Origin of the sequence: Paragemmobacter ruber, from assembly GCF_009908315.1 — a bacterium.
Classification (GTDB): domain Bacteria; phylum Pseudomonadota; class Alphaproteobacteria; order Rhodobacterales; family Rhodobacteraceae; genus Paragemmobacter; species Paragemmobacter ruber.
The window spans coordinates 169,681-392,255 of the sequence record NZ_JAAATW010000003.1; the positions used below are offsets into that span (position 1 = coordinate 169,681).

Here is a 222,575-nt window from a genome sequence, read left to right on the forward strand (position 1 = left end):
CTCGGCTCGGGCGCCTCGGGCGGCGGGATGTGCGCGCCTGTGTTCCAGGAATTCATGAAAGAGGCCGTCGCCAAATATGGCGGGACCGAATTCCGCGTTCCGGAAGGCGGGCGCTGGGTCAAGATCGACCGCTTCACCGGCGCGCTTCTGCCCGATGATGCCAGCGGCGCGAATGTGCAGGTGGAATACTTCCGCGAAGGCGTGGATGGGATCGTCGGTCTCGACATGATGGTGGATGGCGGCTTTGCCATGGGGTCCAACCTGCCGCTCTTTGCCTATGGCGAAGGCGAAGGCGGGGGCGAGACGACGGTGACCACTGCCAGCGGCGAGACGGCCGTGATCCCCGAGAAGGCCGATTTCGGGACGCTGAGTTCGGGCGGTCTTTACTGACCACGGGGCGCAGGGCCGGGGCAGGGCGCGGGCCTTGCCCGCCGCCGCCCCAACGGCTATCACCCGCGCCAGACCATCACAGGACAGGTATTCCATGCGCTCTGAGACGCAGAACAATGTCGATGCGATTGCCAAGTCGCTGAAGCTCTTGGCACAGCGGATGGATTGGGACACCGCGCCGCATCGGCTTGAGGAATTCGATGCGATGATCGAGGCGCCCGATCTGTGGAACGATCCGGCCAAGGCGCAAAAGCTCATGCGGGAACGGCAGGCGCTGATCGAGGCGATCTCCACTTATCGCATGATCGACAGCGGCCTGCGCGACAATGTCGAACTGATCGAATTGGGCGAGGCCGAGGGCGATCAGGAAATCGTGGCCGAGGCCGAGGCCGCGCTTAAATCGCTGGTGCAGGTGGCCGCCGCAAAGGAGCTTGAGGCGCTTCTGGATGGCGAGGCTGACGGCAACGACACCTTCCTTGAAATCAACGCCGGTGCGGGCGGGACGGAATCCTGCGACTGGGCCTCGATGCTGGCGCGGATGTATGTCCGCTGGGCCGAGAAGAAGGGCTACAAGGTTGAACTTCAGGCCGAAACCGCGGGCGAAGAGGCGGGCATCCGCTCTGCCGCCTACAAGATTTCGGGGCAGAATGCCTATGGCTGGCTGAAGTCGGAATCGGGCGTGCATCGTCTTGTCCGCATCTCGCCCTATGACTCGGCGGCGCGGCGGCACACGTCCTTTTGTTCGGTCTGGGTCTACCCCGTGGTGGATGACAATATCGAAATCGTGGTCCCCGACAGCGAGATCCGGATTGATACCTACCGCTCCTCCGGGGCGGGCGGCCAGCACGTGAACACCACCGACTCCGCCGTTCGGATCACCCACCTGCCCACCGGCATCGTCGTCACCTCGTCTATGAAATCGCAGCATCAGAACCGCGAGATTGCGATGAACGCGCTGAAATCGCGGCTCTACCAGATGGAACTGGACCGCCGGAACGCCGAGATCAACGCCCAGCACGCCGCCAAGGGCGAAGCCGGATGGGGCAACCAGATACGGTCCTACGTCCTGCAGCCCTATCAGATGGTCAAGGATCTGCGCACGGGCGTGGAAACCTCGGATACGCAAGGGGTGCTTGACGGCGATCTGGATCAATTCATGGCGGCCACGCTGGCCATGGATGTGGCGGGCAAATCGCGGGCCGAGGCAACGGCGCAAGACTAAGCCGCGCCCGAGATACATCTTTGCGCCGTCCCCGCGCCCGGTTTACCCTGATCCGGGGTGAGGGGGGAGGAAGGCCATGTCAGATCAGGCGTCCCGAGATGGGACGGGTGCCCTAGGCGCGCCACAACCGGCGCGGCCCGAGGTCTTGTCGCTGGACCTGGGCGATCTGCGCCACGCCTTGGCGGTAGGATGGGCCGACTTCCGGGCCCATCCCCTGCTCGGCGCCTTCTTTGCCGCCGTCTATGTGCTGGGCGGGTGGCTTTTGACCTATGCCTTCACCGCGCAGGGACAGGTCTGGTGGACGCTGCCCGCGGCCGCAGGCTTTCCGATCCTTGGTCCTTTTGTCGCTTGCGGTCTTTACGAGATCAGCCGCAGGCGCGAGGCGGGCGAGGCCTTGGTCTTCCCCGCGATTCTGGGCGCGGTGGCCCGTCAGAAGGACCGCCAGATCCCGTCGATGGCGGCGGTGATCGTGGTCTTCTTCCTGTTCTGGAATTTCCTGTCCCACATGATCTTTGCCCTGTTTCTGGGGCGGGCGACGATGCAGAACGTCTCTTCCTCGCTCGACGTGTTCCTGACGGCGCAAGGGATCGGGATGCTCGCCTTCGGCACCGCTGTCGGCGCCGCCCTGGCGACCCTGCTTTACGCGCTGACGGTGGTCAGCCTGCCCATGCTGATGGATGACCGCGAGGTGGATTTCGTGACGGCCATGCTCACCTCCATGGCGCTGGTGCGCGAGAATCCTGCCGTCATGCTGGGCTGGGGGGCCTTTATCGCTGTGCTGCTGTTCGCGGGTATGCTGCCGGGCTTTCTGGGACTGTTCATCGTGCTGCCCGTGCTCGGCCATGCCAGTTGGCACCTCTATCGCCGTGCCGTCCACTGGGCCTAGACGCCTATGCAAAAAGGGCGCCCCGGGGGCGCCCTGTCACTGGGTCCATCCGCTTGGGGTCAAAGCGCGTCGGGCTTCGGCGTCGGCGCGGGGGCAGGGGCCGCCGCCGGGGCGGGTGCCGCCGTGCGGCCCTGTGCCAGCGGGTCTTCCTGCCGCTGGACGGAGCCTTCGAAATGCGCGCCGCTTTCGATGGCGATTGTCTTGTGGATGATGTCGCCTTCCACCCGCGCGGTGGAGGTGAGGCGCACCTTCAGGCCCCGCACCCGGCCGATCACCCGGCCATTGACGACGATATCATCCGCCACGATCTCGCCCCGGATGGTCGCGCTTTCGCCCACGGTCAGAAGATGCGCGCGGATGTCGCCTTCCACCGTGCCTTCAACCTGAATGTCGCCCGTGGTGCGCAGGTTGCCGACGACCGTCAGATCCGACGACAGAACCGAAGCCTGAGCTTTGCCCTTGGGGGTGGACGGGGTGAAATCCGTGCTGGGTTTGGTCACGCCTGCCTCCGGTGCTTTGGGCTTTTCCGCCTCGGCCTGCTTGGGGCCCGGCTCATTGATTCGGCTCTTAGAAAACATCTCTCGCTGCCTTTATGAAGGTCATCGGGTTGATTGCTTCGCCCCCGATACGGATCTCGTAGTGAAGATGCGTGCCGGTGGAGCGTCCTGAATTGCCCATATCACCGATCCGGTCGCCGCGCGATACCCGATCGCCCACGTTGACACGGATTTGCGACAAATGGGCGTAGCGGGTTTCGATCCCGAACTCGTGCCGGATCTTCACCAGACGGCCATAGCCGCTTTCCCACCCGGCATGGATCACGACACCATCCGCCGTCGCCAGAATGGGCGCGCCATAGGCCCCGGCCATATCCTGCCCCTCATGCCGACGCCAGCCGCGACCGAAAGGATCGCTGCGCCCGCCAAAGCCGCTGGTATACCGGACCGGCGTGTTGACCGGCGAGGCGAAGGGCGTCTTGAAAGCCGCGATGCGGTACATGTTCATGCGGTCCAGCCCTTGCAGGATCGCGTTGGCGCGGGTCGCCTCAGGCGTGGCCCGGCTGCCGGAGGTTGACAGCGAGATGGGCGCCAGCGGCCCGCCGGTCCCCGAATAGCCCTGGCGCACCGAATCCAGCAGGTCGTCCGGCGACAGCCCGGCATCGCGGAACATGTTGTCCAGCGGTTCCATCGACACGGTCACCGCTTCTTCAAGCTGGGCGAAGATGACGTCGTTCTGACGTTCCATCTCGCGCTTTTCGGCCATGATTTCTTCGGCGCGCTCGGCGGCTTTCTGGGCCGCGCCTTCCATCAGGTCGCGCTCCTGCGCGGCCGCGCCCAGCGCTTCGGTCAGGATTGCCAGCGTATCGACCGTGTCGCGCTGGCGCCCCTCTTCGCTGCGCACCGATCCGGTGCTTGCGGCCAGCGCTTGGGCCACTTCATCGGCCTTGGTGCGGGCCTCGTCGCGTTCGATGATGGTGCGGCGCAGGGTGGACTGGATCACTTCGATCCCGGTCTCCAATTCGCGGCGACGGTCCTCGGACGCCAGCAGCCGCGCCTGCATGTCGGCCACCTGTTCCAGCGCAAGGTTGAAGCGTTCCTGCGCCCGCGCGGCCTCGTCTGCGCGCAGGTCGCGGTCCTGCGACAGGGCGTTGAGCCGTTCCTCATACATCGCCTGCTGGCGCTGTGATTGTTCGCGCGACGATCCCGCCCCGATCGAATCCATCATCAGAACCGCCGTCGCCACGATCGTCCAGGCCACGAACATGGCGCAGCCGGTCATCGCGATCAGCTGCGTGGCAGGGCGGAGGCGGATGAAGCGGGTCTCTGTATCAGATTTCAGAAACAGTCTTTGTTCGGGAAGAAAACGCTCAAGGGTGGCGTTTATCCGATAGGTGACACGCGTCATCACTTGGCAGGGTTCCGTGCGTTGCTGAAAAGGACGGGCGACATGCCCCCATGCGGAGACGCCTTTTGATTAGCCAGCGCGTTCCCACCCCGCAACAGAATTGACCAAATGGCTGGAAACCCTGCCGGAAAACCGCCGCAAGTCGGCAGAAACCCGCCGATATCGGGCGGATTACTCTGCCCCTTGTTCTGCGTCGGCCTCGGGTCCGTCCACCAGCGGCCAATAGAAATCGGGCGGCAGGCCCGCCTCAGCCCGCTTTTCGGCATTGAAGGGCGGCTTCAGGCTGCCGTGGAAATAGCGGCGCACCAGATCGTGGAAGACATCCTTCGGATCGCGCCCCTCGCGCCCGCACAGCCAGTTGAACCACTTTGATCCATAGGCGACGTGACCCACCTCTTCGGCATAAATCGTTTCCAGCGCGGCAACGGCACCCGTGGCACCCGCCTTGCGGAACACCTCGATCATGCCCGGCGTCACATCCAGCCCCCGCGCCTCCAGCACCATGGGAACCACGGCCAGACGACCCAGCAGATCCTCGGCCGTGTCCTCGGCCGCGCGCCACATGCCGGCATGGGCGGGCAGGGCGCCGTAATGGCTGCCCATGGCTTCCAGGCAATCGCAGATCAGGTTGAAGTGTTTGGCCTCCTCATCCGCCGCCTTGACCCAGTCATCATAGAAACCGGGCGGCATCGGATGGTGGGTGAAGCGGGCGATGATGTCCCAGTGCAGGTCCACCGCGTTCAGTTCGATATGCCCCACCGCATGCAACAGCGCGATGCGCCCGGCCTCGCTGCCCGGGCGGCGGCGCGGCACGTCGCGCGGGGGAAGAAGATCGGGCTTGGCGGGCCGCGCAGGCCGCAGCGGCGGCTGCGCCTGCCCGATGGGCAAGGGCGCACCGGCGGCGCGTGCGGCGAACCACGCCGCCGCATGGCGCCGCCCCAGCGCCGTCTTTGCGCGCCCATCGGCGGTGGTGAGAACCTCCACCGCCATCTCGGCCAGCGTCTGCGCCGCCATCCCCGCGCCCTTACAGCGCCTTGGCTGCGGCGAGAACCTCTTCCGCATGGCCCTTGACGGACACCTTGTTCCACACCTGCGCCACCTTGCCGGTGCCGTCGATCAGGAAGGTCGTCCGCTCCACCCCCATATAGGTTTTGCCATACATGCTCTTCTCCACCCACACCCCGTAATCCTCGCAGGTGTGGCCCGCCTCATCGGAAGCCAGGATGATGCCCAGCCCGTGCTTCTTGCAGAACTTGTCATGCGCCTTCACGCTGTCCTTGCTGACACCGATCACCGTGGTGCCTGCGGCGGTGAAATCGGCCAGACGGGCGGTGAAATCCTGCGCCTCCAGCGTGCAACCGGGGGTGTCGTCCTTGGGGTAGAAATACAGCACCACCTTGCCCGGACGCAGCGCGGAAAGCGTGACGTCCTGCCCGCCATCGCGCGGCAGGGTGAAATCGGGGGCGGTTGCGCCTGCGGTGATCATTGGGCGGCTCCTTGCATTGTGACGATGGATGCTTTGCGTTCTAGTTGCCTTCGGGCGAAGATAAAGGCAATCCCGGCATTCAAGGAATGGAGGGGTCACGCAGGGTGTCCGATAACCACCTGCACGCCACCGGGGCCGAGACGGCGCCCGACACGGCCACCCTGCCAGACGGGGGGCAGGCGCCTGCGCGCATGGCCCGTCGCCGCCCGCTGCGCAACGGCCTGATCGGGCTGATCGTCGTCCTTATCCTTGGCTTCGGGCTGGGCTTCATGGTGCTGGGACTGACGGGCAGCTATCTGCGTCTGCCCGTCTGGGCCGTGGCCGAGGCGGAAGCGCGGGTCAACCGCGCCCTTGCCCCGGCCTTTCCAGAAAACGCCCTCGCCATCGGCAGCGTGGAGATCGGGGTTGATGAAGACTGGGTTCCGCGCCTGCGGCTGGAGGATACGCGCCTCTTGCACCAGGATGGAAGCCCGGTCCTGATCCTGCCCGAGATCCGGCTTGCCTTCTCGCTCGATGCGCTGAAGCAGGGCGAGATACGGCCAAGCAGCCTGCGCCTGTCCGGAACGCGGATTGATCTGACGCGCGAAAGCGACGGGTCTTTCGACATTGCCTTCGGCGGCGCAACCGACCGCCGCATCGACAGCCTGACCGCGGTCTTCGCGCTGATCGACGAGGCGTTCGATACCCCCGTCCTGTCGCGGCTGCAGGCGATCGAGGCCGATGCCCTGACGCTGACGCTGACGGATCGTCTTTCGGGCCGCGTCTGGGATCTGGGCGACGGCCGCTTGCGGCTGGAGAACGGCAACGAAGAGGTGCGCGGACAGATGGCCGTGTCGCTGATGGGGGCGGATGGCAACCCCGCGCAGGCGCAGCTGACCGCGATCACTCGCAAGGGCGAGGCCGCGGCGCGGCTGTCGGCCAAGGTGGACCGCATCCGCGCGGCCGATCTTGCCGCGCTGATCCCGCCGCTGGCGCCGCTGGGTGCCGTCGATGCCCCGATCTCGGGCGAGGTTTCGGCACGGCTTTCAGCGGAAGGGGTGACCGGGATGGAGGCGACGCTGGCCTTCGGCGCGGGCGCCCTGCGCCCGACCGAGGCGGCGGTGCCCATCGCCTTTGACCGCGCCGCGATGCAGGTGAGCTATGATCCGGCGCGCGGGCGCGTGAACATGACCGCCTTCGATGTGGAAAGCACGACGCTGCGCCTGCGTGCAACGGGGCACAGCTACCTGACCGATGCGGCAGGCAACATCCTGACAGGCCCGCTGGGCGCGCGCCCGGCGCATAGTTTCCTGACCCAAGTGCATATCTCGGAAATGCAGGTGGATCCCGAGGGGCTGTTCCAGAAACCCGTGCGCTTTTCCGAAGGGGCGATTGACCTGCGGCTGCGGCTCGATCCCTTCTCGATCGACATCGGGCAGGTGGCGCTGGTGGAAGACGGGCGCCGTCTTGCCGCCAAAGGCACGGTCAGCGCGGGGGCGGAGGGCTGGACGGCGGCCGTGGACCTGACGCTTGATTCCATCGGCCATACCGACCTGCTGGCGATCTGGCCGGTCAAGCTGGTGCAGCGGACGCGGGATTGGCTGGCGCAGAACGTGCTGGAAGGCACGCTGACCGACGTGAAGGCCGCGCTGCGCATCGCGCCGGGCAGGGAACCCGTGCTGTCGATGGGCTATGATTTTTCAGGTGCCGATGTGCGTTTCATCCGCACCCTGCCACCCATCCGCGATGCCGATGGTTATGCCACGATCGAAGGGATGACCTACACGATGGTGGTCAGCCGGGGATCGGTCACTCCCCCCCTCGGTGGCGTGATCGACATGTCGGGATCGGTCTTTTCCGTGCTCGACATCACCCGCCGCCCCGCACAGGCCGAGGTCGTGCTGCGCACCGACTCGACCCTCACTGCCGCACTCTCCCTGCTGGATGAACCGCCTTTCGGCTTTCTAACAAAGGCCGGGCGCCCCGTCGATCTGGGTGAGGGGCGCGCGGTGCTGGAGGCGACGCTGCGCTTCCCCCTCGTGCCGCGGATCACGGCGCAGGATGTGGGCTTTTCGGTCACGGGGCGGGTGTCGGATTTCCGCAGCGACCGGCTGGTGACGGGCAAGACCGTCTCTGCGCCCGACCTTTCGCTGTCGGCCGATCCGCGGGGCCTGCGCGTGGCCGGCCCCGGCACGATCGGACGTGTCCCCTTTGACGTGACGTTCCTGCAGCCCTTCGGCAAGGATGCCCCCCCGGCCAGCATCGAAGGCACCGTCGCCCTGTCGCGGGACACGATCACCGAGTTCGGCCTCGGCCTGCCCGAGGCCATCGCGCGCGGCGACGGTCAGGGGATGGTGACCATCACGCTGCCCAAGGGCGCGCCCGCCGAACTGCGCCTCGTGTCGGACCTGAACCGCATCGAACTGGCCATCCCGGGCACGGGCTGGCGCAAGCCCGCGGGGCGGCTCGGGCGGCTGGAACTGGCGGCCACGCTGTCGAAACCTGCCCGCATCGACAGCCTGACGATCGCGGCGCCGGGGCTTGACGCGCGGGGACAGGTATCGCTGCGCCCGGATGGCAGCCTCGATGTGGCGGATTTCACCGAGGTTGATCTTGACGACTGGCTGTCGGGCCGTGTGCGCATCTCGGGCCGTGGGGCCGGGCGGCCCGTGGCGGTGCTGGTGTCGGAGGCAAGCGTTGACCTGCGGCGCAGGCCCACGGATGCGGGCGGGGACGGGGCAGGGGGGAACGCGGTCGATATACCGCTGACCTTCGCGCTGAACCGCCTGCGCGTGACGGATTCCATCTCGCTGACCGATTTCCGGGGCGAGTTTTCGGTGCGGGGCGGTTTCAACGGCAATTTCAGCGCGCTGGTCAACGGGCAGGCGGCGGTGACGGGGACGGTGGTCCCCACCGACAACGGCGCCGCCGTGCGCGTGCTGTCGGACAATGCCGGGGGTGTGCTGGCCTCGGCCGGGGTGTTTGCCTCGGCACGGGGGGGGCAGCTTGATCTGCGGCTTCTGCCGCGCGGGGCGGCCGGCGTATACGATGGCAGCGCCGATATCCGCAACTTCCGCATCGTCGATGCGCCCGTTCTGGCGGAACTGCTGAACGCGGTCTCTGTGGTGGGGATATTGGAGCAACTGAATGGCGAAGGGCTGGCCTTCGGGCAGGGGCTTGCTGAATTCGTCCTGACGCCTGACGCCGTGCAGATCACCCGTGGCTCTGCCGTGGGCAATTCGCTGGGCGTGTCCTTGGCCGGGGTCTATGGCACGCGCGACGGACGGCTGGACTTGCAAGGGGTGGTATCGCCGATCTACATGCTCAACGGCATCGGGGCGATCCTCACGCGGCGTGGTGAAGGGCTGTTCGGCTTCAACTACAGCCTGCGCGGCACCAAGGACCGCGTGGCCGTGTCGGTCAATCCGCTGTCGATCCTGACCCCGGGCATGTTCCGTGACCTGTTCCGGGGCGAACCGCCACGACTGGAAGGCCCTGACGGATGAAGCTTTCGGATTTCGATTTCGACCTGCCCGAGGCGCTGATCGCCACGCGGCCCGCCCGCCCGCGCACCCATGCGCGCCTCCTGCTGGCCGAGGGCGACAGGATTGCCGATCATCACGTCTACGATCTGCCGCGCATCTTCCGCCCCGGCGACCGGCTGATCCTGAACAATACACGGGTAATCCCCGCCCGCCTGACCGGGCAGCGCAGCCGGGGCGATGCGACGGCGAAGATCGAGATCACGCTTCTGGAACCGGCGGCAGAGGGCTGGCGCGCGCTGGCAAAACCCCTGCGCAAGGTCAACGAGGGCGAGGTCATCCGCTTCTCGGACCGGCTCTCCGCCACCGTGGCCGAAAAGGGCGCGACGGACCTGCGCCTGACCTTCAACCTTGTGGGCGAAGATTTCGATGCCGCCCTGGCCAAAGCCGGGGCCATGCCCCTGCCGCCCTATATCGCGGCCAAGCGCGCGCCCGACGCACAGGATGCCACCGATTACCAGACGGTCTTCGCCCGCCACGCCGGGGCGGTCGCCGCGCCCACCGCATCGCTGCATTTCGACGAGGCGCTCTTGCGGGAACTGGCCGATATTGGCGTGGCCTTCACCGAGGTGACGCTGCATGTGGGGGCAGGCACCTTCCTGCCCGTGAAGGTCGATGATGTGACCACCCACCGGATGCACGCCGAATGGGGGCAGGTGACCCCGGGCGCGGCGGCCGAGATCAACGCCACGAAACAGGCGGGCGGGCGGATCATTCCGGTGGGAACCACCGCGCTGCGGCTGATCGAATCCGCCGCCGATGATGGCGGCACGATCCACCCCTGGACGGGGCCCACCGACATCTTCATCTATCCCGGTTACCGCTTCCGCATCACCGATGCGCTGATGACCAACTTCCATTTGCCCAAATCCACGCTGATGATGCTGGTCTCGGCGCTGATGGGGCCAGAGCGGATCCGGCGGATCTATGCCCATGCGGTGCAAGACGGGTATCGCTTCTTCAGCTACGGCGATTCCTCGCTTCTCATTCCCTGACGGGCGCGCTAAGCGCGGTGTCGTTTTTCAGACCCCGCACCCCGCTTTGGGTGCTAGTCTCTGTCCACCCCTGATTTGCCCGGTGCGCCCATGCTGAAAGTGATCTCCACCTCATGGCCGCTGCTTCTGGGCGTGATGCTCCTGATGGTCGGCAACGGGATTCAGGGCACGCTTCTGGGCATCCGGGGCGCGATCGAGGGGTTCTCGACCTTTGAAATCTCGCTCGTGATGTCGGCCTATTTCGTGGGCTTTCTGGCAGGATCGCAGATGGCGCCTGCCATGATCCGCAAGGTGGGCCATGTCCGCGTCTTCGCGGCGCTCGGCTCGCTCATCTCGGCGGTGCTGGTGGTCTATCCCGTCGCCGCCGACTGGATGGTGTGGACCGGGCTGCGCGTGCTGATCGGCTTTTGCTTTTCGGGCATCTACATCACCGCCGAAAGCTGGCTGAACAACGCCGCCACCAACGACACGCGCGGTCAGGCCCTGTCGGCCTACATGATCGTGCAGATGGTGGGCATCATCGCAAGCCAGGCCATCCTGAACGTGGGCGATCCGTCGGGATTTGTGCTGTTCGTGATCCCGTCGGTCCTTGTGTCGCTGGCCTTCATGCCGATCCTGCTTGCGCCCACACCCGCCCCCACATTCGAGACAACCAAAGGCCTGTCCTTCCGCGCGCTCTTCCGCATCTCGCCCTTGGGATGCGTGGGCATGCTGCTGACGGGGGGCGTCTTTTCGGCGATGTTCGGCATGGCCTCGGTCTGGGGATCGCTCGAGGGGTTGTCGGTCCGCGACATCTCGATCTTCGTGGGGGCGCTCTATGTGGGCGGGCTGGTGCTGCAATATCCCGTGGGCTGGCTGTCGGACCGGATGGATCGCCGCCTGCTGATCACGGGCCTGTCGGGCATTGCCACGGTGACGATGTTGATCGCGGGGGTCTTCGATCTGCCCTTCATCGGCTATCTGATCGCGGCGCTTCTGCTGGGCGGGATCACCAACCCGGTCTATGCCCTGCTCATCGCCTATACCAACGACTTCCTGTCCAAGGATGACATGGCCGCAGCCAGCGCTGGGATGATCTTTCTGAACGGCTTTGGCGCGATCTTCGGCCCGCTTGTCACCGGCTGGATCATGGGGCGGGTGGGGCCGGGCGGGTTCTTCCTGTTCATCGCCGCGCTCTACCTCGCGCTCACGGCCTATGCGCTGTGGCGGATGTCGCGCCGTGCCGCGCCCGGAAGCAGCGCGCCTTCGGCCTTCATCGTGCCGACCGCATCCTCGGTGGCCGCCGCAGCGGTGATTGACAAGGACCGCTGAGGGCGCATGGCGGCGGGGCGGTTGCGCGCCCGGCCGTTCCCTGCCACGCTGCCCGGGCAAGGCAAGTGGAAAGGCGCGGCGCATGTCCGATCCGGTGGAGATTCTGGATTTCTGGCTGGGCGAGATCGGCCCCGAGGGCTGGTATGCCGGGGGCGATGAGATCGATGCCATCTGCCGCGCGCGGTTCATCGACATCTGGCAAGCCGCCCGTGACGGGGGGCTTGACCACTGGATTGACGGGACGGTGGGCACGCTGGCCTTCATCATCCTGACCGATCAGTTGCCGCGCAATATGTTCCGTGGCACGGCAGACAGCTTTGCCACCGACCCCCGCGCGCTGGCCGCGGCGCGCCTAGCGCTGGCGCAGGGCTGGGACATGGGCGCCCCCGAGCCGGAACGGCAGTTCTTCTACATGCCCTTCGAACATTCCGAAAACCCGGACGATCAGGCGCTTGCCCTGCGCCTGATGGAGGAACGGCTCGCCTCTGATCCCGACAAGGCGCTGCATGCCCGCGCCCATCAGGCGGTGATCGCCCGCTTTGGCCGTTTCCCGGGGCGGAATGCGGCGCTGGGGCGGGTGTCTTCGGCCGCAGAACAGGACTGGCTCGATCAAGGCGGCTACGCCGCCGAGGTGCGCCGATTGCAGGCCACGGGCAGCCATGCGCCCGATGCATAGGCCCCCGGCGTTGCCTTCGTTGCTTGGCGTCCGAAAATAGTTTAAGGCCAAACCAATTTCTTTGAGGGAGGAAAACCGATGGCCGCTGCCTATGATGTGATCGTGATCGGAGCAGGTCCCGGCGGCTATGTCGCCGCCATCCGGGCGGCGCAATTGGGCAAGAAGGTGGTCATCGTCGAGCGTGAGAACCTTGGCGGCATCTGCCTGAACTGGGGCTGCATCCCGACGAAGGCGATGCTTCGTTCGGCCGAGGTGTTCCACCTCATGCACCGCGCCAAGGAATTCGGGCTGAGCGCCACGGGGATCGGCTATGACCTGCCCGCCGTCGTGGCGCGGTCGCGCGGGGTCGCCAAACAGCTGTCCTCGGGCATCGGCCATCTGATGAAGAAGAACAAGATCGCCGTCGTGATGGGCGAGGCGACGATCCCCGCAAAGGGCCGCGTCATCGTCAAGACGGACAAGGGCAGCGAGGAGTTGACCGCCCCCGCCATCATCCTTGCCACCGGCGCGCGGGCCCGCGAATTGCCGGGGCTGGAAGCCGATGGCGATCTGGTCTGGACCTATCGCCACGCGCTGCAACCCAAGCGGATGCCCAAGAAACTTCTGGTCATCGGATCGGGGGCGATCGGGATCGAATTCGCGTCCTTCTTCAACACCCTTGGCGCCGATACGACGGTGGTCGAGGTGATGGATCGCATCCTGCCGGTGGAAGATGCCGAGATCGCCACTTTCGCGAAGAAGCAGTTCGTGAAGCAGGGCATGAAGATCATGGAAAAGGCGGCGGTCAAGAAGCTGGATCGCAGGCCGGGGCAGGGTGTCACCGCCCATATCGAAATGGGCGGCAAGATCGAGACGCATGAGTTCGACACCGTGATCTCGGCCGTGGGCATCGTCGGCAATGTGGAAAACCTCGGGCTCGAGGCGCTGGGGGTGAAGATCGACCGCACCCATGTGGTGACCGATGAATATTGCCGGACCGGCGTCGAGGGGCTTTACGCCATCGGCGACATCGCCGGTGCGCCGTGGCTGGCGCACAAGGCCAGCCATGAAGGCGTGATGGTGGCGGAACTGATCGCGGGCGGCCATCCGCACCCGATCAAGCCCAATTCCATCGCCGGCTGCACCTATTGCCACCCGCAGGTGGCATCCGTCGGGCTGACCGAGGCAAAGGCGAAAGAGGCGGGCCATACCGTCAAGGTCGGGCGGTTCCCCTTCATCGGCAACGGCAAGGCCATCGCGCTGGGTGAGGCGGAGGGCATGATCAAGACGGTCTTCGACGCCAAGACGGGCGAGTTGCTCGGCGCCCATATGGTGGGCGCGGAAGTGACCGAACTGATCCAGGGCTATGTGATCGGCCGCACGCTGGAGACGACCGAGGAAGACCTGATGAACACCGTCTTCCCGCATCCGACCCTGTCCGAGATGATGCACGAAGCGGTGCTTGACGCCTACGGTCGCGCGCTTCACTTCTGACGTCCTCCCCGGATCGGGTGGGGAAGGGGGGCTGTCTGCCCCCCACAGGCCGCTGCGCGACCCTCCCCCCGAGGGTAGTTTCGCCAAGATGAAGGGGCCGGACATGCGGGCTGTGGTGACGGTGTTCGTGCTCTGGTTGGCGGGACTGGGATCGGCCGCGCAATTCGGCAAGCTGTCGGTGGCCTTCGATCTGATGGCCCTGCGCTATCCCGAACAGGGGGCGGCGGGGATTGGCCTGATCGTTTCGATCGTGGGGATCGTCGGTCTGATCTTCGGCACCACGGCGGGGCTTCTGGTGGCGCGGATCGGCCCGCGCCGCGCCATCGTGGCGGCCATGCTGCTGGGGGCGCTGGTTTCGGCCCTTCAGACCCTTGATCTGCCTTATGCGCTTTTGATCCTGACACGGGTGCTGGAGGGGGTGTCACACCTTGCCATCGTCGTTGTCGGCCCCACGATGATCGCGGGCATCGCGGCAGGCCGACATCAGGGCCTTGCAATGACGCTGTGGAGCAGCTTTTTCGGGGTGACCTACGCGCTTCTGGCCATGATCGCCCCGCCCCTGCTGGCAGCGGGCAGTGTGGTGCCGCTCTTTCTTGGCCATGCGGCATGGATGGCCGGTTTGGCGATTGTCCTTGCCGTCCTGTTGCCTGCCGATCCTGCCGCCCCGCCGCTGCCTTCCCTCATGGGTCTGATCCGGCAGCACGGCACCATCTATGCGTCGCCATCCATGGCCGCGCCTGCGTTGGGCTTTGTGTTCTACACCGCACTCTATGTGGCGCTGCTCACGCTCTTGCCGCCCTTGTTGCCGCCCGAGGATCGCGCCATCGCCGCCGCCGGGATGCCGCTTGTGTCCATCGCCATCTCGCTGACCTTGGGGGTGTGGGGCCTGCGCTTCCTGTCTGCCGTGCGGATGGTGCAGGCAGGCTATGCGGCGGGGCTGGTGGCGACGCTCGTGCTGTGGGCCGGTTGGGGGCAGGGCATGGTGACCCTTGGGGCGGCCTTCGCGCTGTCTGGCGCCATGGGCATCGTGCAGGGGGCAAGCTTCGCCTCCATCCCGCAACTCAATCTGACTGCGGAAAGCCGGGCCATGGCATCGGGCGCGGTGGCGCAATTGGGGAATGTGGGCACGACGCTGGGCACGCCCATGCTTGCGCTGCTGATCGCCGCGATGGGGCCGATGGGCGCGGTCGCCTTTGCCGCGCCACTCTGCCTTGCGGGGATTGCCGCCCATGCCGTGCAGTCCCGCCGCCGTCGCCAAGGGTAATCCTGCAGCAGCCGGGCGGGGGACCGCCCGCCCGATCGCGCAAAAGCCGGGCATAGCCGGCAACCTGCGCGTTTGTTCACCCATTGTTCACATTTTTGCATTGGAGACTCGCGCCGCATGGCCTATCTCTGTCGCAGTCGTCCGGGGGTGTGGCATGGCCGAACAGAAGTTCATCGAAGTGCGCGGCGCGCGTGAGCACAATCTGAAAGGGGTCGATCTCGACATCCCGCGCGATCAGCTTGTGGTGATCACCGGCCTGTCGGGTTCGGGGAAATCCTCGCTCGCCTTTGACACGATCTATGCCGAAGGGCAGCGCCGCTATGTGGAGTCGCTCTCGGCCTATGCGCGGCAATTCCTCGACATGATGGGCAAGCCCGATGTCGATCACATCTCGGGCCTGTCGCCCGCCATTTCGATCGAACAGAAAACCACCTCGAAGAACCCCCGCTCCACCGTCGGCACGGTGACCGAGATCTACGATTACCTTCGCCTTCTGTTCGCCCGCGTCGGCACCCCCTACAGCCCGGCCACCGGCCTGCCCATCACCGCGATGCAGGTGCAGGATATGGTGGATGCCGTCATGGCCATGGCCGAGGGCACCCGCGCCTATCTGCTGGCGCCGATCGTCCGGGACCGGAAGGGGGAGTACAAGAAGGAGTTCCTCGACCTCCGAAAGCAGGGCTTCCAGCGCGTCAAGGTGGACGGGCAGTTCTACGAGCTTGAGGAACCGCCCACGCTGGACAAGAAGTTTCGCCACGATATCGACGTGGTGGTGGACAGGATCATCGTGCGCGAGGGCCTTGAGACGCGGCTTGCCGACAGTTTCCGCACCGCGCTGGACCTTGCCGATGGCATCGCCATCATCGAGACCGCCCCCGCCGAGGGGGAGGGTGATCCCCAGCGCATCACCTATTCCGAAAAATTCGCCTGCCCCGTATCGGGCTTTACCATCCCGGAAATCGAGCCGCGCCTGTTTTCCTTCAACGCGCCTTTCGGGGCCTGCCCGGCCTGTGACGGGCTGGGGGTGGAGTTGTTCTTCGACGACCGTCTGGTGGTGCCCGATCAGGGCCTGACGCTGATGCAGGGGGCGCTGGCGCCTTGGGCCAAATCGAAAAGCCCCTACTTCACGCAGACGATCCAGGCCCTTGCGAAACATTACGAATTCGACGCGAAGAAGAAGTGGAAAGATCTGCCCGCCCATGTGCAGCAACTGTTCCTCTACGGATCGGGCGAGGAAGAGATCCGCTTCCGCTATGATGAAGGCGGCCGCATCTACGAGGTATCCCGTGTCTTCGAAGGCGTCATTCCCAACATGGAGCGCCGCTATCGCGAGACCGACAGCGCCTGGGTGCGCGAGGAGTTCGAGCGCTATCAGAACAACCGCGATTGCGGCACCTGCCACGGCTATCGCCTGAAGGCCGAGGCGCTGGCGGTCAAGATCGCCGGGCTGCATATCGGCGAGGTGGTTCGCATGTCGATCAAGGAGGCCTATGCCTGGATCGGCACGGTGCCGGATCACTTGACCAACCAGAAGAACGAAATCGCCCGCGCGATCCTGAAGGAAATCCGTGAACGGCTTGGTTTCCTTGTCAATGTCGGGCTGGACTACCTCACCCTGTCGCGCAATGCGGGCACGCTTTCGGGCGGGGAATCGCAGCGCATCCGCCTTGCCTCGCAGATCGGATCGGGCCTGACGGGCGTGCTTTATGTGTTGGACGAACCTTCCATCGGCCTGCATCAGCGCGACAATGACCGGCTTCTGACCACGCTGAAGAACCTGCGCGATCAGGGCAATACCGTGCTTGTGGTGGAACATGACGAGGATGCGATCCGCGAGGCGGATTATGTCTTCGACATCGGCCCCGGTGCGGGTGTGCACGGCGGCCGTGTGGTCAGCCACGGCACGCCCGAACAGGTGGCCGCCGATCCGGTCAGCCTGACAGGGCAATACCTTTCGGGGCAGCGCGAAATCTCGGTGCCGAAGACCCGGCGCAAGGGCAGCGGCAAGAAGCTGACCGTGGTGGGGGCGTCAGGCAACAACCTCAAGAATGTCACCGTCGATTTCCCCTTGGGCAAGTTCGTCTGCGTTACCGGCGTGTCGGGGGGCGGCAAGTCCACCCTTACGATCGAGACGCTGTTCAAGACCGCCGCCATGCGCCTGAACGGCGCGCGCGAGACGCCCGCCCCCTGCGAGACGATCAAGGGGTTCGAACATCTCGACAAGGTCATCGACATCGACCAGCGGCCCATCGGGCGGACGCCGCGTTCCAACCCCGCCACCTACACCGGCGCCTTCACCCCGATCCGCGACTGGTTCGCCGGCCTGCCCGAGGCGAAGGCGCGTGGCTATCAGCCGGGGCGGTTCTCCTTCAACGTGAAGGGGGGGCGCTGCGAGGCCTGTCAGGGTGACGGTGTCATCAAGATCGAGATGCACTTCCTGCCCGATGTCTATGTGACCTGCGAGACGTGCAAGGGTGCGCGCTACAATCGCGAAACGCTGGAAATAAAGTTCAAGAACAAAAGCATATCAGATGTTCTTGATATGACATGTGAAGACGCGCAGCAATTCTTCCAGGCGGTGCCTGCGATCCGCGAAAAGATGGATGCGCTCTGCCAGGTCGGTCTTGGCTACATCAAGGTCGGGCAGCAGGCCACCACCCTGTCGGGGGGCGAGGCGCAGCGGGTGAAGCTGTCCAAGGAACTGTCGCGCCGGGCCACGGGGCGCACGCTCTATATCCTCGACGAACCCACAACAGGCCTGCATTTCGAGGATGTGCGCAAACTTCTTGAAGTGCTGCATGAACTTGTCGATCAGGGCAACACGGTGGTGGTGATCGAGCACAACCTCGACGTCATCAAGACCGCCGACTGGATCATCGACATCGGGCCAGAAGGCGGCGATGGCGGCGGGCAGATCGTGGCGGAAGGCACGCCCGAAGATGTGGCGAAGGTCGAGCGCAGCCATACCGGCCGCTACCTCAAGGACATGCTTAAACCACGGCGGGTGGCGGCGGAATGAAGGCCGCCGCCCGGCGATCCGGTCAGTCACGCGTCATCGGGCAAGGACGCGTGCGTTGTCCTCGGCCATAGCTGCGGCTTGATGGCCCGTATGCACCATGCAAAAGGCCGCCCCGGATGGCGGGGCGGCCTGCTTTGGATGCCGGCAGCGCCGATCAATCCATCGGCTTGAAGTTCAGGCTCGCGCCCTCCTTGATCCCCGACGGCCAGCGCGAGGTGATGGTCTTCGTCCGCGTGTAGAAGCGGAAGGCATCCGGGCCGTGCTGGTTCAGATCGCCAAAGGCCGATTTCTTCCAGCCGCCGAAGGTGTGATAGGCCAGCGGCACCGGGATCGGCACGTTGATCCCGATCATCCCCACGTTGACGCGGGCGGCAAAGTCCCGCGCCGTGTCGCCATCGCGGGTGAAGATCGCGGTGCCGTTGCCATACTCGTGGTCCATCGCATAGGCCAAGGCTTCCTCATAGGTCTTGGCGCGGACAGTCGAAAGCACCGGCCCGAAGATCTCTTTCTTGTAGATGTCCATGTCGCGGGTCACATGGTCAAACAGATGCGGGCCGACGAAGAAGCCGTCCTCATACCCCTGCAGCTTGAAGTTCCGCCCATCGACGACCAGCTTCGCCCCCTGCGCCACGCCGCTTTCGACCAGCTTCAGGATATTCGCCTTCGCCGCCGCCGTGACGACAGGGCCGTAATCCACATCGTTGCCAGCGGTATAGGGGCCGACCTTCAACTTCTCGATCCGCGGGATCAGCTTCTCGATCAGCGCATCCGCCGTCGCATCGCCCACCGGCACCGCGACCGAAATCGCCATGCAGCGTTCGCCCGCCGCACCATAGCCCGCCCCTACCAGCGCATCCGCCGCCTGATCCATGTCGGCATCCGGCATGATGATCATGTGGTTCTTCGCGCCGCCAAAGCACTGCACGCGCTTGCCGTTGGAACAGCCGCGGCCATAGATGTATTCCGCGATGGGGGTGGATCCGACAAAACCGATCCCCGCGATGATGGGCGAGTCGAGGATCGCATCCACCGCTTCCTTGTCGCCGTTGATGACCTGCAGCACACCATCCGGCAACCCCGCCTCCTGCATCAGTTCCGCCAGCATCAGCGGAACCGAAGGGTCACGCTCAGACGGTTTCAGGATGAAGGCATTTCCGCAGGCCAGCGCTGGCCCCATCTTCCACATCGGGATCATCGCCGGAAAGTTGAAGGGCGTGATCCCCGCCGCCACGCCGATCGGCTGGCGCATCGAATACATGTCGATCCCCGGGCCCGCGCTGTCGGTGAATTCGCCCTTCAACAGATGCGGCGCGCCGATGCAGAACTCCATCACCTCCAGCCCGCGCTGGATATCGCCCTTGGCATCCGGAATGGTCTTGCCATGTTCGGATGACAGCGCCTCTGCCAGCTTGTCCATGTCGCGGTTCAGAAGGCGGACGAATTCCATCATCACCCGCGCGCGGCGCTGCGGGTTGGTCGCGCCCCATTTCACCTGCGCGCGGGCGGCATCGGCGGTGGCGGCGTCGAGTTCCGCCTTCGTCGCCAGCGCCACCTTGGCCTGAACCTCGCCCGTCGCCGGGTTGAAGACATCCGCGAAACGGCCCGACGTGCCTTTCACATGCTTGCCGTTGATCCAGTGACCGATCTCTTTCATGGGATCCTCCCTCATTTGCTGGCGGCGAGAATAGCCTTGCGGAAATGTCGCAAACAGCGGAAATAACTCAAACAGGCTTTGCAAAAATGCAGGATGTCAGCGCATGGACTGGGACGACCTCCGCATCTTCCTCGCCGTGGCCCGCAGCGAAAGCCTGTCGGGTGCGGGCAAGCGGCTGAAGATCGACGCCGCCACCGTCGGCCGCCGCATCGGGCGTCTGGAAGAGGCGATGGGTGCGCGCCTTTTTGCCAAATCCCCGCAAGGTTACGCCCTGACGGAAGAAGGCACCCGCCTGCTGCCCCATGCCGAACGCGCCGAAACCGCGCTGGACGGCGCGCGTGAGGCGCTCAGTGGCCCCGAAGGCCTGTCAGGCCAGATCCGCATCGGCGCGCCGGATGGCTGTGCCAATTACCTGCTGCCGCAGGTGCTGGCGGCCATCTGCGATGCCAATCCGGGGCTGGAGGTGCAGATCGTGGCACTGCCCCGCGTCTTCAACCTGTCCAAGCGCGAGGCCGATCTCGCCATCGCCGTCAGCCGCCCCACGGCGGGCCGCCTGACCGTGCAGAAGCTGACCGATTATCACCTTCACCTCGCGGCGCATCCGGCCTACCTTGCCCAGGCGCCCGCGTTGCACACGCTCGCCGATCTCAATCAGCACCGGCTGGTGGGCTACATTCCCGACATGATCCATGACAAGGAACTCGATTACCTGGCCGAACTGGGGGCAGGGACCGTCGCCCTTGCGTCAAACTCCGTATCGGTTCAACTGAACTGGCTGCGTGCCGGGGCAGGGGTCGGGGTCGTGCATGACTTCGCCCTTCCCGCTGCACCCGAACTGGTGCCGGTGATCCCGGACCGCATTGCCCTGACCCGCAGCTTCTGGCTGATCCGCCATGCCGATGATGGCCGCGTGGCCCGGCTGAATCGCTTTGCCGATCTGCTGGCGCAAGGCCTGCGCCGCGAGGTGGCCGAGCTTGAAGCCCGCGCCCACCACGCCCGCGCAATCCGTTGACAGAATTCGATCCCCGGCGCAGCATCCCAATGACAAGAACGGAGAGGGAGGAATCCATGCTTGTCAGCCAGATCCTTAAGTCCAAGTCGGATGATGGCGTGGTCACCGTCGTGCCCGGCACGACGGTCGCGCAGACGGCCGAAATCCTGTCCACCCGCCGGATCGGGGCCGTGATCGTGTCATCCGATGGCAAACGCGTGGCGGGCATCGTGTCGGAACGCGATATCGTGCGCGAGATCGGCCGCCGGGGCATGGCCTGCATGGCCGATGCGGTGGACAGCATCATGACGGCGAATATCGTCACGTGCCGACGGGACGAACAGGCCAATGACGTGCTGCAAAAGATGACGGATGGCCGCTTCCGCCACATGCCCGTGATGGAGGGCGCCGAGATGGTGGGCCTCATCTCCATCGGCGATGTGGTCAAGGCACGGCTGACCGAACTCGCCATGGAAAAGGACGCGCTCGAAGGGATGATCAAGGGTTTCTGACACCCGACGGTCGCGCGCTTTGGGTCTTGCACTCATCCGCGCAATAATGTTGCGTGCATCCACGCGACCAAGGGGGGAGTGGACCCATGCGCATCGGCCTTTACCCGGGCACCTTTGACCCCATCACGCTGGGCCATGTCGACATCATCCAGCGCGCCATGGCGCTGGTGGATCGTCTGGTGATCGGCGTGGCGATCAATCGCGACAAGGGGCCGCTCTTCTCGCTCGAGGAACGGGTGGCGATGGTGCAGGCCGAATGTGCCGCCATCCAGTCCAAGACGGGGGGCGAGATCGTCGTCCATCCCTTCGAAAACCTGCTGATCGACTGCGCCCGCGATGTGGGGGCCAGCGTGATCGTGCGCGGCCTGCGCGCCGTGGCGGATTTCGAGTATGAATTCCAGATGGTCGGCATGAATCGCGCGCTGGATGCCAGTATCGAGACGGTCTTCATGATGGCCGATGCCCGCCGTCAGGCCATCGCGTCCAAGCTTGTCAAGGAAATCGCCCGGCTCGGCGGTGATGTGTCGAAATTCGTGACCCCCCCGGTCGAGGCCGCGCTGAAACGCCGCTTCGCCTGAAAGGAAAAGGGGGGCGAAGCCCCCCCTTTTGCCCCTGCATCTGGCAGGCGCTTACTTGCCGTAAACAGCGGCCCAGGCGATGCGATCCGCATCTTCCGGGAAAATCCCAAGGTCCAGCGCCACATCGCGCGGCATCCGGGCGATCTCGTCGCGGGTCCGCTTATACAGCGCGCGATTTGCGGCCGCGGCCTTCAGCGTGTCGATCAGTTTCATCTGTTGTTCCTTTCACGAACCTGCCAAGGGCTTCTCGGTTATCCCTTCGACATGCCGTGAAGATGGGCGGAAATGTTACCGCTAACAACGGCCAGAACAGGGATCCCGCCATGCCCTGCGCGCATGGCTACGCACGCAGACGCAAGGCTTCCTTCAGGGTGGCCACCCAGGGTGGGGGCGGGTTTGCCGCCTGCCGTGATCCGGCGCTCAGCTCGACCGACATTCCCCGCCGCTCGGCGCTTTTCTCCACCGCCTCGGCCAGTTGCGGGGCCTGCCGCATCAGATCGCGGAAGGCGGTCTCGGACAATGTGACCAGCGTGGTGTGGGTGATCGCCCGAACCGTCGCCCGGCGTGGGCGCTTTTGCAGCACCGACAGATGGCCGAACATCTCGCCATGGCCCAGAAGGTGGCGCCCATCCGCCAACTCGGCCTCCACCGCGCCCGAGGCGACGAACCACACCCGATCCGGCAGATCCTCGCGCCGCACCAGCACATCGCCCGGCTTGGCATAGACCGTCTTCAGCCGCCGCGCCAGTTGCGCCTGGGTCGCCTCGTCAAGGCCAGAGAACAGGTGGAAGCTGCGCACGATGTCCAGACGCTGCATCCGCAGATCCAGCAGCGGGCGTTCGGCCAGCCGCGCGCGTTCATCATCGATCCCCTGTTGCAGCGCCATCTTCAACTCGGGCCCGATCAGCCCGTCCTGCACATATTGATCGTATTCCAGTTCCTCCTGCCGCAGCACCAGCCGCCGGATCAGCCGCCGCTCCACCTCTTCGGCATAGCCGGGAAACTGGATGCGCAGGCCCTCCAGCTCGCGCCCTGTCTCCTCGATCCGCCAGCGCAGAAGATCCTGCAACAGCGATGCCACCCGCCGCCCGTGGATGCGCAGGATCCGCCGCTCGACAAAGCGGCGCAGCCCCCGCAGCCCCTGCTGATGGCTGACCAGCAGTTCAAACCGATCCGCGATCAGGTTCTGTAACCCCGCCTTCAGGCGATAGCGCGTATAGGCCCGCTCGGCCAATTCCAGAAGCTGCCCCCGCGCCAGCGCCCGCCGCGCCTGCGCGCGATAGCCGCTGCGCCCCGCGACGCGCGTCGCCTCGATCAGGCGGTCGGCATCGGTCAGCATCCGTTCCGCCACCCGGGCCGAAATCAGACCATCGCGAAAGGCGGCCAGCACCAGATCGCGCTCATGCCCGGCCATGGCCACCATGCCCAGCGTGACCCGGTCCTTGTCCTGCAGATCGGTCGCCTCATCGGCGCGTTCCACCGCATCGTTCAACCGGTCGCCAAAGCGCACGGCCTCTTCCCGCACAATCGCGGGGGTCAGGTCCAGCTGCCGCACCGTATCGGCCACCGTTTCGCGCACATCCTGCAGCGCCACCGCCACCACCTGTTCGGACAGCGCGCGATCCAGCGGTGACAGGCGGTCAAGGCCCAGCCAAGTGATCAGCATCCGCAAGGTCGTGCCCTGCACCAGCAGTGTGAACAGCACGAACCCGGTTGCAACGATGCCGACCTGACGCTTCACTTCAAACGGGATGCCGGGATTTTCCGTCACCGCCAGCGCCAGGGCGAGTGTGACCGCACCCCGCAGCCCGCCCCAGAGAATGGCGATACGGTAGGGGCCTTCGACCCGCGGCGACAGCCGCGCCCATGTCAGCAGCGGCAACAGCCCCCACAGCATCACCGCCCGCGCGACAAAAGCCGCGATCACGACCACGCCCACCAGCACAAGGTCCGACCAGCGCGCCTGCGCCAGCGCTTCGGGCACCAGCAGCGCGGCCAGAACGAAGATCAACCCGCCCGCCCAATAGGCAAGCAGGTTCCACCCATCACGCAGCAGGATCAGCGACGGCGGCGCCATCCGCCCCGGCGCCAGAAAGTTCACCGTCATGCCGGCCGCCACCGCCGACACGACGCCCGATCCACCCAGCAGTTGATCGGTCACCAGAAAGGTTGCAAAGGGCAGGGCGAAGCTCACGGAAAACTGCGCCAACGGAAAGCTGTTCATTGCCCCCATCGCGGCCACCGCCACGCGGCCCAGGGCGGCGCCGACGATGGCGCCGGAAAAGATCATCCACGGCAATTGCAGCAGCACCGCCTGCGGTGGCGGCGCGCCATCCCCGCTTTCGATCGCCGCAAGAAAGACCGAAAACAGCGCGATGGCTGCGGCGTCGTTCAGCAGGCTCTCGCCTTCCACGATCCGGGCCAGCCGCTGCGGGGCCGGGGTTGCACGAAAGATGCTGACCACCGCCGATGGGTCGGTCGTCGATACGATGGCCCCGAGCAGCAGGCAGGCAAGCAGCGGCAGGCCCGAAAAAGGCTGCAACGCAAAGGCGATCACCACGGTTGCCACCAGCACCGCCACCACCGCCAGCGTCAGCACCGGCACCCAGTCATCCATCAAGCGGCGCAGGTTCAGCGAGAGCGACACCTGAAACAGCAGGATCGGCAGCAGCACATAGATGAACACGTCCGATGAAATCGGCAGGGTCAGGATGGCCAAGGCCACGGGGTTCAGCGCATCGGTCACATCCGTGCGCCAGAACCACGCGGCCCCCGCGCCGATGGCGATGCCAAGGGCGGCAAGGATCACCGCCGTCGGCAGCCGCAGGCGTGCGCCCAGCGGCTCGGCCAGCGCGATGGCCAGAAACAGGCCGGTCAGAATGGCGATAATGACGATCAAATCCATGCGTTAAGAATAGTCATTCCTCTGGTCTGAAAAAGGAAAGGCCGGTCACAGAACGTGACCGGCCTGAAACATGCCACGAAAAGGCGCAGGATCCGCGCGGATCAGATCAGCTTGCCCATTGCGACAGCCGTATCCGCCATGCGGTTCGAGAACCCCCATTCGTTGTCATACCACGACAGGATCGAAACAAAGGTCCCGTCCATCACCTTGGTCTGATCCATGTGGAAGACCGACGAATGGGGATCGTGATTGAAATCCGATGACACATTCTTGAACTCGGTATAGCCGAGAATGCCCTTCAGCGGCCCGTCTGCCGCCGCCTTGATGGCGGCGTTGACCTCTTCCACGCTGGTCGCGCGCTTGGCGATGAACTTCAGGTCCACGACAGACACGTTCGGCGTGGGCACGCGGATGGCAAAGCCATCCAGCTTGCCCTTGAGTTCGGGCAGCACCAGACCCACGGCCTTGGCCGCGCCGGTGCTGGTCGGGATCATCGACAGCGCCGCCGCACGGGCGCGATACAGATCCTTGTGCATCGTATCCAGCGTAGGCTGGTCGCCGGTATAGGAATGGATGGTGGTCATCATCCCCTTTTCGATGCCGATCACCTCATTCAGGACCTTCGCCACCGGCGACAGGCAGTTCGTGGTGCACGACGCATTCGATACCACGATGTCATCCTTGGTCAGCGTGTGATGGTTCACGCCGTAAACGATGGTCTTGTCGGCGCCGTCACCGGGGGCGCTGATCAGCACCCGCTTCGATCCGTTCTCCAGATGGGCAAGGCATTTTTCCTTGCTGGTGAAGATGCCTGTGCATTCCAGCACGATATCCACATGGCCCCAGGGCAGATCGGCGGGGTTCTTGATCGCCGTCACCTTCATCGGACCGCGGCCCACGTCGATCCAATCCTCGCCCGTGGTCACCTGCGCCGGAAAGCGGCCATGAACCGAATCGAACCGCAACAGATGCGCGTTCGTCTCGACCGGCCCCAGATCGTTGATCGCCACGACCTCGATATCCGTCCGGCCCGATTCGATGATGCCGCGCAGCACGTTGCGCCCGATCCGGCCAAACCCGTTGATGGCAACTTTGACGGTCATGGCAATTCCTCCGACTAGGGTAGGGCGGCGCACCCGCCGCCATCATGGGCAGGGCCGCGAATCCGGCGCCTGCGATAGCGCTAACATCCGCAGATCAGGTAACAAATCAACCCGACTCTGATCCGCTCAGCGCCAGAATGCCAAGAATTCTATGAAGACGAAGAGTTTTCTCATCAGAAAAAGCAACGCCGCGCCCCCATTGGCGACAACGTCCAGCACAACCAGCCCGATCAGGACGGTTCCAAGCGCCAGCGCGATGCGGTCGGTCACGACCCCTCCATCAGTGGAGGAGCCGCCCCATCACCCCGGCCACATCGGCCATCCGGCAGGAGAAGCCCCACTCGTTGTCATACCATGCCAGCACGCGCACCGTGCGGCCGCCGACCACCTTGGTCTGGTCCGGGGCGAAGATAGACGAATGTGGCGTGTGATTGAAGTCGATGGAAACCTTGGGTTCCGGATCATAAGCCAGCACCATGCCCATGTAGCCCGCCGCCGCCTCGCGCACGATCTCGTTCACGTCCTGCACCGTCACCGATTTGCCGGCCACGAAGGTCAGGTCCACCGCGCTCACGTTCGGGGTGGGCACGCGGATCGCCGTCCCGTCCAGCCGCCCCGCAAGTTCGGGCAGCACCTCGCCCAAGGCCTTCGCCGCGCCGGTGCTGGTGGGCACCATCGCCATGGCCGCCGCGCGGGCGCGGTAGAGATCGGCGTGGCGGCGGTCCAGCGTCGGCTGGTCGCCCGTGTAGGAATGGATCGTCGTCATGATGCCGCTCTCGATCCCGATCGCGTCATTCAGCACCTTGGCCAACGGCGCCAGACAGTTCGTCGTGCAGGATCCGTTCGACACCACCAGATGCGCGTCCGTCAGGCTGCGATGGTTCACGCCGTAAACCACCGTCTTGTCCGCCCGCTTGGCCGGCGCGCTGACCAGCACCCGCCGCGCGCCGCGCCCCAGATGCACCGCCGCCTTGTCACGGTCGTTGAACGCGCCGGTACATTCCAGCACCACATCGACGCCCTCCCAGTCCAGCGTCTGGGGATCATAGCTCGACATCACCCGGATCGGCCCGCGCCCCAGATCCAGCATCCCGTCGGTCACCTTCACGGTGCCGGGAAACCGCCCGTGAACCGAGTCGTATTTCAGAAGATGCGCATTCGTCTCCACCGGCCCGGTGGCGTTGATTGCCACCACCTGCACGTCATTGCGGTTGCTCTCGGCGATATGGGCCAGCGTGCAGCGCCCGATCCGGCCAAATCCGTTGATCCCGATGGTGATGGTCATGCCGGCTTCTCCCTTCCGATGACTCGCACGATGGGGCAGGGCATAACCCCCGCAAATACCCGCGGAAAGCAAAAAATTTCAGAAAAACAATGTGTTACCGCAAACATCGCAGGTTTGCGCTAACATCGCGCAGGCTTTGCCAAGCCTGCCGCTCTTCGCTACAACGAAACCGATTGGATAAGGATGATTTGCATGAGTGGCTTGCTCGCCCTGCTCGACGACGTGGCCGCCATCGCCAAGGTCGCCGCCGCTTCCGTTGATGACATCGCCGCCGCCGCCGCCAAGGCAGGGGTCAAGGCCGCAGGTGTGGTGATCGACGATGCCGCCGTGACGCCCAAATATGTCCACGGGTTCGAGGCGGATCGCGAACTTCCCATCATCTGGCGCATCGCGCTGGGTTCGGTGCGCAACAAGCTGGTGATCCTTCTGCCCGCGCTCCTTGCGCTCGATCACTTTCTTCCCGCCGCGATCACCCCGCTCTTGATGCTGGGCGGGGCCTATCTGTGCTTTGAGGGGGCCGAAAAGGTGCTGCACGCCTTCGCCCCCCATGCCGATCACGCGGTCGAGGCGGATTTCAACACCAAGGATCCCGCCCGTCTGGAAGAGGAAAAGGTCGCAGGCGCGATCAAGACCGATTTCATCCTGTCGGCCGAGATCATGACCATCGCGCTCGCCACCATCGAGAACCCGAACTTCTGGATGCAGGCCGCGACCCTGGCCGTTGTGGGCATCCTGATCACCGTCGCGGTCTATGGTGCCGTGGCGCTGATCGTGAAGATGGATGACGTGGGCCTGCACATGGCCGCCACAGGTCGCACCGGGGCAGGGCGCGCGCTCGGGCGCGGGCTGGTCAAGGGGATGCCAAAGCTGATGGCGGCGCTGTCCTTCATCGGCACTGCTGCGATGCTCTGGGTGGGCGGAAACATCGTGACCCACGGGCTCGAGGTGACGCATCTCTGGGCTTGGCCCTATGAGACGATCCACCACCTTGCCGATGGTGCCGCTGCCGCCATCGAGGTGGCGCAGGGTTTTGTCGCCTGGCTCGTCACGGCGTTCTTCGACGGGATTTTCGGCCTTATCCTCGGCCTCGCGCTGATCCCGGTGGCGACCCGCATCATCGGCCCTGCGATCGCCGCGGTGACAGGAAAGAAGAAAGCCGCGCCCTAGGCGCGGCCCAAATTTCTACGAAGAAATTTGCAAAAATCTTCGAAGATTTTTGATCAGAGCAGGGACTTCACCACCGCCACGGTATTTTCCGCCGTGATGCCGAACTCCTTGTAAAGCCGCTCCATCGGCGCCGAGGCGCCAAAGGATGCCATGCCCACAAAGCCGGCCTTCGTCTCCTTCCCGCGCTCGCCCAGCAGCCAGCGATCCCAGCCCTGACGCACGCCCGCCTCGATGGCCACGCGCACCGGGCCACCCGGCAGCACGCGCTTGCGGTACGCCTCGTCCTGCGCGGCAAACAGTTCCATCGACGGCATGGAAACGACCCGCGTGCCGATCCCTTCGGCCTCCAGCGCCGCCCGCGCCTTCAGCGCGATCTCCACCTCGGAACCCGTGGCAATCAGGATCACCTGCCGCTTGCCCGTCGCCTCTTCCAGAACATAGGCGCCCTTGGCGACAAGGTTCTGGTTCACATGCGCCTTGCGCACCGCAGGCAGGTTCTGACGGCTCAGTGCCAGCACGGTGGGCGTGGTCTTGGCGGTCAGCGCCACTTCCCATGCTTCCGCCGTCTCGACCAGATCGGCAGGGCGGATCACCACCGTGTTAGGCGTGGACCGGCTGATCGCCAGATGTTCCACCGGCTGGTGGGTCGGCCCATCCTCACCCAGACCGATGCTGTCATGCGTCATCACATAGACAACCGGCAGCCCCATCAGCGCCGACAGGCGCATCGACGGGCGGGCATAGTCGGTAAAGCACATGAACGTGCCGCCATAGGGCCGCACGCCGCCATGCAGCGCCATGCCGTTCATCGCCGCCGCCATCCCATGTTCGCGGATGCCGTAATAGACGTAACGCCCCTTGCGGTCTTCGGGTGTGAAGACGCCCAGATCGGCGGTCTTGGTGTTGTTCGATCCGGTCAGGTCCGCAGACCCCCCGATGGTTTCCGTCATCACGGGATTGACCGCCGCCAGCACCTTTTCCGATGCCGCCCGGGTCGCCAGTTTCGGCATCGCCTCCACGGCCGCCTTCTTCACCCCGCGGATGACCGAGGCCAGCTTCGCCGGGGCCTCGCCCGCGAAGATGCGCGCGAATTCGGCCTGTTTTGCCGCCGACAGCGCCTCAAGCCGCGCCTTCCACTCTGCATGGGCCTTGGCGCCGCGCGCGCCCTTGGCTTCCCAGGCCGTCTTGATGTCGGACGGGACAACGAAGGCCGGGTGATCCCAGCCATAGGCCGCCTTCGCCGCCGCCATCTGCGCCGCATCCGTCAGCGCGCCATGGCCTTTGGACGTGTCCTGCGCCGCATGGCCCAGCGCGATATGCGTCTTGCAGGCGATCATCGTGGGCCTGTCCGATGCCTTCGCCGCCACCAGCGCGCGGTCGATATCTTCCGGATCATGCCCATCGCAGGACAGCACATTCCAACTGGATGCCGCAAAGCGCGCCTTCTGATCCGTCACATCGGCAATCGACACCTTGCCGTCGATGGTGATGCCATTGTCATCCCACAGCACGATCAGACGGCTCAGCTGCTGCTTGCCCGCCAGAGCGATCGCCTCTTGGCTGACGCCTTCCATCAGGCATCCGTCGCCCGCAATCACATAGGTGTGGTGATCGACGATCTTCGCCCCCCAGCGCGCGCGCAGGTTTTCTTCGGCCATGGCAAAGCCCACGGCATTGGCGATGCCCTGGCCCAGCGGCCCGGTCGTCGTCTCCACCCCCGCGACATGGCCAAACTCGGGATGGCCCGCCGTGATCGCGCCCCATTGGCGGAAATTCTTGATCTGATCCAGCGTCATGTCGGCATAGCCGGTCAGGTAGAGCAGCGAATAGATCAGCATCGACCCATGCCCTGCCGACAGGATGAACCGGTCCCGGTTCGGCCAGCGCGGCGCGGCGGGATCAAAGTTCAGATGCTTTTCGAACAGCACGGTTGCCACATCGGCCATGCCCATGGGCATCCCCGAATGTCCCGAATTCGCCGCCGCGACGGCGTCCAGCGTCAGGGTGCGGATCGCGCAGGCGCGCATCCAGTGGTCCGGGTGGCGGGCGCGGAGCGTTTCGATGTCCAAGGCCATGGTCCTGTCTGAAGGTGGGATTTCCGCCCCGCTCTAAGTGCTGGGACGGGCAAGATCAAGCAATCCGCGCAAGCCCTTGGGTGCAAAGGCGTGAGTTGCGCCTTATTCTTGCGCTACACTGCATGGCAGGCCGGGGTGTCTTGATTCGTATTCGGTCACGACACCCAAAAGAAAAGAAACGAAAGCCAGGACAGAAAGGCATTTCAATGCAGGACATGGCCGAGCTGGAACGCCGCATCGCCGCCGCCTTGCAACGCATCGGCGCCGGTATCGAAGCACTCGCCGCCCAACCCGCGGCAGCCGAACCCCGCTCCGAGACTGGCGCCGAAACGGCACCCGAGACCGCCACAGAGACTGCGACCGCCGCCCAGATCCAGCACCTGCAGGTGGCGCTTGCGTCCGAACGTGAAACGGTCGCCGCGCTACGCCAGCAGATCGATGCGCTGGCCGCGCGCGAACCGGCGGACGCACCGCTGCCCCCTGCCGATCAGGCAGAGCTTCTCGCCCGGATCGAAAAGATGACGGCCCAGCTGGATGTGCAGGGGCTTGAAATCCACCGCATGCGTAAGACGGTCGTGCAACTGCGCGAAAACCTGCGCGGCCTGCGCCGGGCGCAGGCGGCCAACCTTGCCGATCCCGAACAGATCAACCGCGCCATGATGGCCGAGCTAGAGGCGATGCGCGTCGCTCGCCTGTCCGAAGTGGCCGAGATGGATGAAATCCTGTCCGAACTGACCCCGCTGATCAAGGAAGAGCGCCTCGATGCCTGAACTTACCATCACTGTCGGGGGCCGCAGCTTTCCCGTCGCCTGCCAGGCGGGCGAGGAGCATTTCCTCCGCGCCGCCGCCGCCATGCTCGATGCCGAAGCCCAGCCGCTGATCGCCCAGATGGGCCGCCTGCCGGAAGCCAAGATGCTGCTGATGGCGGGTCTGATGCTGGCCGACAAGACCGCCGCCGTGGAAGATGAGATACGCACCCTCAAGGCGCGGCTGGCCGAACTGGAAAGCCGCCCCGAAACCCGGGTCGAGGTGCCGGTGATCCCGCCACAGGTCACCGAAACGCTGGCCGAGATCGCGGCGCAGGCCGAGGCGCTGGCGGATCGGCTGGACGACGCGCAAAGGTCTGCCTGATGCGCAGGGCCGTTCTCGCGCTTGCCCTGATGGCCGGCCCGGCGCTGGCCGAAACGCAGGTCCAGAACCTGACCTACGCCTGCGATCGCGATGTCGCCGTGCCGGTGGTCTATGTCAACGCGCCGGACACCTCGCTGGTGGTGCTGCATGTCGAGGGGCGCCAGATCCTTCTCTACAACGAACCCGCCGCATCCGGCGCGCGCTATGCCTGGCCGTCTGATGGGTCAGGCTACGTCTGGTGGACCAAGGGGGAGGCGGCGACGCTTCTGTGGAAGGATGGCGAAGCGGGCACGGAAACCCCGCTTCTGACCTGCAGCCCCGGCTGACGGCATACCGCTTACACTGCGGTATGTTTTGCGGTATCCTCGCCAGCGCCGAAGGAGCCCGCCATGCCCGCCACCCGCCGCCCCACCTCCATGACCCTCGATGCCGCTCTTCTGGACGAGGCGCGCGCCTTGGGCATCAACATCTCCCGCGCCGCCGAGGAAGGCATCCTCGCACAGGTCCGCACTGAGCGCGCCCGCCGCTGGAAACAGGACAACGCCGCCGACATCGCGGCCTATAACAAGTGGATCGAAGAGAACGGCGTTCCCCTTGCGGGTTACAAGAAATTCTGATGTCCGATCAGTTCGACCTCTATCGCATGGCGCAGGGGGAATATGTCGTTGTCCTTCAGTCCGGCATCCTCGATGGCCTGAACACACGCGCCGTGTGCCTCGCCGTGCCTGAGGATGCAACCGCACCGGCGCTTCCGGCCCTGTCGCCGATACTTACCGCGGGCGACATCCGCTTGCGCCTTGCCCCGCATGTTCTGGCGACCTTGACGCTTGCCGAACTCGGTACTTTTGTCGCTACGCTCGCACATGAACGCGACCGGATCATCCGGGCCTTCGACCTGATGCTGACAGGGGCCTGATGAAACAAAAAGGCCCGCCAAGGGCGGGCCTTTCCTTACGCGCATCATGCCCTCTTAGGCATTCGCCTCGCGGATCTTGTTCGCGGCATCCTTGTCGAAGGCGATGCCGTTCGTTTCAAGAAGCGTGTCCAATTCGCCCGACAGCGTCATCTCGGTGACGATATCGCAGCCGCCCACGAATTCCCCCTTCACATACAGCTGCGGAATCGTCGGCCAGTCGCTGAAATCCTTGATGCCTTGCCGGATTTCCGGGTCTGCCAGCACGTTCACATCGGCGAATTCCACGCCCATGTAATTCAGCACCCCCGCCACGCGGGACGAAAACCCGCATTGCGGCATCATCTTGGTGCCCTTCATGAACAGCACCACGTCATTCTTTTCGATCGTCTCGCGGATCGTCGCTTCAGCGCTCATTCCTGTCATCCTCTCAATCCGGCGCCTTGGTCGTCAGCGCCAGCGCATGAAGCTCCCCATGCGCGCCATCCATCTTGCCCTTCAGCGCGGCATAGACCGCCCGCTGCTGCTGCACCCGGTTCAACCCCCGGAAACTCGCGTCGATCACTTCCGCCGCGAAATGCTGCCCGTCATCGCCCTGCACCGTGATCTTGGCGTCCGGAAAACTTTCGCGGATCAGGTTCTCGATATCGCGTGCGGTGATCGGCATGGGGCACTCCGGTATTCCTGTCCGAAGATGTATGCCTATGGGGCAGGGGCCGCAAGTCCCCGCTGGGCCTCCCACTCCGCCCGCAGCAGACCGTAAAGCATCACATCCACATTCCGCCCTAGAACCGGGCGGAACCAGTGATCCACCAGCCGCCCCTCCAGCCGGTATCCCGCCTGCGCGTAAACCTTCTGCGCGCGCCCGTTCTCGCCGCTCGCATCCAGCCAGATCTTGCGCGCGCCCAGACGCGCAAAACCGTAATCGGTCAGCGCCCGCACAAAGTGCAACCCCCGCCCGCCCCCGACCTCGGCCAATCCGAGCCGCCGCAACTCTACCCGCCCCGACGGATCGCCGATCTCGGCCCACAGCGCGAACCCCGCCGCGCGCCCGTCCTCTTCCCAGATGAGAAGGCGATGCGCGGGATCCGTGGCATAGAAATCCAGCCGCGCCTCATCTTCGTCCGTCAGGAAGGGGGCATAGTCCGGGCGCTGCGTCAGCGACCGGATGAAGGCATAATCCGCGGGCAGGGCAGGGCGCAGCGTCATGCGCGTGCCTGCCACGCATCGGCCCGCCATTCACGGGCCAGCATGGAAAAGGCCACGCAATCGACCCAGACCCCCGGCTCCCGCTGCCAGCATTCCCGCATCACGCCTTCCCGCACGAAACCCGCCTTGCCAAAGGCCGCGATGGCCGCCGCATTGTCAAAGGCCGCATCGCAGAACAGGCGATGCGCGCCAAGCCTGCCGAACACCTCGTCCAGCACCGCGCGGATCAGCCGTTGCCCAACGCCCCGGCGCGGCTGCACCACCCCAAGGTTCCACAGCCCGATCACCCCCGGATACTCCCAGTCGATCACGGCAAAACCTTCGATGCCGCCCTCGTCCCAGATCAGGACACCGCGCGCCTCGCCCCCGGCAATCTCGCGCAGCCACGCCTCCGGCTGCTGCAACAGGGCCATGGGATTGGCCGCGATCAGCGCGGCGACCGCAGGGATTTCCCCATCGGTCGCCCGCCGCAGCATCAGGCCACAGCCCGCGCAAAGGCCGAACGGTAGAGCGCCGACAACTCCGCCAGCGCAGCCGCCTCGCCGCCCAGCGATACGACATCCCCCCCGAACCGGCCGACAACCGCGACAGGAACCCCCGCCGCCTTGCCCGCCGCGATCAGCGCATCCGCCTTGTCGGTGGCCACGATGTAGCGCGCCTGATCCTCGCCGAACAGGAAGCCCGCCTCGCCGCTCTCCAGCGTCACACCCTGACAGGCCCCTTCGGCCATCTCGAACGCCGCCAGCGCAAGGCCGCCATCGCCAAGGTCGGTGCAGGCCCGGATCAGCGCGCGGTTGGCCCGCACGAATTCCCCATGCCGCTTCTCTGCTGCCAGATCGACGGCGGGCGCATCGCCCGCCTCGATCCCGAACATCTCGGCCAGCACCGCCGATTGCCCCAGATGCGCGCCTGGCGCTCCGATCAGCACCAGCGCGTCCCCGGCGACCGGCCGACCGTTGATCACCTCGTCGAGCGTGGAGAGGATCCCCACCGCCCCGATCGTCGGCGTGGGCAGGATCGCCCGCCCGTCGGTTTCATTGTAAAGCGACACGTTGCCCGAAACGATGGGCATGTCCAGCGCCGCCACCGCGGCTCCGATACCTTTGATCGCGCCGACGAACTGCCCCATGATCTCGGGCTTTTCGGGATTGCCAAAATTCAGGTTGTCGGTCGTGGCCAGGGGCCGCGCCCCCACCGCCGTCAGGTTGCGGTACGCCTCGGCCACCGCCTGCTTGCCGCCCTCCACTGGGTTCGCCTTCACATAGCGCGGCGTCACGTCCGACGTGAAGGCCAGCGCCTTGCCCGTGCCATGCACCCGCACCACGCCCGCAGGCAGGCCCGGCGTCACCACCGTATCGGCGCCCACCTGGCTGTCATACTGTTCCCAGACCCACGCCTTGTGGGCATAGGTCGGGCTGCCGATCAGCGCCCGCAGCCCCGCAAGGGGCGCAATCGCCGGAACAGCGCCCAAGGGCGCCGCCGCAGGCGTTTCCACCCAAGGCCGATCATATTCCGGCGCAGACGACGACAGCTTGGACAAAGGCAGATCCGCCTTCACCTCGTTGCCATGCACGATCAGGAAGCGGTCCTCGGGAATCGTCTCGCCCACGATGGCGAAATCCAGATCCCACTTTTCAAAGATCGCCCGCGCCTCGGCCTCCATCGAAGGCTTCAGCACCATCAGCATCCGCTCCTGACTTTCCGACAGCATCATCTCATAGGCCGTCATGCCGGTTTCGCGCTGGGGCACGTTGTCCAGTTGCAGCCGGATGCCAAGGCCGCCCTTGTCGCCCATCTCCACCGCCGAACAGGTCAGCCCCGCAGCCCCCATGTCCTGAATCGAAATCACCGCGCCCGATGCCATCAGCTCCAGACAGGCCTCCAGCAGGCGTTTTTCGGTGAAGGGGTCGCCCACCTGCACGGTGGGGCGCTTCTCTTCGATGGTGTCGTCAAACTCGGCGCTGGCCATCGTCGCGCCGCCCACGCCATCGCGCCCGGTTTTCGCGCCAAGATAGACCACCGGCATCCCCACGCCGCTGGCGGCGGAATAGAAGATCTTGTCCGTATCGGCCAGACCGGCGGCAAAGGCATTGACCAGACAGTTGCCGTTATAGGCGCGGTGGAACCGCACCTCGCCGCCCACCGTCGGCACGCCAAAGGCATTGCCATAGGCCCCGATCCCCTCGACCACGCCCTTCACCAGATGGGACGTCTTGGGATGCGACGGCTCTCCGAAAGACAGCGCGTTCATCGCCGCGATGGGCCGCGCGCCCATGGTAAAGACATCGCGCAGAATGCCCCCCACACCCGTCGCCGCACCCTGATGGGGTTCGATGTAAGATGGGTGGTTGTGGCTCTCCATCTTGAAGATCACCGCCTGCCCGTCGCCGATATCCACCACCCCCGCATTCTCGCCCGGCCCACAGATCACCTGCGGCCCCGTGGTCGGCAGCGTGCGCAGCCATTTCTTCGACGATTTGTAGGAACAATGCTCGTTCCACATCGCGCTGAAGATGCCCAGTTCGGTGAAGGTCGGCTCCCGCCCGATGATGCCAAGGATGCGTTCATATTCATCCGGCTTAAGCCCGTGGCTGGCGATCAGGTCCGGGGTGATGGCGGGATCAGACATGCGGGCCTCAAACATCGGGGATTTACGCGCCTGATAGGCGAATTACTGGCCAAGGGAAAGGGGCAGGGTGGCAGGCCCGTCCCCCGCGCGAAAATTCTTTGGGTTCGGAGAATTTTTCTCCGACGTCACAAAATGAAACAATTGCAGATGGTTAGATGCAAAACTGCCACGCGGCTGCAAGCGCGTTGCAACTTTTTTCAAGCTTTTCTTTGGGCCCATGTCGAAAACGGCAAACTGGCGGCGTCCTTGGGGTATCGAAACACGAAAACAGAAGGGAACCACCATGTTGTTTGAAGTCACGCCGCTCTACGCTCTGCCTCTTGCCTTCATCTATCTCGTCCTGTGGTTCCGCGTCAGCGCGGTCCGTGGCAAGGAGAAAATTTCCTATGGTGACGGCGGGAACACCGAACTTCTTCGCCGTGTGCGCCAGCACGGCAACTTTGTCGAATGGACGACCTTCGTGCTGATCCTGATGATCCTTGCCGAAGGCATGGGCGCGCCGGACATCTACCTGCACATCTCCGGTGCGCTGCTGCTGATCGGGCGGATCGTCCATCCGTTCGGCCTGGGCGCTATCAACAACGCAGGCCTGCCCGCCCGCTACATCGGCAACAGCACCAACCTGCTGGCCACGCTGAACGCCATGGTCTGCCTTGGCGTCAACATCCTCGGCTTGTGATCCCGACTTTACCCTGACCAGCTGCAACCCCAAGGACAATGGAGAAAAACAATGCAATACATGATCCTCATCTACAGCGACCCGACCAGTGAACCTGCGTATGGCACCAAGGAATTCGATGCGATGATGGGCGGCTATTTCATGCTGAACGAAAGAATGAAGGCTGATGGCGTGCTAAAAGCCGGCGAAGCGTTGCAAGGCATTGAAACGGCCACATCGGTGCGGCAGCGCGGTGGCAAGGTGGAAACCATGGACGGGCCCTTTGCCGAAACCAAAGAGCATCTGGGCGGCTACTACCTGATCGACGTGCCGGATCTGGATACGGCCCTGAAATATGCCGCGCTGGTTCCGGCCGTGGCCTATGGCACGGTCGAGGTGCGCCCGCTGATGAACTACAATCCGATGGACAACTGAATGACCACAGCCGCCCCCCAGGCCATCGCCGCCACCAAAGCCCTCGAGGCGGTGATGCGCGATGACCGGGGGCGGCTGATGGCGGCGCTGATCAGTCGCCTGCGTGACTGGGAACTGGCGGAAGAGGTCCTGCAAGAGGCGGCCCTTTCCGCCGTCAGCCATTGGGGCAGGGCGGGCCCGCCATCATCTCCGCAGGGTTGGCTGCTGAAAGTGGCGCTGCGCAAGGCGATCGACCGCATGCGTGGCGGTGCGCGCGAGGCGAAGAAGGCGGCGGCGATGGCCGTCTTGGCAAAGGCAGAGGCCGAGGAGATGGAAGCCGCGCATATCCCGGATGAACGGCTGTCCCTTATCGTTACTTGCTGCCACCCGGCTTTGGAGCAAAAGTCACAAGTGGCGCTCACCCTGCGCACCGTCTGCGGCCTTACAACCACGGATATCGCGCGCGTCTTCCTTGATTCAGAACCTGCCATGGGTCAGCGTCTGTCGCGCGCCAAGGCCAAGATCGCCAAGGCGCGCATCCCCTTTGCCGTGCCGGGACCCGAAGCCTGGGAGGATCGCCTCAACGCGGTCCTGACCACGGTCTATCTGATCTTCACCACCGGCTACACGGCGGGGCCGGACGAACCCCGCGATCTCTGCGCCGAGGCGATTTTCCTCGCGCGCCTGCTGGCCGACCTCCGCCCCGCCGAGGCCGAGATCGAAGGCGCCCTCGCGCTGCTCTTGCTCACCGACTCCCGCCGCGCGGCGCGCATCGGGCCGGACGGCGCGACCCTGCCGCCAGCCGCACAGGATCGCCGCCTGTGGGATGCGCCCGCACTGGCCGAGGGCAGGGCGCTACTGGATCAGGCGCTGGCCCGCCGCGCGCCGGGGCCGTTCCAGATCAAGGCCGCCATCGCCGCCTGCCAGATGGCCGATCCCGGCCCCGACTGGCCCCAAATCGCGGCACTCTACACGCGGCTTTATATCCACGAACCGACACCCGTCATCGCGCTCAATCACGCCGTGGCATTGGCCGAAGCAGGCTATGTGACCGAGGCTCTGGCGCGTCTGCACCCGCTCGATGCCGCGCTGCAGGCCTATCAGCCCTACCATGCCGCCCGCGCTGCCCTGCTTGCCCGCGCCGGGCGTCACGACGACTCACGCGTCGCCTATGATCGTGCGATCGCGATGGCGGGCTCTCTCAACGATGCCCTATTCCTGAGCAAAGGCCGCGATGCGTTGCCCCGCTGACAGGCAAATCTGCGCGCCCCGGCGAAAATGAAAAAAAAGGCCGAGCAGAAGCTCGGCCCAAGTCCAACAGGGAGGTATGAGACGCTAAGAGGTAAACTCGATCAGCGCCTCGCCCCTTCAATTAGGGTGGCGCGCCTGATCGTGCAAGGGCAGGATCGCCCTAAGTGCAGCATGTCCGCTATGCAGCGCCTGCATGGCTTTCGTCTGCGTGGCATGTGGCACGTCGCGGGCTGACCTCGGGCACCCGTCCCTGTCGCCCCTTTCCTCCGCATTGGCCGGCCCGGTCAGCCCTGTTCGCGCTTGCGGTATTTGAAGATTTCCTCGGTCACGAACTCGCGGAAGGCCGCCACGCGCTTGGAATGGCGCAACTCCTCGGGATAGGCCAGAAATACAGGCACTTCGCCGCTTTCCACATCCGGCAGCACGCGCACCAGATCGGGGAAATCCTCGGTAATATAATCGGGCAGCACACCGATCCCGATATTGTTCAACACACCCTGCAACACCCCAAAATAGTTGTTCACCGTCAGGGTTGACGGGATGTCATGGCTCATCAGCTGCGCCACCAGCATCGCGCCTGCGGCCACCTGTGCCGTGCCTGCGTGCTGGCAGATCAGCCGGTGGGAATGGAAATCCGCCATCGTTACGGGCGTGCCGTGCTTGGCCAGATAGTCCGGCGTCGCATAAAGCCGCATCCGGATCTGCATCAGCCGCTTGCGGATCAGGTCGGCCTGGCTGGGCTCCTTCATGCGGATCGCCACGTCAGCCTCGCGCATCGGCAGGTCCAGCACGCGCTCTTCCAGCATCAGGTCGATCTTCAATTCGGGGTATTTCTGATAAAGCGCCGTCAAACGGGGTGCCAGCCACAGCGTGCCGAAGCCCACCGTCGTCGTCACCCGCAACTCACCGAACACCTCGTCTTCGCTGTCGCGGATGCGCGCGGCGGTGGCGTCCAGCCGCTTGACCATCTGGGTGGTCGCATCGAACAGCAACTCGCCCTGTTCCGTCAGGATCAGGCCCCGCGCATGGCGGTGGAACAGCGTCACGTTCAGGCTTTCCTCCAGCGCGCGGATCTGGCGGCTGACGGCAGACTGGCTCAGATGCAGCACATCCCCGGCATGGGTCAGACTGCCCTTGTCGGCCACCGCGTGAAAAATGCGCAGTTTGTCCCAATCCATCTGCATCACTCACCCTTGTCATCCGCGCCATCCTAGCACGTCCGCCCCACATAAGAAGTATAGCTGGTATGTAAAGGACGCATGGCTCCGATTTTGCCACACCGCGCGCTTGGCCTTTCGCGCCGCGCCCAACGCGCCTATGCTGCCCGAAATCGGGCATAACCGGGGACAACCGGGCAAAAGCGGCGCATCAGGCACAAAGGGGCAGGTCATGGCAGTGGGCGTATTCGATTCGGGGCTTGGCGGGCTGACAGTCCTTGATGCCGTGACCCGCCGCCTTCCCGATGTCCCCTTCGTCTATCTGGGCGACAATGCCCACGCACCCTATGGGGTGCGCACCGCCGATGACATCTTCAACCTGACCTGCGCCGCCACCGAACGGCTCTGGGCCGAGGGCTGCGATCTGGTGATCCTCGCCTGCAACACCGCCTCTGCCGCCGCGCTGAAAAGGATGCAGGAAACCTGGGTCCCGCCGCACAAGCGCGTCCTCGGCGTCTTTGTCCCCCTGATCGAGGCGCTGACCGAACGCCAATGGGGCGACAACTCCCCCCCGCGCGAGGTGGCCGTGAAACATGTGGCCCTCTTCGCCACCCCCGCCACCGTCGCCTCCCGCGCGTTTCAGCGCGAACTGGCCTTCCGCGCCATCGGCGTGGATGTCGAGGCGCAGCCCTGCGGTGGCGTGGTCGATGCCATCGAACAGGGCGATGAAATCCTGGCCGAGGCGCTGGTGCGTTCCCATGTCGAGGCGCTCAAGCGCCGCATGCCCGCACCCGAAGCCGCCATCCTCGGCTGCACCCACTACCCCCTGATGGAAAAGGTGTTCCAAGAGGCCTTGGGTCCCGGCGTGAAGGTCTACAGCCAGGCCAATCTCGTGGCCGATGCGCTGGCGGATTACCTCACCCGGCGGCCCGAATTTCTGGGAACGGGACGCGAGTCGAAATTCCTCACGACCGGCGATCCAAAGGCCGTGTCCAGCAAGGCCACGCAATTCCTGCGCCGGAAGATCACGTTCGAGGCGGCCTAGGCCGGACAGCGCAGAACCACACCAAGCGCAACCCGCAGCGCGGGATTGATCCCGCCGGTCCCGTAGGGTGGGCGCTTGTCGCCCACGTTCCGCTGCCCCAACCCACCCCGAAAACCGTTGCGCCCTTCTGCGGATCACCGCGCGCCGCGTGCATACGCCCGTCTGCACTGCGCTGCTGCACGCCGATCTGCACGCCCTGGATGCCAAAAACCCCTTGCCACGGGCGCCTGCCTGCACCATCAACGCCGCATCTGGAAAGGGGGTCGCCATGACCGCGAAAGTCGCCATCCTTGGGGCATCGGGCTATACGGGCGCGGAACTCGTCCGCCTGATCGCCACGCATGAAGGCCTTGAAATCGCGGCCCTTTCCGCCGATCGCAAGGCCGGGATGGACATGGCCGACGTCTTCCCCTTCCTGCGTCACCTGACCTTGCCGAAACTCCAGAAGATCGACGAGATCGACTTTACCGGCATCGACCTGTGCTTCTGCGCGCTGCCCCATGCAACGACACAACAGGTTGTGTCGGCCCTCCCGCGCAACCTCCGCATCGTGGATCTATCTGCCGATTTCCGCCTGCGCGACCCCGCCGCCTATGAACGGTGGTACGGCCAGCCTCACGCCGCCCTCGACCTGCAGGCCGAGGCCGTCTATGGCCTCACCGAATTCTACCGGGACGAGATCGCAAAAGCCCGCCTCGTGGCCGGCACGGGGTGCAATGCGGCCACTGGCCAGTACGCACTGCGCCCCCTGATTTCAAAGGGTTGCATCGACCTTGACGATATCCTGATCGACCTCAAGGCAGGCGTCAGCGGGGCAGGGCGGTCCCTGAAGGAGAACCTGCTGCATGCCGAACTGTCGGGCGGCACACACAGCTATTCCGCGGGTGGAAAGCATCGGCACCTCGGCGAATTCGATCAGGAATTCAGTGCGATAGCGGGGCGCCCCGTGCTGGTGCAATTCACCCCGCACCTTTTGCCCATGAACCGCGGCATCCTCGCCACCGTCTATGTCAAGGGCGACCCGAAGGTGGTTCACGAAACCCTCGCAACCGCTTATGCAGCCGAGCCTTTCCTGAAAGTGCTACCTTTTGGCGCGCTCCCCTCGACACGCGACATTGCAGCATCCAACTACTGCCACATCGGGGTCACCGGCGACCGCATCCCCGGCCGCACCGTCGTGATCGCCGTGCTGGACAACCTGACCAAGGGCTCTTCCGGTCAGGCTATCCAGAACGCCAACCTCATGCTGGGCCTGCCCGAAACCCAAGGGCTGTTGCTCGCCCCCGTCTTCCCGTAGGAGGGATCATGGCCGGACTGAAAGGCCTGAAGAAACAACGCCGTATCCAGATCATCGCGCTTGCCACCGTGGCGTTGATCGGCGCCACCGCCTTGGTCGGCTATGCGATGCGGGACGGCATCAATTTCTTCCGCTCGCCCACGCAGGTGGTCGAGGATCCGCCAACGGCGGGCGAGGTGTTCCGCATCGGCGGTCTGGTCGAGGAAGGGTCGATCGTCCGCGGGCAGGGCGAAACCGTCACCTTCCGCGTCACCGACATGAACCAGTCCATCCCCGTGGCCTATACGGGCGTGCTGCCGGATCTCTTTGGCGAAGGCGAAGGCATGGTCGGCACCGGCAGCATGGTGGACGGCACCTTCCAGGCCACGGAAATCCTTGCCCGACACGACGAAACCTACATGCCGGCCGAGGTTGTGGATGCGCTGAAGGAACAGGGGGTCTATGTCGATCCCGATGCCTCGGGCAGCTGAGCGCGCGCTCTCTCGTCACGGCGTTAACATCTGACCTGCAGCCTGCGCCCGTGTTCACCAGACGCGGAGGCTGCATGAAGACCGTCGAAGACATTGCCATCGAAACCGCAGGCGCGGCCGCCGAGGCGCTGCTGGAGCGACAGTTCCGCGCGCCCGGGCTGCATTCGCTGCCCGAAAGCCTGCAGGCCTGCACCTTTGAACATTACCTCGCGGCTGGCCGTCACGCGATCATCTCGCTGCAGTCCGTGTTGAACCGGCTGGGCGATACATGCCCCCGCAGCGGTGTGATCTGCCCGGCCACCCTGCGGGCCGCCCGCAACGCCGTGGCGCGCTGGGGCGACAGGGTGCTGCAGGCCTGCGCCCGGGAACGCCGGGAACGGGCCTATGAACAGGCCTTCGCGAACCGGGCCATCCGTCGGCAGGTCGCCGATGCCGATGGCGCCAAAGGCCCCCGCATCACGGCGGCCGAGGCGTTCCTGCCCGCCGACATTCACCTGTCCGAAGCCGAACATCGCGCGAGGATTGCCGCATGGACCTGATCTCCCGCACGCTCAAGGGCGCCCCCGCCACACTCGACGCGCTGGCCGCGCTCTTTCCCGACGCCGACACCCACGCCGACACCGCGCCGCGCCCGCCCGGGCGCTATGATCGGCTGGTCGATGCGCTGAACCGGCTGCCGCGTCCGGCGCTGGCCTATGGCGCCTTGGCGCTGATGGCCTTTGCCATGTTCGATCCGGCCGGGTTTGTGCAGCGGATGCAGGCCCTGCAATCCGCGCCGACCGAGCTTTGGTGGCTGCTCGGCGCCGTGATCGCGGGCCATTTTGGCGCGCGCGAGGCGCATCACATGCGCCACCGCCCCGCCCGTCAAGCGGCCCCGCGAAACGAAAGTCCAGCCCCGCCCGCGCCTGCGGCCGCAGAGCCAGAGTGACGCCCGATCCTTGACCTGTCCCTTGCCCTCTGGCATTGCCGGGGCAAGCAGACAGGAATGTGATCAAATGAACCTCTTCTCGGACATCCGCGACCTCGTGATCGCGGCGCTGGACGATCTGGCAGCGCAGGGGACGCTTCCCGCAGGTCTCGATCTGGGTGCTGTGGCGGTGGAACCCCCGCGCGACGCCGCGCATGGCGACATGGCGACCAACGCCGCCATGGTTCTGGCCAAGCCCGCAGGCCTGCAACCCCGCGCCATCGCCGAAGCGCTGGCCAGCCGCCTGATGCAGGATCCGCGCATCGCCGGGGCCGATGTGGCCGGCCCGGGCTTTCTGAACCTGCGCCTTGATCCGGCGATCTGGCACAGCCTGTTGCGTGCGGCCCTGACGCAGGGCACGGACTATGGCCGCTCCAGGCTGGGGCAGGGGATGCGGGTGAACGTCGAGTTTGTCTCTGCCAACCCCACCGGCCCCATGCATGTGGGCCATACCCGCGGCGCGATCTTCGGCGATGCGCTGGCGCGGCTTCTGGCCTTTACCGGCTGGGAGGTGACGCGCGAATACTACATCAACGACGGCGGCGCGCAGGTCGATGTGCTGGCGCGCTCTGCCTATGAACGCTACCGCGAGGCCAATGGTCTGGAACCCGAGATCCGCGAAGGCCTTTATCCCGGCGATTACCTCATCCCCGTGGGTGAGGCGTTAAAGGCCAAATACGGCGCGAGCCTTTTGGATCAGCCGGAATCCGTCTGGCTGCGCGACGTGCGCGATTTCGCCACCGATCTGATGATGGCCGAAATCCGCGCCGATCTGAAACTTCTCGGCGTCGAGATGGATGTCTATTCGTCAGAAAAGGCGCTCTATGGCACGGGCGAGATCGAGGCCGCCATCGCCACCCTGCGCGGGATGGATCTGATCTACGAAGGCGTTCTGGAGCCGCCCAAGGGCAAGGAACCCGATGATTGGGAACCGCGCGTGCAGACGCTGTTCCGCTCCACCGCGCATGGCGATGACGTGGATCGCCCGGTGCAGAAATCCGATGGCAGCTGGACGTATTTCGCGCCCGACATCGCCTATCACTACAACAAGGTGCGGCGGGGCTTTGACGCCCTGATCGACATCTTCGGCGCCGATCACGGCGGCTATGTCAAGCGGATGAAGGCCGCCGTTTCGGCCCTGTCGAACGGGCGGGTGCCGCTGGATATCAAGCTGATCCAGCTGGTGAAGCTCTACAAGAACGGCGAACCCTTCAAGATGTCCAAGCGGGCAGGCACCTTCGTCACCCTGCGCGATGTGGTGGAACAGGCCGGGGCCGATGTGACGCGCTTTGTCATGCTGACGCGCAAGAATGACGCGGCGCTCGATTTCGATTTCGACAAGGTGCTGGAACAGTCCAAGGACAACCCGGTTTTCTACGTGCAATATGCCAATGCGCGCATCCATTCGGTGCTGCGAAAGGCGCGCGAGGCGGGGCTGGATGTGGCAGATGCCACCCTGTCGGCGGCCGATCTGTCGATCCTGACGCATGAGGCGGAACTGGCCATGGCGCGCAAGATCGCCGAATGGCCGCGTCTGGTCGAGATCGCGTCGCGCAACAACGAACCGCACCGCATCGCCTTCTACCTCTACGAGCTGGCCTCCGATTTCCACGGGCTTTGGAACCGCGGGAACGAGGATGTCTCGCTGCGCTTTATCCAAGACGGCGATCCGGCCACGTCTCAGGCGAAAATCGCCCTTGCGCGCAGCGTTTCCGTTGTCATTTGCGCGGGTCTTGGTATCTTGGGCGTCACTCCGGTCGAGGAAATGCGCTGATCAACAGCGCCCCGTCCGGTCGAGCAGGCAAACGAAGTGGATGCGGCACGTATCGCATCCCTCAAGAGGCATGGCATGGCGGACGTGGATTTCGATGAGTTCGAGTTGGATCGCGCATCCCATTGGGCGCCGCGCGGGGCAGGGCACGCGCGCCTGACGCAGATCACGCATCTGGCGGGTGCCGTCTGTTCTGTGGCGCTTGTCGTTGGTCTTGCCTTCTGGGGCTATCGTCTGGCTGTGCGTGACGTGAACGGCGTGCCGGTGATCAAGGCGATGGCAGGCCCCATGCGCATCGCGCCGGAAAATCCCGGCGGCGAAGTGGCCGATCATCAGGGCCTAGCCGTGAACACCGTGGCAGCCCTTGGCACAGCCGCGCCGCCGCCCGATCGGCTGGTCCTTGCCCCGCGCCCGGTCGATCTTGCGCCAGAAGACAGTGCCGGTCTGACGCCGCTCGACGCGGCAGCGTCCCCGCAGGCGGCGGATGGTGCATCGGATCTTGCGACGGCGCCCCTCACCACCGCGCCGCTGGCGGACGATGCGCTGGCGCAGCCGCAGGATGACGTCGCGGCGACCGATACACTCGGCCCCGATCCCGATGCCGTTGCGATGGCATTGGCCGAGGCGCTGGCCGAACCCATCACCGACCCGATCCCGGCAGAGACCGCCACAGCGGACAACGCGACCGGCAGCGCCACGCTCCGCCCGCGCCCGCGCCCGTCCAGCATCTCGGCCAATGTGGCGGCCAGCGCCGATCTTGGCGTGACCCTGACCGACGCCGCGCCCGTCTCGGCCACCGGCGTGGCCGAGGTGGACCCGGCCAGCATCCCCGCCGGCACCCGGCTGGTGCAACTGGGTGCCTTCGATACGCCTGAACAGGCGCGCGCCGAATGGACCAAGCTTTCCAACCAGTTCGCCGATGCGATGGCAGGCAAGGCGCTGGTGGTGCAGGCCGCCGAAAGCGGCGGGCGCAGCTTCTATCGCCTGCGGGCGCATGGCTTCGCCGATGAATCATCGGCCCGCGGCTTCTGCACCACGCTCTTGGAACAGAACGCCTCCTGCATCCCGGTCGAACAGCGATGACAGCGATCGGCACGGGCGCCACGATCTTTGGTTGCGCCGGTCCCACCCTCTTGCCAGAGGAACGGGCCTTCTTTCGTGATGCCGATCCGCTTGGCTTCATCCTGTTCGCCCGCAATGTCGAGACGCCCGATCAGGTGCGCCGCCTGACGTCTGATCTGCGCGAAGCGGTCGGTCGCGATGCGCCCGTTCTGGTGGATCAGGAAGGCGGGCGGGTGCAGCGTCTGCGGGCGCCGCATTGGCGGGAATGGCTGCCGCCGCTGGATCAGGTCGCCCGCTCCGGCGCCCGCGCGGCCGAAGGCATGGCCATCCGGTCGCGGATCATTGCGGATGAACTGCGCAAGGTCGGGATCGACGCGAACTGCGCACCCTGCGCGGATCTGGCGACAGAGGCGACACATCCCTTCCTGCGCAACCGCTGCTACGGCACCGATCCCGCGCAAGTGGGCGCGGTGGCCCGCGCCGTGGCGGATGCCCATCTGGCGGGCGGCGTGCTGCCGGTGGTCAAGCACATGCCCGGCCATGGCCGGTCTGCTGCTGACACGCATCACGATCTGCCGACCGTCACCGAAGAGGCCGCCGTGCTGGACGACACCGATTTCGCCCCCTTTCGCGCGCTGGCCGATCTTCCCATGGCGATGACCGCGCATGTCGTCTTTGCCGCCCATGATCCCGCGCGTCCCGCGACCCAATCCCCGATCATGATCCGCGTGATCCGAGAGCGGATCGGTTTCAAGGGCCTGCTTCTGACCGATGATCTGAACATGCAGGCCTTGTCGGGCAGCCTGGCGGAACGCGCCGCCCGCGCCATTGCGGCGGGCTGCGATATCGCCCTGCATTGCAAGGGTGATCTGGCCGAAATGCAATCCGTAGCCGCCGCAGCCGGGGCGATGGGCCCGGCCACCCGCGCCCGGGCCGAAGCCGCGCTGGCCGCCCGCCGTCCCCCTGATCCTGTTGACATCGCCCGGCTTGAGGCCGACCTTGCGATGATCTTGCAGGAAGCGGCGCATGGCTGATGAGGATTGGTCCGGCGAAGAGCGGCTCTCCACGGCAGAGCGTCTGTCGGCGGAAAGCCTGATTGTCGATGTCGACGGGTTCGAAGGGCCGCTCGATCTGCTGCTGATGCTGTCGCGCACCCAGAAGGTGGATCTCCGGCGCATTTCCATCCTGCAACTGGCCGATCAGTATCTGGGCTTTGTTGAACGCGCCCGCACCCTGCGGATCGAACTAGCCGCGGATTACCTTGTCATGGCGGCGTGGCTGGCCTTCCTGAAATCGCGCCTCCTCTTGCCGCCCGATCCCAGCGATGACGGCCCATCCGCCGAGGAACTGGCCGCCCATCTGGCCTTCCAGCTTGAACGCCTGCAGGCCATGCGCGAGGCAGCCGCCCGCCTGATGGCGCGCGATCAGCTGGGCCGCGATTTCTTTGCCCGCGGCCTGCCCGAGGATGTCACACGGCACCGCGTGGTCACCTATTCGGCCACCCTGATTGATCTGATGCGCGCCTATGCCCGCATCCGCACCAAGGATGAATTCCGCCCCTTCGTGATGGACCGCGATCACGTCTTCACCATGGAACAGGCACTGGATCGCCTGCGCGGCATGATCGGATTTGCGGGTGTCTGGGCGGATCTGACGTCGTTCCTGCCCGATGGCTGGGACATCAACCCGATGCGCCGCCGGTCCAGCACCGCCGCCCATTTCGCCGCCGTTCTGGAACTGGCCAAGCGCGGCCAGATCGAACTGCGGCAGGGTGAAACCTTCGCGCCCATCCAGCTGCGCCGGAAAGACCCATGAGCGATACATCCGAACCCATCGAGAGGAGCCTGTTCGAGGCCCCGCCCATGGCCGAACAGGAACGCATGGTCGAGGCGATCCTCTTTGCCTCGGCCGAGCCGGTGACAGTGGCCGAACTTGCCGCCCGGATGCCGCATGGCTGCGACCCGGCCGAGGCGCTGGTCTATCTGCGCAAACGCTATGAGGGGCGGGGTGTGACCCTCGTGCGCGTGGGGGATGCCCATGCCTTTCGCACGGCGCCCGATCTGGGCCATCTGATGCGCAAGGAAACCGTGGAACAGCGCAAGCTGTCGCGCGCCGCCATCGAAACGCTTGCCATCGTCGCCTATCATCAGCCCGTCACCCGGGCCGAGATCGAAGAGATCCGGGGTGTGGCCGTGTCTCGCGGCACCATCGACCAGTTGCTGGAACTGGAATGGATCCGCCTTGGCCGCCGCCGCATGACGCCGGGCCGACCGGTCACATTCGTGGTGACGGAACAGTTCCTCGATCACTTTGGTCTGGAATCCGCCCGCGATCTGCCGGGCCTCAAGGAATTGCGGGCGGCGGGACTTCTGGACAATCGCCCCTTGCCTGGCAGCCAACAATCCCCAGATGAGGATGAGGAAAGTCCCGCCGGGCAAAGTGAGTTGTTCGAGGATTGAGTATGGGAGCGCTGAGATGGATCTGAATCGTTTGCTGCAAGGTGTCGGCGGCCGCCTGCTGCGCCAGTTTCTGGGCAAGGCCATGAAGGAAGGCATCAACCGCATGGGCAAGACGCAGGGCACCCCAGGCCGCGCCGATCCCGATGCCCGCCGCCGCGCCCAGCAGACCAAGGACACGCAAAAGCGGATGAGCGATCTGATGAAGCTTGGCCGCCGTTTCTGGCGCTAGGCGTCAGCGGAATTGCTTGGCCAGTTTCAGGCCCTGACCTTGATAGTTTGACCGGATCGCCTGCCCATACAGCGTGTCAGGGCGCGACTGCATGCGTTCATAGACCAGCCGCCCGACCACCTGCCCGTGTTCCAGCACGAAGGGGGCTTCGTGGCAGCGCACCTCAAGCACGCCGCGCGAACCCGCGCCACCTGCGGCGGCATGGCCAAAGCCCGGATCGAAGAAACCGGCGTAATGCACCCGGAATTCGCCCACCATCGCCAGATAGGGGGCCATTTCGGCGGCGCAATCGGGCGGGATCGTCACCGCTTCGCGGCTGACCAGAATGTAGAAGGCGCCCGGATCGAGGATAATCCGCCCCTCGGTCGTGCGGATCTCTTCCCAGAACTCTGCCGCCGGATAATGCCCGATGAGATCAAGGTCCACCACGCCCGTATGCGGTTTGGCGCGGTAGCCCACCAGATCGCCGCGCGCTGGCCGCAGATCGACCGAAAAGCCCAAGCCTTCGGAAATCACGGCCTCGCCCGAAACCAGCGGCTCTGCTGCGTGCAGCTGTGTCAGTTCGCCATCCGTCAGCACGGCCTGACCCTGCCGAAAGCGGATCTGGTTCAACCGCATGCCGGGCCGCACCAGCACGGAAAAACTCTTGGGGCAGACCTCGGCATAAAGAGGGCCGACATAGCCTTCTGGGATGCGGTCAAACTCGGTGCCGCCATCGGTGATGGTGCGCGTGAGCAGATCCAGCCGCCCGGTCGAACTTTTGGCATTTGCCACGGCGGTAAGGCCGTCCGGCAGGGAAAGCCCCTCCATCAGCGGGATCACATAGACACAGCCCTTTTCCAGAACCGCCCCCGCCGTCAGATCCACGCGGTGCATCTCGAACTCGGCCAGACGATCGGCCACCTTGCGCCCATGCCCGGCAAGGAAGGAGGCCCGCACACGGTAAGCGACGGTTCCCAGCCGCAGGTCAAGGCTGGCCGGCTGGATCTGCGCCGCGATGATGGGTTGGCTGGCGCTGATCGCCCCATCCGCGATGAGCTGCCGCAGCGCCTGAGAGGGGAGGACACCCTTCGCCATCATGTCGCGCCCCTTTGGTAAGCCCTTGAAACAGAACCGCCCGCGCTGCCGTGTGGCAGGCGGGCGGTTTCGGTGATGGTCGGGCCGGTGAGATTCGAACTCACGACCTTCCGCCCCCCAGACGGACGCGCTAACCAGGCTGCGCCACGGCCCGACAGGCGGGATACATACCGATATTCCGGGCAGGGGCAAGACGGAAAGCGCATGCCGTTGTGTTCACTTCGCACGGCGCCGCGCGGCATCCGCCACCCGTCCGCGCAGGTCCATCAGGCGCGAGTGCAAGCGGGCAAGCTCTGCCTCAACCGGTTCAGCCTGCGCAGGCGTTACCCGGCGCAGGAGCGCCGCAACAGTCGCCACAAGCTCGTCGCTCTCTGCCACAGGTGCCACATCGGCACCCGCATCCTGCGATTCGACAGGGGCAGCCTCGGACGAGACGTTCGCGATGCGGTCCTCATCCACGGCGGGCGCGGGGATCGCCGTCTCTGGCGGCGTTGGGGACGCGTGCTCGGACACCGCTGCCACGTCATCACCGTGGGGCGCAGCCTCGTCGGGCATGGGCGGGTCAGCAGGCATCGCCTCCGACGATGCGTCGTCATGCGATTCACCCGAACCCGGTTCGCGCGCGGCTTCCGCCGCGATGACATTCGGGGCAAGCGCAGGATCGCCCGGCCAGGCCTCTGCACTGTCCATGGCGGCATCCGCGTCCTCTGGCCGGTCTGCTGGATCGCCGGGCCAGAGGTCCCCTTGAACCGGCGGTGCGCCCCGCGCCGGATCGTGCCGGTTCAGGGCGGTTTCCAGCGAAATGATTTGTGCGGTTTGCAAGGCCTCGTCCGATGGCATCTGATCGGACAGGACCCGTGCAGCGGGGCCATACTCGGCGCTCAGCACGGCCTCGATGTCGCTGTCCAGAAGAGCCGCCGGGGAATCGCCGGATCCAAGGCTGGCTACATGCCTAATCCCTTGTTCGCGCAGTATTTTCTGCACGCCCCGGATCGTCATGCCTTCGTCGTGAAGCAGCCGCTTGATCCCCGCGAGCAGGGCCACGTCACCAGGCCGGTAATATCGCCTGCCCCCGGCACGCTTTACCGGGCGGATCTGGGGAAAGCGACTTTCCCAGAAGCGCAGCACATGGGCAGGCGTTTCCAGAAAATCGGCAACTTCACTGATGGTGCGGAACGCCTCTGGCGACTTGTCCATCGGCGGGCGACCTCCTTACTTTTTCGATCCGGCGGCCACGCGATCCTTCATCAGATGCGACGGACGGAAGGTCAGAACACGGCGCGGGCTGATCGGCACTTCGTCACCGGTTTTCGGGTTCCGGCCGACGCGCGCTGATTTGTCCCGCACCGAGAAGGTACCGAAAGACGAAATCTTGACCGTCTCGCCGCTGGCCAGCGCATCGGACATGTGCTGCAGAACGCTTTCCACAAGTTGTGCGCTTTCATTACGCGACAACCCGACCTCGCGGAACACCGCTTCGGACAAATCCATACGGGTCAGCGTCTTTTCACTCATCATGTCCCCCCCGGGCTGTTCACGCCAGAGTGAGCGGTTTGGAATTCCGAGTCAATATCAACCACTTGTCGCGCGGTTTTCAGGCGCGCGCTGCGGCATTACCAGCGCAGGACCACCGAACCCCAGGCCAATCCGCCCCCGATCGCCTCGGTCACCACCAGATCGCCCGGCTTGATCTGGCCGCGCGCCTTGCCGACCGACAGCGCCAGAGGGATGGACGCGGCCGAAGTGTTGCCATGGTCCTGCACGGTGACAACCACCCGGTCCATGGGCACCTGCATCCGCTTTGCCGTGGCTTCGATGATGCGGATATTGGCCTGATGGGGCACGATCCAATCGACGTCGCCGCCGGTCAGCCCCACCTTTTCAAGCGCGGCATGTGCCGTTTCGGCCAGTTTTTCGACCGCGTGCCGGAACACTTCCTTGCCTTCCATCCGAAGGTGGCCGGTCGTTCCGGTAGATGTGCCCCCATCGACATAGAGAAGATCGCGGAACTGCCCGTCGGAATGCAGATCCGTGGACAGGATGCCACGGTCGGCGGTCGTTCCCGACCCCTCTGCCGCCCCAAGGACAAGCGCCCCGGCGCCATCGCCGAAAAGAACGCAAGTTGACCGATCCGACCAATCCATCAGCCGCGAAAAGGTTTCCGCGCCGATGACCAGCACGCGCTTTGCCTGACCGGACAGGATCAGCGCATTCGCATTGGCCATGGCATAGACAAAGCCCGCACAGACCGCCTGCACATCAAAGGCAAAGCCGCGCGTCATCCCAAGGCCGGCCTGCACCATGGTGGCCGCTGCGGGGAAGGTCAGATCGGCCGTGGACGTGGCCAGAATGATCGCATCCACCGTGTCCGCCTCGACCCCCGCATCGGCGAGGGCGGCGCGGGCGGCGCGGATCGCCAGATCCGACGTCGTCTGCCCTTCGGCCGCGAAATGCCGCCGCTCGATCCCGGATCGCGTGCGGATCCATTCATCCGACGTCTCGACCAGCGTTTCGAGTTCAGAGTTCGGGACAAGCCGTTCGGGCAGATAATGCCCGACGCCCAGGACGACGGCGCGTGTGGTCATTGGATCCTATCGCCTCCCGGCCCCTGTTCCGCGGCGGAAGGGGGCGTTTCTGCGGCGGCATCCTGCCCCGTGCGCAAGGCAGACGCAACCCGCGCGGCCAGACGGTCCTGAAACCCGGCGGCGGCAAGTTGCCGGGCCAGCCGCAGCGCCGCCGCCACGCCTGTCGCATCGGCAGAGCCATGCGATTTCACCACCGTTCCGTTCAGGCCCAGAAAGACCCCCCCATTCGCCCGGCGCGGATCCATCCGCTTTTGCAACCGCTTCAGCGTGCCGAGCGCGAACAGGGCCGCCAGACGCGAAAAGATCGAGGCGTTGAATTCTTCGCGCAGGAAGTCCGAGATCAGCTTGGCCGTACCTTCGCCGGTCTTCAGCGCCACGTTCCCGGTGAACCCATCCGTAACGATCACATCGACGCGGTCTGTCGGAATGTCGCTGCCTTCGACAAACCCGATAAATTCAAAGGCGCCGGCATCGGCCTGAGGACCAAGCAGTTCATGCGCCTCTTTCAACTCGGCGCGGCCCTTGTGTTCTTCGGTGCCGACATTCAGCAGACCCACGCGGGGGCGTGTCAGGCCAAGCCCGTTGCGGGCATAGGACGCGCCCATCATGGCGAATTGGACCAGATCCTCGGCTTCCGCCTTAACGTCTGCGCCCATGTCGAGCATGACGTTGAAACCACCCGGATTGCGCGATGGCCAGAGGCTGGCGATGGCGGGGCGGTTGATGCCCGGCAGGCGGCGTAGGCGGATCATCGCCACCGCCATCAGCGCGCCGGTATTGCCGCAGGACACCGCGACCGTCGCCTCGCCCTGTTTCACGCTTTCGATGCAGGACCACATGGAGGTGCCTTCGCCATGGCGCATGACGTGGCTCGGCTTGTCCTGCATGGAGACGACCCGCTCGGTCGGGCGCACGGTCACGCGCCCCTGAAGGGCGCTTTCCCGCGCGATCAGGCGTGAGAGTTCCGCCTCGTTCCCGTGAAGGATGAAATCGACATCCGGATAGGTGGATGCAGAAATGGCAAGGCCGGCAACCACGGCTGCCGGTCCCCTGTCTCCGCCCATCGCATCAACGGAAATGACGATGCGTCGCGCGCCGTCGGTTGCCGGAGTCTGAAGTCCGTTGGCCATCGGGCTTGCGTCGGAAGAGCGGCTTACGCCGCGTCCTCGTCCAGATCGACTTCCTTGGCGGTGGCCACGACTTCGCGCGAGTCGTAGTGGCCGCAGGCGCTGCACACGTGGTGCGGGCGCTTCAGCTCGCCGCAGTTGGAGCATTCCTGCGGGTTGCCCGCAACAAGGGCATCATGCGCGCGGCGCATGTTGCGGCGCGAACGGGTGACTCGGTTCTGAGGGACAGCCATGTCTCGACCTCGGGTAGTGGGGACATGCCCCTGATTTCGCTTTGCGATCAGCGGTTTGCCCGCTTTCCGTGCGAGCCGTCACCTGCCATCGAATGAGGCGCGGAAAATACCCGGATTTGGTTCGGGCGCAAGCCCCTTTCTTGCGCTTTTCGCGAAGGGCTATTCGCCCCCCTCCGAAGGCGTCAGCCGATCGCGCAGGGCAGCGAGCGATGCGAAGGGTTTCAGATCCTCGTCGCGCAGGGGGGCGGCGCCGGGCGGGGCAAAGGTCGCCTCGCCCAGCGCGACACCCGGCGCCCGGGGGTAGAGCGGCAGGGAAAGCTCCAGCGCCTCCAGGGCGACAGCGCCGGGATCAATCACCTCGGGGAGGAGTTCCTGACTGTCATCCTCGGGCATCTCGACCTCATCGCCTTCGGGGTCCTGCCAATCGGCGAGGTAGAGGCGCCGCACGGGTTCCGCGATGCTGGCTGGAACGGGCGCGAGCGTGACGGAACAGGGCTGTACGATGGAGGCGGTCAACTCGGCCTCAAGCTCAAAGTCGCTGCGGCCGCTGGGGCGCAGTTCGCCGCGAAAGCGCAGGGCGGGCAGATCAAGCAGGCCCAGCGCGGCCGCAATGGCGGCGCGCGTCGCGGCATCGGGGCGCAGATCGAACCGCGTCGGCTTGCGCGACGACAGGGTTGCGCTGCGCAACGGGTGGCGCAGGGGCGCGTCGGTGGCGGGTTCGGCCGGGGCTTGGGCGGGTTTTTCGGGCGTCGGGCGGGGCATCGGGTGGGGCTCCGGGCGGGGGATGGGGCGTGTCCTGCCGCACGTTCCTGCCAACTCCGGTGTGGTGGGGGCTGTTCCATTCTTGAACAGTGGCCCGTCCTTCTGTAAGCCGGAACGAAAGCGCCGTGTGCGACCGTTGAGAACTGCAATACGTGTTGTGCAGGCGCATGACAAGGCAAGCAGGCGTGACCAGCGGTTGACGCGGCAGTGGCAGGTAGGGAACGGAATGGGTTTCTTTGGCAAGATGGCGGCCTCTGCGGGTCTTGGCAGGGGAGTGCGGCTGGGCCTGATCGGCGCGGTCCTGTTTATTGCGGCCTGTTCGACGATCTATCGCAATCATGGCTATGTCCCGTCCGAGGATGAACTGGCCCTGATCGAGGTGGGCGTGGACACGCGCGAGAGCGTGAACGAAAAGATCGGCCGCCCCTCGGCTTCGGGCCTTTTGAACGATACCGGCTGGTTCTACGTGCAAAGCCGCTGGGCCTATCGCGGTGCGCTGGAACCGCGCGAGATTGACCGGCAGGTGGTGTCGATCACCTTCAGCGAAGGCGGGATCGTGCAGAATGTCGAACGCTTCGGGCTGGAGCGGGGCAAGGTCGTGCCGCTGTCGCGCCGTGTGACCGAATCCAACGTGCAGGGTCTGAGCGTGATCCAGCAGCTGCTGGGAAGCTTCGGGCGCGTCGCGCCGGGCCTGTTGACCGGGGATTGATCGCGGCCTTTGGGCCATGCCCGCAAGGCCAAAGGGGCGCGGCAGAGCCGCGCGCCTTTTTCTTTCCGCCTCAGTTTTCGGGTTCGAAGGTCAGCGCCACGCCGTTGATGCAGTAGCGCAGGCCCGTCGGCGCGGGACCGTCGGGAAAGACATGGCCCAGATGCGCCTCGCACCGGTTGCAATGCACCTCGGTCCGGCGCATCCACAGCGTGCGGTCTTCCTGTTCGCCCACCAATTCGGGGTCGATCGGCTGCCAGAACGAGGGCCAGCCGGTGCCGCTGTCGAATTTCGTGCGCGCATCGAACAGCGGTGCGTCACAGCAGACGCAGCGGAACGTCCCGGGCGCCTTGGGGAAGTCGTCATGCGTGAAGGCCCGCTCGGTGGCGTGCTTGCGCGTCACGCGATAGGCGAGATCCGACAGTTGCGCCCGCCATTCGGCATCCGATTTCACGACCTTTTCCATCCTGTGTCTTCCTTATCTGGAGCACGGCCCGGGGAAGATTTCCCGTGGGGCTTGCGTCGCCATTTGCCTCTGTCGCATATCTAGACCGCTGAGTTTGCGTCGCCAAGCGGCGAGGAGCGAGTAGGGTGCAACCGTTCTGCAAGGGCCAGTTCCGTGCGCGACTGGCCGGGTCCCCTGATGATATACGCGCGGCGCAGCGGCTGCGTTACCGGGCGTTTCGTGGCGGTCGTGACGGGGGGGATGCGCAGCTTGGCGCCTTGGACCATGACGCGCTGGATGCGCGCTGCGATCACCTGATCCTTGAGACGGTCGATGGCGCAGAGATCGTGGGAACCTGCCGTCTGGTCGTGATCCGGCACCCGCAGGAAATGGATCGCAGCTACAGCGCGCAGTTCTACGCCTTGCGCACCCCGGACAGGCTGACCGATCCGCGGCTGGAGATCGGGCGGTTCTGCCTTTCGCCCGCGCTGCGTGATCCGGATGCGCTGCGGCTGGCCTGGGCGGCGCTGACGCGGATCGTGGAAACCGAGGGCGTGGTGCAGATGTTTGGCTGTTCATCCTTTGCAGGGGTGGATCCGGGGGCGCATGCCGACGCGCTGGCCCTGCTGGCGGCGCACCATATTGGCCCGGTCGCGGATCGCCCCGGTCGCAAGGCGCCCGAGACGGTGCCTTTGGTTCCTGCCGCGCATGATCCTCGGCGCGCGCTGATGCAGATGCCGCCCTTGCTGCGCAGTTACCTTGCCATGGGGGGATGGGTCAGTGACCATGCGGTGATCGACCGTGACCTGAACACGCTGCATGTTTTTACTGCTGTCGATATCGCGGCCATTCCCCCGGCCCGGGCGCGGCTGTTGCGCGCGGATGCCAGCTGAGGCGTCTGCGCTGACGGGGAGGAGCTGACGGGGAGGTGCTGACGGGCGTTGACGGCGCGCGGTCGCCCGCATACCTGACCGGCATGGCACGCGCACCCCTTCTTCAGCTTTCGTCGATCTCGCTCACCTTCGGGGGGAACCCGGTTTTTGATGGCCTTGACCTTGTGGTGCAGCCCGGGGACCGGGTGGCGCTGGTCGGGCGCAACGGATCGGGCAAGTCCACGCTGATGAAGGTGATGGCGGGATTGGTCGATCCCGATCAGGGCAGCCGCACGGTTCCGCCCGGGGTGAGCGTGGGCTACATGGAACAGGATCCCGATCTTTCGGGGTTCGAAACGCTGGGCGACTTTGCCGCCAGCGCCTTGCCCGAGGCCGAGGCCTATCGTGTGGCGATGGTGGCCGAGGGGTTGAAGTTCCGCCCCGAAACGCCCGTCGCCACCGCATCCGGCGGCGAGCGGCGCCGGGCGGCGCTGGCCAAGCTTCTGGCCGAGGCGCCCGAACTGATGCTGCTCGATGAGCCGACGAACCATCTGGATATCCAGGCCATCGAATGGCTGGAGGGAGAGCTGTCCTCGACCCGCGCGGCCTTTGTCCTGATAAGCCATGACCGCGCCTTTCTGCGGGCGCTGACGCGCAACACGCTGTGGATCGACCGGGGCGAGGTGCGGCGCCGGGAGGCGGGCTTTGACGGCTTTGAGGAATGGCGCGAAACCGTCTGGGCCGAAGAGGACGAGGCGCGCCACAAGCTGGAACGCAAGATCAAGGCCGAGGCCAAATGGGCGGTGGAGGGCATCAGCGCCCGCCGCAAGCGCAATATGGGGCGGGTGCGCGCGCTGGCCGCGCTGCGGGCGGAGCGGGCGGCGATGATCCGCAGGCAAGGCACAGCGGCGATGGAGCTGGAGAGCGGCACCACGAGCGGCAAGCGCGTGATCGAGGCGAAGGGGCTGACCAAGGCCTTCGGGGACCGCCGCATCGTGACGGGCCTTGATCTGCGGGTGCTGCGCGGGGATCGGGTGGCCTTTGTCGGACCGAACGGGGTGGGCAAGACGACCATCCTGAAGATGCTGGTGGGTGAGCTTGCGCCGGATGCGGGGACGGTCACGCTGGGCACCAATCTGGAGATTGCGGTCTTCGATCAGACCCGCGCGCAACTCGACCCGGAGGCGAGCCTGTGGGAAAACCTGACCGGCGATCCGGGGATGCGGGTGTCGGGGGCGGCGGATCAGGTGATGGTGCGCGGCACGCCCCGGCATGTGGTGGGGTATCTGAAGGATTTCCTGTTCGACGAACGGCAGGCCCGCGCCCCGGTGAAGAGCCTGTCAGGTGGGGAAAAGGCGCGGCTGTTGCTGGCCCGGCTGATGGCGCGGCCGTCCAACCTGCTTATCCTTGACGAACCGACCAACGACCTGGACATTGAGACGCTGGATCTGCTGCAGGATCTGCTTGGCGATTACGACGGCACCGTGCTGCTGGTCAGCCATGACCGGGATTTCATCGACCGTGTCGCCACGGCGACCGTCGCGCTTGAAGGCGCGGGGCGGGCGACGGTCTATGCGGGGGGGTGGTCGGATTATGCCGCGCAGCGCCCGGCAGAGGCAGCAGCGCAAGCAACCAAGGCCGAGGTGAAGCGGCCTGCAGCGGAGCCGCCCGCGGCCCCGGTGAAGGCCGAGGCCAAGGCATCCGGCCTGAGCTTTCCGGAACGCAAGCGGCTGGAGGCGCTGCCGGGGATCATCGCCCGGCTGGAGGCGGAGATGGCCAAGCTCGGCGAGCTTCTGTCCGATCCTGACCTGTTCCAGCGCGAGCCGGTGAAGTTCCGCAAGGCGACCGAGGCGCTGGCCGAACGGCAGAGCGCGCTGGAGGCGGCAGAGATGGAATGGCTGGCGCTGGAAGAGCGCGCCTGAGGCTTGCGGACGCGGCAGGCAACGGGCGGAATCCTCACGGAAACTCACGGAATTTTGAGGGCTTAGGCCAAAACTGGCCAGTTCGCGCGATGGGCTGCGCCAATTCCTGCCAGTTGCGTTCACATGTGTTCACCAGACTGTCATGCGGCCTTGCTTGCCCCCCATCCGCGGCGCAGATGTGACGCACGAGACGGCCGCTGCGACGCGCGGACGGCCGCGATCAAGGCACAGGAGACAGATTATGAAATTGATGACAGCAAAGGTTGCTGCGGCCGCGCTGGCCGTGTTTGGCGCCGCCCCGGCGCTGGCGGGTGGCCCGACCGAGGCCTATGTGGAGCCGACCGTTGCCCCGGCCCCGGCGCCGGTGGCCGCGCCTTCGGCGGATTGGAGCGGGTTCTACGCCGGTGGTCAGCTGGGCTATGGCGATGTGGGCGGTGTGGTTGAGGGCAGCGGGTTCACCTCGGGCCTGATCGCCGGTTACCGCGCCGATTTCGGCCAGTTCGTGGCGGGTGTTGAGGCCAACTACGACTGGACCGACATTGATCTGGCGGGCGGTGCGGCCACGCTGGACAACGTGGCGCGCCTGAAGCTGATCGGCGGCTACGATCTGGGCCCGGCGCTGGTCTACGGCACGGTGGCGGCGGCGCGGGCGGAAAGCTCGCTCGGCAGCGATGACGGCTATGCCTATGGCGTCGGCATGGACTATGCCGTGACCGACCGCGTGACGGTGGGTGCGGAACTGCTGGAGCACAAGTTCGACAACTATCTGGGCGTGGGCGATGTGGATGCGACCACGTTCAACACCCGGGTCGGCTTCCGCTTCTGATCGCAGGATCAACGGGTTATCCGCCCGTTAAGCATGTGTTAACCATCAAGACGGGCGGTCCTGCGGGGCCGCCCGTTTTCATTTCGCGCGCCCCATCAGTTCGCCCACCACCTGCGGAATGGTCCTCACATCCGCTTCGGTGCAATCGAACTGCCCCACCTGCACGCGGATGACAAATCGGCCCGCGTGGCGGGTCTGGGTAAGGTAGATGCGGCCATCGTCGTTGATGCGGGTGAGCAGGGCTTCGGTTTCCGTGTCGCTGGCAAGGGCAAAGGTGAAGAGCGAAAGCGCGGGTTCGGTGGTGATCGTGATGCCGGGCAACCGCGCCAGCGCATCGCGCGCCTGACGCGCCCAAGCCACATGGTTGCGGACCCGGGCGCGCAGGCCCGACAGACCATAAGCGCGAAGGGTGAACCAAAGCTTAAGCGCGCGGAAGCGCCGCCCGAGCGGCACCGTCCATTCGTTGAAATTGGTGATCTCTTCCCGCCCGGCGGTTTCCAGATAGGTGGGGCGCAGGCCGAGCGTGCGGATCTGCGGCCCCGGATCGGCGAGGAACTGCACGGCGCAATCGAATTGCGCGCCCATCCATTTATGGGGGTTGAACACGATGCTGTCGGCCCCTTCGACCCCCGCCCAGAGGGGGCGGAATTCGGGGCAGATCATCGCGCTGCCCGCCCAGGCGGCATCGACATGGACGGGCAGGCCTGCGGCCTTGGCCACCGCGATGGAATCGGCGATGCGGTCGAAGGCGCCGACCGAGGTGCCGCCTGCGCAAAGGATCACGCCTGCGGGAAGAAACCCTGCCGCGCGGTCGGCCGCGATGGCGGCGGCCAGCGCGCCGGGCTGCAGGGAGAGGTGGCTATCCGTCGGAATCTTCACCAGATTTTCCTGACCGATCCCGGCGATGCGGGCGCCCTTGTCCACCGAGGAATGGGTTTCCGCGCTGGCATATAGGCGCAGGCGGGGCAGGGCGGAGAGGCCATTTTGCAGGCCCGCCCAGCCCAGCGCCTGTTCGCGCATGGTCAGGATGGCCGAGAGCGTGGCGGTGGTGGCGCTGTCATGGATCGTGCCGGTGAAGGTGGCGGGCAGGCCCAGCGCCTGCGCCAGCCAGCGGATCATGACCTGTTCCACTTCCGTCACCGCAGGCGAGGTTTGCCACAGCATGCCCTGCGCGGCGATGGCATTGGCGAGTTGTTCGGCCAGCATCGAGGCGGGGGAGGCATTGGCGGGGAAATAGGCGAAGAAGCGGGGATGCTGCCAATGGGTCAGGCCTGGGGGGATGATGCGGGCGAAATCGGCGAAGATCGCCTCGGGGCTTTCGGGGTGTTCCGGCGGTGCCTCGGGCAGTTGCGCGGCAATCGCGCCGGGAGCGAGGGGGGCGCGGACGGGGCGGTTGCGCAGGGTGGCATGATAATTATGCGCCCAGTCGGCGGCGATCTTTGACCAGTGGCGCAGGTCATCGTGATCCATGATTTTCCCCCTGTTCAGGGTGCTGACTTGATCAGGCGGGGGGACGGGCTGCAAGGGGCGGCGTTCTGTTCTTTAAATCAGGGGGTTGGCGGGTTTTGCCCGTGCAGAAGGGGTGCCACAGCGGGTGCAGCAGGCCAGTGCAGCAAGGTGTATGCACGCCGCGGACGGGCGGCAGGGCAAATCTTAAGGTTAACCATGCAGCGCGAATCGGGGGGCAGGATCGGACAAGTTGCGCTTGGCAGGCGTGCGGATTGGTTGTAGCGAGAGGCGCATGAGCATGAAGGGCATCATCGGCATCTGCTGCATTCCCCGCTGACCAATGGTCGCGCGGGCCTTCTTCTCGTTCCCCTGAACAGACGAAGTTGATAGACCCGCGCCGGGAGTGGCGGGTCTGCTGTTGGGCCGCATATCGGGATTTGGGACATGGTGACGATCCGGCTGCACAATGGAAAGACGCGGATGAAGGAGGTCTTCGTCCCGATCGACCCGATGAATGTGCGGGTCTATGTCTGCGGACCCACGGTCTATGACCGGGCGCATCTGGGCAATGCGCGCCCCGTGGTGGTGTTCGACACGCTGTTTCGGCTGCTGCGCCATGTCTATGGCGCGGGGCATGTGACCTATGTGCGAAACTTCACCGATGTGGATGACAAGATCAACGCCACGGCGCTGGCGCGGAAGGAGGCGGGGGCGGCGGGCACGCTGGAGGCCCTGATCGCCGAGCGGACGGAGGAGACGATCCGCTGGTATCATGAAGACATGGATGCCTTGGGCGCGCTGCGGCCCACGCATGAGCCGCGCGCCACGGCCTATGTGGGGCAGATGATCGCGATGATCGCGGAGCTGGTCGCGCGGGGCCATGCCTATGCGAGGGATGGGCATGTGCTGTTCCGGGTGCGGTCTTTTGCCGAATACGGGCGGCTGTCGGGCCGATCGGTCGATGACATGATCGCGGGCGCGCGGGTGGAGGTGGCGCCCTTCAAGGAAGACCCGATGGATTTCGTGCTGTGGAAGCCGTCGGATGACAGCCTGCCGGGGTGGCAGAGCCCCTGGGGCCGGGGGCGGCCGGGCTGGCATATCGAGTGTTCGGCCATGTCTCTGGCGCTGCTGGGGGCATCCTTCGACATCCATGGCGGGGGGATCGATCTGCAATTTCCCCATCACGAGAATGAGGTGGCGCAAAGCTGCTGCGCCCATCCGGAGGCGGAGTTTGCCCGGGTCTGGATGCATAACGAGATGCTGCAAGTGGAGGGGAAGAAGATGTCCAAATCCCTGGGCAATTTCTTCACCGTGCGCGATCTTCTGGGGCAGGGCGTGCCGGGCGAAGTGATCCGGCTGGTGTTTCTGGGGACGCATTACGGGCGGCCGATGGACTGGACGGCGGAGAAGGCCGGGCAGGCGGAGGCCACCTTGCGGAAATGGCGGGCGATGGTGGCAGGGGTTCAGCCGTCCGCGCCGTCGGGCGCGGTGGTCGCGGCGCTGGCCGATGATCTGAACACGGCTGGGGCGATTGCGGAACTGCATGCGCTGGCGGCGGCGGGGGATGCGGCGGGGTTGAAGGCATCGGCGGGGCTGATGGGGCTGTTGCAGGATGACATGGGCGGCTGGGCCGAGGCGGGGGTGGACCTTGCGCCCTATGCCGCGCGGCTGGCGGCGCTGCGGGCGGCGGCGATGGAGACGAAGGACTTTGCCCCGGTCGATGCGATGAAGGCGGCGCTGCTGGCGGCGGGGGTGGAGGTGCGGATGTCGAAGGCGGGGGTGGAGGTGTTGCCCGGGCCGGGATTCGATGCCGCGAAGCTGGAGGGGCTGTTGTGAGTCAAAATTCTTCGAAGAATTTTGCAAATTCCTTCGAAGGAATTTGGGGGGGCGCTGCCCCCGTCCGCCTGCGGCGGACCCCCCCGGGGTATTTGGGCCAAGATGAAGGGGAGGGGCGCGCGTGACCCGGGAGCGGCTTTACCTGTTCGACACGACCCTGCGCGACGGGCAGCAGACGCAGGGGGTGCAGTTTTCCACGGCGGAAAAGCGGGTGATCGCGGCGGCGCTGGATGCGCTTGGCGTGGATTACATCGAAGGCGGCTGGCCGGGGGCGAACCCCACCGACAGCGAGTTCTTTGCGGGCCGCGCGCCGACGCGGGCGGCGATGACGGCCTTTGGGATGACCAAGCGCGTGGGGCGGTCGGCGGAGAATGACGATGTGCTGGCTGCCGTTCTGGATGCGGGGACGGAAGCGGTCTGTCTGGTGGGCAAGACGCATGGGTTTCATGTGACCACCGCGCTGGGATGCACGCTGGAGGAGAATGTCGAGGCGATCCGGGTCAGCGTGGCGCATTGCGTGGCGCGGGGGCGCGAAGCGCTGTTTGATGCGGAGCATTTCTTTGACGGGTATCGGGCGGATCCTGCCTATGCGCTGGACTGTCTGCGCGCGGCGCTGGGGGCAGGGGCGCGTTGGGTGGTGCTGTGCGATACCAATGGCGGGACGCTGCCCGCCGAGGTGGGGCGCGTGGTGGGCGAGGTGATCGCGGCAGGCGTGCCGGGGGATCGCCTGGGCATCCATTGCCATGACGATACCGGTAATGCGGTGGCCAATTCGCTGGCCGCCGTGGACGCGGGGTGCCGGCAGATCCAGGGCACGCTGAACGGGTTGGGGGAGCGCTGCGGCAATGCGAACCTGACGACGATCATCCCGACGCTGCTGCTGAAAGAGCCCTATGCGGGGCGGTTCGAGGTGGGGGTGAACCGCGAGGCGCTGGCGGGGCTGGTGCGGGTGAGCCGCCAGCTGGACGACATCCTGAACCGGGTGCCCTTGCGCAGCGCGCCCTATGTGGGGGCGAGCGCCTTTGCCCATAAGGCGGGGCTGCATGCGAGCGCGATCCTGAAGGATCCGTCCACCTATGAGCATGTGGACCCGGCCGTGGTGGGCAATGAGCGCGTGATCCCCATGAGCAATCAGGCCGGGCAGTCGAACCTGCGGGCGCGGCTTGCGGCGGCTGGGATCGAGGTGGATCCGAAAGATGCGCGGTTGGGGCGGATTCTGGAGGTTGTGAAGGCGCGCGAGGATCAGGGCTATGCCTATGACGGGGCGCAGGCGAGTTTCGAGCTGGTGGCGCGGGCGGAACTGGGGCTGCTGCCGGAGTTCTTCGAGGTGAAGCGCTACCGTGTGACGGTGGAGCGGCGGAAGAACAAGTACAACGATATGGTCAGCCTGTCCGAGGCCGTGGTTGTGGTGAAGATCGGCGAGCGGAAGATGCTGTCGGTGTCGGAGTCGATGGATGAGACAGGCACCGACCGGGGGCCGGTGAACGCGCTGGCCAAGGCCCTGGGCAAGGACCTTGGCCCCTATCAGGCGGTGATCGACGACATGAAGCTGGTGGATTTCAAGGTGCGGATCACGCAGGGCGGCACCGAGGCGGTGACGCGGGTCATCATCGACAGCGAGGATGCGCGGGGGCGGCGCTGGTCCACCGTGGGGGTGAGCGCGAATATCGTGGATGCGAGTTTCGAGGCGCTTCTGGATGCGATCAACTGGAAGTTGATCCGCGATGTGGGCCAGCCCGTGGGTCTGGGTGCCTGATGGATTGGGACAGTTTCTTCACCGTCCATTCCGACCTGCCGCGCGAGGGGCCGGGGGAGGCGGGCGACGTGGCCTGGGCGCTGGCCCTGGCCGGGGTGCCGGAGGGGGCGGCGATCTGCGATGCGGGGGCCGGTTCCGGGGGCGATGTGGCGGCGCTGCTGGCGTTGCCGGGGGCGCGGGTTCTGGCCATCGACAGCCATCCCGGATTCGTGGCGCAGATGCGGGCGCGCTTTGCGGGCGAAGCGCGGGTGGTGGTGGAAGAGGCCGATATGGCGGCGCTGGCCCGCCATCCGGCGGGGCCTTTCGATCTGATCTGGTGTGCGGGGGCGCTGTATTTTCTGGGGCTTGAGGCGGGGTTGGCGCGGATGGCGGGGGCGTTGAAGCCCGGCGGGGTGCTGGCCTTTTCGGAGCCGTGCGTCTTTGTCGATGCGCCCTCCAAGGCGGCGGTGGGGTTCTGGGAGGGCTATCCCGCGCGGGATGCGGCCGGTATCGGGGCGGCCGTGGCCGCGGCGGGGTATGAAAGCCTTGGTGCGCGGGCCTTGGGCGATGCGGCATGGGAGGCCTATTACGGGCCGATGGAGGCGCGGATCGCGGCGCTGCGGCCGGGGGCAGATGCGGCCTTGACGGCGATGCTGGAGGTCTGTGCGGCAGAGGCGGCGCTGTGGCGGTGGGTGCGGGGCGAGACGGGGTATCTCTTGACGGTGGCGCGGTGGAAGGGCTGAGCGCGGCGGCGATCGGGGCTTGCGCGGCGCTGGTGGAGCGGGGCGATCCCGACAGTTTCGCCGCCGTGATGGCGGCGCCCGTCGCCGCGCGGGAGCGATTGTTCGTGCTTTATGCCTTCAATCTGGAAGTTGCGCGCGCGCCTTGGGTGACGCAGGAGCCGCTGATTGCGGAGATGCGGCTGCAATGGTGGCGGGACGTGGTGACCGAGGCCGAGGCGGGGCGCCCGGTGCGGGCGCATGAGGTGGCCGGGCCTCTGGCCGTGCTGATCCGCACGGCGGGGCTGCCGGGGGCGGTGCTGGATGCGCTGGTGGCGGCGCGGCGGTGGGATGTGTATCGCGATCCCTTTGCCGATGGCGCGGCGCTGGAGGCCTATCTCGAGGAGACCGGGGCCGGGCTGATGTGGTTGGCGGGGCGGGCGCTTGGCGCGGGTGCGGAGGCCGAGGCCGGCTTGCGCGCCGCAGGCTGGGCGGCGGGCCTTGCGGGCTTTTTGCGGGCGGTGCCGGAGCTTGAGGCGCGGGGGCGGGTGCCCTTGCCGGATGCTGCGCCGGAGGCGGTGGCGGCGCTGGCGCGGGCGGGGCTGGCGCGGCTTGAGGGCGCGCGGGCGGGGTTGCGCGGGCTTGCGCCGCCGCAGCGGGCGGCGACGCTGGCGGCGTGGCAGGCCGGGCCGATCCTGCGGCTGGCTGCTGCGGAACCGGCGCGGGTGGCGGCGGGAACGTTGCATCTGTCTGAGTTCGCGCGCCGCTGGGGGCTGCTGCGCGCGGGCTGGCGCGGCGGGCTGTAGTCGCCGGTTCCGTAGATCTTTTCCCAATCTGGGGTGAATTGCCCCTAAAAATCCTGATTTGCGTCCGTTTCAGAACAAGGATGGCGGCCATGGTATCGGTGTGGCGGGACAATTGCGCCCCGTCTGCATGCCGCCGCTCTGGCAGCAGGGACTGCAGGATGAGTATTCTTTCGCCAATTCTGCCAGCCGACGTGGATGTGATCGCATCGCCGCGCGGTTTCTTGCGTGGGACACGGGTGATGACGCCCGCAGGTTGGCGCGCGGTCGAGGCCTTGGAGGCGGGCGATCTGGTGAGTTGCTGTCGGGAGCGTCCGGTGCGGGTTGTGTCCGTTACGCGGCGGATGGTGGCGAAGCTGGGCGCCAAGGTTGTCTGTGTGACGGGAGAGGCGCGGGGATGGGGGCGGCAGGCGGCGCCCCTGCTGCTGCCCCCCGATCAGATGATCGTGGTCGCGGGGGATCGTCTGGCGGCCTATTTCGGGGTGGAAGAGGCGCTGGCGCCGCTGGGCGCGCTGGTGAACGGCGCGGACCTGCGGCTGATTGATGCGCCGCCTGCGGATATGTGGTTCGAGATCGGGGTGGAGACGGCCTGCGCCCTTGTCATCGAAGGGTTGCAGGTGGCCGTGGGCGATGCGGCGCGCGAGTCGCGCCCGGCCCTGAGCGAGTCGGAGGCACGGCTTTTGTCGCTGGCGGCCTGAGGCGGGGGTGGCAGGGGTGGCGGGCGTCAGGCGCGGCTGGCGCGCGGGCTGAGCCAGAGCCAGATCAGCGCCCCGCCTGCCAGCACGAGGAAGGGCAGCATGGCGAAATTGACCGCCTGCCAGCCCGCCTGCACGGATCCGCCCGAGCAGTTCATCAACCCGCCTGACGAGAACGAGGCGAGGGTGACCCCGCCGAAGACCACCAGATCGTTGAGGCCCTGAAGGCGGCCCTTCTCCTCGGGCGTGGGATGGGCGGTCAGCATGGTGGTGGCGCCGATGAAGCCGAAGTTCCAGCCGATGCCCAGTAAGACGAGGGCGGCGAAGAAATTGGCAAGCTCCACCCCCGCGATGGCGACCGCGCCCGCCCCGGCAAGGATGACAAGGCCGGTGGCGACGATGCGTTCGGCGCCGAAGCGGGCGATCAGGTGGCCGGTGAAAAAGCTGGGCGCATACATGGCCAGCACATGGGCGGTGACGACATCCGCGGCGTTCCCGCTGGTGAAGCCGCAGCCCACGACGGCGAGGGGGGAGGAGGTCATCACGAGGTTCATCAGCGCGTAGGAGACGGTGGCGCAGATCATCGCCACGGCGATGGCGGGGGTGCGGATGAGTTCGCCCCGGCTGCGGCCCCTGGGGCTGTCTGCCGTGGCGGGGCGGGGTTTGGGGATGTCGAGCAGGGTGAAGAGGAAGACACCCACGCCGTTCAGCGCGATGATGGCGAGATAGGTGCCGAGGAAGGGCACCACCATCGCCTCGGCCGTGAGTTTGACGAGTTGCGGGCCGACGATGGCCGAGAGAAGGCCCCCCGCCATGACGAGCGAGATGGCCTTGGGGCGGTAGGCGTCGGATGCGGTGTCGGCGGCGGCGAAGCGGTAGAAGCCTTGGGCCGACATGTAGATGCCGGTGAAGAAGGCGGCGAGGACGAAGAGGGTGAAGCTGGCCGTGGACAGCGCATAGGCGCCAAGCGCGCCGCCGATGCCCCCGCCCAGCGCGCCGATGGCGAAACCCACGCGGCGGCCATGGCGCTGCATGAGGGCGGAGATGGGGGTGGCGGTCAGCATGGAGCCGATGACGGCGGCGCTGATGGGAAGGGTGGCCCAGCAGGCATTGGGGGCGAGGGATTGGCCTGCGAGCCCTGCCACGGTGAAGATCATCGGCATCTGCGCGCCGAGGATGGCCTGTGCGGCGACGAGGACGAGGACGTTGCGTCGGGCGGTGCGGTCGGTTGGGGCGGCGCTGTCGGTCATGGCGGAGAGGGTTACGCTTTGCCGTGGCGGCGGCAAGTGCGAAATGAGGGGGGCGGGGGGACGGCTGTCCCCCCGGGACCCCCCTGCCGGTCTTGGAGGGCCGGGCGTGGTGTGGGGTGGCTGGTGGGGGCAGGGGTATTTGGGCCAAGGTGAAGGGGCGGTTGGGTGTGGCGGGGTTGTGTGACCCGGGCGCGAGGGTGGCACGTGTGAGGTGGGGGTGCGGGGGGACGGCGGTCCCCCCGCGCGGCGTACTGGTTCTGGATGGCGCGGCGTGGTGCGAGGTGGCTGGCGGGGGCGGGGGTTTTTGGGCCAAGGTGAAGGGGCGGTTCAGGGGGGCGAGATGGCGGTGGGGCGGATCATCCGGACTGAGGCCTGTGTGGCGGAAGGGGCGGCGTGGCTGGCGGGGCGGGAGCCGCGTTTTGCGGCGGCGCTGGCGCTGACCGGGCCCTTGCCGTTGCGGCGGCGGGAGGATGGGTTCCGCGCGCTGTTGTCGGCGATCGTGAGCCAGCAGGTTTCGGTCGCCTCGGCCAATGCGATCTGGGCGCGGCTGGAGGCGGCGGGGCTGTGTGATCCGGGTGCCATGGCCGCCGCGTCGGACGCGGCGCTGCGGGCGGCGGGCCTGTCGCGGCAGAAGGCGCGTTACGGGCAGGCACTGGCGCGGGCGGAGATCGACTTTGCTGCGCTGCGCGACCTGCCCGACGAAGAGGTGGTGGCGGTGCTGGTGGCGGTGCCGGGGATCGGGCGCTGGACGGCGGAGATCTATGCGATGTTCGCGCTTGGGCGGGCGGATGTCTTTGCGCCGGCCGATCTGGCGCTGCAGGAGGCGGCGCGGCTGCTGTTCGGGCTGGAGGCGCGGCCTTCGGAGCGGGCGCTGCGGGCCATGGCAGAGGCGTGGTCGCCGTGGCGGGCGGTTGCGGCGCGGCTTTTGTGGGCCTACTACCGGGTGGCGAAGGAACGGGAGGGCATCCGGTGAGCGGTTTGACATTCGGGCGGAAGGCGGCGGCGGGGGGCGGGGCGGCGCGGTCCCTTGTCGTGTTCGTGCATGGTTATGGGGCGGATGGGGCGGACCTTCTGGGGCTGGGCGACGCGCTGGCGCCGCATCTGCCCGATACGGTCTTTGTCGCGCCGGATGCGCCGCAGCGCTGTGTGGGCAATCCCTTTGGCTATCAGTGGTTTCCGATCCCGTGGCTGGACGGGTCTTCGGAAGAGGCGGCGCGGGAGGGGATGGCGGGATCTGTCCGTCTGCTGAACGATTTTCTCGATGCCCGACTGGCGGAAGAGGGGCTGGGGCCGGAGGCGATGGCGCTGGTGGGGTTTTCGCAAGGGGCGATGATGAGCCTGCATGTGGCCCCGCGCCGGGCGGCGGCTGTGGCGGGGGTGGTGGCCATCTCGGGTCGGCTGCTGGTGCCGGAACTGCTGGCGGCGGAGGCTGTGGTCAGGCCGCCGGTGCTGCTGGTGCATGGGGATCAGGATCCGGTGGTGCCTTTTGCCGATATGGGCAAGGCGGGAGAGGCGCTGGTGGCGGCGGGGTTCGAGACCTTTGGCCATGTCATGGAAGGCACAGGCCACGGGATCGCGCCGGATGGGTTGGGCGTGACCTTGCAATTCCTGAAGGAGCGGCTTCCGGGATAGCGCCGATACGCTGCCTTGCATTCCCCGTTGCAAAAAAATCCTCGGGGGGTGAGCCGCGGATGCGGCGAGGGGGGCAGACGGCCCCCCTTTCTGTTGCCAAAGCGGGATCAGGCGGTGGTGGCGTGAAGGAAGGCCGCGCAGCCGGTGAGGGCGGCGAAGTCGTCTTCCACCACGGTGACGGAGAAATCCTTCTGCAACAGGTCCACGCGGCGGGCTTCGCGGAAGGTTTCCGTCAGGCCGAAGCGGGGGAAATGCGGGGTCATGGCGCGGGACATTCCGCCGATCAGGAAGATGCCGCCATAGGGCAGGTGGATGAGGGCGAGATCGGCCAGCACCTGCGCGAGGATGCGGGTGTAGAGCGCGGCGGCGTGGATGGCGACCGGGTCTTCGGCGGCGAGGGCGGCCAGAACCTCGGCCGAGGTGAGGCCGCCGGGCTGGCCCGCCTGATGGGCGGCGAAGGCGTGCAGGTTGGCAAGCCCGCGCCCGGCGAGCACCTCTTCCACGCCACAATGGGCGACATCGCCCTGTGCGGCGAGGCGTGCCTCGATGAAGCGGAGGAGGTGGAGGTCTTCTTCGCTGCGGACGGGCATGTTGACATGGCCACATTCCGAAGGCGGCACGACGCGGGCGGCGCCCTGCCCGTGGACGGGGGCGGCGTTGACCCCGGTGCCGAGACCCACGACCAGCATGGGCGCCGCCGGTTGGGCAGGGCCGGGGATGATGGTTCGCAGGTTGGCGGGCGCGATATGGCCCAAGGCATGGCCCTGCGCTTGCAGATCGTTCAGAAGCGCCACGCGGGCAGCGCCGGTGGCGGCGCCGAGTTTGGCGCCATCCATCACCCAGTCGAGGTTGGTCATGCTTGCCACGCCGTCCTGCACCGGCCCTGCGGCGGCGACGCAGACGCCATCGGGGCGCGCGCCCGTGGTGGTGAGGTAGTCGCGCAGGATATGGGCGATGTCCTGACCGCGGGCCTTGTATTCGGCGTTGGAATAGCGCGCGACGCTGTCGGCGCGCACGGTGGTGCCATCGGCAAGGGCGACCCTTGTATTCGTGCCGCCGATATCGGCGAGGATGGCGAGGGTCATGTTGCGCTCCGTCGAGGTCGGGATCAGTCGTTCCGCGCCAGCGCGCGGGCGAGGGCGTGATAGGAGGTTTTCGGGGTGCGCTTCAAGGTGGTGAAGTCGACATGGACAAGGCCGAAGCGCTTTTCGTAACCGAACGCCCATTCGTAATTGTCCAGAAGCGACCAGTAGAAGAAGCCCCGCACATTGGCGCCGTCGGCGATGGCGCGTTTGGTGGCGGCGAGGTGGGCGAAGAGGAAGTCTTCGCGGATTGTGTCGGGGATGTCGGGGTGGTCGGCATTGGCCATGCCGTTTTCGGTGACATAGAGCGGCAGGTCGCCCACATAATCGCGCGCCATGCGGGTGAGGAAATGGTGCAGGCCGTCGGGGTAGATTTCCCAATCCATCTGCGTCTTGGGCAGGGGGCCGGTCACATCGCGCGTGGCGGGCCATGGCGCGCCGGGGACGTGCTGTTGGATGTGGCGGGTGTAGTAGTTGATCCCCAGCCAATCCAGTGGCTGGCCGATGAGGGCCATGTCATCCTGCCAGTTGGCGGGCATGTGGGGGGCGAGGCCTTCGAGCACGATGTCGGGATAGCTGCGGCGGGTGATGGCTTCGATGAACCAGCGGTTGAAGATGCCATCGGCGCGTGCGGCGGCCTGCACGTCCTGCGCCGTGTCCGAGGCGGGTTGGCAATAGTCGAAGTTCAGCACGATCCCGAGGTTGGGCTGGCCCATGCCGCGCAGGCGTTCCACGGCAAGGCCATGGGCGAGCAGGATGTGGTGCATGGCGCGGGCGGCGGCGCGGATGTCGCGCAGGCCGGGCGCGTGGTGGCCCAGGAAATGCGAAAGCCAGGCCACGCACCAGGGTTCGTTGATCGTGGCGATGGAGGCCACGCGATCGCCCAGGCGGCGGGTGATGGTTTCGGCGAAATCGGCGAAGCGGTGGCAGGTGTCGCGGTTCGTCCAGCCGCCCTTGTCGGCCAGCGCGGAGGGCAGTTCCCAGTGGTAGAGCGTCTGGAAGGGTTTGAGCCCGCGTTCCAGCATCCCGTCCACCAGACGGTCGTAGAAGGCGAGGCCCTCGGGGTTGACCGTCGCGCCATCGGGCATGACGCGCGCCCATGAGGTGGAGAAGCGGTAGGCATCCATATTGGCCGCGCGGAGGAGATCGAGATCGGCGGGCCAGTGATGGATATGGTCGCAGGCGGTGGCGCCATCGTCGGCGCGCAGGACGTTGCCGGGGGTCGCGGCGAAAGTGTCCCAATGGCAGGGGCCACAGCCGCCAAAGCGCGACCCTTCGATCTGATAGGCGGCGGTGGCGGCCCCGAACAGGAAGCCTTCGGGGAAGTCGAACCGGGACAGGGGCATGTCAGACCTTGGGGGCAGGAGAGCGGGGGGCCGGGCCGGTGGATTGGCCGATGATCAACTCGGCCTCGAGCAGGCGGTGTTCGGGGCCTGCGCCGGGCTGGGCGATGAGGGAGAGCAGCATCTCGGCCGCGATGCGGCCCGCGTCGCGCACGGAGGAGCGGGTGGCGGTGAAGATCGGCACGTCGCCGCCGTTCTTCATGTAGGACAGATCATCGTCATGGATGATGACCGAGATGTCGCGGCCAAGTTTCAGGCCGCGCTCTTCTATGGCGCGGCGCACGCCCATGCCGGAGATCATGGAGGCGACGAGGAAGGCCGTGGGGGGCGCGGGCGCATCGAGCATGGCAGAGGCGGCGCGGTAGCCCGAGATTTCCGTCATCTCGTCGGATGACATCAGCGCGGGGTCGATCGGCATGGCCCGCCCGGCCAGCGCATCGACATAGCCGGTGCGGCGGCGGATGGCGAAATCCATGAATTCGAGCCCGTTCACAAGGCCGATGCGGGCATGGCCGAGGTCGAGCAGAAATTCGGTCGCGCGCTGGAAGGCGCGGCGGTTGTTCACATCCACCCAAGAATAGGGCAGTTCGGCCCCCGTCGCCCGGCCGTGGACCACGAAGGGCAGGCCGATTTCGTGCAGGAGCGGGATGCGGGGGTCGTTCATGCGGGGGGCGTGCAGGATCACGCCATCGGCGCTGCCGCGGGATTTCAGGTCGCGATAGGCCTGTTCTTCGGCCTCGTCAGGGACGACGGAGAGGATCATGTCATAGCCGTTGCGGGAATAGGTTTCGCCCGCGCCGGCGATGAAATCGGCGAAGATGGGGTTCACGATTTCGTGCCGGGTGGCGAGGGGGATGACATGGCCCACCGCCAGCGCGCGCCCCGTGGCAAGGCGGATCGCGCGGGTGTTGGGGCGGTAGTTGTGACGCTTGGCCGCGGCCATGACGCGTTCGCGCGTGGCCTCGTTCACCTCGGGGTAGCCGTTGAGGGCGCGGCTGACGGTCGTGGGCGAGAGGCCCAGCTTCGTGGCCAGTTCCTTGAGGTTCATGGCAGCGCGCGCATCCAAAACGGTTTCAATCGGGGCGCAGGTTAGACAAGCGGTGTGTCAAGGTCAAAGATTAACGGCGCAGGCGGCGGGGCCGAATGCTTTATCCAGTGGCTGCCAGAGGCCGCCGATGCCTGTTCGGGCTGCGCTTTGGATTGACTTGAACAAGGGGATGGGCAAGTCTTTCGCATCCAAAGCGGTTTGAAATCGATTCTGACCGAGATTGGCTAAAGCCCCGCAAGAGGGCGGGGAATCGGGAGGTTAAGATGAAGGCGAGGTATCTCGCGGGCGCTGCGGCGCTTGCGCTTGTGTCCGGCGGCGCGTCGGCACAGGATTTGAAGTTTCCGATCGGCGAGGGCGCGTTCAACTGGGACAGCTACGCCGCCTTTGACGAGAAGTATAATCTGGATGGCCAGCGGATCACCGTGCTGGGGCCGTGGCTGAGCGTGGACCAGGCGCTGTTTGAGAGCGTGATCGCCTATTTCGAGGCCGCGACCGGGGCGGATGTGGAGTATATCGGCGCGGAGGGGTTTGAGCAGCAGGTGGTCATCGACGCCGAGGCCGGATCGCCGCCCGATGTGGCGGTTTTTCCGCAGCCAGGGCTGGTGCGCGGCATGGCGGCGAAGGGGCAGGTGCTGCCCATGTCGCCCGAGATCGTGCAATGGACCAAGGACAACTATGCCGCCGGGCAATCCTGGGTGGATCTGGTCACCTTCCCCGGCGCGGACGGGGCGGTGGGGACCTTTGGGTTCTTCTACAAGGTCGATGTGAAGTCGCTGGTCTGGTATGTGCCGGAGAATTTCGAGGATGCCGGGTATGAAGTGCCCTCCACGATGGAGGAGCTGAAGGCGCTGACCGATCAGATCGTGGCCGATGGTGGCGTGCCGTGGTGCATCGGGCTGGGGTCTGGCGGGGCGACGGGCTGGCCTGCGACCGACTGGGTCGAGGACATGATGCTGCGCACGACCACGCCCGAGAACTATGACAAGTGGGTGTCGAACGAGTTGAAGTTCAACGATCCGATCGTGGTGAACGCGATCGAGCAGTTCGGTGCCTTCGCCAAGACCGATGCCTATGTGTCGGGCGGGGCGGGTTCGGTGGCCTCGACCGATTTCCGGGACAGCCCGAAGGGTTTGTTCACCTCGCCGCCGCAATGCTACATGCACCGTCAGGCGTCGTTCATCCCGTCCTTCTTCCCCGAAGGCACGGTGATCGGGGAGGATGCGGATTTCTTCTACTTCCCCGCCTTCGCCGAGCAGGATCTGGGTCAGCCGGTGCTGGGTGCCGGCACGACCATGGGTCTGATGAAGGAATCGGAAGCGGGCCGCGCCTTCATCGAATTCCTGACCACGCCCATCGCGCATGAGGTCTGGATGAACCAGACCGGGTTCCTGACGCCGCATAAGGGGGTGAATACCGATCTTTATGGCGATCCGACGCTGAAGAAGATGGGCGACATCCTGCTGAATGCGACGACGTTCCGCTTTGACGGATCGGACCTTATGCCGGGCGGCGTGGGGGCGGGCGTGTTCTGGACGGGCATGGTCGATTTCGTGGGCGGTGCCTCGGCGCAGGAGGTGGCGGATTCGATCCAGTCCACCTGGGATTCCATACAGTAACGCAGGATCGGCCCGCCGCGGGGTGCGGCGGGCCTTTCCCCTTGTGCCTGTGCGCGCTGCGGCCCCCTGACGGCGGCGGCCTGTGCGCGGGCACGGATATCTGGGCGCCTTGGGAGGGGGTCTGAGAGATGGAACAGTTCTTCGGCGCGGCGACGACCATCGTCATCGGGGTGGGGGGGTGCCTGCTTTATTTCTTTGCGAGCAACCTTCTGCTGGACCGGCTGTTTCCGGCGTCAGGCCCCAATATCAGCCGCAACATCAACCGGGCCAATGCGATCAGGCCTTGGTTGTTTCTCTTGCCTGCGCTGATCCTGCTGGCGCTGTATCTGGTCTATCCGCTGTTCTGGTCGATCTACCTGTCGGTCATGGATGCGGGGGGCCAGCGCTTCGTGGGCGCCGACAACTATGTGTGGATGGTGAACGACCCGAAATTCATCGAGTCGATGCGCAACAACATCCTGTGGCTGATCGTGGTGCCGGCCTTTTCCACCTTTTTCGGGCTGGTGGCGGCGGCGGTGACGGACCGCATCCGCTGGGGCAATTTCGCCAAGGCCATGATCTTCATGCCGATGGCGATTTCCTTTGTCGGCGCGTCGGTGATCTGGAAGTTCGTCTATGATTTCCGCCCCGAGGGGCAGAACCAGATCGGCCTGTTGAACGCGATCGTGGAGGCCTTTGGCGGCGCGCCCGAGACGTGGCTGACGCATGAGATCGTGAACAGCTTCCTGCTGATGGTGGTGCTGATCTGGATCCAGACGGGCTTTGCCATGGTGATCCTGTCTGCCGCGTTGCGGGGCATCCCGGAAGAGACGGTGGAGGCGGCCATTCTGGACGGCGCATCGCCCCTGCAGTTGTTCTTCAAGATCAAGGTGCCGCAGATCTGGGGGACGATCCTTGTCGTCTGGACAACGATCACCATCACGGTGCTGAAGGTGTTCGACATCGTGCTGACCATGACCAATGGGCAGTGGGGGACGCAGGTCCTTGGCAATTACATGTATGACTGGCTGGTGCGCGGGCAGGACAGCGGCCGCGCCTCGGCCATTGCCATCGTGATCATGCTTCTGGTGTTGCCGATCATGATCTGGAACATCCGGAACGCCCGCAGGGAGATGCGCTGATGGACAATATCGTTGGCCAGAGGTCGAGCCTGACGTGGCTGGTGAACCTGTGCGCGGTGGCGCTGGTGCTGCTCTGGACGATCCCGACCTTCGGGCTTTTGGTGTCATCGTTCCGGGACCGGGATCAGATCCTGTCATCGGGGTGGTGGCAGTCGGTATTCCCGCAGGAGGCCACGATGCAATACCGCGCGGGCGCCCCGGATACGGCGGTGCAGGAGGGCGGGCTGTTCGTGATCGCGGGCAATGTGTTCGAGGGCGGTGGCGGGGTGGTGAGCGCCTTTGGCATCACCTCGCGCGAGCCGGGGGCCTTTGCGGCGGGCGAGGTGGCGCAGACGAATGACGGCTATGAGCTGACGGTGGCGGAGGATGGCAGCTATCGGCTGACCTCGGCCACGCCGTTCGAAGGGACGCGGGGCGAGCGCATCTTTGTGACCACGACCCAGCCGCCGACCTTCACGACCGAGAATTTCGCGCGCGTTCTGAATGCCGAAGGGCTGGGGCGCGGGTTTCTGAACACGTTGACGGTGTCGATCCCGGCGACGGTGATCCCGATCCTTGTGGCGGCTTTCGCGGCCTATGCGCTGGCATGGATGGATTTTCCCGGGCGGGCGCTGCTGATTGCGGCTGTGGTGGGGCTTTTGGTGGTGCCGTTGCAGCTGGCGCTGATCCCGCTGTTGCAATTGCATCTGAAGGCGGGGATCGGGAAGAGCTATCTGGGGATATGGCTGGCGCATACGGCCTTTGGCCTGCCCTTGGCGATATACCTCTTGCGCAACTACATGGCCGGGTTGCCGCGCGACATCATCGAGAGCGCGCGGGTGGATGGGGCGACGGATTTCCAGATTTTCCTGAAGATCATCCTGCCCCTGTCTTTCCCGGCCCTGGCGTCCTTTGCGATCTTTCAGTTCCTATGGACGTGGAACGACCTGCTGGTGGCGCTGGTCTTTCTGGGATCGACGCAGGATCAGTTGGTGATGACGGGGCAGTTGAAGGAGTTGATGGGATCGCGCGGCGGGGATTGGGAAATCCTTGCGGCTTCGGCCTTCATCAGCATCGCGGTGCCGTTGGCGGTGTTCTTCGCCATGCAGAAATATCTGGTCCGCGGCTTGTTGGCCGGATCGGTGAAGTGAGAAAGACAGGACGATGACAGATGTGATCGGCGGGGATGCCGACTGGTGGCGGGGCGCGGTGATCTATCAGATCTATCCCCGCAGCTTTCAGGACAGCAATGGCGACGGGGTGGGCGATCTGGGCGGCATCGTGGAGCGGCTGCCGCATATCGCGGGGCTGGGGGCGGATGCGATCTGGATCAGCCCGTTCTTCACCAGCCCGATGAAGGATTTCGGCTATGACGTGAGCGACTATTGCGACGTCGATCCGATGTTCGGGACGCTGGCCGATTTCGACCGGGTAGTGGCGCAGGCGCGCGAGTTGGGTCTGAAGGTGATGATCGACCTCGTGCTGTCGCATACCAGTGACCAGCATCCTTGGTTCAGGGAAAGCCGGAAGGACCGGGGCAATGCCAAGGCGGATTGGTATGTCTGGGCGGAGCCGAAGCCCGACGGGACGGCGCCCAACAACTGGCTGTCGGTCTTTGGCGGGTCGGCGTGGCAATGGGACGGGCGGCGGCAGCAATATTATCTGCACAACTTCCTGACCAGCCAGCCGGACCTGAACCTGCATCACGCGCCGGTGCAGGAGGCGCTTTTGGATGTGGCGCGGTTCTGGCTGGCGCGGGGGGTGAACGGGTTCCGGCTGGATACGATCAATTTCTATTTTGCTGACAAGTATTTGCGGGACAATCCCGCGCTGCCGCCCGAGTTGCGCAATGACAGTATCGCGCCCAGCGTGAACCCCTATAACCACCAGTTGCATCTGTTCTCGAAAAACCAGCCGGAAAACCTTGATTTCCTGCGGAAATTCCGCGCGGTGCTGGAGCCTTTTGGCGCGGCGGCGGTGGGCGAGGTGGGCGATGCCCAGCGGGGGCTGGAGATCATGGCCGAATATACCTCGGGCGGGGACAAGGTGCAGATGTGCTATCCGTTCGAGATGCTGCAACCGGCGCGGTTGACGGCGCGGTCGGCGGCGGCGGTGTTCGATCGGCTGGCGGCGGCGGCGCCGGATGCCTGGCCCTGCTGGGCCTATTCGAACCACGATACCGTGCGCCATGTGACGCGCTGGGGGCTTTCGGACGCTGCTGCCCGGGTTTACGCGACGATGCTGATGTGTCTGCGCGGGTCGGTCTGCCTGTATCAGGGCGAGGAACTGGCGCTGCCGGAAGCCGAGATCGCCTTTGAGGAGTTGCAGGATCCTTACGGGATCGAGTTCTGGCCGGAGTTCAAGGGGCGCGACGGGTGCCGGACGCCGATGCCTTGGGTCACGGATAACGGGCTTTGCGGATTCTCGAGCGCCGAGCGCGCGTGGCTGCCGGTGACGGCGCCGCATCGCCCGCTGGCCGTGGCGACGCAGGAGGCGGAGCCGGGATCCATGCTGCACCATTACCGCAGCCTGCTGGCCTTTCGGCGGGGGCATCTGACCTTTGCCCGGGGCCGGATGACGGGCTGGCGGGCCGAGGGGGATGTGTTCAGTTTCACCCGGTCGGGCGGGAGCGAGATTTTCTGCGCCTTCAATCTGGGCGAGGCCCCGGCGCGGGTGGCGCTGCCTGCGGGGCATTGGGAGCGGATCGGGGAAGCCGTGGGGAGCATCGCGCCCGTAGGCAATGGGGTGGAATTGCCCGGATGGGGCTGTGCCATCGTGAAGAAGGTTTGAGGGGGAGGGACGGGCATGGCGGATCTGAAGCTGGTCAATGTCGAGAAGGCCTATGGCGAGGTGCGTGTCCTGCGTGACATCAACCTTGATATCAAGACGGGCGAATTGATCGTGTTTGTCGGCCCCTCGGGCTGTGGGAAATCGACGCTTTTGCGGATGATCGCGGGGCTGGAGCGGATCACGGGGGGCGACTTTTCCATCGACGGGGTGCGGATGAACGACATACCGCCCGCCCAGCGCGGCATTGCGATGGTGTTCCAGTCTTACGCGCTGTACCCGCACATGACGGTGCGGGACAACATGGCCTTTGCCCTGAAGATCGCGAAGAAGAGCGCGGCCGAGATCAATGCGGCGGTGGAGAAGGCCGCGAAGATCCTGCAGCTGACCCCCTATCTGGACCGTCTGCCCAAGGCGCTTTCGGGTGGGCAGCGGCAGCGGGTGGCGATCGGGCGGTCGATCGTGCGCGATCCCAAGGTCTATCTCTTTGACGAGCCGCTTTCGAATCTGGACGCAGCGCTGCGGGTGGCGACGCGGATCGAGATCGCGCAGCTGAAGGAGCAGATGCCAAATTCCACGATGATCTATGTGACCCATGATCAGGTGGAGGCGATGACGCTGGCATCCCGCATCGTGGTGCTGGCAGGCGGCGGGATCAGCCAGGTGGGGGCGCCGCTGGAACTGTATGAGCGGCCGCGGAACGAGTTCGTGGCGCAGTTCATCGGCAGCCCGGCGATGAACCTTTTGCCCGGGCAGGTGATCGCGACCGGGGCGCAGACGGTGGTGCGGCTGGACAATGGCGGGATCGCGCGGTCATCGGTGCCGACGGAAGCCTCTGACATGGGGTTGCGGGTGAATGTGGGCGTGCGGCCCGAGGATTTTCTGGAAACCCCTGAAGAGGGTATGTTCACCGGCGAGGTGGAGATCACCGAGGCCTTGGGCGAGGTGACGCTGCTTTACTTCAAGCGGCAGGGGGACGCGGCGCAGGTGGTGGCAAAGCTGCCCGGCATCCATGCCGATCTGCGCCACAAGACGGTGACGCTGTCGGCGGCGGCGCACAAGGTGCATCTCTTTGCGAACGGGGAATCGCTGCTTTATCGGTGAGCGCGGGCATGGGAGATGTCCTGCCAGCCGCAGCCTTTGCGGATGGGGTGCGTTCTTGGGTATTTGGGCCAAGATGAAGGGGCAGGGCGCTTGGTCCTGCCCTTTTGGTTTGGCTCACCCTCGCTTTGCGCGGGCGTGGAAGATGAAGCCGAGGAAGTTCAAGAGAACTTGGGCGGCGAGGATGGCGGTGGTGCCGTCCCGGTCGTAATCGGGGGCAACCTCGACCAGGTCTATCCCCACGATGTCATGGCTCTGGGCAACCTTCTGGAGGATTTCGAGCACCTCGTAGTACAGGAAGCCGCCATGGCTGGGCGTGCCGGTGCCGGGCGCGATGGAGGGGCAGAAGCCATCAATGTCGATGGTGACATAGACCCGGGCGCCGGGGGGGATGCGGGCGGCAGTGGCCGCGGGCCCCAGTTTGCGGACCTGGCGGACCGACAGGATGTCGTCGCCCATGGCGCGGGCGGCGTCATAGCCTTCCTTGGTGGTGGAGGAGACATTGCGGATGCCGAGCGCGGTGATGCCGGTGACGTAGGGCCGTTCCGCCGCGCGGCGCATCGGGTTGCCGTGGCCGTGGCGGACGCCATGGCGGATATCCACGAAATCGAGATGGGCGTCGATCTGCAGGATGTGGATCGGACCCTGATCATCAAAGGCGCGGATGCAGGGGATGTTGATGCTGTGATCGCCCCCGATCGTCACGGGCAGGGCGCCGGCCTTGAGGATGGCGCGGACGCCGGTTTCGATATTGGCGTGGCTGGTTTCGGTATCGGTGTGGACGATGTCGGCATCGCCGATATCCACGATGCGCACATCGGGGCCGAGATAGGTGCAGTCATCTTCGTGGTCATAGGCCCCGGCATGGCCGAAGGAGAAGAGGGTGGAGGCTTCGCGCACCGCGCGTGGCCCGAAGCGGGCGCCCGCGCGGAACTGGGTGCCGAAATCGAAGGGCGCGCCGAGAATGGCGATATCGGCGTCGATGGCGGACCAGTCGGCCACATAGGGGCGTTTGCCGAAGGTGGAGATGCCGACGAAGGGCAGGTTCAGGCGGCCCGTGTCATAGGTGTTGCCAGTCATGGGGTCAGGTGTCCGTTTCGGTCTGGTCGGGGTCGGATTGGATCAGCAGGCCGGGGATCAGGTCGGCCAGCCGTGCGGCGGGCGGGTGCAGGGTGTTGCCTGCCATGCGGGCAAGGATGACGGGTTCGGTTCCGGCATCGGTGATGGACAGGGTGGCGAGGCGCGCGCCATCCTGGCTGCGGCGGCCATGGGGGCGGGTGTAGCTGATCCCGACGCCGAGGCCATTGGCCGCGAAGCTGCGCATCAGATCGAGCGTGGCGGTGCGGTGGGCGATCTGGAAGGGCAGGCCGCGCGCGGTGAAGAGCGCGCGCATATGGCCGAGCGAGAGGCCCTGATCGGCGAGGATGAGGGGGTATTCCGACAGGGCCTCGAGCGTAAGGCCGCGCTTGGCCATGCGCAGGAGGGGGTGGTCGGTGGCGATCACGGCATGGGGGGCGACCTGCATCAGCACGGTCTTTTCCGTCAGGCTGTCGAGGCCGAGATCCCAGGTGAGGGCGAGATCGACGCGGCCCTGACGCAGGCCTTCTGCGATGGATTCAAAGGACAGGACGGCGGGTTCAAGCCGGATGTCGGGGGCCGCAGTTGCGAGTTTGCGCAGAAGGGGCGCGAGGAGCGTGGGGGCGAGGTCTTCGAAACAGGCCAGCCGCACCGGCGCGGCGGGGGTTTCACCCGACATGAGGCGGGAGAGGGCGTCCAGCTGGGCCTGCGCCTCGGCCAGCCAGCCGCGCCCGAAGGCGGTGGGCGTGATGCGGCCACCGGGGCGGCGGAGGAACAGGGGCTGGCCCAGCGTCTGTTCGAGCTGGGCGAGGGCGACGGAGAGGGCGGGTTGCGAGACGTTCAGCGCCTCGGCCGCCGCAGTGACGCCGCCGCAGCGGGCGGTGGCGGTGGCGTATTCGATCTGGCGGAGGGTGGTGGGGATCATGGGCCTATGACTGGTATCGGAACATATTATTGGAAGCTATCGCCGGGGCGTGGCAGTTGTCGAGAGAGGATAGCAGCGGAGCGGTGCGATGGTGACGGATGAGATGGTCGCGGCCTATCAGCGGGATGGGGTCGTGCTGGTGAAGGGGCTGTTTGCCGATTGGGTGAAGGTGTTGCGGGCAGGCGTGGAGCGCAACATGGCCGAGCCCAGCGCGCAGGTGATGGCGACGCTGAAGCCGGGCGAGGCGGGGCGGTTCTTTGACGATTACTGCAACTGGACCCGTATCGGGGAATTCGAGCAGGTGATCCGCGCGTCCGGCGCGGCGGCGGCGGCGGCGCGGCTGATGGGATCGGAGCGGGTGCAGCTGTTCCACGACCATGTGCTGGTCAAGGAGCCCGGCACCACCAAGGCCACGCCATGGCATACGGACGGGCCTTACTATTTCGTCGAGGGGCGGCAGACGGTTTCCTTCTGGGTGCCGCTGGACCCGGTGCGCGAGGCGAGCCTGCGCTGTGTGGCGGGAAGCCATCTTTGGGAGAAGGACGTGCTGCCCACGCGCTGGATGAGCGAGACGGATTTCTACCCGGAGGCGGGCGATTACATGCCGGTTCCCGACCCGGAGGCGGAAGGGATGCGGGTGCTGGAATGGGAGATGGAGCCGGGCGATGCGGTGGCCTTCCATTATCGCACGCTGCATGGCGCGCGGGGCAATACGAGCACGACGCGGCGGCGGGCCTTCAGCCTGCGGCTGGTGGGGGATGATGCGCGCTATGTGGCGCGGCCGGGGCCGACCTCGCCGCCATTTCCGGGCCATGGGATGCAGCCGGGGGACAGGCTGCGCGCGGATTGGTTTCCCTATCTGCTGTGAGGGGCGGGGGATTTGCCTGCGCCTTTCGCGACCGCTAGGGTGCGGGCGGAAGATGGGGGGCTTTCCGGCATGACAGAGCGCGCGCGACCGCGACCGAAGATCTATCCGCCACCGGAATTTCCGCCGCGAAAGGCGCCGCCTTTCGCGCGGATGCCGCCTGCGGTGTTTCCCGCGATCCTTGGTCTGTTCGGCCTGGGCCTTGCGCTGCGGCGGGGGCTTGCGGCGGCGGGGCTGCCGGGGGGAGTGGCCGAGATTGTGCTGGGGGCGGTGGCGGGTCTGTGGGCCTTTGCCATCTTGGCCTATGGGGCCAAGATGGCGCGGCGGGGATCGGTCCTTCTGGACGATCTGCGGGTGTTGCCGGGGCGGATGGGTCTGGCGGCGGCGAGCATGGGCGGGATGGCCCTTGCGGCGGCGCTGGCGCCCTTTGCGGTGGGCGGCGCGCGGGTGGTGCTTGTGGCGGCGCTGCTGGCGCATCTGGCGCTGGCGGTTCTGACGATCCGGGTGCTGCTGGCCCTGCCGCCGGAGGGGCGCGGGGTCAATCCCGGCTGGCATCTGAGTTTTGTGGGGTTCATTCTGGGGGGCCTTGCCGCGCCGGGGGTGGGCTGGCCTGTGCTGGGGCTGGCGCTGTTCTGGGTCTGTGGCGCGGTGGCGGTGGTGATCTGGGGCGTAAGCGCGGTGCAACTGGCGCGGCGCATCCCGCCTGCGCCGCTGCGCCCGCTTTTGGCCGTGCATGTCGCGCCGGCGGCGCTGCTGGCCGTCACGGGGACGCAAGGCGGCGTGCCGGTTCTGCCGATGGTGGCGCTGGCGATCGCGACGGGGATCGTGGCGCTGCTGGTGGTGTCGGCCCGCTGGGTGCTTGAGGCGGGGTTCAGCGCGATGTGGGCGGCTTTCACTTTTCCCGTGGCGGCCTATGCCGCCGCCCTGTTCGTGACGGGGTTCGAGGTGGCGGGGATGGTGGTGCTGGTTCTGGTGCTGGCGGTGGTGCCGGTGATCGCGTGGCGGGTGGTGACGCTGTGGGGAAGCGGGCAGTTGGCGGCGCGCACCCATGCGGCGGAGGCGTGAGAGGGGGCGAAATCTGACGCAGATTTCGCGACGGAATTTGACGCAAATTCCGGGGCTTGAGCGGGGTCTTTCCGAGGTTCCACGGTGGGCGGCGTTCTCTGTGTCAGAAAACGGCGCGGAATTTTTGTCAAATTCCGCTGTGCGGGTCAGATGAGCGCGACCCAGGCCCGGGCGATGGCAAGGCCCGCGGCATCGGCCTGCGGGCCGACGGTGGGGGCGCGTTCGGGATGGTGGCGGTCCAGCCAGCCGGGGTGGTTGCGTTCCACCGCCTCGGGGAACTGGCGGTTCCAGTCGGCCACCACGCTGCGCGATGCCTCGAAATGGAACTGCATCGCATAGGTCGCGCGGTTCAGGCGGAAGCACTGGTTCATGGCGACGGCGGACGTGGCCAGATGGGTGGTGCCTTCGGGCAGGGTGAAGGTGTCGGAGTGCCACTGGAAGATTGGGAAGGTGGCGGGCAGGTGCGACAGCACGGGGTCGGCGCGCCCCGCTGCGGTGAGCGTGACATCGCACCAGCCGAATTCCGGCGCGGTGCCGAGGTGGTTTTCGGCGCCAAGGCCGCGGGCCAGAAGTTGCGAGCCCAAGCAGATGCCGAGGACGGCGTGCCCCGCGGCCCCGCTGTCGCGCATGAGTTGGGCCAGCGCGGGCAGGTAGGGGTGGCTGTGGTCATCGCGGGCGGATTGTTCGCCGCCAAAGACGACAAGCGCATCGAAGCTGCCCGGTTCGGGCAGGCGGCCATCGGCGAAGGGTTTGTAGAGGTCGATGGTTGCGGCCGCCTCGTGCAGGGCGATGCCCACCTGTCCGTGATGGGTGACGCGGGTGTTTTCGACGATGGCGACGCGCAAGGGGCCCTCCTGTTGCTGTGGCCCGACACTCTGCACGGGGGCGGAGAGGGTGCAAGGGGGCGGGAGCCGGGGCCTTGGCAGGGAATTGCCCGGGAATTGCCCTTGCATCCCTGCGGCGCGCGTGAAATGGGGAACCGCCAAACGGACATTCCCACGGAGACGGTGATGGAGATTCGCGAGGCGCTTACCTTTGATGATGTCCTTCTGGTTCCGGCCGCGTCGAGCGTGCTGCCGAGCGAGGCGGACACGACGACATTCGTCACCAAATCCATCCGCATGAACATCCCGCTTTTGTCGAGCGCGATGGACACGGTGACCGAGGCGCGGATGGCGATTGCCATGGCGCAGGCGGGCGGGATCGGGGTGATCCATCGCAATCTGGATATCGAGGCGCAGGCCACGGAAGTGCGGCGGGTGAAGCGGTTCGAAAGCGGGGTGGTCTACAAGCCCATCACGCTGACGCCTGACCAGACGCTTGCGGATGCCAAGGCGCTGATGGAGCGCTACAACATCACGGGCTTTCCGGTTGTGGATGATGCGGGCCGCGTGCTGGGGATCGTGACCAACCGTGACATGCGCTTTGCGCAGGATGACCGGACCCCGGTTTCGGTGATGATGACGGCAGACAATCTGGCCGTGCTGCGCGAACCGGTGGACCGGGATCAGGCGATCAGCCTGATGAAGGCGCGGCGGATCGAGAAACTGCTGGTCACGGATGGAACGGGCAAGCTGACGGGTCTCTTGACGCTGAAGGATACCGAGAAGGCGGTGCTGAACCCGCAGGCCTGCAAGGATGAGCTGGGGCGGCTGCGCGTGGCGGCGGCATCCACCGTGGGGGATGCGGGGTTCGAGCGGAGCCAGGCACTAATTGATGCCGGTGTCGACATGGTGGTGATCGACACGGCGCATGGCCACAGCGAGGGCGTGGCGATCGCAGTGGAGCGGATCAAGACGCTGTCCAACACCGTGCAGGTGGTGGCGGGCAATGTCGCCACGGCCGAGGCCACGCGCGCGCTGATCGGGGCGGGCGCGGATGCGGTGAAGGTGGGGATCGGGCCGGGGTCCATCTGCACGACGCGGATCGTGGCCGGGGTGGGTGTGCCGCAGCTGACGGCGATCATGGATGCGGCCCGCGCGGCGGGGGATATCCCGGTGATCGCCGATGGCGGGATCAAGTATTCGGGCGACTTCGCCAAGGCGATTGCGGCGGGCGCGTCCTGCGCGATGGTGGGCAGCGCGATCGCGGGGACGGACGAATCCCCCGGCGAGGTGATCCTGTGGCAGGGGCGCAGCTTCAAGGCCTATCGCGGGATGGGCAGTCTTGGCGCGATGGCGCGGGGATCGGCGGATCGCTATTTCCAGAAGGATGCGGCGAGCGACAAGCTGGTGCCCGAAGGGATCGAGGGGCAGGTGCCCTACAAGGGCAGCGCGGCGGCGGTCATCCATCAGATGGTGGGCGGCCTGCGGGCGGCGATGGGCTATACCGGCAATCGGACGGTGGCCGAGATGCGGACGCGGTGCCAGTTCGTGCGGATCACCGGGGCGGGGCTGAAGGAAAGCCATGTCCATGATGTGCAGATCACGCGGGAAAGCCCGAATTATCGCGTGGGCTGAGGGCGGGATTTGCCTGACGGCAGGATCTGCAAGAGGGCAAGATCTGCAAGAGGACGGGGGGCGGTGGGCGGAGTGCCTGCCGCCCCCTTTTCTTATTGATATGATAATTTATGTCCAGCGGTGGAATAAAGAAGCGCGGCCGCGCGTTGTGATGCAAAATCGGTCACGCCCTACGTCATTGGAAACGCCATGCCGCCTGTCACCCATCGCCTGCTTGCCGCGCTTTTGCTTTCAACGCTGATCGTGCCTGCCCCGTCGCTGCTGCCGCTTGAGGGGGCGTCCCTCGGTGGGGCGGCCTGGGCGCAGGACAGTGACGGCGGGGATGATGGCGGGGACGATGGTGGCGACGACAGCGACGACAGTGACGACGACAGCGACGACGACGATGATGATGACGATGACGACGATGACAGCGCCCGTGCCGGGGGTGGGGGCGGGACGGATTTCTCGCGCCGTGGGCAGCGTCCGCGGGCCGCGGCCCCGGCAGCGCCGCCGCCCCCGGTCCGCGTGCCGGATGAAGTGGTGGTGACCGATCTTTCGCCCGAGACACTGGCCCAGTTGCAGGGCGAGGGGTTCACGCTGATCGCCGAGCAGCAGCTAGAGAACCTCGGGGTGGCGGTGACGCGGCTGCGGGTGCCGCCCGCGCTGGGGCTGGAGGCGGCGCGCGAGCGCGTGCGCGCCCTGCCGGGGGGGGAGGACGCGGATTTCAACCATTTCTATCGCCCCGGCCAGGCGGAGGCCGAGGCTGTGACCGATGCGGCCGCCTGCGCGCCCGAGAACTGTCCGGCGCTGGAATTGATCTCGTGGCCTGCGGAGCGGTCCGAGACCTGCCGCGTGTCGCTGCCGGTGGGGATGATCGATACCGGGGTCAATGCCGAGCATGATATCCTGACGGGCGCCCGGCTGGATGTGCTGCGTATGGCGGATGAGGGGCAGGATCCTTCGGCGGCGGTTCATGGCACGGCGGTTGCCTCGCTGTTGATCGGGACGGAGGGAAGCCGCGTGCCGGGGCTGATCCGCGAGGCGGAGGTGATCGCGGTGGATGTGTTCTCGAAAGCGGGCAGCGACGAGCGCGCCGATGTGACCGCGCTGATGCGGGGCCTTGATGTGCTGAGCGCGCAAGGGGTGCGGGTGATGAACCTGTCGCTGGCCGGGCCGGAGAATGACGCGCTGACGGTGGTGCTGGATCGGATGACCGGGCCAGAGGGCGCGGTGATCGTGGCGGCGGCCGGCAATGCCGGGCCGGACGCCCCGCCCGCCTGGCCTGCGGCGCATCCCGGGGTGATTGCGGTGACGGCGGTGGATGCGCGCGGGCGCGTCTATCGCGGGGCGCAGCGGGGCGCGCATATTGACCTGGCGGCGCCGGGGGTTGGGCTTCTGGCCGCGACGTCGATCCGGGGGGCGCGGGGCAAGACGGGGACGTCTTATGCGGTGCCTTTCGTGACGGCGGCGGCGGCGGTGCTGTTGTCGCAGAACCCGACGCTGACGGCGGCGCAGGTGGCAGAAGAGCTCAAGTCACGGGCGCGCGACATCGGGGCAGAGGGGCCGGATGACGTGTTCGGGGCCGGGCTTCTGGATGTGGCGGACCTGTGCGCGATGGCAGCGCCGCTGTCGGATTGAGCCGCCCCCGGGGGGTGGAGGCAGGTGGTGGAGAGGCAGGGCGCGGATGGTGGAAGCCATCCGCGCCTTTGTTTTTGGCAGGGCGGCGCGGGCTGATCGGCGCGGTGCGGGGGGGGCGTTTGGTGCAAGGGGGGCGGGTTGCGGTGGGATGGCCGTGGGCGAGAGGGTGGCGCGGGCGGTGGGGTCATGCGTGCGCTTGGTCCTGGAGGGGGTGCTTTGGCGGATTGGTCAGGCGCATGGGGAGGGGGCTTTGGCGCTTGGGAGAAGGGGATTCGTCCGCGCGGCGGGGATGCTGCGGCGGGACTGTGGGGCTTGGGTTGGGTTTGGGTGGTGGTGCGGGCGAGCGGGGGAGCGGGCGCGTTTGCGTTTGGTGGGGGTGAGGTGGTTTGGCCTGCGCGGTGGTGATGGGGGGATGGCCGGGCTTTGCAAGGGGATGGGATGCGGTGGGGTGGGCGTGGGCGAGAGGGTGGCGCGGGCGATGGGGTCAGCCGTGCGCTTGGTGCTGTAGGGGGGGCTTTAGCTGATCGGCCCTGTGCGGTGGAGGGGGTTGGCGCTTGATGTGGGGGATTGGTCAGCGCGGGGGTGATAGGGCGGTGGGATGGCGGGGGAGATGGGGCTTTGGGGCGGATGGTGGGGGGCATCCGCCTGCATTGTCCTGCCGCAACGCCCCCGCTATTGCGCCCAGTTGCGGGCGATGAGGGCGGCCTCTTCTTCGGGGGAGAGGGCAAGACCTGCGCCGCGTTGATCGAGATAGGCGGAGAGACCTTCGGCGGCGGCGCCTTCGGCGGGGAGGAAGGCGTCGTCTTCCCCGGCCGGGAGGAGCGGTTCCTGCAGCACCACGGCGATGGACCAGCCGCGTGCCGGATCGAGGCAGGCGAGCGCGACCTCCATCCGGGCGGCGCGGCGATCGAGGGCCTCGACCTCGCGGCAGGGGCCGGTATCGGTGGGCAGGGTGGACAGGATCATCAGATCGCGCCCTTCGCCCTGCGGCAGGGGTGTGCCGGAGGGCAGGGTGGCCAGCGCCTCGGCCAGCGGCGAGCCGGAGGGGACGGGACCCGCGGCGAGGGATTGCGCGTCCATCGGGCGGAACAGTAGGACAGCGGCGGCGAGGCTGGCGGCAAGGGCGAGGGCGCCCGCCAGCAGGCCCGCGCGGGGGCGGAAAGCGATCACCTGTGCCGAGGCCGGGGCCGTGCCACGGATCGCCTGATCCAGCGGTGCGGGAAGCGGATCGCCCATCGGGGCGGCGAAGGCCTGCGCCAGCGCTGCATTGGCGGCGAAGAGGTCATCGACATAGGCCTGATCGTCGGGATTGCGGGCGAGGTGCATCACCACCGCCGCCGCCTCTTCGGGCGAGAGTTCGCCATCCACGAAGGCGGCGAGGCGGGTGCGGTCCATGGCGGGAGGGGGGGTCATTGGCGGGGTCCCTGGCTGAGGCCGAGTTTGGGCAGGAGCGCCTCGCGGGCGCGGGAGAGGCGGCTCATCACGGTGCCGACGGGGATATCCAGCGTTTCCGCCGTTTCGCGGTAGCTGAGGCCTTCGATAGCGACGAGGGCGAGGACGGTGCGCTGTGCTTCGGGCAGGGCGGCCATGGCGGCCCGGGTCTGGGCGAGCATCATGCGATCCTCGGGCAGGCTGGCGGCCTTGCCTTCGTCGCTGAGATCGGCGTCGTCGGGATCCATGGCGGTGCCGCGCCGCTGGTGGCTGCGGCGATCGTCGATCCAGAGCGTCTGGATGATCCGATACATCCAGCTGTCCATGCGCGTGCCGGCCTGAAACTGTGCCGCGTTGCGCAGCGCCTTTTCGCAGGCGGCCTGCACCAGATCATCGCCGTCCTGCCGGTTGCCGGTCAGGCTGTAGGCGAAGCGCCGCAGCTTTGGGACAAGGGCGACGAGGTCCTGTCGAAAGCGGTCTTGCATTGGAATTCCTTTGGACAAGGCACTTGATCCGGCAAGACAACGCCGCTGCCAAGGGTCTATTCCACTGCCGGGGCAGAAAATTCTTTCAGTGCGGGGAGGCGCGGCGGGGCGCGGGGAGGGGAATTTCCCAAGTGAATTTGTCGGCTTTACATTGCTGACAAAATCACTAAGGTTATGGGTGTCGCCCGTGGCTCAGGACGCGGGCGATGCTGTCCCTTGGTCCAGAGCGTTGCGACGATGATGCCCGAAAAATCCCAGACCACCACAGAGGTGCCGGAACATGACGTGCTTGCCCTGACCGGCGGCGGAAGTCTGGCGCGGCTGGTGCATCAGGGTGAGGTCTATCTGTTGCGCATCACGCGGCTGGGCAAGTTGATCCTGACGAAGTGAGGCCGCGATGATCGTCTGCCACTGTTCGGGCATATCGGACCACGACATCCGCGCGGCCATCACCTGGATGCGGCGGGCCGATCCGGACACGATCATCACGCCGGGCAAGATCTATCACGCGCTTGGGAAACGTGCCGATTGCGGCGGTTGTATGCCGCTCTTGCTTGACACCATGCGCCACTGTGCCAGCCTTGAGGTACCCACGACGCCGCCGATCCTGCGCGCGGTGTCCAGGCAGATGCAAACAGACCTCAGGCAAGGACGGCACCATGAAGGGCGATCCCAAGGTTATTGAATTTCTCAACGCGGCGCTGCGGTCGGAACTGACCGCCGTCAGCCAGTACTGGCTGCATTACAGATTGCAGGAAGATTGGGGCTATGGCCATCTGGCCGCCAAATCCCGGGCCGAGAGCATTGAGGAGATGCATCACGCCGACAAGCTGATCGCGCGGATCATCTTTCTGGAGGGGCATCCGAATCTGCAAAAGCTCGATCCGCTGCGGATCGGGCAGGACCTGCGCGAGACGCTGGAGGCCGACCTTGCCGCCGAGCATGAGGCGCGCACGCTGTATATCGAGGCGCGGCGGCATTGCGATCAGGTGGGCGATTTCGTGACGCGGGCGCTGTTTGACGAGCTGATCGCGGATGAGGAAGGGCATATCGACTTTCTCGAGACGCAGATGGGCCTTTACGACCGTCTGGGGGCCGAGAAATACGGCATGCTGAACGCCAAGCCCGCCGATCAGGCCGAGTAAGCGTTCGACAGTTGCTGGCGGGGTCGGGTTCTGGCGAATCCGGCCCCGCTTGCCTATTGTCGCCGCGCAACGGGCGGAGGCTGGCCATGGACGGGCGGCGCAGGGTGCTGGTGACCGGGGCGGGCGCGCCCGACGGGATAGGATTTGCTACGGCGCACTGGCTGGCGCGGGCGGGCTCACGGGTAGCGATTACGGCGACCACGGGGCGGGTCCATGCGCGGGCGGCGGAACTGATCGCCGAGGGGCTGGATGTGACGGCGCATGTGGCCGATCTGACCGAAGCCGAGCAGGTGGCGCGTCTGGCCGATGCGGTGGGGCCGGTGGATGTGCTGGTGAACAACGCAGGGATGGGGTCGGTCGGCGCCCCGGCGGAGCAGGTGGGGTTTCTGGACCTTGATCCCGATCAGTGGCGGCGGGCGATGGATGCCTCGCTGACGACGGCGGTGCTGGTGACGCGGGCCTTTCTGCCGGGCATGGTGGCGCAAGGCTTTGGCCGCGTGGTGATGATGGCCAGCGTGACCGGGCCTTATGTGGCCAAGCCGGGCGAGACGGCCTATGCGGCGGCCAAGGCGGGGATGGTGGGGCTGACCCATGCGCTGGCGCTGGAAGTGGCGGCGGCGGGGGTGACGGTGAATGCGGTGGCGCCTGGCTGGATCGCCACCGGCGCATCGACGCCCGAGGAGCGGCTGGCGGCGCGGGCCACCCCGCCGGGCCGGGCAGGCACGCCGGAGGAAGTGGCGGCGGTTGTGGCGTTTCTGGCGTCCGGGGGCGCGTCTTATGTGAACGGCGCGGTGATCGTGGTGGATGGCGGCAATATCCTGCAGGAGCGTAAGGCATGACGCCGGGGGCGCGGGCGGCGGCGGCCATTGCCGTGCTGGACCGGGTGCTGGAGGGGCAGCCGGCCGAGATGGCGCTGACGAATTGGGGCCGGGCGAACCGCTATGCCGGGTCGGGCGACCGGGCGGCGGTGCGCGACATCGTCTTTGATGTGCTGCGCTGCAAGCGATCCTGCGCCGCGCGCGGCGGGGCGCTGACGGGGCGGGGGCTGGTTCTGGGATGGGCGCGCGGCGGCCTTGGCCGGGAGGCGCTGTTTGACGGGCAGGGCCATGCCCCGGCGCCGCCCGGGGCCGGGGAGGCCGGGCGCGTGCCGGAGGGGGCGGAGGCGCTCGACTGCCCGGATTGGCTGGAAGCCCCGCTGCGGGCCAGCCTCGGGGCGGATTTCGAAGCCGTGATGGCCGCGATGCAGGAGCGCGCGCCGGTGTTCCTGCGAGTGAATCTGGCGCGGCTGTTGCGGGGTGCGGCGGTGGCGATGCTGGCCGCCGAGGGGATCGAGGCGGTGGCGCATCCGTTGGCGGCATCGGCGTTGGAGGTGCGGGCGGGGGCGCGGAAGGTGCAGGCCAGTGCCGCCTATCGCGAGGGGCTGGTGGAGTTGCAGGATGCCGCCTCGCAGGCGGTGGTGGAGATGCTGCCGCTGCGCGACGGCATGGCGGTGCTGGATCTGTGCGCCGGGGGCGGGGGCAAGACGTTGGCCATGGCCGCGCGGGCAGGGCTGCGGCTTTGGGCGCATGATGCCGAGCGGCGGCGGATGGCCGACCTGCCCGTGCGCGCGGCCCGCGCCGGGGTGGCGGTGACGCTGGTGGACCGGCCCGAGGCGGCGGGGCCGTTCGATCTGGTGCTGGCGGATGTGCCCTGTTCGGGCGCGGGCAGTTGGCGGCGCGACCCAGAGGGGAAATGGGCGCTGACGGCGGCGCGTCTGGCCGCGCTGCGCGAGGTGCAGGCCGGGATCATGGACCGGGCGGCGGCCCTTGTCCGCCCGGGCGGGGTGCTGGGCTATGCGACCTGTTCGCTTCTGGACGAGGAGAACGGCGCGCAGGTGGAGCGGTTTCTGGCACGGCGTGACGGCTGGACGCTGGAGACGGCGCGGCGCTTTACGCCGCTGGACGGCGGCGATGGGTTCTTTTGCGCCGTGTTGCGGCGGGGCTGAGGGCGCGGCCGCACCGCCGGGCAGGCGCATGGGGCGATTAGGGGTTTGTTAACACTTCCCGGTGCAAGATGCGGCGGATGTCGGATCTGCGCACCCTGATCGCCCGTGTGCCCCTTTTGCCGCCGCGCCTTTCGGTGGTTGTCCGGCTATGCCTTGGGGCGGTATTGGCCGCCCTGATCGGGGGGATCGCGCTGGCGATGCCAGCGCGCCTTGTGGGCTTTGCCGCGCTGGTGGCCCTGGCGGGGGGCGGCCTTGCCACCTATCTTCGGCGCCGGGCGTCAGGCACGACGGTCGGCGTGGCCCAGAGCCCGCAGCGGGTGCAGGGAGCGTTCGATCCAGCGCAGATCGAAGGTCTGGCCGTGCCGATCCTGCATTTCGATGGCGGGGGCGGGTTGCGGCGGGCCAATGGCGAGGCGCGAGCGATGCTGGATCTGGGCCTGCGGGACCTGCCGGAGGTGTCGCGGCTGTTTGTCGATCTCGGGCGGCCCGTGCGCGACTGGATCGCCGATGTGGCGGCAGGGCGGCTTCCCGGCGGATCGGAGATGGTGGGGCTTGCCGCCGATATCCGCCCCGAGGAGGGCGAGCGGTTCCTGCAGGTGACGCTGCGGCCTGACGGGCGGGGCGGGGCCTTGGCGATCCTGCAGGACACGACCGCGCTGAAGCGCATCGAGGCGCAGTTCGTGCAAGGGCAGAAGATGCAGGCCATCGGCCAGTTGGCCGGAGGAATCGCGCATGATTTCAACAATCTGCTGACGGCGATTTCGGGTCATTGCGACCTGTTGCTGTTGCGTCACCAGCCCGATGATCCCGACCATCCCGATCTGATCCAGATCCGCCAGAACGCCAACCGCGCGGCGGCGCTGGTGTCGCAGCTTCTGGCCTTTTCGCGCAAGCAGACCCTGAAGCCGGAGCGGATTGACCTGCAGGAGACGCTGGCCGACCTGACCCATCTGCTGAACCGGCTGGTGGGAGAGAAGGTGGGGCTCGACCTGATCCATGCGCGCGAGCCGACCGCGATCCGCGCGGACCGGCGGCATCTGGAGCAGGTGATCATGAATTTGGTGGTCAATGCGCGCGACGCGATGCCGGAGGGCGGCATCGTGCAGATCGAGACGCGGGTGGTCACGCTGGCGCAGGAGATGCACCGCGACCGCGCGGTCGTGCCGCGGGGGCGGTATGTCGTGATTTCGGTCCGCGATGGCGGGGTGGGGATCGCGCCCGAGGCGATGGACAAGATCTTTGAGCCGTTCTTCACCACCAAGCGCGTGGGTGAAGGGACGGGGCTGGGCCTTTCGACGGTCTACGGGATCGTCAAGCAATCGGGGGGATTCGTCTTTGTGCAATCCACGCTTGGCGTTGGGACGGAGTTTGACCTGTGGTTCCCCTTCTGCGCCGAGGCCGCGCCGGAACGGGCCGTGACGCGCGCGCGGCGCGCGGTGCACCGGCGGGATGCGGTGGTGCTTCTGGTGGAGGATGAGGCGCCGGTGCGCACCTTTGCCGCGCGCGCCCTGCGCCTGCGCGGCCATTGCGTGCTGGAGGCGGGCAGCGCCGAGGAGGCGCTGGCGCTGCTGGAGGATGCGGATCTGAGGGTGGATGTGTTCGTGACCGATGTGGTGATGCCGGGCATGGATGGCCCGGGCTGGGTGCGGCAGGCGCTGGGGCAGCGGCCGCAGGTGCGGACGGTGTTCATCTCGGGCTATGCGGAAGAGGCGCTGTCGGACGATCAGGCGCGGATCCCGAATTCGGTCTTTCTGCCCAAGCCGTTTTCGCTGACCGAACTGATCGACACGGTGCAGGCGCAACTGGCGGCATGAGCGGGCGGCCGGGGGTGCGCCGCAGGGGCGGCGATGGGGGCGGCGATGGGGGCGGCACTGGGTGCGCTTGTCAGGGCGGCGGGCAGGGCTTGCGCGCTGTCGGAACGACGGGGACACGGGGTCCGGGCCACCGGGCGGTTCCGGCCTGGCTGGGTGCGTGCAGCCGCCCGTTCCGCGCCGGGAGGCCATGACGCTCGCTAAGCGCCCGGTCGCGGTTGGTGCGTTCTGCAGGGGTGAGTCTTGGGACAGTGCGTTCGCGGGGCGTGTTGGCCTTGAGGCCGCGTTATCAGGGGGTGCGTTTGCGGGGCGCGTTGCCCATGTGGCGGTGGTCGCGGGGGAAAATCGCTCAGCGGACGCGTTCCCTGAGTGTTCATAACCGGAAAGCGCGGTGGCCGGGGGGGGGGTGCATTCTGGAGTGCGTTCTGGGGGGCCGTATGGGCGGGGGCGTTTTCGGGGGATGCTTTCCAGCAGGCGGCGTTCCCGCAAGGTGCGGTTGCGTGGCGCGCGCGATCGGGGGGCACGCGCTGAGAGGGGGCGATTCTGCCAGGTGCGATTCTGGCAGGTGCGACGGATCAGGCCGGCAGGGGTTGGAGCGTTTCGTACAGGGCGAAGTCGCGGGCGGCGGCCTTGCGCAGACGCGCCTCGGTCTGCGGTGTCAGGTCCAGCGGCGCGACGGGCGAGACGTTCAGGCGCGGCAGGATGATTTCGCAATCCAGACGGTCTTCGAGGAAATGGACGAAGGTTTCGATTTCCTCGTAGCGGAAGAGGTGATCGACACCCTTCTCTCCCTTTGGCTGCAGGAAGCGGGCCTGCGATCCCACGGCGGCAAAATCGGGCTGGGGATCATCGCACCAGGCGTTGACGAAGTGATCAAAGCTCATGCCCGCGGTGGATCGGGCGGCATCGGAGATATCGTCGCGCTGCCGGTAGCGGAACCACGATCCCAGCCAGTCGCGTGGTTCTCGCATCAGGGCCACGACCGTGAAGGGGTGGCCGGATGTGGCCTCCAGATAGGGGCCGATGAAGCGGTGGAAGCGCTGGACGGGCGTATGTTTCAGCACGGGCGGGCGCTGGATCGACATGGTGGCCATCGAATCAAGCGCCGCCTCGATCGCGGTGGAGCCGGTCTTTGGCGTGGCGAGGATGACGAGTCTTTGTTCCCAGAAAACCAGCATGAAACACCCCTGACATGGACGCAGGCCTTCTACACAAGGCCCGCGCCTTAGGCGAGGCCCCGCGATGCCGCGCCCTTTGGCGCCCTTTGCCGCGCTAACCAAGCCTTAACCTCTGTATGTCACGCTGATGATGTTCGAATTTGATTGAAATGTTCCCCATTTGTGCTCATAAAGATGAGAACACTTGGGGAACAAGCGCAGCAATTGCCGCCCGGTCGCGGCTGTGAAATAAGGAGACGGACATGGCGGTGGCGAACCTCCTCGATTTGAACGGGAAGCGCGAAATGGACAAGGCAAAGGCGCTGGAAAGCGCGCTGGCACAGATCGAACGCCAGTTCGGCAAGGGTTCGATCATGAAGCTGGGCAAGGAAAGCCCGGTGATGGATATCGAGGCGACCTCGACCGGATCGCTGGGGCTGGACATCGCCTTGGGGATTGGCGGGCTGCCCAAGGGGCGGATCATCGAGATCTTTGGACCCGAATCTTCGGGCAAGACGACGCTGACGCTGCATGTGGTGGCGGAAGAGCAGAAGAAGGGCGGCGTCTGCGCCTTTGTCGATGCCGAACATGCGCTGGACCCGCAATATGCAAAGAAGCTGGGCGTCGATCTGGACGAATTGCTGATCAGCCAGCCGGATACCGGCGAACAGGCGCTGGAGATCGTGGATACGCTGGTGCGGTCGGGCGCGGTGAGCCTGATCGTGGTCGACTCGGTCGCTGCGCTGGTGCCCAAGTCCGAGATTGAGGGCGACATGGGCGACATGCAGATGGGCAGCCAGGCCCGCCTGATGAGCCAGGCGATGCGGAAGCTGACCGCCAGCATCGGGCGCAGCAACTGCATGGTGATCTTTATCAACCAGATCCGCATGAAGATCGGCGTGATGTTCGGCAGCCCCGAGACGACGACGGGCGGCAATGCGCTGAAATTCTATGCCAGCGTGCGGATGGACATCCGCCGGATCGGTTCGATCAAGGACAAGGATGAGGTGGTGGGCAATTCCACCCGCGTGAAGGTGGTGAAGAACAAGGTGGCGCCGCCCTTCCGCGAGGTGGAGTTCGACATCATGTATGGCGAGGGTATCTCGAAACTGGGCGAGTTGATCGATATCGGCGTGAAGGCCGGGGTCGTGGAGAAATCGGGCGCCTGGTATTCCTATGGCGATGAGCGGATCGGCCAGGGGCGCGAGAATGCCAAGCAGTTCCTGCGCCAGAACCCCGGCCTTGCGGCCGAGATCGAGGACAAAATCCGCGCGGCAAACGGGCTGGATTTCACCTCGCCCGGCGGGGCGGATGAGGGCGACGTTCTGGATATGTGACCCGTGTCCGGGGCCCTGGCCCGGGCTACCGAAAGGGGCCGGAACCGCAGGGTTCCGGCCTTTTTTCGCACCCCGGGGCGCCGGCGTTGGATGGGGGCGGTGGACAGGGGCGGCGGGCAGGGCTAAGTGGGGTTCCCAAACGGGGTTTCCGCCTTTCTGAAAGGGCCTTTGCAGCATGGCGTCGCTGAACGATATCCGATCCACCTTCCTCGACTTTTTTCAGCGCAACGGACACCGCGTGGTGGAATCGTCCCCGCTGGTGCCGCGCAATGACCCGACACTGATGTTCGCCAATTCCGGGATGGTGCAGTTCAAGAACTGCTTCACCGGGGTGGAGACGCGGGATTACAAGCGGGCCACGACGGCGCAGAAATGCGTGCGCGCGGGGGGCAAGCACAATGACCTCGACAATGTGGGATATACCGCGCGGCATCATACGTTCTTCGAGATGCTGGGGAATTTCAGCTTTGGCGATTACTTCAAGGCCGAGGCGATCGCCTTTTCCTGGGAGCTGCTGACCCGCGATTTCGGGATCGACCCCAAGAAGCTGTGTGTCACGGTCTATCACACCGATGACGAGGCGGCGGGGATCTGGAAGAAGGTGGCGGGGCTGGAGGATCACCGGATCATCCGCATCGCGAGCGATGACAATTTCTGGCGCATGGGGCCGACGGGGCCCTGCGGCCCGTGCACCGAGATCTTTTACGACCACGGTGATCACATCTGGGGCGGCCCGCCCGGCAGCGCGGATGAGGATGGCGACCGGTTCATCGAGATCTGGAACAACGTGTTCATGCAGAACGAGCAGTTCGCAGATGGCACGCTGCGCCCGCTCGACATGCAGTCGATTGACACCGGCATGGGGCTGGAGCGGATCGGCGCGCTGTTGCAGGGCAAGCATGACAATTACGACACTGATCTGATGCGATCGCTGATCGAGGCATCCGCCCATGCGACGAGCCAAGATCCCGACGGCCCGGGCAAGGTGAGCCACCGGGTGATCGCGGATCACCTGCGGTCGGTGTCCTTTCTGATTGCCGATGGGGTGATGCCGTCGAATGAGGGGCGCGGCTATGTGCTGCGCCGGATCATGCGGCGGGCGATGCGGCACGCGCATATGCTGGGCGCGCAGGACCCGGTGATGTTCCGGCTGGTGCCGGCGCTGGTGCGGCAGATGGGCGGGGCCTATCCGGAACTGGCCCGCGCGCAGGCGCTGATCGAAGAGACGCTGCGGCTGGAAGAGACGCGGTTCAAGCAGACGCTGGATCGTGGGCTGCGGCTGCTGGACGATGAACTGGCGCGTCTTCCCGACGGGGCGGAACTGCCCGGGGGGGCGGCGTTCAAGTTGTATGATACCTATGGCTTCCCGCTGGACCTGACGCAGGATGCGCTGCGCGAGAAGGGCCGCGCGGTGGATGTGGCGGGGTTCGAGGCGGCGATGGCCGAGCAGCGCGCCAAGGCGCGGGCGGCCTGGTCCGGGACGGGCGAGGCGAAGGATGCGCGCATCTGGTTCGAACTGGCCGAAGCGGATGGCGTGACGGAGTTTCTGGGCTATGACACCGAAACGGCCGAGGGCGTGATCACCGCGCTGGTGCGCGACGGGGCGGGGATTGCCGCCGCCGCGCAGGGAAGCCAGGTGCAGATCGTGGTGAACCAGACGCCGTTCTATGGCGAATCCGGCGGGCAAGTGGGCGATGCGGGCTATATCCGCACGGCCACGGGTCTGGCCCATGTGACCGATACGAAGAAGGCGGCGGGGGTGTTCATCCACATCGCCGAGGTGGTCGAGGGCGAGGTGAAGACGGGCCAGCCTGCGAAGCTGGAGGTGGAGCACAAGCGCCGCGCGGCCATTCGGGCCAACCATTCGGCGACGCACCTTCTGCACGAGGCGCTGCGCCGGGCGCTTGGGGATCATGTCGCGCAGAAGGGCAGCCTGAACGCGCCGGATCGGTTGCGCTTTGACTTCAGCCATTCGGCGGCGCTGTCGGCGGCGGAACTGGCGCAGGTGGAAGCCGAGGTGAACAGCTTCGTGCGCCAGAACACGCCCGTCGAGACGCGGATCATGACACCTGACGATGCCCGCGCCATCGGGGCGCAGGCGCTGTTTGGCGAGAAGTATGGCGATGAGGTGCGCGTCGTTTCCATGGGCGTGCTGGAGGGATCGGCCAAGGGTGCGGACGGGCAGACCTATAGCCTTGAGCTGTGCGGTGGCACCCATGTGGCGCGTACGGGGGATATCGGGGCCTTTGTCCTGTTGGGCGATTCTGCATCCTCTGCCGGGGTGCGGCGGATCGAGGCGCTGACGGGGGCGGCCGCGCTGGAGCATCTGCGCGCGCAGGATGCGCGGCTGGCCGAGGTGGCGGCGGTGCTGAAGGCGCCGGTGGCCGAGATCGTCGAACGGGTGAAGGTGCTGTTCGACGAACGCCGCGCCCTGCAGAACGAGGTGGCGCAGTTGCGCCGCGATCTGGCGATGGGCGGCGGGGCGAAGGGTGGCCCTGAGGTGCGCGAGGTGGCGGGCGTGAAGTTCGTGGCGCAGGTCCTGTCGGGCGTGTCGGGCAAGGATCTGCCCGCGCTGATCGACGGGCTGAAGGCGCAGATCGGATCGGGGGCCGTGCTGCTGATCGCGGATACGGGGGCGAAGCCCGCCGTGGCGGCGGGTGTGACGGCCGATCTTACCGCGCGCGTGTCTGCCGTAGCGCTGGTGAAGGCGGCGGCCGAGGCGATGGGTGGCAAGGGCGGCGGCGGCCGGCCGGACATGGCGCAGGCGGGCGGCGCGGATATCGCGCTGGCGGATGGGGCGATCAAGGCGGCGGAAGCCGTGCTGGAGGGTTGAGCCATGCCGAGCGCGTTGTGGATCGCCCATGTCGAGGTGACCGACTCGGAGGCCTATGGCAAATATGCCAAGGCCGCCGGACCGGCCATCGCCGCCCATGGCGGGGTGTTTCTGGCGCGTGGTGGGCGCTATGTGCAGCTGGAAGGCAATGACCGCGCCCGCAATGTGGTGGCGCGGTTCCCGAGCCTTGAGAAGGCCGTGGAGTGCTACCACTCGGCCGAGTATCAGGCGGCGCTGGCCCATGCCAAGGGCGCGAGCCTGCGCGATCTGGTGGTGGTGGAAGAGGTTGAGTGACCTTTCGCCTATCCTTTGCCGTTAGGTGGATAAATCGGCCCCTGCGGGGGCCGTTTTCATGCTAATGTCGCAAAAAAGAATCCGAGGCCGAGCATGACGAGACGACCGAAGACCCGGGGGGGCATCTGATGTGCCGCTGGGCTGCCTATGTGGGGGCGCCGATCTTTCTGGAAGAGATCGTGAGCCGCCCGGGACATTCGCTCATCCACCAGAGCCATTGCGCCACGCAGTGCCATACGGCGATCAATGCCGATGGGTTCGGGCTGGCCTGGTATGGCGAGCGGCCGGAGCCGGGGCTTTACCGTGACGTGATGCCGGCCTGGTCGGACCCCAATCTGCGCAGCCTGACGGCACAGGTGAAATCGGGGCTGTTCATGGCGCATGTCCGTGCGTCAACCGGGACGGCGACCAGCCGGAACAATTGCCACCCCTTTGCGGTGGGGCGCTGGACGTTCATGCATAACGGCCAGATCGGCGGCTATGATGCCTTTCGCCGCGATGCCGACATGATGATCCGCGATGACCTGTACCCCCATCGCAAGGGCGCGACGGATAGTGAGGCGCTGTTCCTGATCGCGCTGGCCGAGGGGCTGGACGAGGATCCGCAGGGCGCGCTGGAGCGGGCGGCGGCGCGGGTGATCGCGCTGTCGCGCGCCAAGGGCAGCGCGCCCCATCTGCGGCTGACGGCGGCGCTGTCGGATGGCGCGCGGCTGTTTGCGGTGCGCTATGCGACCGATGACCATGCGCCCACGCTTTACCATCGCTGGTCGGACCGGCGGCAGGGCAGGGCGGTGGTGTCGGAACCGCTGGAGCAGGATGAGGGCGACTGGACCCCGGTGCCTGCAGGCAGTTTCTGCCGGTTCGACGGCGCGGCGGTGGAGATCGCGCCCTTTGATCCATTAGCGCTGCGGCAGGCGGCTTGATCCGGCGCCTGCCACGGATCGTTCAATATCGTTGACGACACAGGCGCTGTCGTTAATGCTATGCGCGTTATGCGGCCCCTTTTCCGGGGCTTTCCGAGTGTCACGGTTCCCGAGTGCAAAAGGATTTTCTTGCAAAGGGGGATTTGCGGCATGGCGGCGCCATTTCCGGACTGGAACGATCTGCGGGATATCCTGCTGATCACCGATGCGGGCAGCCTGTCGGGGGCGGCGCGGATCGCCCGGATCAGCCAATCCACCATGTCGCGGCGTCTGGCCGCGATCGAGGCGCATGGCCAGCCGGTGTTCCTGCGCGACGAGATGGGACGGATGAGCCCGAATGCCCGCGGCCAAGAACTGGTGGCGGCGGCGCGCGAGATGGCGGTGATCTATGAACGTGTCAAGGCGCGGCTGTCGGATGCCGGGCCGCCCCTGCGGGTGGCCAGTTGCGAGATGATGGCGCGGCTGTTTCTGTCGCCCGCGATTCCCGTCTGGTCGGCCAAGGCGGACAGCGTGGCGGAGTTGCAGGTGCATGAGGATGTCTATGCGCTGGATCCGGCGGGCTATGACGTGATGGTGGCGCCGATGGCGGCGGCGCCGGAGCGCAGCACGGGCCAGCTTTTGGGCGTGCTGCAGATGGGCCTGTTCGCGGCGCCGCATTATGTGGCGTCGAACCGCATCCGGGGGCGGCTTGAGACGCTGGAAGGGCAGGGCGTGATCCGGGCGTCAAAGGCGCTGGCCGAGGTGGAAAGCTATCGCTGGCTGGCGCGGCAGGGTGGCAATGTGGCCCTGCTGTCGCCGAATGTGCCGACGATGGCGGAGGCCTGCGCGAACGGCCTTGGCGTGGCGCTTTTGCCGCTGGATCTGGCGGCGGGCGATCCGCGGCTTTTGCCGCTGGATGGGCCGAAGGCGCCCCCGTGCGAGGTCTGGGCCGTGGCGGATGCGGATGCGGCGACCGATCCCCGGGTGGCCGGTTTCCTGAAATGGGCGCGCGGACATTTCCGCGCGACCCGGGGCGAGGAACGCGCGCCCGTTTAGGAGGCGCGCGCCTGCCGCTTGCGTTCATGCGGATCGAGGACGCGCTTGCGCAGGCGGATGATTTTCGGCGTCACTTCCACCAGTTCGTCATCGTCGATATAAGCGATGGCCTCTTCAAGGCTGAAGCGGATATGGGGGGTCAGGCGCACCGCCTCATCCGTGCCGGAGGCGCGGACGTTGGTGAGCTTTTTGCCCTTGAGCGGGTTCACCTCAAGATCATTGTCGCGGCTGTGTTCGCCGATGATCATGCCCTCATAGACGTTTTCCTGCGGGCCGATGAACATGCGGCCCCGCTCTTCGAGGTTCCACAGCGCATAGGCGACCGAGACGCCGTTTTCCATGCTGATCAGCACGCCCTGACGACGGCCCTGGATCGGGCCCTTGTGCGGCACCCAGCCGTGGAAGATGCGGTTCAGCACGCCCGTGCCGCGCGTGTCGGTCAGGAACTGGCCGTGATAGCCGATCAGGCCGCGCGAGGGGACATGGGCGATGATGCGGGTCTTGCCGACGCCTGCAGGCTTCATCTCGACCAGATCGCCCTTGCGTTCGCCGGTCAGCTTGTCGATCACCGCGCCGGAATATTCGTCATCGACATCGACGATGACCTCTTCCACCGGTTCCATGCGGACGCCGTTTTCTTCCTTGAAGATCACGCGGGGGCGGGAGATCGACAGTTCGAACCCTTCGCGGCGCATGTTTTCGATCAGCACGCCCATCTGAAGTTCGCCCCGGCCTGACACTTCGAACGCCTCGCCGCCGGGGGTGTCGGCCACCTTGATGGCGACGTTGACCTCGGATTCCTTCATCAAGCGGTCGCGGATGACGCGGGATTGCACCTTGTTGCCGTCGCGGCCGGCAAGCGGGCTGTCATTGATGCCGAAGGTGACGGTGATCGTCGGCGGGTCGATGGGTTGGGCGGGAAGCGCGGTGTCGATGTCGAGCGCACAGAGCGTATCGGCCACGGTCGCCTTGGACATGCCGGCCAGCGTGACGATGTCGCCGGCCACGGCTTCATCAATCGCGGTCTGGGTCAGGCCGCGGAAAGCCAGGACCTTGGTCACGCGGAACTGTTCCAGACGTTCGCCCGTGCGCGACAGCGCCTTGAGCGTCTCGCCCACCTTCAGGCGGCCGGATTCGACGCGGCCCGTCAGGATGCGGCCAATGAAGGGATCGGCCGAAAGCGTGGTGGCCAGCATCGAGAAGGGTTCGTTCTGGCGGGCGATCTGTTTCGGGGCGGGGACGTGGCGGACGATCAGATCGAAGAGCGCGGTCAGGTCCTTGCGCGGGCCGTCAAGGCTTTCATCCGCCCAGCCGGCGCGGCCGGAGGCGTAGAGATAGGGGAAATCCAGCTGTTCATCATTCGCGCCGAGATTGGCGAAGAGATCGAACACCTCGTTCAGGGCGCGGTCAGGTTCGGCATCGGGCTTGTCGACCTTGTTCAGCACCACGATGGGCCGCAGGCCGAGGGCGAGCGCCTTGGAGGTGACGAATTTCGTTTGGGGCATGGGGCCTTCGGCGGCGTCCACCAGCAGGACCACGCCATCGACCATGTTCAGGATACGCTCCACCTCGCCGCCGAAATCGGCATGGCCGGGGGTATCGACGATGTTGATGCGCGTCTCGCCATGTTCGACAGAGGTGCATTTCGCAAGGATGGTGATCCCGCGTTCGCGTTCGATGTCGTTGGAATCCATGGCGCGTTCGGAGACGGCCTCATTCGCGCGGAAGGCGCCGGACTGTTTGAGCAGTTCGTCCACAAGGGTGGTTTTGCCATGGTCGACATGCGCGATGATGGCGATGTTGCGAAGCTCCATCGGGGAGGTCTCTTTCAAATCTTTCTGCGGTTGCGAGGGGCCATACAGGGTTTGGCGCCTGTTGGCTAGGGCCGTCAGGTGGCGATGTAGCGGTCGCGCCTGTGGTTGATGGCGATGACGAGGTTGACGACCGCCGCGCCGAGGAAGGACCAGGCGACGGTGGGCCATGGCAGGAAGGTCAGCGCGATGGCGAAGAGGGCGGCGTCGAAGATCAGTTGGGTGTGGCCCGCGCGGAACCCCGTGCGGTCCTGCAGGTAGAGGGCGAGGATGCCGATGCCGCCGAGGCTGGCCCCGTGGCGGAAGATGGCAAGGAGCGCCGCGCCCGAGACGAAGCCGAAGAGGACCGCCCCGAAGGCCGGGTGGAGGGTGGAGAAATCCACCCATCCGGGCATCAGCGCCGAGAGGGCCGAGAGCAGCGCCACGGCGAGGAAGGTCTTGATCGTGAAGGCCAGCCCCATGCGGCGGTAGCCGAACCAGTAGAAGGGGATGTTGATGGCGAAGAAGAGCCATCCGAAGGGCAGGCCGGTCGCGTAGGAGATCAGGACGGCAAGGCCTGCCGTCTGGCCCGTGATCATGCCCAGATGGGTGAGGATGACGATGCCGAAGGCGGCCATGGTGGCCCCGAAGGCAAGGCCTTGGGCATCTTCGATCAGGCTGTGGCTTTTCGGATCGGTCATGCGCGCGCTGTAGCGGGAAGGGGCGGGCTGCGCCAGAGGGGCAGCGACGGGTTCAGGCGGCGATATAGCGGTCGCGGCGGTGATTGATGGCGAGGAAGAGCGAGAAGGTCGCTGCGCCGACAAAGGACCAGAGCAGGGTTTCGGGCGCAAGGATCAGGGCGGCGGCGGCGAAGATGACGACGTCAACGGCCAGTTGCACATAGCCTGCCTGTATGCCCCAGCGATCCTGGATCATCAGGGCGGGGATGGAGAAGCCGCCGAAGCTGCCGCCATGGCGCACCACGGCAAGCGCGGCGATGCCGAAGAGGATGCCGAAGAGGATGGCCGCGAAGGCGGGTTCGATGGCGCCCAGCGTCATCCAGCGCGGCAGGATGTCGGTGAGCACCGACAGGGCGGCGGTGGTGATCAGGGTCTTGAGCGCGAAGCGGCCCCCTATGCGCCACCAGCCGAGCAGCAGGAAGGGCAGGTTGATCGCGAAATAGACAAGCGAAAACGGCAGGTTCCAGCTATAGGCGATCAGCACGGCGAGGCCCGTCGTCTGGCCCGTGGCAAAGCCCATATGGGTGAGGATGTGGATGCCGAGGGCGGCCATGACGATGCCGAAGGCGATGCCTTGGACATCTTCCAGAAGGCTGTGCTGTTTCGGGTCGGTCATGGTGGCCTCATGCGGGATATAAAGGTCATAGCATATGACCTTTTAAGGGTCAATATGGCTGACCATTCTTTCGCTGTTGCCCGACTGCATCAGCGCGGGGCGTGATGGGGGCGGGGGATTTCCCCGGGGCGCGGTTTCGGGGTATGTGTCGCGTCCCGCAACGCGACAGATGGAGGGCGTGATGGTAGACATTGCTGGATCGTCACGACGTGGCGGGATGTTCGGGGTGGGCCGATCCGCGCTATACCGGCGCGTGTTTGCCCGGGCCTGACAAGACGCCATCCGCTTTCGGACGGCTGACCTAACCCTCTGACATTGCAGAACAAGACGTGACGCGGGCGGGCTTTCCCGTTTGATTTGCGCGCCTGCTCTGCCCAAACCCAACCCCTGACAGGAGCCGGTCGATCTGCCTTGCAGAGGCCGGAAAAAGACATGGACCAAATGACCGACATGCGGGGCGGCGCGCCCCATTCCATCCAACTGGCGATCCACGAGCATGGCGCGCTGCGCGTGCTGCTGGCGGCGGCGCGGGCGCTGATCGGGGCGGTGGTGGCCCCGGTTCTGCCGGATGCGACCGACCGGCTGAGCGATCACCTGCGGCGCGACATCGGGTTGCCGCCACGGGGATCCCCGCTGCCCGAAGCGCCGATGATGCCCGTGCGGTGGTGAAGGTGCGGTGGTGAAGGAGCGCTGGTGAAGGGGCGGGGCCGGATCTGGTGATCCGGCCCCGTGCCGGGCGTGCAGGAACGCGTGCAGAGGGGCGTGCATACGCGCGTGTGCACGACGCACGGTTGGGATGACTGCCTCTCCTTGCCTGTGGAAGGGGAAGAGAGGCGGTGAGGTCCCGCCGTCGGATCAGCCGGCGAGCGCCTTGTTGAGGTATTCGTCCACCTTCTCCAGATAGCCCATGGTGGTGAGCCATTTCTGATCTGGCCCCACGAGAAGGGCGAGGTCCTTGGTCATCCAGCCGTCTTCGACCGTCTGGACGGTGACCTTTTCCAGCGTGGTGGCAAAGCGCAGGAGCGCATCGTTGCCGTCAAGCTTGGCCCGGTGCTTCAGCCCGCCCGTCCAAGCGATGATCGAGGCGATGGAGTTGGTCGAGGTCTGGTGGCCCTTCTGATGTTCGCGGTAGTGGCGGGTGACGGTGCCGTGGGCGGCCTCGGCCTCGACCACCTTGCCATCGGGCGTCATCAGGACAGAGGTCATCAGGCCGAGCGAGCCAAAGCCCTGGGCCACGGTATCGGACTGCACATCGCCATCATAGTTCTTGCAGGCCCAGACATAGCCGCCCGACCATTTCATGGCCGAGGCCACCATGTCGTCGATCAGGCGGTGTTCGTAATGAATGCCGAGGGCCTTGAACCTGTCTTCGAATTCGTTGGCGTAGACCTCGGCGAAGATGTCCTTGAAGCGGCCGTCATAGGCCTTGAGGATCGTGTTCTTGGTGGAGAGGTAGACCGGCCAGCCCTTCATCAACCCGTAGTTGAAGGAGGAGCGGGCGAAGTCGTAGATCGAGGCGTCGAGGTTGTACATCGCCATGGTGACACCCTCGCCGGGGGCATCGAAGACATCGCGTTCGATCACGGTGCCATCTTCGCCCACGAATTTGATCGTGACCTTGCCCTTGCCGGGGAAGCGGAAATCGGTGGCGCGGTACTGGTCGCCAAAGGCGTGGCGGCCCACGACGATGGGTTTGGTCCAGCCCGGCACAAGGCGGGGGACGTTGCGGCAGATGATGGGTTCGCGGAAGATGACGCCGCCCAGAATGTTGCGGATGGTGCCGTTGGGCGATTTCCACATCTGTTTCAGGCCGAATTCTTCAACGCGGCCCTCATCGGGGGTGATGGTGGCGCATTTCACGCCGACGCCGTGTTTCAGGATGGCGTGCGCCGCATCGACGGTGATCTGGTCATTGGTGCGGTCGCGTTCCTCGATCCCCAGATCGTAATAGTGCAGGTCGATGTCGAGATAGGGCAGGATCAGCTTTTTCTTGATGAAATCCCAGATGATGCGGGTCATCTCGTCGCCGTCGAGTTCGACGACGGGGTTGGCTACCTTGATCTTTGTCATGCGCGGCGCCCTTTCGAGGGAGGTGGAGGAGGTGGCGCGTCCATAGTCGAAAATCGCGCGTTTGGGAAGCATTGTATGCAACGGCATACCGCAATTCGCGATTGTTGACCACGCTCGCCCTGTGGTTGATCCTCTTTGCGGACAGGTCCGGAGGGCGTGATGAAGAACATAGCGGTTTTTTGTGACGGGACGTGGAACCATCTGGATATGGCCGAGCCCACGAATGTGGCGATCCTGTCGAAGAACGTGTTGCCGGTGTCATCAAAGGGAGTGGAGCAGCGGGCGATCTATCTGCCGGGGGTGGGGACGCGGAAGAAGGAGGCGGGCGCGATCGAGCGGGCGGTGGACCGGGTGACGGGCGGCGCCTTCGGCTGGGGTCTCGATGGGCGGCTGGAGGCGGCCTATCGCGAGATTGCGGCGGTCTATGCGGCGGGGGACCGGCTGTATCTGTTCGGCTTTTCGCGCGGGGCCTATATGGCGCGGTCGCTGGCGGGGCTGCTCAGGAATTGCGGGCTGCCCGGTGCGGGGATGGAGGCGCGCATCCCCGAGGCGATGGCGCTGTATCGCAACCGCGCGCCCGGATCGCACCCGGATGCCCCGGCAAGCCTGCGGTTCCGGGCCGAATTCTCGCCCCGCTTTGCCACCAGCGAGACGGATCGGATGGTGCGCCCGGGGCCGGTGGAGATGCTGGCGGTGGACTATCTGGGGGTGTGGGATACGGTGGGGGCGCTGGGGGTGCCGGATCACTTTGCGGGCCTCGCCGCGATCACCAACGGGAAGTACAAATTCCACGATCTGCGCCTGTCCAGCATGGTGAAATCGGCGCGCCATGCGGTGGCGATCGACGAGCGGCGGCGCACCTTTCCGCCGACCCTGTGGGAGAACCTGACGGAGTTGAACATCCGCGAGGGCGACATGCCCTATCGGCAGGAATGGTTTCCCGGCACCCATGGCGGGGTGGGGGGCGGGGGGCCGATCAGGGGGTTATCCAATGCGGCGCTTCTGTGGATCGCAGGCGGGGCAGAGGAGGCGGGGATGGAGTTTTCGCCCGCGATGAAGGATGCGGCGCAGATGGCGGTGGCGGTGGATGCGCCGCTGGACAACCATCCCCCCCAGACGGGGCTGGTGGCACGGCTTCTGGCGCGCAAGGCGGTGGACCGGGCGCCGCCGCCGTCGATCCGGGCGGTATCATGGATGGCGCGGGAACGCTGGCGGCGGCATGGCTATCGCCCGGTGCCGTTGCGGCCCTTTGGCCCGAAGATGGAGCCGCCGGTGATGCCGGGGGAATGGGGGGATTAGGCGAAGAAGTGCCGCGCCTGCGCGCGGACCCAGTCCCACAGGCGCGGGGCGCCGCGGGAGATTTTTTCCCCCACGCGGGTGTCGAGCTGATCGAGGGTCACGTTGTAGGTGATCCAGGTGCCGCCGCCCGATTGCAGGTTGGCCATGACGGGTTGCACCCGGTCGAGGCTTTTGGCGAAGCGGGCATCGGGGGTTTGCGCGGCCTCGAACTCATCCCAGAGTGCGCGGAAGTCGCGGGCGAGATCGGGGGGGAGGAGGCCGAAGATGCGGTCGGCGGCGCGGCTTTCGGCCTCTTGCGTGGCGGTGGAGGCGTGGGCGGTGCCGCCCATGGAGTGGATCGGGACGTCGCCCACGTCGATCTCCACCAGATCATGCAGGAGGAGCATGCGGATCACGCGGTTGATGTCCACGCCCGGTTCGGCCTGATCGGCCAGCGTGAGGGCGTAGAGGGCGAGGTGCCAGCTGTGTTCGCCCGAGTTTTCCGCCCGCGAGCCATCGCAGAGCGTCGTGGCGCGCAGGACTGATTTCAGGCGGTCGGCTTCGTTGAGGAAGGCGAACTGGGCGGCGAGACGGTCGTCTGGCGACATCGCGGGCGGTCAGTGCCCGGCATCGGGGCCGCGCGGCGCGGCGGGGGCGGTGCCGCCTTCGCGTTTTGCCTTCAGCGTCTGTTCGAGGAACTTGCGCCCCTTGCGTTCGGCAAGGATCACGCGGACGGCGGTCATATAGGCCTCTTGCGTGGTGGGCGAGGAATCGAGCAGGACCTTGCCCACCTTTTCGTGCAGGCGGTCATCGCCGGTTTCATCCATCGCATCGACCACGTCGCGGGCGAGTTTTTCGGTCAGGTCCTGCAGGATGCCCATCAGCGCGATCCTTCCGTCAGGCGTTTCTTGACGTAGCCCGACACCGTTTCGATCATCGGCTTCATATGGGCTTCTTCATCCTTGAAGAAGTGATCGGCGCCTTCGATTTCGGTATGGGTGATGGTGATGCCCTTCTGTTCATGCAGCTTGGAGACCAGCTGGCGCGTGTCCTTGGGCGGGGCGACGCGGTCGGCAGTGCCGTTGATGATGAGGCCAGACGAGGGGCAGGGGGCGAGGAAGGAGAAATCGTAGAGGTTCGCCGGGGGCGCGACCGAGATGAAGCCCGTGATTTCGGGCCGCCGCATCAGAAGCTGCATCCCGATCCAGGCCCCGAAGGAAAAGCCTGCGACCCAGCAATGCTTGGCGTTCTGGTTCATGGATTGCAGATAATCGAGCGCGGAGGCGGCATCGCTCAGCTCGCCGATCCCCATGTCATATTCGCCCTGGCTGCGCCCCACGCCACGGAAGTTGAAGCGCAGCACGGTGAAGCCCAGATTGAAGAAGGCGTAATGCAGGTTGTAGACGACCTTGTTGTTCATCGTGCCGCCATATTGCGGGTGCGGGTGCAGCACGATGGCGATGGGGGCGTCACGTTCCTTTTGCGGGTGGTAGCGGCCTTCAAGACGGCCTTCGGGGCCGGCGAAAATCACTTCGGGCATTGGTCAGCGCCTGTCTTTATCGGGAGCGATTTGTTGACGACTTCGCTCGGACAATTTAGAACCGTTCCAAAGGCGTGCGGGACGCGTCCTCTGGCGGGTCGGTTTCAGGTAATGGGCCGCATCAGCGCCGTCAATGTTTTTGCAGAGGGTTGGTCATGAAACTGTCGACCAAGGGGCGCTATGCGATGGTGGCGCTGGCCGATCTGGCGCTGACGGAGGCCAAATCCGGGGGCGAGGAACTGGTGTCGTTGGCGGAAGTGGCCAAGCGGCAGGATATCAGCCTGCCCTATCTGGAGCAGTTGTTTGTCAAGCTGCGCCGGGCCGGGCTGGTGGAGGCGGTGCGGGGGCCGGGGGGCGGCTATCGGCTGGCGCGGTCCCCGGATGCGATCCGGGTGTCGGATGTGCTGGAGGCGGTGGAGGAGACGGTGGACGCGCTGCATACCGGGGCGGGGGTGTCGGGCGGCGTGTCGGGGACGCGGGCGCAGAGCCTGACCAACCGGCTGTGGGAGGGGCTGAGTGCCCATGTCTATGTGTTCCTGCACCAGACGCGGCTGTCGGATGTGATCCGCAACCAGATGACGCCCTGCCCGGCCGTGCCGGCGCTGTTTCGCGTGGTGGATGAGGATGTGTAAGGGTTCGATTTTCCTGCGAAAAATCAGGGCTCCCGGCGGTTTGGCGGGGTGCGGGCGGGAGGCCGTGATCGGGTATTTGGGCCAAGGTGAAGCATGAGGTCGCGGGTCTATCTGGACTGGAATGCCACGACGCCGCTGCGGGATGAGGCGCGGGCGGCCATGGTTGCGGCGATGGATGTGGTGGGGAACCCGTCTTCGGTTCATGCCGAGGGGCGGGCGGCGCGGGCGCTGATGGAGCGGGCGCGGGCGCAGGTGGCGGCGGCGGTGGGGTGCAAGCCTGCGGAGGTGGTGTTCACCAGCGGTGCGACGGAGGCGGCGGCGGTGCTGGGGCGGCTGCCCGTGGGCCGGGTGGAGGTGGAGCCCACGGCGCATGATTGCCTGTGGGCGCAGCGGCGCACGGGCGAGGGGGTGCGGGCGCTGGGATGGGGATATGCCAATAACGAGACGGGGGTGATCGCCGAGCCGCCCGCGCGCGACGATGGGGCGGCGCTGATGCTCGATATCGTGCAGGCGGTGGGGAAGGTGCCGTTCTCCTTCGCCTGGTCCGGGGCGGAGATGGCGGTGGTGTCGGCGCATAAGTTCGGCGGGCCGAAGGGTGTGGGCGCGCTGATCGTGCGGGACGGGTTCGACGTGGCGCCCGCGCTGATGGGCGGCGGGCAGGAGATGGGCCGCCGCGCCGGGACGGAGAATATCATCGGCATCGCGGGGATGGGGGCGGCGGCGGAAGCGGCGCAGCGCGATCTGGCGGCGGGCCGGTGGGAAGAGGTTGGTGAACTTAGAAATATTCTAGAAAGCGCATTGTCCTCGGGCGCAAACAATACTATTTCCGTCGGGAATGGTGGGCTGCGTTTGCCGAACACGCTGTGCCTGATCGCGCCCGGCTGGAAGGGTGAGACGCAGGTGATGGCGATGGATCTGGCGGGCTTTGCCGTATCGGCCGGATCGGCCTGTTCCAGTGGCAAGGTGCGGGCGAGCCGCGTGTTGCTGGCGATGGGGTTTGACGAGGTTCAGGCGGCGCAGGCGATCCGGGTGTCGCTGGGGCCGGGCGTGACGAAGGAAGAGGTGCTGCGCTTTGCCGATGTGTGGTGCGCGCAGTATCGCAAGGCCCTGAGCCGGGCCGCGTGAGTTGGAATGAAGCCGGGGCGAGGTGGCCCCTGCCGTGGAGATGGGAACGATGACCGAAGCCGCACTGAAGGACGCCGACATCCGCGAGGGCGTGGATCGCGAGACGATCGAGACCGTGCAGGCCATGGCCGGGAAGTACAAATACGGCTGGGAAACCGAGATCGAGACGGAATATGCGCCGAAGGGCCTGTCGGAGGATATCGTCCGGCTGATTTCGGAAAAGAATGGCGAGCCTGACTGGATGCTGGACTGGCGGCTGGCGGCCTATCGGCGCTGGGTGAAGATGGAAGAGCCGCGTTGGGCGATGCTCAACTATCCCGAGATCGACTATCAGGACCAGTATTACTACGCCAAGCCGAAGAGCATGGCGGTGAAGCCCAAGAGCCTTGATGAGGTGGACCCGAAGCTTCTGGCGACCTATGCGAAGCTGGGCATCCCGCTGAAGGAACAGGCGCTGCTGGCCGGCGTCGAGGCGCCTGAGGGCGAGCGGAAGGTCGCGGTGGATGCGGTGTTTGATTCCGTGTCCGTGGGGACGACCTTCAAGGCGGAACTGGCCAAGGCGGGGGTGATCTTCTGTTCGATCAGCGAGGCGGTGCGCGAGCATCCCGAATTGGTGAAGAAATACCTCGGTTCGGTCGTGCCGCAATCGGACAACTTCTTTGCCACGCTGAACAGCGCGGTGTTTTCGGACGGGTCGTTCGTCTATATCCCCGAGGGCGTGCGCTGCCCGATGGAGCTGAGCACCTATTTCCGCATCAATGCGGAGAATACCGGGCAGTTCGAGCGGACGCTGATCATTGCCGACAAGGGCAGCTATGTGAGCTATCTGGAAGGCTGCACGGCGCCCAAGCGCGACACCCACCAGCTGCATGCGGCGGTGGTGGAGATCGTCATCCTCGACGATGCCGAGGTGAAATATTCTACGGTGCAGAACTGGTATCCGGGCGACGAGAACGGCAAGGGCGGCATCTACAACTTTGTCACCAAGCGGGCGGATTGCCGGGGCGCGCGGTCCAAGGTGATGTGGACCCAAGTTGAGACGGGGTCGGCGATCACGTGGAAATACCCGTCCTGCATCCTGCGGGGCGATGACAGCCAGGGCGAGTTCTATTCCATCGCCATCGCGAACAACGCCCAGCAGGCCGATACCGGCACCAAGATGGTGCATCTGGGCAAGAACACCAAAAGCCGGATCGTATCGAAGGGGATCAGCGCGGGGCGCGCGCAGAACACCTATCGGGGGCTGGTGTCGATGCACCCGAAGGCCACGAATTCGCGCAATTACACGCAATGCGACAGCCTGCTGATCGGCGACAAATGCGGGGCGCATACGGTGCCCTATATCGAGGTGAAGAACAATTCATCCCGCGTGGAGCATGAGGCGACCACATCCAAGGTGGATGAGGATCAGCTGTTCTATTGCCGGTCGCGGGGCATGGATGAGGAAGAGGCGGTGGCGCTGGTGGTGAACGGGTTCTGCCGCGATGTGCTGCAGGCGCTGCCGATGGAATTTGCCATGGAGGCCCAGAGCCTTGTGGCGATTTCGCTGGAAGGGTCGGTGGGGTGATGGCGCCGCCGATTGGCCTGTTCTGGTTTGCCCAGACGCCGAATTTCGGGGATCGGATTTCGGCGGATGTGGTGGCGGCTGTCTCGGGCCGGCCGGTCGTGCATTCGATCGCGCGGCGGGCGGATCTGTTCGCCATCGGCAGCATCCTGAACCGGGCGGCGGCGGCGGTGGCCAAGCGGCCGAATTGGGTGGGCCCGGTGATCTGGGGCAGTGGGATGTTCGGGCCGCTGGACCCGCCGCTGGATCTGGCGCGGGTGGAGATTGCCGCCGTGCGGGGGCCGCTGACGCAGACGCTGCTGGAGACGACCTGCCCGACGTTGGGCGACCCCGGCCTGTTGATCAGCGATGTGGTGGCGGCGCCGGCGCGCGACCTGCACCGCATCGGGATTGTGCTGCATCATTCGGACAAGCCCGACGCGGCGGTGATCGAGGCGCTGCGGGCGGATGGGCGGTTCGATCTGATTGATGTGACGCAGGAGGATCATCTGGATGTGGTCCGCCGGATTGCCGCCTGTGGGCATGTGGTATCATCCAGCCTGCACGGGTTGATCGTGGCCGATGCCTATGGGGTGCCGAACAGCTGGATGGTGAACAACCGCATCCACAAGTCGGGCGCGTTCAAGTTTCATGACTATGCGCTGTCGGTACGGCGGCTGCTGAACGAGCCGCTGGTTCTGGCCGATGTGCCGGACATGGCGCGGCGGGGGGCGTTTTCGACCGAGACACCGGATTATCGGGCGTCGGTCATCGCACTGCGGGATGGCTTGCGGGCCGCTTTCCCGCATGAGGCGCTGGCCCGGCGCGCAGCGGCGCCGCGGGCGGCCCGTGGGCGGGAGCCTGCGCTTGAAACCAGCGAAACGGAATAGGTGCAGCATGATCGTGACGACGACAGGAACGGTGGAAGGCTATCAGATTGCGGAATACCTGGGGATCGTGACGGGCGAGGCCATCATGGGGGCCAATGTCGTGCGCGATCTGTTTGCCGGGATCACCGACATCATCGGGGGCCGGTCCGGCGCCTATGAGGCGAAGCTGGCGGATGCCCGCGAGACGGCGCTGCGCGAGATGGAGGAACTGGCCCGGTCGCGCGGGGCGAGCGCGATCGTGGGGGTTGATCTGGATTACGAAGTGATCGGCCAGATGCTGATGGTGTCGGCCAGCGGCACGGCGGTGCGGCTGGGATAAGGGCCTTCGGGTGGGGAAAATGCAGGAATTTGCCTTGAATTTTGCGCAGTCGCGCCAAGGTTGCGTGGCATCCGATCTTGCAGTGTTTGCTGTAAGTGGTGCCCGGCATGTCGCCCCATTCCAATTTCGACCCCAAGACAGAATTTGCTGCCCGACTGGCCCGGATCGAGGCGGGCGGGATCAATACCAACCGCACGCTTTTCGTGGGGATGGAGGAGATGCTGCATCTGCCGCCCGGCACCTTTGTGCGCAAGCGCAGGCGGCGGGGCAGGGCGGTGACGGTCTTCCTCGGCCTGATCGCGGGTTCGCTGGCGGTGGCCGGGGCGACCATGAGTTCGGCGGGATTCTACTGACGGGCGACGCGCCCGCCATCATCAATCGGCCGCTGTGGCGGCAGGACGGAAACCGGGGGCACCGCGCGGCGGCGGCCCCCCTTTGGCATTAAGGACCGGGGGCGAAAGATGCTTCAGATCAAGAACCTGCATGTGAAACTTGAGGAAGAGGACAAGCAGATCCTCAAGGGTGTGGACCTGACCGTGAAGGCGGGCGAGGTGCATGCGATCATGGGGCCGAACGGATCGGGGAAATCGACCCTGTCCTATGTCCTGTCGGGCCGCGACGGCTATGAGGTGACCGAGGGCAGCGCCACGCTGGACGGCGAGGAGCTGCTGGAGATGGAACCCGAAGAGCGGGCGGCGGCGGGGCTGTTTCTGGCGTTCCAATACCCGGTGGAGATTCCGGGCGTGGGGAACATGACCTTTCTGCGCACGGCGGTGAACGCGCAGCGCAAGGCGCGCGGGCAGGAAGAGATGAGCGCGGGCGATTTCCTGAAGGAGGTGCGCGCCAAGGCCAAGACGCTGAAGATCGACGCCGAGATGCTGAAGCGGCCCGTGAATGTGGGCTTTTCGGGCGGCGAGAAAAAGCGCAACGAGATCCTGCAGATGGCGATGCTGGAGCCGAAGATGTGCATCCTGGACGAAACCGACTCGGGCCTTGATGTGGATGCGATGAAGCTGGTGTCGGAAGGCGTGAACGCGCTGCGCGATGCGGGGCGGGCCTTTCTGGTGATCACACATTACCAGCGCCTGCTGGATCACATCAAACCCGATGTGGTGCATATCATGGCGAATGGCCGGATCATCAAGACCGGCGGGCCGGAACTGGCGCTGGAGGTGGAGAATAACGGCTATGCCGATCTGCTGGCGGAGGTGCAGTGATGGCGCTGCCGCAGGCGAAGCAGGACGCGCTGGCCGCGCGGATCGCGGGGCTGTCGTTCCGGCGTGAGGGATGGCTGGGCGCGGCGCGGGCGGAGGCCTTGGCGCGGCTGACGGCGATGGGGCTGCCTGCCAAGCGCGATGAGTATTGGCGCTATACCGATCCCTCCAGCCTGACGGCGGTGGAGCCGCCCAAGGCGGCGGTGTTCGACGCCAGCGACGAGACGGCGGTCTTTGACGGGATCGACCGGCTGCGCGTGGTGTTCGTGGATGGCGTGTTCGATGCGGCGGCGTCGGACGATCTGGCGCTGGCGGGGGTGGAGATCGAGCGCCTGTCGCAGGCGGGCGGGGCGGATATCCATTGGGCGCGCGATGTCTATGGCGTGCTTGAGGCGCGCGGGCAGGTGCCGGTGGAACGGCCGCTGGCGGCGCTGAATTCGGCCTTTGCGACGGATGGCCTGCTGATCCGGGTGACGGGCAAGGCGGCGCGGCCCATTGCGCTGCATTATGTCCATAATTCAGATAGTTCTGATGCGATCCTGCACCATCTTGTGAAGCTGGAGGCGGGGGCGGAACTGACGCTTTTGGAAAGCGGGCCGGGGGCTGCGCGGTTTTCCGGCGTGATGGAGGTGGAGGTGGCGCCGGGCGCCCGGTTCCATCATGTGCGCTCGCAGGGGCGCGATCATCAGCGCCGGGCGGTGACGCATATCTTTGCCCGGCTTGGGGCAGGGGCGCTGTTCAAGTCGTTCACGGTGACGGCGAATGGCGTGCTGACGCGGAACGAGGCGGTGCTGGAACTGGCGGGCGATGACGCGGTGGCCCATGTCGCGGGCGCGGCGCTGGGGGATGGCGATTTCCATCATGACGACACCGTCTTCGTGACCCATGCGGCGGAGCGTTGCGAAAGCCGTCAGGTGTTCAAGAAGGTGCTTAAGAACGGGGCCGTGGGCGTGTTCCAGGGCAAGATCCTGGTGAAGCCCGGCGCGCAGAAGACCGATGGCTATCAGATTTCCCAATCGCTGCTTCTGGATGAGGACAGCCAGTTTCTGGCCAAGCCGGAACTGGAAATCTACGCCGATGATGTGAAATGCAGCCACGGGTCCACCAGCGGGGCCATCGACGAGACCGCGTTGTTCTATCTGCGGTCGCGGGGGGTGCCGGAACGGGTGGCGCAATCGCTTTTGGTGCTGGCTTTCCTGGCCGAGGCTTTGGGCGAGATCGAGGATGAGGCGATTGCCGAGGATATCCGGCAGCGCCTTGAGGGCTGGCTGGCGCGGCACGAACACTGATGCCGGTGGTTCCCGATATCCTTGCCTCGTGGCGGCGGCCGCGCGCGGTGATCGCGCGCAAGCTGGCGCAAGGGCCGCGCGAGGATCGCGCGATTGCCACGCTGATGGGGGCGTGCGGCCTGATCTTCGTGTCGCAATGGCCCGCGCTGGCGCGCGAGGCGCATCTGTCGCGCATCGCGGCCGAGGCGGCGGGGACGCCGCTGGATCAGGTGCCGGGGCTTGAGGCGCTGATGGGGTCGCGGCTGTTCGCGCTGATCTTCATCGCGCCCCTTGTGTTCTATCTGCTGGCGGCGCTGAGCCATCTTGTGGCGCGGCTGCTGGGCGGCAAGGGCACGGGGTTCGGCGCGCGGCTTGCGCTGTTCTGGGCGCTCTTGTGCACGACGCCGATGATGCTGTTTCAGGGGTTGATCGCCGGGTTTCTGGGCGAGGGGACGGGTGCGACAGTGGTGGGGATTGGGGTTTTCGCGGCCTTCCTCTATCTGTGGATCAACATGCTGATCGAGGCGGAAAAGCCATGGAACTGACACTGGCGAATGTGATGGGGCTGGTGCGGCAGACCTTTGCGGATCCGCGCGGGGCGGCGCAGGTGGTGCTGCGCCTGCCGATGCCGTTGCAGGCGCGGTGGGCGGCGGTGGCGCTGATGGCGGTGCTGTCGGCGGTGCTGATGCATCTGATGTCGGGGCTGATGCCGCCGGCGGTGGGGCCGGATGGGCAGGTGCTGCCCGCGATATCGCCGTTCTTCTGGGCGGGGATGGTGGGGTTCGGCATGGTGATGACCGCGCTTCTGGCCTTTGTCGTGGGGCGCTGGCGCGGGGGCAGGGGGGAGCTGGCGGATTCGGTGATCCTTGTGGCGTGGTTGCAATTCATCCAGCTGCTGATCGTGGTGGTGCAACTGGTGGTGCTGGTCGCGCTGCCGGTGCTTGCGCCCATCGTGGAAGTGGGGGCCGTGCTGATCTTCCTGTGGCTCTTGGTGAATTTCGTGGCCGAGATGCACGGGTTTCGCTCGCTGGGGATGGTGTTTCTGGGGATCGTGCTGACCTTCGTGCTGGCGGTGTTCGGGATGACGATCCTGCTGATGCTGATCGGGGTGGCGCCATGACGATCTATGATGTGGATGCGGTGCGCGCGGAGTTTCCGATCCTGGCGCGGCAGGTGAACGGCAAGCCGCTGGTCTATCTGGACAATGGCGCCAGCGCGCAGAAGCCGCGCGCGGTGATCGAGGCGGTAAGCCAGGCCTATTCGATGGAATATGCCAATGTTCACCGGGGCTTGCATTACCTTTCCAACCTTGCGACCGAAAAGTATGAGGCCGTGCGCGGGATCGTCGGGCGGTTCCTGAATGCCGATCCGGAAGAGATCGTCTTCAATTCCGGCACGACGGAGGGGATCAATCTGGTGTCCTACGCCTGGGCCGCGCCGCGGCTGGGGCCAGGGGATGAGATCGTGCTGTCGATCATGGAGCATCACGCCAATATCGTGCCGTGGCATTTCCTGCGGGAACGGCAGGGGGTGGTGCTGAAATGGGTGGAGTGTGACGCCAAGGGCGATCTGGACCCGCAGGCGGTGATCGACGCGATCGGGCCGCGGACGAAGCTGGTGGCGGTCACGCATATGTCCAACGTGCTGGGCACGGTGGTGGATGTGGCGGCGATCTGTCGGGGCGCGCGCGAGAAGGGCGTGCCGGTGCTGGTGGATGGAAGCCAGGCAGCGGTGCATATGCCGGTGGATGTGCAGGCCATCGGCTGCGATTTCTATGCGGTGACGGGGCATAAGCTTTACGGTCCAAGCGGTTCGGGCGCGATCTTCATCCGGCGCGAACGGGTGGAGGAGATGCGGCCTTTCCTTGGCGGGGGCGACATGATCCGCGAGGTGGGCCGCGATTTCGTGACCTATAACGAGCCGCCGATGAAGTTCGAGGCGGGGACGCCGTCGATCGTGGCGCAGATCGGGCTGGGCGTGGCGCTGGAGTATATGATGGCCCTCGGGATGGAGAATATCGCGGCCCATGAACGGGCCTTGCGCGATTATGCCCGGGCGCGGCTGGCGGGGCTCAACTGGCTGAACGTGCAGGGGAATTCCGACACGAAGGGGGCCATCTTTTCGTTCACCATGGCGGGTGCGGCACATGCGCATGACATTTCGACCATCCTGGACAAGCGGGGGGTTGCGGTGCGGGCCGGGACGCATTGCGCGATGCCGCTGATGGAGCATATGGGCGTGGGTGCCACGTGCCGCGCGTCGTTCGGGCTGTACAACACCGAGGCCGAGGTGGATGCGCTGATTTCGGCGCTGGAACTGGCGAACGATCTTTTCAACGGTTAACCGCTTAGGCGGTTGCATAGGGCTGCGGTTTTCGGTAATCGGACGCTACAGCGCACCCATAGCTCAGCTGGATAGAGTGTTGCCCTCCGAAGGCAAAGGTCGCACGTTCGAATCGTGCTGGGTGCGCCAGTTTCCTTTCTCCGATGATCGACAGACCGCCGCTGGCGGGATTGGTTAAGCTTTATCCTTTTCTTCTTTGATTTATTCTGCGGCGGGCAGAGGCCTGTGCAAGGAGGTGGGGATGCCCAAGGTGGAGATTAGCGAGGCGTTGTTGCGCGAGATTGCGCAAGAGATTTGCCGCGTGGCAGAGACTTTGCCCGTGGGGAGCATGGAGCGGCACAGGATCGAGCGGCTGTTGTGCAATGACAGCGTCATGGTCGAAGCCTACATCAAGAGCAATCTAAGAAAAGCCAATGCCAAGGATGGGTGAGGGGCTGTGGCGGCGGGACTGGTTCGGCCTTTGGGCGGGTTACATTTGATCCGCATATCGTATAATCAATATTATGTCATATACTAGATGCGGAAGCCCTGTGCTGGCCTTGCGCCACAGATTGCGCTAGAAGCCGCGGCGATCCCAACCTGAACCGCCATCGGAGGTGCTGCCGTGACCTTTTCCCGTGCGATCAAGATAGCGCCTTCCATCCTGTCGGCGGATTTCGCGAACTTTGGCGCTGAGTGCCGCGCGATCGAGGATCAGGGTGCGGATTGGGTGCATGTGGATGTGATGGATGGGCATTTCGTGCCGAACCTGACCTTCGGGCCGGCGATGTGCGCGGCGATCCGGCCGCATATCCGGGGCGTGATGGATGTGCATCTGATGATCGCGCCGGTGGATGCCTATATCGAGGCCTATGCCGCGGCGGGTGCGGACATCATCACCGCGCATCTGGAGGCCGGACCGCACATTCACCGCACCTTGCAAGCCATTCGCCACACAGGGAAAAAAGCGGGCCTTGCGCTGAACCCCGGGACCGGGATTGACGCTGTGGCGCATGTGCTGGACATGGTGGACCTGATCTGCGTGATGACGGTGAATCCGGGTTTTGGTGGACAGAAATTCATTCATTCCCAAGTGGATAAGGTGCGTTCCTTGCGTGCCATGATCGGCGATAGGCCGATCCATATCGAGATTGACGGCGGCGTGACGGTGGAGACGGCGCCGCTGGTGGCGGCGGCGGGCGCGGATGTGCTCGTGGCCGGATCGGCGGTGTTCAAGGGCGGATCGGTGGGCGATCCGGCGCCTTATGGCGCGAATATCGCGGCGATCCGCAAGGCGGCGGAAGCGGCGATCTGACAGGTCAGCCAAGCGTTCAGCAGGCCAGTGCAGCAAAGCGTCTGCACGCAGCGGACGGCGGGTTAAGAGGGTGTTGACCCGTTCCCGGTTCAGGCCCCCTGCCCTAGACCACCGCTTTTTCTGCAAAGGGGCGGCCTGCGATCATGCGGTCGACGGAGAGATCGGACAGGTCGATGCTTTGCCATGCGCCGGTCAGGATATGTTCGGCCAGCCCGCGCCCCACGGCGGGGCTTTGCTGCAGGCCGTGGCCGGAAAAGCCGTTGATCAGGTAGAGGTTCGGCAGCGCCGGATGCGGGCCGAGGATCGCGTTCTGATCGAGCGTGTTATAGGCGTAATGTCCCACCCAGTGGCGGATCACCTTGACTGCGTCGAAACAGGGGGCGCGGTGCCAGAGGGCGGGCCAGATCACATCGTCCCACAGATGCAGGTCGGGTTCGAAATCATCAGCGTCGCAGGGGCCGTCATCGCTGGGAACGGTGGCCGTGATCCATTGCTGGTGTTCGGGGCGGATCCAGTAGTCATTGTCGATCAGCAAAGGCGCGCCGGGGTGGCGGGCGTTTGGCGCGTCGATCACGAAGACGGTGCGCTTGCGGGGTTCCACAGCCAGCGGCAGGCCCGCCATGGCCATCACCTGCGCGGCGCGGGGGCCTGCGGCATTGACGGCGGCGGCGCAGGCGACCGGACCCCCCTGCCCCAGCGTGACCCCGGTCACGCGGCCCCCTGTGACGCTGATCCCCGTGACCGTATCGGTGACAAAGCGCGCACCCAGGGCGCGTGCGGCGCTGCGGAAGCCCGCGAGCAGACCCATGTTGTCGAAGAAGCCTTCGTCGCGGGGGCCGAAGCTGGCGCCGGTCAGATCATCGGTGGAGAGCCATGGCCAGCGCGCGGCGGTTTCTGCGGGCGAAAGGATCTGGGTCGCGGCGCCGTGGGCGTGCTGCATCACCGCCACTTCGCGCAGAGTGGCGAGCGCGCTGTCGCTGCGGGCGAGGAAGAGATAGCCGTTCTCGCGCAGGCCGAGCGTGGGGATTCCCACATCGACACCGAGATTGTCCTGAAAGTTGCGGATGAAGTCGATCCCGAAGCGGGAGATGGCGACGTTGACGGGGGTTGTGAACTGCTGCCGGATGCCCGCTGCCGAGAGCGCGGTGGAGGCGCGGGCGAAGCTGGGATCGCGTTCGACGACCAGAACGTCGATGTCGGGCTGCATCCGCTTGAGCCAGAACGCCACCGAGGCGCCCATGACCGCCCCCCCAATGACCACGACATCGGCTTTCATCGCATGCTCCCTGCGCGGATGGGCTGTTTTCCTCGACAGCCTTGCCTGCCGTGGTTAGACAGGAAACATGTCTAGGACAAGCCGTGCCGCTGTGGGGAGTGGCGCGGTGAAGTGGGGATGGGGATTGTGAGCGAGGTTCTTCCGCTTTTGGCGCGGATTGCCGAAGCCACGGCTGTGCGCGCGGTCTGGGACGCGGCCACCGGATTTTTTGCCGGGCTTGGATTTGGCCGCGTGAATTATGGCTATACCCGGTTTTTGAGCGCGCGGTCGATCGGCAACCCGGAGGATGCGGTCTTTCTGACCACCGGGGATGAGGACTATGCGCGGCGCTATTTTTCGGGCGGGCTGTACGCGCGCACGCCCGCCTTTCGCTGGGCGCAGGAGAATACCGGCGCCTGCACCTGGGCCTGGGTGCAGGAGGCGCTGGAGCGGGGCGTGTTGAGCGAGGCCGAGGCGGCGGCGGTGCGGCAGAATGCGACCATGGGTGTGGTTGCGGGGATCACGGTGAGTTTTCCCGAAACGTCGAGCCGCGCAAAGGGGGCGCTGGGGCTGATAGCCGATGCGGGGATGGATCACGCGGCGGTGGATCGGATTTGGGCGACGCGGGGGCAGGAAATGCTGGCCGTGGCGAACATGATGCATCTGAAGATCGTCAACCTGCCCAATCCGACCCGGCGCCGCCCCCTGACCCAGCGGCAGCGCGAGGCGCTGGAATGGGTGGCGGATGGCAAGACAACGCAGGATGTGGCGGTCCTGATGAACGTCTCGCCCGCCATGGTGGAAAAACACCTGCGACTGGCGCGCGAGGCGCTGAACGTGGAGACGACGGCGCAGGCGGTGGCCAAAGCTGCGCTTTTGAACATGATTTTCCAGAAGGATGGCGGCGCGGAGGGCGCAGGTTCGGGGCGCATGGCCGCGAGGTAGGGAATACCTGACTTCCTTAACGCAAGGTAAACAGGCCATAGGATGCACACGTTCTGTTGATTTGGGCTTTGCCCGGAACGGCAGGCGGCAGGTGTGGCGCATTTTCGCCTTTTGCCGTCTGTGAGTGCCCTGCCCTATCCCCAGGGTGGGTCATTTGTCGTGAGGGCGGAAATTCCCGCCGCCCGGGCGATCGCGTGCCTGTTGTCCTGCTTCATCCCCAAGGCGGGACGCGTGTCATGTATCGGGCGGTGTGGTCGGACGGCTGCACCGCCTTTCGTCTTTGGTGCGCCCTGCCCCACCGAGTGCCCGCAAAACGATAAAAAAAAGGCCCGCCCCTTGCGGGACGGGCCGTGCCTCGGCGGTGCCGAGAGGGATTATCAGCCGTTCAGGGCCTTGGCCACTTCGGCGGCGAAGTCCTCTTTCTCTTTCTCGATGCCTTCGCCCACGGCCATGCGCACGAAGCCCACGATCTCGACCCCGGCATCCTTGGCGGCCTGCGCCACAGTGATATCGGGATTGATCACGAACTTCTGGTTCAGAAGCGTGGATTCTTCGAAGAACTTCTTCATCCGGCCCGGGATGATGTTGTTCTGGATCACGGCTTCGGGCTTGGGCTTGGCGGAGGCGGCGTTTTCTTCCAGCGCCTTGGAGGTTTGCACTGCCAATTCGCGGGCGACAACATCCGCGTCCATGTCAGCCTCGGACAGCGAGACGGGCGAGGTGGCCGCGATGTGCATCGCGATCTGCTTGCCGATGCCGTTGTCGGTGCCTTTCAGCGCGACGAGCACGCCGATGCGGCCAAGGCCATCGGCGGCAGCGGTGTGGATGTAGGAGGCGACGGTGTCACCCGACACCGCGGCCATGCGGCGCAGGGTCATGTTTTCGCCGATGGTGGCGATGGTTTCCTGCACCACCAGTTCGACCGGCTTGCCGCCCAGATCCGCCGACTTGAGCGCGTCGATATCCGACACGTTCAGCGCGACGGTGGTCACGCCGCGGACGAGGTTCTGGAAATCGGCGTTCTTGCCGACGAAATCGGTTTCCGAGTTGATCTCGACGGCCACGCCCTTGCCGCCCGAGACGGCCACGCCGACGAGCCCTTCGGCAGCGACGCGGTCGGCCTTCTTGGCGGCCTTGGCAAGGCCCTTGGTGCGCAGCCAGTCAACGGCGGCTTCCATGTCGCCGTTGGTTTCGGTCAGCGCCTTCTTGGCATCCATCATCCCTGCGCCGGTGGATTCGCGCAGTTCCTTCACCATGCTCGCGGTGATCGTCATGTCAGACTCCTGAAATTCGAGAGTGACCCGGCAGGTATCCCTGCCGGGTAAAAGACCTGTGACAGAGGATCAGGCCTCGACGTCGGCGATGGCTTCTTCTTCGGGCGCGGTTTCCAGCGCGCCGAGGTCGATGCCGGCGGCGCCGAGCTGGGCCGACATGCCATCCAGTGCCGCACGGGCGACCAGATCGCAGTAGAGCGCGATGGCGCGGGCCGCGTCATCGTTGCCGGGGATCACGTAATCCACGCCCTTGGGCGAGCAGTTGGTATCGACCACGGCCACGACCGGGATGCCCAGCTTCTGCGCTTCGAGGATGGCGAGGTCTTCCTTGCCCACGTCGATGATGAAGATCAGGTCCGGGGTGCCGCCCATTTCGCGGATCCCGCCGAGCGAGGCCTGAAGCTTGGCCTGTTCGCGTTCGATGTTCAGACGCTCTTTCTTCGTCAGGCCTTCGGCGCCATGCGCCATCAGCTCGTCGATCTGCTTCAGACGCTGGATCGACTGCGAGACGGTCTTCCAGTTGGTGAGCGTGCCGCCCAGCCAGCGATGGTTCATGTAGAACTGGGCGCATTTCTCGGCGGCTTCGGCGATGGGCTTCTGGGCCTGACGCTTAGTGCCGACAAAGAGGATGCGGCCGTTCTTGGCGACGGTGTCGCGCACGACCTTCAGCGCCTGTTCCAGCATGGGAACGGTCTGGGTCAGGTCGATGATATGGATGCCGTTGCGGTCACCGTAGATGTACTGGCCCATCTTGGGGTTCCAGCGTGCGGTTTGGTGGCCGTAGTGAACGCCAGCTTCAAGCAGCTGACGCATGGAGAACTCGGGAAGAGCCATGTCCTATTCCTTTCCGGTTTAGCCCTTGGCATCGCTGTCTTACCCCGGATGGGGCAACCGGCGGACGTGACGGGATTTCTCCCCGCCAAGCCCAAGCGAAGCCTGTGAAGTGCCGCTGCCTTTAGGGGGTTTTGGCGGGAAGTGCAAGCGGGGTTGGCGATCCTGCGGCATGATGGGGGCGGGGACCAAAAATCTTGGAAGATTTTTGCAAATTTCTTCGAAGAAATTTGGGGCGGGACGGGATGGGTTGAAAGCCCCTGCCCTTCGCCTCTAGATGGGGTCATGAGCGCGCGCCCTGACATCCTATGTATCGGTTCGGTCCTGTGGGACATCATCGGCCGTTCTGCCATCGTGATGCGGCAGGGGTCGGATGTGCCGGGGCGGATCACGCGGTTGCCGGGCGGGGTGGCGATGAACATTGCCATGACGCTGGCCCGGCTGGGCCTGCGCCCGGCGGTGCTGACGGCCATCGGGCGGGATGCGGCGGGGGAGGAGCTGGTCGCGGCCTGCGCGCGGTTGGGGGTGGAGACGGGCTTTGCCTATCGGTCGGACGATCTGCCCACAGATCAGTACATGGCCGTGGAGGGGGCGAATGGCCTGATCGCGGCGATTGCGGATGCCCATTCGCTGGAAGCGGCGGGGGAGAAGATCCTGCGCCCCTTGGCCGACGGGTCCCTTGGCACGGCTGCCGCGCCCTGGGGCGGGATGATTGCGCTGGATGGCAACCTGACCGTGCATCTCTTGGCCGAGATCGCGGCCTCGCCCCTGTTTGCGGCGGCGGATCTGCGTGTGGCGCCCGCGAGCCCCGGCAAGGCGGAACGTCTGATCCCGTTGATGGCGCATGGGCGGGCGGTGCTTTACGTCAACCTCGAAGAGGCGCGGCTGATCGGGCATGAGGGGTATGACAGTGCGGGGGCGGCGGCGGAAGGGTTGCTGGCGCGGGGCGCGGCGCGGGTTCTGGTCACCGATGGCGGGCGGGCCTGCGCGGAGGGCAGCCAAGGCGCGGGCGTGATCGTCGATCACCCGCCGCAGGTGTTGGTGACGCGGGTGACGGGGGCGGGCGATACCTTCATGGCGGCCCATATCGTAGCCGAGCGCCGGGGCGCGGACCGCGCGGCGGCGCTGGCCACGGCCATCCGGGCGGCGGCCACCTATGTGAGCGGGGAGATGCCGGAATGAGCCGGTTTTCGCGGATGACATGGCTGAACCCGCCGCCCGAGCAGACCGAACTGCCCGGCGGGCTGGAGGTGGTGACAGGGGAACGCACGGATTTCTGGCGCGAGACCTTTTACGGCTTTGTCCGCCACAACGGCCATTTCCTGTGGGAGACGGCGCAGGAGGATTTCACCGCCGAGGTCACCATCGCGGGCCATTACCGCGCGCTTTATGATCAGGCGGGGCTGATGATGATGCTGTCGGACCAGCATTGGATCAAATGCGGGGTCGAGGTGAATGATGGCCAGCCGGTGTTTTCCACCGTCATCACCAATCTTCATTCGGACTGGGCCACGATGCCCCTGCCCTTTGATGCAGGCCGCGTGCGGCTGCGCCTGACGCGCCATGCCGAGGCGGTGCGGGTGGATGTGGCCGATCCTGCGGGCGGCTGGATCCTGGCGCGGCTGGGCTATCTGCCGGCGCGGATGCCCGCCAAGATCGGGATCATGGCCTGTTCGCCGGAACGGGCGCGGTTCCGGGTGACGTTTTCGGATTATCGCTGCGGGCCTGCGATCCCGCGCGCCTTGCATGAGGGGCATTGATGGACCTGCTGACCTTTTCGCCCGAAGTGGCGGCCGCGCTGCGGGACGGCGCGCCGGTGGTGGCGCTCGAATCGACGATCATCACCCACGGGATGCCGTGGCCGCAGAATGTGGAGACCGCCCGCGCGGTGGAGGCAAAGGTGCGCGCCCATGGGGCGGTGCCTGCCACCATTGCGGTGATGGGCGGGCGCATCCATGTGGGGCTGACGGAGGCGGAACTGGACCGGCTGGGCCAGGCGCGCGACGTGGCCAAGCTGAGCCGGGCGGACCTTGCCGCCTGTCTGGCGACCGGGGGCGTGGGGGCCACGACCGTGGCCGCAACGATGATCTGCGCCCGGCTGGCCGGGATCGGCGTCTTTGCCACGGGCGGGATCGGTGGCGTGCATCGCGGGGCGGAGACGAGTTTTGACATCAGCGCCGATCTGCCGGAACTGGCCCAGACGGCGGTGACGGTGGTGGCGGCGGGGGCGAAGGCGATCCTCGATCTGCCGAAGACGCTGGAATATCTGGAAACGGCGGGGGTGCCGGTGATCGCCTATGGGCAGGATGCCTTTCCCGCCTTCTGGTCGCGCGACAGCGGGCTGAGGGCGCCCTTGCGGATGGACCGGGCGGACGAGATCGCGGCGGCGGCCCGGCTGCGGGCGACGCTCGGCCTGCCGGGGGGGCAGTTGGTGGCCAATCCGATCCCGGCCGAGGCCGAGATTGCGCGCGAGGTGATCACCCCGGTGATCGAGGCGGCGCTGGCCGAGGCGGCGGCCAAGGGCATCGCGGCCAAGGCGGTGACGCCCTTCCTGTTGCAGCGCATCTTCGAGATGACCGAGGGGCGGTCGCTTGCGGCCAACATTGCCCTTGTTCTGAACAATGCGCGGCTTGGGGCGGCGATTGCCGGGGCGATGGCGCGGGCGGCATGACGCAAATGGTTGTGCGCGCCTTGGCGCGTTCCTAGATTGGCGCGAACAGGGGAAGCGCGACAATGACCGAGACCACACCGCAGAAACGCAGCCTGTTCGGGGCGCTGCGGGGCAGTTTCCTGACGGGATTGGTCGTCGTGCTGCCCACGGGATTGACGCTGTGGCTGATCTGGTCGGTCGTGGGGTGGCTGGATGGCTGGATCCTGCCGCTGATCCCGGCCGCCTATCAGCCCGAGGCGATCGTGCGCAGCCTGTTCGGGCCCGAGGCGGAGTTTCCGCTGCGTGGCGTGGGCGTGGCGGTGTTTCTGGTCTTTACCGTGCTGGTGGGCTGGCTTGCGCGCGGGTTTTTGGGCCGGACGCTGATGCATCAGGCGGAACGGATGGTGGACCGGGTGCCGGTGGTGCGGTCGGTCTATGGCGGGTTGAAGCAGATCACCGAGACGGTCTTCGCGCAGAAGGAAAAGACCTTTGACCGCACCTGTCTGGTGGAGTTTCCCCGTGCGGGAAGCTGGGCTGTCGGCCTTGTAGCGACGACGCCCAAGGGCGAGATCGCGGCCAAGCTGCCCGGTGACATGATCGCGGTCTTCGTGGCGCTGACGCCGCTGACATCGGGCGTGCTGATCTATGTGCCGCGCGAGGATGTGATCTTTCTGGACATGAAACCCGACGAGGCGGCCAAGCTGGTGGTGTCGGGGGGGCTGGTCTATCCGGCGCAGAAGGAGCCGCTGATCGCCAAGTGATCAGCCGAAGAGCGCGGCCAGATCAAGGGTGCCGCGCTGGCCCAAATCGTGGCGGTGCCGGGCGAGGAAGGCGTCGCAGGCGGCCTGCCCTGCCCCGTGCAGCTGGGCGATCAGGCCCGGATTGGGCGTGAGTTTGGTGGAGGCGGAAAGCGCCGTCATCACGCTGTCATCGGCCACCAAGTGCAGCGCCACATCCTTCATGCGGCCCCGCTCCATCCGGCCTTCGGCGATCAGCCGCTTGACGAAATTCACCGCCCGCAATTCCCCCAGCAGGGCCGCGTGGAAGCTGATCTCGTTCACGCGGTTCTGGATGTCGAGCGGGGTCATCGGCACCTGATCGCGCTGCCATGGATTGATCGAGACGATCATCACGTCATCGGGAAGATCGGGTTCGTAGAGCGGGAAGAGCGCAGGGTTGCCGGAAAAGCCGCCATCCCAATAGGCATCCTCACCGATGGTGACGGCCTGAAACACCGTGGGCAGGCAGGTGGAGGCGAGGAGCGCCTCGGGCGTCAGGGCATCGCCTGCGAAGATGCGGATGCGGCCGGTGCGCACATTGGTGGCGCCCACGAAGAGGCGCGGGCCTTCGCTGTGGCAGACATGGCTGAAATCGAGCCGCCGGACGATGGGTTCCAGCGGGTTTTCCCAAAACGGACCCCAGCCATAGGGCGACCAGATCTGTGCAGCGAGCCCTTGGGGCGAGACGGGAAAAGCGGCCTGCACGGCATCGGTAACCGCGCGCGAGGCGGTGTAGAGGGGCTGCATCCAGTTGGTCATGCGGAAGTCGCCGACATTGGCGACCTGCGCCCAGAGCGCGGCAAGGCTGGCCTTGGCCCCCTCGCGCCCGCCCGCCCGCATCCCGGCCTTGAGCGCGGCGCCGTTCAGCGCCCCGGCCGAGGTGCCGGAAATGGCGGCGATCTCGATCCCCTCATCCTCCAGCAGGCGGTCGAGCACGCCCCAAGTGAAGGCGCCATGCGCGCCGCCGCCCTGAAGTGCGAGAGAGATGCGAAGGGTCATTCTGCCTGCTTTCCGGGGCTATGCGTTCTGGCGCGGCCTGCTCTGTGGGGTTCAATTTTCTTGGAAGAAAATTGCAAAATTCTTCCAAGAATATTGGATCACAGGGCCGTCCAGCCGCCATCGACGCTGATCGTGGTGCCGGTCACCTGATCGGCATGGGGCGAGCAGAGATAGACCACCGTCCCGCCGATCTGTTCGGTGGTCGCGAATTGCCGGGACGGCTGGCGTTGCAGCATCACCTCGCGGATCACGGTGTCGCGGTCCATGTTGTGGACCTTCATCTGATCGGGGATCTGCGCCTCGACCAGGGGGGTGAGGACATAGCCCGGGCAGACGGCGTTGCAGGTGATCCCCTGCCCCGCGGTTTCCAGCGCCACGGTCTTGGACAGGCCCACGACGCCATGTTTGGCCGCGACATAGGCGGCCTTGAAGGGGCTGGCCGTCAGACCATGGGCGGAGGCGATATTAACGATGCGCCCCCATCCCTTTGCCCGCATGCCGGGCAGCGCGGCGGCGGTGGTGTGGAAGGCGGAGGAGAGGTTGATCGCGAGGATCTGGTTCCATTTGTCGATGGGGAATTCCTCGACCGGGGCCACGAACTGGATCCCGGCATTGTTCACGAGGATATCGCACCCGCCTGCCTTTTCGACCAGCGCGCGGCAGTCTTCGGCCTTGGACATGTCGGCGGGAATGTAGCGCGCGGCGACGCCGTGATCGGCGGCGATCTGCGCGGCAAGGGCGTGATCTTCGGGCCGGTCGGTGAAGCTGTTGATCACCACATCGGCCCCGGCCCGGGCCAGTTCGGTGGCCACGCCCAAGCCGATGCCGGAGTTCGATCCGGTGATGATCGCGGATTTGCCTTTCAGGTCCATCGCGGCCCCCTTTGATGCTGCATGTGCAAAGTTAGGCATGCTGCGGGGGCGAATACCACCCCCTGCACGTGCGCCATCGCGGGGCTGTGATGATAAAAAAAAACGCCGGCGCGAGGCCGGCGTCTAGTTATTGAGGCAGGTTTCATACAGGCAAGAAACCTATCGAGCAGTGCCTTCTATATACGCGCCCTGTTGCCGGTATCCAAGCTAAAAGTTTGAATCGGAAGGCAAGCCACCTTAGGGTCGGGCGAAAGAAAAACGGTGCGAGAGGGGCAGTTGCGGTGAGAGGGTCAGGCTTTCTTGGGCGTTGGAAGGGGTGGATCGCAGGTCTGGCGCTGGGGCTGGCCCCGATGCTGGCGGGGGCGGATACCCATGGCATAGCTATGTATGGTAGGCCCGCGCTACCCCCGGATTTTGTGTCGCTGCCCTATGCAAACCCGGATGCCCCCAAGGGCGGACGAATCGTTTTCGGCGAGAGCGGGGGGTTTGATTCGCTCAATCCCTTCATCGTCAGCGGGATCGCCCCGGCCGGTCTGACGGCGCATACGGTGGAGACGCTGCTGGGCCGATCGCTGGACGAACCATTCACGCTTTATGGCCTTCTGGCCGAATCGGTGGTGACGGATGAGGCGCGCAGCTTCGTGGAGTTCACCCTGCGCGAGGCGGCCCGATTCTCGGACGGCAGCCCGGTGACGGTGGAGGATGTGATCTGGTCCTTCGAGGTGCTGGGGACCAAGGGACAGCCGCGCTATGCCACCGCCTGGAACAAGATCGCGACGGTGGAACAGACCGGGCCGCGCAGCGTGCGGTTCACCTTCAAGGCCGAGGATCGGGAATTGCCGCTGATCCTTGGCCTGCGGCCGATCCTGAAGAAGGCGCAATGGGAGGGGAAGGATTTCACCCGATCGACGCTGGAGGCGCCGATCGGATCGGGGCCTTATGTCGTGGCGGCGTTCGAGCCGGGCCGTTTCATCACCTATGCCAAGAATCCCGACTGGTGGGGGGCGGATCTGCCCTTCAACCGGGGGCAGCACAATCTGGACGAGATCCGCTATGACTATTTCGGCAATGGCGGGGCGGTGTTCGAAGCATTCAAGGCGGGCGCGATCACCAGCTGGCGCGAGACGAACCCGGTGAAATGGGAGCGGCAGTTCGATTTTCCCGCCGTGCAATCGGGCGAGGTGGTGAAATCGGTGATCCCGCACAGCCGCCCGTCGGGGATCGAGGGGTTCGTGTTCAACACCCGCCGCGCGATCTTTGCCGATTGGCGTGTGCGCGAGGCGCTGATCACGGCGTTCAACTTCGAATTCATCAATCGCACGCTGAACGGCAGCATCCCGCCGCGGATCGACAGTTACTTTTCCAACTCGCCGCTCGGGATGACGCCCGGCGCCCCGGCCGAGGGGCGGGTGGCGGAACTGCTTGAGCCGTTCCGCGACGCGCTTCTGCCCGGCGCGCTGGAGGGCTATGCCCTGCCGGTGGGGGACGGGAGCGAGGCCAACCGGCGCGCGATCCGCCGGGCGAATGCGCTGTTGGAAGAGGCGGGATGGTCGGTGCAGGAGGGCGTGCTAAAAAACGCCGAAGGCCAGCCTTTCACCTTTGAGATCCTGATCACCAACGGGGCGGATGACATCATCAACGCCGCGACGATCTATGTCGAGGGCCTGAAGCGGTTGGGGATCGAGGCGCGGGTCACGACGGTGGATTCGGCCCAGTACAAGGAGCGCACGACGCAGTACGATTTCGACATGACGCATTACATCCGGTCGCTGTCGCTGTCGCCCGGCAATGAGCAGACGCTTTACTGGGGATCGGCGGGCGTGACGGAACCCGGGACGCGCAACTGGATGGGCATGAATTCGCCCGCCGCCGAGGCGATGATCGCCACGATGGTTGCAGCCCGGGATCAGGACGATTTCATTGCCGCCGTGCAGGCGCTGGACCGCATCCTGACGACGGGCCGCTATGTCATTCCGATCTGGTATTCGGATGTGGCGCGGCTGGCGCATCGGCGGGAGTTGAAGTATCCCGACCGCCTGCCACTTTATGGCGACTGGCCGGGCTTTCAGCCCGAGGTCTGGTGGTATCAGGAATGAGGATGACGGAAATGAAGGCAGGTCTGGTTCTGGTGGTGATGCTGGTGGCGCTGTCGGGATGTGCGACGATCGCGGGGGTGGGCGAGGATATCTCGACCGGGGCGCGGACGGTGCAGAACACGTTCTGAGGCGGGCGCATTCTGACGCAGAATTCGCGCCGGAATTTGACGCAAATTCCGGGTCCGCCGCGCCGCTGGGGACAGAATTCTGTGTCAGAATTCGGCGCGTTTTCTGTGTCGGAGAACGCCTGCGGGTCAGGTCAGCGAGGTGACCCAGAGGATGGTGGCATCCTCTTCCGACAGGCTGATCACGTTATGACCCATCGAAGCATCGTAATAGGCGCTGTCGCCCCGGCGCAATTCCACGGGTTCATAGAATTCGGTATAGAGCCGGACCACGCCGGTGAGGACATAGAGAAACTCCTCTCCGTCATGGCGCACCCAGCCGTCGAATTCTTCCAGATCGCGGGCGCGGATGCGGGCCCGGTAGGGCAGCATCTGCTTGCGTGTCAGGTGACCGGCGAGAAGTTCGTGTTCGTAGGTGGCCGTGGCATGGCCCTGCCCTTCGCCCTGTTTGGTCACCGACATGCGGCCGGAGACCTGCGTCCGTGACGGGGGTGTGAAGAGCTGGGGGACCGAGATGGCCAGACCTTCGGCCAGTTTCTTGAGCGCCTCATAGGTGGGCGACATCTGGCCGTTCTCGATCTTGGACAGGGTGGAGCGGGCGAGCCCGGCCTGCGTGGCGGCCTGTTCCAGCGTCCAGCCGCGCGCCTTGCGCAGGTCGCGCACGCGCTGGCCCAGATCGAGGGGGGCGACATGGGGTTCGGACCCGTTCTCGCGGGCGATGCGGATGAGCGTCTTGGGGTCTGATCCAGCCATGGGAGGGGATTACGCGAGGTGCTGCGCGCTTGCAACGGCGCTGTGGGGGGCTAGAACGGCGGGATGCTGTCCGAGATAGACCTGTCGCCCTGGCCGCCCTGCCCTGCCCCGTTCAACATGGCGCGGCATGTGCTGGAGGCATCCGCCACCCGCGCGCCGGATCGGATGGCGCTGCAGATCATCAGCCCCAAGGGCGCGGAGCGGTGGAGCTATGCCCGGCTGATGGCGGCGGTGCGGGGTTGCGGGACGGGGCTTCTGGCGCTGGGTTTGCGGCCGGGTGACAGGGTTCTGATGCGCTTGGGCAATGTGGTGGAGTTCCCGGTCCTGTTTCTGGGGGCGATCGCGGCCGGGCTGGTGCCGGTGCCCACCTCTGCCGCCCTGACGGGGGCAGAGATCACGCGGATGGCGGGCGTAGTGCAGCCTGCGTTGATCGTGGGCGGAGACGGGGTGGCGCTGCCCGACCCCCTGCCCTGCCGGGCGGTGACGGCGGCCGATGTCGCAGGCTGGGCGCGGCTGGCACCCTGCGACTGGGACATGGGGGATCCCAGGCGGTTGGCCTATGTGGTATTCACCTCGGGCACATCGGGGCGGGCGCAGGCGGTGGCGCATGCGCATCGCGCGATCTGGGCGCGGGGGATGATGCATCAGGGCTGGGAGGGGATCGGGGATGGCGACCGCGTCCTGCATGCGGGGGCCTTCAACTGGACCTATACGCTGGGCACGGGCCTGATGGACCCGTGGACGGTAGGCGCGGTGGCGATGGTGCCTGCACCGGGGGTGGAGGCGGCGGCGCTGCCCTTGCTGATGAAGCGTTTTGACGTGACGGTTTTTGCCGCCGCGCCGGGGGTGTATCGGCAGATGCTGCGGGCGCCCATGCCCCCGCTGCCCAAGCTGCGCCATGGGTTGAGCGCGGGCGAGGCGATGGGGGATGCGCTGCGCGCGGCCTGGGAGGCGGCCACAGGGCGCCCGCTGCATGAGGCGCTGGGGATGACGGAGGTATCCACCTATATCTCGGGCAGTCCCGCGCGCCCTGCGCGGGCGGGGACGGCGGGATGGGTGCAGGCGGGGCGGCGCGTGGCGGTGCTGGGCGCGGAAGACGCGCCGGTGCCGCGCGGGGCGCAGGGCGTGCTGGCGGTGCATCGGTCCGACCCGGGGCTGATGCTGGGCTATCTGGGCGATGCGGAGGCGACCGCGGCGCGCATCCGGGGCGATTGGTTCGTGACGGGCGATCTGGCGGAAATGGACGGGGATGGCGCGATCCGGTTTGTCGGGCGGGCGGATGATCTGATGAACCCCGGGGGGGTCCGGGTTTCGCCGCTGGAGGTGGAGGCGGTGATGGCCACCTGCCCGGGCGTGACGGATTGTGCGGTCGCGGAGGTGGAGGTGAAGCCGGGCGTGCGGGTGATTGGCTGCTTCTATCTGGGCGCCGCCCCGCTGGACGAGGCTATTCTCGCTGCCCATGCCGGGGCCAATCTGGCGCGCTGGAAGCAGCCGCGGCTCTGGGTCAGGGTTGACGCCCTGCCGCGATCGGCCAACAACAAGCTGAACCGGCGCGCGCTTGCGGGCCTTGTCCCGCCCGCGAAAAAAGGAACAACACCGCATGATCCGGCTTGATATCTTTTCCGATCCTGTCTGCCCGTGGTGCCTGATCGGCAAGGCCTATCTGGACCGCGCGCTGGAAAGCCGACCGAACCATCCCTTTCAGGTGCAGTGGCATCCATTCCAGCTCAACCCCGGGATGCCGCAGGGCGGCGCGGATCATGTGGAATATCTGGCGGCGAAGTTCGGGGGGCGCGAGAAGGCGATACAGGCCATGCTTGAGGTGGCCGAACATGCCAAGCGGGCCGGGGCCGAGATCGACATGGAGAAGGTCACGCGCCTGCCCAATACGCTGGATGCGCATCGGCTGATCCATTGGGCGGGGATCGAGGGGCGGCAGGCGGCGATAGTGGCGCGGCTGTTCCGGGCGCATTGGCGCGACGGGGCGGATATCGGGGATCACGCGACGCTGGCGGGGCTAGCGGGCGAGGTGGGGATGGACGGCGCTGCGGTGGCGCGGCTGTTGGCGAGCGAAGCGGATGCCGATGACATACGGGCGCGGGATGCGGATGCCCGGCGTAAGGGCGTGACGGCGGTGCCGACCTTTCTGATCGCGCAGCACTATGTCGTGTCGGGCGCGCAGCCGGTGGAGGTCTGGCAGCAGGTGATCGACGAGCTGGTGGAGCAGGCGGCGCAGGGCTGATAGGCGCCGCGCAAAGGCCGAAAGGGTTACACAGAGGGCGGCCGAGGCGCGGCGGGGAGGGGCTGTCTCCTCGCTGCCTTGGCGTGTTGATCGGGGCGATGTCCGGGGGGCACACGGCAAGTTGAGCGGCGACGGGCGCACAGGGATCTGTGCGGTCGGGGCAGTGTCGGCGAAGCGGGCCGCGTGGTAGCCCGGCGGCATGACACAGATATCCGCCCCCGACGGCCGCCCCGCCGCGATCATGGGACAGCGCGAGTTCATCGCCCTGATCGCCATGCTGTTTGCCACCATCGCCTTTTCCATCGACGCGATGCTGCCCGCCCTGCCCGAGATCGCGGCGGAGTTGTCGCCCGATGCGCCCAATGCGGCGCAGCTGATCCTGACGTCCTTTGTCATGGGCATGGGGATCGGCACGCTGTTTGCGGGGCCCCTGTCCGATGCTTTCGGGCGGCGGCCGGTGATCCTTGCCGGGGCGGCGCTGTACTGTGCGGCGGCGCTGGTGGCCTATGTCTCGCCCACGCTGGAGGGTGTTCTGGTGGCGCGGCTGTTGCAGGGTCTGGGCGCGGCGGGGCCGCGCGTGGTGTCGCTGGCGCTGGTGCGCGACCTTTACAAGGGGCGCGAGATGGCGCGGGTGGTGAGCTTCGCGATGATGATCTTCACGCTGGTCCCCGCGATTGCGCCCTTCATCGGCGAGGAGATCATGTCGGTGACGGGGTGGCGGGGGATCTTTCTGGCGTTTCTGGTCTTTTCTGGTCTGTCGATGCTGTGGTTCTGGCTGCGCCAGCCCGAAACGCTGACGGCGGGGCAGCGGCGGCCGTTGCAGGCGGCCACGCTGCGGGCGGCCTTTGTCGAGGTGCTGTCGCACCGGGTGGTGGTGGTGTCGATCGCGGTGCAGACGCTGGTCTTTGCCTGCCTGTTCGGCACGCTGTCGGCGACGCAGCCGATCTTTGACCAGGTCTATGGCGAGGGCGACAGTTTCGCGATGTGGTTTGCGGTGATCGCGGTGGTGTCGGGATCGGCGAGCCTGATCAACGCGCGGCTGGTGGTGCGGCTGGGGATGCGGCGGATGATCACCGTGACGCTGGCGGCGCAGGTGGTGTTCACGCTGGTCGTGCTGGTGACGAAGGTTGCTGGGCTGTGGCCTGCGGCGCTGGCCTTCCCGGTTCATCTGATCTGGACCATCGGGGTGTTCTTCATGACGGGGCTGACGGTGGGCAATCTGAATGCGCTGGGGCTGGAACCCGTGGGCCATATCGCGGGGATGGCGGCCAGCGTGATGGGGGCGATCGCGACGGTGGCCTCCGTCCTGCTGGCGGTGCCGGTGGGGTTGGCGTTCAACGGGACGGCCTATCCCCTCATGGTGGGGGTGGCGGTGTTTGCGGCGGGGGGCTGGGGGTTGATGCGGATGATCCCGCGGTAGGATGGGCAGAACTGCCCATCCTACAGGGCGGGCAGAGGTCTTGGCCTTTGCGACCTTTGCAACAGGGTCAAGGGTATGGTTGTGGGTGAGGCCAATGTAGGATGGGCAGTCCTGCCCATCCTACGTGCCGCCCCTAGGCCTTGGCCTTCACCACCTTTTCGGCCAGATCGCGGGCGATGGCGAAGGCGCCCTTGATGCGGTCGGCTTCCGTCTTCCAGTCGCGCATCAGCACGATCTTATTGCCCTGCACACGCGCGGCCGGATCGGATTTGATGAAGTCGACCAGCCCTGCCGGGTTGGCGAACTTGTCATTATGGAACTGCACCGTGGCGCCTTTCGGCCCGGCATCCAGACGGCTGATGCCTGCACGTTTGCACATCGACTTGATCCGCATGACCAGCATCAGGGTGTTCACCTCGCGGGGCAAGGGACCGAAACGGTCGATCAGTTCGGCGGCGAAGCCTTCGAGTTCCACCTTGGTTGTGAGCGATGACAGCCGCCGATAGAGGCCCAAGCGGATATCAAGATCAGGAATATAGTCTTCGGGGATCAGGACAGGGACGCCGAGGTTGATCTGCGGCGCCCATTGATCATCCAGCGGCGCGAGGCCGGACAGTTCGCCCGATTTCAGCTTGGCGATCGTGTCTTCCAGCATCTGCTGGTAAAGTTCGTAACCCACTTCCTTGATATGGCCGGATTGTTCTTCGCCCAGAAGGTTGCCCGCGCCGCGCAGGTCGAGGTCATGCGAGGCGAGGTTGAAGCCTGCGCCCAGGGAATCGAGGCTGCCCAGCAGGCGGAGGCGTTTCATCGCCTGCGGGGTGAGCGGCATGCGGGGTTTCGTGGTGAGGAAGCAATAGGCGCGCGTCTTGGCGCGGCCCACGCGGCCCCGGATCTGGTAGAGCTGGGACAGGCCGAACATGTCGGCCCGGTGGACGATCATCGTGTTCGCAGTGGGGATGTCGAGGCCCGATTCCACGATGGTCGTGGAAAGCAGCACGTCATACTTGCCGTCGTAGAATTCGTTCATCTTTTCGTCGAGATCGCCCGCGGCAAGCTGGCCATGGGCGATGACATAGGTCACCTCGGGCACATGGGTGCGCAGGAAATCCTCGATCTCGGGCAGGTCAGAGATGCGGGGGACGACGATGAAGGACTGGCCGCCGCGATAGCGTTCGCGCAAAAGCGCCTCGCGCAATGTCACGGGATCGAATTCCGACACGTAGGTGCGGATGGCGAGGCGGTCCACAGGGGGGGTGGCGATGATCGACAGGTCGCGCACGCCGGTGAGCGAGAGTTGCAAGGTGCGCGGGATGGGGGTGGCGGTCAGCGTCAGGACGTGGATTTCCGACCGCATCTCCTTCAGCCGTTCCTTGTGGGCGACGCCGAAATGCTGTTCCTCGTCGATGATGAGAAGGCCGAGGGATTTGAAGCGGATGTCCTTGGCGAGCAGCGCATGGGTGCCCACGCAGATATCCACTGTGCCGTTCGCGAGGCCTTCGCGGGTGGTCTTGGCCTCTTTCGCGCTGACGAAGCGCGAGAGGGGTTTGACGGTGATCGGGAAGCCCCGGAAGCGTTCGGCGAAGCTGCGGTAGTGCTGGCGGGCCAGCAGCGTGGTGGGGCAGATCACGGCGACCTGCATCCCCGCCAGCGCGGCGACGAAGGCCGCGCGCATGGCGACCTCGGTCTTGCCGAAGCCCACATCGCCCACGATGAGGCGGTCCATCGGGCGGCCCGATTCCAGATCGGCCACCACATCGGCGATGGCGGAGAGCTGGTCATCGGTTTCCTGCCAGGGGAAGCGGGCGGCAAACGCCTCCCACAGGCTGTGCGGCGCCTCGAGGATGGGGGCGTGGCGCAGGGCGCGTTCCGCCGCGATCCGCATGAGGCGGTCGGCGATTTCGCGGATGCGTTCCTTGAGTTTCGCCTTCTTGGCCTGCCATGCGCCGCCGCCGAGGCGGTCGAGCAGGCCTTCTTCATGGCCGTAGCGGGAGAGAAGTTCGATATTCTCCACCGGCAGGTAGAGTTTCGCCCCTTCGGCATATTCCAGCGCCACGCAGGCATGGGGCGCGCCAAGGGCGGTGATCGTTTCGATCCCCAGATAGCGGCCTACGCCATGTTCGACATGGACGACCAGATCGCCGGGGGTGAGGGTGTCCACCTCGCGCAGGAAGTTTTCGGCCTTGCGCTTGCGCTTGGGCTTGCCCACGAGGCGGTCGCCCAGCACATCCTGTTCGGAGATGACGGCAAGGCCGGGGGCGGTGAACCCGGCCTCGAGCGCCCAGACCATCAGGAACAGGCCGCCCTTGCCTTCTGGCACCTCGCGCAGGTCACGGATGCGCTGCGCGCCGGTGACGCCCTGATCGGTGAGCAGACCTTCGAGACGTTCGCGCGCGCCATCGGACCATGAGGCGAGGATGACCTGACGGTCCTTGGTCAGGTCGCGGATATGGGTGGCGAGCGCGCCGAACAGGCTGATGCCTTCCTGCTGGCGTTCAGGGGCGAAGTTGCGCCCCATCCGCCCGCCTGCATCGAGGACGCCCGGGCCGGGGCTTTGCGGGTTGGGGGAAAGCTGAATCAGGCGGTGGGGGGCGGTGGCCGCCTCCCATGCCGGATCGTCGAGGTAAAGGAGGCCCGGCGCCACGGGTTTGTAGACGGAATCGAGGCGGCCCTTGGCTGTCATCGCCTCGCGCCGGGCGTCGTACTGATCCTCGATCCCGTCCCAGCGCGACAGGCGGGCGGGGGTGATCTGGTCATCGAGCACGACGGTGGCGGTGGGGATGTAGTCGAACAGCGTCTCAAGCCGATCATGGAAGAAGGGAAGCCAATGCTCCATCCCCTGATGCTTGCGCCCCGCGCTGACCGCCTCATACAGCGGGTCGTCCGATCCCCCTGCCCCGAACTCCAGCCGGTAGGATTGGCGGAAGCGGGTGATCGCGGCCTCATCGAGGATGATCTCGGACATGGGCGCGAATTCGACGGAGGTGAGTTTCTCGGTCGTGCGCTGGGTTTCGGGGTCGAAGCGGCGCGCGCCATCCAGAACATCGCCGAAGAAATCGAGCCGTATGGGCGTGCGGCTGCCGGGCGGCCAGATGTCCACGATGCCGCCGCGCAGGGCGTAATCGCCGGGTTCGGCCACGGTGGAGACGGGGGTGAAGCCCATGCGGGTGAGAAAGCCCTTGAGCCGCGCCTCATCCACCCGGTCGCCCACGCGGGCGGCAAAGGCGGCGTCGCCGATCACGGCGCGCGCGGGCAGGCGCTGCATCGCGGCGCCAAGCGTGGTGAGCAGGACGAAAGGCCCCTTCACGCCCGCCGCCAGCAGCGCGAGCGTGGCCATGCGCCGGGCCGATATGGCCGGATTGGGCGAGACGCGATCATAGGGCAGGCAATCCCAGGCCGGGAAATCCAGCACCAGCACCCCCGGCGCCATCACGGCGAGGGCCGCTGCCATCGCCTCGGCCCGCTTGTCATCGCGGGCGATGTGGATGACGGGGGCGCCCCGTTCCAGTTCGCGGGAAAGGAGGCGGGCGTCATACCCTTCGGGCGCGCCACCAAGGAGGATGCGGGGACCTGTCTGCATGGCGCCTGACTTAACCGCCCGGGCAGCGGCGTCAACGGCAAAGGCGTGCGGTTTTCCGCGCCGGACGGGGGGCTAGCGGAAGGTGCCCAGCGTCAGGTTCTGATACATGCCGAACATGCCGGTGAAGAACAGCGCGAACATGCCCACAGTCTGCACGGTGATGCGGTGGCGCCGCAGCGTGCGGAACAGATCGGGGCCGCGCAGATCGTGGCGTTCGATGACAAGGCAGGTGCGCAGCGTCAGGGCCATCACCCCCAGCATCGGCAGCACGAGGCAGAGCAGCGCCTGCGCGAATTCCATGCGGAAGAAGATCGCCAGGACGATCAGGCTGGTCACGAGGAAGCAGACCAGCCCCACAAGGATCAGCCCGCCCGTGCGCAGGATCAGCAGGAAACGGCGGGTATAGATATGGGCCAGCGCTTCGACATCCGCCTGCGCCTGTTCGCCTTCGCGTTCGGCGCGGCGGATCATGTCATGGGGCACGCCCACCACGAAATGGCTGACAGTGGACCAAAGCACCGCCAGTGCCAGCCAGAACCAGAGGTTCGAGAAGGATCTGAGGTCGATCACTTCGAAGATCGTCTTGTACCAGTCCAACCCGCGCGTCCCTGTCTGACAGCGCCCCACCGCTTCCGCCTTGAGGCCCGGCTCTTTCTCTGGCAGGCAAGGGGCGTGGGTGCAAGCCCCGATGGATAGACCCTGCGCCCCGGAGCCCCGCCGATGAGACCGATTTCCGCCCCGACCCCGGCCACCCGCTTTCGCCGCCTGCGCCGGACGGCGGCGCTGCGCGCCCTGTCGCAGGAGACGGCGCTGACGGTGGGCGATCTGATCTGGCCGCTTTTCGTGCGCGACGGTGCGGGGGTGCGCGAGCCTGTCGCCTCGATGCCCGGGGTGGAGCGGCTTTCGGTCGATCTGGTGGTTCAGGCGGCGGAACGGGCGGCGGGTCTGGGGATACCGGCGGTCTGCCTCTTTCCCTACACTGACCCCGCGCTCAAGACCGAAGCCTGCGAAGAGGCGTGGAACCCCGACAATCTGGCCAATCGCGCGATCCGGGCGATCAAGGCGGCGGTCCCGGAGATCGCGGTGATGACGGATGTGGCGCTGGACCCCTACAACGCGAACGGCCATGACGGGCTGGTGCGCGACGGGGTGATCCTGAACGATGAAACGATCGAGGCGCTGGTGAGGATGGCGCTGGCGCAGGCGGAGGCGGGGGCCGATATCCTTGGCCCGTCCGACATGATGGACGGGCGCATCGGCGCGCTGCGGGCCGCGCTGGAGGCGGCAGGCCACAAGGATGTGGCGATCCTGTCCTATGCGGCGAAATATGCCAGCGCCTTCTATGGGCCCTTCCGCGATGCGGTGGGGGCGTCAGGCGCGCTGAAGGGCGACAAGAAGACCTATCAGATGAACCCCGCCAATTCGGACGAGGCGCTGCGTCTGGTCGAACGCGACCTGCGCGAGGGGGCGGATATGGTGATGGTCAAGCCGGGGATGCCCTATCTCGACATCTGCCGCCGGGTGAAGGACGCCTTCGGCGCGCCGACCTATGCCTACCAGGTGTCGGGCGAATATGCGATGATCCGGGGCGCGGCAGAGCGCGGCTGGATCGACGGCGAAAAAGCGATGATGGAAAGCCTGATGGGGTTCAAGCGCGCAGGCTGCGACGGGATCCTCACCTATTTCGCGCCGGAAGCCGCAGCCAAACTGCGCGCGGGCTGGGTTTGGGGCTGATCGGGCGCACTCACCCTGCCCTTCCCCTTCTCTCCCATTCCCCTTTCATCCGCACCAATGGCGGGGTCTTGCCGCCCCTGCAGGTGAGACATGACAGGCTGGCGGAATGTCGCTACTATGGCGCCTGAGCGTGGGCAGAGACCCGCGACGAGGCAGCAAAGGGCGGTTTCATGGAACGGATTTCAAGACGGATGGTCCTTGGCGGGGCCGGGGCATCGGTGCTGCTGACGGCGGCCTGCGGCAATGGCGTGGGCAGCGACGGGGCGCAGCAGATCGACGCGCGGGTGGCGGCGACGCGCAACTTCCTGTTTTCGCGCTATCCCGGGACGCAGGATCTGGCGGGGCGGGCGGCGGGCGTGCTGTATATGCCGCTGATCACGGAGGCCGGGTTCTTCTTCGGCGGGGCTTATGGCCGCGGGGCGTTGCAGATCCGCGATGTGACGGTGGATTACTATTCCTCGACCAAGGCGAGCTACGGCCTGCAGATCGGCGCGCAGCAATATGCCCATGCGCTGTTCTTCATGACGCCGGAAGCGCTGGCCGAATTCCGCGCCTCGACCGGCTGGGCGGCGAGCGCGGATCTGAAATATGCCACGCCCGAACAGGGGGCGAGCATCGGCAAGGAGACCACCGAGATCGACCCGGTGATCGCGCTTGTGTTCGGTCAGCAGGGGCTGATCGCGGGGGCGACGCTGGCCGGGGTGAAATACACGCGGATCATTCCGTGATTGGGGGGTGCGGGGGGGCGGTTGCCCCCCCGCCCTATTTCAGGCGGCGGATCAGGCTGGAGGTATCGTTCCGCCCACCGCCCATCTGCTGCACATCCTTGTAGAACTGGTCCACCAGCGCGGTGACGGGGAGCGAGGCGCCGATCTCATCCGCTGTGCGCAGGCAGATGGCCAGGTCCTTGCGCATCCAGTCCACCGCGAAGCCGAAATCGAACTGGTCCTGCAGCATGGTCTTGTGGCGGTTGACCATCTGCCATGATCCGGCGGCGCCCTGGCTGATCACCTCGACCACCGCCTCGCCGTCAAGGCCCGCCTTCGCGCCGAAGGCCAGCGCTTCGGACAGGCCCTGCATCAGGCCCGCGATGCAGATCTGGTTCATCATCTTGGCCAGTTGCCCGGCCCCGCTGTCGCCCAGACGGCGGCAGATGCGGGCATAGGCGGCGATGATCGGCTCGGCCCGGTCGTAATCTTCGATGCTGCCGCCGCACATGACCGAAAGCGCACCGTTCTCTGCCCCGGCCTGCCCGCCCGAGACGGGCGCATCGACGAAGCCAAGCCCCAGCGCGGCGGCGGCGGCCTGCATCTCGCGCGTGACCTGTGCCGAGACGGTGGTGTGATCGACAAAGACCGCGCCCGGCGCCATGGTAGCGAAGGCACCGTCCGCGCCCGTGCAAACGGCGCGCAGGTCATCGTCATTGCCGACGCAGGCCATGACGAATTCCGCGCCTGCCACCGCCGCGGCGGGCGTGCGGCCCATGCGGCCGCCATGGGCGGCGACCCAGGCCTCGGCCTTCGCAGTGGTGCGGTTGTAGACCGTCACCTCATGCCCCCGCGTGGCCAGATGCCGCGCCATCGGCCCGCCCATCACGCCCAGACCCAGAAAGGCGACCTTCGCCATCGTTACCCCCGTCGGATTGCTCTTCGATATGGGTTGGACTAGGAAGCCATACGCAAACCGCCGTCAAGCACCGCCCGCCCTGCCCACCGCTGAACAGAACTGGCCCCCGATGTTCCCCCCGATCTTCCTTGTGTTCCGCTGGATGATGCGCCTGATCACGGGGCTTGTCGTCCTGTCGCTTTTGGCGGGGGTGATCCTGTACTATTTCCTGTCGCGCTCGCTGCCTGATTATGACGAGGATTTCACCATCGCGGGGATATCCGCGCCGGTGGAGATCGTGCGCAACAATGACAACGTGCCGCATCTCTTCGGGGAGACGGATGCGGATGTGTTCTTTGCGCTGGGGTTCGCCCATGCGCAGGACCGGCTTTGGCAGATGACGCTGTTGCGCCGGACGGCGCAGGGACGGCTGTCGGAGATGTTCGGCACCCGGACGCTGCGCATCGACGAATTGATGCGGCGCTATGACCTCTATGGTCTGGCGCAGCAGTCGGTGGCGGTGCAGGACGCGCCCACGCGGGCGGCGCTGGAGGCCTATGCGCGCGGCGTGAACGCCTGGATCACCGAGGTGAACCGCGAGGCGCGCGGGCGCGGGGCGCCGGAGTTTTTCCTGTTCTCGAACGAGATCGCCGCCTGGCAACCGGCCGACAGCATCGCCATCCTGAAGCTGATGGCGCTGCAACTGTCGGGGCAGTTGGAGAATGAGGTGCTTAGGGCGCGCATCTCGCTTGTGCTGCCGGAGGCGCGGGTGCGCGACATCCTGCCCGATGCGCCGGGAACGGGTGTGACGGCGCTGCCCGAATATTCCCGCCTCGTGCCGGGGGTGAACCCCGGTCTGGCGCCGATCCGGCAGGCGGCGGCGGATGTGCTGTCGCCTTTCCCGACGCGGGAGCTGGCGGGGGCGTCCAACGCATGGGCGGCGGTGCCGGCGCGGTCGGCGGCGGGGGGCACGCTGTTGGCCAATGACCCGCATCTGGGGTTCACCGCGCCCACCGTGTGGTATCTGGCGCGGCTGGAGTTGTCTTCGGGCGGGGTGATCGGGGGAACGATCCCGGGGATCCCTGCGGTGCTGGTCGGGCGGTCGGAAGCGCTGGGATGGGGCCTGACGTCGAGCTATCTGGATGATCAGGACCTGTTCATCGAAGAGGTGAACCCCGAAAACCCCGAACAATACCGCACGCCCGACGGGTGGAAGGACTTTGTCACCCGCCGGTCGATCATCACGGTGAAAGATGCCGCGCCGGTGACGATCACCCTGCGCTGGACGGATAATGGCCCGGTTCTGCCGGGATCGCATTACGACATCGGGTCGATCACGCCCCCGGGACATGTGGCCGCGCTGTCATGGACGGCGCTGACGGGGGCGGATACGTCGATGACGGCGGTGATCCGCATGATGGGGGCCAAGACCACCGCCGAGGCGATCGAGATGGGGCGTCTGGTGGTGGCGCCTGCGCAGAACGTGATGCTGGCCGATGCGGGGGGCGTGGCCATGCAGTTGATGGGGGCGATGCCCGCGCGCGATCCCGCGCATCAGAGCCGGGGGCGGATGCCCGTTCCGGGCTGGCTGCCCGAGAACCGCTGGCAGGGGATGCTGCCCTATGAGGACAATCCGCGCGTGGTGAACCCGGCCTCGGGCCTGATCGGCAACACGAACAACAAGACGGTGGACCGGCCCTTCCCGCTGCATGTGTCCTACACTTGGGGCGATACGCAGCGCATCCAGCGCTGGCTGACGCTGATGCAGGCGCGCGAGGTGCATACGCGCGAAAGCTTCATCGAGGCGCAGCTTGATACGGTGAGTTTCACGGCGCGGTCGCTGTTGCCGCTGATCGGGGCCGATCTGTGGTTCACGGGCGAGCCTGCGCCGGATGGCACGCCCGAGCGGCTGCGCCAGCGGGCGCTGGAGATACTCGCGGCGTGGAATGGTGAGATGAGCGAGCATCTGCCGGAGCCGCTGATCTATCAGGCCTGGGTGCGGGCCTTGCAGGACCGGCTGATCCGCGATGATCTGGGGCCGCTGGCCGATACTTTCACCCATGTCGAGCCGCTGCTGATCGAGCGGGTCTATCGCAATGTGGACGGGGCCAGCATCTGGTGTGACGTGGTGCAATCGGCGGTGGTGGAAAGCTGCACCGATCTGGCGCGGATCGCGCTGGATGAGGCGCTGCTGACCCTGACCGAGACCTATGGACCGAACCCCGAAAGCTGGCGCTGGGGCGATGCGCATCAGGCGACGCATGACCATACGGTGCTGGGGAACCTGCCGGTGCTGCGCTATTTCGTGAACATCCGCCAATCCACCAGCGGCGATGACCACACGCTGTTGCGCGGCAAGACCAAGGGTGAGGGGCCGGATCCGTTTCTGAACGTCCATGGCGCGGGGTTCCGGGGGGTATATGATTTCGCGGACCCGGATTCGTCGGTCTTCATCACCTCGACCGGGCAATCGGGCCATCCGCTGAGCCGGTTCTACGATGATCTGGGCGTGCTGTGGCGGCGGGGGGAATATGTGCCCATGTCGCTTGACCCGGAACTGGCGCGGGCGGCGGCGGTGGGGGTGACGGTGCTGACGCCTGCTGCGGAGTAGCGCCCGGCCCGAATGATTGGCCCGGCAACGCTTGACCTTTCGCGGTTGCGCAACATTATTGCGTGAACGCGGGGATCAAGGAAAAAAGATGTCTGATGCATTCGGCGCTTGGGTGGGCCGGGTCGAAGAGGCCCGTGACCGGATCAGCGCGAAACAGGCGCGGCAGATGGCGGCGACGCTGGGCGTGGCGGGGGATTTCCACGACGGCGCGCCCCTGCCGCCCCTGTGGCACTGGATGGGTTGGACGCCCGAGGCGGCGATGGCGGAGCTAGGCCCCGATGGGCACCCGGCGCGCGGAGGTTTTCTGCCGCCCGTGCCGCTGGAGCGGCGGATGTGGGCGGGGGGGCGGCTGCGGTTTCTGGCGCCGCTCCGGATCGGCGAGGAGTTGTTCCGCCGGTCGGAAATCCTGAAGGTGTCCGAGAAGACCGGGACGACAGGGCGGATGGTCTTTGTCACCGTGCGGCATGATGTGCATGGGGCGGCGGGCCTTGCGGTGGAGGAGGAGCAGGACATCGTGTTCATCGCGATGCCGGAGCGGTTCGCCCCGCCCCCGCCTGTGGCGGCACCTGTGGCGGAGTGGTCGGAGGCGGTGGCGATGGATGAGGTGCGGCTGTTTCGCTATTCCGCTCTGACCTTCAATGCGCATCGCATCCATTTCGATCTGCCCTATGCGACCGGGGTGGAGAAATATCCAGGGCTGGTGGTGCATGGGCCGATGCAGGCTATGCTGCTGATGGAGGCCGCGCGGGCGCGGCGCGGCGGCGCGGTGCCGGAAGGCTATCGCTTTCGGGGGGTGCGGCCCCTGTTTCATTTCGATGCGACCCGCTTGCAGGGCGTGGGCGACAGTCTGGCGACGGTGAACGGGGATGGGCTGGTCTGCATGCAGGCCGAGATCGCGTGGGGGGATTGAGCGATGGCGGGCGTGCTGGCCGGGATGCGGGTGGTGGAGGGATCGGCCTTTGTGGCGGTGCCTTTGGCGGGGATGACGCTGGCGCAGATGGGGGCGGATGTGATCCGGTTCGACCGCCCGCAGGGCGGCTTGGACGCGCGGCGCTGGCCCGTGACCAAGGACGGGGTAAGCCTGTTCTGGGCAGGGATGAACAAGGGCAAGCGGTCGCTGGCGGTGGATATGGCGCGGCCCGAGGGGCAGGAGATCGTGACCGCGCTGATCTGTGCGCCGGGGCCGGAGGCGGGGATGTTCCTGACCAACTTGCGCGCGCGGGGCTGGATGGATTACCCGGCGCTGAAGGCGCGGCGCGAGGATCTGATCATGGTAAGCCTGACCGGCACGCGGCGGGGGGAGCCTGCGGTGGATTACACGGTGAACCCGTCCTTGGGCTTTCCGATGGCGACAGGGGCGGAAGGGTCGGCCGAGCCTGTGGCGCATGTGTTGCCCGCGTGGGATTGCATCGCGGGCGGCATGGTGGTGAACGCGCTTCTGGCGGCGGAACGGCATCGGCTGCGCACCGGGCGGGGGCAATTGGCGGAACTGTCCTTGAAGGATGTGGCGGCGGCGATGCTGGGCCATCTGGGGATCGTGGGCGAGGTGCTGGCCAATGGGGTGGACCGGGCCAAGGCGGGCAATGCGCTGTATGGGGCGTATGGGCAGGATTTCCTGCTGGCCTGCGGGACGCGGGTGATGGTGGTGGGGCTGACAGACCGGCAATGGCGTGGGCTGGTGCAGGTGCTGGAGGCGAAAGAGGCGGTGGCGGCGCTGGAGCGGCGGCTGGGCCTTGATCTGCGGGCGGAGGGCAACCGCTGGGCCGCGCGGAAGGAGATCACGGGCCTTTTCGCGCCATGGTTCGCGACGCGGCCCTTGGCGGAGGTGGCGCCGCTTTTTGATGCGGCGGGGCTGACCTGGTCGGTCTTTCGCAGCTTTGGCGAGGCGGTACGCACGGACCCTGACCTGTCGCCGGACAATCCCATGATCGCGGCCATCCATCAGCCGGGGGTGGGTGTGCTGCCGGTGCCGGGGCTGCCCATCGGGTTTTCCGATCTGGAGCGGGTGGCCCCTGCCCCGGCGCCGGTGCTGGGCCAGCATACGGAGGAGATCTTGGCCGATCTGCTGGGCCTTGGGTCGGGGCAGATCGGGCGACTGATGGATGCGGGCGTGGTGGCGCAGGGGATCAGGCCCGCTGTGCGGGCGGCCTGATCCCCCTGCGCTGATCCCCCCTGCCCTGCTTCCCTGACCTGCCGGTCAGGCCAGCGCGGCGGTGACGGTGACGGGCATGGGCGTGGTGGGCCGCCCGATCAGCCGCGACAGGGTGCGGCTGTCATCGAAAAGCGCGCCCTGACCCGCCTGCACGTCGCTGTCGGCCAGCACATGGGCGAAGCCTTCCGGCAGGCCGAAGGATTGCAGGATCCCGGCATAGGTGCCTGCCGGCAGGTCGTTATAGGGGATCGTCTTGCCTGTCTGGCGCGACACCTCGGCCGCCAGTTCGGCATAGCTGTAGGCGCCATCGCCGGCGAGTTCATGGGTTGCGTTGTCGTGGCCCGTGCTGGCGGCGGTGACGGCGATCGCCTCGGCATAATCGGCGCGGGCGGCGCTGGAGAAGCGCCCTGCCCCGGCGGCACCGATCAGCGCGCCTGCGGCGATGGCCCCGGCAAGGCTGCCCGTGTGGTTTTCGGTATACCAGCCGTTGCGCAGGATGGTGAAGGTCAGGCCCGAGGCGCGGATGGCCTCTTCCGTGGCCTTGTGATCGGCGGCGAGCAGCATGGGCGAGGTGTCGGCGCGCAGGAGCGAGGTGTAGAGGATGCGCGAGACGCCTGCCGCCTGCGCGGCGGCAATGACGTTGCGGTGCTGGCCGACGCGATCGTTGAAATCCGACGACGAGATGAGGACGAGGGTTTCCACCCCGGCCAAGGCGGGGGCGAGGCTGGCGGGGGCCACGTAATCGAAAGCGCGGGTTTCGACGCCCAGATCGGCCGCGCGGGCGGGATCACGGGCAAGGGCCAGAGGGGCAAGGCCGCGCGCCCGGAGGGCGGCGATGGCGAGGCGGCCAAGCTGGCCGGTGGCGCCGGTGATGGCGATGGTCATGGGACACTCCGTTTCCTAGTGTGGTGCACAGGAGATGGCGGGTTTACTTACGAAAGGTAAGTACCTACATTTTGGTAAGTATACCACATTCCGAGACAGGAACCTGTGCGATGAAGGATTTTCCGCTGCCGCCACCGGGGGTGAGGCCGAATGTGCTGCATCCGAAATGCCCGTCGCGGGGCATCTTGCAGCATCTGACCAGCCGTTGGGGGGCGCTGATCCTTGTGGCGCTGGCGGGGCGGACGCTGCGGTTTTCGCAGCTGCGCCGCGCCTTGGGCGATGTGAGCGAGCGGATGCTGGCGCAGACGCTGCAGGGGCTGGAGTCCGACGGGATGGTGCGGCGGGTAGCCCATGATGTGGTGCCGCCGCATGTGGACTATTCGCTGACGGAGATCGGGGAAGAAGCGGCGGCGCATGTGCGGGCGCTGGCGGATTGGGTCGAGGGGCGCCTGCCGGAGATCATGGCCCATCGCGGCGCGGGACGATGATCGGAACCGATGGCAGGTTCGGCCCTAGTCAGCCCAGATCGCGGTAGCGCTTTTCCTGCCTGGCGGTCCAGCGGACAGTGACGGCGAAGCCTGTATCGGTGGGGGTTTCCGACAGGACGACGCCTTCGCCATGCAGCCAGGCGCGGCGGCGGCCATCGGTGAAGGGCACGGCGAGGGTGCGTTCGGTTTTCTCTTCATCAAAGGCGGCGGAGACGGCGGCGAGAAGGCGGTCGATGCCTTCGCCGGTCAGGGCCGAGACGGGGAAGACACGGTCGCGGGTTTCGGCCTGCTGGAGAAGCGCCTCGCGTTCGGCAGGCGCTGTGAGATCGAGCTTGTTCCAGACCTCAAACTGCGGCGTGACGGGGCCGACGCCCAGGGATTGCAGGATGTCGGCCACATCGGCGGCCTGTTCGCCGGTTTCGGGATGGGCGATGTCGCGGACATGGAGGATGAGATCGGCCTCCAGCACCTCTTCCAGCGTGGCGCGGAAGGCGGCGACAAGCTGGGTGGGCAGGTCGGAGATGAAGCCCACGGTATCCGACAGGATCACCTTGCGGCCCGACGGCAGGGTGACGCCGCGCATCGTGGGATCGAGCGTGGCGAAGAGCATGTCCTTCGCCAGAACCTCGGCCCCCGTGGCGCGGTTGAAAAGCGTGCTTTTGCCCGCGTTGGTGTAGCCCACGAGGGCCACGATGGGAAACGGCACCTTGCGGCGGGCGGCGCGGTGCAACTCGCGGGTTTTCACCACCTTGTCGAGTTGGCGTTTGAGCCGGATCACCTGTTCGTCGATGGCGCGGCGGTCGGCTTCGATCTGCGTCTCGCCGGGGCCGCCCACGAAGCCGAAACCGCCGCGCTGGCGTTCGAGGTGGGTCCAGGCGCGGACGAGGCGGGTGCGCTGGTAGCTGAGGGCGGCGAGTTCGACTTGCAGCACGCCTTCGCGGGTGCGGGCGCGGTCGGCGAAAATCTCGAGGATCAGGCCGGTGCGATCGAGGAGTTTTACCCCCCATTCCTTTTCGAGATTGCGCTGCTGGACTGGGGAGACGGGACCATCGACAAGGACGAGGGCCACGTCTTCGGCCTTGAAGCGGGCCTTGAGGTCATCCACCTTGCCCGAGCCGAAGAGCATGCCCGGATGGACACGGGGCAGACGGACCACCTCGCCGCCGATCACGTCCAGTTCAGGCAGGGCGTGAGCAAGGCTGATCGCTTCGGCCAGACCGTGTTCGGGCAGGCGACGGCTGCGGTCGCTGCGGATGTCTGGGTGCAGCACAAAGGCCCGCGTGCGGCGGGCAGCGGTGGACCGGTCACGGTCCCCCCGCCCGGCAAGAAGCGGGAGGTCGTCATCTTCATCTTCGGGGCGGTCGGAAATCAGTCTTCGCCTTCGTAGAGGTTGATGGGCGCACCGGGCATGATGGTGGAGATCGCATGCTTGTAGACAAGCTGCGACTGGCCATCCCGGCGCAGAAGAACGCAGAAATTGTCAAACCAGGTGATGACACCCTGAAGCTTCACCCCGTTGATCAGAAAGATCGTGACGGGAACCTTTGCCTTTCGGACGTGATTGAGAAATGCGTCCTGCAAATTCTGTTTGTCGCCGGCCATTTTTTGTCTTTGCCTTTGTTTTTTGGTCTTGTCGCGCGCATGCATGACACCCGTTCCCTCGATCCGGGTGTGCCGTTCAGCGGGGAAAGTATGTAACGCCTTGCGGACAGTTTCCAGTCCAAAAACAGCCGACTAGACAGCTGCCGCCACACAGCGGATCAGTTGCGCCAACTGTCGGGGGCGAGGAGGACGAGAATGGCCAGAAGCTCCAGCCGTCCGATGACCATGGCGAGGCCGAGTATGGCCTTGGCGGCGGCGGGAAGGAGGGCGATGGCGATGGGATCGGCGGCGGCCACGGTGGTGAGCGGGCCGGTGGTGGTGAGCGCGCCGAGGGTAAGGATGAGTGCAGGTTCGAAGGCGATTCCCACCAGGGCGAGGGCCGCCACGAAGACCGCGATGGACAGCGCAAAGAGCATGAAGAAGATCCAGGCCAGATAGGCCCCTTCGCGGCGCAGGCGGCGGGCGGATTGCCCGGAGCCGCCCACGGAATTGGGATGGATCAGGCGTTCCAGTTCGCGTTCGCCATGGCGGAAGAGCGCGTAGACGCGCAGGAGTTTCACCCCGCCCGCGGTGGTGGCGATGCCGCCGCCGAAGATGGCAAGGCCCGCCAGCACGAGCCCCGGTGTTTCGAGCCCCGACCAGTTCTTCGCGGTGATCCAGTCGGCGGAGGTGAAGCCGGTGGTAGTGAGGAAGGAGAGCGTGGTGAACACCGCCCCCCAGAGCGCGCGCAGGGCCTGCATGACGCCTGCTTCATCCCCCTCTGCGCCCGAGGGCGCGGCCAGCCAGTGGCGCAGGAACAGAAGGAGCGGGATGACCGCCAGCAGAAAGAGCGTCATGCGCAGTTCGGAATCGCGCCGCAGCAGGTTGCCGCCATCGGCCTGCGGTGCGCCGGGCCAGAGCCGCCGCGTGACGGCAAGAAAGAGGCCTGCGAAGATCGCAAGCTCGGCCAGGAATGTGGGGCCTTCGACGGGCAGGCCGCCCGTCGCGCTGATGCCCGAGGTGGATAGGGTGGACATCGCGTGAATGAGCGCGGGGAAGTTGGGCTGGCCCGCCATGAGGAGCGCGACCCAGAGCGCGACGGTGGCGCCCGCGTAGACCGGCAGGATCGCCACGGCCTGACGGGCGACGCGGCGGGCGGGATCGGCGGTTGCGGTGATCTGGGACAGGCCTTCGGCCCCGCGGCCCGGGACGCGGCCCGAGATCACCTCGATCCCGCCCAGCGTCATGGGGGCGAGGATGGCCACGGCGGCGACGAGGATGAAGAAGCCCCCCATCCAGCCCGCCTGAGCGCGCCACAGATGGATGGAGGGCGGCAGGCGGGCGGGTTCGTAGAGCGTGGCCCCGGTGGTGGTGAAGGAGGACACCATCTCGAGCCAGGCGTTGGCCCAGCTGGTATCGGGCAGCGCCTGCACCACGGGCAGCGCCATAAGCACGGGCAAGACGGCATAGGCAGAGACGAGCGCGGTCAGGTTGGCGCGGGCGGGGTTGCGGGCGCGGTGGTTGATGGTAGCGATCCCGATCATGCCGGTCAGGATCAGCACGATGATGCCGGAATAGAAGAAGGCGCGCGCGATGTCATGATCGCGCAGGATCGCGGCATGGGCGGCAGGCAGCCACATCGACAGCGCCGTGATCCCCATGAGAAGGACGAGGAGCGGCAGTTCCGACAGGCGGCGCAGCATCTTCAGAAGAAGTCGATGGAGACCTGCAGGAGGCGTTCCACCTCGCGCACGTCGCTGGCCATGGTGAAGAGGGCGATGACATCGCCCGCCTCGATCCGGGTGTCGCCGGTGGGTTTGAGGACCTTGTCGCCCTTCATCAGGCCGCCCACGAGCACGCCTTCGGGAAATTCGATGTCGCGCACCAGACGGCCCGCAAGGGGCGAGGTGGAGAGAACTTGCGCTTCGATCATCTCGGCCTCGGCATCGCCAAGGGAGTAGATCGCGCGCACCTTGCCGTGGCGGATATGGCGCAGGATCGACGAGACGGTGGTGGCGCGCGGGTTGATATAGGCGTCGATGTCGAGCGCGCCCATTAGCGGGGCGAGAGTCGGGTCGTTCACGAGCGCGATGGCCATGCGGCAGCCCGCCTGTTTGGCGCGGACGGAGACGAGGAGATTGGTCTTGTCATCATCGGTGACGGCGAGGACGGCGTCGGCGCGGTCGATGGAGGCTTCGAGCAGGATGTCCATGTCCATGCCGTCGCCGTTCAGCACGATGGTGCGTTCGAGGCTGTCTGCGGCGCGTTCGGCGATGGCGCGGTTCTTTTCGATGATCTTGCAGCGCACTCGGTCGGTGCGCCGTTCCAGCGCGCGGGCCACGCCAAGGCCCACATTGCCGCCGCCGATGATGACGATGCGTTCCTGTTTCTTGGTCTGCTTGCCGAAGATTTCGAGCGTGCGGTTGACGTCTTCGGAATGGGTGAAGACGTAGATCTGGTCATCCGCGAAAAGCTGGTCGCCCGGATCGGGGGCGAAGAGGCGGCCTTCGCGGCGCACGCCCACGACGATGGCGCGGAGGGTGGAGAACAGGTCGCTGAGCTGGCGCAGGGGGGTGTTGAGGACGGGGCAATCCTCATCCAGCTGGATGCCCAGCAGTTGCGCGCGGCCCAGCATGAAGCTTTCCGTATCGAAAGTGGAGGGCGCGGCAAGGCGTTGCAGCGCGGCCTCGGCCACCTCTCGCTCAGGCGAGATGACCACGTCTATGGGCAGGTGATCGCGCTGGTAGAGCGAGGCGTAGCTTTCTTCGAGATAGGATTGCGCGCGCAGGCGGGCGATCTTGCGCGGGACGGAAAAGAGGGCGTGCGCCACCTCGCAGGCGACGATGTTGACCTCGTCGGAATGGGTGGCGGCGATGATCATGTCGGCATCGCGGGCGCCGGCCTTTTCCAGCACATCCGGGTAGGAGGCAAAGCCCACCACGCCCTGCACATCCAGCGTGTCGGTCGCGCGGCGGACAAGATCGGCGTTCACATCGACAAGCGTGACGTCGTTCTTTTCGCCGGACAGTTGGCGGGCGATCTGCCAGCCCACCTGCCCTGCCCCGCAGATGATCACCTTCATGCCTGCCTCCGGTTCACCGCGCCCCTTGAGTGGCAGATGGCGGGCGGGTGGTCAATGGTGGGGGGAGAGGTGGGGGTGGGAGGGATCAGACCTCCTCGCCCTCGTCCTCGTCCATATCCTCATCGAGGCGGGCCATGCGGCCGCCGCCCTTGGAGGTGGTGACGACGCCCAGGGATTTGAGTTTGCGGTGGAGGGCGGAGCGTTCCATGCCCACGAAGCTGGCGGTGCGGCTGATGTTGCCGCCGAAGCGGTTGATCTGGGTGAGGAGGTATTCGCGTTCGAACACCTCGCGCGCTTCGCGCAGGGGCAGCGTGGCCATGGCGCCGCCAAGGACGAGGCGGCCGGTTTCGCCTTCGGGTGCCTCTTGCCCCGGAAGCTCGCGCGCGTCGATGGGGCCGGAGCCATCGCCCAGGATCAGCACACGTTCGATCACGTTGCGCAACTGGCGCACATTGCCGGGCCAGGGCATGGTTTGCAGCATCGCCTCGGCCTCGGTCGAGAGAGTGCGAAGGGGCAGGCCCTGGCTGCGGTGGAACATGTCGATGAAGTGGCGGGTCAGTTCGGGGATGTCTTCGCGGCGGTCTTCAAGGCTGGGGACCGGGATCGGGACCACGTTGAGGCGGTCGTAGAGTTCCTGCCGGAAGCGGCCCGAGGCAATTTCGGCGCGCAGGTCGCGGGTGGTGGAGGAGATGACGCGCAGATCGACGCGGACCTTGTCGGTGCCCCCTGCGCGGGTGAATTGCTGTTCCACCAGCACGCGGAGGATTTTCGACTGCGTGCCGAGCGGCATGTCGGCCACCTCGTCGAAATAGACGACGCCGCCATGGGCCTGTTCCAGAAGGCCCTTTTCCACGCCGCGTTCGGCGGTTTCGCGGCCGAACAGCACCTCTTCCATGCGTTCGGGTTCGATCGTGGCCGAAGAGACGGAGATGAAGGGGGCGGCGGCGCGGTTGGAATTGGCGTGGATGAAGCGGGCGGCCATTTCCTTGCCCGATCCGGCCGGGCCGGTGAGCATGACGCGGCCGTTGGATTTGGTGACCTTTTCCAGTTGCGATTTTAGCGCCTTGAAGGCGGGGCTGGAGCCCAGCATTTCCGACGAGGTCACATCCTTGCGGCGCAGTTCGGAATTTTCGCGGCGCAGGCGCGAGGTTTCCATGGCGCGCGAGACGACGACCATGAGCTGGTCGATGTTGAAGGGCTTTTCGATGAAGTCGTAAGCGCCCTGCTTGATGGCGGCGACGGCGATTTCGATGTTGCCGTGGCCCGAGATGATGACGACGGGGACATCGGGATTGTCGCGCTTGACCGTTTTGAGGATGTCGATCCCGTCCATGCGGCTGTCCTTCAGCCAGATGTCGAGGATCATCAGCGCGGGCGGTTCGGCATTGATTTCGGCCATGCAATCATCGGAATTGCCGGCGAGGCGGACGAGATAGCCTTCATCCCGGAGGATATCGCCGATCAGGTCGCGGATGTCTTTTTCGTCGTCTACAATAAGGATGCTGCTCATGACTTATCCCCCCTGGGCGGCGAGTGCTGCGGGTTTGCGGCTGCGGATGCGCGGGGCGCGCGGTAGCCGGATTTCGGCCATGGCGCCCCGGTGGCTGTTGCCTTCGAAAACGGGTGCATCGAGAAGGGCGAGCGTGCCGCCATGTTCCTCGATGATCTTCTTGACGATGGGCAGGCCGAGGCCGGTGCCCTTTTCGCGGGTGGTGACGTAAGGTTCGAACAGGCGCGCGCGGTCGGGCGGCAGGCCGGTGCCGTTGTCCATGATGCGGATGATGGCGGCGTCAGGTTCGGCGGTGAGGGTGACGCGGATTTCCGGCTTGTGGCCCGGGGGGGCGCCCTTTTCCTGCAGGGTTTCGATGGCTTCGCCCGCGTTCTTGATCAGGTTGGTCAGCGCCTGACTGATCATGGTGGCGTCAAGGTCCATCACGAGGGGGGCATTGGGCAGATCGCGCAGGAAGGTGACGCCGGGCTGGCCGCTTTCCTGCAGGACGAGGGCATCGCGCAGGATCACCGTCAGGTCATTCTCGCGGCGGTCGGGTTCGGGCATGCGGGCGAACTTGGAGAACTCGTCCACGATGCGGCGCAGGTCGTTGGTTTGGCGGACGATCACATCAGTGTATTGGTCAAGGTCTTCGGGCTCAGTGACCTGCGGACGGAACTTGCGCTTGATGCGTTCGGCCGACAGCGCGATGGGCGTGAGGGGGTTCTTGATTTCATGCGCGATGCGGCGGGCTACATCGCCCCAGGCTGCCATCCGCTGGGCGGAGACGAGATCGGTCACATCGTCGAAGGCCACGACGTAACCTTCAAGTCCGCCTGCATCGTTGCGGCGTTCCGAAAGGCGGACGAGCAGGCTTTCCAGCTTGCCCTTGCGGGTGAGGCGCACCTCATCCTGGGCGGCGGTGAGGCCGCTTTCAAGGAGACGGTCGAAGAGCGGCCCAAACTCCGGCACGGCGATGGCGAGCGGCACATCGGCGGACATCCCCGCCCCCATGTCGAGCAGGCGTTCGGCCGCGCGGTTGGAAAAGTCGATCCGGCCATCGGAATCGAGACCGATCACGCCCGCGGTGACGTTGGAGAGCACGGAATCAAACAGGCGGCGGCGGCGTTCGGTCTGGTTGTGGCTTTCGACCAGCGCGTCGCGCTGGCCTTTCAACTGGCGTGTCATGCGGTTGAAGGAGCGCCCGAGCGAGGCGATTTCGTCATCGCCCTCTTCCTCGCGCACCTGAACGTCGAGGTTGCCTTCGCCCACCCTTTCCGCGGCTTCGGCAAGGCGTCCCACGGGGCGCGACAGGCGTTCGGCGAACCACAGGCCCAGCCAGACGGCGGCGAGGATCAGGATGAGCGCGAAGCCCAGGTAGAGGAGGCCGAATTCGAACAGAAGCCGCCCGCGTTCGGATTCGAGCTGATGGTAGAGCGCCACGGTTTCCCGCGTGCCATCGAGCAGCGACAGGATGGAGCCATCCACCGTGCGCGAGATGTAGAGGTAGCGATCGGCAAAGGCATCGAGATGCACAAGCGCGCGGAATTCGTTGTTGGCCCAGTCCTGGATCAGGACGGTTTCGCCTGCGCGGGCGCGCTGGATTTCATCGGCGGTGGGCTGTTCGAAATCGAAGAGGTAGCTGCGTTCGCCCCGCGTCATCAACGCGCCTGCGCCGTCGATCAGATAGGCCTCTTTCAGGCCGCGCTGGATGGTGGCCTGCGCCTGTGTGAGGACGGGGCGCATCTGGTTGTCTTCGAGGAAGAACATCGACTGCTTGAACAGGTTCAACTCGCGCGCCAGCGTTTCGGCATCGGCGATGAGGTCTTGCCGGTGTTCCTGTTCATAGGCCTCGGCCGCCGAGAGGGAGGAGCCCACGACGGAGCGGACGCGTTCGGAGAACCAGCCCTCGAGCCCGAAATTCACCGTGACCACGGCAAATACGGCGACGAGGACGGTGGGGATCAGCGCCACGACGGCAAAGACGAAGGTCAGGCGCAGGTGCAGGCGGGAGCCTGCGGATTTGCTGCGCCGGTCGGCCACCATGCGCACGACGCGGGCCATCACGAGGGTGGCCACGACGAGGATGTAGATGAGATCGGCCAGCAGGATGAGGCGCAGCGCGGGCGAGTTGCCGCCCTGATTGAGCGGCCCGAGCGCAAGGAAGGTGGCCACGGCCAGCAGCGGGCCGAGGAAGACCAGACCGAAGGTCATCGCCGTCTGCACCTGCCGCTGACGGCGGAGGCGCGACAGCCGCGCCCAGGTGTTGTTGCCCACGCTGCGATGCAAGCCGACCGATCCCTGTTACGCGAGGGACCGATTCCCCCGCCGCCCATATGTTGTGCCCCTGCCCGTGTTGAGGCAGGGGGAACACGCTTGATGTTGCGGTTTTACATCAGCTTGCGGCGGCGAGTCACGCGGATATCGAGATCAGTGATCTTCTTGCGCAAAGTATTGCGGTTGATGCCGAGAAGGTCCGCACATTTCGCCTGATTTCCGGCGGTGGCGTCCAGCGCGATTTCGATCAGCGGCATCTCTACCTCGCGCAGGATGCGCTGATAGACGCCGGCGGGGGGCAGTTGGCCGCCGTGCAGATCGAAGTAGCGTTTCAGGTGGCGGGCGACGGAGGCGGAGAGTTTCTCGCCCTCGCCCCCGCCCTTGAGCGGTTCCATCGTGGGTTGGCTGCCCAGCACGGCCTCCACCTCGGCCTTGGTGATTTCGGCCTCAGACGAGGTGACGATCAGGCGGCGCAGGGTGTTTTCGAGTTGCCGCACATTGCCCGGCCAGGAATAGGCGCGCACGAGTTCGCGCGCGTCGTTGGACAGCCGCCGCAGCGCGCCCTGTTCGCGTTCGCCGCGCGTCAGGAAATGTTCGGCGAGAAGCGGGATGTCATCCACCCGTTCGCGCAGCGCAGGCACATGCAGGGTGACGCCCGAAAGGCGGTAGTAGAGATCCTGCCGCAACTGCCCGGCTTCCATCCGCGCGGCGAGATCGGTCTGCGAGGTGGCCATGATGCGGGGGGCGTTGTCGCCCGCGAGATCCAGCATCCGCACGATACGGGCCTGCGTGTCATCGTCGTAATCGGCGACCTCGTCAAAGACGAGGCTGCCGCCGCGGGCGCGGGACATGAGCGCGGAGGGGCCGTCCATCCCCGCCAGATCAGCCACCTGCGCGACCACGAAAGGCTGCGACCGGCGGTCGGAGAAATCGTGGATCGCTTTGGCGATCAGGCTTTTGCCGGTGCCTGATTCGCCGGTGATCAGGACGGCGAGATCGGTGTTCATCACGCGGGCCACAAGGCGGTAGAGCGCCTGCATGGCGGTGGTGCGGCCGACGAGGGGCAGGTCATCGCCCGCCTCGCGCGGGGCGACGACCCGGGCGGGGGCGCGGCGCTTCTGTTCCAGCGCGCGGGCCGAGCGCTTCATCAGATCGGGCAGGTCGAAGGGTTTGGGGAGGTAGTCGAAGGCCTCGGCCTCGGCGGCCTGAATGGCGGTCATGATGGTGTTCTGGGCCGAGATGACGATGACCGGCAGGCCGGGGCGCATCTTGGTGATGCGGGGCAGCGCATCCAGACCGTTGCCATCGGGCATGATGACATCGGAAATGACGAGATCGCCCTTCCCTTCCTCGACCCAGCGCATCAGCGTCATGAGGGAGGAGGTCGCGTGGACCTTGCACCCGGCACGGGTCAGCGCCTGTGTCAGAACGGTGCGGATCGTGCGGTCGTCATCGGCGACGAGGACGGTGCCATCCATCAGGCTTTCTCCTTCTTGTCCTTCGGCACCATGGGGAGGGAGACGCGGAAGACGGTGCGACCGGGCACCGAATCCACGCTGATCCATCCTTCATGGTCGGAAATGATCTTTGATACGAGGGCGAGCCCCAACCCGGTGCCGTTTTCGCGGCCCGAGACGAAGGGTTCGAAGATATCGGCGGCGATTTCGGGCGGGATGCCGGGGCCGTCATCGACGATTTCGATCTGAAGGGGCAGCGCGGCGGGGCGGCCATCCTTGCCGCGCAGGCGCAGGGACAGATCATAGAAGGTGCGCAGGCGGATCGTCGTGCCTTCACCCGCCCTCTGGCAGGCCTCGGCCGCGTTCTTGATGAGGTTGAGGAAAACCTGCATCAGCTGATCGGGATCGGCATAGGTGGGGGGGAGCGAGGGATCGTAATCCTCGGTGATCTGCATATGGGCGGCAAAGCCCACCATGGCGGATTTGCGTGCGCGGTCGAGCGCGTCATGGATGTTGACGGGGCGGCGTTCGGGTGGGCGGATATTGCCGAACTGTTCCACCTGTTCGAGAAGTTTCACGATGCGGCGGGTTTCCTCGACGATCAGGTCGGCCAGTTCGCGATCTTCGGGCGGGAGCGACATGCCGATGAGCTGCGCCGCGCCGGAGATGCCCGCGAGGGGGTTCTTGATTTCATGGGCCAGCATCTCGGCCATGCCGATGGCGGATTTGGCGGCGGATTTCACATGCATCGCACGACCGAGCCTGTCGGCGATGTCGCGGGGCGAGATGATGAGGAGGATCACCTCGGGGTTGTCGTGCATTGGCGCGACCTGGATGTTGCACTGCACGGGCGCGCGTTCGCCGGTGGTCACATCCACATCGTTGATAAACAGGGGCGACTGGTTCAAGCGGGCGCGGGCGAGCGCCTCGTCCATGGGGGCGTCGATGGCGAGGCGGTCGAAGGCGGGCTGGCCCATCAGGCTGCGCGAGGAGGCGTTGAGGAAGATCTCGCCCGCAGGGTTGACCTCGGCCACGCGGTTGTCGGGGCCGATCAGCAGCGCGGGCAGCGGCAGCGAGGCCCAGACGACGCCCGGCACCGGGTATGGCGTGCGGTAGGGCGTCATGCAGCGATGGCCCCCGCGTCAGAGAGGACGGATCGGATCAGGCGCAGCACGGTGGCGGGGTCTTCGGCGGTGAGGATCGCGTGGCGGGCCCCTGCCCCGGCCTGTGCGGTGTCGAGATACCAGCCCAGATGCTTGCGCGCGCAGCGCAGGCCCAGGGCCGGGCCGTAGAAGGACAGCATCGCCTCGTAATGTTCGGCGACCATATCGGCAAAGGCCGCGCCCTGCGGGACCGCCGGGGCGGGCGTGCCGTAAAGCGCGTGGGAAATCTGCGCGAGCCGCCAGGGCGCGCCTTGCGCGCCGCGCCCGACCATGACGCCATCGGCGCCCGATAGGCGCAGGGCCGTGGCCGCCGTGGCGGCATCGGTGATGTCGCCATTGGCGATCACGGGGATGGAGACGGCCTGTTTGACCCGGGCGATGGCGGCCCAGTCGGCGGCCCCCTTGTAGAACTGGCAGCGGGTGCGGCCATGGATGGTGATCATCTGCACCCCTGCCCCTTCGGCCCGGCGGGCAAGGTCGGGCGCGTTGAGCAGCGTGTCATCCCAGCCGAGGCGGGTTTTCAGCGTGACAGGCAGGGATACGGCCTTCACCACCGCCTCGATCAGGTCGAGCGCGAGGTCGAGATCGCGCAGGAGCGCCGAGCCGCAAAGCCCGGTCGTCACCCGTTTGGAGGGACAACCCATGTTGATGTCGATGATGCGGGCGCCGTTCGCCTCCATCAGGCGGGCGGCTTCGGCCATCCAGTAAGGATCGCGCCCGGCAAGCTGCACGGAGGTGGCCTGATCGCCGAGGCCAAGCTCGGCCCGCGCCCGCGCTTCGGGCTGGGCCTGGACGACCTCTTGGCTGGCAACCATTTCCGAGACGACAAGGCCCGCGCCGAAGCGCGCCACGAGGCGGCGATAGGGCAGATCGGTGATCCCCGCGAGCGGCGCGAGGAGCACGGGCGGATGGATCGTCTGTGATCCGAGGCAGAGGGCCAATTGCCTGTTCCTTGTGCAGTCAAGTTGGTGTTTGCGGCGCTGCGGATGCGTTGCCAAGGGTGGGCGGGGTCATTCTGTCTGAAAAACTGGCGTTGCACAATTTTTGTGCATGTTTGCTTATGGCGCTGCCAGATTGTCAGGCGCGGCGGTGTGGCCTAGGAAGGGTGAAAGGGCAAGGGAGTCGCTTGAGCCATGACCACGGCCGCCGTGATCGTCGCCGCAGGACGGGGCAGCCGCGCGGGTGGCGATGTTCCGAAACAGTGGCAAATGCTGGCCGGGCGGCCTGTGCTGGCGCATACGCTGGCGGCCTTTCGCGGGCAGGTGGACCGCGTTGTGGTGGCGATCCATCCAGATGACCGCGACCGGGCGGCGGCGTTGGCGGGGGATGCGCTGCTGGTCGAGGGGGGGGCGACGCGGGATGCCTCGGTCCGGGCGGTGCTGGAGGCGCTGGAGGGAACGGGCGTGACGCGGGTGCTGATCCATGATGGGGCGCGCCCGCTTGTGCCGGCCGCGGTGACGCAGCGGGTGCTGGCGGCGCTGGAGCGCCATGCGGGCGCGGCCCCTGCCCTGCCGGTGAGCGATGCGCTGTGGCAGGGCGCGGCGGGGCTGGTGGCAGGCACGCGGGACCGGGCGGGGCTGTGGCGGGCGCAGACGCCGCAGGGGTTTCGCTTTGATGCCATCCTTGCTGCGCATCGCGCCCATGCGGGGCCTGCGGCGGATGACGTGGAGGTGGCGCGGGCGGCAGGCCTTGACGTGGCCATCGTCGAGGGGGATGAGGCCAATCTGAAGCTGACCTATCCGGGCGATTTCGCCCGGGCGGAGGCGATCCTGAAGGGGCGTGGGATGGATGTGCGGTTGGGCAACGGGTATGACGTGCATGCCTTCACGGAGGGCGATCATGTCTGGCTCTGTGGCGTGCGGGTGGCGCACGGGCGCGCGCTGCTGGGCCATTCGGATGCCGATGTGGGGATGCACGCGCTGACCGATGCGATCTACGGCGCGCTGGCCGAGGGCGATATCGGGCGGCATTTCCCGCCTTCGGATCCGCAATGGAAGGGCGCGGCGAGCCATATCTTTTTGCGCCATGCGGCCGGGCTGATGCGCGCGCAGGGCTATGCGCTAGGCAATTGCGATGTGACGCTGGTCTGCGAGCGGCCCAAGATCGGGCCACATGCGGGCGCGATGCGGGCGGCGCTGGCGGAGATCATGGGGGTGGAGGTGGACCGGGTGAGCGTGAAGGCCACCACGTCGGAGCGGCTGGGCTTTACCGGGCGCGAGGAAGGCATCGCCGCGCTGGCGACGGCCTGTCTGGTGCGGGCATGATGCGCGCGGTGGCGACGGTTGCGGGCGTGGGGCTGCTGCGGCCTGCACCGGGAACCTGGGGTTCGGCGGTGGCGGTGGCCGCGGGCGTGGTGATCGACCGCTTTCTGGGCTTTCCGGGATTGCTGGTGGCGACGCTGGTTGTCACAGCCTTGGGCTTTTGGGCCTGCGCGGGCGTCTGCGGGCCGGGCGAGGATCCGTCGGAAGTGGTGATCGACGAGGTGGCGGGGCAATGGGTGGCGCTCATGTTTCCGTCCTTTGCCTTCTGGATGCGGGATTTTGACGGCTGGATGCCCTATCCGGGCTGGGTGGCGGCCTTCCTGCTGTTCCGGCTGTTCGACATCTGGAAGCCCGGCCCTGTAGGCTGGGCCGACCGGCGCGGGGATGCGGCGGGGGTGATGCTGGATGATCTGATCGCGGGGGTGTTTGCCGGGATTGGCGTGGTGATTGCAGCAGGCGTGGCGCATGGGCTTTTGATGGGGTGAGGCGATGGCAGAGCGGGGGGCGGATCGGGCGGCGGTATCGGTTCCGGACCTGTTGCAGGCCGCCCGCTATTGGGGGGTGCGCATCGCCACGGCGGAAAGCTGCACCGGGGGCCTGATCGCGGGCGCGCTGACCGAGGTGGCGGGATCGTCGGACGTGTTCGAGCGCGGCTTTGTCACCTATTCCAACGCGGCGAAGGTCGAGATGCTGGGCGTGCAGGAGGCGACGCTGGCCGCGTACGGCGCGGTGTCGGAACCCGTGGCGCGCGAGATGGCCGAAGGCGCGCTGCGCCAGTCGGCGGCGGTGCTGGCGGTTTCGGTCACGGGGATTGCCGGGCCGGGAGGATCGGAGTTCAAGCCGGAAGGGCGGGTCTGTTTCGGGCTGGCGATGCGCGGGCGCGAGACGGTGGTGGCAACGGTGGAGTTCGGGCCGCGCGGGCGCGCGCTGGTGCGGGCGGCGGCAGTGGACCATGCGCTTGGGCTGCTGGCGGGCGCGCTGACCTGAGGGATGGCGCGGGGTGGCAGGCCGCCCTTGGGTATTTTTGCCAAGATGAAGCTGCGGGCGCGCGGAAGGCCCCTGCCCTCGTAAGGGTTCTTTGGGGGGGCCTTGCGTCACCCCTTCTGCGTCAGGGGTGTTCGGCGAAGAAGCGCAGGACTTCCGTATTGGCGGTGATGTCGCGGGTGCTGCCCTGACGCGCGGCGCGGCGGCTGCCGGGCCAGGCGTGGCCGCCGCCTTCGATGGTCTGGATGCGGATCTGGGTGCGGCCCCGGCCATCGGTGTAGTTGCGTTCGAGGACGCGGGTGCCGTCATCGACGCGGTCGATCACCCGTTCGGTGCGGGCGAGCATGGGGAACGGGGCGAGAAAGGCCGCCTCGACCGAGGCGACGGAGGCGAAGCTGGTGCGGGTGAGGCTGGTGTCGCCCTGCCCGCCCGCATAGGGAACCATGCTGTCGGCTGTGCCGTGGATATGCAGGAGGGGCACGCGTCCTGCGGGCTTTATGCGGGACGTGTCCATGGTGCCGGCCACGCCCGCCACGGCGCGGATGCGGTCGGGGCGCAGAGCGGCGTAGGTTTCGGCCATGATGGCGCCGTTCGACATGCCGGTGATGTAGACGCGCCGCGGGTTCAGCCGGAAGCGCGCGGTGGCATCCGCGATCACCGCATCGAGGAAGGCCAAGTCATCGACGCGGTTGCGCGCCGCCGAGCCGCAGCAATAGCCGCCGTTCCAGGTGCCGGCGCGGCCGGTGCCTTCGGGGTAGATCACCGCATAGCCCTGCCGGTTGGCGGGGGTGGAGAGGCCGCTGCTGCGCGCGAATTGATCGGCGCTGCCGCCGCCACCATGCAGGGCGAGGATGACGGGGGCATCCGTGGCGCGGGGGGGAAGGTCGATCCGATAGGACCGGTCGCCCAAGCGGACGGTTTCCGCCGGGGCGGCGGAGGGGATGAGGGGCAGCGCGCAGAGGAGAAGGACAAGGAGACGGCGGATCATGGGCAATTCCCCGTGAAAGAAAGGTGAATGGCCGTGATACGCCGGGGCGGCGCGGTTCCGTCGCTATTCCTTCGCTGTTCTGGCGCGTCAGACCTTCGGGCCGTGCAATTCGGCGGCGCGGCGTTCGAAGGCGCGGACCACGCGCTGCATCGCATCGTTAAACACGACGCCGATGATGCCTTGCAGGATGGCGTTGCGGAATTCGAAATCGACGAAGAACTCCACCTCGCAGCCGCCCGGCACATCGCGGAAGGCCCATGTGGATTTCATGTGCTTGAAGGGGCCGTCGAGATATTCGGTGTCGATCTTCTTCGCCTCGGGCCACAGCGTGACGCGGCTGCCGAAGCGTTCGCGAAAGACCTTGAAGCTGATAACGAGGTCGGCCTCCATCACCTCGCCCCCCGGGATGGGGCGGCGGGTGCGGATGCGCGCGGCGGAGTTCCAGGGCAGGAACTTTGGGTAAGACCCCACATCGGCCACGAGATCATACATCTGCTGGGCGCTGTAGGGCAGGCGCTTGATTTCGTGGTGGGTGGGCATCCGGGCGCCTGACCTTGACTGACGACTGCATCTGACTTGGGCGTGACCTGGGGATTGGTAATGGTTAGACCGGGGCGGGAAATCAAGGGGGGCAGGATGCCAGAGCGGCCATATGTCATAGACCAGATGATCAGCGCCAAGGCGATTGCCGCGCGGGTGGAGGCGCTGGCGGCGGAGATCACGGCGCATTACGCGGGCACCGACAAGCTGGTGGTGGTGGGGCTGTTGCGGGGGTCGTTCGTGTTCATCGCCGATCTGGTGCGCGAGATCGACCTGCCGGTGGAGGTGGATTTTCTTGAGGCGTCCTCTTACGGCGATGCGATGCATTCCAGCCGCGAGGTGCGCATCCTGAAGGACCTGCGGGGCGAGATTGCGGGGCGCGACGTTCTGGTGGTGGAGGATATCGTCGATACGGGTTTCACCCTGCATCATGTGAAGAACCTGCTTCTGAGCCGCGAGCCTGCGCGGCTGGAGGTCTGTGCTCTGCTGGACAAGCCGTCGCGGCGCGAGGTGGGCATCAAGGCGACGTGGACGGGGTTCGAGATCCCCGATGAGTTTGTCGTGGGCTACGGGATTGATTTCGCGCAGCGCAACCGCAACCTTCCCTATATCGGCAAGGTGCGGTTTACGGGGTGAGCGGGAGATGAACCTGACATGGCTTTTGCGCATGGCGCGCTGGGCGCGCAATCCGCCCTCGCCGCAGCGGGTGAAGCTGGTGCTGGGGGTGATCGCGCTGTGTCTGGTGATCTTTGGCTATGAATGGCTGTTTGGCTGGCCAGAGTGGCTGACGCCGCAGAAGCTGCGGCCCTGAGGGCCGGGCGGGATGACGCGCGCGGCTTTGGGCAGGGTGCCGCGCGGTCGCGATATCGTCACTGGATGCGGGGGCGCGGGCCGGGCTAGGCTGCTGGACGATATTTTTTGAAAGGTCCTGCTCATGCGCATATTGCCCGCCCTTGCCGTTCTTGCCCTTGGGGGTGCTGCTGCCGGTTGGTGGATCACGGCGCCCGCCCCCCTGCCCGCCGCGACCTTTGAGGGGCTGACGGGCGATCCGGTCCGGGGCGAGACGGTGTTCACGGCGGCGGGTTGCGCCTCCTGCCATGCCGCGCCGGGGGCTGCAGGCGAGTCGGCGCTGGTGCTGGCGGGCGGGCAGCGGTTCGCGTCGGACTTTGGCACCTTCGTGGCGCCCAATATCTCGCCCTCGGATCAGGGGATCGGGGGGTGGAGCGTGGCGGATCTGGGCAATGCGCTGATGCGCGGGGTATCGCCGGAGGGGGCGCATTACTACCCTGCCCTGCCCTATACGAGCTATGCCAAGATGCAGCCGCAGGATGTGGCGGATATCCACGCCTATATGCAGACGCTGCCGCCGTCGGATGTGGCGAGCCTGCCGCATGAGCTGGCCTTTCCGTTTTCGATCCGGCGCACGGTGGGCGTGTGGAAGGCGCTGTACCTGAGCGAGGACTGGGTGCTGCAGGGCGATCTGACACCCGAGGAGAGCCGGGGGCGCGAGATCGTGGAGGCGCTGGCCCATTGCGGCGAATGTCACACGCCGCGCAACGCGCTGGGGGCGATGGATACGGGGCGGTGGCTGGCAGGCGCGCCGAACCCTTCGGGCGAGGGGAATATCCCCGGCATCACGCCCGCGACGCTGACATGGTCGGCGGGCGAGATCGTCACCTATCTGACCACAGGCTTCACGCCCGAGTTCGACAGCGTGGGCGGCAGCATGGTGCATGTGGTTGACAATATGGCAAAGCTGCCCGACAGCGACCGGCAGGCGGTTGCCGCCTATCTGAAGCGGGTGGCGCCGGTGGAGTGACCGCATCTCGGGGGTGGGTGGTTATCATCCGCTTGTGATTGCAGGGAATCCCCATCCATGGTAGCTGTTCAAAAAAAACGAGCAGCATGGTGTATAAAATGAACAGGCACATGGGCGGCGCGCTGGCGCTGCTTCTTTTGGCTTCGCCCCTTCCCGCCATCGCGCAGGGGATGGAGGCCCTTTCCTTTACAGGTGATCTGGAATTCGAACATACGCGGCGGAACGGCGCGTCGAACACGCTGGCGGGGGGCGAGTTGTTCCTGCGCTATGAGGGGCCGATCGGGTTCGAACTGGGGGCGGATATCGACCAGAACCTCGACAACGGGGATGACAATACCGTTCCCTATCTGGCGGTGACCTTCGGCTTCGGCCCCGGCGAGGTGGCGCTGGGCGCGCCGCAGCCGGTGGCGGACCAGTTGATCGACATTCCCGATTTCGCGGGCATCCGCGAACTGCAGCTGGGCATCGACCAGCGCACGACATCGGTGGTGACAGGCTTTGCCAAGGCGCTGGGCGAACAGATCTATGGCGCGCGGCTGGTAGCGGAATCCGGGGCGCTGCGCTTTGGCGCGTCGCTGCACGGGGTGACGCATCAGAGCGGCGCCTTCTGGCAGGTCGCGGGCGAATATGAGGCGCCGTCGGGCACCCAGATCGAAGGCGCGGTCGAAGGCGAGGATGGCAATCTGGGCGTGACCGTGGGGGCGAACCATCAGGCGGGCCAGTTCGACATGGGGCTTTACCTGACCAGCCAGCGGATCGTGGGCAGCACGGATTCGGCGCTGGCCTACCTGGGCTATTCCGTGACCCCGTCGCTGACGCTGCGGGGGCATCTGCGCACCGAGGATGGCACGGTCAGCGGCAATACGCTGGGGGTCGAGGCGGAATACGGGTTCTCGAACGGGGCCTATGCGCAGTTCGGCGCGGCGGATGGCAACAACACCAGCATGGTGCTGGATGCGTCGGTGGGCTTCAAGTTCTGAGGAAGCCTCGCCGTGCAAGCGGCTGTTTTGCTTTTGTAATATAAAAGGCCCGCCCCTGATCTGTCAGAGGTGGGCTGTTTCCTTTCGGGCCTGCGTCAGGCGCGGCCGAGTTTGGCGTTGCGCGCGCTGCGGAGGCGGTCGAAATCGTCGCCCGCGTGATAGCTGGATCGGGTGAGCGGCGTGGCCGACACCATCAGGAAGCCTTTGCCATAGGCGGCCGTCTCGTAGGATTTGAACTCTTCCGGCGTGACGAAATGGGACACGCGGTGATGTTTCGGCGTGGGTTGCAGATACTGCCCGATCGTCAGGAAATCCACATCCGCGGCGCGCATGTCATCCATCACCTGCAGCACGGCTTGCCGATCCTCGCCCAGGCCCACCATGATGCCGGATTTGGTGAACATGCCAGGATCCATCTCTTTCACCTTTTGCAGCAGGCGGAGCGAGTGGAAATAGCGCGCGCCGGGCCGCACCTCGGGATAGAGGCCGGGGACGGTTTCGAGGTTGTGGTTGAACACGTCGGGGCGCGCGGCGACCACGGTTTCCAGCGCCGAGGGCGGGCATTTCAGGAAATCGGGGGTGAGGATTTCAATCGTCGTGTCGGGCGCGCGGTGGCGGATAGCGCGGATCGTCTGGGCGAAATGTTCCGCCCCGCCATCGGCCAGATCGTCGCGGTCCACCGAGGTGATGACCACATGCTTGAGGCCGAGCTGTTCCACCGCATGTGCGACGCGGCCCGGCTCGAACGCATCGAGCGCCTGCGGCTTGCCGGTGGCCACGTTGCAGAAGGTGCAGCCGCGGGTGCAGATCTCGCCCATGATCATCATGGTGGCATGGCCCTGGCTCCAGCATTCGCCGACATTGGGGCAGCCTGCCTCTTCGCAGACGGTGACGAGTTTCTTTTCGCGCAGGATGTCGCGGGTTTTCTTGTACCCCTCGGAGGTGGGGGCCTTGACCCGAATCCAAGACGGCTTTTTCGGCTGCGCGTTATCGGGGCGGTGCGCCTTTTCGGGGTGGCGCTGATCGGGCAGTTTAAGGTCGCGCAACGGGTCATCCTCCCTCGGGGCGTGGGAAAGACATAAGCCGTTGCGGGCGCTGAGGCAACGCTGCGTGGTGACGCGGGGGGTTGCAGGGGGTGCAAGGCTGATCTCTTTGACGCAGATCATGGAATGCGGGCGGGGAGTGGGCAGGATGGGGGCCGAAGAATTGGCGGTGGGGCAGAGATGACGATCGCGGAACTTGGCCTTGCGCTGGCCATCCTGTTGCTGACGCCGGGGCCTACGAACACGCTGATGCTGATGGCCGGAGCAGAGCGCGGCTGGCGCGGTGTGGTTCGGCTGATACCGGTGGAGGTGGCGGCCTATCTGGCGGTGATCGCGCCCCTTGCCCTGCTTGCGCAGGGGATGGCGGCACAGTTAGGCGCGGTGCGGCCGGTGGTGGCGCTGCTGGCGGGGGGCTGGGTGCTGTATCTGGCGTGGTCGATGTGGCGCAGCCGCCCGCAGGATGGCGCGCAAGGCACGGTTTCGGCGCGGCGTTTGGCGGTGACAACGATGCTGAACCCCAAGGGGTTGATCATGGGGCTGGTTCTCTTGCCCGCCGCAGGAGCGACGCCTGCCGCTTTTGGGATGCTTGTTCTGTGCATCGCGGGGGTGGCCGCGCTTTGGGCGGGGATCGGCTGCGGGGTGCCGGGATCGAGGCGGGAGGCGCCGCTCCCGCCGCTGTGGCGGCGGGCGGCCTCGGTCTGGCTGGCGGGGTTGGCCGTCTTTATCGTGGCGGGCGGGATCGCGGCCTGAGATCAGCCGATCATCGGGCGGCCTGCCCTTTCGTCATAATAGCGCTTGAGCCGTTGCAGCGCGATGCGCAGCACGATCTTGCCCGAGCGTGCCGCCCAGCCCATACGCCGCTCGGCGGTCTCGATCCCTTCGAGAAAGCAGCAGACCCGCAGCGCCACATCGCCCAGACCGGGGCCAAGGTCACGCAGCGCCCCGGCCACGCGGTCGCGGGCGGCGGCGGGGCCATCGCCGGGGCTGGACTGGCCGAAACTGCCCCTGTCGGCCCCGGTAAGGAACCGATCCCAGTTCTGCGCCACGCGCGGCCCCATCTGGGCCAGTTCGAAATCCTCGCGCAGGCGTTCCGCGGTGCGCACGAGATCGGGGTCGAGATAGGGCTTGCCGTCGCGGCCCTGCTTGCGGCCAAGGGCGGTGACCGGGCTTTCAGCCGCGTTGTAGCGCTGGCGGCGGCGCCCGTCCGGGGCTTCGCCGCAGCCCTCGGCCATGTCGCGGTGCTGGGCGGCGTAGACGAACTGCGCCTCGCGCACGCCGCCTGCGCGCATCTCGTCTTCCGCCAGCAGGCGGCGGAGGGCCGCACGGCCCACCCCGGTGAGGCGATAGGCCGACACGCGGCCCGGCGCGGCGCAGGCGATCCAGTCCTTCAGCGCGAAGGCCTGCGCGACCGCGCGGTCAAGGGTGCAAAGACGCATCTGCCTGCCCCCCGGCCCCGTGCGCAGGACCACCGCGCGGTCAAGATCGGCCGACACGGCAAGCACCGCGTCGGGTTCGGCAAGACGGCGCAGGACGCGGCGCGCCTCGGCAGCGAGGGTGGCGGCATCCTGCGGCAGGCAGTCGGGGCGGGCATGGGCGGTCATGGCATCCTCTGGGGTTGGGGGCGCCCCCTCGGCCGATTGTGCGGCGCGTTGCAGCACATCGAGCGCGGCATCGACGAGCGGATCGTCGCGCCGGGTCTCAAAATGCCGCACCTGCCGCATCACCGTGGAGGCGGCCACACCACGCCGCCGCGCGAGTTCGCGCAGGGGCAGGCCGCTTGCGGTATGGTCGAGGTAGAGCCGCACGGCATCGGGCAGCCAATGCGGCAGGGACAGGCACAGGGAGGGGGTCGTCTGGTTCTGCATCGTGATCCTCGATACGCCCCGCGGATGTTTACGAAGTGTCAACTCAACCCAAACTTGTTTTGGTTAGCGGTTCGTTAACAAAGCGGCGCGAAACCGAGGATTGTCCACAAACTGTCAACAAAACTTTACACATGCGCGCGCTGAATCCGGTACGGCGCAACGGCGGGAATGGCGGGCCTAGGGTGACGCCGTGTTGTTCAGGAGTGTGCCATGCCCCCGATTCCCGCCCTTTCCCCTGCCCTCTTGCCGGTCGCCGCGCCCATGCCCGCAGGCGGCGGGCCGCGTCGCCCGCGGCTTTTGATGGATGCGGCACGGCATGGGCTGGCCGATTATCGGCGCGGGCGCGATCTGCCGCGCCTGATCGGCGGCTGCCCGACATCGGCGCAGGCGATCGCGGAACTCGAAGCGCGCGAGGAAGAGGCAGAGCGGGCGCGGCGGGCGGGCAGCCCGGCCTGGTCATGCGTGCGGCATGTCGAGGTGCTGATCGCGCTGATGGCCGAGCGCGCGCTTCTGGCGGAAGGACTGGCCGCCCGCACCGGGATGGTCGCGGGCGGCGCGGATCTCAGATGAAGGCGTCGGGCATGGAGGCCTTTTTGCGGGCGACGTATTCGTCGAGCGCCTCGCGGATGCCCTGATCAAGGGCGGGCTGCTGGTAATCGGCCAGCTGCTTTTTCACCCGCTCCGCCGCCAGTTGCATCGTGTCGCGGCTGCCTTCTTCGGCCCATGTCTCGAAGGGTTTGTAATCGAGCAGGTCCGACCGCCAGAAGGCCGATTTGAAATTGGCCTGCGTATGGGCGCAGCCAAGGTAATGGCCGCCGGGGCCGACCTCGCGGATGGCGTCCATCCCCTGCCCGTTCGCATCCATGAAGATGCCTTGGGCGAGGTGGTGCAGCGTGCCAAGCTGATCGGCGTCCATGACGAATTTCTCGTATGAGGACACCAGCCCGCCTTCCAGCCAACCGCAGGCATGGAGCATGAAGTTGACGCCGGCAAGAAGGGCCATGTTCAGGCTGTTGGCGGTTTCATAGGCGGCCTGCGCATCGGGCAGTTTCGATCCGCAGAAGGACCCGCCAGAGCGGTAGGGAAGCCCCATGCGACGGGCAAGCTGGCCCGCGCCATAGGTGATATGCGCGGCCTCGGGCGTGCCAAAGGTGGGGGCGCCAGAGTTCATGTCGATGGAGGTCACGAAAGCGCCAAAGATCACGGGCGCGCCGGGGCGGACAAGCTGGCTGTAGGCCACGCCTGCTAGCACTTCCGCCAGCACCTGCGTCAGCGTGCCGGCCACGGTGACGGGGGCCATGGCGCCGCCAACGATGAAGGGGCTGATGATGGCGGCCTGGTTGGCGCGGGCATAGACCTCGAGCGCGCCCATCATGATGCCGTCAAAGGTCAGCGGCGAGTTGATGTTGATGAGCGAGGTCATCACCGTGTTCTGATCGACGAAATCCGATCCGAACAGGATCTTCGACATCTCGACCGAATCCTCGGCGCGGCTGGGTTCGGTGACCGATCCCATATAGGGCTTGTCCGACAGCACCATGTGCGCGTGCAGCATGTCGAGATGGCGCTTGTTCACCGCGATGTCGGTGGGTTCGCAGACCGTGCCGCCGGAATGGTGCAGCCATTTCGACATGTAGCCCAGTTTCACGAAATTCTGGAAATCGTGGATCGTGGCATAGCGGCGCCCGCCGTCGATGTCGCGCACGAAGGGCGGGCCGTAGACCGGCGCGAGGACGAGATTGCGCCCCCCCACCTCGACGTTGCGTTCGGGGTTGCGGGCGTGCTGGGTGAAGCTCGAGGGCGCGGTGGCGCAGAGCTTGCGGGCAAGGCCGCGCGGGATGCGCACGCGTTCGCCCTGCACGTCGGCGCCTGCGTCTTTCCAGCGGCGCAGCGCTTCGGGGTTCTCGACGAAGTTGACGCCGATCTCTTCCAGAACGGTGTCGGCGTTCCATTCGATAATCTGGAGCGCCTCTTCGTTCAGGATCTCGAAGTTCGGGATGTTGCGCTGGATGAAACGCGCGGTTTCAAGGCTGACGGCCGTGCGCTCGGCCCGCCGGGCCGATCCGCCGCCGCCGCGTGCCCTGCGCCCTGCCCCGGCTGTGCCTGCAACATCCATGTCGCCCATGTCATCCTCCATCCTGCCCGCAGCGCTTGCGGGTTTTGCCCGCTTATGCGCCCAAAGCGCGCCCTTCCCCCGGCTGGATGCGGCGCTTGACGCGCAAAAACGACATGACGGGACGACAGAAGCGACGCCTGCGGTCTTCATCTTGGGGAAAATACCCTGGGGGTCCGGGGGCAAGGCCCCCGGGGGGCGGCCAGACGCGCCCCCTTGCGAAATGCGGGCGCAACGGCTACGCGGGCGCATGACCCAGAGCATCCCCCACACCCATCACGACCGCCTTCTGATCATCGACTTCGGCAGCCAGGTGACGCAGCTGATCGCGCGTCGACTGCGCGAGCTGAATGTCTATTGCGAGATCCATCCCTTCAACAAGGTGGATGATGCCTTCCTTGCGGCCTTCGCGCCGAAGGCGGTGATCTTTTCAGGCGGCCCCGCTTCGGTCTTTGCGGACGGTGCGCCAATGCCGCCGAAGGGCGTCTTCGACATGGGGGTGCCGATCCTTGGCATCTGTTACGGCCAGCAGGTCATGATGCACTGTCTGGGCGGGCGCGTGGAGCGCGGGCATGGCACGGCAGAGTTCGGGCGCGCCTATGTGACGCCAACGGCGGCGCGTCTGCCGATCCTTGACGGCTGGTTCGCGGAGGGGCGCGAACAGGTATGGATGAGCCATGGCGACCACGTGTCGGAAATCGCGCCGGGTTTCGAAGTCTATGGCACCTCGCCCAACGCGCCCTTTGCCATCACCGCCGACCCCGCGCGGCGGTTCTTTGCGGTGCAGTTCCACCCCGAGGTGCATCATACGCCCAAGGGCGCAAAGCTGTACGAGAACTTCGTCCGCCTCGCCGGCTTCAAGGGCGACTGGACGATGGGCGCCTATCGCGAAGAGGCGATCCGCAAGATCCGCGAACAGGTGGGCGATCAGAAGGTGATCTGCGGCCTGTCGGGCGGGGTGGATTCGTCGGTGGCGGCCGTGCTGATCCATGAGGCGATCGGGGATCAGCTGACCTGCGTGTTCGTGGACCATGGCCTGCTCAGGCTGGGCGAGGCGGAACAGGTCGTCACCATGTTCCGCGATCATTACAACATGCCGCTGATCCATGCCGATGAGAGCGACCTTTTCCTCGGCGCGCTGGAAGGGGTGAGCGATCCCGAGGTGAAGCGCAAGACCATCGGTCGGCTGTTCATCGAGGTGTTTGAAAAACACGCGAAATCGGTGGGGGGGGCGACCTTCCTTGCCCAAGGCACGCTTTATCCTGATGTGATCGAAAGCGTGTCCTTCAGCGGCGGGCCGTCGGTGACGATCAAGAGCCACCACAATGTGGGGGGCCTGCCCGAGAAGATGGGCATGAAGCTGGTCGAACCCTTGCGCGAATTGTTCAAGGATGAAGTGCGCGCCCTGGGGCGCGAGTTAGGCCTGCCCGATGCGTTCATCGGGCGCCACCCCTTCCCCGGCCCCGGCCTTGCCATCCGCTGCCCGGGCGAGATCACGCGCGAAAAGCTGGATATCCTGCGCCGCGCCGATGCCGTCTATATCGACCAGATCCGCAAGCACGGGCTTTATGACGAGATCTGGCAGGCCTTCGCCGCCATCCTGCCGATGCGCACCGTGGGCGTGATGGGCGACGGGCGGACCTATGATTATGCGCTGGCCCTGCGGGCGGTCACGAGCGTGGATGGGATGACGGCGGATTACTACCCCTTCACCCACGACTTCCTTGGCGAGACGGCGACGCGGATCATCAACGAGGTGCAGGGCGTGAACCGGGTGTTCTATGACTGCACGTCAAAGCCGCCGGGGACGATCGAACTGGAATGATCCGGCTGTCGGGGCGTCTTGTCTGCATGTCCGAGGATGAGCGGCGCGCGGTCCTTGCGCATCGTGCTGCCCATGAGGCAGCCACGCGGGCAGAGGCGGGCTGCATCGCCTTTCGCATCGACGATACGGATGATCCGTTGATCTTTGACGTGACCGAAAGCTTCCGTGACCGTGCCGCCTTTGACGCGCATCAGGCGCGCACGCGCGACAGTGCGTGGTTCGCAGCGACGCGGTCCATCCTGCGGGATTTCCGGGTGGAGGAGCTGCGGGATTGAGCCGCTTCCCGGCACAGCCGGCGGGCTTTGCGGTGTGGGCCAGTCGGTTTGGATTGACGGGTTGCCAAGGGACGGGCCTTAATCCCCCAAACGGAGGGAGGGCCCGTCATGCGTGCGACACGGTTGGTGGACATCGGCGAGATCCGGACCGAAGAGGTGCCCGTCCCCACCCCCGCCCGGGGCGAGGTGCTGATCCGGGTGGAAGCCTGCGGTATCTGCGGAACGGACCGCCATCTGTTGCACGGCACCTTTCCATCCAAGCCCCCGCTGACGCTGGGGCATGAGTTCGCGGGCATCGTGGTGGCGGTGGGGGATGGCGTCACGCTGGCCGAAGGCACGCGGGTGACCTGCGATCCGAACACATGGTGCGGGGCCTGCGAGAATTGTCTTCGGGGCCGGGTGAACCTGTGCCTGAACAATGTGGCGACGGGGTTGGGCCGGGACGGCGGATTTGCCGAGTTTTGCGCCTTTCCGGCGCACAAGGCGCATGTGCTGCCCGCCGATCTGGACCCGCTGCACGGCGCCTTCTGCGAGCCCCTTGCCTGCACGATCCACGGCATCGACATGGGCGCGCCGCGGCCCGGCGAGAGGGTGATGATTCTGGGCGGCGGGGTGATCGGGATGCTGGCGCTGCAGCTTTGCGTGCAGGCCGGGGCCGAGGTGATGATGGTCACGCGGGCGGCGGCGAAGCAGGCGTTGGGCCGGACCCTTGGCGCGGCAGAGACGGCGGCGACAGAGGCCGGGGCGCGGGCGATCTGGCCCCTGGGGGCCGATCTGGTGGTGGAATGTGCGGGCGTGACCGAAACGGTGGAGATGGCGCCGCGTCTGGCCCGCGATGGCGGGCGGGTGGTCATCCTCGGCGTGCTGGGACGGGGCGAGACCGTGCGGATCGAGCCCTTCGATCTGCTGTTCCGCGAGGTGCAGCTGTTGTCGTCCTTCATCAACCCGTTCACGCAAGCGCGGGCGGCCGCGATGATCGCGGCGGGGCGGATCCGGGTGGATCCGTTGATTTCACGCACCCTGCCCTTGGCTGAGGCGGCGGCATCCATCGCGGCACCGGCGCGGGCGGGGGAGATCCGGGCGATTGTCCTGCCGTGCGCGTGACGGGTGGGGCGCCCTGCCCCTGTGAACATCTTCCCATCTTGACACTTGCCCCCTCTGGACAATCGCGCGCGGGCGGGGGACTGTGCGCGCCATGACAGCCCCCCATCGCCCGCTTGCCGCCGCGCTCTGGATGACCGGATCGGTGTTTTCCTTCACCGCCATGGCCATCGCCGCGCGGTCCATCGCCGGGGTGCATGACACGTTCGAGATCATGCTGTGGCGGTCGGTGCTGGGTTTTGCGCTGGTGATCGCCGTGGCGGGCGCTGTGCGGCGGTTGGGCGAGGTGCGGACAGATCGGATGGGGCAGCATCTGGTGCGCAACCTGTTCCATTTCACCGGGCAGAACCTGTGGTTCTGGGCGCTGACCATGATCCCGCTGGCGCAGGTCTTTGCGCTGGAGTTCACCTCGCCCATCTGGGTGATCCTGCTGTCGCCGCTGGTTCTGGGCGAACGGCTGACGCGGGTGCGGCTGTTTGCGGCGGGGATGGGGTTTGCGGGCATCCTGCTGGTGGCGCGGCCGGATTTCAGCGCGCTGGACCCGGGCGTTCTGGCGGCGGCGGCGAGCGCGGTCTGCTTTGCCGCGACCAACCTGATGACGAAGAAGCTGACACGGGGCGAGAGCATCGTGTCCATCCTGTTCTGGCTTACGCTGATGCAGGGGGTGTTCGGACTGGTGATGGCGGGCCATGACGGGGTGATCCGGCTGCCCACCGCGCAGACGCTGCCCTGGCTGGCGGTGATCGGGTTCTGCGGATTGCTGGCGCATCTTTGCATCACCACTGCGCTGTCGCTTGCACCGGCAAGCTATGTGATCCCCATCGACTTTGCCCGCCTGCCGGTGATCGCGCTGGTGGGGGCGATGCTGTACGCAGAGCCGCTCGATCCCTTTGTGATCCTGGGGGCGGCGGTCATCTTCATAGGGAACTTCGCCAATATCCGAGCCGAGACGCGCAAGCCTGCAACAGTTCGTACGGTCACAAATCCGTGACGTGGCGTCATGAATTGACCCAAATTCCGCCCACGCCTAGCGTTACCCACAGGGCGCCCGTGGGGACGTGCGCGGGAGGAGTTACGGGAATGACAACAATGAAAATGATCTTGGGGGCGACCACCGCGCTGGCGATGGGCACGCTTTCGGCGCAGGCGGGTGGGATCGAGCGGTCGGTCTTCAGCCCGGCCTTTCTGTTTGAAAATGGCAACTACTTCGAAATGGCCTTCGGGTCGGTCTCGCCGAGCGTTTCGGGCGTGGCCTTGGGTGTCGGCTCTGGTGACATGGCATCGAGCTATACGACCCTCTCGGGGTCGCTGAAGTACCAGCTGACGGATGAATTCGCCATCGGTGTGATCGTCGATCAGCCGGTCGGCGTGGATGTGGCCTATCCGGGTGGCACGGGATATTTCTTCAACGGCAGCAATGCCGAGGTGAATAGCCTGCAGGTCAGCTTGCTGGGGCATTACCGGTTCTCGCCGAATTTCAGCACCTATGCCGGGCTGCGCGCGGTGCGGACGGACGGGATGGTTGACAACGTCAACCTTGGGGCGACGACGGGTTTTGCCCCCACCTATGACATGACGACGTCGAAGGAGACCGATTACGGCTATGTCGTGGGTGTGGCCTATGAGCGCCCCGACATCGCCTTGCGCGTGTCGCTGACCTATATCTCGGAAGTCACGCATGATTTCGCGGCGACCGACAACCTGCCCTTCCCGGGGAATGTGGGCTTTTCCACCACTATCCCGCAGGGCGTGAACCTTGATTTCCAGACGGGCATCGCCAAGGACACGCTGCTGTTCGGGTCGATCCGCTGGCGGGACTGGTCGGAATTCACGATTGCGCCGCGCGGCGGTCTGGTGCCGCTCAGCACGGACAACAAGGACACGGTGACCTATTCGCTGGGTCTGGGGCGGCGGTTCAACGAAAGCTTCTCGGGCCTTGTCTCGGTTGGCTATGAAGGTGCCGGTGGCGGCACTGTGGGCAACCTCGGGCCGACTGACGGGTTCACGAGCCTGACGCTGGCCGGTGTCTATACCGCGCCGACGGGTATGAAGGTCACGGTCGGTGCGAGCTATGGCTGGATCGGCGATGCGACGACGTCGGGCATCGGCGGCCAGTTCACCGACAACAACTTTGTCGGCGTGGGTGTTCGCGTCGGCTATAGCTTCTGATCCTGCCAGGCGCGGGAGGGCAGCAAGGCCCCGCTTCGGCGGGGCCTTTGTCATTTTCCGCGTGAACTCAGGCCCCCGGGGCGCTATCAGGCGGAAAGGCATCAGGGGGCGGGTGATGATCTATGCAAGCGGCGCGGCGTATCGGGCGGCGCAGGAAAAGCGGGTGCTGCTGTTCGGCATGTCCGGCCTTGGCAAGACGCATCTGGCCAACATGCTGCGCGATGCGCCACCACAGCAGGGCGGCGGGTGGTTCCATTACTCGGTCGATTACCGGATCGGCACGCGCTACATGGGCGAATACATCGCCGACAATTTCAAGCGCGAAGCGATGAAGGTGCCGCTGCTGCGGGAACTGTTGATGACCGACAGCGTCTATATCGCGTCGAACATCACCTTCAACAATCTGGCCCCCCTGTCCACCTATCTGGGCAAGCCCGGTGATCCGGCGCGCGGCGGCGTGCCTTTTGAGGAATATTGCAAGCGGCAGGCGCAGCACCGCGAGGCCGAGATCGCCGCACTGCTGGACACGACCCGGTTCATCGAACGGGCGCGCGACATCTATGGCTATTCGAATTTCGTCTGCGACAGCGGCGGGTCGATCTGCGAGGTGGTGGATGCGACGGATGCGGAGGATCCGGTGATGCGGGCCTTGGCCGACCACCTGCTTCTGGTCTGGATCAAGGGATCGGAAGCGCATCGGGACGAGTTGATCCGGCGTTTCGACCGCGCGCCGAAGCCCATCTACTATCAACCCGATTTTCTGGCCACGCTCTGGGCCGAGTATCTGGCACAGGAGGGCAAGGCCGAGGATCAGGTCGATCCCGATGCCTTCCTGCGCTTTGGCTATGCGCGGATCCTGAACCACCGACAGCCGCGCTATGCCGCGATGGCGCGCTGGGGGGTGACGGTGACGGCGGAAGAGGTGGCCCTCGTGCGCGGTCCGCAGGATTTCCATGACCTGATCGAGACGGCGATTGACCGCCGGAACGCCACCTGATCAGCGGCAGCGGCCTTCTGCCTGACCGATGGCGAGGGGCGCGCCGTCCATGCTGAAGCGGCCCAGCACCTGCCCTGCGGGATCTGCCACGGTGAATTCCGGGCCTGAGGCGATGTGCAAGAACAGCGGATCGGCAAAGCCTATGGGCGCGAAAGCTGCCGCGCCTTCGACCGTCAGCTGCACCTCGCGGGGGCGGGTGTCCACGGTGAAGATCACCCTGCCCTCCCCTTCATAGGGTGACAGGGCGAGGACCGAAGGCCGCCCCTTGGCGCAGAGCCAATCAATCCGGCGCCCGCTTACGGGATCGGCTACGCCTGCAAACATCCCAGCGCCATCGGCCCCCGGTCCGAAGGTCCAACCTGACGGTGCGGCGTCCTGTGGGGTGTTCTGCGCGACCGGCGTCTGGGGCATGGGCGGTGGGGCGGCGGCCGAGGCGTGTGCGTCAGCCGTGGCGCCCGTCGGGCGCGCGGGTGGCCGGGGCGATACTGTCAGACCCGACGGCGCGGGATCGGCTGCGGGATCGGCTGTGGGAGAGCCGGGGTTGAGCGCTTCGCAGAGCTGTGCCACGCAGGCGTTATACTCTGCGCTGGCTGCCCCGGGTGAATTGGCAAGACAGGACCAGACGCAGCGTTGCTGTTCCATCCCGTCATCGCCCTGCGCCCAGGTGGCGGATGCGACGAGGGAAAGGGCGACAGCGGTCAGAACCATTCGGCAGGGGTTCGACATCGGGTTTCCTTTTCCGCGGATCACCAGCCTTGTCGGGATCGCGCCATCCGTCAAGCGAGGAGCGGCCTTGCCCGGCTTGATGTTCCGGGCGATTGCCATTAGGTCAGTGCGCTGCCGAGCCGTGCCCCGCCCGAGGATATCATGCCCATCACCCTGCCCGAGACCCTGCCCGCCTATGACGTTCTGCGGAACGAGGGCGTGATGGTCATGTCGCCCGAGCGGGCGGCGCGGCAGGATATCCGCCCCCTGCGGATCGGGTTGTTGAACCTGATGCCCAAGAAGATTCAGACCGAGAACCAGTTCGCGCGCCTGATCGGGGCGACGCCCTTGCAGATCGACCTGCATCTGATCCGCATGACTGAGCATCAGACCCGCAACACCGCTGCCGCGCATATGGAGACCTTCTATCGCCCGTTTAAGGAGGTGAAGGACGAAAAGTTCGACGGCCTGATCATCACCGGTGCGCCGATCGAGCATCTGGCGTTCGAGGAAGTGACCTATTGGGATGAGCTGTGCGAGGTCTTTGACTGGACGCAGACCCATGTACAATCGACCTTTGGTGTCTGCTGGGGGGGGATGGCGATGATCAACCATTTCCACGGGGTGAAGAAGCACATGCTGCCGCACAAGGCCTTTGGCTGCTTCCGACATCGCAACCTTGCGCCCACATCGCCCTTTCTGCGGGGGTTTTCGGATGATTTCGTGATCCCGGTCAGCCGCTGGACGGAGATGCGGCAGGACGAGATTGACGGCAGGCCGGGCTTGCGCACCCTTCTGGGGTCGGAAGAGGTGGGGCCTTGTCTGGTGGAGGATACGGCCCATCGCGCGCTGTATATCTTCAACCATTTCGAGTATGACAGCGACACGCTGAAGCAGGAATATGATCGCGATATCGCCAATGGCACCGCGATCAACGTGCCGCTGAACTATTATCCTGATGACGATCCGGCGAAACCGCCGCTGAACCGGTGGAGAAGTCACGCACATCTTCTATATGGCAATTGGATCAACGAGATTTACCAGTCCACGCCATATGAGATTTCCGAAATTGGCACTTAGCCTGATTGTTGCCGCTACCGCCATCGGCGGTTGCGCCGTGCTGACGGATCGGCGGGCGGACGAGCGGGAGCGGCAGGCCGAGGCGGACTATCCGCCGACAGGCCAAGTGCTGAGCGTGGCCGGGCGGCGGGTGCATGCCCATGTGCAGGGCAGCGGCCCGGATCTGGTGCTGATTCATGGGGCCAGCGGGAACACCCGCGATTTCACCTTTGCGCTGGTGGATCGGCTGGCGCAGGACTATCGCGTCATCGCCTTTGACCGGCCCGGGCTGGGCTGGACCGATGATCTGGGCGAGGCGGGGGTGAGCCCCTTTGCGCAGGCCGAACTGCTGCGCGCGGCTGCGGATCAGCTGGGTGTGCGGCGGCCGATCGTGTTGGGCCATTCCTATGGTGGATCGGTGGCCATGGCCTGGGGGCTGAGCGATACGCCGGATGTGTCGGCGCTGGTGATCCTCTCGGGGGCGACGATGCCTTGGCCCGGGGGCCTTGGCCCCTATTACGCGGTGACCGGCACGCGGCTGGGCGGGGCGACCGTGGTGCCTGTCATCACGGCCTTCGTGCCGCCCGCGCGGGCCGCGCAGGTGGTGGATGGTATCTTTGCGCCCGATGCGGCGCCGGTGGGCTATGCGGATTATATCGGCGTGGGCCTGAGCATGCGCCGCCAGAGCCTGCGCGCAAATGGGCGGCAGGTCTGGGGCCTGAAGCCCTATGTCATGCAGATGGCCGAAGCCTATCCGCGCTTGTCCCTGCCCGTCGAGATTGTGCATGGGACCGCGGATACGACGGTGCCGGCCGATATCCATGCGATTCCGCTCTCAAGGCTCTTGCCCAATGCGCAGCTGACGCTGCTGCCGGATGTCGCCCATATGCCCCATCACACCCATCCTGACGCGGTGATCGCGGCGATCCACCGTGCCGCAGCCCGCGCCGGATTGCGCTGAACGCGCCCATCGCCATAGTGGTGGCGATACTGGCGTCGATACTGGACACCATATTTTCGGCACAGCCTGTGTGAGGATACCATGACCGATCTGCCCTTCGACGGCGCCATCTCGAAATTCTTTCGCAAGTCCGCCCCGAAGGCGATCCGCAAGGCGATCGAGACGGCGGGAAAGGATGATATCCTGACGCCGGGTTACCCTTATGCGGAAGAGATGAAGGGCAAGGCCTATGACGCGGCGATGGAGGGGCTGCAGCGCCAGTTGGTGCGGATGCAGGCCGACATCAAGGCGACGGGCAAGCGGGTGATCGTGATCTTCGAGGGGCGCGATGCGGCGGGCAAAGGCGGCACCATCGACGTGATGCGCGAGAACCTGAACCCGCGGGTCTGCAATGTGGTGGCGCTGTCCAAACCGTCGGACCGGGAGGCGGCCAGCTGGTATTTCCAACGCTATGTGGATTGGCTGCCTGCGGCGGGGGAAATGGCGATGTTTGACCGCAGCTGGTACAATCGCGCCATTGTGGAACATGTCTTTGGCTTTTGCACGCCCGCGCAGCGCGAGACCTTCTTCCGCCAGCTGCCCGAGTTCGAGCATATGCTGGTGGATGAGGGCTTCACCCTGGTGAAGCTGTGGCTTGAGGTGGGACAGGCCGAACAGCTGCGCCGGTTTCTGGCGCGCGAACAGGATCCGCTGAAACAGTGGAAGCTGTCGCCTATCGACATCGACGGGCTGGGAAAATGGGATGACTATTGCAGCGCGATTGACGAAACGATGGCGCGCACCCATTTCGACTTTGCGCCATGGACGGTGATCCTGTCGGATGACAAGAAGCGCGCCCGCATTGCGGCCATCCAGACGGTGTTGCAGGCGGTGGATTACAAGGGCAAGGACGAGGGCCTGATCGGCGCGCCCGATCCTGCCATCTGCGGCGGCCCGGCGCTGCGCGCCAAGGGATGAGATGAAGCACGGCTATCACCACGGCAATCTGCGACAGGCGCTGGTGGAGGGGGCGCTGGACCTGATCGCCGAGCGGGGGCCGCAGGGATTTACCTTGTCGGAAGCCGCGAAGCGGGCGGATGTCACGCCTGCCGCCGTCTATCGCCATTTCGCGGGGCGCGATGATCTGATCGCAGAGGTGGCGCGGCAGGGCTATGACGTGTTTGCCGCACTGATGGAGTTTGCCTATAACGAGGGCAAGCCATCGGCCCTTGCGGCCTTTGAGGCGACGGGGCGCGCCTATCTGGCCTTCGCGAGAAAGTATCCTGGCCATTACATGGCGATGTTCGAAAGCGGCCTGTCCTTCAATGCCCATCCCGAACTGGCGCATGTGGCGGCCAAGGCGCGGGCCGTGCTGGAGCGCGCGGCGGAGACCTTGTCCGAACAGATGCCGCCCGAGCGCCGTCCACCGGCGACGATGTTTTCGGCCCATGTCTGGGCGATGAGTCACGGGGTGGTGGAACTGTACATGCGCGGGGCGCCAGGGGCGAAATCGCCTTTCACGCCAGAGGACCTGCTGGAGACGGGGATCGGGATCTATCTGCGGGGCCTGGGGCTCCTGCCGCCGGATCGGTGAACGGCGAATCTCCTGCGAAAATTCGGGGTGAAAGGAAGAGGCCCGATCCTTCCTTGAAGAATCGGGCCTGCGATTTTCCTGCAAAAAATCGGGATCCTAGCGGAACAGCACCAAGGCGCCGGGTGACCAGCCAACGCGGGCGCGCGCCCCGCGATCCAGCACGGGGCGGCCAAAGACGTTGCGCATGGAGATGCGGACCGGCGTTTCCGTTCCGTCGATCTTGACGTCGTAATAGGTCATGTCGCCGAAATAGACGACCTCTTCGATGGTGGCCATGCTTTCGCGATCCGTGGCGGCGCTGCCTTCGTAGAGGATGGTAAGCGTTTCCGGGCGGAAGCCCACGGTGGCGCCTTCGGCGGTGGCCCCGCCCATGACCTGCGAGGCATCGACGTGGATGCGGCCGAAACCTGCGGCCTCGATCTCGACCGCGCCGGCGTTCTCTTCCAGCACTCGGGCGGGCAGGAAGTTCATCGTGCCGATGAAATCGGCCACCTTGCGGCTGTTCGGGCGGCGGTAGAGCGTTTCTGGATCGGCGAGTTGCGCGATCTCGCCCTCGAACATGACGGCGATCCGGTCGGACATGACGAGCGCTTCTTCCTGATCGTGGGTCACGAGGATGAAGGTGATTCCCACCTGCCGCTGCAGGCGGATCAGTTCCACCTGCATCTGTTCGCGCATCTTCTTGTCGAGCGCGGAGAGCGGTTCATCGAGCAGCAGCACCTTGGGTTTCAGGATCAGCGCGCGGGCCAACGCGACGCGCTGCCGCTGGCCGCCCGACAGGGCATGGGCGGCGCGTTTGCCATACCCCTTGAGCCCCACCATTTCGAGCGCCTCGGCCACGGCGCGAGCCTTTTCATCCTTGGAACGCGGATCACGGCGCAGCCCGAAGCCCACGTTTTCCTCGACGCTCAGATGCGGGAAGATGGCGTAGGACTGGAACACCATGTTGGTGGGGCGCTTGTTGGCTGGGACGCCCGCCATGTCGCGCCCGTCCACCAGAACGGCGCCGGAGGAGATATCCTCGAACCCGGCGATGGTGCGCAGGAGCGTGGTCTTGCCGCAGCCCGAGGGGCCGAGCAGCGAGAAGAACTCACCCGGGCGGATGGTGGCGGTGATGCCGCGCAGGGCGTGGTAATCGCCGTAATACTTATGGACGTCCCGGAACTCGATCATGGCGTCTTTGGTTGTCACAGGAAGCCTCCGGAGTCCTTCCCGCCGGCCTTGGCGATGCCGCGGCGACGGAAATATTCAGCGATTGCAAGCAGAGTGATGGAGAGCAGCACGAGGATCGTGCCGAGCGCCATGATGGCGGGAACCTTGGCGGGGAAGCGGAACTGGCCGTAGATATAGACCGAGAGCACGGTTTCGTTGCCGCCGAGGAAGTAGGCGATGATGAATTCGTCAAGGCTAATGGTGAAGCAGATCAGCAGCGACGAGATGATGCCGGGCATGACGAGGGGCAGGATGATCAGCCAGAAGGTCGATAGCGGCGTCTCGCCCAGATCATAGGCCGCCTCTTCCAGCGATTTGTCGAGCGACTGGAAGGCCGAGGTGAGGATCGCCACCGCGAAGGGCGTGCAGATCAGCACATGGCCCAGAATGATGGTGAAGATCGACAGGTCGATGCCCAAGGACAAGAGCACCACCAGCATCGACATGGCGACGATCATTTCCGGCAGGACGAGGGGCAGCATTATCAGGCCCATGATCCCCGTCTTGGCGGGGAACTTGAACCGGGTCGAGGCGCGAGCGGCGAAGAGGCCCAGCGTGGTGGAGATCACCGCCACCGAGATGGAGATGATCATCGAATTGCGGACCGCGTTCCAAAGGTTCACGTCGGCCCACATCTCCTTGAACCAGTTCGTCGTGAAGCCCTGCAGCGGAAAGGCGATCACGCGGCTGTCGTTGAAGGCGAAGAGCGGCAAGAGGACGATGGGCGCGTAGAGAAAGATCAGATAGCCGATCGTGTAGGCGCGAAACCCGGGCGACTTCATTTCGCACCTTTGAGGAAGCGTCGGTTGAGCAGAAGGAAGACGATACTGACCACGGCCACCACGATCATGGCACCCACGGCGATGGCAGAGCCAAGTTCGCGGTTGTTCTGTTTGAGCAGGGTGCCTTCGATGCGGTTGGCGATCATGGGCAGTTTGCCGCCGCCGATGAGGTCGGGCGTCACATAGTCCCCCACCGTCGGGATGAAGACGATGAGCACCGCCGCGATCACGCCCGGCATCGACAGGGGCAGTGTGACGCGGAAGAAGGTCATCAACTGGCTTTCGCCAAGGTCACGCCCGGCCTCGAGGAAGGAGCGGTCGATCTTTTCCAGCGCTACGAAGATGGGCAGGATGGCAAAGGGTGCGTAGGCATGGGCCAGCGTCATGACCAGCGCGGGGACGTTGTAATTGATCGCCTGCAGCGGTTCGTCGATGATCCCGATGGACATGAGGCCCGAGTTGATCACGCCGTTGAACCCGAGGATGACCTTCCACAGGAAGACGCGGATCAGGTAGCTGGTCCAGAACGGAATGGTGATCAGGAAGAGCCAGAGCGATTTGCGTTCTGGCTTCACATAAAAACTTACGAAATAGGCCACCGGATAGGCCAGCAACACCGTGACCAGCGTGACCGAGAGGGACACGGTCAGCGAGCGGATGATCAGAAGCTGATTGATGCGATCCGACCAGGCGGTGACGTAATTGTCGAACCCGAAGCCGCCCCCTTCCAGCGACAGCGAATAGATCAGCACCGTGACCAGCGGCGCGGCCAGAAGCAGGACCGCATAGATCAAGGTGGGGCTGACAAGGAGGAGGCCACTGGCCGCCTCGGAGCGGCCTTCGGCGCTCTTACCTGAACTGGATGCCATCATGCCCCCTGTTGGCACGTTCTTGTGTTTGATCAAATCTAGACGCATTCCCGCGCGGCGCGCAAGTCGGCTTACCATGCACCAAGACCGACGCGGTGAAAAGCACCGCATCGGCCTGATTTTTGGGCAGAGCGCCGTGACAGGGCGATCAGCCGGGGATGCGTTCGATCTGGATGGCGCGCTTTTTCAGCTCGTCATAGAGCGTCGGCAGGACACGCAGGCTGCCGACGGCGACGCGCAGCGCATCGGTGAGCTTGCCATCCGGGGCCTGCCCCGCGACGCGCCAGACCATGCGGCGGGTGACGCCGTCATCATAGACGATCTCTGTCGCGCCGTTGCGCGACTTGCGGATGCCAAGAAAATCCGCGCCGCCGTGCGGCGCATGGAAAAAGGCCTGTTGTCCCATTTTCGGGTCCATTCTTTTGTGTCTGCTCGTATGCGACGACACCGCCACAGAGGGCGCCGCACGGTCAACACATCTTTACGCGAGGGGGAAACAATCCCGGGGATTCGCGCCTTGTTCGCCACAAATTGGCCGGGCTGGCGCAGATTGTGGCAAGGCGCGCCCCGTGATTGCCACAATCGCGCCACAATCTGACTGCCAGGCGCGGCGCGATGTCAGACAGCGGGCGGATCGTAGGGCGGGCGCGACAGCAGGCTGGCCAGCTTTTCGATGCCGGTGGTGAAGCGGTCCTCGGGGATGTGGCCTGCCAGCGCGAAGCGAATGGCATGGGGTGCGCGCCCATGGATCAGGGCATATTCATCGGCGGAACGGATCAGCACGCCATCGCCTTCGGCCATCCGGGTAAAGGTGGAGGCGCGCCAGCCGAGCGGCAGGTTGAGGAAGGCAAAGCGCAGGCCCGGTTGCCATGCCAGATCGAAGCGCCCGAGCAAGTTGACGGCGATGCGGATGCGGCGTTCCAGATCCTCGCCCACACGGCGGCGTATCTCATGCGCGGCCCCGGTCTGGAACAGATGCAGGCAGAGATCGCTGACCGGCTTTGGAAGCGCGAAAAAGGCATGCTGCGCTGTCAGGCGCCCGGTTTCGCCCATGCCCGTGGGGCAGACGATATAGCCAAAGCGCAGCGCCGCCGAGATGGTCTTGGACAGGCTGCCCACATGCCAGACCCGTTCCGGCGCCAGCGCGCGCAGGGCGGGCCATTCGCTTTCGGACAGGGTATAGCAATCATCCTCGATCACCTGCAGGTCGAAATGCCGGGCGATGGCGGCGATGCGGTGGCGGCGTTCAGGGGTGAGGCGCGCGGTTGTGGGGTTCTGCGCCTCGGTCGTGAGGCAGAGCACCTGTGCGCCGTGGCGGCGGCAGGCGGCCTCCAGCGCCTCGGGGATCAGGCCCTGATCATCGGTTTCCACACCCACCACCTCGGCCCGGGCAAGGCGGGCGGCGTGGCGAAAGCCGGGATAGGCGAGTTCCTCGGTCAGCACGACGGGCCGATCGCCGCGCAGGCAGCACAGAAAGATCAGGCTGATGGCGTTCTGCCCGCCTGCGGTGAGGGCGATGTCATCGGGGCCGACCTGCCCCAGCGCGCGGTCCGACAGCCAGTCGCAGATCGCGGCCCGCAGGGGAAGTTCGCTGCGCTGCGTGGGGTAGTCGATCCAGTCTTCGCCGATGCGGGGCGCGATGGCGTGAAGGGCGGCGGCGAAGGCCTGCGACTGCCCCACATCCGGCAGGCGGGGGGCGCGCAGGTCGATCCGGCCCACCAGTTGATCGGGTTCGCGCTCCAGCAGCAGGGGCTGCGTGGGGCCCAGCCGGGGCGCGCGGGCGGCGACGAAGGTGCCACGACCGACTGTCGCCGCCAGAAGCCCTTCCTGCGTGGCCAGTGCGTAGGCGCGCGACACCGTGCCCGGCGTCACGCCAAGCACCCAGGCCAGATCGCGCACCGTGGGAAGTTGCGCACCTTCCGCCAGTTCGCCCGAACGGATCGCCTCGCGCAGCGCGCGAGAGAGCGACAGATATTTGGGGCCGGGATAGGCAGAGAGGTCAGGCGTCCATATTGTGCCGGTCACAATGTTTCTCTGGCCCCCGTTTGGCGTGTATTGTATCAATATTCGTAGCAGATCAAACGTTTTGTATCAACACAAAAGGAATGTTGAAATGTCGGCCCGGCCCCTGCCCCACGTGCTGTCCGCCCCGCTGCCGCCCCTGTCTCGGCTTCTGGTTTCGGTGGCGCTGACTTTGGCGGACTGGGAAGCTCGGCGCCGGGGGCGCCGGGCGCTGGCCCGGCTGGACGAACACCTGCTGCGCGACATCGGTCTGGGCGAAGACCACGCCGCGCGCGAGGCTGCCAAGGCCTTCTGGCAGGATTGACCCTTTCCTTTACGGTCCCCTGACTGGGCCGGGTTCGCCCGGCCTTTCTTTTTTTTCGCAGATCAGGACCCGGAAAGCGGGCGGCACCTGGCGCCGACCGTGGATCTGCCTACGCCAAAGGCGCGGGACAGGCAGGACCACCAAACCGAGCCACCGGGGCTGCGCAAAGCAAAAGACCCGCCATGTGGCGGGCCTTCTGACAGATGGCACAGATGAATCAGCGCTTGGAGAACTGGAAGGACCGGCGGGCCTTGGCCTTGCCGTACTTCTTGCGTTCCACCACGCGGCTGTCGCGGGTCAGGAAACCAGCCGCCTTGAGCGCCGGGCGCAGCGAGGGTTCATAAAGTTGCAGCGCCTTGGAGATGCCGTGCTTCACAGCACCAGCCTGACCGGACAGACCGCCGCCCGCCACCGTGGCGTAGACGTCGAACTGACCTTCGACATTAGCGATCTGGAAGGGCTGCTTCAGGATCATCTGCAGCACGGGACGGGCGAAATAGACCGCCATTTCCTTGCCATTGACCACAACCTTGCCGGAGCCGGGCTTCACCCAGACGCGGGCGACGGCATCCTTGCGCTTGCCGGTCGCGTAGGAGCGACCCAGCGCGTCACGCTGCGGGGTCTTGGGCGCGGCCGCCTCGGCGGCGGGGGCGGCGGAACCGGCCACGGCGGATTTCAGATCGTCGAGGGATTTTATGTCGGCCATGATCAGGCGCTCCGCGTGTTCTTCGGGTTCAGGACGCGCAGGTCCAGAACGGTGGGCTGCTGGGCTTCGTGCGGATGGGCGGCCCCGGCATAGACGCGCAGGTTGGTCATCTGCTGACGGCCCAGACGGTTGCGGGTGATCATCCGCTCGACAGCCTTGATCACCACACGCTCGGGGTGGTTGCCTTCCAGCACCTGACGCGCGGTGCGGCTCTTGATGCCGCCCGGGTGGCCGGTGTGCCAGTAATAGACCTTGTCATCCCGCTTCTTGCCGGTCATCTGCACCTTGTCGGCGTTGATGACGATGACATTGTCGCCCATGTCCATATGGGGGGTGAAGGTCGGCTTGTTCTTGCCGCGCAGGATGTTTGCGACGATCGTGGCGAGGCGGCCCAGAACGATGCCTTCGGCATCGATCAGGATCCACTTCTTCTCGATATCCGCAGGCGTTGCGGTGAAGGTTTTCATATCGAACCCTGTGAGTTGAAGCGGGGGTTGCCCCCCGGGATCTTGGATGGCGGCTTATCGCGTGAAGCGTGGTGCAGGTCAAGTGCGGGTTTTGTTAATTTATTTCGGTATAACAGTGGGTTAGAAAAAAGGTATCTTAATACCCCATAGAATCCGCCCCCGCCCCGCCGGATCAGCGCAGTTTCGGCGGGCGGTCGGGATCGGTGCCGGGCGCCTTGGGTGCTGCGGGTTCGGGGCGTTGCGGACGGGGCAGATCGAAGCGGCGGCCCACTCGGGCGATGGCCAGCGTGGCGGGATCGGTGCTGGACAGGAAGGCCACGTCGATCTCGCCCGCCTCGACGCCCGAGAAGGCCAGCGCCTCGCGCGCGGCGCGGGCGAGCGCGGGTTCGGCACCGGCGGCCGCGTCGATGAAGGCCAGCATGTGACTGCGCCGCCCGCCGCGATAGGTGACGGCTGCCAGATAGGCCGCCTGCGCCACCCCGCCCGCGCGGACAAGTTTTGCCTCCAGCCCCGCGATCAGGCGGGGCGGCAGGGCGCCGGGGGCGGCGAAGGCTTCGGGATGCGCCTCTGCTGCCTCGGGTTCGGCATCCAGCATGCCGGACAGCCAATCCAGCGCCTCGGGCGGCAGGATCATCTGCGACGAGGCAACGCCGAGGTTGACCCCCAGCCCGACCCCCTGCCCTGCCAGCGTCTGCGCAATCACCCGGCCCGGAAGCGCGGCATAGGGCGCGACACCGCCGGAAAATTCGGCCAGCCGTTCCTCAAGGTCGAAGATCAGGACGACGGGGCCGCTCTCCAGCGGAAAGAGGCGCGGCTTGATATCGGTCCCGTGGGCCTCTTCCTCGAGTAGGAGGAAGTATTCGCCATCGGCCAGTTGTTCGTAAAAGCGCAGACGGTCGGCCTCATCCGCGCCATCCTGTTCCATGGCAGCATAGGCGGCATCGAGCGGGGTCATTGGACAGTCTCCATCAGGCTGCGGATGGCCCGGCGCAGATCGGGCAGAAGGTCGGTTTCGAACCACGGGTTGCGGCGCAGCCATGCGGTATTGCGCCACGACGGATGGGGCAAGGGCCAGATGCCACGCGCGGCATGGCTGCGCCAATCGGTCACCCGCGCGGTGACAGAGCCGGGGCCGAGATGCCAGTTTTGCGCAGCACCCCCCACCGCCAGCACCATGCGGACCTTTGGCAGGCTGGCAAGCACGCGCGCGCGCCAAGTGCGGGCGCAAATCGGCGGCGGCGGCAGGTCGGCCCCTTTAGCATCATAGCCCGGAAAGCAGAAGGCCATCGGCACGATGGCCACGCGGGACAGGTCGTAGAAGTCATCAGCCGAAAGGCCCGTCCAATCGCGCAGCCGGTCGCCCGAGGGATCGGTGAAGGGACGGCCCGAGGCATGGACGCGCGCGCCCGGTGCCTGACCCGCGATCAGGAGCCGCGCCCCCGGCGCGAACCACGCCACCGGGCGCGGTGCATGTGCCGTCGCCGTCTGCGCGAACCTGTCCGCGCACAGGCGGCAGGCGCGGATCTGCGCGACGAGTTCGGAGGCGGGGTCGTCCTGCATGGGGCCTTTGGCGAAAGAAGGGCGCGCTCGCGCGGTAAGATGGGCCGCTGTTGGCCCATGGGCAACACCCGGGCACCGCCTGTCGCAAATCCGCTTGCAACGATGCGGTCGCAGGCATAGGCCGCAGCCAGCCATTGCAGCTGCGGGTCATGTGCGGATGTATCGCGTCTCTCCCTTTGTGCGCCGCTTCGGCCGGGCCCTGATCGCGGGTGTCCTGCTGGCCACCCTGTGGGTCAATCTGTCCCCCGGCAGCTATTATGACGTCATGGAGTATCGGCTGATCGACGTGCCGAAACCGGCATGGATCGCGGGCGAGACGCTGATCCTTTCGCCGGTGGTGGTGGTGGCGGATCTGCTGATGGCAATGTTCCTGTTCTTTGCGGGCAAAGAACTGTGGGAGGCGCTGGTCCTGCAACGCGGGGCCCTGTCGGGGCGGCGGGCGCTGCTGCCCGCGGGGGCCGTGGCCGGGGCACTGCTGGGCGCCGTGGCCGCATGGTTGATCCATAGCACCATGTTCGTATCGGCGGACTGGGCGCCCTGGGGGGCGGGTTGGCCCCTGCCGATCGGATCAGAGATCGTACTGGGCTATGTGGCGGGCCGGCTGGTGCTGGGGCCGTCGCATCCTGCCTTGCACCTGCTGCTCCTGATCAGCATCGCGACCAGCATCCTTGGCCTTTTGATCCTTGGGGTGGCCTATCCGCATGCCGGGCTGCAACTGCTGTGGCTTCTGTTGCCCGTCGCCGCGACCGTGACGGTGTGGCGGCTGTTCGGCCGCGCCCCGGTGGGCGCCGCGACCGAGCGCGAGAGGCGGCGGGCCATGGCGCTGTGGCCCTATGTGGTGGCGGGCGGGGCCAGCTGGATCGGGGTGGTGGCCGCGGGGTTGCCGGGGGCCTTGGGGTTGTTGCCGGTGATTCCCGCCATTCCCCATGCCGACCGCGCCTTCGGGCTGTTTGCCGAAGCCGAGGAATATCTGAACGATCCGCTGAACCGGCTTGCACATTTTCTGATCCGGCCCGTATCGGTGGTGCTCTTCCTGTTCGGGCTGACGCATGGCGGGATTGATTTCGCGGCGCTGGCCCCTCCGACCGGCACGGTGCTGGCCGCGCTCTGGATCGGCAAGCCGATCGGGCTGTTTGCGGGCGCGCTTCTGGCGGCGCGGTTGTTCCGCGTGCCGCTGCCTGCCGGGATCCGCCTGCGCGATCTGGTGATCGTCGCGGCCCTGTCGGGCATCGGCTTTACTGCGCCGCTCCTCGCCCTCGACACCGCCCTGCCCGGCGGCGCGATGGTCGAGGCGGCACGGCTGGGCTTTGCGCTGTCGATCCTTGCCTGGCCTGCCGCCTGGCTGTTGGCGCGGCTTTTGCCACGCTGACCCGCGTGGCCGTTGGCGGGGCTTTACGCGGCATCGTTGATGCATCGTTCAGGAAACAGTGCGACCCTGTGATCGGCCATTGTCAGGCAAGCATAAAATTCGACATAATGTCGCCCTAAAGGCGCGCTATGCGCCCAAGGCACGCGGCAGAAAAAACGGGTGCCGAATCCCCTCCGCCCGTACAGGAGCGCCGGGGTTGGGGCAGAGGTACGAAACAGGAAGCGACGCGTTCGGATCGCTTCCCCGAGGGCAGGTATGATCGAGTTCGATAACGTCTCAAAGTCGTTCTGGACGGGCAAGACGCGCAAGGTGATCCTCGATCAGGCCACGTTCCGCGTGGAACTTGGCAATTCACTAGGGATTCTGGCCCCGAACGGGACCGGCAAGACCACGATCATCAACATGATGGCCGGGCTGGAACAACCCGACGAGGGCACGATCAAACGATCGTCGCGCATCTCTTTTCCCCTGGGTTTCATGGGTGGCGTGGTCAACCGCCACAGCGCGACCGAAAACTCGCGCTATATCGCGCGGCTTTACGGGCTGGATCCGGATTATGTGGAAAGCTTCTGCCGCTGGCTGTGCAGCATTGGCGAATATTTCGACATGCCGGTGGGCACCTATTCCTCGGGGATGCGGGCGCGCTTCTCCTTCGCGCTGCTTCTGGCGCTGGAGTTCGACATCTATCTGATCGACGAAGGCATGCCCGGCACCACGGATGCCGAATTCAACCGCAAGGCTGGGTCGATCCTGCGCCAGCGCCTGCGCGAAGCCACGGTGGTGGTCGTGTCGCATCAGGCCTCGACGCTCGAGAAATTCTGCCGCTCTGCCGCCGTGCTGAAGAACGGGCGGCTTTACATGTTCGACACCCTCGAAGAAGCAAAACGGCTGTATAACTATGAAACTCAGGGTTAAGCGGTACAACACACGCCGTTCCGAGGTGCCGCCCGAACCGGCGACACAGCCGGTTGGTCCACGCCCGGCGCAACGCCCCAATCCGGCGCCTCTGTCGCAGACGCCAGCATCCCCGGCCGGCGTTTCCGCACCGCTCGGCTCGATCCGCGCCGACGGGCGGGGCGATGCGCGGCTTGCCGCGCCAAACCCCAGGGATGCCGAGATCATCGACGCGGCCCCCGCAGCACCGCAAGCCCCCCAGCGCAGTGCCGACGAGGCGCTGTTTGCCCAGACCGAGGACGGCTTTGGCGCGGCCCCCTATCCCACGGCGGCGGTGGCACCAACGGGCATGGCTGTTGCGGGCGCGGCGGATAATGCGGCGGGAACCGATCTGGATGCGATCCGGCGCGAAGGTCTGACGGGGCGGCAGTTGCGGCTGGCGCGCCGCATGGCGCAGAAATACGGCCTGCCCGCCACGTCGGATTTCGATGCGGTGCGCCTGCTGCGGCAGGCGGGGCTTGACCCCTTCCGAGCCAACCCCGTGGTCGAGATCGTGGCCGAAGAAGACGGCCCCGCCGATGGCCAGCCCCGCGCAGGCAACATGATGCCGATCCCTGCGGGCGCCCGTCTGCCCCAGACGATCAAACCGGTGAAGATGCCTGCACCGGGCGAAGAGGTGAACCACGCGGCCGAGATCCTGCAGATGCAGCAGGATCTTGCGCGCCGCCGGCGCCGCCGGTCGATGCTGATGATGGCGCGGCTGTTCTTCTTCGTCATCCTGCCCACCTTCCTTGCGGGTTTTTACTACTACCGCGTGGCCACCCCGCTTTATGCGACGAAGACCGAATTCGTCATCCAGCAGGCGATGCCGCAACAGGCCACTGGCACCTCCATGGGGGGGCTGGCCAATACGCCCATGGCCAACATGCAGGATTCCATCACCGTGCAGGGCTATCTGCAATCGCGCGATGCCATGCTGCGGCTGGAACAGGATATCGGGTTTCGCGACGTGTTTTCGGCACCCGGGATCGACCCGATCCAACGGCTCGATCCCGAGGCGTCGAACGAGGCGGCCTACAAGATCTATCAGCGCAATGTCCGTGTGTCCTATGACCCGACCGAGGGCATCATCCGGATGGAGGTGATCGCGCCCGATCCGCAGACCTCGGTCCGCTTTTCCGAAGCGCTGATCGGCTATGCCGAGGAGCAGGTCGATCAGCTGACACAGCGCCTGCGCGAGGATGCGATGAAGGGCGCGCGCGAAAGCTATGCCGAGGCAGAGGCTGCCCTGCTGGAGGCGCGGCAACGCGCCGTGACGCTGCAGGAGACGTTCAAGGTTCTGTCCTCCGAAGTGGAGGTGAGCCTGATCACCAGCCAGATCGGCCAGCTTGAGGGGCAGCTGACCGCCGACCGGCTGTCGCTTGCGCAGATGGAGGCGAACGAAGCGCCGAACCTCGCCCGGATGGAACCGCTCAAGCGCCGCATCGCCACGCTGGAGGACGAGATCGCCCTGTTGCGCGCCAAGCTGGTGGAAGAGGACAGTTCGGGCCAGTCGCTGGCACGCGTGCAGTCGCAACTGGCCGTGGCCGAAGCAGATGCCGAAACCCGGCAGATGATGCTGGCGCAATCGCTGCAGTCGATGGAAACGGCCCGGATCGAGGCCAACCGTCAGGCGCGTTACATCTCGCTCTCCGTCGCTCCCGTGGCGCCGGATGAGGCGACCTATCCCCGCGCATTCGAAAACACGATGGTGGCGATGATGATCTTCGCGGGTATATATCTGCTGCTGTCGATGACCGCCGCAATCCTGCGCGAACAGGTCACGGCCTGAGGAAGAAGATGAAAACAGTCGATATCGGCGGGCTGTCCGTCAGCAATGACAGCCCGCTTCTGGTGATTGCCGGCCCATGCCAGCTGGAAAGCCTCGACCACGCCCAGATGATCGCGGGGACCATGGCCGAGGCCTGCCGCGCGGCGGGTGCGCAATACGTGTTCAAGGCCAGCTACGACAAGGCCAATCGCACCTCCCTCAAGGGGCGGCGGGGCCTTGGCATCGACGCAGGCCTCAAGGTGCTCGAGGCCGTGCGTGCCATGGGGATGCCGGTGCTGACCGATATCCACGATGCCCATCAGGCGCGGCTGGCCGCACAGGTCGTGGACGTGATCCAGATTCCCGCCTTCCTGTGCCGCCAGACGGACCTTCTGATCGCGGCGGGCGAAACGGGGGCCGTGGTCAACATCAAGAAGGGCCAGTTCCTTGCCCCTTGGGACATGGGAAACGTGGCCGAGAAGGTCGCCTCCACCGGGAATGAGCGCATCCTTCTGACCGAGCGGGGCGTGAGTTTCGGCTACAACACGCTGGTGGCCGACATGCGCGCCCTGCCCACCATGGCGCGCACCGGCTGGCCGGTGATCATGGATGCCACCCATTCGGTCCAGCAGCCGGGCGGACAAGGGGCCTCGTCGGGCGGGCAGCGCGAGTTCGCCCCGGTGATGGCGCGCTGCGCGGTGTCCATCGGGATCGCGGGCGTCTTCATCGAAACGCATCAGGCGCCCGATACCGCCCCCTCCGACGGGCCGAACATGATCCCGCTGGATCAGATGCCCGCCCTGATCGACAGCCTGATGGCCTTCGACCGTCTGGCGAAATCGGCGCCCTTGCGGGTGTGACACCCGGCCCCCCTGCCCTTCATCTTGGCGCCAAATACCCCGCAGGGTGAGGCGCGCAGCCCCCTGATTTTTCGAAGGAAAATCGCCCTTTCTACGGCGCCGCCACCCCGGCGCTGGGGTGAAGGACGGGGCGCCATCCTGCGCGCAGGACGGCGATGACAGGCTCTGGCGTCAGGACGGTGACGGGCCCGCGCGGCAGGGGCGTGGGCGCGCCATAGCCCTCCGGCCCCCATCGCAGCGCTTGGCCCTGCCGGATCAGATGCGCCGCCCCGCCAATCAGCGCCATGGTCCCCTCCGGCAGCGTCGCCGCCTCGGCCATGTGGCGGCGCTGGGAGCGGCCCTCCAAACGCGCCGCATGCAGGGCGCGGTCGATCTCGGCCGCGCGCATGGCGCCAAAAACCGAAGCCCAGGCCGCGGCGAACCCCTGCCACGCGGCACGGCGACATTCGGCGCAGGGGCGGTGGCCCGCCGCACAGGCCACCGCCTCGTCCAGAAAGAACAACTCGGTGTAGCGACCCGGCGCCATCAATGCGCGCCGCCGCCCCTTGAACGCCAGCGCGCAGGTGATCCACGCCCGATGGCGCCAGCGTGCGGCACCCAGAGTGCCGGCCCCATCATGCAGGCAGCCGCGATTGCCCATGAACAGCCCGCGCGCGGGATGGGCCACGATCTCGCCCGTGGGCCAGACGCGGTTCTGCCGCGCCATCAGGCCACCTGCCCCGCGACCCAGCCCGAAGACCAGGCCCACTGGAAATTGTACCCGCCCAGCCAGCCCGTCACATCTACCACCTCGCCCACGAAGAACAGTCCCGGCACGCCGCGCACGGCCATGGTCCGGGCATCCAGCGCATCGGTATCCACCCCGCCCAGCGTCACCTCGGCCGTGCGATAGCCCTCGGATCCGACGGGGCGCAATTCCCAATCCTGCACCCGTGCGGCAACAGCGTCGAGCCGGGCGCGCGGCAGTTCGGCCAGCGGGGCGGAAGCACCCGTCTGCGCCTCGATCAGACGGGCAAGCTTTTCGGGCATCAGCTTGCCAAGCGCCGTGCGCAGGGCCGTGCGCCCGGCCGCCTTCTTCTCGTTCGCCAGAAAGCCGGCCACATCCTGCCCCGGTGCAAGGTTCAGGCGGATCGCCTCTCCCTCGCGCCAGTAGGACGAGATCTGCAGGATCGCAGGGCCGGACAGGCCGCGATGGGTAAACAGCACCGCCTCGTCAAAACCGGTGCGGCCATGGCTCACCCGCCCCGCCAGCGAGACGCCCGAAAGCGGACGCATCCAGTCCAGTTCCTGTTCGGCAAAGGTCAGCGGAACGAGGGCGGGCCGGGTTTCCACGATGGGCAGGCCAAAGCTTTCGGCGATGCGATAGCCATAGCCCGTGGCGCCCATCTTGGGGATGGACTTGCCCCCCGTCGCCACGATGACCGAGGACGCGCGCAGCGGACCACGGGCGGTTTCCACCTCGAACCCGTCGGCGATACGGCGGACCGCGCCAAGGCTGCAATCGAGCCAGAGGTCCACACCGGCGGCGGCCATGTCACGCAACAGCATGTCGATGATCTGCCTAGCCGACCCGTCGCAGAAAAGTTGCCCCAGCGTCTTTTCATGCCAGCCGATGCCGGCCGAATCGACGCGCGCGATGAAATCCTGCGCGGTATAGCGCCGCAAGGGGGACAGGGCGAAGCGCGGATTGCGGCTGAGGAACCGCTCCACCGCGATCCCTGTATTGGTGAAGTTGCACCGCCCCCCGCCCGAGATGCGGATCTTCTCGCCCGGCGCACGGGCGTGATCGACGACAAGCACCGATCGCCCCCGGCGGCCCGCCTCGATCGCCGCGAACATCCCCGCCGCGCCCGCCCCCAGAACGATGACATCCACCTTGTGCATGGCCCTCCCTAACCTGCCGGGATTGCGTGCACAATCCTGCGGAAAAATCCGCGACTACCCTCTTGCACCCCCCCACGCCCTTCGCTAAACACCGCCGCACGGTTGGGGCGTCGCCAAGTGGTAAGGCAGCGGTTTTTGGTACCGCCATACCTAGGTTCGAATCCTAGCGCCCCAGCCAAACTCTCCTCGCAGTAAAGACTTCAGCCCGCACATGGGTTACCACAAGGCTGGTTAGGGCTATGCCCCACCGCTTGGCCCCTTTCAGGTGCAGTTTGCCGTTTAAACGCCGACTATGATCACGCAGTTGGAGCGCTAGAGGCCGGTATCTCAGCCTTGGCAACAATCGCGGCTAGTGCGAAGTCATCAAGTACTACGATACTTACTCCGCGCCACTACCGTCGAAAATGGCGCCCGATGCTTTCGCCGATCCTCCGAAGAGCGGGAAGCCAGATCCAGTCAAACCAGACCACCGCCAAGACACCCAAAAGGAGGTAAATCCGCCGGTCTTGATTTTCGAGGTCGCGGTAAAGATACGATCCTACACACACGGCAGTAAAGAACAGTTTTTCTCCGAGCTTCTCCATCATTGAATGCGGTCTCCTGGATGATAGTGACCGGTCTGCGCCCGCGTATAAGATTTTCTGGAGATCGGCCTCCCCACGAAAGCAGCTTCAGCCACCAATAGGCCTACGCCCGTACACAGAAAATGTTCAGCTGAGGATCGAAGGCTGATTGACTGGCATCGGAAAATGGACGCCGTTTGTTTGGGGCAGCATCCTTAATCGAATAGCGAAAGCCAGCCGTTGACAGGGCATTGAGAATATCGCCGAGGCGCTGTGGTCTACTCTTCAGGCCGTGATATTCTAGGAACAAGCGCTTTGTATTCGGGAGCACATCCAGTAGATCGAACAGTACCGTGTTTTCAGCTCCCTCGATGTCCATTTTCAAAAAATCAATACTATCAAAGCGTGCGAGCACAGCGTGCAGTCGCTCGGCTCGTACGCGGCGGACCTGACCGGCCCCGCGAAAATCGACCTCTGTCGAACCAGCAAGGGAGCCCTCGACGAAGAATTCGAGTTCCGTGTCCTCGACCCAAGCTGCAGTGTTCCGCAGATCAACATCTCGATACCCCATAACGGCCACGTTAGCTTCCAGTGCTTGAAAGGCATCTGGATCGGGCTCGAAGGCGATGATGCGACTATCGGGGAACTGACGCTTAAAGAAAATGATGCTCAATCCTATGTTGCTGCCGACATCAACGATCAGAGGGGTCGGGTGCGGGGAATGAAACGCATAAAGTTGGTCTTCAAAAATTTCGTGGAATGAATGCATGAAGCCCGAACTGTCGGTAAACATGATTTCTTGACCGAACAGCTTCGCGGTGCCCTGAACGAAGCGGGGCATTCGTTCGATGCGCTTCTGCTCGCTTCGGGGCATAATCTGGTGACTAGGCTTCGGCAATACGTGGCGCGCCATGCGCCTGACGTTCCTCCCCACTCTCCGCGCAAAACTCATTCGCCTCTCCTCCACATGGCATCACCCAACCAGTTTGGCCGCCAAGCACGGGTTGCCGCGCAGCTGATGACGCCTGTGCAAGCTGCTCGTCATGATTTCGCGGTAAAGTATGTTAGGCTTGCCATGGATTGGGGTGACATTGCTACACGCCCCATCGTCTTGCCCACCCCTTTGCCCGAGCGATCATCCGGCCGAGAGTGATCCTTGATCTCCACCCAACTGGATGCTGACGCGGCAATCCCCTTGTCTTTCGTATCATTACAATATGCTGATTGAAAATCTCTACATCCCCGCCATAGCGTTTGACCAGGCGGGGCCAATGCGCAATATCGAAGTTGTGCGGGTTGGCATTGATGAGTTCCACCTTTACGAAGGGGAACCCAGAAGTGACCAGTTGCTCCCACAGGTGCAGGGTTGGATTCTTTCCCTTGAGAGAACTCCAGTCCATTTGAGGAAATAGAAAGTCATACGAGAACAGCACTTCCGTCTTGAGATGTGCAGTTTCACGCATCTGCTCAAGCAAACGGATCTCGTATTTTTGAATAACGTCAATTTTTGTCTGCTCTGCCTTAACTTCACTCCAGAAGGTTCGAACCTGTTCCGAGGACATCCCGTCATTCTGCAGAACGAAAAAATAACTCTGGACGTGATGACGATATTCGAAAGATTCGGTCAGAGCCAGAAAGTCAGCATCGGACGCCCGAATCCTTTCCAAGGTTCGGTCGAATCCGGAAAGTGGCCCGAGGATGCTGTCATTGACGAAGAACAGCCTCTTTGCTGACCACAAGTCTGGCATACGGGCCAGGGCCGCCGCCCAAACAGCGAAGTCGTAGCCACCATTCTCGCGCTTAAGGATGTGAGCCGCGCCATCAAGCCCGGTCAGATCGATGGTGACATTCATATCATTGACAGCACAGCACACCACAACCGACAGTCCCGACGCAACCAAGGCCTTTACAAGGGCCAGAGGTCCCGGCAGCAGTTGATTGCCAGCCACGAATGTGACGAAGAGGCAGACCTCCTTGCCTTCGAACGCCACTTCGGACGAACGCAGGACTTCCATAGCTTGCGCGCAGACATCAAGGGGTTCCACCTCACCCGACAGACCACTGGCGCCCTGTGACCGATCCCCACGATCCGCTCTGCCGCGATCCGTTAACGGGCTCTCGCCGGAGATCGCTGCGTTTATGCCGTTCATGCGCACCCTGGCGGTTTGTTCATTGATTGTGTGGGATAATCTCGTTTGATGAGAGCGGGAAAGAACCGAAGAAGTCAACACACCCCATCTTCGTGCCTGCCGTCCCGTCAGCCAACTATACCCGACCGACCCCGCAGTGCCCCCTTGGCGGCCTCCTCAGCTCAACATATCTTGGCGCCCCAGCCAGCCGCCCGCGATGATCGCAATGTGGCGCTTCTCACCTTGATGGCTGAGGGCGGGCGGTTCTCGTCACAAGTTCGCTGGGGTCGGCACTCCCCGTGGCATGGGCCACTTCCGCTTCGGAGGCTCTCTGCCTCGGAAACGGACGAAGGCGTCACGCCGGCCATATCCCGCCGCTTGCGCACGAACAGAAACTAGCAGAACCCAAAGACCGTCATACTTGCATTACGACCAGAGCATGCCTGTTTCTCATACTAGCGGGCCGTGATGGCAATGTGCCGAGCGTCTTCCGGGTGATCCTAGATGAGGATGGACTCCTCGGCCGGAAGGGCGAACACTTCGGGCGGCCAATCCACGCGCCAATCCAGCTTTTGGACCGGGGAACAGCGCAGAGCCATCGGCACGGTCCTCACGAAATCGGGTCCGAAATGTTCCCGCGCGTTCTGCACCATGTGGCACAGGTCGTGATGGCGGTAGGTCATGGCCTCGACGATCGCGCGGGCCTTTGGATCGGTGTCGATCAGTTGCATCATCAGGTACTGTTCCCAGAAGTAGGGAAAATAGTCGCCCTGCCGCCCCAACGGCGAGACGGGGTAGAGAAGATCGGCCCGCCATCGGGTGAAGAAGTCGAGATAGCCCTTTCCCATCCCTTTTGTCAGCAGGGCCCGGATCGTCAGTTTCTTGCCCGGGGGCCAGGTCGGCTGAATCCGCAGATCGTAGAGCTGCCGGGGGTGGGTCCAGTAGGCGCGAATGGCGTCATCAAGGGCGCGGATGAAGGCGTTGCCGGCATGGGCGATGAGGAAAAAGTTACCAAGGCGCCAGTGCGAGGGTGGCCCGGCGAAGGCGAAAAAGCCCGTCTTGCCGGTATAGACATCTGCGTAACGGTCCAGAGGCAAAAGCGGCAGCAAGGTCGCATCCACCCAAGCGCCGCCATGCTGGCGCAGCAGCCGGACGCGCAGGATGTCAGAGCGCGCCTGAACCGGCAGGAGGTTGATGTCGAACGGCATGTCGGAGAGCAAATCCGCCATGTCGCGCGCATCCAGCACGACCAGCCGATGTTCGGGGTTCATCTCCTCCCACCGTGACAGGCAGGTTTGCACGGCGGCGGGTGCGTTCTGCCGACCGCTATCCCAGAAGGAAAAGATATCCAATGTTCAATCCTGCAAGCCACAGCAAGGGTGTCTGACGGAACGCCCAGACATGAGACAGGCACGGCACTGGGGCCGTTATATCGCCAGTGTCGCGGGTTTGTAGAGCGTTTCTGAAAAAAGCCGCGGCGCGCGGCCGCCCTGATCGGCTGCGGGATTGGCATCTTCGGCCTGGACCGACGCATCGTGTTCGGCGGACGGGTCCGCAACAGGCGATGGAAATGGCCCGCGCCGCCCGCGCAAAGGCCCTGCGATGCCGACCGCTCGGCCTTTGGTCACGGCTGGCCGCGTCACGCGGCCCTCTCCACCACGCCGCCATGCGCGCGCAAGGGGGCAAAGGTCCCGGCGTGGCGTGGAATTTTCAGCCCGCACGCATCAGCAGCTTTTTTCGGCTTTGGCGGGGTTCTGCTGAATAGAATTTTGCGTTTGCTCCGTATCTTGGTAACGCCTGACGCGACCGCGCCGACGTGCGGTGGCACGATCTGCCTGATACAAACGGATACGACCCATGCCCAGCCTGCACGCAGCCCGGAACAAGCCGACGCCGCCTCTTCTGCGCCCCAATCTGGTGGTTGCGCCCTTTGTCTGCCGCCTGCTTGGCAATGGCCAGCCCGAGGCGGAGGTGCTGCATCCCGAAGAGGTGGAGGCGGTCACTCCGCCCGCGATGCTGGAGGGGATGCTGGACCGGGTGACGGGGACAGACGAACATTCGGTGCTTGCGCACCATATCTCGGCCAGCGTTGAAACCAGCGTGCGCCACGTCGCCGTTCTTCGACGGGTCCATCGGAACGCCTTGATGAGCCGTGGAGGTTTTGTCACATGGCGGCACAAGGAAAACTATGATCGCGCGTGGCGCAGCGTGGACGCCGGTGCCCCCCTCCGCGAGGTCGCGCTAGCGCGGTACTGCAACAGTTACGTGTCTTGGCGCTATTTCGGGCATTGGCTGACCGATGCTATTCCCACTTCGCTCATCGAGCCGGACCTCGGCGCGCTGTGGATGCCGGCGCATCCGGCGTGGGGTCATGCGGCAGACTATCGGCGCGCGCTGGACCTTCCGACGATGACAGAGGCTTGGGTTCATGCCGAAGAATTGGTGACCTATCAGGATTTCGGGCAAGGCACCCACAAACAGCGTCGTTTTGACGTGATCCGACGGAAGTTACAGGCCCGTTTCGGGACAGGACAGGCGGGGGATCTGGTCTATCTGCGCCGGGGGCGCACCGGCGCGCCGCGCTGGATCCGGGACGAAGATCGCTTGGTCGACGCGCTGGTGGCGCGGGACTGGAAGATCGTGGATGTTGGCACGGCCTCTGTGGCCGAACTGCAGCAGGCGCTTTGCCGCGCGCGGGTCGTGGTCAGCATTGACGGAAGCCACCTGGACCACGCGCATCTGTGCCTGCTTCCCGGATCGACCATGATCGTCCTGATCCCACAGGACCGCTACACCGCCCGGCAACTCGGCCTTTGTCGTGCGCACAAGGTATCCCCGGGTTTTGTCGTCCTCCCCGGATCGGCGGAGGCGGGCTATGTGGCGGATCTTGATGAGGTGCTGCAGACCGTTGATCTGGCCGCGACTGCCTAAGGGCGGACCCGACTTTTCCCCGCAGGCGCCCGCCTCTGCGCGTTGATCCGCCGGAGCGGCACTGTTAACCTTTCCGTCGGATGGGTTGTCATCCGTGCAATCGGAGAAGGCTATGGGTATCGAAAGTCTTTTGGTTATGTTGTTCGTCGGCGCCGTGGCGGGTTGGCTCGCGGGGAAACTGGTGGCCGGATACGGCTATGGTCTGCTCGGCAATATCGTGATCGGTATTCTCGGCGCGGTGGTGGCCAGCTTCCTGTTGCCGCAGATCGGCTTTGGTCTGGGTGGCGGTATCCTGTCGGCGATCATCCATTCGACGATCGGCGCGGTGATCCTCTTGTTCGTGATCCGGCTGATCAAGCGGGCCTGACCGGCACCATTGGTTCAGGGGAAAAGAAACGACCCTCGCCTTGCGGCGAGGGTCGCGTCGTTTTCAGCGGCAGGCCGCGATCAGGAGCACCCGCTCGTGCCGCCGCAGGTGTTGCACTTCATGCAGGTGCCGTTGCGCACCAGCGTGTAGTTGCCGCACTCGCCGCAGGGATCGCCTTCATAGCCCTGCATTTTGGCCTTGGTGCGCGCATCCATGCTGACGGTCCCGGTGCCAAGGGCCGTGGCCGCGCCGCCGCCCATGGTTTCGGGGACCAGCGTGTTCAGCGCCATCACCGGATCAGTGCCAGTGGCCAGCGCCGTGGCCCCTGCCCCCATCCCGCCTTGGAACACCACCAGCTCCTGCGGCAGCCGCTTGCGCAGATACCCGGTCGAGCTGATGGAACGCAGCAGTTCCACCGACTTCGACGCCGCCGCATCGCTGACTTCGCCGAAGTTGCGCTTGCCCTCGTCATCGCCGCGGCCAAGGTCATCGAAAGCCGCGCCCTGCGGTTTGACATGGGCCAGATCGGTGCGGTCCAGATAGCTGATCGCCAGTTCGCGGAAGATGTAGTCGAGGATGGAGGTCGCGTTCTTGATCGAGTCGTTCCCCTGCACCATCCCCGCCGGTTCAAAGCGGGTGAAGGTGAAGGCTTCCACGAATTCCTCCAGCGGCACGCCATATTGCAGGCCCACGGACACGGCGATGGCGAAGTTGTTCATCATCGCACGGAAGCCTGCGCCTTCCTTGTGCATGTCGATGAAGATTTCGCCCAGACGCCCATCGCCATATTCGCCGGTGCGCAGATACACCTTGTGGCCGCCGACGATGGCCTTCTGGGTGTATCCCTTGCGACGCTCAGGCAGTTTTTCGCGGTTGGTGCGGATGATCTCCTTCACCACGATCTTTTCGACGATCTTTTCGGCCAGAACCGCGGCCTTTTCCTGCGCCGACCCGGTGGCGAGGATTTCTTCCGCCTCTTCGTCATCCTCGACCAGCGCAGCGGCCAGCGGCTGGCTCAGCTTCGATCCGTCGCGGTAGAGCGCGTTGGCCTTGATGCCGAGGCTGTGCGACAGTTCGTAAGCCGCCAGCGTTTCGGCGATGGTGGCCGAGTTCGGCATGTTGATCGTCTTGGAGATGGCGCCCGAGATGAAGGACTGCGCCGCCGCCATCATGTGGATATGGCTCTCCACCGACAGGAAGCGTTTGCCCGTCTTGCCGCAGGGGTTGGCGCAGTCGAAGACCGGGTAATGTTCCGGCTTCAGGAAGGGCGCGCCTTCCAGCGTCATCGTCCCGCAGACATGATCGTTCGCGGCGTCGATCTGGGCCTTGGTGAACCCGAGGTGACGAAGCAGATCGAAGGACGGATCGGCCAGCTTGTCCGCCGGGATGCCGAGGGTGCCTTTGCAGAAATCCTCGCCCAGCGTCCACTGGTTGAACACGAAGCGGATGTCAAAGGCCGAAGGCAGAGCCGCTTCGATCTTTTCCAGCTCGCGCGGGCCGAAACCGTGGCCGATCAGCGAGGTGTGGTTGATGCCGGGGCAGTTGCCCAAGGAGCCGTGACCCACGGCATGGGCCACGATCTCGGCCACCTGCGACGAGGAATAGCCCAGGGCTTCAAGCGCGGCGGGAACCGACTGGTTGATGATCTTGAAGTAGCCTCCACCGGCCAGCTTCTTGAACTTGACCAGCGCGAAGTCGGGCTCGATCCCCGTCGTGTCGCAATCCATCACCAGGCCGATGGTGCCCGTGGGCGCGATCACCGTGGTCTGGGCGTTGCGGTAGCCGTGCGCTTCACCCAGCGACAGCGCCTCGTCCCAAGCGGATTTCGCAAGCGCGACAAGGGTTTGGTCGGGGCAGTTCGCGCCGTCCAGCGGCACGGGATTGACGTTCACGCCTTCATAGCCATCGGCGGCACCATGGGCGGCGCGGCGGTGGTTGCGGATCACGCGCAGCATGTGCTGGGCATTGCGCTGGTAGCCCGAGAAGGCGCCCAGTTCCGCCGCCATCTCGGCCGAGGTGGCATAGGAGATGCCGGTCATCAGCGCGGTCAGCGCCCCGCAGAGCGCGCGGCCTTCGGTCGAATCGTAGCCCAACCCCATGTTCATCAAGAGCCCGCCGATATTGGCATAGCCAAGGCCCAGCGTGCGGAAGTCATAGGAAAGCTGCGCGATTTCCTTGGACGGGAACTGCGCCATCATCACGCTGATCTCCAGCGTCACGGTCCACAGACGGGTGGCATGCATGTAGGCCGCTGCGTCGAACTTGCCGTCCTTGTAGAAGGTCAGAAGGTTCATCGAAGCAAGGTTGCAGGCCGTATCATCGAGGAACATGTATTCCGAGCAGGGGTTCGACCCCCGGATCGGGCCATCTTCCGGGCAGGTGTGCCAGGCGTTGACGGTGTCGTGGAACTGGATGCCCGGGTCGGCGCAGGCCCAGGCGGCATGGCCCACCTGATCCCACAGGTCGCGCGCCTTGATGGTCTTGGCGACCTTGCCATCCGTGCGGCGGATCAGCGCCCAGTCTTCATCATTCTGCACGGCTTTGAGGAAGGCATCGGTCACGCGGACCGAGTTGTTGGAATTCTGGCCCGACACCGTGATGTAGGCATCGGAGTCCCAGTCCGTGTCATAGGTCGGGAATTCGATCGAGGTGAAACCCTGACGCGCATATTGCAGGATGCGGTTGGTGTAGGTGTCGGGGATCATGGCCTTTTTGGCCGAACGGATCGCCGCCTTCAGCGCCGGGTTTTTCGCCGGATCGACCGAATCTTCGGCCGAGCCATCCCACTGGCGGATGGCGGCGAAGATTTCGTTCAGCTTCTGCTCATGCGCCTTGGACCCGGCGACCAGCGAGGCGACCTTCTGCTCTTCGATCACCTTCCAGTTGATAAACTGTTCGATATCGGGGTGATCCATGTCGCAGATCACCATCTTGGCCGCGCGCCGCGTGGTGCCACCCGATTTGATCGCGCCCGCCGCGCGGTCACCGATCTTGAGGAAGCCCATCAGACCCGACGACTTGCCGCCGCCCGACAGTTTCTCCCCTTCGCCGCGCAGGGACGAGAAGTTGGTGCCGGTGCCCGAGCCGTATTTGAACAGCCGCGCCTCGCGCACCCACAGATCCATGATCCCGCCTTCGTTCACCAGATCGTCGGAAACCGACTGGATGAAGCAGGCATGCGGTTGGGGGTGTTCATAGGCGCTGTCGGATTTCGTCAGCTTGCCGGTCTGGTAATCCACATAGAAATGCCCCTGCGACGGGCCGTCGATGCCATAGGCCCAATGCAGACCGGTGTTGAACCACTGGGGCGAGTTCGGCGCCGCCATCTGGCGGGCCAGCATGAAGCGCATCTCGTCGAAATAGGCGCGGGCGTCCGCCTCGGTGGTGAAATAGCCGCCCTTCCAGCCCCAATAGGCCCAGGCGCCCGCCAGACGGTCAAACACCTGCTTGGCGCTGGTCTCGCCGGTGAAGCGCTCGCCCTCGGGCAGTTCGGCCAGCGCGGCCTCATCGGGGACCGAGCGCCACAGGAATTCCGGCACGCCCTTTTCCTTCACGCGCTTCAGCCGTGCCGGGATCCCCGCCTTGCGGAAATACTTCTGCGCCAGCACGTCGGAGGCGACCTGGCTCCAGCCTTCCGGAACCTCTACCGCGTCGTTGCGGAACACCACCTTGCCATCCGGATTGCGGATTTCCGACGTGGTCGTCGCAAAGGCCATGGCCCCATAGGCACCCGTCGCCTCTGTCGTGAATTTGCGTTCGATCTTCATCTCTGCCCCGTCTCCGAATTCTGGTAGGGCCTGCGCCCCATCCGATGTTAACCTTCATACGATTGGCAAGGCTTCGCACCCCGCTGCCGATAAGGCACGGAACGGAACAGCCAGACAGCTGCCCAATCTTTCGGGATTTCGACCTTCGCTGCACACGACCACAATATCTAGTGGCCCAACCGCTTACTTCGTCAAACTGTCGTAAACCTTGCCCCTGTTCAACGACATTTTTAGGGGGTCAAGGGCGATTTTTCGCTTGACGGTTTTCCTGCAACAGCCCCCGCCAAACGCACCGCTCTGTGGATGAGGTCGTGGATATCCGCAGGACAAATCCCATGCAGGATTGGGATTTCCGCGCCATGACGCAGGGTTGGCTGGGGGCGTTCACAGGGGGTGTGAATAGCCTCCTCAGCGCGCCTGTGGCGGCACCGGCGATTCTTTCACAGGTTGCACGCGCCGATTGATCAGAACGATTCCCACCGCAACCAGTGCCGATGCCCCAAGCAGGGCGGGCGTGACCGACTCATCGAAGAACAGCCAGCCCAAAAAAACGGCAAGGATCGGGGTGAGGAAGGAAAAGCTGGCCACGGTCGAGGCCGGATAAACCGACAGAAGCCAGAGCCAGCCGATAAACCCGCCCGCAACAACGATAGAGGATTGGAAGATCAGCCCCACAATATGTAGTGGCGTGACATCGCGCAGCAGCGGGCCGAACAGGGGCGCGGCCAGAATCAGGATGGGGGCCGAGACGAGGACCATCCAGAACAGCTGCATCTCGGGCCCGGCCGCGCGCAGGCGCGAGGCGCGCGCCACCACCGCCGTCCCCGCCCAGCCGAGCGCGCCCCCCAGCGCCAGCAGATCGCCCACAAGGCTGCCCTCTGTATCGGGGCTGCGCGACAGGATGGCCCAGGCCGTGCCCGCAAAGGCCAGCGCGAGGCCCGCACTGCGCACCAGCGTCAGGCGTTCCCCCGGCAGCAGCACATGCGCCATCAGCGCGAACCAGACCGGCATGGAGTAGAAGATGACCGAAGCCCGGCTGACCGCCGTCAGATCGAGCGCGAGAAAGAGGCAAAGGAATTCCAGCGCGAAGATCGTTCCGATCAGGATGCCGGGCGCGAGATCACTCCGCGTCAGGCGTGGTGGGCGGCCCCGCCAGATCAGCCAGAGCGCCACGAAAACCACAGCCAGCGCCGAACGGAGGCCGGCAAAGAAGACAGGCTGTAATCCTGTGTTCACCCATTTCACGAGGATCTGGTTGAAGGCCAGAAGCAACATCACACCAAACAGCGCGGTGGCGCCAAAGGCATCCAGCCGGTCCTTGCGTTCCATGTCGCCCCGCCCCCCAAAGATCCCGCCTGCAGCCTTTGGGGCGCGCGGTGGCAGAGTCAACTTGCGAATCGATCTCACTGGCCCCACAGGGGCGGATCACTTAAGTCCCGTCACAGGGCTGCGAATGAGGCAGGAGATGGCAGATATCATCGCCCGCTGCGAGGCAAAGGGGCTGCGCATGACCGATCAGCGCCGCGTCGTGGCGCGTGTGATCGGGGACGCCGACGATCACCCCGATGTCGAAGAACTTTATGCGCGTGCGGCGAAGGTGGATCCCAAGATCTCCATCGCCACGGTCTACCGCACGGTGAAGCTGTTCGAAGAGGCGGGCATCCTCGACAAGCTGGAATTCGGCGACGGACGCGCGCGCTATGAAGATGCCGAACGCGACCACCATGATCACCTGATCGACGTGAATTCCGGCGATGTGATCGAATTCGTGGATCCCGAGATCGAGGCGCTGCAGGAACGCATCGCGGCGCGGCTGGGATACAAGCTGGTCGGGCACCGGCTGGAGCTTTTGGGCGTGCCCCTGAAGAAGACCTGAGTCTTGGACGCCCGGGCAGATCCTGCGGGCGCGAACCTGCGCGGCATCCTGCTGATGGTTGCCGCCATGGCGCTGTTCGCGGTCGAGGACATGTTCCTCAAATGGGCCGCCGCCGATCTGCCCGTGGGGATGGTGATCTTCGTGGCCGGGGCCTTTGGCGCGCCGGTCTTTGCGCTGATGGCGCGCGCGCGCAGCCAGCCCATCCTGACCCGCGCTGCGCTGCATCCATGGGTCATCTTGCGCAACATAGGCGAGATGGTCGGGACCTTCGCCTATATCAAGGCGCTGGCCCTTGTGCCGCTCTCGACCGTGTCGGCGGTGCTGCAGGCGCTGCCCCTCGCGGTGACGCTGGGCGCGGCGCTTCTGCTGCGCGAAGCGGTTGGGTGGCGGCGCTGGTCGGCCATCGCGGTGGGCTTCGCCGGTGTTCTGGTGATCCTGCGCCCGGGGATGGACGGGTTCCGCCCCGAGGCGCTTTGGGTGCTTGTCACCGTGGTGGGCCTCGCATTGCGGGATCTGGCAACGCGCCTTCTGCCCGCCGCCTGCAGCACGGCGCAGGTATCCTGCTGGGGGCTGATGTCGGTGGCGCTTCTGGGCGCGGTGATGATGATCCCGGGCGGTGCGGTCATGCCGGATGGGCGCGATGTGGCCGTCCTGTTTGGTGCGCTGGTCTTTGGCACCGCCGGATACTGGGCCGTCGTCGCCGCCAGCCGGACGGGCGAGGTATCGGTGGTTTCACCCTTCCGTTACGCCCGCCTGCTATTCGCCATTCTGATCGGGGCCTTCGTGTTTGACGAGGTTCCCGATGCGCTGACGCTGATCGGGGCCGGGCTGATCATCGGATCGGGGCTTTACGCGCTGGCCCGCGAACGGGCGCGCAAACGCGCCCTTTCCTTGCAGGGCGGCAGCGTTTAAGCACGGGCGCGAGAGCACCACGTTTGCATCACGGAGGCATCGACGCCCATGAGCACGATCATCGACATCCACGCCCGCGAAATCCTCGACAGCCGCGGCAACCCCACCGTCGAGGTGGACGTCACCCTTGAAAGCGGGGCGATGGGCCGCGCCGCCGTGCCTTCGGGCGCATCGACCGGCGCGCATGAGGCGGTGGAGCGCCGCGACGGCGACAAGGCCCGCTACAAGGGCAAGGGCGTGCTTGAGGCCGTCGCCGCTGTGAACGGCGAGATCGCGGAAGAGATCGTGGGCTTCGACGCGCTGGAGCAGGTGGGCATCGACCGCACCATGATCGAAATGGACGGCACGCCGAACAAGTCGCGCCTTGGCGCCAATGCCATCCTTGGCGTGTCGCTGGCCGTGGCGAAGGCGGCCGCCGAACATACCGGCCAGCCGCTTTTCCGTTATGTGGGCGGCACTTCGGCGCGGATCCTGCCAGTTCCGATGATGAACATCATCAACGGCGGCGAACATGCCGACAACCCGATCGACATCCAGGAATTCATGATCATGCCCGTCGGCGCGGAGAATATCCGCGATGCGGTGCGGATGGGATCGGAGGTGTTCCACACCCTGAAGAAAGAGCTTCAGGCGGCGGGCCACAACACGGGGATCGGGGATGAGGGCGGCTTCGCACCGAACCTGAACTCTGCCCGTGATGCACTTGATTTCATTCTGAAATCGATTGAAAAGGCGGGCTACACCCCGGGCGAGGACATCTTCCTCGCCCTCGATTGCGCGGCGACCGAATACTTCAAGGGCGGCCGCTATGAGATGGTGGGTGAAGGAAAATCCCTGTCGATCGAGGAGAATGTGGCCTTCCTTGCAGGGCTGGCCGACGACTATCCGATCATCAGCATCGAGGACGGCTGTTCCGAGGATGACTGGGCCGGCTGGAAGCTGCTCACCGATACGCTGGGCGGCAAGGTGCAGCTGGTGGGCGACGATCTGTTCGTGACCAATCCCAAGCGGCTGGCCGAAGGGATCGCGAAAGGGTGCGCCAATTCCATGCTGGTCAAGGTGAACCAGATCGGCACCCTGACCGAGACCTTGCAGGCGGTCGAGATGGCGCATCGCGCACGCTATACCAACGTGATGTCGCACCGGTCGGGCGAGACGGAGGATGCCACGATCGCCGATCTGGCGGTGGCCACGAACTGCGGGCAGATCAAGACGGGGTCGCTGTCGCGGTCGGACCGGCTGGCGAAATACAACCAGCTGATCCGCATCGAAGAGATGCTGGGTGAGACGGCCGAATATGCCGGGCGGTCGATTCTGAAGGCCTGACCCGCGCGCGCGGCACCCCGTTCGGCGGGGGGCAGCATAGTGTGCAGACAGATGTCCATACCAATCCGGCGCGCGGCACCCCCGCGCGCCGTTTTCATGTGAAGAGGCGCGAGGGGCGGAACGGGGCCAGGGCCGGGCTTTCGCCCTGCCCCAGCACCTCGGCCGCCAGAAGGGCGGCCACATGCGGGGCGAGCGTTGCGCCGGAATGCATCACAGCCACGGACAGCCCCGGCGCCACCGCACCTATGGCGGGCAGACCATCGCCCGGCACCGGGCGTTGCGCCAGGATCAGCCGGTCAGGCCGGATATCGGCCTGCGGGAAGATCGCGCGCAGACGGGCCAGCGTCGCGCGGATCAGCGCGTCGGGACCGGGTAGGTCTTCGCTGGCGTCGGATTGGTGATGCGCGGCGGCGGGCGCGATGAGGCGGCCGTCGCGGTCCTGCCGCACCTCCTGTTCCGGTGTGGCGAGGATATGGGTCAACAGGGGCGGCAGCGGCTGGCTGTGCAGCACCGCGCCGGGGCGGTGCTGCATCGGCAGCGTCAGGCCGAGCGGCACCAACAGCGCGGGCGTGCCGGTCCCGGTGGCAAGGATCACATGATCGGCCATGATCGTGGCCTGCGGCATGCGCAGGCCGATCACCCTGCCCTGTGCGGTGAGCAGCGCCTCGCCCCGCAAACCGAGGATGACCCTCGCGCCGCGCGCGCTGGCGGCAGAGAGCAGGCGGTCGGTCAGCGCGGCAAGGTCCACGGCGCGTTCGGTGGGAAAGAACAGCGCGCGGTCGGGCGGGTTGGCGATAAGCGGCTCCCGCCGCGCGATTTCCGCCCGGTCCAGCAGGCGCAGGGGATAGCCAAGGCGATGCAGGGCCTCGTGCTGGTGGTCGAAATCCGCACCCGTCGCTTCATGCCAAAGGCAGCCTTGCGGTTGGGGATCAAGGCCAAGCTCTGCCGCCAGCGCCTGATGCGCCTCCATCGCGGCGTGGCGCAGGTGGAAATGCGCCTCGGACAGGAAAAAGCTGGCATTGACCCAGCCGAAACTGCCCCCCGACGCCGCCCCCGCCGGGGAACCGGCATCAACCACCGTGACGGTCGCGCCGCCCTTGGCCAACTGATGGGCCAGCGCGGCGCCGGTGATGCCTGCACCAAGGATCAGGATATGGGGTTGCATGGGGGCGCGTTTCCCGGACACTGGATTTGGCGCAGAGTGGCATTGGCCCGCGACGGAGGGAAGCATGGATCAGGCGGATCGGATCATCGCGGAACTGGGCCTTGCCGCCCATCCCGAAGGCGGCTGGTATCGCGAAACGTGGAAAGGGCCGGAGGTGGACGGTCGGGCCGTCGGGACGGCGATCTATTTCCTGCTGAAGGCGGGGGAGCGGTCGCATTGGCACAGGGTGGATGCGGGCGAGGTCTGGCTGTGGCATGCCGGTGCGCCGCTGGACCTGCGGGTGGCAGAGACGGAGGCGGGGCCGCTGGTGGTGCATCGGCTGGGGCCGGATGTGCTGGCGGGGGAGCGGCCGCAGGCGGTGGTGCCGGCGGGCTGGTGGCAGACGGCCGAGGCGGGCGCGGGCTGGGCGCTGGTCAGTTGCTGCGTGGCGCCGGGCTTCCGGTTTGCGGGGTTTGAACTGGCGGCGCCGGGGTTTACCATCGACGGGCGCTGAGGCGATATCCGGCGCGGATGTCGCGGCGGGATCGTGGGCCAGAGGGGCCTGGCGATCCGGGGGGATGGCGGAATCTGCGCCATACTCCGATCCGTCTTCTGTGTCAGAAGCCGTTTGCCGGGGGAGCGACATGGATCACAAGACATGGCTTGCCGCATTGCCAGCCGAGGCAAAGGCGCAGCTGTCCGCCCGTTCGGATGCCGCCGGGCTGCGCCATCTGGCGCTGCATCTGGGGGCGATCCTTGCCCTTGGCGGGATCATCGCGGCGGGTGTGCTGGGGTGGTGGCTCCTTTTGCCGGTGCAGGGGGTGCTTATCGTGTTCCTCTTCACGCTGGAACATGAGGCGACGCATCAGACGCCCTTCGCGCGGATCTGGCTGAACGAGGCGGCGGGCCATCTTTGCGGCTTCCTGCTTGTGCTGCCTTTCCTCTGGTTTCGGTATTTTCATCTGGCCCATCACCGCTGGACCAATATCGAAGGCCGCGACCCGGAACTGGACGGGGCAAAGCCAGAGACGCGGGCGGCGTGGCTGTGGCATGTGTCGGGTCTTCCCTACTGGATGTCGCAGGCGCGGCTGGTGATCGGGCTGGCGCTGGGCCGGGTGCGGGCGCCCTACCTGCCCGAAGGCGCCCTGCCCCGCATCACGCGCGAGGCGCGCGTCCTGCTGGCGGGTTATGCGCTGGTACTTTTGTCGTTCTTCTGGACCACCCTCCTGCTTTGGATCTGGGTGATTCCCGCTCTCTTGGGCCAGCCCTTCCTGCGGCTGTATCTTCTGGCCGAGCATGGCGATTGCCCGCGCGTGGCCGACATGTTCCTGAACACGCGGACGACCTTCACCAACCGCATCGTGCGTTTCGTCGCCTGGAACATGCCCTATCATGTCGAGCATCACGTCGCCCCCACCGTCCCTTTCCATCACCTGCCCGCCTTGCACGCCTTGATGCGCGACCGGCTGGCGGTGACGGCAGAGGGGTACAGGGCCTTTACGCGGGACTATCTGGCCCGCCGCCGCTGATGGGTTTGGGCCGAAGCCATAATCCCGGACTATTGATACCGTTACAATTCAGCATTGGCGTCGGACCCGCGTCTTGGATAGCAGGGGCGCATGACCGACCCTGTGCCCACCCCGACCAAGCCCGAGGACAGCCCGAAGGGCCTGATCCTTGCGATATCCGCCTATCTTCTGTGGGGATTTCTGCCCCTGTACATGAAGGCGCTGTCAGAGGTGCCGGTGCTTGAGGTGCTGGCGCATCGGGTGATCTGGTCGGTGCCCGTGGCCGGGGCGATCCTGATCTGGCTTGGGCGGACAGCGGACCTGCGGGCGGCGATCCGCAGCCCGCGCATGATCGGCATGGCGGCGCTGACGGCGGGGCTGATCTCGGTCAACTGGGCGATCTATGTCTGGTCGATCCAGTCAGGCCAGGCGCTGGAGGCGGCGCTGGGCTATTACATCAACCCGCTGTTTTCGGTCTTCCTCGGGGCGGTGCTGCTGAAGGAACGGCTGAGCCCTCCGCAATGGGCGGCCATCGCGCTGGCCGCGCTGGCCGTCGCGGTGCTGACATGGGAGGCGGGGCGCGTGCCGGTGGTCGCGCTGGCGCTGACGGTGAGCTGGGGCTTTTATGCCTATCTGAAGAAGCGCCTGCCGCTGGGGCCGAACCAGGGGTTCATGCTGGAAGTTCTAATCCTGTCGCCCTTCGCGCTGGGCTGGGTGGGCTGGATCGCGGCACGGGGCGAGATGGTGTTTCTTGCCGATGCCTGGGCGACAGTGCTGCTGCTTTTGGCGGGGGTGGTCACGGCGGTGCCGCTCATGCTCTATGCCAATGGGGCGAAACTGCTGCGGCTGACGACGATCGCCATCCTGCAATATATCGCGCCGACGATGATCTTCCTGACGGCGGTTTTCGTCTTTGGCGAGCCTTTCGGAACGGCGCGGGCGGTGGCCTTTCCAATGATCTGGGCGGCGCTGGTGATCTATACCGGGTCGATGCTGCGGCGTTAGCGCAAGGTGCGCCTGCGGAAGCGGGGGCCAGCCCCCGCACCCCCGGGGTATTTGCAACCAAGATGAAGCAGGGCGACAGGGCGCAAACCGCCTAGTCCGGCTGGCTGAGCCTGCCCCCGCCCACAAGCGCGGCGACGCCCGTGGTCGCGGGACCGGAGGTCGCCATGCCACGCGCCACACGGACGGCAAGGAAGGCGAAGGCCTGCGCCTCCAGCATGTCGCCATCAAGACCGGCAGCCTCGATCGGCTCAGCCTCAACCCGCATCCGGGCGGAGAGTTCCGCCATGATGCGGGCGTTGTGCCGCCCGCCCCCGGTGACCAGAAGGCGGGTGACGGGAACGGGGAAATGTTCCGCCCCGCGTGCCACAGCAGCGGCGGCGGCGGCGGCAAGGGTGGCGGCGGCGTCCTCGGTGGAGAGGTTGCCCATATCGAGGGCCGTGTGAAAATCGTTGCGATCCAGCGACTTGGGCGGCATGCGGTGAAAGAACGGATGCCGCAGGAAGGCGGCGAGACGGTCTTCGTCCACCTGACCCTGCAGCCCGGTCGCCCCGTCGGGATCGAGCGGTTGGCCCGTGCGGGTAAGCATGAGGTCATTGAGCGGCGCGTTGGCGGGGCCCGTGTCGAAGGCCAGAAGCGCACCGTGCGCTTCGGGTGCGGGCTGGCGCGGGTCGATCCAGGTGACGTTGCCGACGCCGCCGAGGTTGAGCATGGCAAGCGGCTGCGTGGCGCCAATCTGGCGGGCGCAGGCGAAATGGAAGAAAGGGGCCAGCGGCGCGCCCTGCCCGCCCATGGCCACATCCGCGCTGCGGAAATCCCAGACCACAGGCACCCCCAGCGCGCGCGCCAGAAGCGCGCCGTCGCCCGCCTGATGCGTCCCCTTGCCCTTTGGATCATGCGCCAGCGTCTGGCCGTGGAAGCCGATCACCTCGGCCCCCGAAAACCGCGACAGAAGCTCGGCATGGGCGGCCTCTACCACCTCGGCCGCCTCGGCCACGCCCGCCTCGCCCGGCCAGCGGCCCAGACCTGCGCGGATCGTGGCCTGTTCGGCGGGGGAATAAGGGCGGAACGCCGTGGGGCCGAAGTCGAGGATGCGCTCCCCGTCGGTCAGGAGCATGGCCGCATCCACCCCGTCGAGCGAGGTGCCTGACATGGTTCCCAGCGCCCAGACCGCTCCTCCGCTTCGCATCTTCCCCTTACCCCCCGGCGCCGCTATACCGCAGCCCGAGTTAAAGCACGGGTGCCCCATGACCTACCATCCGAAATCCGACTTCCTGCACGTGATGATGACGCGCGGCTATCTGGCCGATTGCACCGATTATCAGGGGCTGGACGAGGCTTTGGTGAAAGGGGTGCTGCCCGCCTATATCGGCTATGATGCCACGGCTGCGAGCCTGCATGTGGGCCACCTGCTGAACATCATGATGCTGCGCTGGCTGCAGAAGACCGGCCACAAGCCGATCACCCTGATGGGGGGCGGGACCACCAAGGTGGGCGATCCGTCCTTCCGCGCCGAGGAGCGCCCGCTGCTGACGCCCGCGCAGATCGACAGCAACATTTCCGGCATGCAGAAGGTGTTCGCGCGCTATCTCGCCTATGGTGAGGGCGCGACGGATGCCGTGATGCTGAACAATGCCGAATGGCTGGACAGCCTGAATTACCTCGATTTCCTGCGCGACATCGGGCGGCATTTTTCTGTCAACCGGATGCTGTCCTTCGAAAGCGTGAAGTCGCGGCTGGACCGGGAGCAGAGCCTGTCCTTCCTCGAATTCAACTACATGATCCTGCAGGCCTATGACTTTCTTGAACTCTACCGCCGCTATGGCTGCCGGTTGCAGATGGGCGGCAGCGACCAGTGGGGCAATATCGTCAACGGGATCGACCTGACGCGCCGCGTGCTGGATGCCGAGATCTTCGGCCTGACATCGCCGCTGCTGACCACAAGCGACGGGCGCAAGATGGGCAAATCTGCCAGTGGCGCAGTCTGGCTCGATGGCGGCATGCTGAGCCCCTACGAATTCTGGCAGTTCTGGCGCAACACGACCGATGCGGATGTGGGCCGGTTCCTGAAGCTCTATACCGAATTGCCGGTGGAGGAATGTGATCGGCTGGGCGCTCTGGCTGGGTCCGAGATCAATGCGGCCAAGATCATCCTCGCCAATCAGGTGACCACGCTCCTGCACGGGGCGGAGGCCGCGGCGGCGGCAGAGGCCACGGCGCGCGAGGTGTTCGAAAAGGGCGGGATCGGCGAGGATCTGCCCCGGATTGCGCTGGCACCCGAGGAAGTGGCGGATGGCGTGGGCATCGTGCAACTCTTCGTGCGCGCCGGGTTGGCGGCGTCGGGCAAGGATGCCAAGCGGCTGATCGCGGAAGGCGGAGCGCGGGTGAATGACGAGATCGTCACCGATGTGGCGTTGCGGCTGGGCGCAGGCGATCTGGCCGAACCGCTGAAGCTGACGGCCGGGAAGAAGCGGCACGCGCTGGTGACGCTGGGCTGAGCGGTTCGGACGGAGGCCGGAGAAAAATCTTCCGTGAAGATTTTTCCCCCACGCGGTCTGCCGTGGCAGACCGGGAAGAATTTTCCCTGAAAATTCTTCGCGTTGCGAAAGATTTTCTATGAAATCTTTCGTCGCGGCCGGATGAAAAGAAGGGGGCCGAGGCCCCCTTCTCCGTTTCACGCAAGGCGCAGAGAGGCCTACTCGGCCACGGTCACTTTGGCCATGTAATCCGGCCCGTCCACCGCGCCGTTCGCCGCCTGATCGCCCTTCTTGATGGCGTCCACCACCTCCATCCCGGAAATCACCCGGCCGAGCACGGTGTACTGCCCGTCCAGATGCGGGGCGGGGGCGAACATGATGAAGAACTGGCTGTTGGCGCTGTTGGGGTCCATCGACCGGGCCATGCCCACCACGCCGCGATCGAAGGTGGCATCCGAAAACTCGGCCGCCAGATCGGGCCGGGCCGACCCGCCCATTCCCGCCATGGACAGATCACCGCCCTGGCGGCCGAACTCCACATCGCCCGTCTGCGCCATGAAGCCGTCGATCACCCGGTGGAAGACCACGCCATCATAGGCGCCTTCGCGGGCCAGTTCCGTGACCTGCGCGACATGGCCGGGTGCCAGATCCTGCGCGAGGTCGATCACGATCGTGCCGGTGGTGGAGCCCGCCACCTCGATCACCAGATTCGGACCGGGGCCATCGGTCGCATCCTGCGCCGCTGCGCTCTGGCTGAGGGCAAAGCCCCCCAGCACGGCCAGACCCACCCCGAACAGCCCCGCTGCGAAGAACCGGTCACGCAACATCGGCGGCCACCCGGACGGTGATCATGCGGTCGGGATGGGCGGGCGGTTCGCCACGGGTGATCTTGTCCACATGTTCCATCCCCGAAATCACGCGGCCATAGACGGTGTATTGGCCGTTCAGGAAATGGTTGTTGGTGAAGTTGATGAAGAACTGGCTGTTGGCCGAGTTGGGATTGGCCGAACGCGCCGCGCCCAGCGTGCCGCGATCATGCGGGATGCGGCTGAACTCCGCCGGAAGGTCGGGCAGGGTCGAGCCGCCCGTACCCGCACGGCGCAGGTTGAAGTTGTTTTCCATGTTGCCGTTTTCCACATCGCCCGTCTGGGCCATGAAGCCGTCGATCACGCGGTGGAAGGCTACGTTGTCATAGGCTTTCTCGCGCGCCAGCACCTTCATGCGTTCGGCATGTTTCGGGGCGATGTCGGTCAGCAGCTCGATCACCACTTCGCCATCCTTCAGCGTCAGGATGATGGTATTCTCGGGATCTTTGATCTCGGCCATGGGGGAATCCTCCGTTTGTCCGGGCGGGAACCTAATGGGGCGGGCGGGCCATGGAAAGGGCGAAAGCCTGCGGCATGGGGCCGGTGGGCAGGGGACGGCCAAGCTTGCCACGGTTGGCACGGTTGCCGTGGTTGCCACGGTTGACTGTCGGGGCGAAGGCGCGGCAAGAGGGGCCACAAGTTCCTGTGATGGAGGCGAGGATGGGCTGGAAGACGCTCGACGATGTAGCGCTGGCGGGCAAGACCGTGCTGGTGCGCGTGGATATCAACGTGCCGATGGAAGATGGGCGCGTGACCGATGCCACGCGGATCGAAAAGATCGTCCCCACAGTCGAGGATATCATCGCGCGGGGCGGCAAGGTGGTGCTTCTGGCGCATTTCGACCGGCCGAAGGGCAAGGTCGTGCCGGAGATGAGCCTGTCGCACGTCGCCCCCGCCCTGCAGGCCGCGCTGGGGCGCAAGGTGGTGTTCGGGGCCGATAGCGTGGGCGAGGCGGCAGCCGCGGCCATCGCGGCCGCCGCGCCGGGCGATGTGGTGCTGTTGGAGAATACCCGTTTCCATCCGGGCGAGGAAAAGAATGACCCTGCCCTCGCCCAGGGCATGGCCGCGCTGGGCGATGTCTATGTGAACGATGCCTTTTCCGCGGCGCACCGGGCGCATGCCTCTACCGCCGCCATCGCGGGGCTCTTGCCCACGGCTGCAGGCCGGTTGATGGAGGCAGAGTTGCGCGCGCTGGAGGCGGCGCTGGGCCATCCGGTGCGCCCGGTGGTGGCCGTGGTGGGCGGGGCGAAGGTTTCGACCAAGCTCGATCTTCTGGGCAATCTGGTGACCAAGGTCGATCATCTGGTGATCGGCGGTGGGATGGCGAACACCTTCCTTGTGGCGCAAGGGGTAGAGGTGGGCAAAAGCCTTGCCGAGCGTGACATGGCCGATACGGCGCGCGACATTCTGGGTAAGGCGCGAGACGCGGGGTGCACCATCCATCTGCCGGTGGATGTGGTCGTCGCGCGCGAATTCAAGGCGGGGGCCGCGCATGAGACGGTGCCAGTGGCCGCCTGTCCCGCGGATGCGATGATCCTTGACGCGGGGCCTGCCACGGTGGCCGCGCTGGTGGGCGTTTTCGAAGCGTCGAGAACCCTGATCTGGAACGGCCCCCTCGGCGCCTTTGAGATCAAGCCCTTTGACGCCGCAACAAATGCGGCGGCGCAGGCGGCGGCGCGGCTGACACAGGCGGGCAGCCTCGTGTCGGTCGCGGGTGGGGGCGATACGGTGGCCGCGCTGAACGCGGCGGGGGCAGCGGGGGATTTCACCTTCATCTCTACGGCGGGCGGGGCCTTCCTCGAATGGATGGAAGGCAAGGACCTGCCCGGCGTCGCCGCGCTGATGGGCTGAGGCAGGCCCCTGGGGAGGTCGGAAGATTCCGGCGTCCCGTTGGCGCTAACTGGATTGCGGGCCGTGCGGGGGCTGGGCTATGTCCTTGCGGAGTGCGCATTTTACAGGGAGAGCCGACATGACCACCGCCGCGATGACCGAAAAGATGCGCGAAGGGCGCGGGTTCATCGCCGCGCTCGATCAATCGGGCGGCTCTACCCCGAAAGCGCTGCGCCAGTACGGCATCGCCGATGACGCGTGGAAGACGGAAGACGAGATGTTCGATCTGATGCACGCCATGCGCGCCCGCATCATGACCGCCCCCGCCTTCACGGGCGAAAAGGTGATCGGCGCGATCCTGTTCGAGCAGACGATGGACCGCATGGTGGATGGCATGCCCACGGCCACCTACCTGTGGCAAAAGCGCGGCGTGGTACCGTTCCTCAAGATCGACAAGGGGCTTGAGGCGGAAGCGGACGGGGTGCAGCTGATGAAGCCCATTCCGGGGCTGGAGGCGCTGCTCGCGCGGGCTCGGGCGGCGGGGATTTTCGGCACCAAGGAACGCTCGGTCATCAGTGCCGCCCATCCGGGCGGGATCA

At 65.9% G+C, this 222,575-nt stretch carries 217 protein-coding genes, 3 tRNA genes and 1 pseudogene (2 of these 221 only partly in view); 132 read left to right on the forward strand and 89 right to left on the reverse strand.

Going from position 1 to position 222,575, the window contains the following annotated elements; genetic code table 11:
- From GU920_RS13015 to GU920_RS13025, 3 genes are all read left to right on the forward strand, one after another.
- Positions 1-390, forward strand: the 3' portion of a protein-coding gene (locus GU920_RS13015) for a penicillin-binding protein 1A (RefSeq protein ID WP_161767527.1). Its footprint begins 2,160 nt before the window's first position; the window shows 390 of its 2,550 coding nt (coding positions 2,161-2,550); its start codon lies off the left edge, out of view; the stop codon is at positions 388-390.
- Positions 391-484: 94 nt separating this feature from the next.
- Positions 485-1,612, forward strand: coding sequence for a peptide chain release factor 2 (prfB, locus tag GU920_RS13020; RefSeq protein ID WP_161767528.1), 1,128 nt, complete (start codon positions 485-487; stop codon positions 1,610-1,612).
- 76 nt (positions 1,613-1,688) lie between these two features.
- On the forward strand, positions 1,689-2,498 hold the full coding sequence (locus tag GU920_RS13025; RefSeq protein WP_161767529.1) for a DUF2189 domain-containing protein: 810 nt from the start codon (positions 1,689-1,691) through the stop codon (positions 2,496-2,498).
- A 59-nt stretch (positions 2,499-2,557) separates the two neighbouring features.
- Here the strand turns inward: GU920_RS13025 and GU920_RS13030 are convergent, their stop codons facing one another.
- The 4 genes from GU920_RS13030 to GU920_RS13045 form a co-directional block, all read right to left on the reverse strand.
- Positions 2,558-3,076: a bactofilin family protein gene (locus GU920_RS13030; protein ID WP_161767530.1), complete on the reverse strand. Its 519-nt coding sequence runs from the start codon at positions 3,074-3,076 to the stop codon at positions 2,558-2,560.
- Positions 3,066-4,406, reverse strand: coding sequence for a DUF5930 domain-containing protein (locus GU920_RS13035; RefSeq protein WP_161767531.1), 1,341 nt, complete (start codon positions 4,404-4,406; stop codon positions 3,066-3,068). The genes GU920_RS13030 and GU920_RS13035 overlap by 11 nt, the downstream gene beginning before the upstream one ends.
- Before the next feature lie 168 nt (positions 4,407-4,574).
- Positions 4,575-5,417, reverse strand: coding sequence for a ferritin-like domain-containing protein (locus GU920_RS13040; RefSeq protein WP_161767532.1), 843 nt, complete (start codon positions 5,415-5,417; stop codon positions 4,575-4,577).
- A gap of 10 nt (positions 5,418-5,427) precedes the next feature.
- Positions 5,428-5,889, reverse strand: coding sequence for a peroxiredoxin (locus GU920_RS13045; protein ID WP_161767533.1), 462 nt, complete (start codon positions 5,887-5,889; stop codon positions 5,428-5,430).
- Positions 5,890-5,993: 104 nt separating this feature from the next.
- Between GU920_RS13045 and GU920_RS13050 the strand changes: the two genes are divergently transcribed.
- From GU920_RS13050 to uvrA, 7 genes are all read left to right on the forward strand, one after another.
- A complete protein-coding gene (locus tag GU920_RS13050; protein WP_328799272.1) occupies positions 5,994-9,374 on the forward strand; it encodes a hypothetical protein in 3,381 nt (1,126 codons plus the stop codon).
- The gene (gene queA, locus GU920_RS13055) at positions 9,371-10,405 is read left to right on the forward strand and encodes a tRNA preQ1(34) S-adenosylmethionine ribosyltransferase-isomerase QueA (protein WP_161767534.1); all 1,035 of its coding nucleotides are present in this window, start codon (positions 9,371-9,373) and stop codon (positions 10,403-10,405) included. The genes GU920_RS13050 and queA overlap by 4 nt, the downstream gene beginning before the upstream one ends.
- Before the next feature lie 90 nt (positions 10,406-10,495).
- Positions 10,496-11,716, forward strand: coding sequence for an MFS transporter (locus tag GU920_RS13060; RefSeq protein ID WP_161767535.1), 1,221 nt, complete (start codon positions 10,496-10,498; stop codon positions 11,714-11,716).
- A gap of 82 nt (positions 11,717-11,798) precedes the next feature.
- Entirely contained in the window at positions 11,799-12,392 is a 594-nt protein-coding gene (locus GU920_RS13065; protein ID WP_161767536.1) for a DUF924 family protein, read from the forward strand.
- 78 nt (positions 12,393-12,470) lie between these two features.
- Positions 12,471-13,865, forward strand: coding sequence for a dihydrolipoyl dehydrogenase (gene lpdA, locus GU920_RS13070; RefSeq protein ID WP_161767537.1), 1,395 nt, complete (start codon positions 12,471-12,473; stop codon positions 13,863-13,865).
- Positions 13,866-13,968: 103 nt separating this feature from the next.
- The gene (locus GU920_RS13075; protein WP_161767538.1) at positions 13,969-15,129 is read left to right on the forward strand and encodes an MFS transporter; all 1,161 of its coding nucleotides are present in this window, start codon (positions 13,969-13,971) and stop codon (positions 15,127-15,129) included.
- A gap of 154 nt (positions 15,130-15,283) precedes the next feature.
- Entirely contained in the window at positions 15,284-18,148 is a 2,865-nt protein-coding gene (gene uvrA, locus GU920_RS13080) for an excinuclease ABC subunit UvrA (protein ID WP_161767539.1), read from the forward strand.
- 154 nt (positions 18,149-18,302) lie between these two features.
- On the opposite strand, the gene GU920_RS13085 is transcribed toward uvrA, so the two are convergent.
- Positions 18,303-19,802 (reverse strand): CoA-acylating methylmalonate-semialdehyde dehydrogenase, encoded by a 1,500-nt coding sequence (locus GU920_RS13085; protein WP_161767540.1) that lies wholly within the window; start codon positions 19,800-19,802, stop codon positions 18,303-18,305.
- Positions 19,803-19,905: 103 nt separating this feature from the next.
- Between GU920_RS13085 and GU920_RS13090 the strand changes: the two genes are divergently transcribed.
- The 3 genes from GU920_RS13090 (at position 19,906) to coaD (ending at position 21,883) form a co-directional block, all read left to right on the forward strand.
- On the forward strand, positions 19,906-20,814 hold the full coding sequence (locus GU920_RS13090) for a LysR family transcriptional regulator (protein WP_161767541.1): 909 nt from the start codon (positions 19,906-19,908) through the stop codon (positions 20,812-20,814).
- 56 nt (positions 20,815-20,870) lie between these two features.
- Positions 20,871-21,305, forward strand: coding sequence for a CBS domain-containing protein (locus tag GU920_RS13095; RefSeq protein ID WP_161767542.1), 435 nt, complete (start codon positions 20,871-20,873; stop codon positions 21,303-21,305).
- A gap of 86 nt (positions 21,306-21,391) precedes the next feature.
- Complete coding sequence (gene coaD, locus GU920_RS13100; protein ID WP_161767543.1) at positions 21,392-21,883, forward strand: pantetheine-phosphate adenylyltransferase; 492 nt, start codon at positions 21,392-21,394, stop codon at positions 21,881-21,883.
- Between the two features lie 51 nt (positions 21,884-21,934).
- On the opposite strand, the gene GU920_RS19340 is transcribed toward coaD, so the two are convergent.
- The 5 genes from GU920_RS19340 to gap (GU920_RS13115) all read right to left on the reverse strand — a co-directional run bounded on the left by GU920_RS19340 (position 21,935) and on the right by gap (GU920_RS13115) (position 27,176).
- Positions 21,935-22,096 carry a hypothetical protein gene (locus tag GU920_RS19340; RefSeq protein ID WP_201744138.1) on the reverse strand — a complete coding sequence of 54 codons (162 nt, stop codon included), beginning with the start codon at positions 22,094-22,096 and terminating at the stop codon, positions 21,935-21,937.
- Between the two features lie 127 nt (positions 22,097-22,223).
- On the reverse strand, positions 22,224-24,788 hold the full coding sequence (locus tag GU920_RS13105) for a cation:proton antiporter (protein ID WP_161767544.1): 2,565 nt from the start codon (positions 24,786-24,788) through the stop codon (positions 22,224-22,226).
- A 101-nt stretch (positions 24,789-24,889) separates the two neighbouring features.
- The gene (gene gap / locus GU920_RS13110) at positions 24,890-25,891 is read right to left on the reverse strand and encodes a type I glyceraldehyde-3-phosphate dehydrogenase (protein WP_161767545.1); all 1,002 of its coding nucleotides are present in this window, start codon (positions 25,889-25,891) and stop codon (positions 24,890-24,892) included.
- Between the two features lie 126 nt (positions 25,892-26,017).
- Positions 26,018-26,161: a hypothetical protein gene (locus GU920_RS19345; protein ID WP_201744198.1), complete on the reverse strand. Its 144-nt coding sequence runs from the start codon at positions 26,159-26,161 to the stop codon at positions 26,018-26,020.
- A 10-nt stretch (positions 26,162-26,171) separates the two neighbouring features.
- Entirely contained in the window at positions 26,172-27,176 is a 1,005-nt protein-coding gene (gene gap / locus GU920_RS13115; protein ID WP_161767546.1) for a type I glyceraldehyde-3-phosphate dehydrogenase, read from the reverse strand.
- A 192-nt stretch (positions 27,177-27,368) separates the two neighbouring features.
- On the opposite strand from gap (GU920_RS13115), the gene GU920_RS13120 reads away from it, so the two are divergent.
- Positions 27,369-28,343: a DUF808 domain-containing protein gene (locus tag GU920_RS13120; RefSeq protein WP_161767547.1), complete on the forward strand. Its 975-nt coding sequence runs from the start codon at positions 27,369-27,371 to the stop codon at positions 28,341-28,343.
- A gap of 53 nt (positions 28,344-28,396) precedes the next feature.
- On the opposite strand, the gene tkt is transcribed toward GU920_RS13120, so the two are convergent.
- Entirely contained in the window at positions 28,397-30,412 is a 2,016-nt protein-coding gene (gene tkt / locus GU920_RS13125) for a transketolase (protein ID WP_161768081.1), read from the reverse strand.
- Between the two features lie 221 nt (positions 30,413-30,633).
- Here tkt and GU920_RS13130 point away from each other — a divergent pair, with 221 nt between their 5' ends.
- The 5 genes from GU920_RS13130 to GU920_RS13150 all read left to right on the forward strand — a co-directional run bounded on the left by GU920_RS13130 (position 30,634) and on the right by GU920_RS13150 (position 32,465).
- Positions 30,634-31,188: a hypothetical protein gene (locus GU920_RS13130; protein ID WP_235933295.1), complete on the forward strand. Its 555-nt coding sequence runs from the start codon at positions 30,634-30,636 to the stop codon at positions 31,186-31,188.
- Positions 31,181-31,549 (forward strand): cell division protein ZapA, encoded by a 369-nt coding sequence (locus GU920_RS13135; protein WP_161767549.1) that lies wholly within the window; start codon positions 31,181-31,183, stop codon positions 31,547-31,549. The genes GU920_RS13130 and GU920_RS13135 overlap by 8 nt, the downstream gene beginning before the upstream one ends.
- On the forward strand, positions 31,549-31,875 hold the full coding sequence (locus GU920_RS13140; RefSeq protein ID WP_161767550.1) for an MliC family protein: 327 nt from the start codon (positions 31,549-31,551) through the stop codon (positions 31,873-31,875). The genes GU920_RS13135 and GU920_RS13140 overlap by 1 nt, the downstream gene beginning before the upstream one ends.
- Positions 31,876-31,938: 63 nt before the next feature.
- The gene (locus tag GU920_RS13145; RefSeq protein WP_161767551.1) at positions 31,939-32,166 is read left to right on the forward strand and encodes a type II toxin-antitoxin system CcdA family antitoxin; all 228 of its coding nucleotides are present in this window, start codon (positions 31,939-31,941) and stop codon (positions 32,164-32,166) included.
- Positions 32,166-32,465 (forward strand): CcdB family protein, encoded by a 300-nt coding sequence (locus GU920_RS13150; protein ID WP_161767552.1) that lies wholly within the window; start codon positions 32,166-32,168, stop codon positions 32,463-32,465. The genes GU920_RS13145 and GU920_RS13150 overlap by 1 nt, the downstream gene beginning before the upstream one ends.
- Before the next feature lie 54 nt (positions 32,466-32,519).
- On the opposite strand, the gene grxD is transcribed toward GU920_RS13150, so the two are convergent.
- The 5 genes from grxD to purL are packed head-to-tail and all read right to left on the reverse strand — an operon-like array spanning position 32,520 to position 36,300.
- Positions 32,520-32,879 carry a Grx4 family monothiol glutaredoxin gene (grxD, locus tag GU920_RS13155; RefSeq protein ID WP_161767553.1) on the reverse strand — a complete coding sequence of 120 codons (360 nt, stop codon included), beginning with the start codon at positions 32,877-32,879 and terminating at the stop codon, positions 32,520-32,522.
- Between the two features lie 13 nt (positions 32,880-32,892).
- On the reverse strand, positions 32,893-33,129 hold the full coding sequence (locus tag GU920_RS13160; RefSeq protein ID WP_161767554.1) for a BolA/IbaG family iron-sulfur metabolism protein: 237 nt from the start codon (positions 33,127-33,129) through the stop codon (positions 32,893-32,895).
- Between the two features lie 35 nt (positions 33,130-33,164).
- Complete coding sequence (locus GU920_RS13165; protein ID WP_161767555.1) at positions 33,165-33,686, reverse strand: GNAT family N-acetyltransferase; 522 nt, start codon at positions 33,684-33,686, stop codon at positions 33,165-33,167.
- Positions 33,668-34,147: a GNAT family N-acetyltransferase gene (locus GU920_RS13170; RefSeq protein ID WP_161767556.1), complete on the reverse strand. Its 480-nt coding sequence runs from the start codon at positions 34,145-34,147 to the stop codon at positions 33,668-33,670. The genes GU920_RS13165 and GU920_RS13170 overlap by 19 nt, the downstream gene beginning before the upstream one ends.
- On the reverse strand, positions 34,147-36,300 hold the full coding sequence (purL, locus tag GU920_RS13175) for a phosphoribosylformylglycinamidine synthase subunit PurL (RefSeq protein WP_161767557.1): 2,154 nt from the start codon (positions 36,298-36,300) through the stop codon (positions 34,147-34,149). Before purL ends, GU920_RS13170 begins: the two co-directional genes overlap by 1 nt.
- A 283-nt stretch (positions 36,301-36,583) precedes the next feature.
- Here purL and GU920_RS13180 point away from each other — a divergent pair, with 283 nt between their 5' ends.
- From GU920_RS13180 to GU920_RS13190, 3 genes are read left to right on the forward strand one after another with little or no spacing between them, the layout of a single operon-like run.
- On the forward strand, positions 36,584-36,979 hold the full coding sequence (locus GU920_RS13180; protein WP_161767558.1) for an MAPEG family protein: 396 nt from the start codon (positions 36,584-36,586) through the stop codon (positions 36,977-36,979).
- A 51-nt stretch (positions 36,980-37,030) separates the two neighbouring features.
- The gene (locus GU920_RS13185; protein ID WP_161767559.1) at positions 37,031-37,393 is read left to right on the forward strand and encodes a YciI family protein; all 363 of its coding nucleotides are present in this window, start codon (positions 37,031-37,033) and stop codon (positions 37,391-37,393) included.
- Positions 37,394-38,623 carry an RNA polymerase sigma factor gene (locus tag GU920_RS13190; protein WP_161767560.1) on the forward strand — a complete coding sequence of 410 codons (1,230 nt, stop codon included), beginning with the start codon at positions 37,394-37,396 and terminating at the stop codon, positions 38,621-38,623.
- A gap of 284 nt (positions 38,624-38,907) precedes the next feature.
- Here the strand turns inward: GU920_RS13190 and GU920_RS13195 are convergent, their stop codons facing one another.
- Positions 38,908-39,801, reverse strand: a complete 894-nt coding sequence (locus GU920_RS13195) for a LysR family transcriptional regulator (RefSeq protein ID WP_161768082.1) — start codon at positions 39,799-39,801, stop codon at positions 38,908-38,910.
- A 211-nt stretch (positions 39,802-40,012) separates the two neighbouring features.
- On the opposite strand from GU920_RS13195, the gene GU920_RS13200 reads away from it, so the two are divergent.
- The 11 genes from GU920_RS13200 (at position 40,013) to GU920_RS13250 (ending at position 49,080) form a co-directional block, all read left to right on the forward strand.
- A complete protein-coding gene (locus GU920_RS13200; protein ID WP_161767561.1) occupies positions 40,013-40,825 on the forward strand; it encodes a glutamate racemase in 813 nt (270 codons plus the stop codon).
- A gap of 268 nt (positions 40,826-41,093) precedes the next feature.
- Entirely contained in the window at positions 41,094-42,122 is a 1,029-nt protein-coding gene (gene argC / locus GU920_RS13205) for an N-acetyl-gamma-glutamyl-phosphate reductase (RefSeq protein WP_161767562.1), read from the forward strand.
- A 17-nt stretch (positions 42,123-42,139) separates the two neighbouring features.
- Entirely contained in the window at positions 42,140-42,592 is a 453-nt protein-coding gene (gene ccmE, locus GU920_RS13210) for a cytochrome c maturation protein CcmE (protein ID WP_161768083.1), read from the forward strand.
- 74 nt (positions 42,593-42,666) lie between these two features.
- A complete protein-coding gene (locus GU920_RS13215; RefSeq protein WP_161767563.1) occupies positions 42,667-43,131 on the forward strand; it encodes a peptidoglycan-binding protein in 465 nt (154 codons plus the stop codon).
- On the forward strand, positions 43,122-43,520 hold the full coding sequence (locus GU920_RS13220) for a 3TM-type holin (protein WP_161767564.1): 399 nt from the start codon (positions 43,122-43,124) through the stop codon (positions 43,518-43,520). The genes GU920_RS13215 and GU920_RS13220 overlap by 10 nt, the downstream gene beginning before the upstream one ends.
- 67 nt (positions 43,521-43,587) lie before the next feature.
- Positions 43,588-45,333, forward strand: coding sequence for an arginine--tRNA ligase (gene argS, locus GU920_RS13225; RefSeq protein WP_161767565.1), 1,746 nt, complete (start codon positions 43,588-43,590; stop codon positions 45,331-45,333).
- A 75-nt stretch (positions 45,334-45,408) separates the two neighbouring features.
- On the forward strand, positions 45,409-46,413 hold the full coding sequence (locus tag GU920_RS13230; protein WP_161767566.1) for an SPOR domain-containing protein: 1,005 nt from the start codon (positions 45,409-45,411) through the stop codon (positions 46,411-46,413).
- Entirely contained in the window at positions 46,410-47,426 is a 1,017-nt protein-coding gene (locus GU920_RS13235) for a glycoside hydrolase family 3 protein (protein WP_161767567.1), read from the forward strand. Before GU920_RS13230 ends, GU920_RS13235 begins: the two co-directional genes overlap by 4 nt.
- On the forward strand, positions 47,419-48,207 hold the full coding sequence (locus tag GU920_RS13240) for a segregation and condensation protein A (protein ID WP_161767568.1): 789 nt from the start codon (positions 47,419-47,421) through the stop codon (positions 48,205-48,207). Before GU920_RS13235 ends, GU920_RS13240 begins: the two co-directional genes overlap by 8 nt.
- On the forward strand, positions 48,204-48,851 hold the full coding sequence (scpB, locus tag GU920_RS13245; RefSeq protein WP_161767569.1) for an SMC-Scp complex subunit ScpB: 648 nt from the start codon (positions 48,204-48,206) through the stop codon (positions 48,849-48,851). The genes GU920_RS13240 and scpB overlap by 4 nt, the downstream gene beginning before the upstream one ends.
- 16 nt (positions 48,852-48,867) lie before the next feature.
- On the forward strand, positions 48,868-49,080 hold the full coding sequence (locus tag GU920_RS13250) for a hypothetical protein (RefSeq protein ID WP_161767570.1): 213 nt from the start codon (positions 48,868-48,870) through the stop codon (positions 49,078-49,080).
- A 3-nt stretch (positions 49,081-49,083) separates the two neighbouring features.
- Here the strand turns inward: GU920_RS13250 and GU920_RS13255 are convergent, their stop codons facing one another.
- The 8 genes from GU920_RS13255 to GU920_RS13290 form a co-directional block, all read right to left on the reverse strand.
- Positions 49,084-50,160 carry a 2'-deoxycytidine 5'-triphosphate deaminase gene (locus GU920_RS13255; protein WP_161767571.1) on the reverse strand — a complete coding sequence of 359 codons (1,077 nt, stop codon included), beginning with the start codon at positions 50,158-50,160 and terminating at the stop codon, positions 49,084-49,086.
- A 73-nt stretch (positions 50,161-50,233) separates the two neighbouring features.
- A tRNA-Pro gene (locus GU920_RS13260) sits at positions 50,234-50,311 on the reverse strand.
- Between the two features lie 62 nt (positions 50,312-50,373).
- Positions 50,374-51,354, reverse strand: a complete 981-nt coding sequence (locus GU920_RS19350; protein WP_201744139.1) for a MerR family transcriptional regulator — start codon at positions 51,352-51,354, stop codon at positions 50,374-50,376.
- 15 nt (positions 51,355-51,369) lie between these two features.
- The gene (ihfA, locus tag GU920_RS13270; RefSeq protein WP_161768084.1) at positions 51,370-51,672 is read right to left on the reverse strand and encodes an integration host factor subunit alpha; all 303 of its coding nucleotides are present in this window, start codon (positions 51,670-51,672) and stop codon (positions 51,370-51,372) included.
- Between the two features lie 98 nt (positions 51,673-51,770).
- On the reverse strand, positions 51,771-52,742 hold the full coding sequence (locus tag GU920_RS13275) for a beta-ketoacyl-ACP synthase III (RefSeq protein WP_161767572.1): 972 nt from the start codon (positions 52,740-52,742) through the stop codon (positions 51,771-51,773).
- Positions 52,739-53,872, reverse strand: coding sequence for a phosphate acyltransferase PlsX (gene plsX, locus GU920_RS13280; RefSeq protein WP_161767573.1), 1,134 nt, complete (start codon positions 53,870-53,872; stop codon positions 52,739-52,741). Before plsX ends, GU920_RS13275 begins: the two co-directional genes overlap by 4 nt.
- A gap of 23 nt (positions 53,873-53,895) precedes the next feature.
- A complete protein-coding gene (rpmF, locus tag GU920_RS13285) occupies positions 53,896-54,102 on the reverse strand; it encodes a 50S ribosomal protein L32 (RefSeq protein ID WP_161767574.1) in 207 nt (68 codons plus the stop codon).
- Between the two features lie 159 nt (positions 54,103-54,261).
- On the reverse strand, positions 54,262-54,864 hold the full coding sequence (locus tag GU920_RS13290; RefSeq protein WP_161767575.1) for a YceD family protein: 603 nt from the start codon (positions 54,862-54,864) through the stop codon (positions 54,262-54,264).
- 226 nt (positions 54,865-55,090) lie between these two features.
- Between GU920_RS13290 and GU920_RS13295 the strand changes: the two genes are divergently transcribed.
- Entirely contained in the window at positions 55,091-55,573 is a 483-nt protein-coding gene (locus GU920_RS13295) for an outer membrane protein assembly factor BamE (RefSeq protein ID WP_235933296.1), read from the forward strand.
- 70 nt (positions 55,574-55,643) lie between these two features.
- Here GU920_RS13295 and msrB read toward each other — a convergent pair whose 3' ends face one another.
- Positions 55,644-56,036, reverse strand: coding sequence for a peptide-methionine (R)-S-oxide reductase MsrB (gene msrB / locus GU920_RS13300; RefSeq protein ID WP_161767576.1), 393 nt, complete (start codon positions 56,034-56,036; stop codon positions 55,644-55,646).
- Positions 56,037-56,161: 125 nt separating this feature from the next.
- Here msrB and GU920_RS13305 point away from each other — a divergent pair, with 125 nt between their 5' ends.
- From GU920_RS13305 to GU920_RS13315, 3 genes are all read left to right on the forward strand, one after another.
- Complete coding sequence (locus tag GU920_RS13305; protein ID WP_161767577.1) at positions 56,162-56,908, forward strand: GNAT family N-acetyltransferase; 747 nt, start codon at positions 56,162-56,164, stop codon at positions 56,906-56,908.
- 83 nt (positions 56,909-56,991) lie between these two features.
- Positions 56,992-58,809 (forward strand): ABC-F family ATP-binding cassette domain-containing protein, encoded by a 1,818-nt coding sequence (locus GU920_RS13310; protein ID WP_161767578.1) that lies wholly within the window; start codon positions 56,992-56,994, stop codon positions 58,807-58,809.
- Positions 58,810-59,050: 241 nt separating this feature from the next.
- Complete coding sequence (locus GU920_RS13315) at positions 59,051-59,635, forward strand: outer membrane protein (RefSeq protein ID WP_161767579.1); 585 nt, start codon at positions 59,051-59,053, stop codon at positions 59,633-59,635.
- Between the two features lie 78 nt (positions 59,636-59,713).
- Here GU920_RS13315 and GU920_RS13320 read toward each other — a convergent pair whose 3' ends face one another.
- A complete protein-coding gene (locus GU920_RS13320) occupies positions 59,714-61,105 on the reverse strand; it encodes a pyridoxal phosphate-dependent decarboxylase family protein (RefSeq protein WP_161767580.1) in 1,392 nt (463 codons plus the stop codon).
- Between the two features lie 423 nt (positions 61,106-61,528).
- Between GU920_RS13320 and cysS the strand changes: the two genes are divergently transcribed.
- The 5 genes from cysS (at position 61,529) to GU920_RS13345 (ending at position 66,875) form a co-directional block, all read left to right on the forward strand.
- Positions 61,529-62,920 (forward strand): cysteine--tRNA ligase, encoded by a 1,392-nt coding sequence (gene cysS / locus GU920_RS13325; protein WP_161767581.1) that lies wholly within the window; start codon positions 61,529-61,531, stop codon positions 62,918-62,920.
- A gap of 121 nt (positions 62,921-63,041) precedes the next feature.
- Entirely contained in the window at positions 63,042-64,676 is a 1,635-nt protein-coding gene (gene cimA / locus GU920_RS13330) for a citramalate synthase (protein WP_161767582.1), read from the forward strand.
- Complete coding sequence (locus GU920_RS13335; protein WP_161767583.1) at positions 64,676-65,398, forward strand: class I SAM-dependent methyltransferase; 723 nt, start codon at positions 64,676-64,678, stop codon at positions 65,396-65,398. Before cimA ends, GU920_RS13335 begins: the two co-directional genes overlap by 1 nt.
- Positions 65,386-66,180: a squalene/phytoene synthase family protein gene (locus GU920_RS13340; protein WP_328799275.1), complete on the forward strand. Its 795-nt coding sequence runs from the start codon at positions 65,386-65,388 to the stop codon at positions 66,178-66,180. The genes GU920_RS13335 and GU920_RS13340 overlap by 13 nt, the downstream gene beginning before the upstream one ends.
- Positions 66,181-66,338: 158 nt before the next feature.
- Entirely contained in the window at positions 66,339-66,875 is a 537-nt protein-coding gene (locus tag GU920_RS13345) for a Hint domain-containing protein (RefSeq protein WP_268894642.1), read from the forward strand.
- A 26-nt stretch (positions 66,876-66,901) separates the two neighbouring features.
- Here GU920_RS13345 and GU920_RS13350 read toward each other — a convergent pair whose 3' ends face one another.
- Positions 66,902-68,122, reverse strand: coding sequence for an MFS transporter (locus GU920_RS13350; protein WP_161767585.1), 1,221 nt, complete (start codon positions 68,120-68,122; stop codon positions 66,902-66,904).
- Positions 68,123-68,462: 340 nt separating this feature from the next.
- Here GU920_RS13350 and GU920_RS13355 point away from each other — a divergent pair, with 340 nt between their 5' ends.
- Positions 68,463-69,095, forward strand: a complete 633-nt coding sequence (locus GU920_RS13355) for a DNA-3-methyladenine glycosylase family protein (RefSeq protein WP_161767586.1) — start codon at positions 68,463-68,465, stop codon at positions 69,093-69,095.
- Positions 69,092-69,754: an alpha/beta hydrolase gene (locus GU920_RS13360; RefSeq protein WP_161767587.1), complete on the forward strand. Its 663-nt coding sequence runs from the start codon at positions 69,092-69,094 to the stop codon at positions 69,752-69,754. Before GU920_RS13355 ends, GU920_RS13360 begins: the two co-directional genes overlap by 4 nt.
- A 107-nt stretch (positions 69,755-69,861) precedes the next feature.
- On the opposite strand, the gene GU920_RS13365 is transcribed toward GU920_RS13360, so the two are convergent.
- Genes GU920_RS13365 through GU920_RS13375 form a run of 3 tightly spaced genes read right to left on the reverse strand, consistent with a single transcriptional unit; the run spans position 69,862 to position 73,227 of the window.
- Positions 69,862-70,839, reverse strand: a complete 978-nt coding sequence (locus GU920_RS13365; protein ID WP_161767588.1) for a glucokinase — start codon at positions 70,837-70,839, stop codon at positions 69,862-69,864.
- 23 nt (positions 70,840-70,862) lie between these two features.
- Positions 70,863-72,182, reverse strand: coding sequence for a GH1 family beta-glucosidase (locus GU920_RS13370; protein ID WP_161767589.1), 1,320 nt, complete (start codon positions 72,180-72,182; stop codon positions 70,863-70,865).
- A 1-nt stretch (position 72,183) separates the two neighbouring features.
- On the reverse strand, positions 72,184-73,227 hold the full coding sequence (locus GU920_RS13375) for a substrate-binding domain-containing protein (protein WP_161767590.1): 1,044 nt from the start codon (positions 73,225-73,227) through the stop codon (positions 72,184-72,186).
- A gap of 263 nt (positions 73,228-73,490) precedes the next feature.
- Between GU920_RS13375 and GU920_RS13380 the strand changes: the two genes are divergently transcribed.
- The 5 genes from GU920_RS13380 to GU920_RS13400 all read left to right on the forward strand — a co-directional run bounded on the left by GU920_RS13380 (position 73,491) and on the right by GU920_RS13400 (position 79,834).
- Positions 73,491-74,843 carry an ABC transporter substrate-binding protein gene (locus tag GU920_RS13380; protein ID WP_161767591.1) on the forward strand — a complete coding sequence of 451 codons (1,353 nt, stop codon included), beginning with the start codon at positions 73,491-73,493 and terminating at the stop codon, positions 74,841-74,843.
- Positions 74,844-74,971: 128 nt separating this feature from the next.
- Positions 74,972-75,964 (forward strand): carbohydrate ABC transporter permease, encoded by a 993-nt coding sequence (locus GU920_RS13385; protein ID WP_161767592.1) that lies wholly within the window; start codon positions 74,972-74,974, stop codon positions 75,962-75,964.
- Positions 75,964-77,094, forward strand: coding sequence for a carbohydrate ABC transporter permease (locus tag GU920_RS13390; RefSeq protein ID WP_161767593.1), 1,131 nt, complete (start codon positions 75,964-75,966; stop codon positions 77,092-77,094). The genes GU920_RS13385 and GU920_RS13390 overlap by 1 nt, the downstream gene beginning before the upstream one ends.
- Before the next feature lie 13 nt (positions 77,095-77,107).
- Positions 77,108-78,733, forward strand: coding sequence for an alpha-amylase family glycosyl hydrolase (locus GU920_RS13395; protein WP_161767594.1), 1,626 nt, complete (start codon positions 77,108-77,110; stop codon positions 78,731-78,733).
- A 15-nt stretch (positions 78,734-78,748) separates the two neighbouring features.
- On the forward strand, positions 78,749-79,834 hold the full coding sequence (locus GU920_RS13400; RefSeq protein WP_161767595.1) for an ABC transporter ATP-binding protein: 1,086 nt from the start codon (positions 78,749-78,751) through the stop codon (positions 79,832-79,834).
- A 114-nt stretch (positions 79,835-79,948) separates the two neighbouring features.
- On the opposite strand, the gene speB is transcribed toward GU920_RS13400, so the two are convergent.
- Complete coding sequence (gene speB / locus GU920_RS13405; protein ID WP_161767596.1) at positions 79,949-80,911, reverse strand: agmatinase; 963 nt, start codon at positions 80,909-80,911, stop codon at positions 79,949-79,951.
- A gap of 4 nt (positions 80,912-80,915) precedes the next feature.
- A complete protein-coding gene (locus GU920_RS13410; RefSeq protein ID WP_161767597.1) occupies positions 80,916-81,833 on the reverse strand; it encodes a LysR family transcriptional regulator in 918 nt (305 codons plus the stop codon).
- 88 nt (positions 81,834-81,921) lie between these two features.
- Between GU920_RS13410 and GU920_RS13415 the strand changes: the two genes are divergently transcribed.
- Both GU920_RS13415 and GU920_RS13420 read left to right on the forward strand, forming a co-directional pair.
- Positions 81,922-82,701: a phytanoyl-CoA dioxygenase family protein gene (locus GU920_RS13415; RefSeq protein WP_161767598.1), complete on the forward strand. Its 780-nt coding sequence runs from the start codon at positions 81,922-81,924 to the stop codon at positions 82,699-82,701.
- A gap of 150 nt (positions 82,702-82,851) precedes the next feature.
- The gene (locus GU920_RS13420; protein ID WP_235933297.1) at positions 82,852-83,763 is read left to right on the forward strand and encodes a TDT family transporter; all 912 of its coding nucleotides are present in this window, start codon (positions 82,852-82,854) and stop codon (positions 83,761-83,763) included.
- A gap of 146 nt (positions 83,764-83,909) precedes the next feature.
- Here the strand turns inward: GU920_RS13420 and GU920_RS13425 are convergent, their stop codons facing one another.
- Positions 83,910-84,608, reverse strand: a complete 699-nt coding sequence (locus tag GU920_RS13425; RefSeq protein ID WP_161767600.1) for a type 1 glutamine amidotransferase — start codon at positions 84,606-84,608, stop codon at positions 83,910-83,912.
- Between the two features lie 165 nt (positions 84,609-84,773).
- On the opposite strand from GU920_RS13425, the gene guaB reads away from it, so the two are divergent.
- Together guaB and GU920_RS13435 are read left to right on the forward strand one after the other, a co-directional pair.
- Positions 84,774-86,222: an IMP dehydrogenase gene (guaB, locus tag GU920_RS13430; RefSeq protein WP_161767601.1), complete on the forward strand. Its 1,449-nt coding sequence runs from the start codon at positions 84,774-84,776 to the stop codon at positions 86,220-86,222.
- A 189-nt stretch (positions 86,223-86,411) separates the two neighbouring features.
- Positions 86,412-87,842 carry a S8 family serine peptidase gene (locus GU920_RS13435; protein ID WP_161767602.1) on the forward strand — a complete coding sequence of 477 codons (1,431 nt, stop codon included), beginning with the start codon at positions 86,412-86,414 and terminating at the stop codon, positions 87,840-87,842.
- A 672-nt stretch (positions 87,843-88,514) separates the two neighbouring features.
- Here the strand turns inward: GU920_RS13435 and GU920_RS13440 are convergent.
- Both GU920_RS13440 and GU920_RS13445 read right to left on the reverse strand, forming a co-directional pair.
- Positions 88,515-89,255: a zf-HC2 domain-containing protein gene (locus tag GU920_RS13440; RefSeq protein WP_161767603.1), complete on the reverse strand. Its 741-nt coding sequence runs from the start codon at positions 89,253-89,255 to the stop codon at positions 88,515-88,517.
- Positions 89,252-89,758: an RNA polymerase sigma factor gene (locus GU920_RS13445; protein WP_161767604.1), complete on the reverse strand. Its 507-nt coding sequence runs from the start codon at positions 89,756-89,758 to the stop codon at positions 89,252-89,254. Before GU920_RS13445 ends, GU920_RS13440 begins: the two co-directional genes overlap by 4 nt.
- 237 nt (positions 89,759-89,995) lie before the next feature.
- Here GU920_RS13445 and hemP point away from each other — a divergent pair, with 237 nt between their 5' ends.
- The 6 genes and pseudogenes from hemP to GU920_RS13475 form a co-directional block, all read left to right on the forward strand.
- On the forward strand, positions 89,996-90,148 hold the full coding sequence (gene hemP, locus GU920_RS13450; RefSeq protein WP_161768087.1) for a hemin uptake protein HemP: 153 nt from the start codon (positions 89,996-89,998) through the stop codon (positions 90,146-90,148).
- Between the two features lie 7 nt (positions 90,149-90,155).
- Positions 90,156-90,443 (forward strand): (2Fe-2S)-binding protein, encoded by a 288-nt coding sequence (locus GU920_RS13455; protein WP_161767605.1) that lies wholly within the window; start codon positions 90,156-90,158, stop codon positions 90,441-90,443.
- Entirely contained in the window at positions 90,418-90,903 is a 486-nt protein-coding gene (gene bfr, locus GU920_RS13460) for a bacterioferritin (protein WP_161767606.1), read from the forward strand. The genes GU920_RS13455 and bfr overlap by 26 nt, the downstream gene beginning before the upstream one ends.
- An 86-nt stretch (positions 90,904-90,989) precedes the next feature.
- Positions 90,990-91,742 carry an SDR family NAD(P)-dependent oxidoreductase gene (locus GU920_RS13465; protein ID WP_161767607.1) on the forward strand — a complete coding sequence of 251 codons (753 nt, stop codon included), beginning with the start codon at positions 90,990-90,992 and terminating at the stop codon, positions 91,740-91,742.
- Complete coding sequence (locus GU920_RS13470; RefSeq protein WP_161767608.1) at positions 91,739-92,887, forward strand: RsmB/NOP family class I SAM-dependent RNA methyltransferase; 1,149 nt, start codon at positions 91,739-91,741, stop codon at positions 92,885-92,887. The genes GU920_RS13465 and GU920_RS13470 overlap by 4 nt, the downstream gene beginning before the upstream one ends.
- 338 nt (positions 92,888-93,225) lie before the next feature.
- Positions 93,226-94,701 (forward strand): annotated as a pseudogene (locus tag GU920_RS13475) (ATP-binding protein); the annotation flags it as partial.
- Positions 94,702-95,273: 572 nt separating this feature from the next.
- Here the strand turns inward: GU920_RS13475 and GU920_RS13480 are convergent.
- Positions 95,274-95,876, reverse strand: coding sequence for a hypothetical protein (locus GU920_RS13480; RefSeq protein ID WP_161767610.1), 603 nt, complete (start codon positions 95,874-95,876; stop codon positions 95,274-95,276).
- Between the two features lie 242 nt (positions 95,877-96,118).
- Between GU920_RS13480 and recA the strand changes: the two genes are divergently transcribed.
- The 5 genes from recA to GU920_RS13505 all read left to right on the forward strand — a co-directional run bounded on the left by recA (position 96,119) and on the right by GU920_RS13505 (position 102,277).
- A complete protein-coding gene (gene recA / locus GU920_RS13485; protein WP_161767611.1) occupies positions 96,119-97,192 on the forward strand; it encodes a recombinase RecA in 1,074 nt (357 codons plus the stop codon).
- A gap of 175 nt (positions 97,193-97,367) precedes the next feature.
- Positions 97,368-100,025 (forward strand): alanine--tRNA ligase, encoded by a 2,658-nt coding sequence (alaS, locus tag GU920_RS13490; RefSeq protein WP_161767612.1) that lies wholly within the window; start codon positions 97,368-97,370, stop codon positions 100,023-100,025.
- A gap of 3 nt (positions 100,026-100,028) precedes the next feature.
- Positions 100,029-100,319 (forward strand): DUF1330 domain-containing protein, encoded by a 291-nt coding sequence (locus tag GU920_RS13495; protein WP_161767613.1) that lies wholly within the window; start codon positions 100,029-100,031, stop codon positions 100,317-100,319.
- Between the two features lie 128 nt (positions 100,320-100,447).
- Positions 100,448-101,242, forward strand: a complete 795-nt coding sequence (locus GU920_RS13500) for a class II glutamine amidotransferase (RefSeq protein ID WP_161767614.1) — start codon at positions 100,448-100,450, stop codon at positions 101,240-101,242.
- A gap of 150 nt (positions 101,243-101,392) precedes the next feature.
- Positions 101,393-102,277 (forward strand): LysR family transcriptional regulator, encoded by an 885-nt coding sequence (locus GU920_RS13505; protein ID WP_161767615.1) that lies wholly within the window; start codon positions 101,393-101,395, stop codon positions 102,275-102,277.
- Here the strand turns inward: GU920_RS13505 and typA are convergent.
- From typA to GU920_RS13520, 3 genes are all read right to left on the reverse strand, one after another.
- Positions 102,274-104,091 (reverse strand): translational GTPase TypA, encoded by a 1,818-nt coding sequence (gene typA, locus GU920_RS13510; RefSeq protein WP_161767616.1) that lies wholly within the window; start codon positions 104,089-104,091, stop codon positions 102,274-102,276. The two genes, GU920_RS13505 and typA, sit on opposite strands and share 4 nt — an antisense overlap.
- A gap of 74 nt (positions 104,092-104,165) precedes the next feature.
- Complete coding sequence (locus GU920_RS13515) at positions 104,166-104,768, reverse strand: YitT family protein (RefSeq protein WP_161767617.1); 603 nt, start codon at positions 104,766-104,768, stop codon at positions 104,166-104,168.
- 52 nt (positions 104,769-104,820) lie between these two features.
- The gene (locus tag GU920_RS13520; RefSeq protein WP_161767618.1) at positions 104,821-105,423 is read right to left on the reverse strand and encodes a YitT family protein; all 603 of its coding nucleotides are present in this window, start codon (positions 105,421-105,423) and stop codon (positions 104,821-104,823) included.
- A 432-nt stretch (positions 105,424-105,855) separates the two neighbouring features.
- Here GU920_RS13520 and GU920_RS13525 point away from each other — a divergent pair, with 432 nt between their 5' ends.
- Complete coding sequence (locus tag GU920_RS13525; protein WP_235933298.1) at positions 105,856-106,092, forward strand: hypothetical protein; 237 nt, start codon at positions 105,856-105,858, stop codon at positions 106,090-106,092.
- Between the two features lie 186 nt (positions 106,093-106,278).
- Here GU920_RS13525 and GU920_RS13530 read toward each other — a convergent pair whose 3' ends face one another.
- Positions 106,279-107,493: an NADP-dependent isocitrate dehydrogenase gene (locus tag GU920_RS13530; RefSeq protein ID WP_161767620.1), complete on the reverse strand. Its 1,215-nt coding sequence runs from the start codon at positions 107,491-107,493 to the stop codon at positions 106,279-106,281.
- 159 nt (positions 107,494-107,652) lie between these two features.
- Here GU920_RS13530 and GU920_RS13535 point away from each other — a divergent pair, with 159 nt between their 5' ends.
- The gene (locus GU920_RS13535) at positions 107,653-108,792 is read left to right on the forward strand and encodes a DUF2235 domain-containing protein (RefSeq protein ID WP_161767621.1); all 1,140 of its coding nucleotides are present in this window, start codon (positions 107,653-107,655) and stop codon (positions 108,790-108,792) included.
- Here the strand turns inward: GU920_RS13535 and GU920_RS13540 are convergent.
- The 3 genes from GU920_RS13540 to GU920_RS13550 are packed head-to-tail and all read right to left on the reverse strand — an operon-like array spanning position 108,789 to position 110,311.
- Positions 108,789-109,379 carry an HD domain-containing protein gene (locus GU920_RS13540; protein WP_161767622.1) on the reverse strand — a complete coding sequence of 197 codons (591 nt, stop codon included), beginning with the start codon at positions 109,377-109,379 and terminating at the stop codon, positions 108,789-108,791. The genes GU920_RS13535 and GU920_RS13540 overlap by 4 nt on opposite strands.
- A 9-nt stretch (positions 109,380-109,388) precedes the next feature.
- On the reverse strand, positions 109,389-109,652 hold the full coding sequence (locus GU920_RS13545; RefSeq protein ID WP_201744140.1) for a hypothetical protein: 264 nt from the start codon (positions 109,650-109,652) through the stop codon (positions 109,389-109,391).
- The gene (locus tag GU920_RS13550; protein ID WP_161767623.1) at positions 109,652-110,311 is read right to left on the reverse strand and encodes an alpha/beta hydrolase; all 660 of its coding nucleotides are present in this window, start codon (positions 110,309-110,311) and stop codon (positions 109,652-109,654) included. The genes GU920_RS13545 and GU920_RS13550 overlap by 1 nt, the downstream gene beginning before the upstream one ends.
- Positions 110,312-110,466: 155 nt before the next feature.
- Between GU920_RS13550 and GU920_RS13555 the strand changes: the two genes are divergently transcribed.
- From GU920_RS13555 to rpe, 14 genes are all read left to right on the forward strand, one after another.
- A complete protein-coding gene (locus GU920_RS13555; protein WP_161767624.1) occupies positions 110,467-110,943 on the forward strand; it encodes a Fe-S cluster assembly transcriptional regulator IscR in 477 nt (158 codons plus the stop codon).
- A 93-nt stretch (positions 110,944-111,036) separates the two neighbouring features.
- Positions 111,037-112,068, forward strand: coding sequence for a cysteine desulfurase family protein (locus tag GU920_RS13560; protein ID WP_161767625.1), 1,032 nt, complete (start codon positions 111,037-111,039; stop codon positions 112,066-112,068).
- A gap of 49 nt (positions 112,069-112,117) precedes the next feature.
- Entirely contained in the window at positions 112,118-113,635 is a 1,518-nt protein-coding gene (gene sufB / locus GU920_RS13565; protein WP_161767626.1) for a Fe-S cluster assembly protein SufB, read from the forward strand.
- Complete coding sequence (locus GU920_RS13570; RefSeq protein WP_161767627.1) at positions 113,635-114,501, forward strand: polysaccharide pyruvyl transferase family protein; 867 nt, start codon at positions 113,635-113,637, stop codon at positions 114,499-114,501. Before sufB ends, GU920_RS13570 begins: the two co-directional genes overlap by 1 nt.
- A gap of 7 nt (positions 114,502-114,508) precedes the next feature.
- Complete coding sequence (locus GU920_RS13575; RefSeq protein ID WP_161767628.1) at positions 114,509-114,820, forward strand: heavy metal-binding domain-containing protein; 312 nt, start codon at positions 114,509-114,511, stop codon at positions 114,818-114,820.
- Positions 114,821-114,927: 107 nt separating this feature from the next.
- Positions 114,928-115,173, forward strand: a complete 246-nt coding sequence (locus GU920_RS13580; RefSeq protein WP_161767629.1) for a hypothetical protein — start codon at positions 114,928-114,930, stop codon at positions 115,171-115,173.
- A 108-nt stretch (positions 115,174-115,281) separates the two neighbouring features.
- Positions 115,282-116,037, forward strand: coding sequence for a Fe-S cluster assembly ATPase SufC (gene sufC / locus GU920_RS13585; protein WP_161767630.1), 756 nt, complete (start codon positions 115,282-115,284; stop codon positions 116,035-116,037).
- Positions 116,037-117,323: a Fe-S cluster assembly protein SufD gene (gene sufD, locus GU920_RS13590; RefSeq protein ID WP_161767631.1), complete on the forward strand. Its 1,287-nt coding sequence runs from the start codon at positions 116,037-116,039 to the stop codon at positions 117,321-117,323. The genes sufC and sufD overlap by 1 nt, the downstream gene beginning before the upstream one ends.
- Complete coding sequence (locus GU920_RS13595) at positions 117,323-117,847, forward strand: YIP1 family protein (protein ID WP_161767632.1); 525 nt, start codon at positions 117,323-117,325, stop codon at positions 117,845-117,847. Before sufD ends, GU920_RS13595 begins: the two co-directional genes overlap by 1 nt.
- Positions 117,838-118,422, forward strand: coding sequence for a YIP1 family protein (locus tag GU920_RS13600; RefSeq protein ID WP_161767633.1), 585 nt, complete (start codon positions 117,838-117,840; stop codon positions 118,420-118,422). Before GU920_RS13595 ends, GU920_RS13600 begins: the two co-directional genes overlap by 10 nt.
- Positions 118,419-119,645, forward strand: a complete 1,227-nt coding sequence (locus GU920_RS13605; protein WP_201744141.1) for a cysteine desulfurase — start codon at positions 118,419-118,421, stop codon at positions 119,643-119,645. The genes GU920_RS13600 and GU920_RS13605 overlap by 4 nt, the downstream gene beginning before the upstream one ends.
- A 52-nt stretch (positions 119,646-119,697) precedes the next feature.
- Positions 119,698-119,774 (forward strand) — tRNA-Arg (locus GU920_RS13610).
- 112 nt (positions 119,775-119,886) lie between these two features.
- Positions 119,887-120,075, forward strand: a complete 189-nt coding sequence (locus tag GU920_RS13615; RefSeq protein WP_161767634.1) for a hypothetical protein — start codon at positions 119,887-119,889, stop codon at positions 120,073-120,075.
- Between the two features lie 174 nt (positions 120,076-120,249).
- Entirely contained in the window at positions 120,250-120,939 is a 690-nt protein-coding gene (rpe, locus tag GU920_RS13620; RefSeq protein WP_161767635.1) for a ribulose-phosphate 3-epimerase, read from the forward strand.
- Between the two features lie 103 nt (positions 120,940-121,042).
- On the opposite strand, the gene GU920_RS13625 is transcribed toward rpe, so the two are convergent.
- A complete protein-coding gene (locus tag GU920_RS13625) occupies positions 121,043-122,215 on the reverse strand; it encodes an NAD(P)/FAD-dependent oxidoreductase (protein ID WP_161767636.1) in 1,173 nt (390 codons plus the stop codon).
- Positions 122,216-122,341: 126 nt separating this feature from the next.
- Here GU920_RS13625 and GU920_RS13630 point away from each other — a divergent pair, with 126 nt between their 5' ends.
- Positions 122,342-123,139, forward strand: a complete 798-nt coding sequence (locus tag GU920_RS13630; protein ID WP_161767637.1) for a helix-turn-helix transcriptional regulator — start codon at positions 122,342-122,344, stop codon at positions 123,137-123,139.
- A gap of 377 nt (positions 123,140-123,516) precedes the next feature.
- Here the strand turns inward: GU920_RS13630 and tsf are convergent, their stop codons facing one another.
- Both tsf and rpsB read right to left on the reverse strand, forming a co-directional pair.
- Positions 123,517-124,413, reverse strand: coding sequence for a translation elongation factor Ts (tsf, locus tag GU920_RS13635; protein WP_161767638.1), 897 nt, complete (start codon positions 124,411-124,413; stop codon positions 123,517-123,519).
- Positions 124,414-124,482: 69 nt separating this feature from the next.
- The gene (gene rpsB / locus GU920_RS13640; RefSeq protein WP_161767639.1) at positions 124,483-125,247 is read right to left on the reverse strand and encodes a 30S ribosomal protein S2; all 765 of its coding nucleotides are present in this window, start codon (positions 125,245-125,247) and stop codon (positions 124,483-124,485) included.
- A gap of 282 nt (positions 125,248-125,529) precedes the next feature.
- On the opposite strand from rpsB, the gene GU920_RS13645 reads away from it, so the two are divergent.
- From GU920_RS13645 to GU920_RS13660, 4 genes are all read left to right on the forward strand, one after another.
- On the forward strand, positions 125,530-126,426 hold the full coding sequence (locus tag GU920_RS13645; protein WP_161767640.1) for a PfkB family carbohydrate kinase: 897 nt from the start codon (positions 125,530-125,532) through the stop codon (positions 126,424-126,426).
- Positions 126,423-127,004, forward strand: a complete 582-nt coding sequence (locus tag GU920_RS13650) for a DUF1349 domain-containing protein (protein WP_161767641.1) — start codon at positions 126,423-126,425, stop codon at positions 127,002-127,004. The genes GU920_RS13645 and GU920_RS13650 overlap by 4 nt, the downstream gene beginning before the upstream one ends.
- The gene (locus GU920_RS13655; protein ID WP_161767642.1) at positions 127,004-127,915 is read left to right on the forward strand and encodes a pseudouridine-5'-phosphate glycosidase; all 912 of its coding nucleotides are present in this window, start codon (positions 127,004-127,006) and stop codon (positions 127,913-127,915) included. The genes GU920_RS13650 and GU920_RS13655 overlap by 1 nt, the downstream gene beginning before the upstream one ends.
- Positions 127,916-127,977: 62 nt before the next feature.
- Positions 127,978-128,655, forward strand: coding sequence for a DUF502 domain-containing protein (locus GU920_RS13660; protein ID WP_161767643.1), 678 nt, complete (start codon positions 127,978-127,980; stop codon positions 128,653-128,655).
- Here the strand turns inward: GU920_RS13660 and GU920_RS13665 are convergent, their stop codons facing one another.
- Both GU920_RS13665 and GU920_RS13670 read right to left on the reverse strand, forming a co-directional pair.
- Entirely contained in the window at positions 128,656-129,672 is a 1,017-nt protein-coding gene (locus tag GU920_RS13665) for a patatin-like phospholipase family protein (protein WP_161767644.1), read from the reverse strand.
- Between the two features lie 98 nt (positions 129,673-129,770).
- Positions 129,771-130,544: a 3-hydroxybutyrate dehydrogenase gene (locus GU920_RS13670; RefSeq protein WP_161767645.1), complete on the reverse strand. Its 774-nt coding sequence runs from the start codon at positions 130,542-130,544 to the stop codon at positions 129,771-129,773.
- Between the two features lie 350 nt (positions 130,545-130,894).
- Here GU920_RS13670 and GU920_RS13675 point away from each other — a divergent pair, with 350 nt between their 5' ends.
- Together GU920_RS13675 and GU920_RS13680 are read left to right on the forward strand one after the other, a co-directional pair.
- Positions 130,895-132,640 (forward strand): extracellular solute-binding protein, encoded by a 1,746-nt coding sequence (locus GU920_RS13675; RefSeq protein ID WP_235933341.1) that lies wholly within the window; start codon positions 130,895-130,897, stop codon positions 132,638-132,640.
- A 2-nt stretch (positions 132,641-132,642) separates the two neighbouring features.
- A complete protein-coding gene (locus GU920_RS13680; RefSeq protein WP_161767646.1) occupies positions 132,643-132,768 on the forward strand; it encodes an entericidin EcnA/B family protein in 126 nt (41 codons plus the stop codon).
- 126 nt (positions 132,769-132,894) lie between these two features.
- Here the strand turns inward: GU920_RS13680 and GU920_RS13685 are convergent, their stop codons facing one another.
- A complete protein-coding gene (locus tag GU920_RS13685) occupies positions 132,895-133,518 on the reverse strand; it encodes a helix-turn-helix domain-containing protein (protein WP_161767647.1) in 624 nt (207 codons plus the stop codon).
- Between the two features lie 63 nt (positions 133,519-133,581).
- Between GU920_RS13685 and GU920_RS13690 the strand changes: the two genes are divergently transcribed.
- The 3 genes from GU920_RS13690 to GU920_RS13700 all read left to right on the forward strand — a co-directional run bounded on the left by GU920_RS13690 (position 133,582) and on the right by GU920_RS13700 (position 137,180).
- Entirely contained in the window at positions 133,582-135,132 is a 1,551-nt protein-coding gene (locus tag GU920_RS13690) for a class I adenylate-forming enzyme family protein (RefSeq protein WP_161767648.1), read from the forward strand.
- Positions 135,119-135,760: a DsbA family oxidoreductase gene (locus tag GU920_RS13695; protein WP_161767649.1), complete on the forward strand. Its 642-nt coding sequence runs from the start codon at positions 135,119-135,121 to the stop codon at positions 135,758-135,760. Before GU920_RS13690 ends, GU920_RS13695 begins: the two co-directional genes overlap by 14 nt.
- 199 nt (positions 135,761-135,959) lie before the next feature.
- Positions 135,960-137,180 carry an MFS transporter gene (locus GU920_RS13700; RefSeq protein WP_161767650.1) on the forward strand — a complete coding sequence of 407 codons (1,221 nt, stop codon included), beginning with the start codon at positions 135,960-135,962 and terminating at the stop codon, positions 137,178-137,180.
- 133 nt (positions 137,181-137,313) lie between these two features.
- Here GU920_RS13700 and mfd read toward each other — a convergent pair whose 3' ends face one another.
- Positions 137,314-140,757, reverse strand: coding sequence for a transcription-repair coupling factor (mfd, locus tag GU920_RS13705; RefSeq protein ID WP_161767651.1), 3,444 nt, complete (start codon positions 140,755-140,757; stop codon positions 137,314-137,316).
- A 72-nt stretch (positions 140,758-140,829) separates the two neighbouring features.
- A complete protein-coding gene (locus GU920_RS13710) occupies positions 140,830-141,354 on the reverse strand; it encodes a component of SufBCD complex (protein WP_161767652.1) in 525 nt (174 codons plus the stop codon).
- A gap of 123 nt (positions 141,355-141,477) precedes the next feature.
- Between GU920_RS13710 and hemB the strand changes: the two genes are divergently transcribed.
- Both hemB and GU920_RS13720 read left to right on the forward strand, forming a co-directional pair.
- Complete coding sequence (gene hemB / locus GU920_RS13715; protein ID WP_161767653.1) at positions 141,478-142,491, forward strand: porphobilinogen synthase; 1,014 nt, start codon at positions 141,478-141,480, stop codon at positions 142,489-142,491.
- A 170-nt stretch (positions 142,492-142,661) separates the two neighbouring features.
- Positions 142,662-143,219, forward strand: coding sequence for a lipid-binding SYLF domain-containing protein (locus tag GU920_RS13720; protein ID WP_161767654.1), 558 nt, complete (start codon positions 142,662-142,664; stop codon positions 143,217-143,219).
- A 34-nt stretch (positions 143,220-143,253) separates the two neighbouring features.
- Here the strand turns inward: GU920_RS13720 and GU920_RS13725 are convergent, their stop codons facing one another.
- Positions 143,254-144,117 carry an NAD(P)-dependent oxidoreductase gene (locus GU920_RS13725; RefSeq protein WP_161767655.1) on the reverse strand — a complete coding sequence of 288 codons (864 nt, stop codon included), beginning with the start codon at positions 144,115-144,117 and terminating at the stop codon, positions 143,254-143,256.
- A 121-nt stretch (positions 144,118-144,238) separates the two neighbouring features.
- Here GU920_RS13725 and GU920_RS13730 point away from each other — a divergent pair, with 121 nt between their 5' ends.
- The 3 genes from GU920_RS13730 to GU920_RS13740 all read left to right on the forward strand — a co-directional run bounded on the left by GU920_RS13730 (position 144,239) and on the right by GU920_RS13740 (position 148,859).
- Positions 144,239-146,707 (forward strand): penicillin acylase family protein, encoded by a 2,469-nt coding sequence (locus GU920_RS13730; RefSeq protein WP_161768090.1) that lies wholly within the window; start codon positions 144,239-144,241, stop codon positions 146,705-146,707.
- A gap of 88 nt (positions 146,708-146,795) precedes the next feature.
- Positions 146,796-147,617, forward strand: a complete 822-nt coding sequence (locus GU920_RS13735) for an FAS1-like dehydratase domain-containing protein (protein WP_161767656.1) — start codon at positions 146,796-146,798, stop codon at positions 147,615-147,617.
- Positions 147,618-147,620: 3 nt separating this feature from the next.
- Entirely contained in the window at positions 147,621-148,859 is a 1,239-nt protein-coding gene (locus tag GU920_RS13740; protein WP_161767657.1) for a CoA transferase, read from the forward strand.
- A 45-nt stretch (positions 148,860-148,904) separates the two neighbouring features.
- Here the strand turns inward: GU920_RS13740 and GU920_RS13745 are convergent, their stop codons facing one another.
- Complete coding sequence (locus GU920_RS13745) at positions 148,905-149,744, reverse strand: NAD(P)H-binding protein (RefSeq protein WP_161767658.1); 840 nt, start codon at positions 149,742-149,744, stop codon at positions 148,905-148,907.
- 110 nt (positions 149,745-149,854) lie between these two features.
- Here GU920_RS13745 and GU920_RS13750 point away from each other — a divergent pair, with 110 nt between their 5' ends.
- Positions 149,855-150,232: a winged helix-turn-helix transcriptional regulator gene (locus GU920_RS13750; protein WP_161767659.1), complete on the forward strand. Its 378-nt coding sequence runs from the start codon at positions 149,855-149,857 to the stop codon at positions 150,230-150,232.
- A gap of 28 nt (positions 150,233-150,260) precedes the next feature.
- Here the strand turns inward: GU920_RS13750 and hflX are convergent, their stop codons facing one another.
- The 9 genes from hflX to dusB form a co-directional block, all read right to left on the reverse strand.
- Complete coding sequence (hflX, locus tag GU920_RS13755) at positions 150,261-151,502, reverse strand: GTPase HflX (RefSeq protein ID WP_328799278.1); 1,242 nt, start codon at positions 151,500-151,502, stop codon at positions 150,261-150,263.
- A 98-nt stretch (positions 151,503-151,600) separates the two neighbouring features.
- Complete coding sequence (gene hfq / locus GU920_RS13760) at positions 151,601-151,834, reverse strand: RNA chaperone Hfq (protein ID WP_023664101.1); 234 nt, start codon at positions 151,832-151,834, stop codon at positions 151,601-151,603.
- 158 nt (positions 151,835-151,992) lie between these two features.
- Positions 151,993-153,516, reverse strand: a complete 1,524-nt coding sequence (locus GU920_RS13765; RefSeq protein ID WP_201744143.1) for a potassium transporter TrkG — start codon at positions 153,514-153,516, stop codon at positions 151,993-151,995.
- 2 nt (positions 153,517-153,518) lie between these two features.
- Complete coding sequence (gene trkA, locus GU920_RS13770; RefSeq protein ID WP_161767660.1) at positions 153,519-154,895, reverse strand: Trk system potassium transporter TrkA; 1,377 nt, start codon at positions 154,893-154,895, stop codon at positions 153,519-153,521.
- A gap of 85 nt (positions 154,896-154,980) precedes the next feature.
- Positions 154,981-156,405, reverse strand: a complete 1,425-nt coding sequence (ntrX, locus tag GU920_RS13775) for a nitrogen assimilation response regulator NtrX (RefSeq protein ID WP_161767661.1) — start codon at positions 156,403-156,405, stop codon at positions 154,981-154,983.
- Between the two features lie 3 nt (positions 156,406-156,408).
- On the reverse strand, positions 156,409-158,661 hold the full coding sequence (locus GU920_RS13780) for a sensor histidine kinase NtrY-like (RefSeq protein WP_394351569.1): 2,253 nt from the start codon (positions 158,659-158,661) through the stop codon (positions 156,409-156,411).
- 113 nt (positions 158,662-158,774) lie between these two features.
- The gene (locus GU920_RS13785) at positions 158,775-160,139 is read right to left on the reverse strand and encodes a response regulator (protein ID WP_161767663.1); all 1,365 of its coding nucleotides are present in this window, start codon (positions 160,137-160,139) and stop codon (positions 158,775-158,777) included.
- The gene (locus tag GU920_RS13790; protein WP_161767664.1) at positions 160,139-161,242 is read right to left on the reverse strand and encodes a two-component system sensor histidine kinase NtrB; all 1,104 of its coding nucleotides are present in this window, start codon (positions 161,240-161,242) and stop codon (positions 160,139-160,141) included. Before GU920_RS13790 ends, GU920_RS13785 begins: the two co-directional genes overlap by 1 nt.
- Positions 161,239-162,222: a tRNA dihydrouridine synthase DusB gene (dusB, locus tag GU920_RS13795; RefSeq protein ID WP_161767665.1), complete on the reverse strand. Its 984-nt coding sequence runs from the start codon at positions 162,220-162,222 to the stop codon at positions 161,239-161,241. The genes GU920_RS13790 and dusB overlap by 4 nt, the downstream gene beginning before the upstream one ends.
- A gap of 192 nt (positions 162,223-162,414) precedes the next feature.
- Here dusB and GU920_RS13800 point away from each other — a divergent pair, with 192 nt between their 5' ends.
- Genes GU920_RS13800 through GU920_RS13810 form a run of 3 tightly spaced genes read left to right on the forward strand, consistent with a single transcriptional unit; the run spans position 162,415 to position 164,529 of the window.
- Positions 162,415-163,545 (forward strand): bifunctional 2-C-methyl-D-erythritol 4-phosphate cytidylyltransferase/2-C-methyl-D-erythritol 2,4-cyclodiphosphate synthase, encoded by a 1,131-nt coding sequence (locus GU920_RS13800; RefSeq protein ID WP_161767666.1) that lies wholly within the window; start codon positions 162,415-162,417, stop codon positions 163,543-163,545.
- Positions 163,542-164,027 (forward strand): phosphatidylglycerophosphatase A family protein, encoded by a 486-nt coding sequence (locus tag GU920_RS13805; protein WP_161767667.1) that lies wholly within the window; start codon positions 163,542-163,544, stop codon positions 164,025-164,027. The genes GU920_RS13800 and GU920_RS13805 overlap by 4 nt, the downstream gene beginning before the upstream one ends.
- Before the next feature lie 4 nt (positions 164,028-164,031).
- Complete coding sequence (locus GU920_RS13810) at positions 164,032-164,529, forward strand: CinA family protein (protein ID WP_161767668.1); 498 nt, start codon at positions 164,032-164,034, stop codon at positions 164,527-164,529.
- Positions 164,530-164,650: 121 nt separating this feature from the next.
- Here GU920_RS13810 and GU920_RS13815 read toward each other — a convergent pair whose 3' ends face one another.
- Positions 164,651-165,514 (reverse strand): extracellular catalytic domain type 1 short-chain-length polyhydroxyalkanoate depolymerase, encoded by an 864-nt coding sequence (locus GU920_RS13815; protein ID WP_161767669.1) that lies wholly within the window; start codon positions 165,512-165,514, stop codon positions 164,651-164,653.
- A gap of 87 nt (positions 165,515-165,601) precedes the next feature.
- Positions 165,602-166,054, reverse strand: coding sequence for a type II toxin-antitoxin system RatA family toxin (locus GU920_RS13820; protein ID WP_161767670.1), 453 nt, complete (start codon positions 166,052-166,054; stop codon positions 165,602-165,604).
- Between the two features lie 96 nt (positions 166,055-166,150).
- Here GU920_RS13820 and hpt point away from each other — a divergent pair, with 96 nt between their 5' ends.
- The 4 genes from hpt (at position 166,151) to GU920_RS13835 (ending at position 168,853) form a co-directional block, all read left to right on the forward strand.
- A complete protein-coding gene (hpt, locus tag GU920_RS13825) occupies positions 166,151-166,690 on the forward strand; it encodes a hypoxanthine phosphoribosyltransferase (protein WP_161767671.1) in 540 nt (179 codons plus the stop codon).
- A 7-nt stretch (positions 166,691-166,697) separates the two neighbouring features.
- Positions 166,698-166,865, forward strand: coding sequence for a hypothetical protein (locus GU920_RS19355; RefSeq protein ID WP_201744144.1), 168 nt, complete (start codon positions 166,698-166,700; stop codon positions 166,863-166,865).
- 123 nt (positions 166,866-166,988) lie between these two features.
- Positions 166,989-167,873 (forward strand): cytochrome c, encoded by an 885-nt coding sequence (locus tag GU920_RS13830; RefSeq protein WP_161767672.1) that lies wholly within the window; start codon positions 166,989-166,991, stop codon positions 167,871-167,873.
- Positions 167,874-167,971: 98 nt separating this feature from the next.
- On the forward strand, positions 167,972-168,853 hold the full coding sequence (locus GU920_RS13835; RefSeq protein ID WP_161767673.1) for a hypothetical protein: 882 nt from the start codon (positions 167,972-167,974) through the stop codon (positions 168,851-168,853).
- A gap of 95 nt (positions 168,854-168,948) precedes the next feature.
- Here the strand turns inward: GU920_RS13835 and lipA are convergent, their stop codons facing one another.
- The gene (gene lipA, locus GU920_RS13840) at positions 168,949-169,899 is read right to left on the reverse strand and encodes a lipoyl synthase (RefSeq protein ID WP_235933300.1); all 951 of its coding nucleotides are present in this window, start codon (positions 169,897-169,899) and stop codon (positions 168,949-168,951) included.
- Between the two features lie 177 nt (positions 169,900-170,076).
- Here lipA and GU920_RS13845 point away from each other — a divergent pair, with 177 nt between their 5' ends.
- On the forward strand, positions 170,077-170,646 hold the full coding sequence (locus GU920_RS13845) for a hypothetical protein (RefSeq protein WP_161767675.1): 570 nt from the start codon (positions 170,077-170,079) through the stop codon (positions 170,644-170,646).
- A gap of 2 nt (positions 170,647-170,648) precedes the next feature.
- Here GU920_RS13845 and GU920_RS13850 read toward each other — a convergent pair whose 3' ends face one another.
- Entirely contained in the window at positions 170,649-171,761 is a 1,113-nt protein-coding gene (locus GU920_RS13850) for a DUF6456 domain-containing protein (RefSeq protein ID WP_161767676.1), read from the reverse strand.
- A 210-nt stretch (positions 171,762-171,971) separates the two neighbouring features.
- Between GU920_RS13850 and GU920_RS13855 the strand changes: the two genes are divergently transcribed.
- The gene (locus GU920_RS13855) at positions 171,972-172,331 is read left to right on the forward strand and encodes a DUF6477 family protein (RefSeq protein ID WP_235933301.1); all 360 of its coding nucleotides are present in this window, start codon (positions 171,972-171,974) and stop codon (positions 172,329-172,331) included.
- Here the strand turns inward: GU920_RS13855 and GU920_RS13860 are convergent.
- On the reverse strand, positions 172,324-173,877 hold the full coding sequence (locus tag GU920_RS13860) for a trimethylamine methyltransferase family protein (protein ID WP_161768093.1): 1,554 nt from the start codon (positions 173,875-173,877) through the stop codon (positions 172,324-172,326). The genes GU920_RS13855 and GU920_RS13860 overlap by 8 nt on opposite strands.
- A 247-nt stretch (positions 173,878-174,124) precedes the next feature.
- Between GU920_RS13860 and guaA the strand changes: the two genes are divergently transcribed.
- The 6 genes from guaA to GU920_RS13890 all read left to right on the forward strand — a co-directional run bounded on the left by guaA (position 174,125) and on the right by GU920_RS13890 (position 180,241).
- Positions 174,125-175,699, forward strand: coding sequence for a glutamine-hydrolyzing GMP synthase (gene guaA / locus GU920_RS13865; protein WP_161767677.1), 1,575 nt, complete (start codon positions 174,125-174,127; stop codon positions 175,697-175,699).
- Positions 175,696-175,974 (forward strand): putative quinol monooxygenase, encoded by a 279-nt coding sequence (locus GU920_RS13870; RefSeq protein ID WP_161767678.1) that lies wholly within the window; start codon positions 175,696-175,698, stop codon positions 175,972-175,974. Before guaA ends, GU920_RS13870 begins: the two co-directional genes overlap by 4 nt.
- A 108-nt stretch (positions 175,975-176,082) precedes the next feature.
- Positions 176,083-177,078 carry an alcohol dehydrogenase catalytic domain-containing protein gene (locus tag GU920_RS13875; RefSeq protein WP_161767679.1) on the forward strand — a complete coding sequence of 332 codons (996 nt, stop codon included), beginning with the start codon at positions 176,083-176,085 and terminating at the stop codon, positions 177,076-177,078.
- A gap of 91 nt (positions 177,079-177,169) precedes the next feature.
- Entirely contained in the window at positions 177,170-178,066 is an 897-nt protein-coding gene (locus GU920_RS13880; RefSeq protein WP_161767680.1) for a DMT family transporter, read from the forward strand.
- Positions 178,067-178,155: 89 nt separating this feature from the next.
- On the forward strand, positions 178,156-179,244 hold the full coding sequence (locus GU920_RS13885; RefSeq protein WP_161767681.1) for an outer membrane protein transport protein: 1,089 nt from the start codon (positions 178,156-178,158) through the stop codon (positions 179,242-179,244).
- A gap of 115 nt (positions 179,245-179,359) precedes the next feature.
- Positions 179,360-180,241: an ATPase gene (locus tag GU920_RS13890; RefSeq protein ID WP_161767682.1), complete on the forward strand. Its 882-nt coding sequence runs from the start codon at positions 179,360-179,362 to the stop codon at positions 180,239-180,241.
- Here GU920_RS13890 and GU920_RS13895 read toward each other — a convergent pair whose 3' ends face one another.
- The gene (locus GU920_RS13895; RefSeq protein WP_161767683.1) at positions 180,242-180,967 is read right to left on the reverse strand and encodes a hypothetical protein; all 726 of its coding nucleotides are present in this window, start codon (positions 180,965-180,967) and stop codon (positions 180,242-180,244) included. It abuts the gene before it with no gap.
- Between the two features lie 141 nt (positions 180,968-181,108).
- Between GU920_RS13895 and metA the strand changes: the two genes are divergently transcribed.
- The 4 genes from metA to GU920_RS13915 all read left to right on the forward strand — a co-directional run bounded on the left by metA (position 181,109) and on the right by GU920_RS13915 (position 184,539).
- Positions 181,109-182,026: a homoserine O-acetyltransferase MetA gene (gene metA, locus GU920_RS13900; RefSeq protein WP_161767684.1), complete on the forward strand. Its 918-nt coding sequence runs from the start codon at positions 181,109-181,111 to the stop codon at positions 182,024-182,026.
- Positions 182,001-182,966, forward strand: coding sequence for an alpha/beta fold hydrolase (locus GU920_RS13905; RefSeq protein ID WP_161767685.1), 966 nt, complete (start codon positions 182,001-182,003; stop codon positions 182,964-182,966). The genes metA and GU920_RS13905 overlap by 26 nt, the downstream gene beginning before the upstream one ends.
- An 81-nt stretch (positions 182,967-183,047) precedes the next feature.
- Positions 183,048-183,923, forward strand: a complete 876-nt coding sequence (gene ppk2, locus GU920_RS13910) for a polyphosphate kinase 2 (protein ID WP_161767686.1) — start codon at positions 183,048-183,050, stop codon at positions 183,921-183,923.
- Between the two features lies 1 nt (position 183,924).
- Complete coding sequence (locus GU920_RS13915) at positions 183,925-184,539, forward strand: TetR/AcrR family transcriptional regulator (protein WP_161767687.1); 615 nt, start codon at positions 183,925-183,927, stop codon at positions 184,537-184,539.
- A gap of 96 nt (positions 184,540-184,635) precedes the next feature.
- Here GU920_RS13915 and GU920_RS13920 read toward each other — a convergent pair whose 3' ends face one another.
- From GU920_RS13920 to GU920_RS13940, 5 genes are all read right to left on the reverse strand, one after another.
- Positions 184,636-185,712 (reverse strand): ABC transporter ATP-binding protein, encoded by a 1,077-nt coding sequence (locus GU920_RS13920; protein ID WP_161768095.1) that lies wholly within the window; start codon positions 185,710-185,712, stop codon positions 184,636-184,638.
- 14 nt (positions 185,713-185,726) lie between these two features.
- A complete protein-coding gene (locus tag GU920_RS13925) occupies positions 185,727-186,533 on the reverse strand; it encodes an ABC transporter permease (protein ID WP_161767688.1) in 807 nt (268 codons plus the stop codon).
- Positions 186,530-187,402, reverse strand: a complete 873-nt coding sequence (locus GU920_RS13930; protein WP_161767689.1) for an ABC transporter permease — start codon at positions 187,400-187,402, stop codon at positions 186,530-186,532. The genes GU920_RS13925 and GU920_RS13930 overlap by 4 nt, the downstream gene beginning before the upstream one ends.
- A 148-nt stretch (positions 187,403-187,550) precedes the next feature.
- A complete protein-coding gene (locus GU920_RS13935; protein WP_161767690.1) occupies positions 187,551-187,808 on the reverse strand; it encodes a hypothetical protein in 258 nt (85 codons plus the stop codon).
- Positions 187,809-188,020: 212 nt separating this feature from the next.
- Positions 188,021-189,427, reverse strand: a complete 1,407-nt coding sequence (locus GU920_RS13940) for an aminotransferase-like domain-containing protein (protein ID WP_161767691.1) — start codon at positions 189,425-189,427, stop codon at positions 188,021-188,023.
- An 88-nt stretch (positions 189,428-189,515) separates the two neighbouring features.
- On the opposite strand from GU920_RS13940, the gene GU920_RS13945 reads away from it, so the two are divergent.
- Entirely contained in the window at positions 189,516-189,728 is a 213-nt protein-coding gene (locus GU920_RS13945; protein WP_161767692.1) for a DUF1127 domain-containing protein, read from the forward strand.
- 217 nt (positions 189,729-189,945) lie between these two features.
- Here GU920_RS13945 and rpsI read toward each other — a convergent pair whose 3' ends face one another.
- From rpsI to GU920_RS13965, 4 genes are all read right to left on the reverse strand, one after another.
- Positions 189,946-190,434 carry a 30S ribosomal protein S9 gene (gene rpsI / locus GU920_RS13950; RefSeq protein WP_161767693.1) on the reverse strand — a complete coding sequence of 163 codons (489 nt, stop codon included), beginning with the start codon at positions 190,432-190,434 and terminating at the stop codon, positions 189,946-189,948.
- A gap of 2 nt (positions 190,435-190,436) precedes the next feature.
- A complete protein-coding gene (rplM, locus tag GU920_RS13955; protein WP_031338582.1) occupies positions 190,437-190,901 on the reverse strand; it encodes a 50S ribosomal protein L13 in 465 nt (154 codons plus the stop codon).
- A gap of 172 nt (positions 190,902-191,073) precedes the next feature.
- Entirely contained in the window at positions 191,074-191,856 is a 783-nt protein-coding gene (locus tag GU920_RS13960) for an SseB family protein (RefSeq protein WP_161767694.1), read from the reverse strand.
- Positions 191,853-192,461: a uracil-DNA glycosylase family protein gene (locus GU920_RS13965; RefSeq protein WP_161767695.1), complete on the reverse strand. Its 609-nt coding sequence runs from the start codon at positions 192,459-192,461 to the stop codon at positions 191,853-191,855. Before GU920_RS13965 ends, GU920_RS13960 begins: the two co-directional genes overlap by 4 nt.
- A gap of 157 nt (positions 192,462-192,618) precedes the next feature.
- Here GU920_RS13965 and GU920_RS13970 point away from each other — a divergent pair, with 157 nt between their 5' ends.
- The 4 genes from GU920_RS13970 (at position 192,619) to kdsA (ending at position 197,394) form a co-directional block, all read left to right on the forward strand.
- Entirely contained in the window at positions 192,619-193,830 is a 1,212-nt protein-coding gene (locus tag GU920_RS13970; RefSeq protein WP_161767696.1) for a Na+/H+ antiporter NhaA, read from the forward strand.
- Between the two features lie 255 nt (positions 193,831-194,085).
- Entirely contained in the window at positions 194,086-194,745 is a 660-nt protein-coding gene (locus tag GU920_RS13975) for an ABC transporter ATP-binding protein (RefSeq protein ID WP_161767697.1), read from the forward strand.
- A complete protein-coding gene (locus tag GU920_RS13980) occupies positions 194,729-196,555 on the forward strand; it encodes a capsule biosynthesis protein (RefSeq protein ID WP_235933303.1) in 1,827 nt (608 codons plus the stop codon). The genes GU920_RS13975 and GU920_RS13980 overlap by 17 nt, the downstream gene beginning before the upstream one ends.
- 8 nt (positions 196,556-196,563) lie before the next feature.
- On the forward strand, positions 196,564-197,394 hold the full coding sequence (gene kdsA / locus GU920_RS13985; protein WP_161767698.1) for a 3-deoxy-8-phosphooctulonate synthase: 831 nt from the start codon (positions 196,564-196,566) through the stop codon (positions 197,392-197,394).
- A 91-nt stretch (positions 197,395-197,485) separates the two neighbouring features.
- On the opposite strand, the gene GU920_RS13990 is transcribed toward kdsA, so the two are convergent.
- Both GU920_RS13990 and GU920_RS13995 read right to left on the reverse strand, forming a co-directional pair.
- Positions 197,486-198,100 carry a hypothetical protein gene (locus tag GU920_RS13990; RefSeq protein ID WP_161767699.1) on the reverse strand — a complete coding sequence of 205 codons (615 nt, stop codon included), beginning with the start codon at positions 198,098-198,100 and terminating at the stop codon, positions 197,486-197,488.
- Positions 198,100-199,278, reverse strand: a complete 1,179-nt coding sequence (locus tag GU920_RS13995; RefSeq protein WP_161767700.1) for a BaiN/RdsA family NAD(P)/FAD-dependent oxidoreductase — start codon at positions 199,276-199,278, stop codon at positions 198,100-198,102. The genes GU920_RS13990 and GU920_RS13995 overlap by 1 nt, the downstream gene beginning before the upstream one ends.
- Positions 199,279-199,381: 103 nt before the next feature.
- Here GU920_RS13995 and GU920_RS14000 point away from each other — a divergent pair.
- A tRNA-Gln gene (locus tag GU920_RS14000) sits at positions 199,382-199,456 on the forward strand.
- A gap of 509 nt (positions 199,457-199,965) precedes the next feature.
- Here GU920_RS14000 and GU920_RS14005 read toward each other — a convergent pair.
- The 3 genes from GU920_RS14005 to GU920_RS14015 all read right to left on the reverse strand — a co-directional run bounded on the left by GU920_RS14005 (position 199,966) and on the right by GU920_RS14015 (position 203,322).
- Complete coding sequence (locus GU920_RS14005; protein ID WP_161767701.1) at positions 199,966-200,754, reverse strand: FkbM family methyltransferase; 789 nt, start codon at positions 200,752-200,754, stop codon at positions 199,966-199,968.
- 181 nt (positions 200,755-200,935) lie between these two features.
- Complete coding sequence (locus GU920_RS14010; RefSeq protein ID WP_161767702.1) at positions 200,936-201,991, reverse strand: rhamnan synthesis F family protein; 1,056 nt, start codon at positions 201,989-201,991, stop codon at positions 200,936-200,938.
- A gap of 479 nt (positions 201,992-202,470) precedes the next feature.
- Positions 202,471-203,322: a capsular polysaccharide synthesis protein gene (locus GU920_RS14015; RefSeq protein ID WP_161767703.1), complete on the reverse strand. Its 852-nt coding sequence runs from the start codon at positions 203,320-203,322 to the stop codon at positions 202,471-202,473.
- 505 nt (positions 203,323-203,827) lie between these two features.
- Between GU920_RS14015 and GU920_RS14020 the strand changes: the two genes are divergently transcribed.
- Both GU920_RS14020 and GU920_RS14025 read left to right on the forward strand, forming a co-directional pair.
- On the forward strand, positions 203,828-204,901 hold the full coding sequence (locus GU920_RS14020; protein WP_161767704.1) for a glycosyltransferase 61 family protein: 1,074 nt from the start codon (positions 203,828-203,830) through the stop codon (positions 204,899-204,901).
- Positions 204,902-205,013: 112 nt separating this feature from the next.
- Entirely contained in the window at positions 205,014-205,268 is a 255-nt protein-coding gene (locus GU920_RS14025) for a GlsB/YeaQ/YmgE family stress response membrane protein (RefSeq protein WP_161767705.1), read from the forward strand.
- 80 nt (positions 205,269-205,348) lie between these two features.
- On the opposite strand, the gene GU920_RS14030 is transcribed toward GU920_RS14025, so the two are convergent.
- Together GU920_RS14030 and GU920_RS14035 are read right to left on the reverse strand one after the other, a co-directional pair.
- Positions 205,349-209,035, reverse strand: a complete 3,687-nt coding sequence (locus GU920_RS14030; protein ID WP_161767706.1) for a vitamin B12-dependent ribonucleotide reductase — start codon at positions 209,033-209,035, stop codon at positions 205,349-205,351.
- Positions 209,036-209,443: 408 nt separating this feature from the next.
- On the reverse strand, positions 209,444-210,364 hold the full coding sequence (locus GU920_RS14035; protein ID WP_161767707.1) for a DMT family transporter: 921 nt from the start codon (positions 210,362-210,364) through the stop codon (positions 209,444-209,446).
- A gap of 136 nt (positions 210,365-210,500) precedes the next feature.
- Here GU920_RS14035 and GU920_RS14040 point away from each other — a divergent pair, with 136 nt between their 5' ends.
- Genes GU920_RS14040 through eno form a run of 3 tightly spaced genes read left to right on the forward strand, consistent with a single transcriptional unit; the run spans position 210,501 to position 213,149 of the window.
- Positions 210,501-210,911 (forward strand): Fur family transcriptional regulator, encoded by a 411-nt coding sequence (locus GU920_RS14040; RefSeq protein ID WP_161767708.1) that lies wholly within the window; start codon positions 210,501-210,503, stop codon positions 210,909-210,911.
- Between the two features lie 3 nt (positions 210,912-210,914).
- Complete coding sequence (locus GU920_RS14045; RefSeq protein ID WP_268894645.1) at positions 210,915-211,823, forward strand: DMT family transporter; 909 nt, start codon at positions 210,915-210,917, stop codon at positions 211,821-211,823.
- 48 nt (positions 211,824-211,871) lie between these two features.
- Positions 211,872-213,149, forward strand: a complete 1,278-nt coding sequence (gene eno, locus GU920_RS14050; protein WP_161767709.1) for a phosphopyruvate hydratase — start codon at positions 211,872-211,874, stop codon at positions 213,147-213,149.
- A 94-nt stretch (positions 213,150-213,243) separates the two neighbouring features.
- On the opposite strand, the gene GU920_RS14055 is transcribed toward eno, so the two are convergent.
- Positions 213,244-214,314 carry an NAD(P)/FAD-dependent oxidoreductase gene (locus GU920_RS14055; protein WP_161767710.1) on the reverse strand — a complete coding sequence of 357 codons (1,071 nt, stop codon included), beginning with the start codon at positions 214,312-214,314 and terminating at the stop codon, positions 213,244-213,246.
- 64 nt (positions 214,315-214,378) lie between these two features.
- On the opposite strand from GU920_RS14055, the gene GU920_RS14060 reads away from it, so the two are divergent.
- The 3 genes from GU920_RS14060 (at position 214,379) to rarD (ending at position 216,806) form a co-directional block, all read left to right on the forward strand.
- The gene (locus GU920_RS14060; protein WP_161767711.1) at positions 214,379-214,807 is read left to right on the forward strand and encodes a cupin domain-containing protein; all 429 of its coding nucleotides are present in this window, start codon (positions 214,379-214,381) and stop codon (positions 214,805-214,807) included.
- Positions 214,808-214,937: 130 nt separating this feature from the next.
- Positions 214,938-215,822: a fatty acid desaturase gene (locus tag GU920_RS14065; protein ID WP_161767712.1), complete on the forward strand. Its 885-nt coding sequence runs from the start codon at positions 214,938-214,940 to the stop codon at positions 215,820-215,822.
- Positions 215,823-215,912: 90 nt separating this feature from the next.
- Positions 215,913-216,806, forward strand: coding sequence for an EamA family transporter RarD (gene rarD / locus GU920_RS14070; protein ID WP_161767713.1), 894 nt, complete (start codon positions 215,913-215,915; stop codon positions 216,804-216,806).
- 91 nt (positions 216,807-216,897) lie between these two features.
- On the opposite strand, the gene GU920_RS14075 is transcribed toward rarD, so the two are convergent.
- Complete coding sequence (locus GU920_RS14075) at positions 216,898-217,992, reverse strand: anhydro-N-acetylmuramic acid kinase (protein ID WP_161767714.1); 1,095 nt, start codon at positions 217,990-217,992, stop codon at positions 216,898-216,900.
- Positions 217,993-218,050: 58 nt separating this feature from the next.
- Here GU920_RS14075 and tyrS point away from each other — a divergent pair, with 58 nt between their 5' ends.
- The gene (gene tyrS / locus GU920_RS14080) at positions 218,051-219,301 is read left to right on the forward strand and encodes a tyrosine--tRNA ligase (protein WP_161767715.1); all 1,251 of its coding nucleotides are present in this window, start codon (positions 218,051-218,053) and stop codon (positions 219,299-219,301) included.
- A 197-nt stretch (positions 219,302-219,498) separates the two neighbouring features.
- Here the strand turns inward: tyrS and GU920_RS14085 are convergent, their stop codons facing one another.
- Together GU920_RS14085 and GU920_RS14090 are read right to left on the reverse strand one after the other, a co-directional pair.
- Complete coding sequence (locus tag GU920_RS14085) at positions 219,499-220,107, reverse strand: peptidylprolyl isomerase (protein WP_161767716.1); 609 nt, start codon at positions 220,105-220,107, stop codon at positions 219,499-219,501.
- Entirely contained in the window at positions 220,097-220,606 is a 510-nt protein-coding gene (locus GU920_RS14090) for a peptidylprolyl isomerase (protein WP_161767717.1), read from the reverse strand. Before GU920_RS14090 ends, GU920_RS14085 begins: the two co-directional genes overlap by 11 nt.
- Before the next feature lie 200 nt (positions 220,607-220,806).
- Between GU920_RS14090 and GU920_RS14095 the strand changes: the two genes are divergently transcribed.
- Complete coding sequence (locus GU920_RS14095; protein WP_161767718.1) at positions 220,807-221,997, forward strand: phosphoglycerate kinase; 1,191 nt, start codon at positions 220,807-220,809, stop codon at positions 221,995-221,997.
- Positions 221,998-222,115: 118 nt separating this feature from the next.
- Positions 222,116-222,575, forward strand: partial view of a fructose bisphosphate aldolase gene (locus tag GU920_RS14100; RefSeq protein WP_161767719.1) — the 5' portion only. The gene runs 434 nt beyond the window's last position; the window shows 460 of its 894 coding nt (coding positions 1-460); the start codon lies at positions 222,116-222,118; its stop codon lies beyond the right edge, outside the window.

Excerpts from the sequence above, each read along its gene's own strand:
- GU920_RS13135 (WP_161767549.1), top strand. The coding sequence starts at position 31,181 with ATGCCTGAACTTACCATCACTGTCGGGGGCCGCAGCTTTCCCGTCGCC.
- GU920_RS19340 (WP_201744138.1), bottom strand. The coding sequence starts at position 22,096 with ATGAAACTGATCGACACGCTGAAGGCCGCGGCCGCAAATCGCGCGCTG.
- hemB (WP_161767653.1), top strand. The coding sequence starts at position 141,478 with ATGAGACCGATTTCCGCCCCGACCCCGGCCACCCGCTTTCGCCGCCTG.
- GU920_RS13915 (WP_161767687.1), top strand. The coding sequence starts at position 183,925 with ATGAAGCACGGCTATCACCACGGCAATCTGCGACAGGCGCTGGTGGAG.
- GU920_RS13965 (WP_161767695.1), bottom strand. The coding sequence starts at position 192,461 with ATGCAGGACGACCCCGCCTCCGAACTCGTCGCGCAGATCCGCGCCTGC.
- GU920_RS13025 (WP_161767529.1), top strand. The coding sequence starts at position 1,689 with ATGTCAGATCAGGCGTCCCGAGATGGGACGGGTGCCCTAGGCGCGCCA.
- GU920_RS13240 (WP_161767568.1), top strand. The coding sequence starts at position 47,419 with ATGGCTGATGAGGATTGGTCCGGCGAAGAGCGGCTCTCCACGGCAGAG.
- GU920_RS13530 (WP_161767620.1), bottom strand. The coding sequence starts at position 107,493 with ATGACAAAGATCAAGGTAGCCAACCCCGTCGTCGAACTCGACGGCGAC.
- GU920_RS14090 (WP_161767717.1), bottom strand. The coding sequence starts at position 220,606 with ATGGCCGAGATCAAAGATCCCGAGAATACCATCATCCTGACGCTGAAG.
- GU920_RS13860 (WP_161768093.1), bottom strand. The coding sequence starts at position 173,877 with ATGGATGTTGCAGGCACAGCCGGGGCAGGGCGCAGGGCACGCGGCGGC.
- GU920_RS13980 (WP_235933303.1), top strand. The coding sequence starts at position 194,729 with ATGAAACTCAGGGTTAAGCGGTACAACACACGCCGTTCCGAGGTGCCG.
- guaA (WP_161767677.1), top strand. The coding sequence starts at position 174,125 with ATGACCCAGAGCATCCCCCACACCCATCACGACCGCCTTCTGATCATC.
- GU920_RS13335 (WP_161767583.1), top strand. The coding sequence starts at position 64,676 with ATGGATTGGGACAGTTTCTTCACCGTCCATTCCGACCTGCCGCGCGAG.
- GU920_RS13880 (WP_161767680.1), top strand. The coding sequence starts at position 177,170 with ATGACAGCCCCCCATCGCCCGCTTGCCGCCGCGCTCTGGATGACCGGA.
- GU920_RS13235 (WP_161767567.1), top strand. The coding sequence starts at position 46,410 with ATGACAGCGATCGGCACGGGCGCCACGATCTTTGGTTGCGCCGGTCCC.
- GU920_RS13250 (WP_161767570.1), top strand. The coding sequence starts at position 48,868 with ATGGATCTGAATCGTTTGCTGCAAGGTGTCGGCGGCCGCCTGCTGCGC.
- rpsI (WP_161767693.1), bottom strand. The coding sequence starts at position 190,434 with ATGGCCGACATAAAATCCCTCGACGATCTGAAATCCGCCGTGGCCGGT.
- GU920_RS13570 (WP_161767627.1), top strand. The coding sequence starts at position 113,635 with ATGGCGCCGCCGATTGGCCTGTTCTGGTTTGCCCAGACGCCGAATTTC.
- GU920_RS13560 (WP_161767625.1), top strand. The coding sequence starts at position 111,037 with ATGAGGTCGCGGGTCTATCTGGACTGGAATGCCACGACGCCGCTGCGG.
- gap (WP_161767545.1), bottom strand. The coding sequence starts at position 25,891 with ATGACCGTCAAAGTTGCCATCAACGGGTTTGGCCGGATCGGGCGCAAC.
- kdsA (WP_161767698.1), top strand. The coding sequence starts at position 196,564 with ATGAAAACAGTCGATATCGGCGGGCTGTCCGTCAGCAATGACAGCCCG.
- GU920_RS13600 (WP_161767633.1), top strand. The coding sequence starts at position 117,838 with ATGGAACTGACACTGGCGAATGTGATGGGGCTGGTGCGGCAGACCTTT.
- argS (WP_161767565.1), top strand. The coding sequence starts at position 43,588 with ATGAACCTCTTCTCGGACATCCGCGACCTCGTGATCGCGGCGCTGGAC.
- GU920_RS13660 (WP_161767643.1), top strand. The coding sequence starts at position 127,978 with ATGACCGAGACCACACCGCAGAAACGCAGCCTGTTCGGGGCGCTGCGG.
- GU920_RS13845 (WP_161767675.1), top strand. The coding sequence starts at position 170,077 with ATGACGATCGCGGAACTTGGCCTTGCGCTGGCCATCCTGTTGCTGACG.
- GU920_RS13625 (WP_161767636.1), bottom strand. The coding sequence starts at position 122,215 with ATGAAAGCCGATGTCGTGGTCATTGGGGGGGCGGTCATGGGCGCCTCG.
- GU920_RS13680 (WP_161767646.1), top strand. The coding sequence starts at position 132,643 with ATGACGGAAATGAAGGCAGGTCTGGTTCTGGTGGTGATGCTGGTGGCG.
- GU920_RS13500 (WP_161767614.1), top strand. The coding sequence starts at position 100,448 with ATGTGCCGCTGGGCTGCCTATGTGGGGGCGCCGATCTTTCTGGAAGAG.
- GU920_RS13855 (WP_235933301.1), top strand. The coding sequence starts at position 171,972 with ATGCCCCCGATTCCCGCCCTTTCCCCTGCCCTCTTGCCGGTCGCCGCG.
- GU920_RS13495 (WP_161767613.1), top strand. The coding sequence starts at position 100,029 with ATGCCGAGCGCGTTGTGGATCGCCCATGTCGAGGTGACCGACTCGGAG.
- GU920_RS13345 (WP_268894642.1), top strand. The coding sequence starts at position 66,339 with ATGAGTATTCTTTCGCCAATTCTGCCAGCCGACGTGGATGTGATCGCA.
- trkA (WP_161767660.1), bottom strand. The coding sequence starts at position 154,895 with ATGAAGGTGATCATCTGCGGGGCAGGGCAGGTGGGCTGGCAGATCGCC.
- GU920_RS19355 (WP_201744144.1), top strand. The coding sequence starts at position 166,698 with ATGAACCTGACATGGCTTTTGCGCATGGCGCGCTGGGCGCGCAATCCG.
- grxD (WP_161767553.1), bottom strand. The coding sequence starts at position 32,879 with ATGAGCGCTGAAGCGACGATCCGCGAGACGATCGAAAAGAATGACGTG.
- tsf (WP_161767638.1), bottom strand. The coding sequence starts at position 124,413 with ATGACGATCACCGCGAGCATGGTGAAGGAACTGCGCGAATCCACCGGC.
- GU920_RS13700 (WP_161767650.1), top strand. The coding sequence starts at position 135,960 with ATGACACAGATATCCGCCCCCGACGGCCGCCCCGCCGCGATCATGGGA.
- GU920_RS13275 (WP_161767572.1), bottom strand. The coding sequence starts at position 52,742 with ATGACCACACGCGCCGTCGTCCTGGGCGTCGGGCATTATCTGCCCGAA.
- GU920_RS13800 (WP_161767666.1), top strand. The coding sequence starts at position 162,415 with ATGACCACGGCCGCCGTGATCGTCGCCGCAGGACGGGGCAGCCGCGCG.
- GU920_RS13945 (WP_161767692.1), top strand. The coding sequence starts at position 189,516 with ATGTCGGCCCGGCCCCTGCCCCACGTGCTGTCCGCCCCGCTGCCGCCC.
- GU920_RS13670 (WP_161767645.1), bottom strand. The coding sequence starts at position 130,544 with ATGGACCTGAAAGGCAAATCCGCGATCATCACCGGATCGAACTCCGGC.
- GU920_RS13075 (WP_161767538.1), top strand. The coding sequence starts at position 13,969 with ATGCGGGCTGTGGTGACGGTGTTCGTGCTCTGGTTGGCGGGACTGGGA.
- GU920_RS13575 (WP_161767628.1), top strand. The coding sequence starts at position 114,509 with ATGATCGTGACGACGACAGGAACGGTGGAAGGCTATCAGATTGCGGAA.
- GU920_RS13230 (WP_161767566.1), top strand. The coding sequence starts at position 45,409 with ATGGCGGACGTGGATTTCGATGAGTTCGAGTTGGATCGCGCATCCCAT.
- GU920_RS13160 (WP_161767554.1), bottom strand. The coding sequence starts at position 33,129 with ATGCCGATCACCGCACGCGATATCGAGAACCTGATCCGCGAAAGTTTT.
- ppk2 (WP_161767686.1), top strand. The coding sequence starts at position 183,048 with ATGACCGATCTGCCCTTCGACGGCGCCATCTCGAAATTCTTTCGCAAG.
- GU920_RS13370 (WP_161767589.1), bottom strand. The coding sequence starts at position 72,182 with ATGCCCCTGTCCCGGTTCGACTTCCCCGAAGGCTTCCTGTTCGGGGCC.
- GU920_RS13180 (WP_161767558.1), top strand. The coding sequence starts at position 36,584 with ATGTTGTTTGAAGTCACGCCGCTCTACGCTCTGCCTCTTGCCTTCATC.
- GU920_RS13385 (WP_161767592.1), top strand. The coding sequence starts at position 74,972 with ATGGAACAGTTCTTCGGCGCGGCGACGACCATCGTCATCGGGGTGGGG.
- GU920_RS13095 (WP_161767542.1), top strand. The coding sequence starts at position 20,871 with ATGCTTGTCAGCCAGATCCTTAAGTCCAAGTCGGATGATGGCGTGGTC.
- GU920_RS14040 (WP_161767708.1), top strand. The coding sequence starts at position 210,501 with ATGGCAGATATCATCGCCCGCTGCGAGGCAAAGGGGCTGCGCATGACC.
- GU920_RS13470 (WP_161767608.1), top strand. The coding sequence starts at position 91,739 with ATGACGCCGGGGGCGCGGGCGGCGGCGGCCATTGCCGTGCTGGACCGG.
- purL (WP_161767557.1), bottom strand. The coding sequence starts at position 36,300 with ATGTCTGATCCCGCCATCACCCCGGACCTGATCGCCAGCCACGGGCTT.
- GU920_RS13420 (WP_235933297.1), top strand. The coding sequence starts at position 82,852 with ATGCCGCCTGCGGTGTTTCCCGCGATCCTTGGTCTGTTCGGCCTGGGC.
- rplM (WP_031338582.1), bottom strand. The coding sequence starts at position 190,901 with ATGAAAACCTTCACCGCAACGCCTGCGGATATCGAGAAGAAGTGGATC.
- GU920_RS13930 (WP_161767689.1), bottom strand. The coding sequence starts at position 187,402 with ATGGCATCCAGTTCAGGTAAGAGCGCCGAAGGCCGCTCCGAGGCGGCC.
- hpt (WP_161767671.1), top strand. The coding sequence starts at position 166,151 with ATGCCAGAGCGGCCATATGTCATAGACCAGATGATCAGCGCCAAGGCG.
- GU920_RS14035 (WP_161767707.1), bottom strand. The coding sequence starts at position 210,364 with ATGGAACGCAAGGACCGGCTGGATGCCTTTGGCGCCACCGCGCTGTTT.
- GU920_RS13645 (WP_161767640.1), top strand. The coding sequence starts at position 125,530 with ATGAGCGCGCGCCCTGACATCCTATGTATCGGTTCGGTCCTGTGGGAC.
- GU920_RS14065 (WP_161767712.1), top strand. The coding sequence starts at position 214,938 with ATGGATCACAAGACATGGCTTGCCGCATTGCCAGCCGAGGCAAAGGCG.
- GU920_RS13295 (WP_235933296.1), top strand. The coding sequence starts at position 55,091 with ATGGGTTTCTTTGGCAAGATGGCGGCCTCTGCGGGTCTTGGCAGGGGA.
- GU920_RS13445 (WP_161767604.1), bottom strand. The coding sequence starts at position 89,758 with ATGCAAGACCGCTTTCGACAGGACCTCGTCGCCCTTGTCCCAAAGCTG.
- GU920_RS13820 (WP_161767670.1), bottom strand. The coding sequence starts at position 166,054 with ATGCCCACCCACCACGAAATCAAGCGCCTGCCCTACAGCGCCCAGCAG.
- GU920_RS13375 (WP_161767590.1), bottom strand. The coding sequence starts at position 73,227 with ATGAACCTCAAGGAACTGGCCACGAAGCTGGGCCTCTCGCCCACGACC.
- gap (WP_161767546.1), bottom strand. The coding sequence starts at position 27,176 with ATGACCATCACCATCGGGATCAACGGATTTGGCCGGATCGGGCGCTGC.
- GU920_RS13830 (WP_161767672.1), top strand. The coding sequence starts at position 166,989 with ATGCGCATATTGCCCGCCCTTGCCGTTCTTGCCCTTGGGGGTGCTGCT.
- eno (WP_161767709.1), top strand. The coding sequence starts at position 211,872 with ATGAGCACGATCATCGACATCCACGCCCGCGAAATCCTCGACAGCCGC.
- GU920_RS13170 (WP_161767556.1), bottom strand. The coding sequence starts at position 34,147 with ATGCTGCGGCGGGCGACCGATGGGGAAATCCCTGCGGTCGCCGCGCTG.
- uvrA (WP_161767539.1), top strand. The coding sequence starts at position 15,284 with ATGGCCGAACAGAAGTTCATCGAAGTGCGCGGCGCGCGTGAGCACAAT.
- GU920_RS13090 (WP_161767541.1), top strand. The coding sequence starts at position 19,906 with ATGGACTGGGACGACCTCCGCATCTTCCTCGCCGTGGCCCGCAGCGAA.
- ihfA (WP_161768084.1), bottom strand. The coding sequence starts at position 51,672 with ATGAGTGAAAAGACGCTGACCCGTATGGATTTGTCCGAAGCGGTGTTC.
- alaS (WP_161767612.1), top strand. The coding sequence starts at position 97,368 with ATGGCGTCGCTGAACGATATCCGATCCACCTTCCTCGACTTTTTTCAG.
- GU920_RS14005 (WP_161767701.1), bottom strand. The coding sequence starts at position 200,754 with ATGGCGCGCCACGTATTGCCGAAGCCTAGTCACCAGATTATGCCCCGA.
- GU920_RS13350 (WP_161767585.1), bottom strand. The coding sequence starts at position 68,122 with ATGACCGACAGCGCCGCCCCAACCGACCGCACCGCCCGACGCAACGTC.
- GU920_RS13805 (WP_161767667.1), top strand. The coding sequence starts at position 163,542 with ATGATGCGCGCGGTGGCGACGGTTGCGGGCGTGGGGCTGCTGCGGCCT.
- GU920_RS14030 (WP_161767706.1), bottom strand. The coding sequence starts at position 209,035 with ATGAAGATCGAACGCAAATTCACGACAGAGGCGACGGGTGCCTATGGG.
- GU920_RS13935 (WP_161767690.1), bottom strand. The coding sequence starts at position 187,808 with ATGGGACAACAGGCCTTTTTCCATGCGCCGCACGGCGGCGCGGATTTT.
- GU920_RS13975 (WP_161767697.1), top strand. The coding sequence starts at position 194,086 with ATGATCGAGTTCGATAACGTCTCAAAGTCGTTCTGGACGGGCAAGACG.
- GU920_RS13465 (WP_161767607.1), top strand. The coding sequence starts at position 90,990 with ATGGACGGGCGGCGCAGGGTGCTGGTGACCGGGGCGGGCGCGCCCGAC.
- GU920_RS14060 (WP_161767711.1), top strand. The coding sequence starts at position 214,379 with ATGGATCAGGCGGATCGGATCATCGCGGAACTGGGCCTTGCCGCCCAT.
- GU920_RS13355 (WP_161767586.1), top strand. The coding sequence starts at position 68,463 with ATGGCGGTGGGGCGGATCATCCGGACTGAGGCCTGTGTGGCGGAAGGG.
- GU920_RS14020 (WP_161767704.1), top strand. The coding sequence starts at position 203,828 with ATGCCCAGCCTGCACGCAGCCCGGAACAAGCCGACGCCGCCTCTTCTG.
- GU920_RS13995 (WP_161767700.1), bottom strand. The coding sequence starts at position 199,278 with ATGCACAAGGTGGATGTCATCGTTCTGGGGGCGGGCGCGGCGGGGATG.
- ntrX (WP_161767661.1), bottom strand. The coding sequence starts at position 156,405 with ATGAGCAGCATCCTTATTGTAGACGACGAAAAAGACATCCGCGACCTG.
- GU920_RS13185 (WP_161767559.1), top strand. The coding sequence starts at position 37,031 with ATGCAATACATGATCCTCATCTACAGCGACCCGACCAGTGAACCTGCG.
- GU920_RS13535 (WP_161767621.1), top strand. The coding sequence starts at position 107,653 with ATGAAGAACATAGCGGTTTTTTGTGACGGGACGTGGAACCATCTGGAT.
- GU920_RS13545 (WP_201744140.1), bottom strand. The coding sequence starts at position 109,652 with ATGGGCATCCTGCAGGACCTGACCGAAAAACTCGCCCGCGACGTGGTC.
- GU920_RS14025 (WP_161767705.1), top strand. The coding sequence starts at position 205,014 with ATGGGTATCGAAAGTCTTTTGGTTATGTTGTTCGTCGGCGCCGTGGCG.
- GU920_RS13315 (WP_161767579.1), top strand. The coding sequence starts at position 59,051 with ATGAAATTGATGACAGCAAAGGTTGCTGCGGCCGCGCTGGCCGTGTTT.
- GU920_RS13200 (WP_161767561.1), top strand. The coding sequence starts at position 40,013 with ATGGCAGTGGGCGTATTCGATTCGGGGCTTGGCGGGCTGACAGTCCTT.
- GU920_RS13615 (WP_161767634.1), top strand. The coding sequence starts at position 119,887 with ATGCCCAAGGTGGAGATTAGCGAGGCGTTGTTGCGCGAGATTGCGCAA.
- GU920_RS13665 (WP_161767644.1), bottom strand. The coding sequence starts at position 129,672 with ATGACCCTTCGCATCTCTCTCGCACTTCAGGGCGGCGGCGCGCATGGC.
- GU920_RS13920 (WP_161768095.1), bottom strand. The coding sequence starts at position 185,712 with ATGATCGAGTTCCGGGACGTCCATAAGTATTACGGCGATTACCACGCC.
- bfr (WP_161767606.1), top strand. The coding sequence starts at position 90,418 with ATGAAGGGCGATCCCAAGGTTATTGAATTTCTCAACGCGGCGCTGCGG.
- sufB (WP_161767626.1), top strand. The coding sequence starts at position 112,118 with ATGACCGAAGCCGCACTGAAGGACGCCGACATCCGCGAGGGCGTGGAT.
- GU920_RS13440 (WP_161767603.1), bottom strand. The coding sequence starts at position 89,255 with ATGACCCCCCCTCCCGCCATGGACCGCACCCGCCTCGCCGCCTTCGTG.
- GU920_RS13720 (WP_161767654.1), top strand. The coding sequence starts at position 142,662 with ATGGAACGGATTTCAAGACGGATGGTCCTTGGCGGGGCCGGGGCATCG.
- recA (WP_161767611.1), top strand. The coding sequence starts at position 96,119 with ATGGCGGTGGCGAACCTCCTCGATTTGAACGGGAAGCGCGAAATGGAC.
- GU920_RS13085 (WP_161767540.1), bottom strand. The coding sequence starts at position 19,802 with ATGAAAGAGATCGGTCACTGGATCAACGGCAAGCATGTGAAAGGCACG.
- GU920_RS13220 (WP_161767564.1), top strand. The coding sequence starts at position 43,122 with ATGGACCTGATCTCCCGCACGCTCAAGGGCGCCCCCGCCACACTCGAC.
- GU920_RS13735 (WP_161767656.1), top strand. The coding sequence starts at position 146,796 with ATGTCTGATGCATTCGGCGCTTGGGTGGGCCGGGTCGAAGAGGCCCGT.
- GU920_RS13105 (WP_161767544.1), bottom strand. The coding sequence starts at position 24,788 with ATGGATTTGATCGTCATTATCGCCATTCTGACCGGCCTGTTTCTGGCC.
- GU920_RS13365 (WP_161767588.1), bottom strand. The coding sequence starts at position 70,839 with ATGACCCTCGCCATCCTCGCCGATATCGGCGGCACGAATACAAGGGTC.
- coaD (WP_161767543.1), top strand. The coding sequence starts at position 21,392 with ATGCGCATCGGCCTTTACCCGGGCACCTTTGACCCCATCACGCTGGGC.
- metA (WP_161767684.1), top strand. The coding sequence starts at position 181,109 with ATGCCCATCACCCTGCCCGAGACCCTGCCCGCCTATGACGTTCTGCGG.
- GU920_RS13685 (WP_161767647.1), bottom strand. The coding sequence starts at position 133,518 with ATGGCTGGATCAGACCCCAAGACGCTCATCCGCATCGCCCGCGAGAAC.
- GU920_RS13785 (WP_161767663.1), bottom strand. The coding sequence starts at position 160,139 with ATGGATGGCACCGTCCTCGTCGCCGATGACGACCGCACGATCCGCACC.
- GU920_RS13410 (WP_161767597.1), bottom strand. The coding sequence starts at position 81,833 with ATGATCCCCACCACCCTCCGCCAGATCGAATACGCCACCGCCACCGCC.
- GU920_RS13310 (WP_161767578.1), top strand. The coding sequence starts at position 56,992 with ATGGCACGCGCACCCCTTCTTCAGCTTTCGTCGATCTCGCTCACCTTC.
- GU920_RS13290 (WP_161767575.1), bottom strand. The coding sequence starts at position 54,864 with ATGCCCCGCCCGACGCCCGAAAAACCCGCCCAAGCCCCGGCCGAACCC.
- GU920_RS13120 (WP_161767547.1), top strand. The coding sequence starts at position 27,369 with ATGAGTGGCTTGCTCGCCCTGCTCGACGACGTGGCCGCCATCGCCAAG.
- GU920_RS13145 (WP_161767551.1), top strand. The coding sequence starts at position 31,939 with ATGCCCGCCACCCGCCGCCCCACCTCCATGACCCTCGATGCCGCTCTT.
- GU920_RS14085 (WP_161767716.1), bottom strand. The coding sequence starts at position 220,107 with ATGTTGCGTGACCGGTTCTTCGCAGCGGGGCTGTTCGGGGTGGGTCTG.
- GU920_RS13380 (WP_161767591.1), top strand. The coding sequence starts at position 73,491 with ATGAAGGCGAGGTATCTCGCGGGCGCTGCGGCGCTTGCGCTTGTGTCC.
- GU920_RS13040 (WP_161767532.1), bottom strand. The coding sequence starts at position 5,417 with ATGGCGGCGCAGACGCTGGCCGAGATGGCGGTGGAGGTTCTCACCACC.
- GU920_RS13960 (WP_161767694.1), bottom strand. The coding sequence starts at position 191,856 with ATGACCCCGCTCGATGCCGCCTATGCTGCCATGGAACAGGATGGCGCG.
- sufD (WP_161767631.1), top strand. The coding sequence starts at position 116,037 with ATGGCGCTGCCGCAGGCGAAGCAGGACGCGCTGGCCGCGCGGATCGCG.
- lpdA (WP_161767537.1), top strand. The coding sequence starts at position 12,471 with ATGGCCGCTGCCTATGATGTGATCGTGATCGGAGCAGGTCCCGGCGGC.
- GU920_RS13990 (WP_161767699.1), bottom strand. The coding sequence starts at position 198,100 with ATGGCGCGGCAGAACCGCGTCTGGCCCACGGGCGAGATCGTGGCCCAT.
- GU920_RS13765 (WP_201744143.1), bottom strand. The coding sequence starts at position 153,516 with ATGCTGCGCCGCCTGTCGGAACTGCCGCTCCTCGTCCTTCTCATGGGG.
- GU920_RS13555 (WP_161767624.1), top strand. The coding sequence starts at position 110,467 with ATGAAACTGTCGACCAAGGGGCGCTATGCGATGGTGGCGCTGGCCGAT.
- speB (WP_161767596.1), bottom strand. The coding sequence starts at position 80,911 with ATGACTGGCAACACCTATGACACGGGCCGCCTGAACCTGCCCTTCGTC.
- GU920_RS13885 (WP_161767681.1), top strand. The coding sequence starts at position 178,156 with ATGACAACAATGAAAATGATCTTGGGGGCGACCACCGCGCTGGCGATG.
- rarD (WP_161767713.1), top strand. The coding sequence starts at position 215,913 with ATGACCGACCCTGTGCCCACCCCGACCAAGCCCGAGGACAGCCCGAAG.
- GU920_RS13905 (WP_161767685.1), top strand. The coding sequence starts at position 182,001 with ATGAGATTTCCGAAATTGGCACTTAGCCTGATTGTTGCCGCTACCGCC.
- GU920_RS13390 (WP_161767593.1), top strand. The coding sequence starts at position 75,964 with ATGGACAATATCGTTGGCCAGAGGTCGAGCCTGACGTGGCTGGTGAAC.
- GU920_RS13215 (WP_161767563.1), top strand. The coding sequence starts at position 42,667 with ATGAAGACCGTCGAAGACATTGCCATCGAAACCGCAGGCGCGGCCGCC.
- GU920_RS13195 (WP_161768082.1), bottom strand. The coding sequence starts at position 39,801 with ATGGATTGGGACAAACTGCGCATTTTTCACGCGGTGGCCGACAAGGGC.
- tyrS (WP_161767715.1), top strand. The coding sequence starts at position 218,051 with ATGACCTACCATCCGAAATCCGACTTCCTGCACGTGATGATGACGCGC.
- GU920_RS13970 (WP_161767696.1), top strand. The coding sequence starts at position 192,619 with ATGTATCGCGTCTCTCCCTTTGTGCGCCGCTTCGGCCGGGCCCTGATC.
- GU920_RS13745 (WP_161767658.1), bottom strand. The coding sequence starts at position 149,744 with ATGACCATCGCCATCACCGGCGCCACCGGCCAGCTTGGCCGCCTCGCC.
- hemP (WP_161768087.1), top strand. The coding sequence starts at position 89,996 with ATGATGCCCGAAAAATCCCAGACCACCACAGAGGTGCCGGAACATGAC.
- prfB (WP_161767528.1), top strand. The coding sequence starts at position 485 with ATGCGCTCTGAGACGCAGAACAATGTCGATGCGATTGCCAAGTCGCTG.
- GU920_RS13695 (WP_161767649.1), top strand. The coding sequence starts at position 135,119 with ATGATCCGGCTTGATATCTTTTCCGATCCTGTCTGCCCGTGGTGCCTG.
- GU920_RS13895 (WP_161767683.1), bottom strand. The coding sequence starts at position 180,967 with ATGTCGAACCCCTGCCGAATGGTTCTGACCGCTGTCGCCCTTTCCCTC.
- queA (WP_161767534.1), top strand. The coding sequence starts at position 9,371 with ATGAAGCTTTCGGATTTCGATTTCGACCTGCCCGAGGCGCTGATCGCC.
- GU920_RS13480 (WP_161767610.1), bottom strand. The coding sequence starts at position 95,876 with ATGCTGGTTTTCTGGGAACAAAGACTCGTCATCCTCGCCACGCCAAAG.
- GU920_RS13790 (WP_161767664.1), bottom strand. The coding sequence starts at position 161,242 with ATGACGCCCTACCGCACGCCATACCCGGTGCCGGGCGTCGTCTGGGCC.
- GU920_RS13815 (WP_161767669.1), bottom strand. The coding sequence starts at position 165,514 with ATGATCCGCCGTCTCCTTGTCCTTCTCCTCTGCGCGCTGCCCCTCATC.
- GU920_RS13395 (WP_161767594.1), top strand. The coding sequence starts at position 77,108 with ATGACAGATGTGATCGGCGGGGATGCCGACTGGTGGCGGGGCGCGGTG.
- GU920_RS13455 (WP_161767605.1), top strand. The coding sequence starts at position 90,156 with ATGATCGTCTGCCACTGTTCGGGCATATCGGACCACGACATCCGCGCG.
- GU920_RS14055 (WP_161767710.1), bottom strand. The coding sequence starts at position 214,314 with ATGCAACCCCATATCCTGATCCTTGGTGCAGGCATCACCGGCGCCGCG.
- GU920_RS14010 (WP_161767702.1), bottom strand. The coding sequence starts at position 201,991 with ATGAACGGCATAAACGCAGCGATCTCCGGCGAGAGCCCGTTAACGGAT.
- rpmF (WP_161767574.1), bottom strand. The coding sequence starts at position 54,102 with ATGGCTGTCCCTCAGAACCGAGTCACCCGTTCGCGCCGCAACATGCGC.
- GU920_RS13150 (WP_161767552.1), top strand. The coding sequence starts at position 32,166 with ATGTCCGATCAGTTCGACCTCTATCGCATGGCGCAGGGGGAATATGTC.
- GU920_RS13415 (WP_161767598.1), top strand. The coding sequence starts at position 81,922 with ATGGTGACGGATGAGATGGTCGCGGCCTATCAGCGGGATGGGGTCGTG.
- GU920_RS13835 (WP_161767673.1), top strand. The coding sequence starts at position 167,972 with ATGAACAGGCACATGGGCGGCGCGCTGGCGCTGCTTCTTTTGGCTTCG.
- GU920_RS13580 (WP_161767629.1), top strand. The coding sequence starts at position 114,928 with ATGTCGCCCCATTCCAATTTCGACCCCAAGACAGAATTTGCTGCCCGA.
- GU920_RS13690 (WP_161767648.1), top strand. The coding sequence starts at position 133,582 with ATGCTGTCCGAGATAGACCTGTCGCCCTGGCCGCCCTGCCCTGCCCCG.
- cysS (WP_161767581.1), top strand. The coding sequence starts at position 61,529 with ATGGTGACGATCCGGCTGCACAATGGAAAGACGCGGATGAAGGAGGTC.
- GU920_RS13520 (WP_161767618.1), bottom strand. The coding sequence starts at position 105,423 with ATGACCGACCCGAAACAGCACAGCCTTCTGGAAGATGTCCAAGGCATC.
- GU920_RS13540 (WP_161767622.1), bottom strand. The coding sequence starts at position 109,379 with ATGTCGCCAGACGACCGTCTCGCCGCCCAGTTCGCCTTCCTCAACGAA.
- GU920_RS13750 (WP_161767659.1), top strand. The coding sequence starts at position 149,855 with ATGAAGGATTTTCCGCTGCCGCCACCGGGGGTGAGGCCGAATGTGCTG.
- rpsB (WP_161767639.1), bottom strand. The coding sequence starts at position 125,247 with ATGGCTCTTCCCGAGTTCTCCATGCGTCAGCTGCTTGAAGCTGGCGTT.
- GU920_RS13740 (WP_161767657.1), top strand. The coding sequence starts at position 147,621 with ATGGCGGGCGTGCTGGCCGGGATGCGGGTGGTGGAGGGATCGGCCTTT.
- GU920_RS13850 (WP_161767676.1), bottom strand. The coding sequence starts at position 171,761 with ATGCAGAACCAGACGACCCCCTCCCTGTGCCTGTCCCTGCCGCATTGG.
- GU920_RS13595 (WP_161767632.1), top strand. The coding sequence starts at position 117,323 with ATGCCGGTGGTTCCCGATATCCTTGCCTCGTGGCGGCGGCCGCGCGCG.
- GU920_RS13525 (WP_235933298.1), top strand. The coding sequence starts at position 105,856 with ATGGACCAAATGACCGACATGCGGGGCGGCGCGCCCCATTCCATCCAA.
- GU920_RS13060 (WP_161767535.1), top strand. The coding sequence starts at position 10,496 with ATGCTGAAAGTGATCTCCACCTCATGGCCGCTGCTTCTGGGCGTGATG.
- GU920_RS13875 (WP_161767679.1), top strand. The coding sequence starts at position 176,083 with ATGCGTGCGACACGGTTGGTGGACATCGGCGAGATCCGGACCGAAGAG.
- GU920_RS14095 (WP_161767718.1), top strand. The coding sequence starts at position 220,807 with ATGGGCTGGAAGACGCTCGACGATGTAGCGCTGGCGGGCAAGACCGTG.
- sufC (WP_161767630.1), top strand. The coding sequence starts at position 115,282 with ATGCTTCAGATCAAGAACCTGCATGTGAAACTTGAGGAAGAGGACAAG.
- GU920_RS13650 (WP_161767641.1), top strand. The coding sequence starts at position 126,423 with ATGAGCCGGTTTTCGCGGATGACATGGCTGAACCCGCCGCCCGAGCAG.
- GU920_RS13130 (WP_235933295.1), top strand. The coding sequence starts at position 30,634 with ATGGCCGAGCTGGAACGCCGCATCGCCGCCGCCTTGCAACGCATCGGC.
- hfq (WP_023664101.1), bottom strand. The coding sequence starts at position 151,834 with ATGGCCGGCGACAAACAGAATTTGCAGGACGCATTTCTCAATCACGTC.
- GU920_RS14075 (WP_161767714.1), bottom strand. The coding sequence starts at position 217,992 with ATGCGAAGCGGAGGAGCGGTCTGGGCGCTGGGAACCATGTCAGGCACC.
- GU920_RS13550 (WP_161767623.1), bottom strand. The coding sequence starts at position 110,311 with ATGCCCGAAGTGATTTTCGCCGGCCCCGAAGGCCGTCTTGAAGGCCGC.
- GU920_RS13140 (WP_161767550.1), top strand. The coding sequence starts at position 31,549 with ATGCGCAGGGCCGTTCTCGCGCTTGCCCTGATGGCCGGCCCGGCGCTG.
- GU920_RS13320 (WP_161767580.1), bottom strand. The coding sequence starts at position 61,105 with ATGGATCACGATGACCTGCGCCACTGGTCAAAGATCGCCGCCGACTGG.
- GU920_RS13870 (WP_161767678.1), top strand. The coding sequence starts at position 175,696 with ATGATCCGGCTGTCGGGGCGTCTTGTCTGCATGTCCGAGGATGAGCGG.
- GU920_RS13435 (WP_161767602.1), top strand. The coding sequence starts at position 86,412 with ATGCCGCCTGTCACCCATCGCCTGCTTGCCGCGCTTTTGCTTTCAACG.
- GU920_RS13065 (WP_161767536.1), top strand. The coding sequence starts at position 11,799 with ATGTCCGATCCGGTGGAGATTCTGGATTTCTGGCTGGGCGAGATCGGC.
- GU920_RS13255 (WP_161767571.1), bottom strand. The coding sequence starts at position 50,160 with ATGATGGCGAAGGGTGTCCTCCCCTCTCAGGCGCTGCGGCAGCTCATC.
- GU920_RS13725 (WP_161767655.1), bottom strand. The coding sequence starts at position 144,117 with ATGGCGAAGGTCGCCTTTCTGGGTCTGGGCGTGATGGGCGGGCCGATG.
- GU920_RS13675 (WP_235933341.1), top strand. The coding sequence starts at position 130,895 with ATGCTGGCGGGGGCGGATACCCATGGCATAGCTATGTATGGTAGGCCC.
- argC (WP_161767562.1), top strand. The coding sequence starts at position 41,094 with ATGACCGCGAAAGTCGCCATCCTTGGGGCATCGGGCTATACGGGCGCG.
- GU920_RS13605 (WP_201744141.1), top strand. The coding sequence starts at position 118,419 with ATGACGATCTATGATGTGGATGCGGTGCGCGCGGAGTTTCCGATCCTG.
- GU920_RS13400 (WP_161767595.1), top strand. The coding sequence starts at position 78,749 with ATGGCGGATCTGAAGCTGGTCAATGTCGAGAAGGCCTATGGCGAGGTG.
- GU920_RS13505 (WP_161767615.1), top strand. The coding sequence starts at position 101,393 with ATGGCGGCGCCATTTCCGGACTGGAACGATCTGCGGGATATCCTGCTG.
- mfd (WP_161767651.1), bottom strand. The coding sequence starts at position 140,757 with ATGCAGACAGGTCCCCGCATCCTCCTTGGTGGCGCGCCCGAAGGGTAT.
- msrB (WP_161767576.1), bottom strand. The coding sequence starts at position 56,036 with ATGGAAAAGGTCGTGAAATCGGATGCCGAATGGCGGGCGCAACTGTCG.
- GU920_RS13655 (WP_161767642.1), top strand. The coding sequence starts at position 127,004 with ATGGACCTGCTGACCTTTTCGCCCGAAGTGGCGGCCGCGCTGCGGGAC.
- GU920_RS19350 (WP_201744139.1), bottom strand. The coding sequence starts at position 51,354 with ATGGACAAGTCGCCAGAGGCGTTCCGCACCATCAGTGAAGTTGCCGAT.
- GU920_RS13810 (WP_161767668.1), top strand. The coding sequence starts at position 164,032 with ATGGCAGAGCGGGGGGCGGATCGGGCGGCGGTATCGGTTCCGGACCTG.
- guaB (WP_161767601.1), top strand. The coding sequence starts at position 84,774 with ATGGAGATTCGCGAGGCGCTTACCTTTGATGATGTCCTTCTGGTTCCG.
- scpB (WP_161767569.1), top strand. The coding sequence starts at position 48,204 with ATGAGCGATACATCCGAACCCATCGAGAGGAGCCTGTTCGAGGCCCCG.
- GU920_RS13925 (WP_161767688.1), bottom strand. The coding sequence starts at position 186,533 with ATGAAGTCGCCCGGGTTTCGCGCCTACACGATCGGCTATCTGATCTTT.
- GU920_RS13045 (WP_161767533.1), bottom strand. The coding sequence starts at position 5,889 with ATGATCACCGCAGGCGCAACCGCCCCCGATTTCACCCTGCCGCGCGAT.
- GU920_RS13890 (WP_161767682.1), top strand. The coding sequence starts at position 179,360 with ATGATCTATGCAAGCGGCGCGGCGTATCGGGCGGCGCAGGAAAAGCGG.
- GU920_RS13030 (WP_161767530.1), bottom strand. The coding sequence starts at position 3,076 with ATGTTTTCTAAGAGCCGAATCAATGAGCCGGGCCCCAAGCAGGCCGAG.
- GU920_RS13190 (WP_161767560.1), top strand. The coding sequence starts at position 37,394 with ATGACCACAGCCGCCCCCCAGGCCATCGCCGCCACCAAAGCCCTCGAG.
- plsX (WP_161767573.1), bottom strand. The coding sequence starts at position 53,872 with ATGGCCAACGGACTTCAGACTCCGGCAACCGACGGCGCGCGACGCATC.
- typA (WP_161767616.1), bottom strand. The coding sequence starts at position 104,091 with ATGGAGCTTCGCAACATCGCCATCATCGCGCATGTCGACCATGGCAAA.
- GU920_RS13515 (WP_161767617.1), bottom strand. The coding sequence starts at position 104,768 with ATGACCGATCCGAAAAGCCACAGCCTGATCGAAGATGCCCAAGGCCTT.